The organism is Sorangium sp. So ce281 (genome assembly GCF_051527395.1).
Classification (GTDB): domain Bacteria; phylum Myxococcota_A; class Polyangia; order Polyangiales; family Polyangiaceae; genus Sorangium; species Sorangium cellulosum_B.
This window is the reverse complement of record NZ_CP150322.1, coordinates 1,557,130-1,787,314: the sequence shown is the minus strand read 5'-3', so window position 1 is coordinate 1,787,314 and position 230,185 is coordinate 1,557,130. Positions and strand designations below refer to the sequence as shown.

Here is a 230,185-nt window from a genome sequence, read left to right as displayed (position 1 = left end):
GCGCGCTCGGGCTCCACCGGGGCGAGACCGGCCTCGGCAGCCTGCACCTCGCGTTCGAGGTGCTCGCCAGGGACGGGGCGGAGCGCGCCGAGTACGGCTTCGACCACGGCCTCGCCCTGCTCGCGGACCTCTGCGCCTGGGTCGAGCGCGGCAGGATCCCGGCCGAGGAGGCGTTCGTGGTCGCCGCCCACGCGATCGGCGAGGCGTCGGCCCGGCTAGGCCCCCGCGGCAAGGGCCCCGGCAAGGTGGGGGCCCGCTCGCCCCTCGCGCGCATCGCCGACTTCGAGCTCGACGAGCCGGCGAAGGTGAGCGAGGCGCTCGCGGCGGAGCGCCGCGACGAGGCCGAGGCGCGGATGCGCGACCTCGTCGAGATCCGCGGCACGGCCGGCGCGCGCCGCGCGCTCATGCCCTTCGTCGCGCAGCACCTGTACGACTACGGGCACGGCGCCATCTTCCTCTCGAAGGCGCTCGAGCTGGCCGAGCGGTTCTCGTCCGCCGCCGACGAGGTCCTCGCCGCCTCCACGGTGCAGCTCGCCTGGGCGACCGCCGACACCAGCCTGCCCCCCTTCACCGCCACGCGCGCCGCGCTCGCGCGCCTCGCCGCTCTGCCCCTGCCCGGCCCCGACAGCGCCGCGGCGGCCGCGCGCCCGGACGCCGCGCCGCTCGAGGGCGCGGAGCGCGCCGCCTTCGAGGCCGAGGTGCTCGCAGGAGAGCAGCCGGCCGTCGAGGCGACCGTGCGCTGGCTCGCGCGCGGCGCCGGGCCGCTCGCGCTGCTCGGCGCGATCGGCCACGCCGCCGCCGTCCGCCTCGCGCGCTTCGACTCGGCCTGGGAAGCGCGCCTCGACGCCGAGGTCGGGGTGCTCGACGTCACCCACGCCGTCACCTTCGCGGAGGCGGCGGCGGCGCTCGGGCGCGAGGCCCTCCCGCGCGAGGCCGCGCAGCTCGCGGTGCTCGCGGCCGGCTTCGTCGGCAAGCTCCGCAAGGCGGACGCCGCCGCGCCGCACGCGTCCGCTACCGCCACGACCCGCGCGCGAGGCGGCGGGCTGCTCCAGGCGGCGGAGGCGCGCGACGTCGGCGCGGCGCTCGCGATCGCGCGGGAGCTCGACGCCGCGGGTCGCCGGCGCGCGTTCGCCGAGCTCGCCCCCTTCGCCGCGTTCGACGCCGCGGTGAGGCCCATCTTCACGGCGCACGCCGTGAAGACGCTCGAGGCGCTGGAGCGGCTCGAGTCGGCCGATCCTCAGCCCGACGGCGCGTACCTCGCGGCGCTGCTCACCCACGTGGTCCCCGTCCGGCCGGAGCTCTCCGCGCGCCGGATCGCGGCTGTGGCCAAGAAGTTCATGTCCGATGGGCGGCCACCCGATGGGCTGTATTGAGCCGCGCGGCCGCCCGCTGGCGACGCGACACGCACAAGAGAAACGTGCACTGGTGCGAGCATCATTCATACTGATTGTCTATGCGGCTTGAGCCTGGATCCCACGTAGCGCCGCACCTGACGCTCGACACCCTCCTCCGGATGGGAGGCGTCGGCAGCATCTGGACGGCGCATCACCTCGGGCTCGGCAAGGAGGTCGCCGTCAAGTTCATCTCTGCGTCGCTCGCGACCGACGCGACCGCGGTCGCCCGGTTCCACCGCGAGGGCGCGCTCATGGCGAGGATCAAGAGCCCTCACGTGGCCGAGGTGTACGAGCACGGCGTCGCCCCCAACGGCCTCTCGTACATCGTGATGGAGCTGCTGCGGGGCGAGGAGCTGTCCGACCGGCTAGCGCGCGCCGGGCGCCTCCCCCTGGAGGAGACGCTCGCGCTCGTCTCGCAGCTCTGCACGGGGCTCACCGCGGCGCACAAGCTCGGCGTCATTCACCGGGACATCACGCCGGAGCACGTCTTCCTCGTCGACACCGGCGCAGGCCCCTGCGTCAAGCTGCTCGATTTCGGGGTGGCCAGGGGGGATGTCGACGCGGATGGGACCACGCTGACGAACACGGGCGCGGTGGTCGGCAGCCTCGTTTATATGAGCCCGGAGCAGTTCTTCAACCCGAAGCTGGTCGACGGCCGCTCGGATCTCTGGTCCGTGGGCATCATGGCGTACCACGCGCTCACCGGCGCGCCGCCGTTCGAGCAGAAGGGGATCGAGGCCCTCCTCGGCGCCATCCGGCTCGGCACCTTCTCGCCTCCGAGCCAGCGCTGCGCCGAGATCACCCCGGCCCTCGACGCATGGTTCGTCAAGGCGCTCGCCCGTGAGCCGTCCGGCCGCTTCGGATCGGCCGAGGAGATGTCCGAAGCGCTTCGCCGGGCCGCCGCCGGACCGCCGGGCCCAGGGAGCGCGCTTCCCAGGGTAGATTGACCGGCATGGCGCGCACCCGCACCCCGAGCCGTTCCAACCATGAGCTCGTGTTCCGCAGCGCCCGCAAGGGCGAGGAGGGCACCCTCGCGACGGTCGCCTACCGCGCGTTCCAGGCGGGTGATCCCGAGGCGTGGCTGCGGTATTTCACCGAGCACGCGCACCTCGCCCTCGACAACGTGATCGTCGCGGAGACCGACGGCCAGCTCGTCGGGTACGTCGCCTCGCTCGACCTGACGATGAGCTTCGCGGGCGCGGACGTGCCCTTCCAGGGCCTCTCGTCCGTCGCGGTGCTGCCGGAGTTCCGCCGCCGGGGCATCGCGGATCGGCTCGTCCGCGAGAGCCTCCGCCGCATGCGCCGCCGGGGCGAGGCGCTCACCCTGCTCCACCCTTTCCGGCTCTCGTTCTACCGGCGCTTCGGCTTCGGCGTCTGCGAGCTCCGGGACGTCGTGCGCACCTCGCCCGACCGGCTCCCGGACTCGGTGCTGCGCCGCCACGTGCGGGCCTTCTCCCGCCCGCGGGACGAGCCGCTCATCAAGCAGGCCTACGACGTCGCGCGGGCCGAGACGACGGGGCAGCTGAAGCGGAGCGACTACTGGTGGGACGTGCGCGTCTTCAAGCGCTCTCCGAGCGGCGCCGTCTACGTGGATCCGGGCTCCAAGGCGATCGCCGGCTACCTGTTCTTCGACGTCCCGGAGGGCGGCGCCTACGGCGCCCAGCAGCTGCTCGTCCGCGAGCTCCACGCGCCGACGCCGGGCGCGTACCGCGGGCTCATCGGCTTCCTCGGCGCGCTCGGCGATCAGTACGAGGTCGTGGAGCTGGCGCTCCCGCGCGGCCAGGGCGCGCCGCTGCTCGACGAGCCCGGCATCCGCGACGAGCCGATCGTGTACGAGACGGCGGCCCGGCACCCCGGCCTGTGCCCGCCCGCGCACACGGCGCAGCGCCGCACCGTCCTCGGCCTGACGGCGGCGGGCGCGATGGGGCGCATCGTCGACGTCGCCGCCGCGCTCGCGCTCCACCCGTCGCCGCGGAAGCACGGCGTCCGCGGCGCCATCGGCGTCGACGTCGAGGACCCGGTGTTCACGGACGCGCCGCGCGCCTTCGACGTCACCTTCGCGGCGCGCGGCGTCCAGACGGCGCCCGGCAGCACCGCGGGCGATCGCCTCTCGCTCTCCATCGAGCGGCTCACGCAGATCTATTTCGGCGCCTCCTCGGCGCGCGATCTCCTGAGCCAGGGCTTCGTCGTGGGCAGCGCCAAGGCGGCCGCCCTCCTCGACGCCGCGTTCGCCGGCCCCCCCCTCTTCCTCGGCGCCTTCAACGCGTTCTGAGCGCCCCGCTCTGCAGCGATCTCCGCCCACCTCTGCGCTATGCAGAGCGGCGGCTGCGGAGGAAGAGCTTGAGCGAGCGCGACGCCAGCGCCGTCTCTTCCCCGCCCCTCCGCGTCTCGACGGCGGCGTCGTCCTGGGTGTCCACGAGGAGCTGCCACGGCCTGGGCTCATCGGCGAAGGGCAGGAGGAAGCCCAGGTCGCACGGCGACGCGTTGAGCAGCAGGACGAAGTCGTCGTCGATCAGCCGATCGCCCTCCTCGTCCACGTCGTCGAGCCCCTCCCCCGACAGGAACACGCCGAGGCACTGCGTGAACGGGTTCGACCAGTCCTCGTCGGTCATGAGCTCTCCGTCCGGGCGATACCACTGGATATCGTAGGTCTTGCCGCCGCGGATCGGGCGCCCCTTGAAGAAGATCGAGCGCCTGAGCGCCGGGTGCTCGTGCCGGATACGGAGGCATTTGCGCGTGAACTCCAGGAGCGCCCGCGACGGCTCGTCCCAGCCCCACGGCTGCCACGTGAGCGGGCTGTCCTGGCAGTACCCGTTGTTGTTCCCCTCCTGCGTCCGCCCCCGCTCGTCTCCGTGGAGGAGCATCGGAGTCCCCTGCGAGAACAGGAGCGAGGCCATGATGTTCCGCGCCTGCCGCGCCCGCAGCTTCAGGATCTCGGGATCGTCGGTCGGCCCCTCGACGCCGCAGTTCCACGAGCGGTTGTCGTCGGCGCCGTCGCAGCCCCCCTCCCCGTTCGCCTCGTTGTGCTTCTCGTTGTACGAGACGAGATCCGCCAGGGTGAAGCCGTCGTGGGCCGTGACGAAGTTGATGCTCGTGTACGGCTTTCGCCCGCTGTTCTCGTAGAGGTCGCTGCTCCCCGTGAGCCGGAACCCGAGATCGGAGGCGATGCCGCCCGAGCCCCGCCAGAAGTCGCGCAGCGTGTCCCGATAACGGCCGTTCCACTCGGCCCAGCGCACCGGGAAATTGCCCACCTGGTAGCCGCCCGGGCCCACGTCCCAGGGCTCGGCGATGAGCTTCACCTGGCTGAGCACCGGGTCCTGGTGGATGATCGTGAAGAAGCTCGAGAGCTGGTCGACGTCGTGGAGGCCGCGCGCCAGCGCCGCCGCGAGGTCGAAGCGGAACCCGTCCACGTGCATCTCGAGGACCCAGTACCGCAAGGAGTCCATGATCAGCTGGAGCGTCTGCGGGTGACGCACGTTGAGGGTGTTCCCCGTGCCCGTATAGTCGAAATAGTAGCGCTCGTTGCCGGGGACGAGGCGGTAGTAGGTCGGGTTGTCGATGCCGCGCAGGCTCAGCGTCGGGCCCAGGTGGTTGCCCTCCGCCGTGTGGTTGTAGACGACATCGAGGATGACCTCGATGCCGGCGGCGTGGAGCGCCTTCACCATCTCCTTGAACTGCCGCACCTCCGACGCCACCTCGGCGCCGGCGCGGTACCCGACGTCCGGCGCGAAGAAGCCTATCGAGTGGTATCCCCAGTAGTTCCGGAGCCCCTTGTCGAGCAGGAATTTCTCGTGCACGAAGGCGTGCACGGGCAGGAGCTCGATGGCCGTGATGCCGAGATACCGCAGGTAGCCGATGATGGCCGGGTGGGCGATGCCAAGGTAGGTCCCGCGGAGCTCCTCCGGGATCTCCGGGTGCTGCATCGTCATGCCGCGGACGTGCGCCTCGTAGATGACGCTGCGGTGGAACGGCACGTACGGGCGCCGCTCTCCGCCCCAGTCGAAGGACGGGTCGATGACGACGCCGAGCGGCGCGCCGAGCGCCTCCCCCTCGGCCATGGCGAGGTCGCCGTCGGGCTCACCGCTCCGGTGGGCGAACGCGCCCGCGTCCCACTGGACCCGCGAGGCGAGCGCCTTCGCGTACGGATCGAGCAGGCGCACCCGCGGGTTGAAGCGCAACCCCCGCTCCGGCGCCCACGGGCCGTGCACGCGATAGGCGTATTTCTGCCCCGGTCCGACCTCCGGCACGTAGACGTGCCAGACGAGGGAGGTGCGGTGACGCACCGGCAGGCGTTGCTCGTTCCCCTCGTCGTCGACGAGGCACAGATCCACGGCCTCGGCGTTCTCCGAGAAGAGGGCGAACTGCGTTCCAGCGCCGTCCCATGTCGCACCGAGCGGGTACGGCTCCCCGGGGCGCATTCCTTTGCGCTTGTAGCTCATGCTGGTCTCGATTTCGGGATCCACGGCCGGGGCGCGGCGCCCCCCTCGGGCCTCGTCGCCCCGGCCGCCCGGCCGGCTTCCCGTAGAGCTAGGCGACGTGAGCGCGCCGGCTGCTCATGGCGTCGGTCACGACATCCACGACGCTCCGTGCCATCCCCTCCGCGATGCGGAGCGCCTGGGCCTGATCGCCCTCCGGAGTGCACACCCTGAGGCGCTCGATCATGTCCACGAGCCGCCGGGCTAGCTCGCACGCCTCGGTCATCGAAGCTGGTGACTCGAGGGAGGCCCTCCGCGAGAGGGAGATCATCTCTTCGCTCAGCGTCGTCGCGGTTGACATCATGCCTGGCTCCTTGTCGGTGATGGCTACGGTTGGTCGGTGGTGGCTACGGTCCGCACCCCCAGAGCAGGCGTCGTGCCAGCGCGCCTGCCGTATGGATGCTCACCGCAGACACAATGGTAGGTGCTCGGCCGACAGACTGGGCGGCACAAACCGCCACAGGTGGGGCGATTTGTCCCCCCAGAGCGGCCGTCGCTCGGCAAAGCAGGGCGGCGCACCGAACAGCCAGGCGCAAAAATTGAAGAGACGATGCAAGCCGTAAGGGTTCGCTGCACGGTGGCTGCTCGGGACGGCCGTCCGGGCTCTGCTGGGGTGTGCTTGAGCTTCCATGGCCGCTGCGCACCCCTTGCCGTGGGCGGGCGGGCCGGGCCGCGCGCGCTCGCTGCTTGCGGGGCGAGGACGGCGTCGCGCGCGTCTCGCGGGGGGACGAACGTGACGCGCACGATCACGACGTACGCGCCGTCCGGGAGGCAGGTGGGCCGCGCTCCGCGCGGCGTCGCGTGAGACCGCGAGGTGATCTCGATCACTGCGCGGCCCCGAGGCGGCTATGGCTACGCCCGGGGGAGCCAGGTTAGTATCCGTTCCGCCGCGGCGGCCGCCGGTCCAACGCGTCGCGGCCGAGAGAGCTCATGATCGGAACACTCCAGGCGAAGATCCAGTATCTCAAGAACAAGAACCTTCACAACTGGCTCGGCGGCTACGCCCGGCAGAGGATCGAGAACGCCCGTGCTCCGCGTCCGCTCGGCCCGCGGCACCTGCTCTTCGCGGTCTGCGATCACTGGGAGCCAGGGTGGGAGAACCCCACACCGGAGGTCGGCGACGCGCGGGTGAGGGCGTGGTCGAAGGGGTATCCCGAGATGGCCGGCGCGTACCGCGACGCGGACGGCCGGAACCCGCGTCACAGCTTCTTCTTTCCGGGGGAGCAGTACACGCCCGGGTGGCTCGACGCGCTGGCGGACCTCACGCGCCGCGGGTTCGGCGAGGTGGAGCTGCACCTGCACCACCACAACGACACGGAGGAGAACCTGCGCGCGGACATCCTCAGGTACCTGGACATCCTGGGGAAGCACGGGCATTTCTCGCGCGACCCGGACGGGCGCATGCGTTACGGGTTCATCCACGGCAACTGGTGCCTGGCGAACTCCGGGCGGGACTCGCGGAACTGCGGAGTCGACGCGGAGCTCCCGCTCCTCTTCGAGACGGGCTGCTATGCCGACTACACGTTCCCGTCGGCCCCCGACGAGTCGCAGCACTCCATCGTGAACCAGATCTACTGGCCGACGGGCAACCTGGCGCGCCGGAGCGCCCACGCCGTGGGCGCGCGGGCCAAGGTCGGCGAGGTGCTGGAGGACCGGATCCTGATGATCGAGGGCCCGCTCGCGCTCGCGCTGACGCGCCGGGGGCGCCGGGTGCGGATGCGGATGGAGTACGGCGCGCTCCAGGCGATCGATCCGCCGACGCCGGACCGGGTGAAGACGTGGGTGGATCAGAACATCCACGTCGAGGGGAGGCCCGAGTGGGTGTTCGTGAAGGTCTACACGCACGGCGCGCCCGAGGACCAGGCGGAGTCGCTGCTCGGCGCCGGGGGCCACGCGCTGCACCGGGAGCTCACCACCCGTTACAACGATGGCAAGGAGTGGGTGCTCCACTACGTGACAGCGCGGGAGATGTACAATATCGCGATCGCCGCGCTCGAGGGGAAGACAGGCAATCCCGGTGACTACAGGGATCACCGCCTGAAGCCGCCGCCCTGCGCGAGCTGACCGTTCATCCCCGAGGCATCCCCTCGAATTCTTCGGGGAATTCACAGGGAGGCGGGGAGACGGGGAGGGAGGTCTTCAATACTCCCTGTCTCCGTCTCCCTGTTCAATTTCCCCGTTGAATCAGCCCGGCCCGCGACCGCGCTGCTCGCCGAGGACCTCCGTCAGGAGCGCGTGATAGCGCTCCCCCACGACGTCCCATGACAGCGCCCCCACGCTGCCCCGCAGCGCCTCCGGCTCCCACGCCGTGTCCAAGGCTCGCGCCAACGCGGCCCCGAGCGCCCCGGGATCGCCGGGGGGGACGAGGAAGCCATTGCCCCCGTGCCCTTCGCGGACGAGCTCCGGCACGCCGCCGACCCGGGTTCCGACGACGGGACGGCCCGAGGCGAGCGCCTCCAGGACGACGTTCGGGCAACCCTCGCGGCGGCTCGGCAGACAGAACACGTCGCACGCGGCCATGTAGTCCGGGATCTCCACGGGCAGCGCCCAGCCGAACAGCCGCACGCGATCGCCCAGGCCGAGCGCGCTCACCTTCGCGCGCAGCGGCTCGAGCAGCTCGCCGCCGCCCACCATCATCAGGTGAATGTCGCGGCGCCCCGCCCGGTCGAGGTGCGCCATCGCCTCCACGAGGACGTCCACGCCCTTCTCGGGCACGTGATAACCGGCGTACAGCACCACCTTCGCGTCCGCCGGGACGCCGAAGCGCCGCCGCGGCTCGGCCCGATCCCGGATCGTGAACCGCGCGCCGTCGACCGCGTTGAGCTGCACCACGACGCGCTCCCGCGGCACCCCGAGCTCCACCAGGCGCTCCCCGAGCGCCCCGCTCACCGCGACCACCCGGGCGCAGCGCTGGAGCGCCGGCGCGATCTGCGCCCGCAGCGCGGCGTTCCTCGGCTGCTCGTTGATGTCGCTGCCGAGCACCGTCGTGACGACCGGCACCCCCGCCTCCCGCGCGAACGCCTCCGCGGCGACGGTGTCGGGATAGGCCCACGCGGCCAGGATCGCGTCGTACGGGAACTCGCGCCGCAGCGCCGCCATCGTACGCCCGAGCGATGCGCGGAGCGCCCGCGCGTGCAGCCTCGGCAGCCCCGGGACCGACCAGTACGTGGGGAACAGCGCGTCGATGCCGGTGTGCGTCTCGCGCGTGCCGCCGAAGATCTCCCGCGGCGCGCCGCGCGCGCGCGTCCACCAGGGGATCGGGGCCACGAGCCGGAGCTCGCAGCGGCGCGCGAGCGCCCTGTACGTTTGATGGCTGTACGGCGCCATCGTCGGCAGCCGCGTGGAAGGGTAATGATGGGTGAAGACGAGTACCTTCATCGCGCGCTCGCCTGTCACGTGAGGCGGAAATAGAGTTGCTCGTATTTGCGCGTCATCTTCTCGAACGAGAAGTCGTCGCGCACCCGCGCGTGCCCCGCCTCGCCGAGCCGCCGCCTCAGCGCCGGATCGCTCGCGAGCCGCTCGATCGCGTCCGCGAGCGCGTCGTGCCCGTCCACCGGGACGATCAGGCCGTGCTCCTCGTGCCGCACCACCTCCGGGACCCCGCCGACCGGCGTCACCACGACAGGCAGGCTGCGCGCCATGGCCTCGAGGACGGCGAGCGGCAGCCCCTCGTCGCGCGAGGGCAGCGTGAAGAAGTCGGCGGCGACGAGCAGATCGGGCACGTCCTTGCGGAAGCCGAGGAAGCGCGCCTCGGCGCCGTGGACCCCGAGCTCCCTCGCGAGCCCATGGATGCGATCGCGCTCGTCGCCGTCGCCGACGACGAGCACCGCGACCGCGACGCCCCGCTCCCGGAGCCGCGCGAGCGCCCGCAGCAGCACGTCGTGCGCCTTCACCGGGTGGAACGCGGCGGGCATGATGCCAAGGAACACGTCCGGGCCGAGCCCGAGCTCGGCGCGCACCTCGTCGCGCGTCCGCTTGGCCGGGGTGATGTCGATCCCGTTGTGGATGACAGAGATGTTGCTGGCCACGCCGACCGCGCCGCTCTTGTCGGCCGTGTCCTGCGAACAGCCGACGACAGCGTCCGTTTCACGCCACTCGAAGCGCGACGGAACGCGGATGATCCCGCGCGTCTGGGCGTGATCGGTGAAGACGAGCCGCGCGCGCGTGAGGAGCTTGCCGATCGTGGCGTAATGGAGCGCAGTGGGGTTGTGCGCGTGGACGACGTGCGGGCGGGAGCGCGCGAAGGAGAGGGCCGCGCGCGCGAGCCGCGTGGGGAGGCGCCCGCCCAGCACCGTGGTGGGCAGCGCCCGCTGCCGCGCAAGCTCCGCCAGCGGCCCGCCGCGCAGCGCGAGGATGGAGGCGTCGTGGCCGTGGCGCCGCTGGGCCTCGGCGAGGCGCAGCACGAAATGCTCCATACCTCCGCCATTGAGGCTGCTCACGACATGGACGATCCGCAGCGTCGAATTCCCCATGAAGGCTTGCTACCCGAATCGGGTCTCCTGTTGAAGCGCAAACCGCACCCAGCATCACCCCACGCGCTGCACACGCGCTGCCAAACGCCCACCCGGCACGCCGGCGGTCCTGGCCTCTGGCGCGGGTCGACGTTCGTCGGCGCGGGTCGACGTTCGTCGGCGAGCGCCCAAGGTCGCTGGATCAGCGTACCACCTCGCCTCGCCGTCACCTCACCTTTTGATTTGCCGAACGGAAGCGGCTACTAGACGGGCATGAACCCTGAGCTTCGGCGCGCCCTTGACGAAGGCATGCGCCGCGTGCCCGGCATGGACGCCGCGACGAGGCTGCTCGCCGTGCGGCTCGAGACGGTCAGAGCGCTCCTTGCGCGCCGGCTCGCAGAGAACCCGCTCCCCGTGCCCGACGCCGTGACCCCGAGCGAGATCCCATCGGTCGCCGAGCTCGGCCCGGGGGACAGGGTGCTCGCGGAGCTCGATCAGGACGGCTTCGCCTTCGCGGTCCACCCGGCCGACGTCGCCTTCTTCAACCGGCGCAGCCAGAAGATGCCGCGCCTGCGCTACCGGCTGCACGTCGTGCTGCGCGGCGGCTACGTCTGCGTCCGCAAGCGCTTCGTCGGCCAGCCGCAGAACGCGCCGCTCCAGGCGCACCTCTTCGCCCTGCTCGGCCTCTTCTTCTACAACGAAGCAGCCGCGCTCTTCCGCCTGCGCGACCTCCCCAGCGTCCCGAGGATTCGCGATCTCAGCCTCGCCACGCGCACCCTTTACCTCGACTACGTGCGCGGACGGACGCTGCAACATCAGGTCGCCGAGCGCGGGGAGAAGGTGCTCGACATCGACCTCGCGCCGCTCGGGCAGCTGTTCGATCCAGACCGCGACCGGCGGGAGATCGAGGCGTTCGCGAGCGGCGGCGGCGCGGCCTACCGCGGCCGGATCGAGGAGATCGTCCGGGCGATGAACGCGCGCGGCGTCGCGCCGCTCGACGTCAAGCTCGGCAACGTGCTCATCGGCGAGAAGACGGGCGCCCTGTACTGGATCGATTTCGAGCGAGCCGCGCTCGAGGGCACCCCCCGCTACCGCGATCGCCTCGACGAGCACCATGACCTCGTGAACCGGTGGTTCGGGCTCGCGCTCTCCGGCGACGGCGGGGCGTGAGGCGCGCGCCGCGGTGCGCCGCGGTGTGCTGCGGTGTGCTGCGGTGTGCTCAATGAGCGATCCCGCGATCGAGGGTGGTTCGATGACGAGAGATGAAGGCGCGGCGCCGCGGAGCGCCATCGAGCGGATCGGCGAGAAGGCGGGGCGATCGTGGCCGAGCATCGAGGCGGCCGCGCGGCTCTCGGCGGAGACCCGGGCGCGGCTCGCGGCGCTGCTCCGCGAGCAGATCCCCTGCGACACGAGCGTCGTGGTCTTCGGCTCGCTGGCGCGGGGCGAGTACACGACCGGCAGCGATCTCGACTGGACGCTGCTCATCGACGGTCAGGCCGACGAGGGGCATTTCAGCCAGGTCCAGGCCATCACGAGGATCCTGAGGGAAGCGAAGTTCCATGAGCCGGGCCCGACGGGCGTGTTCGGCAACGTGGCCTTCAGCCACCCGATCCTCCACCAGATCGGCGGGCAGGAGGACACGAACAAGAACACGACCCAGCGCATCCTGCTGCTCCTCGAGTCGCTCGCGATCGGCCAGCCGGACGCCCACGAGCGGGTGCTCAGGCTCGTGCTCTCGCGGTACGTCGAGGACGACCGCGGGCTGCGCTACGGCAGCAAGCGCGAGATCCTCCCGATGTTCCTCCTGAACGACATCGTCCGGTACTGGCGCACGGTCGCCGTCGATTTCGTCTACAAGCAGCGGGAGCGCAGCTCGGGCTGGGCGCTCCGCAACGCGAAGCTCAGGATGTCGCGGAAGCTCATCTTCGTGAGCGGGCTCATCACCTGCTTTGGCTTCGAGCTGTTCTGCAAGGATCGGACGACGTTGACCGACGACGGCGAGCGGCTCTCGATGCCGGCGCTCGTGCGCTTCCTGCGAGAGCGCATCCGGGTGACGCCCCTGGAGAGCCTGGCCGAGGTGCTGCTCCGGCCCTCGATCTCCGCGGAGACGGCGCGCACGCTGTTCGACAGCTACGACGCGTTCCTCGCGCTCCTCTCGAACGAGGAGGAGCGCGGCCGGCTGAAGCAGCTGCCGCTGGACGACCAGCTGGGCAGCGACCCGACCTTCAAGCGGGCGCGGGACATCGCGCGTGAGTTCCAGGGCGGGCTCGACCGGCTCTTCTTCAAGGAAGACGACGAGCTCCGCAAGCTCCTCCAGACCTATGGGGTGTTCTGATGCTCCTCCGGACCTATGGGGTGTTCTGATGCGACCCGTGGGCTACTCGACAGGGGCGCTCGCCCTCAGCGACGTCGAGCGAGCGCTCTCGATGCTCGAAGGGAGCTCGGCGACCGCCGTGGAGCTCTCCGCGCTGCGGATCTCGGAGCTCAAGCCGCTGCTCCGGCTCCTCGGCTCGCTCGACCTGTCGCGGTACGGCTACGTCTCGTTCCACGCGCCGAGCCGCTTCGACGCGGCGGAGGAGCGCGCCGTCGCCGACGCCATGGCGGAGGTGGCCGCGCTCGGATGGCTCATCGTCATCCACCCCGACTCCCTCCATGATCTCGGCGCCTTCCGGCAGCTCGGCGGCTTCCTCGCGATCGAGAACATGGATAAGCGAAAGCGGACAGGCCGCACCGTGGAGGAGCTCGGGCCCTTCTTCGACGCGCTGCCGGACGCGTCGTTCTGCTTCGATATCGGCCACGCGCACCAGGTCGATCGCACGATGACCGAGGCCCATTTCCTCGTACGGGAGCACAGGACGCGGCTGAAGCAGCTCCACGTGAGCGAGGTGAACGCCGGGAGCCGCCACGGCGCCCTGAGCCAGAGCGCGGCGCACGCGTTCCAGCGGATCGCCGCCCACGTCCCTGACGACGCGGCGCTGATCCTGGAGGCCCCGGCGTCGCCCGCGGAGCTGGAGCGGCAGATGGCCATCGCGCGGGCGGCGCTGTCGACCCTGAAAGGCCCGGAAACCGCGCACGATTGAGGCTGCGCGCGGCGCAGCCCCTCCTCTCCCACGAGCGCGAGAGCGCCCGCGTCGCGCTGACGCGATCCGTGCCGCGATCGACCGCTACGGGGCCGGCTCGCACGACGCCCGCGCGCCGCAGGGCGGGCTCGACGAGCTGCGCGAGATCGCCGTCGCGTTCAACGAGATGGCCGCCGCGCTGGCCGAGCAGCGCAAGGGGCAGCTCGGGATCCTCGCGGGCGTCGCGCACGACCTGCGCAACCCGCTCGCCGCGCTGAAGCTCACCGTCGACGGCCTCCGGCCGGATCGGCCCCTCCCCTGCGAGGAGCGGCTCCGGTCGATGCTCGCCCGCATCGGGAAGGAGGCCGCGCGCTGCGACCGGATGCTCACGGACCTCATGGACATCGCGCGGATCGAGGGCGGCGAGCTCGATCTGCGCCGCGAGGCCCGGGACGCGCGCGAGCTCGCCCGCGACGTCGTGGAGCTCTACCGCCCGACCGCGCACGAGCTCAGGCTGTCGCTCCCCGAGGAGCCCGTCCCGCTGTGCTGCGACCCGATCCGGATCGAGCAGGTGCTCAACAACCTGGTCGCGAACGCCATCAAGTACTCGCCCGCGGGCGGCGCCGTGCAGGTGACCGTCGCGCGGGTAGGCGCCGACGTCTCCATCGCTGTCTCGGACCGCGGGGTGGGGATCGCGGCCGACGATCAGCGGCGGCTGTTCGAGCGCTACTTCCGCGCGCCGTCGTCGAGCGGCGTGGCCCCGGGCGTCGGCCTCGGCCTGTGGGCCGCGCGCCGCATCGCCGAGGCGCACGGCGGGCGCATCGAGGTGACGAGCGCCGCTGGCAGGGGCTCGACCTTCACCCCGCAGTTGCCGTCCGCGTCGGGCGCGCCGCCCGCGTAGGACCTCTCGCCTACGTTCTCCTCGCTGGTCCTGCGCGAGGTCTCGCCAACTCCCCTGGGCCTACCGAGCCCGGGGGGAGACGGGTTGACCCAGACAAGACACCATCTCCCTTCATCGCAGAAGACGACGGCGGTGACATCGAGTCCGACGAGCTCCGAGCGCCGGAGCCTCGCCGCATAGCCGACGAGCACCAGGGGAAGCAATACAATCAATAGCGGCAGTTATAGCCAGCCCCCGTGGATAGCTGCCATGTCTCTGCGCTCTCCTTTCGCCCTCCCCCGCGAGCGCGATTCTACGCTGAGCTCGGCCGGCGAGCGCAAGCGCAAGCAGCTCGGCTACTCGTCTGGATCGAGCTCCCAGCCGAAGAGCCCCGGGGTGCGGGCGCGGTGCCTGCCGAGCGCCTCGCCGAGGAGCGAGGGGCCGTCGGCGGCCCAGCGGGCGGTGAACGCGTCGCGCAGCACGAGCTCCGCGAGCTTGCCCCTCGGCGAGAAGCCCCACTCGGCCTCCTGCGAGACGTCGTCCGGATCGGCGTAGAGCCGCCAGACGAAGAAGCCGGCGCACGTGCGCGCGTCGAGGAACGGCGCGATCACCGCGGCGTAGGCCTCGGCCTGCGAGCGCTGGTCGACCACCACGCCCTTCATGCGGTCGGGCCACTCCCACGGGCGCACGGCGGGATCGCGCCGCGTGGTGTAGCCGATCTCCGTCAAGAGGACCGGCTTGCCCCACGCGCGCGCCACGTCGTCCACCCCGGCCGCCACCTTGCGCCCCCCGCGCAGGAGCTCCTCGAACGACGCGCCCTCCCGCTCCGCCAGCGGGTAGAACGCGTTGATGCCGATGAGGTCGAGCGCGTCGAAGATCAGCGTGTGCTCTACGTCGTCCCAGTTCGCCGAGTAGGTGAGCAGCCCGGGGTACACGCGGCGCACCGCCTCGATGATCGGCAGGAAGCTCGCCGCCCGCGGCGTCGTCACCCAGCTCCGCAGCTCGACGCCCACGCTGAGCATCTCCGCGCCGCCCTCGCGCGCGACCACGGCCCACGTGAGCAGGAACCGGCGGTACGACTCGGCCCAGCGCGCCCAGCCGGCGTCGTCCCCGGGATCGATCAGGGCGCGCCACTCGCCGCTCTCGACCCAGAGGTGCGGGACGAGCAGCACCTTGAGCCCGCGCGCGTGCGCCTGCGCGATCGCCGCGAGCACGTTGCGCCGGTTCTCCTCGAACGGCGCCTCGAAGACGAGATCGACGCCCGTGCCCTTGCCGTCCCACACGCGGCCGAACGGCGTCAGGCTGACCCACGTCGCGCCCATGGCCACCGCCTCATCCATCGCCCGCCCGCTCGCCGCGGTGCCGTAGCCGCGGCCCGGATGCCGCTGGTTCTCGATCGGCCCGATCGTCACGCCGCGCACGCCGCCCCAGCCCGACACGGCCCACCCCGCCGCGCCGTACGGCAGGTGCTCCGGCGCGACCCGCGGCGCCTGCGGCGCGGCCTGCGGCGCCTGCTGCACGACCCGCGGCGCCTGCTGCGCAGCCTGCGGCGCGGCGATCGCAGGGCGCACAGGCGCGCCGACCGCCGCCGCCGACACGGCGACCGCGGCGCCCGCCGCGCGGGCGAGCGCGTAACCTCCTCGACTCCTCCCTGGCACGGGCCGCCTTATATCAGGCAGCCGGGCCGCGGACGTCACCCGCCGTCGCTCGCCTGAGATCGCTGCGCGCCGTCGCCCTCCGCGGGTTGCTGCGGCGCGCGCGCGCCCTCGGCGGGCTGCGCCGGCCCAACCGCGCCCTCCTCGGGCCGCGGCGGCTCGCGCCGGGACGCGTCGCGCTCTTGCCGCGCGCGGCTGGTCGCTTCACGCCACGCCCGCTCGCGCTCGAGCTTCTCGCGCCGCCGTCGCCGCTCGCGCTCGACCTCGTCGTAGATGACCTCGGGGCGCCGCGCGTCGAGGCGGGCCCCTCGCGTTTGCGCCACCCGCGGCGCCTCGCTGTCAGGGCCCGCGACGCTCGCGGGAACCAGCTCGGCCGCCTGGAGCTCGGCCGCCGAGGGCTCGGCCGCGAGGGGCTCGGGCGAGGGCTCCGGCGCGGCAGGAGCGGCCGCGCTCGATCGCCTAGGCACCACCGACGAGCGCGCCTCCTGGACCGCGCGCTTCGCCAGCCCCTTCGCCGCAGGCAGCGCGCTCCCGCCTCCGTCGAGCGTGCGCATCTGCACGAGCCATACGCCGCCGATCCCCGCGAGCATCCCGAACAGCGCGAACGCGATCGCGACCCGCCGGGGCCACGGCGACGGACCCCGGCGCACCACCGTGAGCCGCTCCGCATCGGCCTCGGCCAGGGTGCGCGCCGCGAGCGCCGGCGTGACGCGGGGCGCCGCGCCGTCGCTGACGCGGTGCACGACCTTGCGGCCGAGCGGAACGGGCGTGTCCTCGGCGGTCGGCGGCTTCCCTGGCCCGCCCGCCTGGGGATCGGAGCGGTGCTCCGGCGGGCTCACCGTCAGGACCGGCGGGGGCGGAGTCCGGCTCGCCCGGAGCTGATCGCCGCCGTCCCACCCCGCCCCCGCGTGCGACACCAGCGTGACGTCGGACAGACGGCCTGCGGGAGATTCCCACTTGGCCGTCGTCTCGAGGTCGCTCATGAGATCGTCGGGCGACATCCTCGGCAGGTCCGCCAGCGTGTCGGCCTCCCACTCGTCCGCGGCGACCGGAGCAGGCGTGGCCATGCGGACGGTCTCGTCCGCCCGGAGCGCCTCCCACACGCGCTCGGCCGCGTCCTCCGCGCCCTCGCCCCCGAAGCGCGCGAGCGCGAACGCGAGCTTCGCGACGTCCGGGGGGCGCGCCTCCGGGTCCTTGGCGAGGCAGCGCAGCAGGAGGGCCCGCAGCTCCGGGGGCTCGACGCCCGCCGGGAAGGGCGCGGGCGGCTCGGTCAGGACCTTGGTGCAGATCTCGAGCTCGGTCGGCGCATCGAACGGGCTCGCCCCGCAGAGCAGGGCGTAGGCGACCGCGCCGATCGACCAGATGTCGGCGCGCTCGTCGATGCCGCCCGCCGACCGCATCTGCTCCGGCGCCATGAAGAGCAGCGACGTCCGCATGGCGCCCGAGGCGGCGTTCGGCCCCTCGCTCTCGACGCCGCAGGCGACGGCCGACACCCCGAAGTCGAGGACCTTCACGCTCGGGGCGCCGTCGCCGAAGCTGAGAAAGAGGTTCTCGGGCTTGATATCCCGGTGGAGGATCCCGATGCCGTGCGCCTCGGCGACCGCCTCGCAGATCTGCAGGAGGTACTTCACCGCCTCCCTGACCCGGATCGGCCCGCGGCGCCGCAGGTAGCTCGTGACGTCGGAGCCCTCCAGGTACTCGCTGACCACGAACGGCGCGCCACCTTCGACCCCGACGTCGAGGATCCGCGCGACGTACCTGCCCTTGAGCGCGCGCGCGGCGCGGGCGCCCCGGAGCAGCCGATCGACGGCGTGCCTGTTCTCGACGAGCCTCGGATCGACGCGCTTGAGCGCGACGCGCTGGCCCGACAGGCGATCGGTGGCGAGCTGGACGACGCCCACGCCGCCGGCGCCGATCCGGGTCTCCACCGCGTACCTGCCGGCGACGATCTCTTGCCACCTCGGGCCGCCCTCGGCCGCCCGCGGCGCACGTTCAGCGTCGGTCCACGCGTCGGTCCGCTCCCGTGCGGCCGCGCGATCCTCTCCTCTGGGCTTCAGCGACGTCAACGCACTGCCTCGGTGTGAGTCCGCGAGCTCCGCGGACAGAGTCAAAGCCTGTCCCCTGAATAACAGATTCAGAGTGCTGCTATCGCGTCCATGACGTGTCGTCCAGGGACACTCGGGCACGAAAATGTCCGTTCTTCACGCATTTTAGCGCAGCTGGCTGGCCGGCCAGCTGGCCGGCCGGCCGGCCTGCAGCCATCTCCATCAGCGGCATCCGCGGCTACTTTCATGCGCCATCGAGCCATCGACACCGCTTCCATGCGTTCCGCGTGCCACCCGCGCGACTCACGGCGGGAGCCCCAATGCGAGCGCGACCAGAGAATCGACGCCGCTCAGGATCAGGACGAGCGCTGCGGCGGACGCCGCGCCGAGCCCGAGCGCCTTCAGCGCGCGGAAGGGCGCTGTTCCGCGTGTTCCACGCGCCCCCGGCCGCCCGTGCTGGACGCCGCGCGTGACCCAGCACCACCCGAGCATGGACAGCGGGCCGAACGCATAGAGGGCCGCGCCCCAGGTGGCTCCGTTCCAGCAAGCGGCGCGCTGCTCGGGCGTGAGCCGCCGTCGGTCCCAGCGCTGCAGCGCGAACGGTAGCGCGAGCCCGAGGACCATCTGGAGCGCGAGGCGGAGCGTGCTCATTTCGTGCGCCGAGCTCCCGGGCGAGCGCTCCACTCAGGCAGCGCCGGACAAGCGCAAATCGCCAGAGCACGCCGCAGCGCGTCGCGGCAGAGCTCGGGTGAGCGACTCGCTGCCCGGCTTCGCCGACCTCCTGCCGCGAGGAAAGCGCCGCAAAAATCGCGTGCCGGCCTTCTCGATCTCGACGGGGATTGGTACGAACGAGGGATGACAACGACTGAGGCAGGGGACATCAGGAACGTTGCAATCATCGGACACAAGGGGGCTGGGAAGACATCGCTTGCCGAGGGCATGCTGTACGTCGCCAAGGCGACGGCCAAGCTCGGCAAGGTGGACGACAAGTCGAGTGTCCTCGACGAGACCGCCGAGGAAAAAGAGCACGTTTGCTCGTTCGAGGCGAGCGTCGCGCACCTTTCCTGGGCGGGGAAGAAGGTCAACCTCGTCGACACGCCGGGCGAGGGGAGCTTCCTCGCCGAGACGCGGCTCGCCCTCGCGGCGGTCGACGCGGCCATCCTCGTCGTGAGCGGCAAGGACGGCGTGCAGCCGATCACCGAGCGCGTCTTCGGCTGGGTGAGGGACGCAAAGCTACCGTGCATGATCGTCGTCACGAAGGTCGACGCCGAGAACGCCCGCCCCGACGAGGTGCTCGCCGAGGTCCGCGCGCGCCTCAAGGCGCCGCTCGCGGTGATGGAAGAGCGCGTCGGCGAGGGGCTCCAGCACCGGGGGGTCGTCGCCATCCGGACGAAGAAGGCCTGGCTCGACAAGCCCGAGGCGCCCGCCACGGCCGCGGGCTCTCCCGCGCCGGCCGACGCCGCAGGCGCCGTCGAGAAGGCCCGGGGGAAGCTCGTCGACGACGTCGCCGGCAGCGACGACGAGCTCACCGAGCGGTACCTGACCGAGGGCGATCTCACGCAGGAGGAGCTCGATCAGGGGCTCCGCGCCGCGGTCCGCCGGGGGGCGCTGATCCCGGTCTACTTCGCCTCCGGGGTCCGCCCGAGCGGCGTCGCCGCGCTGCTCGACGGCATCGTCGAGCTCGTGCCGCCGCCGACCGAGCACCCGGCCTGGAGCGGCGTCGTCCCGAGCGGCAAGCCCGGCGCCGCGCCGCAGGCCGCGGAGCGGCCGTCGTCGGCGGAGGGCCCGGCCGCGGCGTTCGTCTTCAAGACCTCGATCGATCCGCACGCCGGCCGCACCTCGTTCGTGCGCGTGCTCTCCGGCGTGCTCCGGCCCGACGCCACGATGCTCAACGCGAGCACGGGCGGCTCGGAGCGGCTCGGCAAGATCCACGGCGTGGTCGGCAAGGACCACAAGCAGATGGACGAGGCGCGCGCCGGGGACATCGTGGCGCTGCACAAGCTGAAGGCGACGCTGAGCGGGCACACGCTCTCCGACGAGAAGCACGCGTTCCTGCTCTCCGCGCCGGAGCTGCCGCCGGCCCTCTTCTCGCGCGGCGTGCGGTTCGACGCGAAGGGCGGCGAGGACAAGGTCGGCAACGCGCTCTACCGGCTGACCGAGGAGGACCCGGGGCTCAGCGTGCACCAGGACGCGTCGACCCGCGAGCTCGTCGTCTCGGGCCTCGGCGCCCTGCACCTGGAGATCACGGTGGAGCGCATCCGCCGGCGCGTCGGGGTCGACTGTCGGCTCGGCCCGCCGCACATCGCCTACAAGGAGACGATCTCGAAGAAGGCCACGAACATCGAGGGCAAGCACAAGAAGCAGACGGGCGGACATGGCCAGTTCGGCGTCTGCTACATCGACATGGAGCCTTTGCCGCGCGGCGGCGGCTTCGTCTTCGAGGACGCGGTCGTGGGCGGCGCCGTGCCGCGGCAGTTCATCCCCTCGGTCGAGAAGGGCATCGTCAAGTCGATGTCGAAGGGCGTCCTGGCGGGCTACCCGATGATCGACGTCAAGGTCCGGCTCTTCGACGGCAAGTACCACGACGTCGACTCCTCGGACGCGGCGTTCCAGATGGCGGGCAGCAAGGCCTTCAAGGCCGCCGCCGCGCAGTGCGCGCCGGTGCTGCTCGAGCCCATCGTGCGGCTCTCGGTGACGGCGCCGAGCGTCGCGATGGGCGACATCATCGGCGACATCAACAGCCGCCGCGGGAGGATCATCGGCACGGACTCGGTCGAGAGCCAGACGATCGTGAACGCGTTCGTCCCGCTCGCCGAGGTGCTCGAGTACGAGTCGAAGCTGAAGAGCATGACCCAGGGCAAAGGCACGTTCACGATGAACGTCGAGCACCTGGAGGTCTGCCCGCCGATGGTGCAGGACAAGGTGATCAAGGAGAGCGGCTTCAAGGCCGAGGCCGACGAGGACTGACCCCCGCCGCTCCGCTCTAGGGATGGATGTGGACGATGGTCCCTTCGCCCGTGATCTTCCCCGCGCTGACCCCGTGCCAGCCGTCGGGCACGGGGGGATCGGTCCAGAGGAACACCCGCCGCGCGTCGATCGGCGACAGGTTGATGCACCCGTGGCTGCGCGGCTTGCCGTAGTCGTCGTGCCACGGCGCCGCGTGGATAGCGTAGCCGGCCTCGAAGTACTGCACCCACGGCACGTCGCGGAGCTCGAACTTGTTGTCGACCTCGTGCGCGTCCATGGTCGTCGTGACGTGTTTGTCGCGGATCCGGAACGTCCCGCGCACGGTCGAGAAGGTCTTCTTGGGGTCGCCGAGCCCGTCGCGGCCCGTGGCCGCCGCGGTGGCGTAGACGGGCTTTTTGCCCTCGTAGAGGATGAGCGTCTGGCTCAGGATCGAGATGTCGATCCACTTCACGGTCCCCTGCGCGTGCGACGGCAGCTCCGAGGGCTTCACCGCGATGGCGACGTCGGAGTCGCGCACCCACGTCCCGTCCTTCGCCTCGACGAGGCGGGCGCCGCCGACCTTCTTCGAGCGCCCCGTGAGCTGCACGGCGGTGTGCCAGGGCAGCTCGCCCGCCTTCTTCATCTCGCCGCCGGAGATGTCGTAGCGCTTCGCGTCCTGCCGGTGCACGAACGCGAGCGGCAGCTCCCACCCCTTGGTCATGTCGACGCCGTGGAACGTGGAGCCGCGGGCGGGCTTGAGCTTCGAGGTGGGCACGAGCCGCGCGTCGGTGGTCAGGGCGAAGCGCCGCCCGCCGTCGCCCATGAAGGTGTCGATGAGGGCGAGCCCTGCCTTGCGCGCGATCCGGTTGGTGATGATCGCGTAGCCCGGGACCTTGAACGACGAGATGTTCGGGAGCTGCCGGCCGCCCTTGAAGAACCAGGGGATCTCGTCGCTGCCGTTGCCGCCGAAGAGCTCGCTGTCGCCGATCTCGGGCGGCGCCGCGGGCGGGTCGGCGACGGCGTTGCCCGCCGCGTCGAGCGGCACGTCGTTGGCGCCGACCTTGATCTCGTCCCACTTCTTCTTGAGCTTCTTGTAGCTGCGGAGGTGCCGCTCCAGGCTCATCTCGTACTTGAGCTGCTCCTTCGTGGACGGCATCCGGTAGTAGTTCGGCGCGATGGCCCGGACGAAGGCGTACGGGTACGGCATCGGCTTGGACAGGTCGGGCCGCCGCGTGAGCGCCCGGACGATCGGGTGCTGCGTGTCGATCGTGGCGTCGCCGTCCGCGCACATGTACCCGGCGGGCAGCACGCGGTAGTAGCCGCCCTGGCAGTCGTCGAACGCGGCGGGCTTCTCCCCGCGGGGCGCCGTCCCGCCCGCGCGGAGGTAGCCGAGCTTGGCCGAGCGCCGGTCCGCCTTCTCGTAGATGGGCGCGACCATCTGCACGGCGCCGATGCGGGGCCCGTCCGGGCGCGGCAGGGTGGCGGGGTCGTTCTCGGCGGCCTTCTGGGCCGCGCCCGCGGAGAGGCTGATGATGCCCTCGGGCGTGGCGTTCTCCCCGCCGGTGCAGGCCGGCAGGGCGAGGGCGGCGACGGCCAGGGCGAGCGGGAGGGGTCCGCGCGCCGGGGCCGGGAGCGCGGAGCTTCGCTGTCGGGCATCCATGCTCCGGGAATGCCGGACAGACGGGCCGGTGGCCAAATTTTGGCCGTCGCCACGCCGCCCTCGCGGGCGGGCGGGCGGGCGGGCGGGCGGCGGCGCCACGGCCGGCGCGGGCCCTCGGCGAGCGACGGGTGACGCGGCGTGGGCGGGGCGGGATGGCGGCAGCGCGCAAAGGTGCAGGAATGGGGTTGCGCGAGAGCCCGGTCTTGGGTAGGTTCGGGGCCCCTCGCGAAACCCGCGAGAGTGCGCCACTAGCTCAGCTGGATAGAGCGTCGGCCTCCGGAGCCGAAGGCCAGTGGTTCGAATCCACTGTGGCGCGCTGGGTCCTCTGCCTCTCCGCAACGTTCGCGGCTGGCTCTGCTGCGCTTCGCCCGGAATCCGCGCGAGCGCAAGGTGGGGAGCTGGTGCTCCGGGCCTCCGCGCGCTGATCGCCGATCGAGGGATCGCCGGCGAGGGCGCGACGGTGGCCGACCGACGCCTCGGCGGTCGCGTCGGTGGCGTGGCCGCGCGCTCCAAGCGAAGTTCTAGCGGCCATCGATCGCTTTTGCGCCAATCAGGACACGCCACTCGTCAGCGTAGCTCGGATCGTCGCCCGGGTGGCAGGCGTCACCGTCGCTCATGTGGTTGTCCACGCTCGTGCCCACGATCGCGCGGTATGCCCCGCTCGCGTCGATATCACCTTCGTGCCCGTCGAGAATCGAGGCGCCCGGCACATGGTCGACCCAGAACTGGATCCGGGATCTGCGGCTGCTCAGGCATTCACGTCGGATTTCTACGGGACATCCTTCTCCGGTGGCCGGCACCATCGAGATCGGCGCGAAGTAGGCTTCAGGGGTCCAGCTCGAAGCGCGAGCGCCTCCCGCGAGCAGCGCGCCCGTGACATCGGAGCCGGCGCGCACCTCGAACCACTGATAGACCTCGCCGAACTCGTCATATCGCGCCGCCCGAAGGAACACGGGACCGCTCGCCGGAATGGCACCGACGATATGCAGATTGGAAATGGTGAGCGTCAGGCCGTGCACCGTGCCGTCTGCGTACGTACACGCGAGGTCGCGCGATGTTGCGCTGGCTGCCTCCACCTGGCAGGGCGCGGCGAGATTGTAAGAATACTCATCGGACGGATCATCCGGCCAATCCTCCACAATGAGCTCGAAATCAGCCGAAATCCCGGCCTGTTAGCCGCGCGGCCCCGTCGGCCGCTCGAGCGCCAATTCACGCACGGACGAGCTGCATCTCCGTCGACGTGAACGGCCGCGGCGGCAGCTCCGCGCGGTCGCGGAACCCGAACCGCGCGTAGAACGTCTGCGCATCCTGGGTCCCCAGGTGGACGTGGCTCGCGCCGCGGACCGCCGGGTGCCCGAGCAGCAGCCGCACCACCGCCTCGCCCACGCCGCGGCCCCGCAGCGAGGGCGCGACCGTCACGTCGTACATCCACGCGCGCCTGCTCCCGTCGCTGATCGCCCGCGCCGTCGCCACGAGCCGGCCCGCCGCGTCGCGCGCGCCCACCCACGCCGACGAGCCGAGCAGCGCCCGCGCGATCGCCTCGCGCGACACGCCCTGGTTCCAGTAGCCGCCCTCCAGCAGATCGACCGCCGCAGCCACGTCGCGCGGGCCCAGCGCGCACGCGAGCACGCAGCCCTCCGGCGCGCGGAGGAACTCGGGCACCGGCGTGTCCGGGCAAGCGCCGCGGAGCAGCTCGATCGCCGCCGGATCGCCCGGCGCACCCCGCTCCCAGAGCTTCGTGAGGAGCCGCGCCCGCTCCTCGGGCGTCCGGTTCTGCGCGAGCTTCGCCTTGCCGTCGAGCCGCGACAGCGGGACCGCGAGCACGAGGATCCCCGCGATCGCCTTGCGGTAGAGCGGGCTCGACGCGTCGAGCGGCGTGTACCCGCCCTCGGGCTGGTACTTCCGCATCAGCGCCTCCAGCACCTCGGCCTTGTGATCCGGATCGTCCACGCGCTCGATCACCCCGTGCGCCTGCGCGCTCCGGTAGAGCGTCGTCGCCGGACACGCCCGCTCCGGATCGGTGAAGTAGCTCGGGATCGACGCCACGACCTGCTCGCACGACACCACCGCGGGCCGGCCGACGGCCTCGGTCTTCTCGCCCACGGGCGCGCCGTGGAACGCGATCGCGCCCCGGACCACGACGCCGTGCACCGTCCTCAGCACCGGCTCGCCCTCCGCCGTCGTCGACGCCAGGTGGACCACCTCCGCGAGCCCGAGGAGCGCCTCGGCCTCCGCCCTCTCCATGCGAAAAATCTCCCTGCGCATGGACCGAGGTTGGCGCGCACCTGGTACGCTCAAAAGATCCGGTTCGCCGATTTCTGCTAGACCAGCTGGCATGCCCTGGGAGCTCGCCCTCGCGGTCGATCCCGCCGCCCCGCAGCCGATCTTCCTTCAGATCGCGCGCGCCCTCGCCGACGACATCCGCCGCGGCCGGCTCCGCGCCGGCGCCGAGCTGCCGGGCAGCCGCGCGCTCGCGCGGTCCCTGTCGGTCCATCGCAACACCGTCCTCGCCGCGTACCGCGAGCTCGCCGCCGAGGGCTGGATCGAGGCCAGCGCCGCGCGCGGCACCTTCGTCTCGGCGGAGCTGCCGGCGCCGGCGCCCCGCGGCTTCGCCCGGCGCGCGGCCGCGCGGGCGGAGGTGCCGGCGCGGCTCGGCTTCGACCTCGGCGCGACCTCGCTCCGGCACGTGCCCATCATCCCGCCCGGCACGCTGCGCATGAGCGGCGGCCTCCCCGACATGCGCCTCGTCCCGACCGCGGCGCTCGCGCGCGCCTACCGCCGCGCGCTGCACGCCGGATCGAAGCAGCTGCTCGACTACGCCGATCCGCGCGGCGACGAGCGCCTCCGCGCCGCCCTCGCCGCGATGCTCTCGGCGGTGCGCGGCCTCGCCGCCGGGCCGGAGTCGGTCCTCGTCACGCGCGGCAGCCAGATGGCGCTCGACCTCGTCGCCCGCGCCCTGATCACGCCGGGCGACGCGGTCGCCGTCGAGTCCTACGGTTACCGCCCCGCGTGGGAGGCGCTCCGCCTCGCCGGCGCGCGGCTCCTCCCGCTGCCGGTCGACGCCGCGGGCCTCTCCGTCGACGCGCTCTCGGAGCTCGCCGAGCGGGAGCGCCTGCGCGCCGTCTACGTCACCCCGCACCACCAGTACCCCACGACCGCGGTGCTCGCGCCCGGCAGGCGCATCGCGCTCCTCGAGCTCTGCCGGGCCCGCCGGATCGCGATCCTCGAGGACGACTACGATCACGAGTTCCACTACGACGGCCGCCCGGTGCTGCCGCTCGCCAGCGCGGACACGGCCGGCGTCGTCGTCTACATCGGCACCCTGTCCAAGATCCTCGCCCCCGGGCTCCGGATCGGCTTCGTGGTCGCCCCCGGACCGCTGATCGAGCGCCTCTCGCTCCACCGCACCTTCGTCGACCGGCAGGGCGACCACGCCGTGGAGCGCGCCGTCGCCGAGCTCCTCGAGGACGGCGAGGTGCAGCGCCACGCGCAGCGCGCGCGCCGCGCCTACCGGGCGCGGCGCGATCTGCTCGTCGCGTCGCTGCGCGCGCGGCTCCCCGACGCGCTCGACTTCGCCGTGCCAGCCGGCGGTATGGCCCTGTGGGCCAAGGTGGACGCCGCGATCGACGCGGACGCCTGGGCCGAGCGCGCGCTCGCGCGGAAGGTGGCGTTCTCCGCGGGGCGGCGGTTCGCGTTCGACGGCAAGAAGCGCCCCTTTCTGCGCCTCGGGTTCGCGGCGCTGGACGAGCGGGAGATCGGCGATGCGGTGGAGAGGATGGTCGAGGCGGTGTGAGCGCCCAGGCGGGCGGACCCGATGAGCGCAGCGGCCCTCCGAGGGTCGACGGCGCACGTGGACGCGTGGAACCGTCGACGAGACATCCCTATCTCCCTGTCTCTCCGGATACGCCTTTCCTATGCACCACCGTGTTCCTCCTCAAGCGCCGATACGGCTGAACTCTCCTTCTCCCCGCAGGCGCTGTCTCCGACAGACCTCGATCGTACAGCGGCCCCGCCGTCGTCGAAGCGCGCTGCGCCCGCGGTGGATGGATGATGGATCCGACGCGGCAAAAGCCCCGCTGGCTTGACCTCGCACGCGCTCCCTCTCACGATGCGAAGTAAGGGAGAATACAATGAATGGCGCGGTGCTCTACGACCTCGCGATGCGGCTGCCGCTCGCCGTCCTCATGCTCTATAACGCCCTGTTCGTCGGGCGCGACCTCTATGCTCACCTGTTTCTCTGGAGCGGGCCCAAGGGGCTCACGTACGGGACGACGGTGGCCTCGCTCGTGGCCACCGGGGCCTACCTGCTGCTCGTCGCGGCGTTCACGCTCATTCGTCTCCGCCCTGTACGCAAGCTGAGCGGCATCGTACCTCGCATCACCGCGCTCGCCGCCGGCCTGCTGCCGGCGAGCATCGCATGGCTGCCCAAGGCCCCGCCGATGCCCGGCCGTCAGGTGGTGGGCACGCTGTTCATCATCGCTGGAATGGCGCTCGCCATGGTCAGCATCGGGTGGCTGGGCAAGTCGTTCAGCGTCATGCCCGAGGCGCGACGCCTCATCACCAATGGCCCCTACCGGCTCGTGCGCCACCCGGTCTATCTCGCCAGCCTGATCCAGGGGACGGGGATCATCTTGATCTATCCGTCCATCGCCGCGGTCCTGATCTACACGGTCGAGATGATCCTGCAGGTCATCCGCATGGGATACGAGGAGCGCGTGCTGCGCGAGACCTTTCCGGAATACGACGACTACGCGCGCCGGACGTCCGCGCGGCTCGTCCCCCGCCTCTACTGAGGAGGGCGCGCGCCCTCCTCAGTAGAGGCGGGCACGCGGCGCCATGGGACAGGATGCAACGCCTGTCGCGGGATGCCTCGCTCGCCCGGCCCCGGCGCTCCTACCTGGACGGGTCGGCCACGCGGCCGACGAACAGGATCGCGCTCGTCGCGCGATCCCGGATGACGAAGAGGAATGGGCGGTCGAAGCGGATGGTGGCGGGCTCGGGCGCCGACGTCTCGCCGATCACCACCGCCGTCGCCGCCGCCGCCTCGGTGCCCGCCTCGTTGACGGAGACGAACGCTTCGTGGAGCACATCGGTGATGAACAGGCCGCCCTGGCCGTCGATCCCCGAGAAATCCGCGCGATCGGAGAAGGCGGCGGGCATCCCCAGATCCTCGAGCGGCGGGGCGAGATCCAGGGTCGAGGCGATCATGAAGCGCGGCAGCGCCATCGTGACGCTCCGTGCCCCGAGGGAGGCGAGGACGCCCTCCAGCCGCTCCGGATCGAGCCCCGCCTCGAAGCCGCCGAGCTCCGACGGGAGCACGAGCACCATCGACAGCTCGCCGCCGTCGTAGGGCAGCTCCAGCGCCTCGTAGCCGTCGCCCTCGCCATAACGGACCTGCGCGTGGTTGGTCATCATCGGAACGGACACCGTGGAGCCGTCCGCCAGCGTGAAGCTCCCCGGGGTCGTCTCCTCCTCCTCGAACGGAAACTGCCAGGCAGCGTTGAAGTAGATGGCGTTCGTCAGCACGAGCCGGGTCGAGGGCCCGAGGGCGCCTTCAGGCACGATGTCCTTGATGCGGTCCTCGGTGCGCTCGGCTACCCAGCCATTGATGATCTCCCGCGCCTCGTCGGGCGCCTTCACGAAGTCGACGACGTGCAGCCCGGCCCCGTAGCTCTCCGCCAGCACGTCGAGGAACGACGGCACGAACGCGGAGCCGACCTGCCCCCAGATCGCGTTGGCCACGTGGAGCCGGAACCCCTTGCCGTCCTGCCCCTCGGCGCCCTCGCCGCGGCGCGCGAGCGCCAGATCGAGCGCGTTGAACGCCGGGTGGAGCCGCGCTTCTGGCAGCGTGAAGCGCAGCGCGCGCGCCATCTGCTCCGCCGTTTCCCCGCGCGCGCCGGCGTACGTCATCGCCAGCGCGCTCGACACGCTGTACGGCGAACAGAAGAGGTTGCCCGGCACAGCGCCGATGCGGCGGTAGAGCTCGAGCGCGAACGCCGTGTTGCCGAGGGCGAGCTCCCTGGCGTCGGCCTCCGGCACCCGAGGCGCGCGGGCCCGCTGCCTGTCCGAGGCGACGACGCAGCCCGCGGTGCCCGGATCGGCGCACCCGGACGGCGAGGGCCGCGGCTCCGGCCCGGCGCCGCCAGAGGAGCAACCGGCGCAGAGGAGGGAAAATGGCAACAGGACCACAGGGATCGGAGGCCTACGCATGCGCCCGGCGCAGCAGGGGGCGTGCCGAACCGCCCATGATAGGATGGCTCCCGCCATGCGAAGAGCGCGAGAGACAGCCCTCGGAGAGGCGCGGCGCCCGTGATCGTGCTCGTGATGGGCGTGAGCGGCGCCGGGAAGACGACGGTCGGGGCGCGCCTTGCGCGCGAGCTCGGATGGGAGCTCGTCGACGCCGACGACCTCCACCCCGCCGCCAACATCGAGAAGATGCGCGCCGGCAAGCCGCTCGACGATCGGGATCGCGCGCCGTGGATCGCGGCGCTCACCGCGCGCATCCGCCAGCTCCTCGACGCGGGGCGCGGCGCCGTGATCGCCTGCTCGGCGCTCAAGGCGGCGCACCGCGCGCAGCTGCTCGTCGACCCCGCGCGGATGCGCCTCGTGCACCTGACCGGCGATCCTGCGCTGATCGCCGCGCGCCTCTCGGCGCGCAAGGATCACTTCATGCCCCCCGGCCTCCTCTCGACGCAGCTCGCCGCGCTGGAGCCGCCCGAGGACGCGATCCGCGTCGACGTCGGCGCCCCCCCCGAGGAGATCGTCGCCGCCGTCCGCCGCGCGCTCGGCGTGTGAGCCGGGCCCGCGCCGCGCCGTCTGCCGACGCCGGGCGCTTTCCAGGCGCTCTCTCCGGGAGAACCCGAGCGCCCGCGCGCGGTCAGCCCGGGTCCGGCAAGCGGGTCAGGAAGAGCGCGCCCTGGTCGCTGGAGAGGCGTTCGCCCCCGAGCGCCATCGTGCCCTGGAACGACCCGGCCAGCATCGGGCTCTCCCACGGGTCCATCTCCAGCCCGGAGACGTGGACGTCCGCGCCGATGCGCCGGGTCCACTGCTCCTCTCCGCTGGAGCTGAGCCCGGCCGCCCACGCGCTGCACGACGCCGGCTCATCCGCCGGCTCGCACAGCGCATCGCCGGCCAGCACCACGCGCTCGCCGCTCGCCGTGATGCGGCGGGGGCTCCGCGCGTCGAAGCGCTTCACCCAGATCACACGGCCATCCGGGCCGATCTTGGCGACGAACGGCCGCGGGCCGCCCGGCAGATCGGGCTCGCCGAAGACGCCGCTGCCGGAGAGCAGCGCGGCGCCTTCTGGATCCACGGCGAGGTCGTACGCCTCCTCGAGCTGGTCCGGCGAGCCACGGAACCGCTTGTGCCACACGAGCTCTCCGTCCCGGTCCAGCTTGGTCACGAACGTCGCCGTGCCCCGCCCGTCCTGGCTCGCGAGGATCACGTTCCCGTCGCGGTCGACCTCGATGCCGATCTCTTCGCTGTCGGAGCCGCTCGGCGGCAGGCTGACCCACGCGAAGCGACCGGAGGCGTCGAGCCGGGCGACGAAGGCGCCGATGGCCCGCCGCTCGATCCGCGCGCCGGCGACCTTCGCGGCCCCCTCCAGCCTGCCGAGCACGAGCGCGCCGCCGCGGCCATCGGCGGCGAGCGCCGTACCGCTCAGGATCGCGTCCTCCTCCGCGGAGATCTGCGCCGCCCAGCTCGCCGCGCCGCGCGGGTCGAGCTTCGCGAGGAACAGGTCCGCGCCCGAGGGCGACGCCGCGGTGAGCCGGTGCGCGCCGAAGCGGACCGTGCCGGAGAAATCGCCGAGCACGAGCGACTGACCCCCGCCGCTCGCGGCCACGTCGATGGCGCTCTGCGCCGTGCCGTCGCCGAACTGCTTGCTCCAGAGCGGCGCGCCGCACGCGTCGAGCTCGGCCACGAAGGCGTCCGTCGCGCCCGCGCTCCGCAGCCGGGTGCCGCCGAAGGTCAGCTCCCCTTCGAAGGAGCCGGCGAGCAGCGCGCGGCCGGCGCCGTCGATCGTGAAGCCGCGCAGGGTCGCGCCCTTGCCAGGATACTGCCGGCTGAACGATCTCTGCCGACACGCCCGCTCGGCCCGCTCGCCGTCGCCGAGCCCGGCCGCGCCGGCCAATCGCCCGCCGGGTGCGACCGCGGCACCCAGACACACGCCCCCGGGACCGACTGCCCCCATCTCGCACATCCTGGGAGGCGAGGCGTGCTCGGCGTTCGCTCGCGCCGCACCGCCGCTGCCGCCTCCCGGTTCGCCCTCCACCACAACGTCCGCAGCCTCCGAGGACATACACCCGGCGCTACAGCAGATGACGCCGCAGAGGGCGCTCCGTGCTCTCAAGACAGACCACATACTGCATCTCCTCTCCCGCCTCGACGCGGGCACACTGGAAACATTGCAGGATGCGGACCATGGCCCGCGCCTTTCAAGCTTCTCGCGAAGTTGAAAAATCCAAACTTTTCTCGCTGGATGCGGGCTCATCCGGGCAGGAGGACGCGTTCGTTCAGCGCCGCTTCATGTCCTCTCTCACACCGTCGCTCCCGGGCGAACCGGCCATTCGACCCCGGTCGCGCGATCGATCGACTCACGCGCTGGCAGGCGCGCGCCGACAGAGATGGATAGGGCATCTCTCGCCCGGACACCGCCTGTTCCGGATCCAGATCATCGATGGTCGAGATCTGGCCGAGTCGCTCGCCGCTGCCGTCGAGGCGCGGGCGACTGGCATCTTGGACGCCGCCTGGCCCGGCGAGGCGCAGGCGATGGGGCGGGCTGCTCGCGCGCAAGGCCCTGACGCCGGGGCGGTCCTGACGCCGGGCGGGCGCCGGGAGCCGCGAGCCGCTCGCGCGGACCCCGGGGCCGCCCTCCCTCGGCTCCGCGGGTGGCCGGCCGCGCGGGCAGGCCGAGAAGACGGGCGCCTACCACCGTAGCGCACCCACGCCCACTTAAGGTAGGATGCTGTCACGCGACTCCGGCGGACGTATTCCCGCTGGAGGAGCCCGCGACCGCGGGCGCCGGCTGCTCCATGATCCCCTACCCATCTACGATCACGACGGAGCTCCCTGCGAGCGAAGGTGCGACTGCGCGGCCCCCCCGCGCCAGCCCCGCCTCGCCGCCGGCGCCCCCCCGCGATCGCCTCGGAGATGGCGATGAAGTTGCTCTGCAAGCCCGCTGACGAGCGCACTGCGCGTGCGCAGGTGCTGAAGATCGAGATCGACGCCTACGCCGCCCTCCCTGACGCGGAGCGGCGCGCGGTCCACCTGCGCCTCGGGCGCATGGCCGAGGCGCGATCGCAGCGCGAGCGCTCGGACGAGGCGCTCTTCGAGGCCGCGCACCACCTGAACCTCGGCGCGCCCCTGATCGTCGAGCCGCGCGAGCGGGCGGCGCTCGCCGCGATGAACCTCGCCGCGGGCCGCAAGGCGAGGGAGCGGGGCGCGACCCCGGCGGCCGCCGATCTCTTCGAGGCCGGGATCGCGGCGCTGCCGGACGGGAGCTTCAAGCGAGACCACGAGATCGCCTTCTCGCTGCACGCGGAGGCGGCCGAGTGCGCGCACCTCGGCGGCCGGCTCGATCGCGCGGAGGCGCTGCTCGACGTGCTCGCGGCGGAGGCGCGCTCGGATCTCGAGCGGGCCAGGGCGCACGAGCTGCGCATCGCCGTGTACACAACCCAGGGCCGGCTCGACGAGGCGGTGGCGCTCGGAAAGACGGCCCTCGCGATGCTCGGCGTCCCCCTCCCCGAGGACGGGCCGGGGCGGAAGGCGGCGGCAGACGCCGAGCTCGCGGCCGCGCGCGCCGCGCTCGGCACGCGCCGGCTCAAGGATCTGCTCGACGAGCCCGAGGCGTCGGACGCCCGGACCCGCGCGGCGCTCCGGCTCCTCATGGCCCTCATGCTCCCCGCCGCAACGGTGAACCCGCCGCTCTGCACGTTCATCGCGGCCAGGCAGGTCAACCTGTCGCTGGAGCGCGGCCATGGCGGAGTTTCCCCGTACGGCTACATGGCCTACGCCTGGGTCGCCGCGCGGGTGCTCCGCCGCTACGACGAGGCCTACGAGCTCGGCCAGCTCGCGCTCGAGATGAACGAGCGGTCCGGACAGCCCGAGCTCTCCTGCCGGCTGCGCGTCGTGCTCGGGGCCCACGTCAGCGTCTTCACCGATCACCTCCTTTCTAGCCTCGATCTCTTCCAGGCCGCGCTCGAGGCGGGCCACAGGACGGGCGACCTCACCTACCTGTCCCAGGCGTGCGTCCACACCGCGCTCGTTCGATTCGGGCTCGGCGACGAGTGCGAGGCGGTGCGGGCCGAGGTCGACGGGTTCCTCTCGCTCGTGCGGCGCGCGAGGGAGGAGCTCGCCGCCCTCGCGCTGACCGGGGTGCGACGCGCGCTCGACGACCTGATGGACGCGACGCGCGCCGGCTCGTCCCGCCCGCCCAGCCACGGCGATCTCGACGACGCAGGGGATGAGGCGAAGCTCTCGGCGCCGGCGTACGGCGCCGCCGCACGCGTCCACTACGCGTTGCGGCAGCAGATCTGCTTCCTCAACGAGGACCACGAGGGGGCGCTACGGATGGGCTCGCTGGCCGAGGCGAGGATGCAGGGCGGCGTCGATGATCACCTCGCGACCGAGGTGTTCTTCTACACCTGCCTGACGCTGCTCTCGCCCGCGCTGGCGCGCGGCCGGCAGCTGACCACCGTCTCGGTGGCGCGCTACCGCGATCGGTTCTCGGAGTGGGCCGAGCGGTGCCCGGACAACTACCGTCACAAGCACCTCCTCCTCCGCGCGGAGTCCGCGCGCGCCGCCGGCGAGGAGCTCGCGGCGATGAAGCTCTACGATCAGGCGATCGAGTCGGCGAAGGTGAACGGTTTCGTCCGGGACGAGGCGCTCGCCAGCGAGCTCTGCGCGAAGTTCCACCTGGCGAGCGGCAGGGAGAGGATCGCCCACGTCTACATGGCCGACGCCCACGAGGGCTATCTGCGGTGGGGCGCGCAGGCCAAAGCGCGACAGCTGTCGCGAAAGTACCCGCACCTCGTGGCGCGCGCCGCGCTCGTCGGGCAGCAGAGCCGTCCGCCGGAGTCCGCGCTCCCGGCGAGCACGGAGCGCCCCACGTCGCTCGACGCGTTCGCCCTCCTCCGCGTCTCGCGCGCGCTCTGCGGGGAGCTCGTCCTGGAGCGCCTCTTCGAGCGGCTCCTCCGGGCCCTGAGCGAGAGCGCGGGGGCGCAGCGCGCCGTGCTGCTCCTCGCGCGCGACGGCGCGCTGACCATCGAGGCCGAGCTCGACGGCGACCGCGGAGGGGTCCGCGTCGGACCCGCGACGCCGCTCGAGTCCACCGCCGATCTCGCCGCGAGCGTCGTCCAGCATGTCGCCCAGACACAGCAGCCGATCGCCCTCACCAGCGCGGCCATGGACGAGCGGTTCGCGGACGACCCTTACCTGCTCGAGGGCGGCCTTCGCTCGATCCTGTGCCTCGCCATGACGCATCAGGGCCGCCTCACGGGCGTGCTCTACGCAGAGAACGGCGCGACCGCTGGCGCGTTCCGCGCCGGCCAGGTCGAGCTCTGCGGCCTCCTCGCATCGCAGGCGGCGGTGGCCGTGCACAACGCGTTGCGCCACCGTGACGCGCAGAGCACCTCGCGCGAGCTCCGTCGCTGCAACGAGGCCCTCGTCGACGAGGTCGCCCGCCTCACCGAGGAGCTCCGCGCGTGCAACCGCGACGCTAGCCCCACGAGCGAGCTTCGGCGCTGCAACGAGGCGCGCTAGCCCCGCTAGCACGCTGTCGTCCGGTCCGTCCCGCCCGACAGGAAACGAAGGACTTCAGCGCGGCGTCCCGGGGCGCCGCGGGCAAAGCTCACATCGCGGAGGGGACATCCCCTCTGGAAAATCCATGACGCCGGCACCAGAGGGGCCGCAAAACATGCATAGCGTGGACGCGCCTGCGCCATGGCTCCGTCCGAGATGCGTGCAAGCGCGGAGGGGAACGCAGTCGTGCGAACAAGGTACGCCGCAGCGTGAAAGGCACGTGGCAGCGCGGTGGAGCGCGCGACGGCAGCGCAGACAGCCCCTCGAGGCCGGCGCTGACAGGCACATGTCCTGAAATCAAAATGCTCGGGACACCACGGGACGGAGGGAAGACCCAAAGCACCTGCCGTCTCCCGGCCCACCCGTGATTCCCGAGCCTGCAGCGGGGCGCATCTTCGTGCGCTACGGGCTCATCCGCGTCGTTCGGCTCGCTTCAGCGCACGTTCGCACGCCTCACGCGCTGGCCTGGCGGTCGAGCTAGCATTCCACGAATCTGCACATCGCGATAGAGCGCCGAACAAAGCCAGACCGAGCCATGCGGCCGCGAAGGCGCATGGGGACGGGAGGTAATGAGTGGCGCTCCAACAGCCTATCCCCCGCCCGCCGTACCGCGGGCTCGGCGAGGGATGGCCGCTATCGACACGCTCGACTCAGGCGCCGCCCGCGCCGCCCGCGCCGCCCGCGCCGCCCGCGCCGCCCGCGCCGCCCGCGCCGCCGGTGCCGCCGCCCTCGCCCGCGCCGCCCGCGCCGCCCGCGCCGCCGGTGCCGCCGCCCTCGCCCGCGCCGCCTTCGCCGCCGGTGCCGCCGCCCTCGCCCGCGCCGCCTTCGCCGCCGGCGCCGCCGGTGCCGCCGCCCTCGCCGCCCGTGCCCGTCGCCGAGCTCGTCGAGGTGGAGGTGGTGGTGGTCTCCCCGTCATCGCCGCATCCGGCGCCGATCATCATCATGGTCGCGCCTAGCAGCAGCGCGCTTGCAAAGATGCTCTTCGAAGCGTTCATGGTTCGTTCTCTCCGTTGGGTTGTCCCCCCCAAAGAATGACTCGGCAGAACCCCGCGCCGATCACCGCTCCACACCGCCAAGCGACTCAATCCACGCAAATTCGCGCAAAAGGTGCGTTTCCAAAAGCGCTATGAGCACGCTGCGTTCGATGGGTCGGTGTCAACTCCGTGGTGATTCCGTTATGGTGGACAATAGGCCACCATACTGGATTACGCAAGCTTTTTGTCTCACTGCATCATCGTTGCATGTGGGCGCATTCCCGTGAGCACCCACCAGTCAAGCACATTCGCCTACATCGGCGCGGGCGAACATGACGCGTGAAGAACGACTGTGCCTGACAGATCATCCGCCATGACGGATGGACCTCCAGAGGTGAGGGCCCCATGAGCCAAAGCCTGCTCGCGTGAGCGACCTGGAGGAGCGGCGCCGGCGCCGCGCAACACGCGAACAGAGCCCGACTGCAGCGCGGACGCGCCTCGTCTGGCCGCCGATGGGTCGGCTCCCTGTCTGGTCATGAGGACACGTTCGCGGCATGAAGTGCAAGTCCCAGGCCCAATGCCCATCGACCATGGTCCTCGTCCCTGCTCATGAGCGCGGGCACGCTGGGGAGAGACCCGATATCGCTGGCGGGCCGGGCAAGGTAGCGGGCGAGCTCAGGTTGGATTTGAGAGCGGTAGAGAACGCGGAGGCGCGCCGCTATGGAGCGCCCGCGGCCCCTCGCCTCCGCGCGATCATCACAGGTTGATCTCCTCGCTCGACCCTCGCTCCCGGGCGCAGGGGAGGTCGCCTGCGCGGGCCCGGGCCGCGAGGCTGGCCACGGCGGCCACGAGGGCGGCGGGCTCTATCGGCTTCGTTGCGTGCATGTGGAAGCCGGCGTCGAGCGCGCGCTTCTGGTCCTCCTTGCGAGCATAGGCCGTCAGGGCCAGCGCGGGCAGATCGCCGCCGGCCTGCGGCGGACGCCGGCGGATGGCGCGGATGAGCTCATAGCCGTCCTCGCCCGGCATGGCGATATCGCTCACGAGCACGTGCGGGAGATCCGCGCAGAACGCCGCGAGCGCCTCGTGGGCCGAGGCCACGGCCGTCACCTCGGCGTGGTGCTGCGACAGCACCTCCTGAAGGAGCTCCCTGGCGTCCGCGTCGTCCTCGACGAGCAGGACGCGGACCCCACCGAGGTTGGACGCGGACTCCGAGCACGCGAGCGAGCGCGACCGTCCCTCCCTCGTGAGCGCCGTGAGCGAGCTGCGCTCGACCCCGAGGAGCGGGAGCCGGACCACGAACGTGGACCCCTTGTGCAACCCGGGGCTGTCGGCCACGACCGAGCCGCCGTGGATCTCGACGAGCTGGCGCACAAGGGACAGCCCGATGCCGAGGCCCGCGTGCGTCCTGCGGCTCGTGCTGTCGGCCTGGCGAAAGCGCTCGAAGACGAGCGGGAGGAAATCCGGCGCGATCCCCTCCCCCGTGTCGCGCACCGTGAGCTCCGCCGTCGCGCCGGCCCGCCGGAGGGAGACGAGGATATGGTCCCCGTGACGCGTGAACTTGAGCGCGTTGGACGTGAGGTTCGAGACGACCTGCTGCAGCCGATCCGCGTCGCCGTTCACCTCGATGTCGGGGTCGAGCGAGACGTCGATCGTGAGGCCCTTCGCCTCGGCGGCGGGGCGGATCGCGTCGATGGCGGTCTCCACGACGGGCGCGAGCGCCATCGGCGCGGCGCTGATGCTCAGCTTGCCCGTCGTGACCCGCGAGACGTCGAGGAGATCCTCGATGAGCTTCGTCTGCGCGGCCACGTTGCGCTCGATCACCTCGAGCCCGTGGGACACCCGCTGCTCATCGAACGGCTCGGACCGCAGGAGGTGCGTCCAGCCGAGGATCGCGTTCAGCGGGCTGCGCAGCTCGTGGGAGAGCGTGGCGAGGAACTCGTCCTTCAAGCGGTTCGCCTCGCGCGCCTCGGCGTGCACGCAGTTCTGGATGGCGATGGAAGCGAGCTGCGCGAGCTGCACGAGGACGGTCTCGTCGTCGTCGGAGAACTCGCCGTCGTTCCGATCCGAGAGCTGGATGGTCCCGATGTTCTGGCCGTCGGCCGCGGTGAGGGGCGCCGCGAGGTACCCCCGCGGCGGCGGCCTCTGCCCGAGGTTGTCCAGCCACTCCGGGTGCAGCGAGAGCTCTCGCTGCGTCAGCCGGAGAGGCCTGTTCCTGGCGCAGACGAGCGCGCACAGCTTGCCGGCGATGGGGGGAGGCGCCTCCTTCTGGAACGTCGTGTACCGCTCCGAGAGCGACACCGCGGTCCGCGCCCGCTCACCGGGCCGCTCCAGCTTCACGAGGGTCATCGCCTGATGGGCGCCGCCGACGTCGCGGGCCGCCTCCGTGATCGCCGCGACCATGGCGTCGAGCGACAGGGCCGAGTTGATCGTGAGCGCGGCGCGGTTGAGCCGCTGGAGCTGCTGCGCGTGCGCGCGCAGCGACTCCGCCTGGAGCTTGATCTTCTGTGTCTTCTTGAAGAGATCGACGAAGACTGACACCTTGGTGCGGAGGACCTCGGGGGCGAACGGGGTCATGATGTAATCGACCGCCCCGAGCGAATAGCTGCGCTCGACATAGACGCGCTCGGTGTGCGCCGTCAGGAAGATGATCGGCGTGTGCAGCGTGCTCCGCCGCTTGCGGATGAGCGTCGCCGTCTCGAACCCATCTATCTCAGGCATCTTGATGTCGAGGAGGATGACCGCGAACTCCTCCTGAAGGAGATGGCGAAGCGCTTCCCTCCCGGACGCCGCCTTGACGATGTTCTCGCCGAGCGGCGCGAGGACTGCCTCCAGGGAGAGGAGCTGCTCAGGCCTGTCGTCAACGATCAGGATGTTGACTCTGCCCACGTCTGCCCTCATCCCGCGTCTCCTTGCCCCCCTTGCTCCGTTGTCAGCGCCGCGGCCAGCCTCGCAGCATCCTCAGGAATGGGGCTGTGTCCACCGCTTTCGGGCGGCGTCTGCCGCGTCCGCTCCGGCCCGCTCCAGCGCTCCGTGCGGGGAGGCTCGGGGAAACCACGTCGCCGCGGTGACGCAGCGCGCGCCCGCCGCAGAGGGTGAGCACGCCCGCCACGCTCAGCCCGCCCGGCATGGCCGCTCCGCAGATCCATTCCAGCCCTCCCGTGCGCTGCGCTGCGCCGACGAGCTCGTATCGTAATCGAGGCGCTGTCTTACCTGCGACCCAGGCCTCGCCTGCAGTATCCACAAGGAGGCGCCTGACGCCGCTGCATGATCCCCGCACGCAGACCCTACACCGGAGCACGCCAGCGTGGAAGGAGGAATTCGTGCGCCACGAGCGCCTCCCTCGAAGAGGCCGTGAGAGCAGCGCGAGAATTGGAGAGAACACGAAGAAAACCGACGCAAGTGGCGTGGACGGCGATGCATCGACGCTCTCCTGACCCTCTGTCGATACCCCGCTCGAGGCGCTCGGTGTGCCTCGTGTTTCGGTGGTGAGGAGCCCGCCGCCTGCGCCGCGCGCTAGACGGCGGAGCGCCGCTCCTGGAGCGAGCGCGAGTGCCGGAGGATCACCTCGAAGACCTCGGCGACGCCGTCGGGGTCGAGGCCGAGCTCGACGGCGCAGCGGCGGCGCGACTCCATCAGCCGCGCCTCGCGGACCGGATCCCGGACCGCCGCCCCGATCGTGGCCTTGGCGCGCCCGGCGCGCTGGACGAGCTCGGCCCTCCGCGCGAGCAGGCCGACGAGCTCCAGATCCAGGTCGTCGATGAGCTCCCGCGTCTCGCGGAGCTCGGGAGAGAGCGCGCCGAGATCGGGGATCGCGAGCGCGGCGAGGTCCTCGGGCGCGGCGTCCTTGGTCGGGACGTCGAGGCTTCGATCGACGGCGACGAGCGCGTCGATGAGGCGGCGGCGCGCCTCGCCCGCGAAGGGGTTCTCGCGGTGCAGCGCGGCGAACAGGTGCCCCGCGTCCACGCGCACCGTCTCGATCGTGTGCGCGATGCCCTGGAACGAGGGCGGCGCGTAGGGCGCGCCAGCGGGCACGCCCGCGTCCATCATGCCCTTCGCGATGAAGAACGCGAGCGCGTGCGTGAAGGCCATGACGCGGTCGTGCTCCTCCGGCGCCTGCTCCAGCACCTGACAGCCGATCCGCTCGAACAGCGCGACGATGCGGCGCACCGCGTCCGGGTGCGCCGGGTTCGGGCAGACGACGACGCGCAGCGGGCGCTCGCCGCGGGCGAGGCTCGCCGGGCCGAACAGCGGGTGCGTCGCCACCCAGGGCCGGCCTTCGCCGAGCACCTCGGCCATGGCGCTCGACGGCACGCTCTTCACGCTGCCCACGTCGGCCACCAGCTGCCCCGGCGCAAGGTGCGGCCGCAGCGACAGGAGGGCCTCGCGCACCGCCGGCACCGGGACGGCGACGATGACGAGCTCCGCGCCGTCCACGAGCTCCGGGAGCGAGGCGGCCCGCGCGGCGCCGCGGATCTCCGCAGAAGGGTCGAACGCGCGCACCGAGATCCCCGCATCGTGGAGCAACGACCCGAGCGCCGCGCCGAAGCGGCCATACCCGAGGAATGCGACCTTGCCAATGCGCGCGGGCGGAGCGAGACCGCCCCCGGAATGTGGGAGAGAACGCGGCATGCGGCGGATACTACGACAGCCGGTCTACGCGGATGTCACGTTTTCTCGGCATAGCCGCGAGGATCTGCGACCGCGTCCGTGGGAGACAGGACGGCTCTCCGGCTTCTCCACGCCTGCCGCGCTCGCGGCGACGATGCCCCTCCGGCGACGGCCGGAGGCGGCGCTCCTGCGCCCGCGGCGGCTCGGCCGGCGCCCGCTCACCTGAGCTGCGTCGCGGCCACGCCGAGGATCGCGAGCAGCGACGCGACGGCGGCGATCAGCGCGATGCGCGCCCTGTTGCGCCCCGTGTCCTGCGCGCCGTACGCGCCGTACCGCTGGGTCACCGGGCCCGCCTCCGAGCTCGGTCCGGCGCTCTCGGACGGACGGGGCCTCGCGCGGAGCCCGAGCCCGATCGTCGGGAGCGAGGCGCGGGGGCGCCGCGGGAGCGTCGCGCCGAGGAGGCGCGCGGCCCGCTCCACGTGATCCTGGCCCTCCGCCGACGCGTGAGGGGCGAGCGCGATCGCCAGCTCGGCCACGCTCGTGGGCCGCCGCGCGGGGTCCTTCTCGAGGCAGCAGAGGAGCACGCGGTCGATGGCAGGGGGGATGTCGGACCGCAGCGCGCTCGGGAGCGCCGGCGCCGCGCTCGCGATGCGCGGCGCGAGATCGGCGAGCGAGCTCGCCTCGAACGGCGGCCGCCCGGTCAGGAGCCGGTACAGGATCGCGCCGAGCGACCAGACATCGGCGCGGGCGTCGACGGCGACCGAGGATCGCATCCGCTCCGGCGACATGTAGAGCGGCGCGCCGAGCTCCTCCCGCGCCTGCGCCGGCGCGCCGCCGTCGCTCGCGCCGGGCAGCTCCCTGGACGCGCCGAAGCCGAGCACCTTGAGGAGCGTCGCGCCGCCGGGGGTCGTCGCGAGGAACAGGCGCGCCGGCTCGAGGTCGCGGTGAACGATCCCCGCGGCGTGCGCCTCGGCCACCGCCACGCAGGCCTGCAGCACCCAATCGATGGCCTCCGAGAGCTCGAGCCGGCCGCGGCCGCGCAGCAGCTCGGAGAGGTCCTGCCCGTCGAGGTGCTCCGTGACGATGTACGCGACCCCCGAGGCGAGCTGGCCGACGTCGAGCACGCGCGCGACGTGCTCCCCCTTGAGCGCCACCGCCGCGCGCGCCTCCCGCAGCGAGCGCTCCACGCGCTCCGGGCTGCCGTCGGCGAGCAGGAGCTCGATCGCGACCCGCTGCGGAAGCACGAGGTGGCTCGCGAAGGCCACTGTCCCCAGCTCACCGCTGCCCGAGATCCTGTCGACCCGGTACTTCTCGGCGATCACGTCCCCTGCCACGACAGGTGCGTTCATCAGAGCTCCCCGCAGCGCGCACCGGCGCGGGGGCAGCCGCCCGCCCCCCGTACATGCGCTGATTCATCCTAGCACCTTCGCTCGCCGGATTGGCGGTCGTCGCCGGAGCTCGAGGCCGGCGCCGCGCTGCCCCTTTCACGGCTGCCCATTTCACGTTCACGCCTGCCCGCGCGGGCCCACGGCCTGGCAAAAGACCGCTGGAGGGGAACCCTCGCGACGAGGGGGAGGCCGCGCAGCGCGCGCGTCGTCGTGCCGAGAGGGAGGAGGCGGCGGCGCCGCCGCGCGACCGCGCGAAGCGCACAACCCGATGTCTCTCCCATATCACGAGACCCGGGACTTCCCGGCTCGCACCAGCACACATCCTGCTTTATAGTCTCGCGGCAACGCGCGAGGGGGAACGCGTATGACTCGGGCGGAAGCGACTGAGGTCCACCGCTGCAGCCGATTTCTGCTCTGCAGGCAGAGGCTTGCCGGGAGGATGGTCGTGCAGAAAACCGTTCGGGGGCGTCATCCAGCCCCGGGCGCGGCGGCCCTCCTGCTGCGCGAGCACGCCTTCCTGCGCCGGCTCGACGTGCCGGGGGTCGTGCGGCCGCTCGCGCTGGAGGGCCCGGAGAGCATGCCGGCGCTGCTCCTCGAGGACGCAGGCCCCGAGGACCTCGAGCGGCGGCTCGCGCGAGGGCCGCTCGCGCTGGACGCGTTCTTCGACGTCGCCATCGCGCTCGCGGAGACGTGCGCGCGCATTCACGGGCGCGGCGTCGTCCATCGCGCGATCGCCCCGGGCCGCGTGGTCCTCGGCGAGGACGGGCAGGTCACCCTGGTCCATTTCTCGGACGCGGCCGAGCTGACGAGCATGCCCCGCGCCGTGGAGCTCGAGAAGCTCGACGCGCTCCCCTTCCTGTCCCCCGAGCAGCTAGGGCGCACCTGCTGGTTCATCGACGCGCGCTCGGATCTGTACGCGCTGGGAGCGACCTTCTACGCCATGCTCACCGGCGCGCCGCCCTTCAAGGACGCCGATCCGCTCGCGCTCGTGCACGCCCACATGGCGAGGAGCCCCGTGCCCGCGCACGTCGCGAGCCCCAGCGTCCCGGCGGTCCTCTCCGAGCTCGTGCAGCGGCTCCTCGCGAAGATGCCGGACCTGCGGTACCAGAGCGCCGAGTGCCTCGCCCAGGACCTCCACGAGGCGCAGAGGCGATGGCGCGCCGCAGGCACCATCGCGCCGTTCGAGCTCGGCCGCATGGACCTCGCGCGGCGGCTCCCGCTGCCCGAGCGTTTGATCGACCGCGAGCGCGAGCTCGCCGCGCTGCGCGGCGCGCTCGCCCGCGTGTCGAACGGCGGGACGGAGCTCGCGCTGGTGACCGGGGAGGCAGGCGTCGGAAAGACCGCGCTCGTCGAGGCGCTGCAGGCGGCCGTCGCCGAGCGAGGCGGGCGGTTCATCAAGGGCAAGTTCGACCTGCGTGCGGCGAACGTCCCTTATGCGTCCCTGGCAGAGGCGCTCCGCGCCCTCGCCGCCGCGCTCCGCGCCGAGCCGGAGGAGAGCCGCGCGCAGCTCAGGGAGGCCGTCAGCGAGCGGAGCCGCGCCCTCGGCGAGCTCTGCCCGGAGCTCACCGAACTCCTCGGGGACGCGCCCGCGCCGCCGGCCGCGGATCCGACGCGCGCGGAGAACTGCTTCCTGCTCGCGATCCAGGACTTCGTGCGCGCGGTGGCCAGCCAGCGGCCGCCGCTCGCGATCTTCCTCGACGATCTCCAGTGGACGGACGCCGCGTCGCTCCGCGTCCTCCGCGCCCTCGCCGCGGATCCAGGCAGCAAGCACGTGCTCCTGCTCGGCGCGTACCGGTCGAGGGAAGTCGGCGCCGCGCACCCGCTCCACCAGACCATCGAGGAGATCCGGGGCGCGCAGGTCCCCCCGATGACCCACCTCTCGCTCGGCCCGCTCGGCGTCGAGGCGGTCGTCGCGCTGCTGGCCGAGGCGCTCCGCTGCGAGCCGGAGCGGGCGCGCCCTCTCGCGGGGCTCTTCCTCGCCAAGACGGCGGGGAACCCCTTCTTCATCCGCCAGCTCCTCCGATCGCTCCAGGAGAAAGGCCTGCTCCTCTTCGACGCGATCCGCTCGACATGGACGTGGGATCTCGCCCGGATCGAGCGGATCGGGGTCACCGACAACGTGGTCCAGCTGATGTCGGAGTCCGTCCGCAGGCTGCCCGAAGCGGCGCAGGAGCTCCTGCAGGTCGCCGCGTGCATCGGCAGGCGCGCGGAGCTCAGGCTCATCGCGGCGGTGCTCGGCCGATCCGTGGACGAGACGACCGCGTCGCTCGTCCAGCCGCTCCGCGAGGGGCTCGTCGCGCCGGACGGCACGTGCGAGCACGAGGCGGGGCTCGCGATCCGGTTCGTCCACGATCGGGTCCAGCAGACGGCCTACGAGCTCGGGCCGGAGCAGCTGCGGATGCGGCTGCACCTGGAGATCGGTCGCTTCCTCGAGGCCACCTGCACCAACGGGACGGACGCGGCGCTGTTCGACGCCGCGGACCAGCTGAACCTCGGCGCCGCGCTGCTCGACGCGGAGCAGCGGGGCCACCTCGCCGAGCTCAACCACCGCGCCGGCGTGAAGGCGCGCCGCGCCGCGGCCTTCGGCCCGGCGCTCGCGTACTTCCGCAGCGGCCTCCGCCTGCTGCCGGACGGCGCCTTCCGCTCACGCTACGAGCTCTGGTTCTCCCTCCACCGCGACGCGGCGGAGTGCGCCGCGCTGACCGATCAGCACGCGGCGGCCCGCGCGCTCGTGGAGGAGGGGCTCCGCCACGCGGCGTCGATCCCGGAGAAGGTCGATCTGGAGGCGCTCCGGATCATGAGCGCGACGATCACCGGCGATCACGATCTGGCGCTCGGCTGGGGGCGCGACGCGCTGCGCGCGCACTTCGGGGTCGAGCTGTCCCTGGCGGACCTCGACAGCGAGATCGCGGCGCGAAGGCGGGTCATCGCCAGGTACCTCGCGGAGCGCTCGCCCGAATCGCTCGTCGATCTCCCCCGCGTGACCAGCCCGGAAGAGCGGGCCCGCAGGAGGCTCCTCGCCGAGATGGTGGCCCCCGCCTGGTTCGCGGACCGGAAGCAGCTGGTGCTCCTCGCCGCCCTCGGCGTCTGCTTCGCGCTGAAGCACGGCAACTCGAGCGAGTCGATCCTCTCCTACGCAGGGCACGCGATGCTCCTCGCGGCCGAGGGCGACCTCTCGAGCGCCCAGGGCTTCGGCCAGCTCGCCGTGGAGCTCGCGCGGCGGTTCGAGGATCGCGCCCAGGAGACGATCGCCCGGTACATGTACAACGAGTTCGTTCACCCGTGGGTCGCGCCGCTCGCCTCGAGCGGGGCGCCGTTCCGAGAGATCATCGAGCTGGGCGTGTCGTCCGGCGAGCTCCGCTTCGCCTCGTACGCGCGCACGGGGCTCATGGCGCACTCGTTCGCCGCTGGGGTGGAGCTCGATCGCGTGCTGGTCGATCTGAACGACGGGTTCGCGTTCAGCCGGCAGACCGGCAACAAGTCGACGCTCCTCCACCAGCTCGCCTTCCGGCAGACGATCCGGTGCCTCAAGGGGCTGACGAGGGGCCGGAACGCGGCCGATGACGCCGAGTTCGACGAGCGGGCCTTCCTCGAGGCGGCGCGGCGGGAGCGGCCGGCGAGGTGCGTGTATCACATCGGGCGCCTTCAGGTCTCGTACCTGCTCCGGGACCTGGCCCAGGCCATCGCCCACGCCGACGCGGCGGCCCCGTTCACTCACTTTCTCGGCGGCTACATCCCCGAGTGCCAGTACGCGCTGTTCACCGCGCTCACGCTGCTGTGGCGATGCGATGAGGCCGACGAGCAGGAGAGGGCCGCGCTGCTCGCGCGCGTGGCCGACCTGCAGCGCGCCCTGCGAAGGTGGGAGCTCGGCTGCCCGGAGAACTTCCGCCCGCGGCGCCTCCTCGTCGACGCGGAGATCGCCCGCGTCGAGCGCAGGTTCGAGCTCGCCGGCGCGCGCTACGACGAGGCGGTCGAGGCGGCGACGCGGGGGGGGTTCCTCCACATCGCTGCGCTCGGCAACGAGCTGGCGGGGCGCTTCTACCACGGGCTCGGGCGGGCGCGGATCGCGGCCATGTACCTGAGCGCCGCGCACCAGGGGTTCGCCCGCTGGGGGGCCTCGGAGAAGGCCCACGCGCTCGCGGAGGAGTTCGGGCTCGGCGGGCCCGGCGACGAGCCCGAGCTCGCGGAGCGGCTCCCGGCGGTCGCCCTCGACGCGCTCAGCCTGCTCAAGGCCGCCGAGACCCTCTCGAGCGAGATCGTGCTCGATCGGCTGCTCGAGAAGCTCCTGGGCGTCTGCCTGGAGGCAGCCGGCGCGCAGCGCGGCGCGCTCGTGCTCGAGGAAGAGGGGGAGCTCTTCGTGCGGGCCCGGGGGTCCGTCGCCACCCCGGTCTCCATCGAGCGCACGCCGCTCTCCCGGTCGCGCGAGGTCCCCCGGCGGGTCGTCGAGCACGCCCACATGGCGTGCGAGCTCCTCGTGCTCGACGACGCGGACAGCGCGCCGGCGCGCGACCACGATCCTCACTTCGCCGGGGGCGGCTCGCGGTCGGTCCTGGTCCTGCCCATCCAGCGGAACGAGGCGCGGCTCGGGGTGGTTTACCTCGAGAACAACCTCACCACGTACGCCTTCACGCGCGCTCGCGTCCACGTGCTGGAGCTCCTCTCCGACCAGATCGCGATCGCCCTCGAGAACGCCCGCCTCTACCGCGAGGCGCAGCACGCGGTGCGCGTCCGCGACGAGTTCCTCAGCGTCGCGTCGCACGAGCTCAGGACGCCCGTCACCTCCCTGCGCCTCGGCCTCCAGGCGCTGCTCCGCCGGGGAGACCACGCGTCCGACGAGCGCCTGTCGCGCGCCCTGCAACGGATGGATCGGCAGGTGCAACGGCTCGTCCGGCTGATCGACGACGTGCTGGACGTGTCGCAGCTCCATACCGGCCGGCTCGAGCTGCACGTCGAGCCGGTCGATCTCGCGGAGGTCGTGGACGACGTCCTGGAGCGGCTCACCGAGCGCATCGCGCAGTCCGGCTCGTCCGTGAGCGTGCGCGCCGAGCCGTCCGTCGTGGGCTCGTGGGACAGGAGCAGGCTGGAGCAGGTGGTCTCGAACCTGCTCGACAACGCCCTCAAGTTCGGCGCGGGCAAGCCGATCGACGTCTCGGTCGCGCGACAGGACGGCACGGCAGAGCTCGTGGTGCAGGATCAGGGCATCGGGATCCCGGCAGGGCGGCTCCCGCACGTGTTCGACCGGTTCGAGCGCGCGGTGTCGAGCCGCCATTTCGGCGGGCTCGGGCTCGGGCTCCACGTCGTGAAGAGCATCGTCGAGGCGCTCGGCGGCGCGGTGCGCGTCGTCAGCCGGCCGGACGAGGGGGCGCGGTTCACGGTGGAGCTGCCCTGCGAGCGGCCGGCGGCGAGCCACGCGGCGTCGGCGACACTCGGCGGCCTGCACGCCTGACCCGAACCGACGCGAACCGACGCGAACCGACGCGAACCGACGCGAACCGACGCGAACCGACGCGAACCGATGGCTACGGCCTGCTCTTCGGCTGCTGCGGGACCATGAGGATGTACGGCGTCGCAGGCTCCTCCTCCGGCGACACGGCCTGGGGCGCGGGGGCGCCCTTCTCGCCGAGGCTCCGGATGAAGCGGTACATCGCGACGAGATCGCGCTCGTGCAGGGTCACGTAGTTGAGCCATGGCATCGGCGGCCGGCCGGCGCCCTCGCGGAACATCCGCACCCAGGCCTCCTCGCTGAGGTTCTGGGCGGAGATCCGGAGGTTCGCCGCATAACTCGTCCCCCACGGACCTCGGTAGCCGACGCCGCTGCCCGTCAGCCACTCCGAGGTCGGGAGCCCGCCGCCCGATCGGTCCCATCCGGGCGTATGGCAGTCGTTGCACCCGCCCACGAGGATCAGGTACCGGCCGGCCTCCTCCGGGGTCCCCGCCGCGACGCGCGGCGAGACAGGCGCCCGTGCCGCGGCTGCACAGCCGATCAACGCCAGGAGCGCCGCGCCGGGCAGCCACTGCACAGTCCGGCGCGCCGCGCGCGCCCGATCCGCGGCGGACGATCTCGATCCGGCGCGCGTCTCGCTCTGCATTCCAACCATTCCATCCCTCGTGCAGCGCGCGTGCCGGGCTGCGGCGCGGCGCGCGGACGAGCGCGCTAGGGGCCGCCGGCGCGGGCCTTCCTGCGCGGCGCCGCCATGAGCGGACGCAGTCCGTTCACGCAGGCGAGGACCGCGGAGCCGTTGTTCATGAGCGTCGCCGCGACCGGGTTGAGGAGCCCGGGGATCGACAGCGCGTACGCGACCGCGTTCACGGCGAGGATCATCGAGAAGTTCTGGTGGATGAGGCGCATCGCGGCGCGCGAGATGTCGATCGCCTCGATGAGCTTCGACAGGTCGTCCTCCACGAGGACGACGCCCGCCGTCTCCCGGGCGATCTCGGCGCCCGCGGACACGCTGATGCCGATGTCGGCGTACGACAGCGCCGGGGAGTCGTTGATGCCGTCCCCGACGACCGCGACGGTACGGCCCTCCTGCGTCAGCCGGCGCGTGATCTCCGCCTTGTCCTCGGGCAGCATCTCCGCGAAGTACCGGGTGATGCCGAGCTCGAGCGCGACCTGCCTGGCCACCTCGCGGCTGTCGCCCGTCAGCATGACGATATCCTCGATCCCGCGCGCGCGCAGGCTGCGGATCGTCGCGCGGCTCTCGGCCCGGATGGCGTCGCGGCAGGCGAGCGTGGCGACGTGCCGGCCGTCGACGGCGAGGAAGAGGAGCGATTTCGCCGCCGCCTCGAGCGCCTTCCTCGCGCCGGGCTCGGCGCGGCAGGTGATGCCGAGCTCGTCGAGGAAGCGGGGGCTGCCGAGCTGCACGACCTTGCCGAAGACCCTCGCCTGCACGCCCCGGCCGACGAGGTAGCGGGACTCCTCCCGGTCCGGGATCGTCAGGCACCACGCCTCGGCGAGCCGGAGCACGGCCTGCGATACGGGGTGGGTCTGCCGCGCGGACACCGCGGCGGCGAGGGTCGCCGCCTCGCGCTCGGACAGGGCGTCGTGGACGACGAGGTCCGTCACCTCGGGGATGCCGGAGGTCAGCGTGCCCGTCTTGTCGAACACCACGGTCGACACCTTCGCGAGCTTCTCGATGTACGCGCCGCCCTTGATGAGGATCCCGCGCCGCGCCGCGGCGTTCATCGACGCGAGCACCGTCGTCGGGGCCGAGACCCGCGGGCCGGTGCCGAAGTCGATCGTCAGGATCGCGGACACGCGGCCGAGGTCCCTGGTCGCGGCGAGCACGACCGCCGAGCAGGCCAGGGCCGGCGGGACGAGCCGGTTCGCCACGAGCTCCGCGTAGTTCTGCGCGCGCGTCTCCAGCGCGGGCGCGTTCTCGATGAGCCGCGCCGTGCTCGCGGCGGTCGTGTCGCCGCCGACCCGCTCGGCGCGGATGTACAGCTTGCCGTCCTTGATGACGGTCGCCGCGAAGCAGCGGTCGCCAGGGCCCTTGAGCACCGGCATCGACTCGCCGGTCAGCGTCTGCTGGTCGACGAGCCCCTCGCCGTCCGTGACCGTCCCGTCGACCGGGATGACCGATCCGGTATAGACGACGAGGAGGTCCCCGGCGGCGAGCTCGGCCACCGGGATCTGCACCTTCGCGTCGCCGCGGACCACCCACGCGAGGTCCTGCTGGTACTCGAGAAGGCCGCTGATCGCGCGCCGGGCGCGCGCCTGGGTGAGATCGCGGATGTGGTCGCCGAGCGTGACCAGCCAGATGATACCGGCCGCGTTGATGGCGTTTCCGGTCGCCACGGCCGACGCGATCGCCAGGCTGTCGAGCAGGTCGACGTTGAGCTTGCGGTCCCGCACCACCGAGTTCCACGCCCTCTTGAGGATGGGCGCGGACGTCGCGGCGATGAACGGGTACGCGAGCAGCGGCGAGACGAAGCTGCCGAGCGAGAGGACCATGCCGACGCTCGACAGGTAGAGCGGGCGCTTCGCGAGGGCGGCCGCGCGGCGCGCCCCCCGGGCGGCGCGCGCGGCGCGCAGCGCCCCCCGCGGGGCCGGCGCGGCGGAGGCCGACGCGGCGGCGCCCACGAGGGCGTCGAGGTCGACGTGCCGCGGGTCGTGCTCGACGACGGCGCTGGACGCGCCCTCGGCGATGCGCACGGACAGGACCCCCGGCACGGCGGTGAGCCCCGCCTCGAGCAGCGGGCCGAAGGCCGCGTCCTTCCCGAGGCGGGGGAGCCGCAGGCGGACCCTGCCCGGAATCGCGTGGACCACCGAGACCGGCTCGGTCACGGTCGACAGGAGCGCGGCCATCGTCACCCCGCCTCGCCGCCGGTGGGTGCGCCCGCGCTCGCGCTCGCGCTCGCGCTCGCGAAGAAGCTCTGGATACGGCCGTGGTTCAGCACCACGAAGAAGTCGACCCCGTACTTCACGAGCGTGATCCAGTGGGGCATGCCCGGGGAGCGCCGCGTCAGCACCTGGAGCAGCCCGGACCCGACCAGGAGCGCCGGGAGCAGGAGCTTGAGGTCGACATGCGGCGGCGGGACGACCTGCGACGCCGCGTTCAGCCTGTCCGCGGCCTGGAAGACGATGCGCGCCGTCCGGACCGGGCTCGGCGGCTCGGCGGGCGCCGCGCAGGGCGAGGGCGTGAGCTCATCGATCGGGCGACAGCTGCAGCCCGAGAGCTCGGGGATGTGCGCGAGCTCGGAGAAGACGTCCTCCAGCGGGACATCGGGCTCGTGCTCCACCGTGAGGCTCCCGGCCCACGCGCTCGCCCGCGCGTCGACGACGCTGGGGCAGGCGCGCGCCTGCTCCGCGATCTCCTCGGCCCTCGCCGGGTCCCTGCGCAGCGCGGGGACGGCGAGGCGCACGCGCCCTGGAACCCGGTGGATGATGACGACCCCTCGATCGCTCGGCATGGCTCACCTCCCGGCCTGCGAGGCCGGGTCACCGCAACACCCCTCTCGTCAGCTCCCGGGCGGCTCCATCTCCGCGCGCGACCACCCCTGCGCGCCGCCCGAGCCGGCGCGCTGCTCCTGGCGCGCCATCTCCTCCCTCACCTCGGCGACGAGGTCGGCGAGCCTCTCCCTGCCCTCGCCGAGCGCGCCCCTGATCGCGTCCACGGCGACGAAGCCTAGCTTCATGGCCCTCTTGACGGTCGGACGGGTGATCCTCGTCAAGCTGGTGAGCCCTATCCCGATGACGATGCCGAGCCCGAGGCGTTCCATCCCCACTCCTCTCCTCGAAATCCACGATCCAAGGCGCGCCAAGGCGCGCCGGACGCTGATGGCGCGCCATGGCGCGCCGGATGCCGACGACGCGCGAAGGCGCGCCGGAAGCCGGAAGACAGAGAATCTGGATCCCACAGGCACGGGGAACACAGAGAGATAGAGACAGTCGACGTCCGCTGTCCCTCCGTGCTCCCACTGCCCATTTCAGTCGGTCCCGAGCCGTTCGGAGCGCTGGCGCCGCGCAGCCACGACCAGGACGGGCGTCGGCGCCTGATCCGGGAGTGCGAGAGGGCAAACTCGAACGAAAGCCCTTATGTCTTCGGCTTCCGTGGGAGCACCCACACGTGATTTGTAACACTGTAGTCGCGCGATCGCCATGGGCTTTTCATGTCCGGTCGACACCTGACTGGCGTGCTGAGGGAGCGTTCCGCGCGGGCGTCCGAGGCGCGTTTCTCCTCTGGCCGCGCCGCGCCGCGCCCCGCCCCGCCCCGCCCCGCCCCGCCCCGCCGCCCCGCGCGGGGCGGCGGGGCGCGGCGCGCGGGCGCCGGCGTGTCCGTCGCTTCCAGCCGGCGAGCGACCGTGGTAAATTCCGGACATGCAAGCGGGGCAGCACGAAGAGCCGGTGATGGGGAGCAACGGCTCTCTCCTTGCGGAGCTCCTGGCGGAGACGGGGGTCGCCCCCTCCAACGGCGCCTACCACGATGTGAAGCGGGGCGTGGAGGCGGTGGTCGGCAAGGTCGCGGGCCGCCCGGAGGCCGGCGCGGCGCTGGACAGCGCCCTCATCGACCTGTGGATCGCGGAGATCGACCAGCGGCTGTCGCGGCAGATCGACGAGATCCTGCATCACCCGGTGTTCCAGCGCCTCGAGTCCGCGTGGCGCGGCCTGAAGTTCGCCATCGATCACATCGACTTCCGGGAGAACATCCGCGTCGAGCTCCTCAACTGCTCGAAGGACGATCTGCTCGCGGATTTCGAGGACTCGTCCGAGGTCGTGAGGAGCGGCCTCTACAAGATCGTCTATTCGTCGGAGTTCGGCAGTTTCGGCGGCAAGCCGTTCGGCGCCGTCATCTCGAACTACGAGTTCGGCCCCGTGCCCCAGGACATCGCGCTCCTCCAGAAATGCGCGGCGGTGGCGACGATGGCGCACGCGCCCTTCCTGGCCGTCGCGGGCCCGCAGTTCTTCGGGCTCAAGGACTACCGGAAGGTGCCGCACCTCGGCGACATCAAGGCGCTCTTCGAGGGGCCGCAGTACGTGAAGTACACCGCGTTCCGCGAGTCCGAGGACGCGCGCTACGTCGGCCTGGTCCTCCCCCGCTTCCTCCTGCGCCTGCCCTACGGGGCGAGCACCTCCCCCATCCGGGCGTTCTCCTACGAGGAGGACGTCGTCGGCAACCACGCGGCGTACTGCTGGGGGGCGCCCACCTACGCGATGGCGACCCGGCTCGCCGAGAGCTTCGCGCGCCACCGCTGGTGCCTGCACATCATCGGGCCGCAATCCGGCGGCACCGTCGAGGGGCTCACGCTCCACGAGTACGAGGCGCTCGGCGCCATCCAGACCAAGATCCCGACCGAGATCATGCTGACCGAGCGCCGCGAGTTCGAGCTCAGCGAGGAGGGCTTCATCGGGCTCACGTTCCGCAAGGACACGGACAACGCCTGCTTCTTCTCCGCGAACTCGGCGCAAAAACCCAAGTACTTCGGCCAGAGCGAGGAGGGGCGCGCCGCCGAGGTCAACTACCGGCTCGGCACACAGCTGCCCTATGTCTTCCTCGTCAGCCGGCTCGCCCACTACCTCAAGATCATGCAGCGCGAGCAGATCGGCACATGGAAGGAGCGCGGCGACCTCGAGCGCGAGCTGAACGGCTGGCTCGGCCAGTATGTCGCGGACATGGATGTCGTGTCGCCCGCCGTGCGCTCGCGCAGGCCGCTCCGCAAGGCGCGGACCTCGGTGACCGAGGTCGAGGGGAGCGCGGGCTGGTACCGGGTCCACCTCGAGGTGCGCCCGCACCTCAAGTACATGGGGGCCTATTTCACCCTGAGCCTGATGGGCAAGCTCGACCGGGAGTGATCGAGCCGCGCAGGCGGGCCGCCCCCGTCGCCCGTCGGGCATGGCGCGCCCGGGGGCTCACATGTAGGAGCGATTCGCGTTGAACCACTCGAGCGCCTGCCCTATTTCCGGCGTGACATCCCAGCGAAGGCTCACGAGAGCATCGAACCCGCCCGCCACCTGACCTGGGTGCTGCCCGCCGATGGTGACGTGCCAGCCGGCCACGCCGGCGAGCACCGTGATGTGTTGATAGTCGGTCCCGATCAACACCCTGTCAGCGTCAAACCTCACGTTGTATCGCCAGCGGCCCATCGGGAAGTTGTTGGCCACAAGGGTGAAGTACAGGGTCCGATACGGCTCTTCCATGGTCGTCCTCCGCGTCGTGGGTTCGCGCGCAGCATATCGAGGCGGCTCCCCGTCGTCGACGGTCATGGCGGCGCAATCGTGCCGCGAGCGTCGAGGACGGGGCGGGTCGAGCGCCGAGCAACGGCCGTTCTTCCTCTGCCCTCGTGCCCTCGCGGCGACTCACCTGTGACATGGCGAGATCGCCCGATAAAATCCTACCGCCCCAACTCCCTCGCCGCCCGCGGCCGCGGCCTGTGGTAGAGCGCTGTATGCGCACGCCCCGACAGCCTGCCGCTCCCCTCGCGCTCGCCGTGGCCCTCTCCGCGCTGGCGGCCTGCGGCCCCGCCGCGAGCCCGCCGCCGGCGCCCCCGCCCCCCACCGTGAAGGCGCTGATGCCGCCGGCGCCGCAGGGCCTCCCTGTCGTCGAGACGAAGCTCGAGAGCGTCGGGCTCGACGAGGCCGCGCTCGACCGATCGGCGAACCCCTGCGACGACTTCTACCAGTTCGCGTGCGGCGGATGGCTGGCGAAGACCGAGATCCCGGGGGACGAGTCCGCCTGGATGCGGAGCTTCAACGAGATCGAGAAGCGCAACGAGGCGGAGCTCCGGCGCATCCTCGAGGACGCGGCGAGCGCCGGCGACCGGGATCCGGTGACCAGGAAGATCGGCGCCTACTACGGCGCGTGCATGGACGAGCCCGCGGTCGAGGCCGCCGGCGCGAAGCCCATCGCGGACCTCCTCGCGAAGGCGCGGCGGGTGCGCGACCCGAAGGGCCTCGGGGCGCTCGTCACCGAGCTCCACCGCCGTCGCATCTGGGCGCTGTTCGACATCGAATCCGCGCAGGACATGAAGGACGCGACGCGCGTCATCGCGCAGCTCGACCAGAGCGGGCTCGGCCTGCCAGACCGCGACTACTACCTCAACGAGGACGACAAATCGAAGGCGCTCCGCAAGACCTACGAGGAGCACGTCGCGCGGATGATGCGGCTCGCCGGGGCGCAGGAGGCGGCGGCGAAGGCGGCGGCGCTCGACGTCGTGCAGATCGAGACCGAGCTCGCGAAGATCTCGAAGACGCGGGTCGAGCGGCGGGACCCGGCGGGCCTCTACAACAAGCTCGACCGGGCGGCGCTCGCGAAGGCCGCGCCGGCGTTCTCGTGGGACGCGTATTTCCAGGGGCTCGGCCTCCAGGACGTCAAGGAGGTCAACGTGACCTCCGTCCGGTTCTTCGAGGGGCTCTCCCGGCTGCTCACGTCGGTGAAGCCCGCCGCGTGGCAGAGCTACCTCTCGTGGCACGTGGTGCGCTCCATGACGCCCGCGCTGCCCAAGGCGTTCGTCGACGAGAGCTTCACGCTGCAGGCCGCGCTCACCGGGCAGAAGGAGGTGCGGCCGCGCTGGAAGCGCTGCGTGGACGCGACCGACGACGCGCTCGGCGAGCTGCTCGCGCAGCCGTTCGTCAAGACGAGCTTCCCCGGCGCGAGCAAGCCCGCGGCCGAGGCGATGGTGCACCAGATCAGCGACGCGTTCGCGCGCGACGTCCGGGCGCTCGACTGGATGGATGAGGGCACGCGGCAGCGCGCGCTCGCCAAGCTCGCCGCGATGGCGTACCTCATCGGATACCCCGACAAGTGGAGGACCTACGATTTCGAGGTCGACCCGCGATCGTACGCGAAGAACGCGCTCGCCGCGCGCGCCTTCCACACGCAATGGGACCTCGGGAAGATCGACAAGCCGCTCGATCGCGACGAGTGGCAGATGAGCCCGCCCACCGTGAACGCCTATTACGACCCGCAGCGCAACCACATGGTCTTCCCGGCCGGCATCCTGCAGCCGCCGTTCTACAGCGTGAGCTCGGCCGCGGCGGTGAACCTCGGCGGCATCGGCATGGTGGTCGGGCACGAGCTCACGCACGGGTTCGACGACGCGGGCTCGCAGTTCGACCAGAAGGGCAACCTGGAGGACTGGTGGTCGAAGGAGGTCGGGGCGGCGTTCAAGGAGAAGACCGGCTGCGTCGAGGCGCAGTACTCGGCCTTCGAGGCGCTGCCGGGGCTGAAGCTGAACGGCAAGCTGACGCTGGGCGAGAACATCGCGGATCTCGGGGGCGTCAAGCTCGCCTTCATGGCGTACCGCGCGATGCGCAAGGGCGCGGCGGAGCAGACGGTCGCGAGCGGCTTCACGGAAGATCAGCAGTTCTTCCTCGCGCACGGGCAGTCCTGGTGCGGCAAGCTGCGCGACGAGGCGCTCCGGCTGATGGTCCAGGTGAACCCGCACTCCCCGCCGCGGTTCCGCGTCAACGGCCCACTCGCGAACCTCCCGGAGTTCGGCGAGGCCTTCAAGTGCGCGCCGGGCACGCCGATGCGGCCGACCAGGACGTGCGCTGTCTGGTAGCCGCGCGCGGCAGGCTCGGTTAAACGAGCCGTCATGATCCTGATTGGCCAGTACGACTCTCCCTTCGTGCGCCGCGTCGCCGTGGCGCTCCAGCATTACGGGCTCGCGTACGAGCACCGCCCGTGGTCGGTGTGGGCCGACGCGGAGTCCATCGCGAGGTACAACCCGCTCCGGCGGGTCCCCGTGCTCGTGACGGACGGCGGGGAGCCGCTCGTGGAGAGCGCGGCGATCCTCGACGCCCTCGACGACCTGGTGGGGCCCGATCGCGCGCTCCTGCCGCGCTCTGGCGAGGCGCGCCGCGCCGGGCTGCGGGTCTCGGCGCTCGCCACGGGGCTCGCGGACAAGGCGGTGAGCCTGCTCTACGAGCACGTGCTGCGCACGGGCGATCGCCGGAGCCCTGTCTGGGTGGAGCGCTGCACCGCGCAGATCGGCGAGACGCTCGATCTGCTGGAGCGGGAGCGCGCCGCCCGGACCGGCGACGCCTTTTGGCTGGGCGCCTTCAGCCACGCCGACATCGCGGTCGCCTGCGCGCTGCGCTTCGCCTCCGAGGCGCACCCGGCCCTCACCGACGCCGCGAGGCGGCCGGCGCTGGCCGCGCACGCGGCGCGCTGCGAGGCGCTCCCGGTGTTCGCGGCGGTGGTGCAGCCCCTCCACGTGGCCGTGTAGCGCCGCGCGCCGGGAATTACCTGGCCATCGACCGCCTGTGAACTGCATTGGATCGGGCTGCTTCCGACTGCCCCACGTCAAGAGCGGCAAGGTGCACCGCTCCGGATCGAGCACATCCGCGCGCCGGTTCATTTCGATTGACGCCAGCCGTGTGAACGTTCACATTTTACGCCAGGTAGTCTTTGGCGTTGCCCTGGATAGGTGCGTCATGCGCACCGGGCCTTTCTCATTGTGCGCGTTCGCCGTGCCGGTCGGGCTGCTGGCTCCAGGTGAGGCGCATGCAGGGGGAGGAGCGTGCCGGCGCCCGTGCTCGGTCGGCATCTCTGCTTCGCGACGTACCGCTGCTTCGCGAGGCTCTGGCAGGGCTCGCGGCAGCATCGCTGCGGGTCGGCCCCTCACTGAGTTGACGTGATCTGGAAGCGGCGCGGTGCTCCGCGTGGGCGGCTGGCTCACCTTCCCTTCGAGGCAAGAATCATGCGTGAGAGTCACGATTCCACCGTTCGTCACGTCAAGCTGCTGGTCGCCGCATTCCTCACGGCGTTCGCTGGGATGGCTGCCTGTTCATCGGACGGGACGAGCCCCAACCTGGCCGGCGGCGACAGCTCGGCTGGCGGCAGCGCAACCGGCGGAGCCGACGCCACTGCGGGAGCCGGAGGAGCGGCAGCGGACGGGGGCGGCGGCAGCGCCGGCGCGATGGCCGGTGGCGGAACGGGCGGCGGCGGCGGCGAGGTTCCAGACGAGACCGGGACGCGGCAAGCGGCGTACTACGTGTCGCCTTCCGGTAGCGACGACAATCCAGGCACGGCCAGCGCGCCGTTCGAGACGGTCACCAAGGCGCGCGACGCCGTCCGCACCCTCAACGCCGACATGACCGGCGACATCTACGTTTACCTCCGAGCTGGCACGTACAGCCTCACCGACGCCATCGCCTTCGCGCCGTCGGACTCGGGCACGAATGGCCATCGCATCTACTATCAGGCTTACCCCGGGGAAAAACCCGTTTTGAACGGCGCGACGAAGGTGACCGGATGGACGCCGGACGCAGGCAATATCTACAAGGCCAAGCTGGACCGAACGACGAAGCTGCGCAACCTGTACGTGAACGATGCTCGTGCCCTGATGACGAGCAAGCGGGTCACGTCGCGCGGAGGGGTCGGGACGTACAGCGTGACGGCCGGGCAGCACAGCTGGGCTTGGGCGACCGGCAGCGGCAGTGACGGCGCCAAGTACGACCTCAACGCGGTACCCGCCATCGCCAGCAACAAGGACGACCTCGAGATCGTGAACGGCACCACCTGGAACGAGAATATCGTTTGCGTTCGTGATGTCATCACCACGCCAGACAACTTCCGCGCGCTGCTCTTTCAACAGCCCTACGGCGCCATCGCGCAGACCCCCGGCTGGAATTCGGGCTTCAGTGTCTCTGGTTCCCACACGATTTACAACGCGCGCGAGTTCTTGGACTCACCCGGTCAGTTCTATTTCGACAAGACGACCGGGACCCTCTACTACTACCCGCGGCAGGGCGAAGACATGGCTCAAGCCGACGTGCAGGCGCCGATCGCAGAAAAGCTGATCGACATCGCCGGCGCCTCCAGCGCCAGCCGCGTCAAAAACCTCACCTTCCAGGGCATCACCTTCGCCAACACCGACTACAACCTATACAGCGTGAACGGATCGCGCGGCAAAGCGACGGTACAGGGCGCCACCATCTACGTTGCTTACGGCGACGGCAACTGGCACAACAGCAAGTACGAAATCATCGACACGCTGCCCGGGATGATCACGGTCAACAACGCCGACTCGATCGACTTCATCGGCAACGTGGTGAAGCACAGCGGCAATGAGGGCATCTCCTTCATCAACGACGTCGTGAATTCCAGCATCGTCGGCAACTACATCACCGACATCGCCGGCAGCGGCATCACGGTCGGCCACCCGCAGCACCTGTACGCGGGCGACTCCGGCCCGCACCACAAGTTCGGCCCCGGTGTCGAAGGCATCTGTAAGAACGACACCATCAGCAACAACCTGCTGTACGACGTGAGCTCACTGCCGGGTTTCGGTGGCCATTCGGGCATCACCGCCTTCTTCGTGGATGGCCTGAAGATAACCTACAACCACATCCAGAAGACGGCCTATAACGGCATCAACCTGGGCTGGGGCTGGCGGAACTTCCCCGACTCGACCACCTGCAAAGACAATGCGATCAACAACAATCGCTTCATCGATACCTTGAGCAGGCTACACGACAGCGGCGCGGTCTACACGCTGGGTCAGATGCCGGGCACGACCATCAACGAGAACTACGTCAAGGGCATTCCGCCCGCGACGAGCGGCCCCACGTACGGCCTGCACAACGACGAGGGCAGCGCGCACATCACGCAGAACGACAACGTGCTCGACATCGACCCCGGCGTAAAATACACGATCAACTGCGAGGATTTCGGGGCCAAGCACCACCTCACCATCCTGAGGACGTACGCCACCGTGAACAAGATGGGCATCAACCCGCCCGATAGCAGGATCGACCCGCCGGTCGCGGTTCCGGACAACATGTGGCCTGCCGCGCAATACGAAATTTGCCTGAGCTCCGGCATCCAGGAAGAGCACCGGGGCATCATCCCCAGCAGCCTGCTCGCGGTTCAAGACTACGTGTTCCCGGCGAGCGCCTCGGTCGCATCCGGCACCGAGACAATCAAGATCAGGAGCACGGGCGCGGCGGCCAACGCCGTCTGGCTCGCGCCGGCCGGCACCGGCACGTTCACGGAGGGCGCGACGATGACGAAGGCGGCGGGGGACGCGACGTCCATCGCCGTGCCGGCCAGCGCCGGGACGTACAACCTGCATGTGGTCGATGCGCAGGGCGAGAAGCTCGGTGAATCGGCGGCGCAGCTGCGGGTGCGCTGACGTGCCGCGGTGGGCGCTACAGCAGTGGCGCCCACCTTGCTTCCCCGACCGGCCGTGGCAGCGGGCGCCGGCGTCAATTCCAATCCACGGGCTCATCGATCGGCGCGGACCGTTCGCGGCTCTCCCCTCGGTGGTCCCGGTTCAGGTTCACCCCACCGCCGTCCTCCGACGACGGATCAAGGTCGAAAGTGCAATTGCCAGAGCAACCAGGGAAGTCCCGGCGGACTCCCTCGAATCGGCCCTGCCGACCGCGCACGATCCAGAATCAGCGCTACCGGCCGGGCCACCAGCCGTGACGGCGCCACCCGTTCCACCGCTCCCGCCGCTTCCGCCTGCGGCGCCGCTTCCGCCTGCGGCGCCGCTTCCGCCTGCGGTGCCGCTTCCGCCTGCGGTGCCGCTCGACCCCGTGCTCCCGGCGGGCCCGCCGCTCATGCCGCTCTGCCCCTGTCCGCCGCCCCCACCCTCTCCACCGGTTCCGCCTGCGCCGCCGCTTCCGGCCGCCCCGCCGCTGCACTGCTCTATCTCGGGATCGACCGGCCCGGTCTTGTCGAGACCCAGAAAGGGGATGACGTACTCAGCGGGGAATAACGCGTCGGAGGGGCCGTGATCGCCGCCAATCGAGGTGAACGCGTCGAGGACCACGTAGCCGCACTCATTCTCCCAGCGCTGCCGCGTCGCATCGTGATTGCCGAGCCGGACTCCCGTATCGGTCGACGTCGGGCTCGCGCCCACGCCCAGAACATGGGTCCATTGCTTGATGGCCTCCGTGTGGTTCGGGTACCTGATGAGTGTGTCCGCGTCGCCGTGGAAGAGCTGCAGCCGCGGGCGAGGTCCCGCATACCCCGGGGCCAGCGTACGGGCGATGTCCCCCCACTCTTGCGCTGTGTGGGTCACCGAGCCGCCCGCGCACGCTCCGCTATATCCGCCGTTGTTGCCTGATTCGTTGGCTGCGCGGCACCCGGCCGGCATGCCCGCGAACGCGGCGCCTGCTTTGAAGACGTCCGGGTAGAGGGCAAGCAGGAGCTCGGTCATCATGCCGCCGGACGAATCTCCCGTCGCATAGACGCGATCCGCGTTGCCTCCGTACGTGTCGAGCGCGTACTTCACCATCTGCCTGATGGCGTGACTGTCGCCACCGCCTTCGCGCGTGCGAGTCTTGTCCGAGACGACGTCCCAGCATCTTCCGCTGCTGGGGACGACCATGATGAAGCCATGGTCGTCCGCCGCGTCGACGATGCCCCCGCCCCGCGCCTGACCGAACACTGCACTGGCGGTCCCGCCGCAGTAGTGCACCAGCGTCAGAATCGGAGGATTCGGCTCCACGTGATCCGGGACATAGACGTACATGCTCACGTCACCAGGCAGACCGCTCACCTTCCAGTCGTTGATCTGCTGCAACGTCGCCGCTCCCGCGGAGGGTACCGGCCCCAGCATGGCTGCCAGCAAGGCGCCCCAAGCAGTCCAATTTCGGCTCATGATGGAGTTCTCTCCTGTGTATAAATTTGCTCTCTCGAATCAAGCAAGGCTGCGACGACATGACGCCGGCGATGTCAATGACGAATCGCCACGCTCACCTCAGGTGACAGAAGGTCCCGTACGCGATCCGCCTTCCTCTTGCCGACGATGGCGAAGCAGACCCTCCGGACGGAGTCGGCGCCGAGATCCATCGGATGACGAAGATCGCCGTGTTCACGACGACCCATCCATGGCAAAGCAGAAGGATACCGGTCGGGTCTATTGTGAACGCTCACATAGACAACGTCAATTCCGATCGACCGGCCCGCGGTGTCCTCCAGCCCGAGGGAGAAGAGGCTGGCGGGGCGCCTCTGGAGCGCGGCGTCACGAGGAGCGATCCTCGCTCGTTCGCCCTCTCTCCCGCTCCGCCCCGCTCCAGGGCCGGCGTCCTGCCCGCCTTCTCCGCATGACCGCAGAAGCTCGGGCGGAGACAGGCGGTCTTCGTGCAGTATCAGCGGCCTGGCCATGGTGGTTCCTCGCGACACGCGTCCTTGCGGCGTCGCGCAGACTTGCCGCGCCAAACGACACGGGTTACCGTCGATGACATGAGCGTGGCAGCCTCCCTGTTGCAGATCGATCCCCGAGATGATGTGGCCGTCGCCGTGCGCGGCATAACCGCAGGGGATTCGGTGGCCGACGCGATCACCGCCCGCGTCGACATCCCGGCCGGGCACAAGGTGGCGCTGCGCGCGATGGCCGCTGGCGAGCTGGTGCGGAAGTACGGCTGGCCAATCGGGCGGGCGAAAGTGGACATCCAGCCGGGCGACCACGTGCACACGCACAACCTGGCCACCGCGCTCTCCGGCCTCGACACCTACGCCTACGAGCCCACGACCCCTGAGCCCCTTCCCGCGACCGAGAACCGCACCTTCATGGGCTACCGGCGGAAGAACGGGCGGGTGGGCACCCGCAACGAGATCTGGATCCTGTCGACGGTGGGCTGCGTCTCCCGCACCGCCCAGAAGGTGGCCGCCGAGGCGGACAGACGCTTCAAGGGCCGGGTGGACGGGGTCTACGCCCTTACCCACCCCTTCGGCTGCTCCCAGCTGGGGGGTGATCTCGAGGCCACCCGCCGGATGACCGTGGCCCTGGCCGGCCACCCGAACGCGGGCGGAGCGCTGATCATCGGCCTGGGCTGCGAGAACAACCAGCTCGGCCCGCTCCTCGGGAGCGCCTCGCACCTCGATCCCGATCGCCTGCGGTCGTTCACCGCCCAGACGGCCGAGGACGAGCTCGAGGCGGGCCTCGAGGCCGTCGAGGAACTGGTGAGGATCGTCGAGCAGGACCGCCGCGAGCCCTGCCCCGTCTCCGACCTGGTGATCGGCCTCAAGTGCGGCGGCTCGGACGGCTTCTCGGGGCTGACCGCCAACCCGCTGGTGGGCCGCATCGCCGACAAGGTCTGCGCCGCCGGTGGCTCGGCCATCCTGACCGAGATCCCGGAGATCTTCGGCGCCGAGCGCCTGCTCATGACCCGCGCCGAGAGCGAGGCGGTCTATGAGGACATCGTCGGCGTGGTGAACAACTTCAAGAGCTACTTCATCGCCCACGGAGAGCCGGTGTCGGAGAACCCCTCGCCCGGCAACATCGCCGGCGGCATCACGACGCTGGAGGAGAAGTCCCTGGGCGCGGTGCAGAAGGCCGGCCGCGCCCCGGTGACCGAGGTGGTCCACTACGGTGGGCAGATCCGCGGCACGCCGGGCGTGGCTCTGCTGGAGGCCCCCGGCAACGACGCGGTCTCGTCCACAGCGCTCGCAGCCGCCGGCGCGACGGTCATCCTCTTCACCACCGGCCGGGGCACGCCCCTCGGTTTCCCCGCGCCGACCCTCAAGCTCGCCACCAACTCCAGCCTGGCCCAGCGCAAGCAGCGCTGGATCGACTTCGACGCCGGCCGCATCGCCTCGGGCGAATCCATGGACGCGGCCGCCGACGCCCTGATGGACCTGGTGTTGGCCACCGCCTCCGGCCGTCCAACCCGCGCCGAGGAGAACGGCGAGCGCGAGATCGCACTTTGGAAGCGGGGCGTCACCCTTTGAGCCGAAAGCGCCCGTCGGAGGCCGGGCTCCGCCTCGCTCCGCCGCACGTCGAACGGCCCGCCTGGCCTCCTCCGGTCACCGGACCGGATGGACGACCTCATCCTGCGCTGGTAGGCGAACTATCTCGGTCAATATCCAGGCTGGGGTACCTCGCGGCAACCGGCGCCGACCTGGCCTGGAGCGGCTCGATCTTGCCGACGATGACGAGGTAGCTGAACGCGCCGAGCAGGCAGAAGCCGCCCGCCACGACGAGCGGGATCGTGAACGATCCCTTGGTCAGCGAGAGCATCACGCCGGTGAACGTCGTGATGACGATGCCGGCCAGGTTCGACGCAAAGTTCTGGATGCCGCTGATCGAAGCCACATGGCGCGGCGTGGGCGCGACGTCGCCGGGAAGGGACCAGATGCTGGCGCCGGCGAACGCGAGGCTCGCGTAGGAGATGCCGAAGAAGGCGAGCATCAGATAGATGTTGGAGGTCAATGCCGACAGCGTGATCGCCGACGACACCAGCATGCCGCCGACCATGCAGGTCTTGCGTGCGGCGGTGAGGCTCCAGCCACGGCGATAGAGCGCGTCGGAGACGAAGCCGCCGATCCAGCCGCCCGGAATCGCCATCAGCGCGGGGATCATGCCGAGCGTGCCGAGCGACTTGAGCGAGAAGCCGCGCGTCTGCACGAGGTAGCTCGGGAACCACGTGATGAAGAAGTAGTTGGTGAAGTTGAGGCAGAAGAAGCCGAGCATCATGCCCCAGAGCGTGCGATGGCGGAAGAGCGACGCCCACGTCACGTTGTTCTGCGCGTCCTCGGCGGGCGCTGCGTGGACGACGTCCTGCTCGCCCGTCATGTCGCCATGCGCGGGGCTGCGGTAGATGACGACCCAGCCGAGGATCCACACCGCGCCGAACAGGCCCGTGATGACGAAGGCCGCCTTCCATCCGAGCGAGTCGATGATGAGCGCGACGAGGGGAATCGACAGCGCCGAGCCGACGCGCGCACCGCTGTCGAAGATGCCCGTCGCGAGCGCGCGCTCGCGCGGCTTGAACCACTGGCTCACGAGCTTGGCGCAGGCCGGGTAGGCGCCGGCCTCGCCCACGCCGAGCAGCAACCGGTAGCCGAACATGGCCGCGACGCTCGACGCGCCGGCGGTCGCCGCGGTGAAGAGCGACCACCAGCCGACGGCGATCGGCAGCGCGATGCGCGCGCCCACACGGTCGACGAACCAGCCGAACGGCATCTGCATGAGCGCGTAGGTCCAGAAGAAGCCGCTCATGATGAACCCCATCTGGGCGGGGCCGATGCCGAGCTCCTTCTCGATCTGGGGCGCCGCGACCGCCAGATTGGCGCGATCGATGTAGTTGACGGCGACGGCGAGAAAGCACAGGAAGAGCACGACCCAACGCATCTTTCTCATCTGCATGTCTCCTTTGGGCAGCCTCACCTGCTCATGCGGGCACGGCCGTGCAAAGAGCCGCGTGCAGCCGGGGCTGATCGAGGTTCAGGCCGAGCTCGCGCGCGAGCTCGATCACGGGCCCGAAGCGGCGTCGCTTCTTCTCGCCATGGTTGCGCGCGATATCGGAGAGCCGGTGATCGAGGAACGGGTTCTGGAAGCGCTGGCGCACCTCGTCGAGGTAGGCGCGCGCGGCAGCACCCTTGCCGAGCGCATCGAAGACGGGCACCACCTCGTCGCGCCAGAGCGCCTCGAGATCGGCGCGCAAGGCCGGATCGCGCATCGCGCGCAGCGTGTTCTCGTCCGCGGGGCGCCCGTCCAACCGCCAGCGCTCGGCGAGGTAGGTGTGCCCGAGGTTCAGCAACAGCAGCTTCAAGCGTTCGTAATGGAGCAGGTCGTCCGTCACGATCATCGCTTCATGCTGGCACGGCAGCACCATCCCCTCGCGCCGCTCGATCGCCCAGAGCGCGTAGGGCTCGGCGATCGCGCCGACGGGGCGGATCGGCTCCGAGACGATCCGGTCGACGAGCGAGTTCACCCAGATGCACGTGTGCTCGATGTAGCGCAGGAACGCGGCATCGGCGCCCCATTGGCGCGCCACGCCGGCGACGAGCGCACGCAGCGTGTCACCGTTGTTCGAGACGAGCTCGCAAGGCAGCAGCGTGAGCGGCGCGGCGCCCGCCTCGAAGCGTGCGCGCAGCAGGATGACGAGCTTCGCGGCGAACCCGCGCGGCACGCCCGCGCCGGGCGCGAGCAATGTCGCCGTGTCCTCGGGCAAGCAGACGTATCCGCTGTCGCTCGTGTTCGAGATCACGACGCGCGCATCCTTCGCGAAGCGCTCGCGCACGAGCGGCCAATCGGTGTTCGCGTCAAGCGCTTCCGTGATCGAGCTGCATTCGATCGTCGCATCGACGACCTCTTCGCGGCGCAGCCCGCGGATCCGCACGGGGTGACGCCCCTGCGCGCGCAGCGCGTCGATGCGCGCGCGGCTCTCGGGGTTCGACGTGGTCTGCACCACGGTGATGGTCCCGAGCGCGCGGCCGGCGCCGAGCGCCTCCGAGATGAAGAGGTCCGCGTGAGCCTGCAGGAACCGGCTCGTGCCGAACTGAAGAATCGGATTGCCCATGTCGGTGCTCCGGCGGCTCAGCGGGCGCGTACCCACGCGAGGCTCGTGTGCGCGAGGCTCCCGGTCGCGCTCGGCGACACGGTCGACTCGGGATCGTGCTTCGAGAGCAGGCTCTTCATCCGCAGAAACTGATGGATCGTCTTCATCCGAAATCCCTTCAGTGAAGGCGCCGAATCGCGCACACTCACGACATACCCACCATGATCTTGGAGGTTCGACCGGGGTGGGCAGCCCAGTCGGCGAGCGCCTCGGGCACGCCTTCGATGGGGATCGACCTCGAAATCAGAATGTTCGGGTCGAACGTGCGTCGCTCGAAGAAGGCGATCACGTCCGAGAACTCGTTCAGGCAGTTGCGCGAGCCGAGGATGTCGAGCTCCTTCATCACGAACAGCCTGGTCTCGTAGCTCACCGGCTCTTTGCCGTATCCGATGTACACGACTCGGCCGCAAAATTTCACCCAATCCACCGCGTTGCGGTAAGTCGCGGTCGCGCCCACGGCTTCGATCACGACATCCGGCCCGTCGCCGTTCGTCAGGTCCATCACGCGCTGGCGTGCATCGGCGTTCCCGAGCACCGCCTCTCGCGCGCCGAGCGCCCGGGCGAGCGCGAACTTCTCGTCCTGCGTGTCGAGCGCGATCACGCGCGCGCCGCGGCTCACCGCGCCGGCGACAGCCCCGAGCCCCACGCCGCCGCAGCCCATCACCAGCACGGTCTCATCGGCCTCGACGCGCCCCCGCGCCGCCGCGTGAAAGCCTACCGAGAACGGCTCGACGAGCGCGAGCTCCGTGAGGCTCAACTTCCGTGACGTGAAGAGCTTCTGGTACGGCACGGCCACGAGCTCGGTCAGCGCGCCGTCGCGCTGTACGCCCATGGTCTTGTTGTCGCGGCAGGCGTTGCGCCGTCCCGCGCGGCACGAGGGACACCCGCCGCACGCCGTGTACGGCGTGAACGTGACGTCGGTACCGACGCGCCAGTCCGCCTCGACGCCCGAGCCGAGCTCCACGATCGTGCCGGCCACCTCGTGCCCCAGCACCCGAGGGTACGTCACCATCGGGTTCTTGCCCAAGAACGTGTTCAAGTCGGAACCGCACAAACCGACCCGTTGCACGCGGATCAACACCTCATCGTGCGCCGGTTTGGGCTCGCGGATCTGGCTCACCTGTGCAACCGACGGACCGGTGATCGTCAGGGCTTTCATGCTGTCATTGCCTCGCTGAGCGACTTCGTTCACTCGCGGCTTTCACGGCGCGCTCCGCAGCCGGGGCCGCTTCGTTCTGCTAAAGAACAGAGCGCCATGTCGAATGGCCGTAGCCGAAGCGGCGTGGCGTTGCTCTACGATCCGTGAGCGGGGCGGCAGGCGCCGCCTTCCCCGTGGCGCTCGGGACGCCGCTGTTCAGGGGTGACGCGCGTAGAACTTCTGCGCATTCTTGTACATGACCTTGTCACGTGCTTCCTGACCAAACTCCTTGAGGTAGAGCTCGGCGATCTCGATCTCCGAAGCGAGGCTGCCACCCATATCGACCACGGGCCAGTTGCTGCCCCAGATCAGCCGGTCTTCGCCGAAGGCCTTCATCAGCACGTCGAAGTGCGCCTTGTACGCCGCGAGGTCGGTCGGCGCCTTCCAGGGATCGTCCTCGGTGGCGGCCGGGTTGTACATGTCGAAGAACGACGAGAACTTGATGTAGATGTTCGGGTGCCTGGCCAGCCGCTGCATCGCATCGACCCAAGCCGGATCCGGCGTCGGCCCCTTCGCGCCCGCCAGGTGATCGATGATGATACGGAGCTTGGGCACCGCGGTCGCGAGCGCCTCGACCCTGTCCTTCGGGTTCAGGGTGCCGCGGCTGATGATGTCGAGGGTCATGCCCTTGGCCGCGAGCTCCTCCAGCGAGGCGAGTTGCTTGGCGTCGAGCGCCAGCTTCGGGCTCCAGAGGAACCCGCGAATGCCGACCACGCGCGGGTCCGCGACGAGGCGCGCCAGATCGGCGCTGAAGCTCGGCGAGCCGATCTCGAGCTGCGCGACGAGGAACTTGAAGAAGTCGTTGCCCTTCGTCGTCTCGAGGACCTTGAAGTTGTCGTCGACGACGGGGCTGGCTTCGACGATGCCGGTGCCGATGATGCCATTCTGCTTCGCGATGGCTTCATACTCCGGGGGCGACACGTCGCGGTAAATCGGCTTCTGCTTGGCTTCCGGCCAGACGACGCCGCCCGGACGCGTGACCTGGTAGAGATGGATGTGCGTGTCGAGGATCGGACCACGCTGCTTCGCCGGCACGGCCAGCGGGGCCGCCGCTTTGCTCGTGCCGCCCGCCGTCTCGGGCGGCGTCGTCGTGGTCGCGGAAGACGACGCACACGCCGCGAGCGGCGAGAGCGTCATCATCAGGCACAACTTGGCGAAACTCGCCGGAATACTCGTGAGTATTTTCATGGTGGAGTCTTTTTGGAGTCGGTGCCGAACGCGATCCCGATAGCGGAGGTGTCGCTGCGCATGACGACCCCCTCATGGCAAAGCAGAATAAGGAGGCCTCAATGTGAACGTTCACATGAGCGATGTCAACACCATTTCGCCCCTGAGGCCAAGCTCGGACTCGGGTGGCGGGCAAGTCTCCTCCGGAGCGCCGCGGCAAGAGAGGCAGGCACCGGACCGCGGTTATGTTCGATGTAGATTCCAATTTCCAATCCGCTTGCCTCCGGTCAAGGGCTCATCTCGGTAGAGAGCACCTGGGATCACCGCTGTCGCGGGCGGGCTGGACGATTCGGTCCCGGTGGTCGCCGTCGGCCAACACGACGGCGCGGCGGCGGCGACCCGCCATCTCCTCGACCTTGGGTCATGGGCGCCGTGGCCGGCCGCCGCTGCGCGCCCATCGGGATCGAGGGTGACCTCACGCCGATCCTTTTTCGTTGACACCCGTAATGTGAACGCTCACAATTTGTCTTGGGGTTTCTTTTCGCTCTCCCCCTGAGCAGGCCATCATACGCGGCGGCCCTTCCTCCCTGGGATCGGGATCGATCACCAACCCTGGAGAAGCGACGCTGGAGAACTGTTCGATAAGTTTTCCAGCATCGTCGCAGCGCTGCGCCGCACGCTGCCGGCTCGCTTGCCACGCGCACGGCGTGGGGCATCGGAGACTGTGTTGAACGCCTTGTCAAACAGCCCGCTAGTTCAATAACTCGTCCATGCATCGAAGGGGCGGCGTTCACTCCACAGCCTGCGGGGCAGAGCTCGGTCGCCTCGACATCCTCGTGAACGACGCGGGGCGGATCCGCAGGTCGTCGGCCGCCCAGCACTCGGACGAGGACGGCGGCTGGATGAGTTGTCGAGGAGAAGAATATGCAGATTCGCAGTGCAACAGGTTGCCAGTGGGACCAGGTGAGCCTCGGCGAGGTGATGCTGCGCCTCGACCCGGGTGAGCGCCGCGTCCACACAGCGCGGACGTTCGACGTCGGGGAGGGCGGGGGAGAGTACAACGTGGCGCGGGGGCTCCGGCGCTGCTTCGGGCTCCGCACCGCCATCGTCACGGCGCTCGCGGACAACGCCGTCGGGCGCCTCATCGAGGATCTGATGCTCCAGGGCGGGGTCGACACGTCCTTCCTGCGCTGGGTCGACTACGACGGCGTGGGCCGGGACGTGCGCAACGGCCTCAACTTCACCGAGCGCGGCTTCGGGCCCCGCGCCGCTGCCGGCTGCTCGGACCGCGGCCACAGCGCGGCGTCCAAGCTCAGGCCCGGCGACGTGCCGTGGGAGACCCTCTTCGGCGAGCGCGGCGCGCGCTGGTTCCACACCGGCGGTATCTTCTGCGCTCTCTCGGAGACCACGGCCGGCGTGGCGCACGAGGCCATGGAGGTCGCGCGCGCGCAGGACGTGCGGATCTCCTACGACCTCAACTACCGGCCCTCGCTGTGGAAGAACTTCGGCGGCCAGCGGCGGGCGCGCGAGGTCAATCGCGCCCTCATGCCGTACGTCGACTGCGTGTTCGGCAACGAGGAGGACTTCGTCGCGGGCCTCGGCTTCGAGGTGTCCGGCGTGGACAGCAGCTACAGCCAGCTCGACACGAGCGGCTTCCGCCGGATGATCTCCGAGGTCGTCGCGGCGTACCCCAACATCTCGGTCGTCGCCACGAGCCTCCGGACGGCCAAGACCGCCAGCGTGAACGGCTGGGGTGGCATCCTGTACTACGAGGGCGAGTTCCACGAGGTCCCGCAGCGAGACATCGAGATCCTGGACCGCGTGGGCGGCGGCGACTCGTTCGCTTCGGGGATCATCTATGGCCTCTTGACCGAGCAGAGCCCGCAGTGGGCGATCGAGTGCGGCGTCGCGCACGGCGCGCTGGCGATGTCGACCCCGGGGGACACCTCGATGGCGTCGCTCGCCGAGGTGCGGAGGGCCATGAGCGGAGCCGGCGCGAGGATCGAGCGATGAACAGGGAGCAAATCGTCCGTCGCATCGAGGAGATCGGCATCGTCCCCGTCGTGCGCGCGCCGAGCGGAGAGCTCGCCGTGCGGGCCGCTCGCGCGCTGTGCGCGGGCGGCATCGAGGTCATCGAGATCACGATGACCGTCCCCGACGCCCTGTCCGTCATGCGCGAGATCGCCTCGCGGATGAGGGACCACGTCCTCGTCGGCGCGGGCACCGTGCTCACCGCGGACGCGGCCCGCAGGTGCATCGAGGCCGGCGCCGAGTTCATCGTGAGCCCGGGGCTCGACCTGGAGGTCATCCGCGCGGCGCACGATCTCGGGAAGGCGGTCTTCCCGGGGGCGCTCACGCCGACCGAGGTGATCACCGCGTGGAACGCCGGCGCCGACACGGTGAAGCTGTTCCCGTGCTCCGCGATGGGGGGCGCGAAGTACCTGCGCGCCCTGCGCGCGCCGCTCCCGGAGGTGAAGATGATGCCGACCGGCGGGGTCAACCTGACGACAGCCAGGGATTTCATCGAGGCCGGCGCCGTGGCGCTCGGGGTCGGCGGCGAGCTCGTGGACGCCGCGGCGCTCGCGGCGGGCAAGGACGAGGTCCTCACGGAGCGCGCGCGCGAGTTCATGTCCGTGGTCAGCGCCGCGCGTGCAGAGCTCGAGAACAGCGCGCGGACGTAGAGAACAGCTCCGGCGGGCGGTGCTCGGCAGCTCACCGTCGACAAGGCGTTCCTGGCGTGCCCGCGCGCTGGCGCGCTTGCCCGACTCCCCCGAGGACATGGTGGTCGCGGACGACGCGCTCTGGGTGCTGCTCTGGAGCAAGGGGAGCTCGGCGGACTCCTCGGTCGTGCGGATCGATCCGGCCACGGGAGCTCAACGCCGCTCGCCCGCGCTCAGCCGGGACGCCTTCGCGCTCGCCGTCGGGCACGGCCGGATCTGGGTAGCGCACGGCAACGGAGACGTGAGCGTCGTCGACCAGACCTCGCTGGAGCCGCGCGACGATCTCCACATCGGCGACCTCCACCAGCACATCGCCGCCGGCCCGGGCGCGGTGTTCACGGATGTGCGCTCCGGGGTCGTCCGTCTGGATCCGGCGAGCGGCAGAGCCACGCACGAGGTCGCGCTCGGCGAGCCCGTCTCCGTGCTCCTTCAGATGGGAGACGAGGTCATCGCCGTGGGCCAATCTGGTCGCACGTGGCTGCTCGACCCGGAGGACCTGACCCTCCGCGCGATCCTCGCCGCCCCCGAGGGCGTGAGGTCGCCGCGCGCCGCAATGCGATACGGAGAGACGCTGCTCCTCACCGAGTTCGACGACGCTGGCGCAGCTGGGAAGGCGGACGGCCGCCTGCTCATCCTGCGTTCTTCGCCTCGCTGACGCCGAGCCGAAAGTCTGCACAGGCGCGCGGCGACGACGGCGACCATGCTGCCCTGAGATGGCCTAATGAGAGATATTGACGAAGACGTTCACGCTCCCGTCCTGCTGGACCGGGGTGGAGACGACGAGCACGTCCGGCCTCTGGTCGGCGTTCACGTCTCCGATCGCGAGCGCCCTGGTGAAGACGCTCTGGTACATGAGCGCGGAGTCGAACGTGCCGTCGCCCTTGCCGCGAAACACACCCACCGTCCCACCGCCGCCGAGCGCGACGAAGATATCGGGCCGCGTATCGGAGTCGAAATCCGCCGTGCTGAGCGCCGTCTCGAGGGGGAAGTAGACCGGCATGGTGATGGGCGCGCCGAACATCCCCCGTGGCTGGCCGGGCAGCACGCCGACGACGCTCGCGCTGCCCACCGTCGCGAAAGCTATATCGAGCACACCGTCGCCCGTGAAATCGGCGGGCGCGACGGTCCACGCGGAGCTGCCCACCGGGAGGCTCGCGGCCGCCTCGAACGTGCCGTCTCCGTTGCCGAGGAGGAGCCGAATGTCATCGCTGTCGTAGTTCGCCGTCACCAGATCCGTCCTCTCGTCTCCATTGAAATCGCGAGCCGCCACATCCAGGATGTTCATCCCCGCGGGATACGCGATCGGCGGCAGGAACCCGCCAGCCCTGTCATTGAGGAGCACGCGCACGTTGTCGAAGGTGGTCGCGGCGATATCGGCGGCGCCGTCTCCATTCATGTCGGCGAGCGCGATCTTCCTCCCGCCCTCGTGGAGCGCCACGGGGCCGAACGAGCCTGCGCCGTCACCGAGGAGCACACCGACCTTTCCCGCCGCGTCGGTGCCGAACACGACATCGAGGTGCCCGTCGCCGTTCACGTCCCACGCGACGACCTGCTCCGGATCCACGCCGCTGGCAGGCAGGGTCACGGGCATATCGAACGCGCCGCTCCCTCTTCCGGCAAAGAGCGAGAGCGACTGGCCACCGGCATACGCGACGACCACGTCGGCCTTGCCGTCTTCATTCCAATCGCCGAGCGCCGCGCCGCTCGCGCCCTTGCCCCCGAGGAGCGCCGGAGCTGCGTGGAACGTCCCATCTCCGCGACCTCGCGCGACAAGGAGGCCGCTCGTCGACATGACGAGATCCGCTTTGCCGTCCCCGTCGAGGTCTCCTGACCGGACGCGCGAGCCACGTTGTCCAGTGAAATAGGTCACCCGCGGCTCGAGCCCCCCGAGCCCGTCACCCCGGAAGACGCTGAGCATCGAGTCGTCCGTGCTCTCCACCGCGATGTCTTGTCTTCCGTCGCTGTCCCAGTCGCCGAGGACGACGCCGCTCGGCGCGAGGCCGGCCGGGACGCGCCTGGTCGCCGAGAGCGCGCCCGACGGGCTACCCATCAAGAGGGTCATTCCCTTCGTATCCACGGCAGCGATATCGGGGTTGCCGTCGGCGTCGAGGTCGCCGATCGCCAGATCGGCCGCGCTGCCGACCGGCACGCCGTCTTGCGCGGAGATCGTGGTCTTCGTCACGGGGCCGAAGGCGCCGCCGGCCTGGCCGAAGCGCACGCTCACGACCGGCGTGGAGACCTCCGTGTCATAACCGACGATGTCGCGCACGCCGTCGCTATCGAGGTCGGCCAGCGTGATGAAGCGACAGTTCGTGGTCCCGGTGAGCGTGCTCGACGTCGTGAACGCGCCCGCGCCGTCCCCCGCCAGGATCGTGATGCTATTGCCATTGCGGCTCGCCACGACGTCGAGCTTCCCATCACCGTTCACGTCGGCGAGGACGGGCGAGACGTAGTCCGCCCCCGGGCTCGAGATCGGGGCCTGGAACGTGCCGTCACCGTTGCCGAGCAGGACGCGGACGCCGGCGTCGGCGCTCAGGAGCGTGACGACCAGATCCTGGTTCATGTCGCCGTTCACGTCGCCCACGGCGACGTCATGCGCGCCATTCACGACGTGCTCTGTCCGAGGAAGAAACCCACCCTTGCCATCGGCGAGGAGCACCGAGACCCTGTTCGCGCTGCGCAGCGCCAGCGCGCCGTCGGCACGTCCATCGCCATTGAGGTCCGCGAGCACGAATGGGGTGCCTACATAGCTCGATCCGGTCGCATAGAACCTGACGACATCAAAATCGATCGTCTCCGCGGCCTGAGGCGCGCCCCCACCTGCTCCGCCTGCGCCATCCTGGCCGCCGCTCCCGCCCGTGCCGCCGGTGCCGCCGCTCCCGCCCGTGCCGCCTGCACCGTCTGCGCCGCCGCTCCCGCCCGTGCCGCCGGCGCCGCCGCTCCCGCCCGTGCCGCCTGCACCGTCTGCACCGCCGCTCCCGCCCGTGCCGCCTGTACCGCCAACGCCACCCGCGCCACCTTGACCGCCGAGCCCCCCGGCGCCGCCCTGACCCACGGGCGGATCGGATGGAACGTCCCCGCACGCATAGCTGCAGAAGATGACGAACGCCGATGCCAGAACTCCGCCGTGTGTGCGCATTTGGATATCACCTTGCAATGAGCCGCGATTGGGAAAATAGTCCGCGCAAATCCATTCTTATTTGTCAAGAAATTTGCGTCAGCGCCTACAGCGTGTCTGTACGGTGGGACGGCCACCACGAGGGGATTGACTTTCGGATCGCGTTTGGATTTCCTGGCCCCCTGTGTCGCCGCGATCAGAGAGGAATTCATCATGAATGCGCGTTATGCGATTGGGCTCATCGTCGTTGGTTGTGGCTGCGCGGGATCGACGCCGAGCGCCTCGAGCCCGCCGCCGAGCGAACCGCTCGCGAGCGCCGAAGCTCCCGCGCCCGTCGCGCCCGCGCCGCCGGCACCGGCGCCTTTGCCAACGACGCCCGCGGCCGAGCCCGCGGCGACTGCGAGCGTCCCCAAGCTAGCGCCCCCCGAAACCCCCGATGCCATCAAGGCGCCGAGCGCGGCCAATCTCGTCTTGAAGGCGAACGCCAGGGGCGCGCAGATCTACGTGTGCGGAAAGAAGAAGGAGCCCAAGGCGAAATTCGAATGGACGCTCAAAGCCCCGGACGCGACGCTGACGGACGAGGCAGGAAAGACGCTGGGCAAGCATTACGGCGGCCCGACGTGGGAAGCGGCGGACGGCAGCAAGATCGTTGGTGCCATGAAGGCCAAGGTCGATGCCCCCGACACCACCGCGATCCCCTGGCTGCTCCTGGAGATCAAGTCGACCGAGGGGCAAGGCGTGCTCAGCCACGTCGCGTGGATTCAGCGCGTTCAGACCGTGGGCGGCAAAGCTCCGGCAGACGGCTGCGACAAGGCGCACGATGGCGCCGAGGCGCGCATCGACTACAGCGCGACCTACTACTTCTACGCGAACCCGTGAGCTAGCCGACTCAGCGCGCAGCGGTCAGCTGCTTTGCAGACGGGGTTGTCGCCCTCGCATAGAGGCTATCGAGGAACAGGGCCATCGAGAGGTACAGCTGCGCACCAGGGCTGTAGAATACGGAGCGATGCTGTCCGTCTTCCCCCAGGCTGGGCGCGGTGTTGTCGTAGCCGAGCTCGAACCATGCGATGTCCTCGGCCGGGTAGCTCAGCGACACCTCGAACGTGGTGCCGGTCGTCGCCGACGAGCCGCGCGACTCCACGGGCACGCACGTCAGCACGGTCTGCACACAGCCTTCGTCGGACGGCACATCACGGAATCGGGCCACGAGCCCCCACGTGTTGCCGAGCGATAGATCGCCCCAGAGGTTGACCCAGAAGCTCATCCGCATGGAGAGCTGATCGCGCAGCAGGAAGTCCCCCGAGAGCCGATCGTCGAGCTGCACCTCGCCCGACGGGGACGTACGAGGTCTGACAGGGTCGCCGTTCACGGGCGTGGTGGCCTGCGAGAACAGGTGCTCCCATACGCCGCCGGCCGAGAAGAAGACGCCGTTCAGCCACGCTTCATCGAGCAGGGGGAGATTCGCGAGCACACCGAGCCCGAGCCGCGTGCGCGCGTAGACTCCGGTGTACCGGCTCGCCGGCGACGTCGGGAGCGCGACGCCGAGCCGAGGCCCGGCGAGCAGGGCGAGGCCCTTGTCGTCCTGGAAGATCGTGTAGGTGTACGCGGCCTGGAGGGGAAGGTCCGCCAGGGTGACGGGGGCCCCTCCGGGGACATCGCCGTCTGACAGGGGTACGTTCAGGGCGATGTCGGTGCCCACCCAGGCCCAGTGTTCCTTCGTGCTCACGAACGAGTAGCGGGGAACGAGCGAGAAGGTCATGCCGGCGTACTCGCCGTCCTCGCTGTAAGGCCCGCCGTCGAGGCCGAAGACGTCGGTGGTGGCGCTGGTGGTCCAGCCGAACCGGCTCGTGCGAAGCGCGTTGTCGCGCGCGCCGAGGTGGAACAGCGGCGCCCCGCCCCGGAGCCCCGGCGCCCGGCCCGGCCCCTGCGCCACAGGCGCCGGCTCTTCCGGGAGAGGATCGGCCGCCGGTTGCGCGAGCGCCTCACCCCGGCAACAGACGAGCGCAGCGGCGAGCGAGCTCGCGCTGAGCGCTGCCCTTGCGGCGCGACCGGACGGATCCCTCGGCATCCCGGCAACAGCATACCCCGACGTCCGCGCGATTTGAACGGCTCGTTCGGCGCTCCGCCCACGGTCGCGAGAGGGAGCACCAGCACCTGCTCCGCGCCTCCAGCGTGTCCCCGATAGGTCCGATCGATCATCTCTGCTGGCCCGCCGGCCTCTCGTCGAGCTTCTTCTCGAGCGGCCGCCCTTCCGCGCTCTTCTTCTTTTCGATCCACGCGATCACCGGATCTCGCCACGAGAGCCCCGTCCCCACGGCCTTCGGATCTTGCGCTGCGAACACGGCGCCGTCACCACCCCCGTACATGAAATCGCTGATGATGACCGTGTAGCGCTTCTTCGGATCCATCGGCTTGCCGCCCACCGACCACCTTCCGTTCGGCGCCCTCTTCGCGCCGGAGATGATGAACGACGTCGCCTCGAGGTCCTTCGCGAGCGACGCGCCGTCGATAGACACCTTCACGAGGCGGTTGTCGAACGGGAGCACGCTCCAGATGGTCGCGTGCGAGATCGGCCCCCGTGGAATGGTCTGTCGCACGCCGCCTCGGTTCATGATCGCCACGTCGCCGCCCACCTCGTGGAGCCAGGCGTCGCTCACGATCTTGCCGACGGCCTCCTCCGGGTCGATCCCTCCCTCCGAATAGCCGATCACCTTCCCGAGCGCGCTGTCGACCTTCGCTTTCCACGCCGTGACGAGCCGCGCGAGCGCAGGATCCGCCGGGGCTTGCGGATCGGCGGCCACGTCGACGAGGGAATGGCTGATCGTGACGACGCGAGCCCGCGGGGGATTGTCGGGGTTGATGGTGATGGCGACGCGGGCGTACTGGTGCAGGCGCCAGCCGGGGGAGACGACGGGCGTGTCGCCCGCGCGCGCGTCGATCTTCCTGTGGCAATGGCCCCCTCCGACGAACGCGAGCTGCCACTCCGGGTGTCTCGCCACGATGGGCACGAGATCGTCGGGGCATTCGTGCGCGGTCACGACGACGACGTCGGCCGCTCCCGTCTCCCGCGCTTCGTGGATCGCTCTGTCGAGCGAGGCCTCGGTGGGCTCGAACGTGATCCCTCGAAAGCGCTCGGCCATCGCGGCCTTCAGCGTGTCTGCTGCGGCGAGCCCCACGACGCCGATCTTCACGCCCTTGCGCTCGAAGACCTCGTAACGCCGGATGGCGAGCTCGTTCGCGAGCTTCGCGTCGTCGATCTTCACGTTCGCCGCGAGGTAATGCAACCGGGCGAGGTCACGGAGCTTCGAAAATTGAGGCACGCCGAAATCGAACTCGTGATTGCCGAACGCCGATGCGGCATAACCCATGCGACCCATCGCGCTCGCCATGGACACGCCGTTGAAATACGTCGAGATGGCGGGGCCGGTGAAATTGTCGCCGCCCGAGAGGAGGAGCGTGCGCGGCGAGGTGCAATCCTCGGGCGCGGCGGGCGTGAGCGCCCCTGCCGCGTCGATGCCCGCGGGAACAGGCCCTGGGCAGTGCCCTTCATACTTCACGAGCCTCCCGAGCAGCTCGGCCGCGCCTCCGCGGCTCACGCCGCCCTCGGACAAACCCTCCATCCAGCCGTGTTCGTCCGTCGTGTAGAGCAGCGTGACGGTGACGTCGCCTCGCGGCTTCACGGCGCGCGGAGGCGTCTCGCTCGCGGGGTCCGCTGCGCCCGCCTCCGCCCGGGCGCCCGGGGGCTTCAGCGGGGCTCCCGGCCCCCCCTGCGGCTGCGCAGGGCCGCAAGCGAGAGGAAGCAGGACGGTGCACGAGCCGAAGAGCAGGGCCAACGGGCGCATGGTCGAGAACGATAGGCCAGGCCGGGTGTCGCCGGTACGAAAAACCAGATGAAGGCGATGCGTGTGGCCCTGGAGGCGGGCTCGGACTCTGCCACGTCGCAGGGTCATTGAGCCGCCTGCCCGAGCTCGATCCGCCGAGCCATCGTGGCGGCCGCGCGGCGACGGGCGCGTCGCTCCGAATCAGAACCAGCGCGCGAGCGCGTCGTCGAGCGACGTCGACGACGCGTCTGTCCACGCGATGCAGCCGTCGGGTCGGACGAGCATCGACGGGCCGTCCTTGGTGCGTGCATGGTGCACGTCTTGCGGGAGTGACCGTTCCGAAGGCGAGATGAAGAGGCCGCCGCCCTTCTCCATCAGCACATAGAGCCGCTCTTCGCTGCCGCCTTCGAGCGTGAGGAGCCGGTCCTTCGCGAGCGTGCCGACGAGCGGGTCGTCGTCACCGAGGTCGTAACGAACACCGACGCCCGTGAGCATCTCGCCGAAGTAGCGGTTGCCTTCGGGCAGCTGCATCAGGTCGCTCACGATGGCGCGGAGCGCGCTCGTGAGCGGGTCAGGTCGCATGAGCGCGACCTGCGCGCGGGTATTCTCGAGGACGCGCGCAGCGACGGGATGGCGCTCGGCGGTGTACGAGTCGAGGAGATGCTCGCGCCCGTTCACCGCCGCGGCGAGCTTGAAGCCGAGGTTCGCGGCGTCGACGAGGCCGAGGTTCAAGCCCTGGCCGCCGAAGGGCGAGTGGACGTGCGCGGCGTCACCGGCGAGGAGGACGCGACCCATCCGGTAGGTCGTTGCTTGCCGCGCGTTGTCGGTCCAGCGCGTCGCCATCGTCATCGACAGGATCTTGACGTCGGTGCCGCTCACGCGCTGGATCGCCGCCTCGACCTCGGCTTGCGTGATCGGCGCATCCCTGTTGGGCGGCGGCCCGTTGAACTCCGCCGTGAAGACGCGCCCCGGCATCGGTCCGGACGCGACGAGGCCGCGCGGCGTTCGGTGCCAGCCCGCCGCGAGCTTCTCGGGCGCGTCGAGCTCGACGACGGCTTGATAGCCGGTGATGGTCGGATCCGTGCCGGGGAACTCGAAGCCGGCGAGCTTGCGGACGCGGCTCCGGCCGCCGTCGCAGCCGACGAGGTACTTCGCGCTCAGCGGGCCCGCGCTCGTCTGCACGGTCACGGCGTCGTCGTCCCGCTCGAAGCCTTCCACCGTGACGCCGCGGCGGATCTCGATCCCGAGCTCCGTCGCGCGCGCGATCAGGATCCTCTCGAGCGCCTCTTGCGGCACGGGGCGCATGTGGCGCTCCGGGTCGCGCTGGAGGCTCGGGTCGATCAAGAACAGTCCAGAGAAATGGCCTCCCGGCCTCTTCATCGGTCCAGGTCCGAAGCGCGCCTTGAGCGCCGGCATCATCAGCGCCATGGTGGCGCGGCGCTCGTCGTCGAGCGCACCCGCGAGCCCGCGTCGCTCCAGCGCCTCGGCGGCCACCGCGCCGACCCCGGCGGCCTTGATCGTGCGGTCGGGCTCCGCGAGCCGCTCCAGCACGAGCGGCGCCACGCCCGCGGTCGCGAGCTCGATCGAGAGGAAGAGCCCGACCGGGCCAGCGCCCACGATGATCGCGTCGTGAATCATGACCTGAAATTATACCAGGTACAATTTTGTGCAAGATAAAATTTTTATCTCGGTCTATTATTCGATCCATGGGCGAGCTCCGTGAAAGCAAGAAGCGCGAGACCAGGCAGCGGATCTCCGACGTCGCGACGGCGATGTTCTTCGCGCGCGGCTTCGACGCGGTGACGGTCGAAGAGATCGCCGCCGCCGCGAATGTCTCCAAGATGACGGTGTTCAACTACTTCGCGCGCAAGGAGGACCTCTTCCTGGATCGCGAGGACGAGGTGAAGCTGCTCCTGCGCGAGGCAATCCGCGGGAGGCCGCAAGGGCAGCCGCCGATCGACGCGCTCCGCCGCCTCGTCGACAGGCTGTGCGAGCAGAAGCATCCGTTCGCTCGCATCGACGGCCAGACGGTCGGCTGGTGGCGCGTCGTTGCGGCGAGCCCGTCGCTCAAGGCGCGACTCCGCGAAATCGGGGACGAGGTGGTCGAGGGGCTCGCGGTCGAGCTCGCTGGTCCAACGCCCGATGGCCTCGCCCGGCTCGTCGCCGGCATGGTCGTGCTGACGTGGCGCACGGCGTACGGCGAAGCGATCCGCGTGTTCGAGCGCGGAGGCTCTGCGAAGAAGGCGAACGCTGCGTTCATCGCGCTGATCGATCGCGGCTTTGCGGCCCTCCTCGGAATGGCGGCGGGCTCGAGCTGGCAGACGACCGGATGACCCATCTCGACCCAGGAGCCCGCTGCCCCACCACTCCGGTCCTCGCGGCGCTCGCCTCCCCCGCTTCGGCGAGCTCGAGATCCTGTAAGCCTCCCGCCAAGCATCAGCGTCATGCCCTTGGCGCTGGGCGCTCGAGCCGTCCCTCCGGGGCTCGTCGTCGCCGCAGCCCACCGCAGCGCCGGCGCCGGCGAGACTGCATAAGTGCCAGAGGAGCAGAAGTCGACGCATCGCCGCACGCTCCTGCTGCAAGGAGTTGCCATCTCCGGACTCGGAGCCCGGGGCGAAATGCATTAAAGTCGATCGGCAGGTCGATACGTGGAAGGGCGCCGAGCTCCGGCGCCGAGTGGGAGCAGCGCGATGAACGAGATCAATTTCTACGAGCTTCCGCGTACCATCCAGGACGGCGTGATCGAGGCGTTCCGCGGGCGGTTCGCGCCGGCGCCGATCGTCAGCCGGTTCGGGACTCGGCGCACCATCGTGGCCTGGCTCGCGGTCAGCGCCGCGTCGGGCCTCCTGCTGGCGGCGCTCTGTGCGGCCGGCCTGGGCGACGTCAACAGCGTTCTCGCGCTCCACCCGACGTCGGCGGCCGCCGCGTACGTGCTGCTCGCCGCGACCACCGTCATCGGCGTGCTCCGGGCGCTCGCCTACAACGCGGACCTCATCACGCTGCCGTTCACGCCCGGCCTGTTCGTCTTCCCCGCGAACCTAATCGACGCGCGCGACCACAGGCTCCGGGTCTTCTCGCTCGCGGAGCTCTCGCGCGTCTCGGCGGGCCCTCGGGGCGCCGTGGTCCTCACGTTCGGCGGCACGCAGCACGCATTTCCCCTCGAGGACCCGTCGCGCTCGGACGACGTGATCCGGGAGGTCGAAGCCGCGTGCAGCCGCATGAGGGCGAAGCCCGACGCCGCGGAGCTGCGCCGGCTCGATCCGTTCGAGCCGCCTGCCATCGAGAGCCCGTTCGCGTCGCCGATCCCGCTCTCGCGCGAGGTCCCCGGGTGGCGAAGCTATGCATGGCTCCTCGCGGCCGCGGTCGGCGTGGCCCTCGGCCTGGGGCTCTTCTTCCTCCGCAACCGGATGAGCGACGCTCGGATGTACGCCGCGGCGCGGGCGCGCGACGACGTGGCCGCGTACCAGAGCTACATCGCGCGGGGCCGCGACCACGCGGAGGTCGTCTCGCAGGTGCTTCTGCCGCGGGCCGAGCTGCGCCTCGCGGTGGCGAAGGGCTCGGTGGAGGCGATCGACGACTTCGCCCGCGCCTACCCCAGGACGGGCATCCAGGCCGAGGTCGCCGCGGCCCGCCGCGCGGCGCTCGCCGCGGAGCTCGAGCGGGCGCGCGAGGTGGGTACGCTCGCGGCGCTGCTGGCGTTCGCGGAGCGCTACCCGAAGCACGGCCTGGACAAGGCGTTCAACGACGCCAGGCACGCGCTCTATGCGCGCGCGCTCGATCGGTACAAGGGCGAGATGCCCGAAGGGAGCGAGCAGAACGCGGACTTCGTGCGGCGGCTCCTCGCCTACGCGGAGCGCGTGGGGCCCAGGAGCACGCCGGAGGGCCTCCGCGGCCCGGCCGTCCAGGTCCGCTTCCGGCGGCTTCCGTCGCAGGACCTGGAGCGCGCCGACGACATCGTTCGGAAGATCCCGATGTTCAGCGGCGCCGCGTCCCTGCCGACGCGCTACGTGGATGCGACCCGCCTCGATCCCCAGGAGAAGCGGACCGCGGCGGCCCTGGTGGAGGCGCTCGCGCGGGGGTTCGAGCCGGAGCTCGTCACCTTCGAGCCGGGCCCGCCCTTCGAGGGCGCCGCCGAGGAGCAGCTCACCGTGACCTCCCCCTCCCTCGTGGTGACCTATCGCGTCGAGTCGTCCGGGATCGCCCATGCCAGCAAGAAGCCGCAGATCATCATCATGGGGCTCAAGTTCTTCTTCAAGACGGAGTTCATCTTGCCCGGAGACGCGGAGCCGCTGCTCACGAGCTACAAGATCGCGCGGCGGGTCCCGGCCGGGCTCATTCAACAGCAGACCCCCGCCCCGCGCCCCGGGATCCTCGAGGCCATCGTCTACGAGGCCATGATGCGCGACGCCTTCATCGACCTCGAAGAGCGCTACCTCTCCAAGTGGTTCAGGAAGCGCGACGCGCTCCCGTGAGGGTGGACGCCGTTCGCCTCGCGGTGGGTGATGATGCCCTTGCCGGGCGTGAGCGCGTAGAGCGCGCCCCCGCCGACGAGCCTGGCGCTGGCGGAATGCCGCGCGTCGGCGTCGAGCAGGTACGTCTCGATGTAGGAGGTGCCGACGTATTCGGGCTTCGCGTCGGAGAGGAGCGGCCGGATCTTCGACCACGCGCCGTCGGCGCCGACGACGAGGCCGGTGGTCACGGTCGACCCGTCCGCGAAGGTGAGCTCGTGCCTTCCGTCGCCGAGCGCGCGCGCGCCCGTGAGCTTGCGGCCCCATCGCACGGTGCCAGGCGGGAGTGAGTCGAGGAGGATGCGCCGGAGGTCGCCGCGGAGCACCTCGGGGCGAACGCCGGTGCCGTCGTCCGGCTGGTCGAGGAGGACCGTGCCCTGCGGATCGACCAGGCGCATCGCCTCGCCGCCTTCGTGGACGATGCCGCGGAGCTCGTCGAGGAGGCCGGCGGCCTCGAGCGCGAGCTGGCCGTTGTAGTCGTGGATGTCGAGCATCCCGCCCTGCGTACGCGCCTCGGCGGAGCCGTCCGCCTCGTACACGGTCGCCCGGATCCCGTGGACGTGGAGGACGCGCGCGAGGGTGAGCCCGCCCGGCCCGGCGCCGATGATGGTGATGGAAGTCATCTTGATTCCTCTCGTTCTTCCGCCTGGATTCATCCTGGAACGTCGTTCCAACAATTACCTGGAACGCCGCTCCAGAGCTGTCAAGATGGAGCCGTGGCGAAGAAGGCGACGCGAGGCCCGGAACGCGAGAAACGCCGCGAAGATGCGCTCTCGCGCGAGCGGATCGTCGAAGCGGCGATCGCGCTGCTGGACGCGGACGGTGAGGATGGGCTGACGTTCCGCGCGCTCGCGACGCGCCTTTCGACGGGCCCGGGCGCGATCTACTGGCACGTCACGAACAGGAGCGAGCTCCTCACCGCCGCGGCCGACGCCGTGGTCGCGCGCACGATGGGCGAAGTGCGCGGCTCGACCAGGCCGCGCGAGGCGATCCACCGCGTCGCGCTCGGCGTGTTCGACGCGATCGAGGCGCACCCGTGGGTGGGTGCGCAGCTCTCACGCGCTCCGTGGGAGACGGCGATGCTGCGGATCTACGAGCGCCTCGGCCGCCAGGTCGAGGCGCTGGGCGTTCGCGGGAGGGCCCAGTTCACCGCGGCGTCGACGCTGCTCAGCTACGTCATCGGGGTGAGCGCCCAGAACGCCACGGCGAGCCAGTTCGCGCGCCGCGAGCTCGCGCCGTCGACGAACCGCGTCGACTTCCTCGAGGCGGCAGCGGCGCGCTGGCGCGAGCTCGACGCCCGTGAGTACCCGTTCACGCGAAGCGTCGCCGCCCACCTCCCCGGCCACGACGACCGCAAGGAGTTCCTCGCCGGGATCGACCTGATCCTCGCCGGGATCGCGGGCTCGGAGTGAGCCGCGGACGTCGCGATGCAAGGCGCGGGTCGGTGAGACCTCGACCACACGAACACGGCCTCGGGGTACTCGCGGAGCTCTTCCCGCGCCGCTTTGGGGAGCACTCGTTTAGGGAGGCGTATCACTCGTCGTCCTCCGACCCCTCGCCAGCCGCCGTGGGGAGCATGGTCCGAAGCTTCCTTTGCTCCTTCTTCTCCTTCGCCGAGAGGCCCTCGGCAAGCTCCTTCTGGTTCAACGTGGCGAGCCGTTCGAGAAGCTCCAGGGCCTCGGGGGATCGCGTGACGACATCACCGAAAGCGCCTGTTCCATAGGCGTCGAGCACGTTGCCGTAGAGGAGGCGATCGAGCTCGGTACCCGTGACCATCCCAGCTTTTTCTTCGCTGCCAGGTCTCGGCAGGCGGAAGACGCTTCCGGGCTTGGCGGCCTGGCAGATGAGCGGGCTGTGGGTGGTGACGATGAACTGGATCCTGGGGAAGTGCTCGCGAAACCAGCGCCCGACGCGTCGCTGCCAGGTGGGGTGTAGGTGGGCATCGATCTCATCGATGAGGACGACGCCGGGGACGATGATTTTTGTGGGGTCTTTCGCGTCGAAGATGGCGTCCCCGCCGTACGTGGCGGCGAGCTGGCGGATGAGCTCGAAGGTCATGCTCAGGATGGACCGGTACACGAGCATGAAGCCGCCGCCGCCGATACCGCAGGAGAACGGGTCCGTCACGCCGAGCACGCCCGCCGCGGCGACCGCGGCGTCGACGGCGTTCCCCCCTCGCTATGGGTTCTCTCGGGGTGCGCTGGAGGACGGACGGCTCGCGGTCGCACCCCGCCTCATGCGGCAGAGTCGGCCGTGAGGGCCCTGTCGAGGAGCCGCCATGTGCGGCATCGCCTTGCCCCGGAGATTCACAATGCATCCACCGTACCGGCGCTCGCAGCCGAGCGGGCGTCCGTGAGGTCGAGCCGGTCCTTGCCACGAGGCGGCCAACGCGGTAATGGTTCGGCAGGTCATGAGCGCCAGCGCGTAGCCCCGGCTCGCTGGCCGACAACCCTCCGATCCGCGGTGGGGTGTCCCGGGTGACGACCTGGCCGGCCGCATGTGCGGCGGGCAAGCGCGGACTCTGGTCGCCCGGAGTCCCCTGGACTCGTGAGGTGATATGTCGCTCGCTTCCATCGTGGACTTTCGCCCTGACGCGGGCGCGCCGGCGTCGCCTGCCCTCGGCGCGCTCCCTCTGCCCGTCGTCGGGGCGGACCTCTCCGTGCCTCTCGTCACCGGCGAGCAGGTGGGCTACGTGAACCTCGATTACGCGGCGAGCGCGCCGTGCCTGCGCTCGGTGCTCGACGCGGTCGCGGCGCTGCTGCCCTGGTACAGCAGCGTGCACCGCGGGGCGGGGTTCGCGTCCACCGTGACGACGGAGCTCTATGCCGCCGCTCGCCAGGAGGTGGCGGACTTCGTGGGAGCGCGCGACGAGGACACGGTGGTGTTCACGAGGAACACCACCGACGCGCTCAACCTGCTGGCCGCGGCGCTGCCCGACGACACGACGGTGGTGATGTTCGCCTCGGAGCACCACGCGAACCAGCTGCCGTGGCGGCGCGGTCGGTCCGTCGTCCTCCCGGTGCCCGCGAGCGCGGACGAGGCGATCGCGCGGGCCGACGATGCGCTGCGCGGCGTGCCCTCACGCCATCGGCTGCTCGCCGTGACGGGGGCGAGCAACGTCACGGGCGAGCTGTGGCCGCTCCCGGAGCTCGCCGCGGTCGCCCATCGCCACGGCGCGCGGCTCGCCGTGGACGCGGCCCAGCTCGCGCCGCACCGCGCGATCGCGCTCGCCGGGATCGGGGCCGACTATGTCGCGCTGTCCGGTCACAAGCTCTACGCCCCCTTCGGCGGCGGGGTGCTCGTCGGCCGCGGCGACTGGCTCGACGCCGCGCGCCCCTACCTCGCCGGCGGCGGCGCCGTCCGGCGCGTCACGCACGACGGCGTCGAATGGGCGAGCGGCGCGCCCCGCCACGAGGCCGGCACGCCCAACGTGGTCGGCGCGGTGTCGCTGGCGGCGGCGTGCCGCGCGCTCTCCGAGGTGGGCATGTCCGCGGTGGCGGCGCACGAGGCGAGCCTGCTCGACCGCGTCACGCGCGGCCTCGGCGCCGTGCCCGGGGTCGAGCGCCTCGCGATGTGGGGCCCGGAGAGCCCGCGGATCGGCGTCGTGACATTCAATGTGCGGGGCCTCCATCCCGGCGCTGTCGCCGCGGCCCTGAGCGCCGAGCACGGCATCGGTGTCCGCGACGGCTCGTTCTGCGCGCACCCGCTCATGACGGCGCTCGCCGGGGAGCGCGCGCCGGAGGCGAGCGGGAGCGCGGCGGCGGTGCCCCTCGCGGTGCGGGCGAGCTTCGGCGTTGGCACCAGCGCGGCGGACATCGACCGGTTCCTCCTCGCGATCGCCGATCTCGTCGCCCGGGGTCCCCGCTGGCGCTATCGCCTCGACGGAGGGCGGCATGTCCCCGATCCGGATCCTCGCCCGCGCCCTGCGCTGGCGGGCCTGCTCGCCGGGGGCGCGGCCGGCGCGGCGCTCGGGCCCCTGACGAGCCAGCTCGCGCCGTGCCAGGCGCTCCTCTGAGGCGGATCAGCCCCCGGGCGCGCGGCCCAGGGCGAGCGCGCGCCGCGCGAGCGCGCGCAGGTCGGCGAGGGTCGCCCCCTCCAGCGGCGAGGCGTCGACGTCCTCGCCGCGCGCCGGCGCATCCCCCCGGCCGAGCGCGTCGAGGAGCCAGCGCGCCGTGAGGACGTCGCCGCCGAGCCACGCGCGCGCCGGCGGAACGTGCGGAACGTGCGGAACGTTGGAGAGCGCTGCGGCCTCGATCCAGCCGATGGGCACGCGCGCCAGCGCCGCGGCGGAGGCGCCCGGCGGCACCGGGTCGTCGGGCGCGGTGATGGGCTGGAAGCGCTCGGCCGCGAGCTCGGGCGCCTCGCCGCCGTCGATCCGCGGGAGCGCGGCGCGGAGGGCGACCCCCTCGACGACGGCGCGCGCGAGCGCCTCGAGCGAGAGGCGCGCCGGGAGGACGTCGGAGAGCGCGGCCGGGGCCTTGCCCAGCCAGCGGTCGATGACGCGCTCGTCCGGCGCCGCGAGCTCCGGGGGGATCGCGGGCGCCGCGTCGAGGCCCGCGAAGACCTCGATGAGGACCGCGCCGTCCGGCGTGGCGTCGAGGCCGAGCAGCGCGGCGGGGCGGTGCTGCAGCGAGATCCACTCCCGCCCGAAGTAATGCGCGGGCGCGCCGGCGCGGGAGAAGCCCTTGAGAAAGCCGCGCACGTTGCGGTTGAGGACCGTCCGGGCCGTGGCGTCGGGCGCGAGCGCGGCGGCGTGCGGCAGCGCGAGGGTCCACACGACGCCGCGCCCGCCGAGGAACGCCGCGGTGCCGGTCGTGGCGCGCCGCAGGACCTTCGCGCCGCGCGCGGCGCAGGCCGCGAGGTCGACCACGCGCGCTGCGCGCTGGGCCGCGCCCAGCACCACGGCGGGCCCCTCGACGAGGCTGGCGGCGAGCCAGGGCGCCGCCTCTGCCGAGCGGGCGCGCGCGAGCAGCGCGGGGCCGAGCGCGAGCGCGTCCTCGAGAGGACGGTGAACCGGCGGGAGCGAGTGCATGGCGGGCATCGAGGGAGTCTCCTTGGCGTGAAGCTCGGCGCGCGGCGATGCGGCGATCTGCCGGCCTGCGGAAGCCATCGACCCGTTGACGGCAGCCCGGGGCGGGGTGTGCCATGGTGCCATGTTCAACGCCCGCCCCGATCGACCATGGCTCCCCGCCGGGCCCACGGAGCGACTGCTCCGGGTGGAGATCACGGTACCCCGGCCCGAGGGGAGCCAGGCCCGCAAGCCTGTCCACCTCTCGCTGGTGATCGACCGCTCCGGCTCCATGTCCGGCGAGAAGCTCCGGCTCGCGCTGGAAGCTGCTCGCCAGGCCATCCGCACCCTCCAGCCCGGCGACCGCTTCAGCGTGGTCACCTTCGACCACCAGGTCGAGGTGCCCATCCCCTCCACCGAGGCCACGCCCGGGGCGCGGCTCCGCGCCGAGGCCGCGCTCGACACGGTGACAGCGCGAGGCAACACCGACCTGGGCGGCGGCTGGCTCCGCGGCTGCGCCGAGGTGAGCGCGCACCTGCCCGAGGATGCCATCGGCCGCGTCCTCCTGCTCACCGACGGCCAGGCCAACCACGGGATCACCTCGCCCGACGAGCTGACTTCCCGCGCCCGCGCCCAGCGGCTGCGCCGGGTGACCACCAGCACCATTGGCCTGGGCGAGGGCTTCAATGAATTCCTCCTGGGCCGCCTCTCCGAGGAGGGCGGCGGCAACTTCTATTTCGCCGCGCGCGCCGACGAGCTCCCCGGCTTCGTCGGCCGGGAAATCGGCGAGGTGCTCTCCGTGGTCGCCCGCGACGCCGCGCTCGTGATCCGCGCGCCCGGGGGCGTCGAGGTGGCGTCGCTCAATGACTACCCCTGCACCCGCGACGGCGGGACTTGCTCCTTCTCGCTCGGCTCGCTCCCAGGCGGGAGGGTGCTGGCCCCGATGTTCCGGCTGCGCTTCCCCGCCGGCGCGATCGCCGAGACGCTCGTGGTCGACGTCGCGCTCACGGACCGGGACGGCGCGCTGTCGAAGGAGCCCTGGACGCTGGCATGGCCTCGGGTCGCGGAGGAGCAGGTCCGCGCCCAGCCGGCGGATCCGGAGGTGCTCCGGGCCGCGGCTGCGCTCGACGCCGCCCGCGCTCGCCGGGTGGCCCTGGGGCTCAACGACGATCGCCGGTGGCAGGACGCCGCGTCCACGCTGGCCGACGCGGCCAGCCGGCTACGAAGCTACGCCGACGGGGATCCCGAGATCCGGGCCGAGGCGGACCGGCTCGACGCCGAGCGGGACGCCTATTCCAGGCCGATGTCCTCCCTGAGCAAGAAGAGCCATTATTACGACGCGATGATGGCCATGAAGATGGGCGGCCGCGGCCGCGCCAGGCAGGGCCCTCGGGTCCTCGGGGTCTCCACGGCTGCCCGGCTGGCCCCGCTGCTCCAAACGGCATCCCAGGCGCTCGGCGGTGTGAGGGGGGCGCCGGCCTTCGACGTGGACGTGACGTTCCCGGGGTCGCCGCTCCCTGCCGGTCCGCTCTCGCAGCATGACGAGGACGAGCTGGCCGCCGACGCGGACTCGCTGGACCCCGGCGCCCTCAAGGTGGTCTTCGTGGAGCAGCCCCTGACGGACCGCTGGTTCTCGCACTGGCATCCGGGACACCGGACGGCGGTGATCTCGCTGGCCGGCCTGGATCAGCTCATCTCCTTGCCAGCCGCGTCCTTCGTGGCCTACGAGCTGCTCCTCTACGGGCTTCACGCCCTCTCCGCCGATTATGAGCCCGCGAAGCTGTTGCACACCGAGACCCTCGCCTGCCTCTTCGACCTCTGCCAGCAGAAGGCCGAGGTGGCTATCAAGCTCCAGGCCGGTCACATCTGCGCCGGGTGCCTCGGGAAGCTCTCTGCCGTCGGCCTGGATCGCGACGTGGTGACCCAGCTATGGCGAGCGGTCCAGGCGCTCGCTCAGTCGGGGACGTCGACGGGGCGCTGACCACCAGCCTTTGCTTGTCCTCTCCGCCGCAAGAGCGCAGTCCTCGCCCCGAGGAACGCGGACGGGGCCCTGCAAGAGGGGCGCGGACGAGCCCCTGCGGGACGAGGCCCTGCGGGGAGCCGCCGGTGGTAGCATCTCCCCATGGTGACCGAAGAGGAGCTGGCAGAGCAGCGCGTCGGCACGCGGATCGGCCCCTGGGCGGTGGAGAGCGTCCTCGGGGTCGGCGGCATGGCGAGCGTCTTCTTTTGCCGCCGGGCTGACGGGTGCGTGGCGGCGGTCAAGGTCCTGCACGCCGAGCTCGCCGAGATCGAGGCGGTGCGAAAGCGGTTTTTGCGCGAGGGGCCGATCGGGAGCGCGCTGGCCGCCGTGGCGCCGCTCTGCGAGGGGCTCCCCCAGGTGCTGGAAGCCGCGGCCACGGCTGACGGCCTTGTCTACATGGCCATGGAGGTGCTCGAGGGAGAGACCGTGTTCGACCGCATGGCGCGGCACGGGACGCTCCCTGTCGGCCAGGTGATCGCGCTCGGCGAGCGGGTCCTCGACGTCCTGATCGTGGCGCACGAGCACGGCGTCGTTCACCGCGATCTCAAGCCCGAGAACCTCCACATCGGCAACGACGGGCGCGTGCGGGTGCTCGATTTCGGCCTCGCGCGCGTCCTCGACCCGCTGCTCGAGGACGTCGCCGGGGTGCCGGAGATGACGAAGACCGCGACGGGCGTGTCGATCGGCACCGACGATTACATGGCGCCCGAGCAGGCCCTGGGCCTCATCCGCGAGATCGACGGCCGGACGGACCTCTTCGGCCTGGGAGCGACGATGTTCCGGCTGCTCGCGGGCCGCACGATCCACGGCAACCTGGACGACGCGCGCCTGCTCATCGCGGTCGCCACGGAGAAGGCGCCGCCCCTCGCGATGCACGCCCCCACGGCGCCGCCCGGCCTGTGCGCCGTGGTCGACCGCGCCCTCGCCTTCCTCAAGCAGGAGCGTTATCCCGACGCGAGGACGATGCGCGCCGATCTCGCCGCCGTGCGCGCCGGCCGCGAGCCGCCTTATGCGACGGCCGCGGCGCGGCAGCCGCGGGGGGCGTAGGGACCGCGGCAGGCAGCGCTCCACGTGGAACCAGAAGGCGGGAAGAGCATCATCCCACGCGCTCCCAGGCCTCCTGGTCGAGCGCCGGGAAGGTGACGAGGCACGCGCCCGCCTCGATGCCGTCGAGGCGGGCGCGGCCCTCGTCGTCGAGCGATCCTTCCCGGATCGAGCCGTCGGGCAGCTCCACCCGGTAGCGCTCGTACGGGATAGGCCGGTCATCCTCGCCGAGGAGACGGATCTCGATCCAGGTGAGCTCGGTCCTCGGCGCGCGCGGGGCGGCGCTGGCCGGCGCCGGCTCCTCGGCGTCGGCCGCGTCGCCGCCGTAGGACGGCAGCCAGGGCAGGGGCGCCTCGCGGAGCCGCACCCGTCCGCTCAGCAACAGCCGGCTCAGCGCGTCGAGCACGTCGGCGTCGGCCAGGCGGTAGACGACGCTGGCCGGCGCGGCGTCATCGAGCAGCCGCCGGAGCGCCGGGCGGTTGTGGGGCTCGGCGAAGAGCTGGCGCAGCCAGGCGGCCGCGCTCGCGCGAGCGTGGAGCAGGTCCGCGCCGCCCTCGCGGCCGTCGGAGGGCTCGATCGCGAAGCGCCGCGGACCCAGCGATAGCAGCCGCTTCAAACCACCATGCTCCTTCCCGGGCTCGCTCGAGCGTACAGCCTGGCTTCCCGCAAGAAAAGCCCCGCGGAAGGGGGCCGTCCGGCGCCTGGCGCGCGCTCGTCAGGGCAGGGCGCCCGCCTCGGCCATGGCGGAGAGGAACGCGTCGCCGAGGCCCGCAGGCTCGGCAGTGAGCCCCAGAAGCGGCCCCGGCGGGGCTGCGGCGTCGGGCCGCGAGGGGTCAGCGGTCGCGGGCGCCTGGAGCGGCGCCGGCGGGGCCGGAGGGAGCTCGCGCGGGGCCTCGAAGGGCGTCGCTGGCCGGCGGGCGCGCATGCTCAGCGGGTCCATCGTCCCTTCGAGCAGATGGTCCTGGATCCTGGGCGCCCGCGGCGCCGCCGGGCCGGCCGGCTGCGGGGCCGGAGGGAGCGCGGGCGGGGCCTCGAACGGTGTCGCTGGACGGCGCGCGCGCGCGCTCAGCGGGGCCATCGTCCCTTCGAGCGGATGGTCCTCGACCTGCTCCGCCACGACGGGCAGCGGCAGCATCGCGCGCGATGGCGCCACCGCCGACGGCGTGGCCGATCGCCCCGCCTCCTGCGCAAAGGGGTCGACCCACCGCAGCGGCTCGCCTGGCAGCTCCACGCCTGCCACGATCCGGAGCGCCGCGAGATCCTCGCCCGCCACGGCCGTGTAGCCTCGCCACACCACCGAACAGCACCGCCTGTCCGCGTCGATCTGCAGGGTGTCGGCACGCATGGCCAGCGCCGCTCCCCCGCGCGGCGCCCGCTCCTCGCGCCGGAACAGCCGCGCGACGGCCCGCGCCCCCGCGAGCTGCGTCCGCAGCCGCGGCCGCTGCGCGAACATGCCTCCCAGCACGACCCACTCGTCCCCTCGCAGGCCCTCCATCCGCTGCTCGGCCGGCGCTGCCTGGAAGTACGCCCAGTCGAGCCCCTCGGGCACCTCCAGCTCCACGCCCTCGAGCCGCCTGGGATCCGCCGCGCCGAGCAGCGCCTCGCGCCGTGGCCAGCGGCGGGACAGCGGCCCCATCCCGTCCACCCGCACGCGCCGCTGCCCCTCGCTCCCCGGCGCGGGCCCGTCGAGCGCCGTACATCGGTCGAGCCGCAGCGCCCCCTCCTGCACGACGGCCAGCCGGACCGTGATCTCGCCGGCGACCGTCGGAGGGACCTCGGCGTGCCCCGTCAGCAGCACGTCCGCCTCGCGCAGGTACGGCGCCAGATCCCCCGCCGCGCGCAGCCCCACGCCCGAGGGATCCGGAACCTCGCCGGGCACGATCGGATCCGGCTCGCCGAGCGTCACGGTGCCCTCGGCGACGAGCCCGAACGTCGCCTTGACGACCGCGGTCACGAACCGCTGCCCGCGCAGCTGCCAGACCAGCGTCGCCGCCGAGGCGCGGCCCAGCGACGTGATAGCGACAGGCCATCGAGCGCGGTGCACGGTCCATCCCAGTACCACACCGCGTCATCCCGGCGCGAGGACGGCGCGCGCCGCCCTCTCCGCCACGCGCAGCGCTCGCTATCCGCGCTGCCCGAGCGCCTCCTGCTGCGCGAAGCCCGGCCCCCGCACCTCGAATACCCTCCGCCCTCGCTCCCGCAAGCTCAGCTCCACCGCCGCGGCCCCGCGCGCGACCTGGTTGCCTCCCCGCAGCGCCGTCTCCAGCCCCTCTCGCGTCATCGCCCGCCCGAGCAGGTACCTCGTCCCCGGCCTGTACTCCGCCGCGCGGCGGCGCCACCAGGCGGCCACGCCGGCGACATCGGGAAATGCGAGGTCCTCGTCCGGATCCGCCGCCACGTCCTCGTCGTCCGGATCGTCCGTCGGCCCCGCCCGGAGCCCGTCGGGCGCCCTCCTCGCGAGGTGCTCTGCCGCCAGATCGAGCCCGGTGATCAGCGCGATGGCCTGACCCGCAAGGCGCGAGAGGGCAGGATCTGCCGCGACCTCCAGGAGCCACGGCACGCCCGCCGGGTCGCCAAGCGCCGCCGTCGCCGCCACCGCCGTCCGCGGGTCCCGAGCGGACCTCGCCAGCGCGCGCAGCCAGGTGGACGCGGCGGCCAGGTCCATCCGCCGCATCGCCATGCTCGCGGACGCCGCTGCGAACCGCCCGTCTCCGCCCGCGAGCTCCCAGAGCACCTGCGCGGACGCGCTCTCGCCGAGCAGCGCCGCCGACCACGCCGACCAGAAGCGGCACGCCTCGTCGTCGGAGCGGAGCGACGCGCGCACCTCCGGGAGCAGGTCGACCCGCCCGAGCTGCCCCGCCGCCCGCAGCGCTCGCGCGCGCAGCCGCGCGTCGCCTGCGAGCAGCGCGTAGCCGAGCGGCGCGCCCGGGTCCTCCCCGTGCGCCGCGCACGCCGCGATCCCCAGCCATTGCAGCGCCGGCGGGCACCGGCCGGAGGAGAGCCCCGGCAGCAGGCGCCGCACGCGCTCGATCGGCGTCCACCCGAGCGCCGACGCGATGCCCCGGGACAGGTCCGGCGCGCCGCCGCCCACGTCGAGGACCCGCGCGAGCCCCCGCAGGTCCCAGCGATGCACGGCCACGACCGCCGCGCCGAACACCTCGCCCCCCTCGGCCCGCTCGAGCAGCGCGCGGCACGCCTCCCAGCCCGCGTCTCCCGCCACCCTGAGCCCGTCGAGGTGCGCCTCCAGCCGGTCGTCGAGCTCGGCCAGGTCATCGAGGTCATAAGCCGCGCTCCGGGCGGCGCGGTCCCGGAGGAGCCACAGGAACGCCGCCTGGTCTGCGTGCTCCTCGCAGAGCGAGGCCTCCAGGGTCGAGCTCATCCAGCCACCGCCGCCCCCCCTCCCCCACCGCTCGCTCGCTTCTCCATGCGCTCTCCTCCGCTCGACCCGCGGGCATCGATCGGGCTCGCCTTCAGTTCATCCCGATCTTGCCGCCCTTGACGCTCACGTTGCCCGAGGCCTGCACGCTCACGTCGCCGCCGGACTTCACCGCGAGCTTCTGCCCTTCCACCTGGATCGGGCCGTCGGCCTTCACGACGAGCTGCTTTCCCTGCACAACGATGTCGCCGCTCTTCTTGATCAGGATCCGCGCGTCGCCGACCTGGATGGTGAGCTCCTTGCCCACGATGATCGCCTTGTTCTCGCCGACCTCATCCTTCGCGCTCTTGCTGATCGTGACGGTCATGTCCTTGCCCACCGTGATGGCGTAGGCCTCGTCCACGCTCACCGACTTGTTCTTGCCGACCGTCTCGTCGCTCGCCTCGCCGACGGATTCGGTCTTGCTCTTGGCGACCGAGATCGACGCCGACTCGCCGATCGAGACGCTCTGGCCGCCACGCACGTCGACCGACTGGTCCTTGCCGACCGACTCGGTATGGCCGCCCGACACCGAGACGCTCCGGTCGCCGCCGACGTCGAGGCGCTCGTCCTGTCCGATGCTCTCCGTGTGCGTCTTCTTGACCTCGATGGTCTTGTGGCCGCCGACCGCCTCGCGCTGATCGTTGTCCACGCGCTTCGTCCGGTCGCGGACGACGTGGAGCGCCTCGTCGCGGCCGATCTCCTGAGTCTTGTCGTTGCGAACGACGGTGTTCCAGTCCTTCTGGCCGTGGAGGAAGATCTCCTCGGAGCCCTTCCGGTCCTCGAAGCGGAGCTCGTTGAACCCCTCGCCGCCGGACGAGCTGTTCGACTTGAGGGTGCTCTTCGTCTTCTCGGCGGGCAGCGGGTACGGCGGCACGTTGGCGCCATGGTAGACGCTGCCGACGACGAGCGGGCGATCCGGGTCGCCCTCGATGAAGTCGACAACGACCTCGTGGCCGATGCGCGGCAGGATGACCGCTCCCCACGCGCCGCCGGCCCACGCCTGGCTCACCCGGATCCAGCACGAGCTGCGCTCGTCCCGCTTGCCCTGCCGGTCCCAGTGGAACTGCACCTTGATGCGCCCGTGCTCGTCCGTGTAGATCTCCTCGCCCGCAGGGCCGGTGACGATCGCGGTCTGGACGCCCCTGATCGAGGGCTTCGGCGTGATGAGCGGCGGGCGGAGCGGGACGGCGGCGGGGATGGCCTGGAACCGGGTTTCACAGGGCGACCTGCCCTCGCTCGCCACGGCATCCATCGCAGGCTCGTGGCCGCTGTGCTCGACGCGGACGAGGAGATAAGACTGGTTGATGTCGTCGCTCGGGTGCTCGGCGAGCGAGAAGGTGCGGCCGGCGAGCAGGCGAGGGCACACGGCCTCGCCCTCGGCGGTGCGGCGCCTCGCCGCGAGCTCCTCCAGCCGGACGCGCGCGCGCTCCCGGCCCGCGCCCGGCGCGTCGTAGTCGCCGGGGTGGTCGTAGATCTCGAGATCGTCGTCGCGCTCGCCCTGCTCGGAGCTCTCCAGCGAGAGATCCGGCTTCTTGAAGTTGTAATCACGCAGCGTGACCTTGCCGGGCCGGAGCTGCTCGGCATAGCGGAAGCGGGAGACGTGCTCGCCGCTGATGAGCGCGCCGAGCGGCGGGCGGAAAACGAGCGTCGCCTCGCCGTCGATCGGGGGGTGGGCCGAGGGCGCGTCGCAGAGCACGAGCACGTGCGCGCTGGCGTCGTGATCGAACCAGTAGGAGATGCCTTCCTCCTCCATCAGCCGGCAGGCAAAGGCCCAGTCGCTCTCGCGGTACTGCACGCAGTATTCGCGGGTCGCATAGCTCTTCTGGAGCGAGAAGCGGCAGCCGTCGGAGGCGACCCCGGCGGCGCCAAAGACCTTCTTCAGGATGTCGGGGACCGAGAGCTCCTGGAAGATGCGGCTGTCGCGCCGGTGGAGCAGGCGAAAGACGTCGGGCACCAGCACGGCCCTGTAGGCGGTGAGCCTCTTCCCCTCTTCTCCCAGCTCGAAATGGGCGATGATCCCGTGGACGTGGCGGACGTCCTCGTTGGCCCGGAACGTGAGCGACGCGCGCTTGCCGACCGCATCGCCGAGGGCGATGTCGCCATCGAGGCTCACCAGCGTGATATCGAACCGGAAGAGCTCGGAGATCGCCTCCTGTCCCTCGAAATGGACGATCCGGAGATCTGCGCTGAACCCTTCGATCTGCAATGTGTGCACGTGCCCCGCTCCTCCCGAGAGGCGAGCGCACGGGAGCGCGCGCGCGCGAGCGCTCCGATGATACATGTTCCCTGCGGCGCGATGTCGAGCTGCTTGTGCTGCCCGGACGGGTATGAAATGCTCACCGCGCACTGGCTGGATGCCCGCCCTCGACAACCTCACCCCGCTCGCGGCCGCCGATTTCCCGTCGCTCACCCGGGACGGGGCGGAGTGCCTCGTCGTCGTCGCCGCCGGCAGCTTCGTCCTGCCTGCGCCGGGGCGGCCCGCCGCGGGGCCGCTGCGCCTTTGCGACGAGCAGCCCGCGCCGCGCGCGGCCGACGAGTACTGGGGCGAGCCCGGGGCGTCGAGCCTTCGTTATGAATCGGAGGCCGCGTACACGCGCCCGCTCACGGACGTGCTGCTCCATGGCCATGCATGGACCGCCGGCGGGCGGCGGGCGGCCACGGCCTCGGTCGCGATCCGCGTAGGCCGGCTCGAGAAGCGGGCGCTGGTGTTCGGCGCGCGCGTCTGGCGGCGCGGCGTGGCGGGGCTCTCCGCCTCGATCCCGGAGCCCTTCCGGTCGATGCCGCTCCGCTACGAGCAGAGCTTCGGCGGGGCGGCGGCCGGCGCATACGATGCGCGCAACCCGGTGGGCATGGGCCTCCACGCGAGCGAGCGCGAGGCGCAGGACCGCCCCTTGCCGTTCATCGAGGACCCCGCCGCGCCCATCGAGCGCTGGTCGGACCGGCCTCCGCCGTGCGGCTTCGGTCCGGTGGCCCGGAGCTGGCAGCCGCGCCTCGCCCTCGGGGGCACGTACGACGCGGCGTGGATCGAGCGGCGCGCCCCGCTCTGGCCTGCCGACTTCGACGAGCGCTTCTTCCAGGCGGCCCCGCGCGGCCTCTCTGCCTCGCCGCACCTCCGGGGCGGCGAGCCCGTCGTGCTCGACGGCGTCTCGCCGGACGGCCCGCTCGCGTTCTCGCTGCCCGTGTGCCGGGTGGTCGCGAAGTGCGCCTTCGCGCGGCGCGTGGTGCGGCGGCTCATGACCCTCGACTCGGTCTACCTGGAGCCGGACGAGCGGCGCGTCTCGCTCGTCTACCGCGCGACGTTCGTGGCCCACCGCGAGCTCGCCGGGCACGAGGCCACCACGGTCCGCCTGCTGGAGCCGTGGGAGAACGCGCCGTGAGCGGCGAGCGCGTCGTGGGCCTCGGACTGTGCACGCCGGTCGGGACGACCGCGGAGATGACGCTCGCGTCGATGCGGGCGGGGCTCGCCCGCTTCGCGGAGACCTCGGTGCGGGACGGCGCCGGCCAGCCCGTGCGCGCGTCGCGGCTCTCGACGCTCGATCCGACGTCCACCCGCACGGAGCGGATGATCGGGCTCGGCCGCTCCGCGCTCGACGGCCTGCGGCAACGGCTCGAGGCCCTCCCCGGGCGAGCGCCGCTCTACCTCGGGCTGCCGGAGCCGGGGCTCGGGGCGGAGATCGCGCGGGAGCCGCTCCTCTCGGCGCTGGCGAGGCCGCCGGGGCGCGCCGGGGCGCGCGGCGCGATCGAGCTCGCCGGGGCCTACGAGGCGGGGCGCGCGGGCTTCTTCGAGGCGCTCTCCGCGGCGATCGAGGACCTGCGCGCGGGCCGGGCGGGGTCGCTGGCGGTGGTGGGCGCGGTCGACTCGCTCTGCGACGCGGGCTCGCTGGCGGCGCTCTCGGCGGCGCGGCTGCACCTCGGCGCGCAGAACCGCGACGGGCGCGTCCCGGGGGAGGCGGCGGGGTTCGTCGTGCTGGCGCGGCCCGGCGCGGCGGCGACGATGGGCCTCGACGCGCTGGGCGTGGTGCTGGGCGTCGCGCTGGGGGCCGAGCCCGCCCCGTTCGCGTCGCAGGTACCGAGCGCGGCCGACGGGCTGACGGGCGTCTTCCGCGCGCTCCGGGGGGACGCGGCGGCGGGGGCGCGGCGCGTGGACGAGGTGATGAGCTGCCAGCCAGGCGACTCGTTCTGGGCGACGGAGCTCTCGCGCGCGTACCTGCGCAACGCCGCGCTGATGCCGGAGCCGCTCGCGCTGTCGGCCGCGGGCGAGTGGCTGGGCGACGCGGGCGCGGGCGCCGCGCCGGTGATGCTGGCCGCGGCGCTCCAGAGGCGGCGGCGGCGCGCGCTCCCTCCGGGGCAGGCGCCGCGCGCGCTCGTGTACGGCAGCGCGGACGGCGCGCGGGGCCGCGGGGGGCGCGTGGGGGCCTGCGTGGTGGAAGGGGCCGTCGCGGCCCGAGGAAGGGAGGAGCGATGAGCAACGTCTTCGCGAACGGCCGCCTGGTCCTGCACCAGGGCGACGGGCTCACGCACATCGCGGCGCCGCCCGACGTCTGCAAGGTGCCCACGCCGGCCGGCCCGGTGCCCACGCCGTTCGTGAACACGGCGCAGGACGCGATGCTCGCCAAGGGGAGCAAGCAGACGGCGATCGCGGGCAACCCCGTGGCCCTCGCGAGCTCGGAGCTCAGCACGAGCACGGGCGACGAGCCGGGGTCGGCCGGGGGCGTCATCTCGTCGAAGATCAAGGGCAAGCTGACCTGGAGCGGGTCGAGCACGGACGTGAAGGTGGAGGGCAAGGGCGTGGTCCGGTTCCTCGACCCGACCATGCACAACGGCAACACGTTCAACACCGCGTTCATCTCGAACGGGCAGACGGGGCTGGCCTACGGCGACGACGCGCCGTGCGTGGTGTGCCGGCAGGCGCTGGACAACCACCGCGTTCACGAGACGAGCGCGGTCGTCGAGACGCTGCTCGCCCTCTTCGCGGAGCTCGAGAAAAAGTTCCGCGCGCAAGAGGAGCTCCTGCGCAAGTACCTCGCTCTCGTGGAGCAACGGCGGGAGAAGCGGGCCGTGTTCGAGCGCAAGATCGATGAGCAGAGCGTGTCCTTGAATCAGCTGGAGACGGCTGCGGCATCCGTGAAGACGGACCTCGACAACGCGCCCAAGGAGAAGAAGGCCGAGCTCGGCAAGAGCTACAACGAGGCCCAGAAGAAGGTGACGACGAAGCGGGACGAGATCAAGGCCCTCAGGCGAGAGGCCGAGGTCGCGACCGAGGACCTCACGAAAGAGCTCCGCAAGATCAACGACGAGCTCGGGGCAAAGCCCCCTGTCCTCGGCGAGGACGAGAGGACCGGCACGTACACCAAGCCCTATATGATCGGGGCGTGTATCTGCAAGTGCAGCCAGGCCCCCAAGATGCTCGCGGCCGCCTCCGGCAAGGTCACGCCCGGCTTCAGCGACGCCGTGAAGGCCACCGGGAAGTTCGTGCTCGTCGACGGCTTCACGCAGAGCGACCGGCAGAAGGGCGCCCTCGAGAGGCTGAACCGCAACGCCTGGGACTGCGCCGCTCCCAAGCTCCTCGAGGCAGGAGGCGCGGGGGGACACAAGGTCAAGACCATGTCGGAGAAGTGGTACTCGCCGCTCAACGTGACCGTCAAGGTCACGTACACGAAGACGAAAGACGGAGAGAAATCGAGGAACCTGCAGGAGTTCCGGCACAAAGAGTCGGTGCCTTCGTGCGAGACCTGCCAGGAGCTCATCCCGGAGATGCTCTGCAAGAACCAAGAGGAGTGCTCCTGAGCCATGGAAGAGCTCCTCTCGCTCCTCGACCGCTACGCGCCGGGGTACCGCGGCCGGGTCCAGGGCGTGTACGGCTGGCGGCTCGACGAGCTCGAGGACCGCTTCGGCCGCCCTTGCCCGGGCTTCTACCGAGCGTTCGCGCTGGCGATGGGCGCCGAGGGCGGGCCGCTCCTCGAGGGCCTTCACGAGTACCACCCTTCCAAGATCGCAGACCTCTACGCCCTCGCTCCATGGATGCCGCCGCGCCGCTTTCTCTACGTCTTCGGCGACGCGTCCCCGGACGGGCAGCACTACTTCCTCGATCTCGACGCCCCGTCCGAGGCCGAGGACTGCCACGTCGTCCGCTTCCCCTTCGGCGAGCAGACGTGGACGACGCGCCTCACCCGGCGGTTCGTGAGCCTCCGGGAGATGCTCTTCGTGCTGGCCATGACGAACGTCCACCTCCCGATCTTCCCTCACCGCGCCGGATATCTCTCGACCGGCGGGCCGGCGGGCGCGCCTCCGCGCGCCGAGGACGTGGCCGTCATCCTCGAGCGGCTGGGGTTCACGCGGCTCCCGTATCCGCGGCGCTGCCTCCTGTTCGAGCGGCACGACGCGGGCATCCTGCTCTACCGACGCCCTGACGACCCGGGCTTCTCGCTGCGCGTCGGGTTCCTCGATCCGGCGAAGCTCCGAGGCTTCGAGGCCGTCATCGAGGACGCCGCCGGGCTGGCGCGGTGGCGAGGCGCGGTCTAGCGGCGCGCGCCTCGCCATGAACGACATGGCCGCCACGCGCCGCCGTGGACGCCCTCCGGCGCGGGCGTCTATCATCGACGCTGGCGCGTGGCAGGAGGTCCAGGTGGGATCCGCGAAGAAGCACATCGTCAAGCAAGGGGAGTGCATGTCGAGCATCGCCTTCGAGAACGGGTTCTTCTGGAACACGCTCTGGTCGCACCCCGAGAACGCCGCCTTGAAGGAGTCTCGCGACAGCCCCTTCGTGCTCCGACCGGGCGACGTGGTCCACGTCCCGGCGCTGACGCTGCGAGAGGTCAGCGCCGCGACGGGCGCCAAGCACACCTTCCGTCGCAAGGGCGTGCCCGCGAAGCTGCGCCTGCGGCTGCTCGTGATGGATAAACCGCTCGCGAACCTCCCCTACGTCCTGACGTACGGCGACCGGAAGATCGAGGGAACGACGAGCGCCCAGGGGCTGGTCGAGGCCTTCGTCCCCCCGGACATGCCGCGCGCGAGGTTGACGGTGGGCGAGGGGGACGACGTGCACGTCTACAACATCGCTCCACGGACGCTCAACCCCTCCCGAGACGTCGACGGAATCCAGGCACGCCTGGCCAACCTCGGCTATTACAGCGGTCCGCGCCATGGTGAGCTCGACGCCGCGACGATCGCCGCGCTGAAGCGCTTCCAGCGCGATCACGATCTCGAGGCCACGGGCAAGCCCGACGAGGCCACGGCATCGGCGCTGTCCGAGCTCCACACGAGCTCGAGCTGAGCCATGCCTGCCGATGCCTCTCCTCGCGAGCGCCGCTCGGGCAACCCCGAGCCCCGGACCGGAGCCTGAGCCGTGCGCTCGACGAAGCTTCACGCCCCCGGCAGCCCGGCCTACACGAGGCTCCGCGAGGACGTCTTGAGCTACCTCTGGCGGCGCTACCCGCAGCACTGCGTCGTCCTGACCGATCCCCGGAGCCGCCGCGCCATCGACGTCGGCATCGCTCGCGCCGCCCGCCACGGCTTTCGAGACGCGGCGGAGGTCCGCCCCTTCGTGGGCTTGATGGTCTTCCTCGGGAGCCACTTCGACGAAGATCCACAGCTCCCATGGGCGGGCGAGCATCTCGGCCAGAGCGCCCGCGCGAGCCGCGCCGACGCGATGACCGGCTTGCTCGCCGAGACGGTGCGGCGCATGCAGCCGATCGTCGGCCAGAGAGGCGAGTATTACAGGCGCGCCCTGGCCTGGTCGGACGCCCGCGGCTTCGAGGCGATCGCCGCGGCCCATGACGACAGCGACGACGGGCTGCGCGGCTTCTTGAGGCAGCTGTATCGCCGGAAATACGACGCTCTCGGCGACGACTCCGTGGAGCGGCTGATCCAGGGCGCGCGGAGCGCTGCCAGGCAGCACGGCCTCACCGCGGGGCCGGCCGTCATCGTGTACCTCGGGCTCATGTTCCTGCTCGGCAGCGGCTTCGATCGAGATCCCTTTCACCCCTGGGCCAGCGAGGCGCTCGCCAGCGAGGCGCTCGCCACCGAGGCGCTCGCCACCGAGGCCGCCCCGCGTCCTCAGCCGCAGGGGTGGGAGCTCCACGAGAGGGCCATCGAGACCCTCCGCCGCTATACGAGGCTCGACAGGCTCATGCACGCGCGCACATCGGGAGGTTAGCCATGGGGTGCTGCTGCGGGACCAGCGACATCAACGACGAGGCGGAGCAGCGCCGCCTCGTCCGGGACGACCCCCGCGACGACGCGCGCGACGTGGAGGCCGGCCTCGAGGACGGCAACGTCGTCAACGAACAGTTGCCGACCATTCACTATGTCATCGTCGGCCGGGGACCGATGGCGGTGGTCAACCACCGCACGCTGGTGGAGTCCGCGTGGGGGCAGGGTCGCCTCGGCGAGCACGAGGTCCTCCACGTGGGCTTTCCCAACCCCTGGCCGAGGTATTTGCGGCACGGCCTGGGCCAGCCGAATCACCTCCTGAGCTTCCCGGCGTTCGCCAATCAACCCTCCGTGGGAGGGAACGCGATCGACGGCGGCCTCGACTCCCAGCACTTCGGCGCGCAGATCAGCGCAGAGTTCGACACGCTCGACGCCGGGGTCGCAGAGGAGTGGGTCGGGCTGATCCAGACGCGCGCGGGGATGGAGGCGATCGACGCCCGGATCGCGGCCGAGGAGGGCGGCGGCGCGGTTCGCGACGCGATCAATCTGCGAATCCAGGACCCGTGGCCGGCCTTCGCAGACGGCGAGGCTCCATATCGTCTGTGCTTGTACAATCCAGCGCACGGGACGGCCCGCCTGGTCTACGCCGCGAAGATCGACATCTGCACCGGCCCGGGCCGCCCGCTCGTCGTGCCGCCCCGGGACGGGGACAGCGCCGAGACCACCGGCGCGCGGACTCCCCCGTGGCTCAGCCCCGAGGTCTGGTCGCTGGTCGAGCGATGGCGCAATCGCAGGACGCTCAACGGCGTGGACGCGATCCGGGATGAGGTGGTGTGGAACGTTGGACAAAGGGTCTGTGTCACCGCCGGCGGAGGCGTGGGCCTCAACGCGGCGGAGAAGGCACGAAACAGGCAATGCGCCCTCGACTGGTTCGGCCGCGCGGGCCTCATGGCTATCTTCGAGAACCCGAGGAACATCACCTTCCTGAAAGACCCGAACACGAACGTCGCGCGTGAGCCGGCGCGACGCCGGGACGTCGGCATCGACGGTGAGGACGACCTGATCGCCTCCTCCAGGCGTGCCCGCATGGGGCGCGGCGCCATCCTGGCCAGTGCCGCGGCAGCCGACGAGGCCGTCGAGGTGCGGCTGGCGGCCGCGCCGGGGGAGAACAACATCCGTGATTGGTGGGCCAACCGGAGCCCGTTGAACGCCCAGGAGGCCCGCTGGACGCTGTCGAACGAGTACGAGCAGGAGGTCGCCGGGCTGGAGGTGGTGGAGTCTCGCGAGTACGATCGCCTGGTCATCCCCAACGGGCAGGAGACGGACGCGGTCGGGCACCCGCGCTCCTTCGCTCATCACCTGGTCTTTCAGGCCGTGGAGGAGGCAGGCCGGCTGGTCGCCCTCGAGACGGCAGACCACCTCGTGCGGATCCTCGGAGCCGCGTGCAACAACTATCCCGGGTACGGAATCGGCACGCGGAACGTCCACGGCAACACGCCGAAGGATAGAATGTGGAACTTTCACGCGACGCTGCCCGTGTCGGCGGTGCCCGACGGCTTCATCATCTGTGGTATCAACACCGCGCTGGCGAACCGCTACTTCACCGAGAACAACCCGAACAGGAACGTCAACACCATGACCCTCGACGAGCTCACCGCGGTCGTGGGCGCAGATCTCGCGGGGCGCCTCATCGCGGAGCGCAACACAAACAACGGCTATCTCAACCTACTTCAGCTCCAGACCGTCTGTAACAGCCAGGATGTCAGGCTGGCCCAGCTGCGATTCGCCTACCCGTAGCAGGCCAGTCGCAGGGCAGCCGGCACGCGCGTCCAGCGCCCTACACCTCGAATCGGCCGGGAATGACATCCCGATGCAGCCACGGCTGGTGGCCGAAGCGCGCCTCGATGTCCTTGCCCTCCGGGGGCATCCAGCTCGCGACGACGATGCCGCTGTCGTACCCGAGGCGCTCCACGGGGTCGGTCGGGTTACCGCGAAGCTCGACATACCGGAGATCGCGGAGGAAGGGCGACGCGGCGAGCGCCTCCGCGGCGGCGAGCGTCAAGTGATTGTCCGCCACCGAGAGCCAGCGCAAATGGGTGACGTGAGGCGACGCGGCCAGCAACTGCAGGTGCAGGTCGTGAAGGCCACACGCGTCCATCGACAATGACCGGATGTGGGACCAGAGCGGCGAGTCGAAGAGCGCCTCGTCGACGTCGCGGACGTCCGTCAGATCGAGGTGCTGGACGGGCGCCAGCGCCATGATGCTATCGCCATGGTCGAGGAAGCGCCGAGCGCTCAGCTTGATCCAGCCGACGAAGCCCCGCACGAAGTGAACCGCGTCGACCGACCCCGCGATCGCCCCTGCCCACGAGGCGCCGTGGCGCTCGATGAGCTCCCAGATCCGGTGCTGGAGGCCGAACGCGCGGCCGGCCTTGATGACCTCCGGGGCCGTGTGCATGAGGTCGATCTGGGCTCGAATGAGCTCGCCCCGCGCGACGGACACGGCGTCTCCCTGGGCGTCGCTCCACCGGGCGTAGTCGAGCCGGGGAGCGTCGTCGTCAGGCGCGTCCAGGACCGCCTTCAAGAGTGTCGCTTCATCCGTCATGGCGCTCGACGCAGCCGAGCCTACACGGCCTCGCATACCGCGCCAACCGCGATCGATGAGCCGAGCATCGGCGTGCCCTCGCGCCTTCACAGGGCAAGAGCCGACACTCACGGGACGGCCCGGCGGTCAGGCCGCGCGGCCCCGGCGAGCTCCGCTCGCGCCGCCGCGCTCGGCCGCCCCCGGAGCGCTCCTCCGTGCGCTCGGGGAGGCCGGTCATCCCTTGCTCAGCGGCCGCGCGATCTGGACGATCTTCTCCCGCGCGAACTTGCACGCCTCGTCGTCGTCCGTGGCGGCGGGCCACAGCAGCTCCATGTACCCGGGCTGGACCTCGAACGGCAGGGGCTTGGTCCGGAGGTGCGGCCTGACGGCGCGGATGTCGTCGGCGACGATCTCGGGCACGGTCGCCAGCATCGCTGTGCCGTCGATCAGCGCGCCCAAATTGGAGAAGGTCGCGACGGAGCACCGGATCCTCCGCGTCTTGCCGAGCAGGTCCTCCACGAAGCCGCGCAGGTCCCCGTTGTACGAGACGATGACGTGATCGTGCGCGAAGTACTGGGCCTCCGTCAGCTTGCGCAGGCGCGCGTGGCGCGGGTCGTACAGGCAGGTGAAGCCGGTCTTCAAGAGCCGCTTCCGGCAGACGTTCGAAGGTAGATCGTCGGCGACCGTGATCGCCGCGTCGACGCCGCCCGCGAGCGCCGCGCCGACGGTGCGGAACTGCACGGGCACGGCGACGACGCGCATGCGCGGCGCCTCGCGCTCGAGCGCGCGCAAGAGCGGCGGGAGCAGCCACACCTCGGCCGTGTCGGAGAGCCCGAGGCGGAGGGTGCGCTCGCACGTCCTCGGGTCGAAGGTCGGCGGCGCCAGCGCGGCGTCGATCAGGGCGCCGAGGTGCGGCTTCAGCGACGCGCGCAGCCGTTCGCCGCGGCTCGTCAGCGCGAGCCCGCGCCCGCTCCGCACGAAGAGCGGCGCGCCGATCGTCGTGGTCAGGCGCCGGAGCGCGGCGCTCACCGCCGGCTGCGTCAGGTACAGCCGGCTCGCCGCCTCCGTCACGCTGCCCGCCTCGGCGACGACGGCGAAGACGCGGAGCAGGTTCAGGTCGAGGTGTCTCCCATAAATTTCAGACATGTCGATAATACATCCTATTCATTGGATCGATGAAACGCGAGCGCCTAGGGTGACGGCATGACGACGACGAACACCACCAAGCTCGGCAACACTGGCCCCTCCATCTTCCCCCTCGCCCTCGGCTGCATGAGCATGGGCGGGGGCAGCTGGTACGGCGAGAGCGACGACGCGGAGAGCATCGCGACCATCCACGCAGCGCTCGATCGGGGCGTGAGCCTCCTCGATACCGGCGACTTCTACGGCATGGGCAAGAACGAGATGCTCGTCGGCCGGGCGATCAAGGACCGGCGCGACAAGGCCGTGCTCAGCGTGAAGTACGGCGGCCTGCGCGCGCCCGACGGCACCTTCCTCGGGTTCGACGCCCGTCCGATGGCGACGAAGAGCTTCCTCGCCCATAGCCTGTCGCGCCTCGGCGTCGACTACATCGACGTCTACCGGCCCGCGCGCCTGGACCCGGCGGTCCCGATCGAGGACACGATCGGCGCCATCGCCGACATGGTGAAGGCGGGCTATGTCCGCCACATCGCCCTCTCCGAGGTGGGCGCGGAGACGATCCGCCGCGCCGCGAAGGTGCACCCGATCGTGGACCTCCAGATCGAGTATGCGCTCGTGAGCCGCGGCCCCGAGGCGACGATCTTCCCCGCGCTCGCCGAGCTCGGCGTCGCGGTCACCGCGTACGGCGTGCTCTCGCGCGGCCTGCTGGCCGGGAGCAAGCCGGCCGGCGCGGGCGACCTGCGGGCCCACATGCCGCGCTTCTCGGGCGAGAACGCCCGGAAGAACCAGGCGCTCGTCGACGCCTTCGTTCGCCTCGCAGAGAAGCGCGGCGTCACCCCCGTGCAGCTCGCGATCGCCTGGGTCCGCGCCAAGGGCGCCGCGCAGGGCGTCACGGTGATCCCGACGATGGGCGCGCGCACGCGGAAGCAGCTCGAGGATGCCCTCGCCGGCCTCGAGATCGCGCTGACGCCCTCCGACCTCGCCGAGCTCGAGGCCGCCGTCCCCGCGGAGGAGATCGCCGGCACCCGCTACCCCGCGCCCATGATGGCGATGCTCGACAGCGAGAGGTGACCTCAGGGCGGCCTCCTCGTCGATGCATGGATGAATTGATCGGGGTGGGCGGAGAGGAAGAAGGAAGGATTCACAGGGAGGCGGGGAGGCGGGGAGACGAGAGATGGGGATTCTAGTTCTCTCCCCTCCCCGTCTCCCTGTGTACGCTCTCGCTCTGCTTCGCGCGCTGTGGAGTGAAGGCCGTCCGCATCGAAGGGGCCGCCTTCACTTCACAGCCTGCGGGGCCGCAGGATGGACGCGCGTCGTCCCGCGGCGAGCGCGGCGTCCGGGGCCATCACCCTGGCGGGCCGGACGTCGAGCCCGCCGCTCGCGTGGGCTCGCTGCCGGAGCCTTGCCGCTTGCCAGCGCGCGCGGGCTGTGCGGAGATCGCCTGCGCGCGGCGATGCGATGGGCCTCGCCGCCTCCCCGCAACGAAACAGACAGGAGATCAGGATGAAAGTCCGCGTGCTGGTACTCCCCCTCCTCGTGTTCACGAGCCCCGCCTCGGCCGGCGCCCCGCCGCCAAACTTCTCGCAGCAGGTCTATCTGTGCAACAGCCATCTGCAAGCGAAGGTCGATATCACCTTCGGCCAGACCACCAGCACCGCGATCGTCCAGTCGCAGTCCGGGCAGGTCAAGGACAATCCGTTCGTGCCAGGCGTCGAGAGCGGCATGGAGTACTCCGTGTTCGTCGCCTCCTCGATCAAGCCCAGCTCGACCGCGTCCTGGTCGGCGGTGAGCGCGCAGCAGGACGGCCTGGTCGGCACGCCGCAGGCCCCTGTCGCCATCGGCAACAGCACGTTCGTGAGCTCGTCATCGTGCCAGATCAAGGGCACGGTGATCCTTTCGACCGGTTGCCCCAGCGCCAGCGGAATGACCCAGGACTACAAGACCATCGAGCGCACCTGGGTCGGCTGCGGCCTGTGATCGCAGAGCTTTGAAAAGGAAGCTCCATGAAGCTGTACTTCAGCCGAAACTTGAATCCACGGGTCGCCGTCGCCGTGGCGCGCCACCTCGATGCACCCGTGGAGTACGTCCACGCGGCTCCTCTCGACCCGTCACAGCAGGAGAAGTTTCGAGCGCTGAATCCGAACCTGCGCGTGCCCATCCTGGTCGAGGGGGACCAGTCGCTCTGGGAGACAGACGCGATCGCGTGCCGCCTTTCGCTGCTCACGGGCTCGGACTTCTGGCGCACGGGCACCGCGCAACCGGAGATGATCCGCTGGTTGAGCTGGGGCACGCACAACTTCGTCGCCGCGTGCGACAAGGTCCATTTCGAGCGGGTGACGAAGCAGCGCTACGGGCTCGGTCCCATCCGCGACGACCTCGTGGCGGAGGGGCTCTCGGGGTTTGCCGAGGCGGCGACGCTGCTCGAACAGGTCCTGAGCGGCAGGGACTGGCTCGTCGGGAGCGCGGTTTCGTATGCAGACTTTCGGATGGCATCGGTGCTTCCGTTCGCGGATCTCGCCGGCCTGCCGCTCTCGGACTACCCGCGCGTCGCGGCCTGGCACGCGCGCCTGTGGCAGCTCGACGCCTGGCGCGATCCGTTCGCGGGGCTCGATGCCCCGGAGCTCCCGGAGGTTCCGCGCTTCGATGCCACCGGTCGGCGAGGGTGAACAGGTCAGCCGTGGGCGACCAGCCATGGCCATGGGCGCGACCGCTCGCCGCTCTCGCCGGGGTCGACGCCGTCGCTGGAGGATGTCTCGAGCGCCGAACGAGCTCCCCGACGCGCGCTCATCGCGTCTGCGCGACCACGGCGAGAAGGGCGTCGAGATCGATCGGCTTCTTGAGCAGCGCGCACACGTCCAGGGTGGCTGCCTTGGCTTCCAGAGCGTCGACGCCCGACAGGATCGCCACCGGGATGTCCGCCAGGGCGGGCTCCTGTCGCTTGAGCGCGAGGAACTCCCAGCCATTGATCTCCGGCATCATGAGGTCGAGCAGGATGATGCCCGGGCGGAGGCCGCGGCGGAGCAGATCCAGCGCCACCGCGCCATTTTCCGCGCAGACGACCTCGTAGCCGCATGCCTGCAAGAGCTCCTCCACGACGGCGCGAAATCCGCTGTCGTCGTCGACGATCAAGACACCGTCGTGAGGATCATCCTGCGGGCTCATCGGGACCTCCGGCCGGCGGAGACACCTCGGTTGGCAGAGCGTCGCGGCGCCGGCGCAGGGGGAGCTCCACGATGAAGGCAGCCCCCGCGCCGAGCTCGCTCTCGACGCGGATCGAGCCACCATGGCCGTCCACGATCTGTCGGCAGATGTACAGCCCCAGGCCGAGACCGCCGTAGTGCTGCGCCGAGACGCCTCGCTCGAAGCGCTCGAAGATGTACGGCAGGCAGCTCGCAGCGATCCCGATGCCGCGATCGGCGACGACCAGCCTGGCCACCTCGCCCTCGGCCGCGACGCTGATCTCGATCGGCTTGCCCCTCCCGTACTTGATGGCGTTCAGCACCAGGTTCGTCACCACCTGCTCCAGACGGGCCCTGTCCCACATGCCCACCACGGGGGCGTCTGCCCGCCAGCTCACTGTACTTCCTGCCTGCTTCAGCTCCACGTCGAAGTGCTCCACGACCTCTCGCGAGAGCGCCCGGAGATCGACGTCTCCCAGCCTCAGATCGAGCTTGTCTGCCTGGATCCGAGCCACGTTGAGCAGATCTTCGATGAGCCTGACGAGCCGCTGGCACTGCCGCTCGGCCATCCTGGCCAGCTTCGTCGCGCCGGCGGGGAGCGTCGTCGCCTCGCGCATCAAGCCTTGCACGGCGAGCTTCAGGCCCGCGATGGGGGTATAGAGCTCATGGGAGGCGATCGACAGGAAGTCGTCGCGCATCCGCACCGCCGCTTCGGCGGCGGTCCGAGCCCTCTGCTCGTGCTCCAGGACCAGGGCGCGCTCCGCCTCGATCTTCTTGCGCTCCGTGATGTCCGTCGAGATGCCGCCCACCGCGTACGGGACGCCGGCGACGTCGCGCAGAGGGAACTTGATGGTGAGATAGGTGTGCAGCCCGTCGTCCTCGGGCATCACCTCTTCGTCTTTCAGCGCCGTCCCTGCGAGGAGCGCCCGCCGGTCGAAGGCGCGAAGCGCCTCGGCGTGCTCCCGGGAGAACACGTCATCGTCGCTCTTGCCCACGATGGCCTCGCGAGCGACGCCGAACAGCTCCTCGAAGCGGCGGTTGACGAGGAGGTAGCGCCCCTCGATGTCCTTGACGGCGACGATGGCCGTCGAGCTGTCGATGATGGCGCGCAGGAGCTCCTGGCTCGTGCGCAACGCCTCCTCCGCGCACCTGCACTCCTCCGCGACCTTCCGCAGCGCCGCCTCCGTCCGCTCGTGCTCGGCGATCTTCTGCCTGAGCTGGGCGTTGGCATGGCGCAGGTCGGCGGTGCGCTCGGCGACCTGCTGCTCCAGCCGCTCTTTTGCCCGGGCCTCTTCTGTCAGGCGAGTATCGAGGGCGAAGATGGATTTCAAGTCCATCTCGATCACGTCGCGACACTGCTCCATGAGCGCCTGGTAGGCCCTGCTGTAATGGTTCGCGCGGTCATCCAGCACGCAGATGGTTCCGAAGATATCCCCCGTGGGCCAGGTGATCGGGAAGCCGAGATAGGATATCAACCCGAGCTCGATGTCCGGATTCGACCTCCACTGCTCGTCTTTCAGGGCGTCAGGGATCAGCAGCGGCGTTCGGGTCTTCATCACGCTCTCGCAGTAGAGCCCGGAGCCGAGGCGCGCTCGTTCGTTGGGCGCGAAGGGGTTCCCCTTCGACTCGCTGGAGACACAGACGACCATCTCCGGCGGCTCGATCCTCATGATCAGAGCGGCCGGGACGCGCAGGATCTCCGCGAGGAGATCGGTCATCTCCTGCCACTTGCGAGCGATGTCCGTCGGGATGTCGGTCGCGACCGCGCTCGACTGGGCGCTTCGGCCGCTCCCCGGCGGAGGGATCTTCGTCCCGAGATCGTCCGCACGTTGCTCCGGCGGGCAGCCCGAGGCGGCCTTATGTGGCCCGAGGCCAGCGCGCTCGGCGGGCTCGCCCGGCCCCGGGTGGCGGGCGTGCTCGACAACGAGCGCGCCTGGCTCGGTGTGATGGTCGGGTCCGGTACGCATGCTCCCCCACGAGGACGAATCGTGCGAAGGGAGATCAGGTTGTCAAGCAATCCACAATGACGCTCACCGCCCCCCCCAGCGATCCGGCAACGTACGCGCCCCGGACCTGGTGACGTCACGCCGGCCGGCCCGCCGCCGCTCGGGCGAGCGCGGCGGCTCCCGGGTGTCCGGATGGTGAAAATGGGGCGAAGCCGGCGGATCGCCTCCTGGGCCTCGGCGAGCAGCCGGGCGCTGGCGAGCGCGACCGCCGCACCTCGGCGAGCCGCAGGTCGGCAGCGCCGTAACAGCGCCGGGGCGTGGTCGCCGACGCGGATCCCCCGTCTTCCTGGACGGCGCCCGAGTCATCGTCTGGAAGATCAACGCCAAGGCCGACGACGCGGGCGGCGGCCCCCTCACCCATCTGGAACACGAAGCAAAGCGCTTGATGATGCACCTGGCTGGCCAAGCGCAGCCACGGACGCCAGATAAGGAGCATCGTCGGGTGCTGGGCGCACCGCGACTGTACGTGTAGCACAACAGCTCACGCCGGCCCCCAGGCTGCTTCGCTCGACGCCTGCAAGAGGCCGCGCAGCTCCGCGGAGCGCGGCGCGAGCTCGGGTCGCCCTGCGCCGAGCCGCCGTCCCAGGTGCTCAGATTGCGTCTTCCACTGGCCGCAGATCCCTGTAGGATTATTCCTGTGCGGACAGTTCGGGGGCATGGCCGCAGTGGACGGGCACGCTGGGATCGGAGCAGACCAGCTACGACGGCGGCAGCCGGGCTGCCCTCCGGTGGGCTCGACAACAGAGAGGTTCACTCCTCTTGCAAACCCTGCGTTCGAAGGTTGTGTAACGAACCCAACAACGAGGAATGAGCGTGATGTCAGCGAGACTGCTGCATGGACCTCCCCCCTCGGCGTCACGCCGATGGGGGCGAGTCTTTCTGATGGCCAATACCGTTGCTTTTTCGTTCCTTGGTTGCGTGTACGACGGCGAAAAGCCCTGTGGACCTGGCCAGACCCTCAGGGCCGAGTCGGAGTACCTGGAGGTCTGCGTCTGCGCCGAGGGTCACGCTGCGACGGCGGCGGGCTGCGTGCGCTGCGGCGAGAACGAAGAGGTCGGGCCGAGCGGCTGCCTCTGCAAAGCCGGATATGGCCGCGCCGACGCCGCGGCGTCCTGCACGGCGTGTGGCGAGAACGAGGTGACCGGAGCGACAGGGGCGTGCGAATGCGCGCCCGGGTTCAGCAGGGCGTCCGCCGAGGCGCCATGCACCGCGACCCCGGCCGGCCTGGCTGCGGCATGCGACACCGCGACGATGCCTTGCCCCGAAGCCACGTACAGCTACTGCCACGCCACCTCGGGGACCAGCGGCTACTGCACCAGCCAGGGATGCGAGGGCCCTGCCGACTGCGCGGGTGGAACCATGTGCGACCTCACGGTCACCCCATCCTACTGTCGCCGACCGCCGATCGGCGCGGGGAAGCCCTGCGCCGGCGACGCGGATTGCGCAGGGACCGAGGCCACGTACTGCAATGTCCAGCTGACGCAGAAGTGTCAGGTTCAAGGCTGCACGCTCTCGCCGAACAACTGCTTCACCGGCACCGTGTGCTGCGACCTTACCGCCTATGGAGTCGAGCAATATCAGTGCGTCGCGGAAGGGAGCTGCCCCAATTGAAAACGCGATCCATTGAACGCCGCGGCGTGCCCGTTCACCTTGCCTTCGCCGTCTCCTCCGCGCTGTTGCTCGGGTCGTCGTCCGCGGCGGCACAAGCACCTCCGACGCCTGCGGAGGCCACGGGTCCCGCGGCCCCCTCCGGACAGGCTCCGGCACCGGACGGCTCGGGCGCCGTTCAATCTCCGGAGCCGGCGCCTCCGGCTCAACCTGCCGCGAGCGCGCAGCCGGGCGCCGCAAACACGCCTTCGCCGGCGGCCAGCGCGGCTTCGAGCGCCGCGGCGCCTCCACCGCAGGCAGGGGCTGCCGGGCCGGTCGACGCGGGCGCTGCGCCGGGAGTCGACGGAGAATCGGTCGCTCAAGCGCTGGCCGGCGAGGAGGTCGCGGAGGAGCTCACCTCCGGAGAGACCAAGCTCAGCGTCTACGGCTTCGCCGATTTCACCTTCGCCGCGCTGCTCAGCGACAAGAAGACGTCCGGGGCCTTGACCGGGGTGGGCCCGAACCCGACGTTCTACGTCGGCAATCTCAACGTCTACCTCGACTCGAACCTGGGCAAGAAGTTCCGCTCCTTGATCGAGCTCCGCTTCACTTACCTGCCGGACGGGGCGGTCGTGACCGACCCGGCGACGTTCCAGAGCACCCGTCTCGCCGCTGCCTTTCCAGACTACACCGACTTCAATCGGCCGAAGAAGGTGGGCGGGGTGATCATCGAGCGCGCGTGGCTCGAATACGCCGCCCATCCGCTCTTCAACGTCCGGGCCGGACAGTGGCTTACCCCGTATGGGATCTGGAACGTGGACCACGGGACACCCGTCATCCTGAGCGCCACGCGCCCCTATATCGTTGGCTCCGAGTGGCTGCCCCAGCGACAAACCGGCATCGAAGCGCATGGAAGTCATGGCATCGGTGACACGCAGATAGGGTACCACCTTACGCTGTCCAATGGCCGTGGCCCGGTCGACAGCTACATGGATCTGGACAAAAACAAGGCGGTTGGCTGGCGCCTCTGGCTACGGCAAGACACTCCGTTCGGCAACGTCGCCGTCGGCACATCGGGCTACAAGGGCCGCTACACCGACGCCGGGCAGGTCACGACGCTGGAGGGCGACTCGTTCGTTACCAGCTTCCCGGTCACCGCGAGCTACGACGAGCTCGGCCTGGCCGCAGATCTCAAGTACACCTGGGGAGGCTTCCTGTTCCAGGGCGAGTACATCATGCATGATGTACGCTACGACGACGACCACCGGCCTCCTGGCATTACGCCAGGGACATGGACCCCTGACAACCGTGGCTGGGGCTTCTACTTTCAAACGGGCTATCGATTGCCCTGGTACGGCATCATGCCCTGGTTCGGCTTCGAGTACGACCGCGCGGGTAAGTCCGCCTTCGTGTACGAGGCGTGCGACATCGTCGGCGGCTTGAACATACGCCCCACGGAGAACGTCGTGCTGAAGGTCGTGGGCGTGCATGTATGGATGCCCTACCTGAAAGAGAAGAGCATCGATCTGGATCAGTTCATCACGCAGGCCGCGTGGAGTTTCTAGCATGATCGCTCGAAGAACCCTCTTGACGTCGTGCGCGTTGGTGTTCGCGGCCGTGGTCACGGCAGCGCCGGAGGAGACGTACGGCGCGGGAGACCTGGGACCTCTGGCGATCGTCGTCTCGAAGAGCTTCCCCGCGGAGGGGATCTCGTTCGGAGATCTGAAGCGCGCGTACATGGGCAACCAGGTCATGGTGAACGGGAAGCTGCTGGTGCCCGTCACCTATCCCCGGGCCGCTCCGGAGCGCATCGATTTCGACGAGTCGGTCCTCGGCATGTCACCCGAGGAGGTGGGTCTCTACTGGATCGATCGCAAGATCCGTGGCCAATCCGGTCCGCCGAAGAGCGTGCCGAACGCGGCCACGGTCGTCTGGATCGTGGGCAGGGTGGACGGGGCGATCGGGTTCGTTCGCGCGTCTGCGGCGGGGAATGACGTCAAGGTGCTTCGCGTCGACGGCAAGCTGCCGCGCGATCCGGGGTATCGCCTCTAGCGCATCGATTTCATCGAGCTACAGCGGTTTCCGTCCCCCTCTGCGACGTGCAGAGCAGCAGAGCGGCGGTCACCCGCACAGGAGACGGGCCCAGATCGGCGTTTTCGGCGCGGAAGCGCACTCCGGTGCGCTGAGCACCGAAAACGCCGAGGTGGGCCCGTATCCGAAGCGGGTGACCGCCGCTCTAGCCGGCCCCGCTCTCGGCCTCGCCCACGCGCCCCTCCTCCTCGGGCGGCTCTTCCCACGGCCGCGTGACCTGCGCGGGCCGCACCAGCGGCACCCACGGCCTCGGCCCCGCCGCCGCCATGCGCCCCTCCTCGGCCGCGATCTCCGTCAGGCTCTCGCGGCTGATGCTCACCAGCTCCAGGCGCACCGCCTCCGGCATCGATCCCACCCGCGCCGGCTCCGGCATCTCCACCCCGATCGCCGCCGCGTCCCCCTCCCCCGCCGGCGCCGCGCCCACCCGGATCTCGGGCGCCGACGGCCACGCCCCGCCGAGCTCTCGCCCGATGGCGTCGAGGCTCTCGCGCCCGAGCGTCGCCTCGCCGATGCGGATGTCCGGCAGCGACCCGGCCGGCCGCGCCGGCGCCCCTGGCGACGCCGGCGCCTCGCGCAGCGCCACCGGGCGCGCCAGCGACCGCGGCGGCCCCCCGTTGGCGAGGAGGGCCAGCCCCGCGACCGCGCTCCGCTTGCGGGCCGGCGGCGACGGCGGCGGCGGGCGCCTCGAGGCCGGAGCCGGCGCCTCGCACACGACCGCGGCCCCGCAGATGGCCGGAGACACCTCGCCCACCTCACCGACCGGCCGGCGCGCCGAGGCAGGCACCGCCTCCCCCCGCGGCCGCGACCGGGTGCGCCGCGGCGCGCTCCGGATCGGCTGCGGCGCCGCCGGGGTCCCCTCGTCGATGGCCCGCAGGCCGCGCTCGATCGCGGGCACCACGTCCCGCCGGTCCGCCCACGTGGGCATCACCACGCAGAGGATCGCCTCGGCGGCCACGCCGAAGTACACGTCGACCGGCGCCGCGCCCCCGTACGGCACCAGATCCTCGCGCCGCAGCTCGACGCACCCGAGCCGCCCTCGCTCCCCGAGGCTCTGCGCCGCCTCGACGATCTGGCTGCGGCCCTCCCTGGGCATGTCGCGCGGCACGCGTTTGGTGATGACCCGCCCCCGCCGGGTGATCACGAACGCGAAGTCCGCCCCCGCAGCCACGTAGGTTCGGTCCGAGATCACATCGAGATCCACCACGCTCCCATCCTACCCGATCCAGGGCGACTTCGTCTCGAGATCACGCCTGTCCGCGCCTCGCAGCCCCCTCCCACCGCGCCGGAGGTGCTGTGTTGTGCGAGATACCGACAGAGCCCCTGTTTTTCTACAGCGCTGTTATCCGCCCAGCCCGCGCACCGCAGGCCCCCCGCGTCCCGCTCCGCGCGCTTCGCCGCCTCCCCCGGCGGCCGCCTCTCGCCGCTCTCGCCGCTCTCGCCGCTCTCGCCGCTCTCGCCGCTCTCGCCGCTCTCGCCACTCTCATCGCTCTCATCGCTCTCATCGCATGACTTGCAGCATCCCCATCATCCCCGCGTCGGCGTGATCGAGGATGTGGCAGTGGAACATCCACATGCCAGGCCGGTTGTCGTAACGCACCGCGAAGCGCGCCGCGCCGTCGACAGGCACGTTCACCGTGTCCTTCCACGCGAGCGGCCTCACCGGCTGGCCATCGGCGCCGAGCACATGGAAGAAGAATCCGTGCAGGTGGAACGGGTGATCGAACTCCATCGTGTTCTCGACGGTCCACACCGCGGTCCCGCCCACCGCCGCCACGAGCGGCTTCGCCTCCCAGGAGGGCACGCCGTTGATGCCCATCACGAGGTCGCCCGGGCCCTCCTCCCGCGTCAGCTGCAGATCGACGCGCCTCGCCGCCGCCGTGTCGAGCGCCTCGATGCCCCGCGCGATCTCGGGGAGCGGATCGTCCTCGGCCAGGGGCTCGTCCGCGAGGCGCAGCCGGAACGCCTCGACCTCGGGCCTCCCGAAGGTCGCGCCGTAGCCGCGACCGTAGGGCACCCAGCGCACCGAGAGCGTCGCGCCCGGCGCCCCGCGCGGCGTCACCAGCACGTCGGCCCGCTCGCCGGGGGTGAGCAGGATCCTGTCAGGTGTTGCGACCGACCACGTCGAGCAACGCGACGAGATCGACAGGCTTCTTCAGGATGTCGACCGATCCGAGCTCCGTGGCCCGCGGCGCCGCCCCCGCCGTCAGCACGACCACGGGGACGTCGGAGATCGCGGGCGTGCGCAGCTGCTCTGCGCGGAACGCGTAGCCGTCCATCCCCGGCATCATCAGATCGAGCACGATGAGCGCGGGCGTCGGCGCCTCGCGGAGCCTGGCCAGCGCGTCCGCGCCGTCCCTGGCCGTCAGCACATCGTATCCCTCATCGCACAGAACGGTCACGAGCGCATCGCAGACGCCTGGGTCGTCCTCGATGACGTAGATCGTCTTCCGTCGAGAGGAGCCCTGCTCGGCGAGCCTCCGCCCCATCGCGACCGGAGGGCGCGGCGGCGCGGCCGGCGGATCGCCCCGCCCCGCGCCGCACCCCGTTCCGGGGGCGCACGGGACATCGACGCCGCCGCCGCTGCGCAATCCGCTCCGGACCATCGAGGGACCCATAAGGCGCGGAGCCGCGGCGCGCAATTTGAATCGCGCCGCATTCTATGCGCCATGCGTCCTCCGCGGCTGCGGAGCCTGCCAGAGAGCCGTTCCTGACGATGCCACGACGGTGCGCGCGGCGAGCTCGGCCGGAGCGCCATGGAAGCGCCCCGGCCGAGGTCACGGCGGTATGAGGGCTGCATGCGCGCTCGGCATGAACGTGGCCGTGATCTTCTATTCCCGCTATGGCGGCACGGCCGCGCTCGCGGCCGCCGTCGCGCAGGGCGCCGAGCAGGCCGGAGCGACCGTGCGGCTCCGGCGCGTCGCCGATCTGACGGCGATCGACGACCGGTGGAGCGCGGCGAATGAGCGGATCCGTGCCGCGCGGGAACACCTCACCTCCGTCCCGCTGGCGCAGCAAGACGATCTCTTCTGGGCGGACGGCATCGCCATCGGCTCGCCTGCGCGCTATGGCGCGATATGCGCGGAGATCCGGCGCTTCCTCGACGGATCGAGGCGGCCCTCGGGAGATCTCGCCGGCAAGGTAGCCTCGGTGTTCTGCTCGCCTTCCGCGGTCCAGGGAGCTCAGCGCGCGACGCTCCAGGCGACGCTCGCCTCCCTCGCCGGCCATGGAGTCCTGCTCCAGGCCCCCGCCCGCGCGGAGATGGATTTGGATTTGACGAGCAGGAGCGCGCAGCGCGGCGGCCCGCCTCAGGCGAGCGCGGATGACGCGCCGGCGCAGCTCGACCTCGCGCCGTCGCGCGCCCTCGGCCGCAGGCTCGCGCGGCTCGAGGGCCGGACTCGCGGGTAGGCGCGGAGAGCCGGCCGCGCCGTCGGCCTGTGCCGTTGACCGCGCCGGCGCCGCCGGCCCTGGAGTCCCGGACAACCGCGCAGCAAATCAGCAAGCGCCAGCCTCTTCTCCGGCGCTCGCGTAGAGCGCGTCCGCGTTGGGCTGTTACACCAGCGGCGATACCTCGCTACCGGTCATAACCGATGGCTTGTCAGGTAGAGCCCGAGATGGGCCGCCGACGACCACCTCAGCCGTAGACAGGAGAGGGCTCAGCGAACCATGAGCGGACAGGCTCACCGCAAGAACTATCATCCTTCGCCTCGGCGCGAAGGCAGGCTCAGGAGCTCGAGGCACTTTCCGAGGACGACCGCGCAGCTGACGGCCGCGCGCCCATCCAGCCAGCCGGCCGGCGCGGAGCGGGTCCGCTTCTTCGTCCGGGTGGGCGCCTATTTCAAGGGCGAGTGGGCGCGCCTCGGGGCGCTCGCCGTGCTGGTCTGCGTCTCGATCGCGATCAGCCTGCTCCAGGTGTGGCCGGTCGCCGTGATCGTGGATCTCATCTCGACCGGCCCGCGCGCGGGGGACTTCGTCCATCGCCTCCTGCTCGCCCCGCTCCCGGACAGCCTGCTCGGCCGCGTCCTCGGGCTCGCGGCGCTCACGCTCGTCCTCCGCGTGGCGCAGGAGTTCGTGGGCATGGGCCGCGCCTTGCTCACGTTCCGCATCGGCTATGGCGGGCTCACGCGCGTGCGGCGCGACGTGTACCGGAAGCTCCAGGCGCTCCACATCGGCTATCACCGGGCGCAGCCGCAGGGGGACGCCCTCTACCGGCTCAACCAGGACGCCTCCGGGTTCCACGGCATCCTCAACGTGGCGGTCGCGGTGATGGGGAGCGCGCTGACGCTCACCGTGATGATCTGCATCATGGCCTCGCGCAGCCTGGAGCTCACGCTCCTCGCGCTCGCGGTCGTCCCGCCGCTCCTCCTCACGAACGCCAGGTTCGGGCGCGTGCTGCACAAGAAGTGCACCGAGGCGAAGGAGGTCGAGAGCGAGTTCGCGACGTCCGTCCAGCGCTCCATGGCGTCGATCGGCCTCGTCCAGGCGTTCGGCCGCGAGGCGGACGAGGAGGCGCGCTTCCACACGACGCTGCGCAACAGCGTGAAGGCGTGGCTCCGGCTCCACCACGACGAGCTCCGCCACACGCTCGCCATGGGCTCGATCCTCGGGCTCGGCGGCGCGCTGGTGCTCGGCTACGGCGGCACCCTCATCGTCCAGGCCCGGGCGAGCGGGGGCGAGGCCGGCATGACGCTCGGCGCGCTGACGGCGTTCCTCGGCTACCTGGGCATGCTCTACGACCCGCTCTGCAAGCTGACCGGCGCCGGCGCCGCGGTGCAGGGCGGCGTCGCGGGCGCGCAGCGCGTCTTCGAGGTGCTGGACCGCGACCAGGCGGTCGTCGACAGGCACGACGCGGCCACCCTCCCGCCCCAGCCGCGCGCGCTCTCGCTCGATGGCGTCGGGTTCGAGTACCGCCCGGGCCACCCGGTGCTGCGCGGGCTCGACGCGACGATCCGGCCGGGCGAGATGGTCGCGTTCGTGGGCTCGGTCGGCGCCGGCAAGACGACGCTGCTCGGCCTGCTGCCGCGCTTCCACAACCCGACCTGCGGCGCGCTGCGGCTCGACGGCATCGACACGCGCGCGGTCCGCGTGGCCGACCTGCGCCGGCACATCGCGCTCGTCCTCCAGGACAGCATCCTCCTGCCGGCGACGATCGCGGAGAACATCGCCTACGGCCGCCCCTCCGCGACCGACCCGGAGATCCGGAGGGCGGCCGAGATGGCGGGGGCGGCCGGCTTCATCGAGGCGCTGCCGGACGGCTACCGGACGGCGATCGCCGACGGCGGGCTCAACCTGTCGACCGGCCAGCGGCAGCGCATCGCGATCGCGCGCGCGCTGCTGACGGACGCGCCCATCCTGGTGATCGACGAGCCGACCGACGGGCTCGACGCCGAGCACGAGCGGACCATCGGCGAGGCGCTGCGGGCCCTGAAGGGGAAGCGGACGATCGTCCTGATGAGCCACCGCCTGAGCACGGTCGTCGACTGCGACCAGATCTTCGTGATGGAGCGCGGCCGCATCGTCGAGCACGGCGGGCACGGAGAGCTCCTGCGGCGGGGCGGCGTCTACACCAAGATGGCGCGCTGGCAGCACCTCCACACCGGCCACGCCCCCGCGGCGAAGAGCAGCCCGCGCCGCATCCCGTCGGCGTCGTCCCCCGACGCGTACCGCGGCGAGGAGGGCAGCTGGGCCGATGGGCTGATGGGCTGAGCGAGGCGTCGGGCGCCGTCCGCCGCCCCGAGGCGGCGGGGACGTGATAGAGCAGAGGGAGCGCGCGCCGGCCGCGCCTTCGCCGGATCGCCATCGATGCTGCGGGCCACGAACATCGACAGCTTGAGCCGAGAAACGTTCGACGTCCTCGTCCTCGGCGCCGGGATCAACGGCGCCGTCGCGGCCGCGGCCCTCGCCGCGCGGGGGGCGAAGGTCGCGCTGATCGATCGGGGCGACTTCGGCGGATTCACCAGCCAGGAGTCGTCGAACCTCGCCTGGGGCGGCATCAAGTACATGGAGAGCTTCGAGTTCCGGCTCGTGCGGAAGCTCTGCACGTCGAGGAACCGCCTCCTCAGGAGCTACCCGTCGTCGGTGCAGGAGATCCGGTTCTACGCCGCGCACGAGCGGGGCTTCCGCCACGGGCTCTTCAAGCTCTTCCTCGGCACCTGGCTCTACTGGATCATCGGCAGCTTCTTCACGCGCATCCCTCGCCTGCTCTCCCGCCGGGCGATCGCGAGGGAAGAGCCGATCATCCACCTGGACGGCTGCGATGGAGGATTCGAGTACTCCGACGCGTACCTGGTCGACAACGACGCGCGGTTCGTCTGGGGCTTCGTGCGCGCGGCGCTCGATCACGGCGCGCGGGCGGCCAACTACGTCGAGTCGCTCGGCGCGCGGCGCGAGGGGGGCGCGTGGGTCACGCGCGCCCGCGACGTCCTGTCGGGCAGGGAGCTCGCCGTCCGGTCGCGCGTGCTCGTGAACGCCTGCGGGCCGTTCGTGGACGCGCACAACGAGCTGACGGGCCAGCGGACGAGGCACCGCCACATCTTCTCGAAGGGCATCCACCTCATCGTGGATCGGCTCACCTCGAGCCGGCGGGTGCTCACGTTCTTCGCGGACGACGGCCGGCCGTTCTTCGTGATCCCGATGGGCTCGAGGACGTGCATCGGCACGACCGATACCCGCGTCGAGGGCCCGCGCGCCGCGGTGACGCCCGAGGACCGCCGCTTCGTGCTCTCCAACATCAACAAGCGGCTCAACCTGCCCCGGCCGCTCACCGAGGCGGACATCATCGCCGAGCGCTGCGGGGTGCGCCCCCTGGCGGTCGAGGACGGCGGCGGCGGCGAGGACTGGCTGCAGCTCTCGCGCAAGCACGCCCTCGAGGTGGACCAAGAGCGGGGCCACGTGAGCATCTTCGGCGGCAAGCTCACCGATTGCATCAACGTGGGCGACGAGGTCTGCGCCGCCGTGCAGCGGCTCGGCGTCCCGCTGCCCCGCCCTGCGCAGCGCTGGTATGGCGAGCCGGGCGAGGCGCTTCGTAAAGAGTTCTTTCACAAGGCGCGCGCCCTCGATCTCGACGCGCTGACGCCGCCACGCGCCTCGGAGAAGCTCAGCGCGCGGCTGTGGCGCCGCTATGGCGCGCAGGCGCTCGGGCTGCTCGAGGATATCCGGAGCGACCCGGGGATGGCCGACCCGCTGATCGAGGGGGCGGACGACCTGCGCTGCGAGGTCGCCTACGCCGCGAAGCACGAGATGATCGCGAAGCTCGCGGATTTCCTGCGGCGGCGCACGAAGATCTCGCTCGTGATCCGGAAGGAGGAGCTCGCCGCGTCGCCTGGGCTCCGGGAGGCCTGCCGGCTCCTGTTCGGCGACGAGGCCGACAGGCGGCTGGAGGAGTACTTCCACGAGCACGGCGCCGGCCGCCTCGCGGAGGGGAAGGCGCCCGCCGCGGCGCTTCCGGTCAGGTAGCGCCGCGCCCCGGAGCCAGATCAGGGCCCCCGAGCCGCCCCAGCGCCGCCCTGGCGCTCGACGGGCGCGCGCGCCCCGCCTGGCTCACCGCGCCGGCGCGCCGCAGATGCGGTGAACCAGCTCGAGCAACGGCTCGATCTGGAGCGGCTTCTTCAAGAGGCCCGCGACGCGCAGCCGCGACGCCTCCTGCTCGACCCGCACGTCGGCGGACACGATCACCACCGGGATCGACGAGAGCTCCGGGTCGCGCTGGAGCTCGGCGCGGAGCTGCCACCCATCCATGATCGGCATCATCAGATCGAGCAGGATCAGCGCAGGCGGCCCGTCCCGCCGCAACAGCGCGAGCGCCTCGGCGCCGTCCGCCGCCTCCTCGACGTCGTACCCCTCGAACGCGAGGAGCTGCGTCAGAATGCTCCTGATGTCCAGATCGTCCTCGACGACCAGGATGCGGCCCGTTTTCTCGATCATGACCGAACCTCACGACCGGACTGCGCCGCGCGGCGCGCTCCCTCTGCCGACCCGCCGAGCAGCCCAGCTGCGGCCCTGACCGATCGAGTGTTCATGGGGCCGGTGACGCAACTTGAGCGACAGCCGCGGCCGTGGCAAGCGGCCGGCCCCGCGAAGCGGCCCCGCGGCGCGCCGGAGCACGGACGGCGCGCCGCCTGTCGGAGCCCGTCCGCCGCGGACGGCGGCGCGCCCTGCGCCGCCGCCGTGCCTACTGAGCGGCCTCCTCGGGAAGCTCATCGGAGGCCCCGCCCGAGGCGGCGTTGCGCTCCTCGCCCGCCCCCGCGCGATGGTCGTGGACAGGCAAGAGCACGCGGAAACACGCGCCCTTGCCGACCTCGCTCTCCACGCCGATCTCGCCCCGGAAGCTCGTCACGATGCCGTGGCAGATCGCGAGCCCGAGCCCCGTCCCTTCCCCGATGGGCTTCGTCGTGAAGAACGGGTCGAAGATGCGGCTCCGCAGCTCCGGCGCGATCCCAGGCCCGGTGTCGCACACCTCGATGCACACGCGGCCGGGCGGCGCGGGGGCGGTGGAGATCCGGATCTCGTTCTCCGACACCTTCCCCTCCGGCAGCGCCTGGGCGGCGTTCACGAGCAGGTTCAGGATCACCTGGCCGAGCTGCGCCTCGTTCGCGTGGACGGCCGGCACCGGGCGGAGCTCCAGGACGAGCCGCGCCTTGCTCTGTATCTGCTGCTGCGCCATCCGCAGGACCAGCTGGATCACCGGGTCGACCTCGACCGGGCCGAGCTCTCCGCCGTCGGCCCGCGAGAACGTCTTCAGGCCGCCCACGATGTGCCGTACCCGCGAGCCGCCCTCCGCGGCCTCGTCGAGCGCCGAGAGGAGCGCGTCGAGGCGCGCGCCGGCCCCCTTCGCGCGGAGCTCCTTGCGCGCGAAATCGACGTTCGCGACCATGTACGCGAGGGGGTTGTTGATCTCGTGCGCCACCCCGGCCGCGAGCGTGCCGAGCGAGGCCATGCGGTCGGCGAGCTGGAGCCGCGTCTCCATCTGCCGGCGCTCCGTGACGTCGGACACGGCCCCGAGCATCCGGTACGCCCTGCCGGTCGCGTCGCGCAGCACGATGCCCCGGTCGTGGACGTCTGCGTAGCTGCCGTCCGCGAGCAGGCACCGGTACCAGAGCTCGAACGTGCCCTCGTCCCCCTCCATCGCGCGCCGCAGCCCGTTCATCACGCGATCGCGATCCTCGGGGTGGACCCGCTCGAACCACCACACCGCGTCCTCCTCGATGTCGGCGCCGCCCGTGCCATAGAAGCTCCGCATGCGCTCGCTCCCGGTGACGCGCCCGGACGAGAGATCCCAGTCCCAGAAGGCGTCGCTCGTGGCGCGCACGACGAGCCGCATGCGCTCCTCGCTCGTCCGGAGCGCGTCCTCTGCGGCCTTGATCACCTCCGCGGACGCGTCGCGGAAGGAGCGCGCGGTGCGCTCGAGCAGCGCGCGCTCCGCGGGCGCCCGGTCGGCCACGTGCGCCGACGGCCGCCGCACCCACCACACCGCCGCGTCGAGCTGGATGGCGATCGACGGCTCGAGCGCCGCCGCCACGACGGTCGCGCCCGCCTCGAGCAGCGCCGCGGTCGCGCCCGCGCTCCCGGTGACGGCGACCACGGCCACGCGATCGCCCCCGGGCGCCGCGCGCAGCCGCCGGCAGAGCGCGAGCGTGTCCTCGAGCGGCCCCTCGTCCGCCAGCACGGCCACGTCGAACGGCTGAGTCGCCAGGAGATCCAGCCCGGCCTCGACGTCCCGCGCCGGGACCGCGACATAGCCGCGCGCCGCGGCGAGCGCCTGCGCAGCGCCCGAGGGGCCGCCTGGGAAGATCAGGATCCTGGGTGCCTGTGGTCCCGCCACGCGCGCAACATCCCGCGCGCGGCGCGCAGACGCAATACCGGCGCAGCGGTCATCCACGTTCTCGCACGTCCCCGCACGTCCCCGCGCTTTCCCGCGCTTTCCCGTGCGCTCCGCGCCTACCCCGGCCTCACCCGACCCCGGCCCTCCGGTCGTCGAACCATTGCCACGCGTTCGCGAACCCCACGCGCTGGGATGATTTCTTGTAGCAGAGGAAGTAGAGCCTTCCGCCCTGAACACCGCACTCCGTGCGGTCTTTCCAGCAGGTGAGGAGATCCGGGTCCACGGCCGGATTGCTCGAAAACACCGTCCCTTCCTCGAGCTCCTGTGTCCCGGCGGCGTCCGGGAAGGCCGCCGGGACGGAGGTCACCGGAATGCCCACCGCGCGCGATTCCACGCCCGTGTTGAAGAGCGCCTCGGCCACCCGGCGCACGGCGGCGGCGCGGTCTGGACCGCAGAGAGAGAGGATATCGAGGCTCGCGCGATCGACCTGGACGAGAATGAAGTTGCGCCCCTCGATGACGGTGAGCCCGAGCCCGCCCGCAGCGTACTCGTGGCGGAGCAGGTCGGGCGTATCGTCCGTGGCGGCATGGAACGCGTGGCGCGCGTTCACGGCCTCGCCGTGCGGGTTGAGCTCGTCCCGGAAGATGGAGTCGCACCAGTAGAACGACTCCGCGCGCGCCTGGGCCGGCACGTCGTCGAACCGCTCGACGGGCGTGAAGCCATCCGGCGAGACGCGCGCCACGGCCGCGAGCCACCCCGCGATCTTCGCGTCGACGTCCTGCTTGTGAAATGCGTCCGCGCTCATCCCCAGCCTCCGTTTCTGTAGGTCGCCACGATCTGCTCCACGCGGTACCCGTCGTCCGGCGCCGAGCTGAACCAGATGAGCCCCCAGAAGACGCCCAGGATCGGCTCGACGGAGTCGAACACGCCGGCGCCCCCCGCGTAATACCTGGTCACGCCGCCGTGGGAGAACTCGAGGCACGCCTCGTACCGGTTGAGCCCCGGGCTGAGCGTCCCGTCGGGGAGGCGCGTATGGGACGCCGGGTAGGTCCTCCCCACCTCCACCGGCCCGTCGACGAGCGCGGCGCGCCACACGCGGCCGCCCTCGACCTTCGTGGCGTCGAGCCCCGCCCACGGGTTCTGCTCGACATCGGCCGACAGCGTCCTGCGCCCGCCGCCCACGTTGGGGTCGCCCCAGACCACGATCATGCGCGTCCGCCCCGGGATGCCGAGCTGGCGCAGCATGCCGCGGAGGAGGCGGATGATCGCCTGGCACTCCCCGCTCTCCTCCACGTAATCGGTCATCGGCCAGGCGCCGCCCTCGTCGTTCATGTACGTCGGGTGATGGTACTTCCGGGGCACCCTGGGGCTCGGCAGGAGCGTGTACGTCGGGAACCTGGCCATGACCCCCTCCACGATCTCGTGGGGATTGAGGGTATCCATCGGCGCGATCCAGGAAACCGCCCTGTCCATCCGCTTCAAGGTCACCCCGTCTTCCGGCCAGACATCCTGTCTGTCGGTCTGGGGCCTGCCCATCGTGACATAGACGACGTTCGAGGTCCGGGCGGGCGACACCGCAGCTCCCGCCCCTGCAGACCAGCTCAGGGCGAGGTTGAACTTCTGGATCTTCCTCCCGAGCTGCCGCGAGGAGAAGAGATCGAGCGGCGCGGCGACGGCCCCGCCACCGCGGCTCTCGAGGACGATGCCCCCCGGCCCCACGGCGCGGATCTCGGCCGCCGCCGCGCTGTAGGCGTCGCGCTGCGAGAGCTCGAGCCGGACGACGATGTGCCGCCCCATCGAGATCGAGAGGGGGACGGCGCCCCCCGGCGTCCACTCCGGCCGTGGACACAGGGCCCCTTCGTTCCTCCAGCCCCTCTCCTCCTTGCAGTCCTTCAGGAGACCGTGATCGGACCTGAACTCGATGGAATGCAGCGCGATGGGCCGCGCCGCATCCGGCTGCGGGCTCTCCGTGGTCGGATCCGCCATATCGACCTTCCTCGCTCGCGGCGCTCATGCACTCGACGCTTGCCGAGCCACACGCCGGGTCACGACGATCGTAGTGCGCGAGCCGGCCGGGCCAAGTCGGGAGTCCACGCAGGGAGCGACGGCGCTCTGCCGGCCGCCGCCCCGGCCCGCCCTGCCACCCGCCGCCCGGAGGCAGCGCGCTCGGCCGGGCCCGCGCGGCCTGCGCGCGCTCTCCCGGAACGCCGGCCGCAGCGCGAGCCGGGTTCCTGCGGCAGCGCGCCCGAGCTAGATTGCGCGCATGTCCAACAGCCTGTTCGTCGTGCACGTGCATGTACGTGTCAGACCCGAGCTCGTCGACGCCTTCCGGAGCGCGACGATCGAGAACGCACGCGAGAGCGTCAAGGAGCCGGGGATCGCCCGGTTCGACGTCGTCCAGGACACCGAGGATCCCGCGCGGTTCGTGCTCGTCGAGGTCTACAGGACCAAGGAAGCGCCGGCCGCGCACAAGGAAACGGCGCACTACCAGCGGTGGCGGGACACCGTCGCGGAGATGATGGCCGAGCCGCGGACCAGCCGGAAATACGTCAATGTCTTCCCTGACGACGCGGGGTATTGACATGGCGCCTCCCGACCAGGAGCCCGCCTTCGAGTTCGCCACCGCGACGCGCATCGCCTTCGGCGCAGGCAAGGTCGCCGAGGTGCCCGCGGCCGTGCGGGGCCTCGGCGGGACGCGGGCGCTCGTCGTCACCGGGCAGGACCCCGGCCGCGCCGCGCCGCTCCTCGCCGCGCTCGCGGCGGCGGGCGTCGCCGCGGTGCGCTTCGCCGTCGCGGGCGAGCCCACGGTGGACATCGCCCGCGAGGGGACGTCGCGGGCCGCGGCCGAGCGGTGCGACGTCGTGGTGGCGCTCGGCGGCGGCAGCGCGATCGACGCCGGCAAGGCGATCGCCGCGCTCGTCGCGAACGGCGGCGACCCGCTCGATTACCTGGAGGTCATCGGCAAGGGGGGAGCGCTCTCCAGGCCGTCCGTGCCGTTCGTGGCGATCCCCACGACCGCGGGCACCGGCGCGGAGGTGACGCGCAACGCGGTGCTCGCGTCGCGGGAGGCCGGCGTGAAGGCGAGCCTGCGCAGCCCGCACATGCTGCCGCGCCTCGCGGTGATCGACCCCGACCTGCTCGCGGGCGCCCCGCCCGGGGTGCTCGCGTCGAGCGGGCTCGACGCGCTCTCGCAGCTCATCGAGCCGTTCCTGTCGAGCCGCAGCAACCCGCTCACGGACGGCCTCGCGCGCGAGGGCATCCGACGCTCGGTGCGCTCGCTGCGCCGCGCGGTCCTGGAGGGCGCCGACGCGCCGGCCCGGGACGACCTCGCGATCGCCAGCCTGCTCGGCGGCCTCTGCCTCGCGAACGCCGGCCTCGGGGCGGTCCACGGCTTCGCGGGGCCCGCGGGGGGCATGTTCGACGCGCCGCACGGCGCGGTGTGCGCCGCGCTCTTACCCGCCGTCCTGGAGGTCAACCTGCGGGCGCTGCGCGCGCGCGACCCGGCTCACCGCGCGCTGCCGCGCTTCGACGAGCTGGCCGCGCTCGTCACGGGGCGCGCCGGGGCCAGCGCCGAGGAAGGGATCGCCTGGGTCCGCGAGCTCTGCCGTGACCTCGCGATCCCGGGGCTCCGGCGCTACGGCATGGCTGAGGCGGACCTCCCGGCGCTGGTCGCGAAGGCCAGGGCGGCGAGCAGCATGAAGGCGAACCCGCTGCCGCTCACCGACGAGGAGCTGTTCGACATCGCGGCGGCGTCCTTGTGATCGCGGCGCCGGTGGTATCATCACGGGGTGGCAAGCCCGTACCGCACGAGACCGCCCACTCCGCCGCGGGTCCGGTCGATCGACCAGCGGCGGCGGATCAGCGTGGCGAGCCTCGTGTTCGGCATGCTCTGCGGCGTGACGGGGATCTCGCTCGCCGACGAGGGTCGGGCAGAGTGCGCGCTGCTGTTCACGGGTGTCTGCGGCTTCGTCTTGCTCCTCCAGCGCTAGAGTGCACGCTAGCCTTGACCCCACCCCCGACGACCGGAGCTCGATGAAGAACGATCCCGCCCCGAATCCCGCCCTCGACGCCATGCTCGCCGCCCAGCGCATCGCGTTTGCGCCCGTCATGTTCCAGGTGGCGCGGGTGATGCGAAACCGCGGCGTCCTCAAGGCGCTCCAGCGCGCCGGCAAGGGCGGCAGGACGCCGGCGGAGGTGGCCCAGGACACCGGCCTCTCCGCCTATGCCGCCAAGACCTTGCTGGAGGCGAGCCTGAGCTTCGGCCTGGTGGAGCCCGCAGGCGGCGCAAACGCCCACGCAGAGCCGCGAGAGCGCGGCGAGCGGTACACGATCACGCGGGTTGGGCTCATCGTCGAGAATGACAGGATGACCCGCATCAACATGGATTTCATCCATGACGTCTGTTACGACGGCATGCGCTTTCTCGACGAGGCCATCGAGGACGGCAAGCCGGCTGGCCTGAAGGTCTTTGGCGAGTGGCCGACGGTCTATGAGGCGCTCCCGGCGCTCCCGCCGAAGGTGAGGGAGAGCTGGTTTGCGTTCGATCACCTCTACTCCGACTCCGCGTTCCCCGAGGCGCTGCCCGTCGTGTTCGAGCGGAGGCCGAGGACGCTCCTCGACATCGGCGGCAACACGGGGCGGTGGGCGATCCAGTGCTGCGCGCACGACCCCGACGTGCGCGTCACGCTGCTCGACCTGCCGGGCCAGCTGGAGGACGCGCGCGTCAACGTCGAGCGGCACGGCCTGCTCGGCCGGATCATGGGCACGCCCATCGACTTCCTCGATCACGGCCAGGCGTTCCCGACGGGCTTCGACGCCATCTGGATGAGCCAGTTCCTCGTGTGCTTCTCCGAGGCGGACATCGTCCAGATCCTCCGGCGGGCCGCGTCGGCCATGGGGGACGAGGCGGTGCTCTGGATCCTGGACACGTTCTGGGATCGGCAGGCGAACGAGGTGGCGGTCCACTGTCTTCACGGCTCTTCCCTGTATTTCACGTGCCTCGCGAACGGGAACAGCCGCATGTACAGCGCCGCCGATATCCGGCGTTGCGTCGACGAGGCAGGCCTCGTCGTCGAGGCGGAGATCGACCACCTCGGCCTCGCCCACACGCTGCTCCGGTGCCGCCGGCGCGACGCGCCCGCAGGCAAGCGCGCGTGAGCGTCCGGGTGAAGCAACGCGCGTAGCAGCCTGGACGATCCCGACCCCGGAGCGAGCGGCGACACAACGGATGAGGCGGCTCGGGGCGGCGCGCCCCGTCCGCCGCCGGCGCGGCGTGGCCTGCGTTGCGCCGCGGCGATGACCGGGCGTGGCGCGCTCGAACGGCTTTCGCTCGTGGCCCTCGCGTAGCATAGTGGGGTGACGCCGCCACGGCGCCGCGCCGCGCCATGGGCCCACAAGGAGAAACCGTCGTGTCCCACCCCCCGCTCACCCAGCTCTCCGACGAGGAGCGCCTCTTCCGCGACTCGGTGCTTGATTTCGCCCGGAAGCGCGTCGCGCCGCGCGCGGCGGCGATGGACGAAGAGGGCGCGCTCGACCACGATCTGCTCCCTCCGCTGTTCGAGCTCGGCCTCATGGGCATCGAGATCCCGGAGGCGTACGGGGGCTCTGGAGCGGGCTTCTTCAGCGCGATCCTCGCGATCGAGGCGCTCGCCGTGGTCGACCCGAGCGTGAGCGTGCTCGTCGACGTGCAGAACACCCTGGTGGCCAATGCGTTCCTCCGCTGGGGCACCGAGGCGCAGAAGGAGAGGTACCTCCCGCGGCTCTCCCGCGACTGGATCGGCTCGTATGCGCTGAGCGAGGCGGGCTCCGGCTCGGACGCGTTCGCGCTCGCGGCCCGCGCCGAGCGCCGGGGCGACCGCTGGATCCTGAACGGCCGCAAGCTCTGGATCACGAACGCGAACGAGAGCTCGGTGTTCCTGGTGTTCGCCAACGTCGATCCGACGAAGGGCTACAAGGGCATCACGGCCTTCGTGGTCGAGCGTTCCTTCCCCGGCTTCTCGGTGGGCAAGAAGGAGAACAAGCTCGGGATCCGCGCCTCCAGCACGTGCGAGCTCGTCCTCGAGGACTGCGAGGTGCCGGAGGGCAACGTGATCGGCGAGGTCGGCAAGGGCTACAAGATCGCCATCGAGACGCTGAACGAGGGCCGTATCGGCATCGGCGCGCAGATGCTCGGCCTGGCCGCGGGGGCGTTCGACCACGCGATGCGCTACATGGGCGAGCGGAAGCAGTTCGGGCAGCCGATCGCGAGCTTCCAGGGCGTGCAGTTCCAGGTTGCGCGCGTCGCCATGGAGATCGAGGCCGCGCGCCTCCTCGTCTACAACGCCGCGCGGCTCAAGGACGCGGGCCAGCCGTTCGTGAAGGAGGCGGCGATGGCCAAGCTGTTCGCGTCCGAGGTGGCCGAGCGGACGGCGTCGCTCTGCATCGAGTTCATGGGCGGCGTCGGCTTCACGAAGGACTATCCTGTCGAGAAGCTCTACCGCGACGCGAAGATCGGGAAGATCTACGAGGGGACGTCGAACATGCAGCTCTCGACGATCGCGAAGCTGCTCCAGGCGGGGTACGACGCGAAGGGCTGAGCGGGGGTGTTCGCCCCCGTCCCAATACCGGAGTTGCCTTCAGCCTCTCCGCTTCCATGACTCGGGTCTTCGGCGCGTGTGAAAGCACGCGACGAAGACGACGACGTCATCCATCAGACGAAAGAACAGCCCATAGGGGAAGCGCCGGACGAGCGCTCGCCGTGTTTGGCGGTGCAGAACAGCGTAGGCCGTCGGCGCCTCGATGACCGCCTGCATCGCCGCGCGGAGCTCCACGAGGAACTCCTCTCCTAGCCCGTCGCGCTCTCGCTCGTACCAGGCATATGCCCGCGCGATGTCCGCCGCAGCAGCGGGCCGAACGAGGTACGGCGTCACCGTGACCGAGCGCGTGCCTGGGCGACGACATCATCCCAGGTGAGCCCGACCGGCCCCTCGGCCTCGAGCTCATCAAGGCGCCGATCGAGCTCGACCCGCTGGGCGTCGCTGAGAGGCAGCGCGTCAGGGTCTCGCCCGAGGCTCGCCCACAACTCGTCGAGGAGGTCGAGCTGCTCGTCGCGGCTCAGCCGGGTAATGTCCAGCGCAGCCCTGCCCATACGCCCGAAAGTATCGCACGGGGGGCCCGCCCGAACAATCCGTCGACGGCTTCGCGCGTCACGGCAGCTGCCGCTTGAGATCCGCGAGCGAGCGGCGCGTCGACACCTGCTGCGGCAAGATCACGTCCCGCACCAGGGCGTGCGACTCGGTGTCGAGCTCCTCGATGTCGTCCCGGTAGTCCTTCAGGCCGTGCTCCTCCCCCTCGGCCAGCGCCGAGAGCGCCGTCTTGTGGCCGAGCGCCAGCGCGGTCCCCTCGACGGCCTTGGCGAACGCGCCCCATGGCCCGGAGCTCGCCGGGGGGTCGCCTCCGAGCTCCTCGATGCGCCGGCGCAGCACCTTCACCCGCGCCTCGTGCGACGCGAGGTTCAGCCGGAGGTGGTGAGCAACCCAGCCCTGGCGCGCCGCGGCGATGGCCTGACGGTAGGTCTCGACCGCGGACATCTCGCCGCGGCAGAACGATTTGAGCTGCTCGATCGAGTCATCGTCGATGAGTCCGTCCAGGCCCACGCTCTCGTCTGCGAATGCCACCGGTTCCATGGGTACTCTCCTGAGCTGTCTGGTGAACGCCCGATTCCTCTCCTCCTTACCTCCCGAGGTGGGCCTCCACGCCATACGTCCACGCAGGAGCCGCGATCGCCAGGGATCGTCGCCGCTGTGGGAAGGCGCGCGCCCCCTGTTGCCCCAGGGGTACATGTTCGCCTTGTACCGAATCAGTCTCGGCTGAGCTCTTTCATTCCCTTCCAAATCCCTTCCAAGTCCCTTCCAAGTCCCTTCCAAGTCCCTTCCAAGTCCCTTCCAAATCCCTTCCAAGTCCCTTCCAAGTCCCTTCCAAATCCCGTTCCAATGTCCAGGACTTCTCGGCCATGAAGCGAGCTCATCGTTCCGGCGGCGGCTCCCTCCAGCGGCGACGCGGAGCGCGGAGCGGTGAGCGGTGAGCGGCTCACAGCGCGGCGAACACGCGGGCTCCCTTGCCCGTGCCGCAAAAATCGCCGTTGCCTGCGTCTCGCAGGATCGCGCGCAGCGCCGCGGCGTCCTTCTCGTCGCGCGCGAGGGCGCCGAGGAGCATCGCGCCTTCCTTGAGGCGCCGCTCGACCTCCGGCGCGCTCTGCTCGGGGATCCCGGCGTCGACGAGCACGCTGCTCAGGCTGGCCGTCTCGCTCGCCGAGCTCGCGTCCGCGAGCCTCACCGCGATGGGGCCGGCCACCGCGAGCCGCAGCCCCGAGACCACGAGCCCCGCGCTCGCTGCGGCGAGGACGGAGGTCAGCGCGCTCCCGTGCGAGGCCGCACCGAATGCGCGCGAGCGCAAGATGTGCTGGCGGCGCGTCGCTTCGCTCACGATGGCGCAGACGTCCCATCGCGTGTGCCCGCCGTCCAGGATGCGCCGGACGACGTCTTCGGCCTCCCCACGTCCTCGCACCATCCCGGTGATCAACCTCTGGCTCGCCATGCAGACCTCCTTGGCTGAGGGTTCGCGCCGCGCGCGCTGGTTTCCAGGGAGCTGCACACAACACGAACCGTACCGCGCGCGTACCCGGCGGGAGCTCGCGGGCCGCTCGCGAACCCAGCAACAGCGCCCGTCGCGTCCGCGGCACGATGCCACAGCGAGGCGATCACGCTGTGACGCAACGACACGGCAGACCCGTCGGGAACAGCGGGGTGGACATAACAGCGCTGGCAGACCGCGCGTGTGTTGCCCAGGCGGGCAGACACCCGGCCGGGCACGTCCTGACAGCGCTTCACGATGCGGGCGAGCCGCCGATCCCGCACCGCCATCGCGTGCTCCTTGCCGCCCTTGCCCCGGAAGTGGAACCTGATGAGACTCCCCTCTATCTCGACGTGCTCGTCGTGGAGCGTGGTGAGTCCATACGAGTCGTTGTCGCGCGCGTACTCGTCGTTCCCCACGCGGATCGACGTCTCGTCGAGCAGGCGCACCACCGCCGCCAGCACCTTCTCGCGCGGCAGGCCAGGCAGCGCGAGATCCCGCTCGCTCGCCGCGCGGATCGCCGGGAGCGCCGCGCCGAACGCGAGCATGCGGTCGTACTTCGTCTCGTCGCGGACCTCGCGCCAGCGCGGGTGATACCGGTACTGCTTTCGGCCGCGCGCGTCCCGCCCTGTCGCCTGGATGTGCCCGCGCTCGCTCCGGCAGATCCACACCTCGGTCCACGCGGGCGGGATCGCGAGGCGGCGGATCCGCGCGAGCGTCGCCTCGTCCTTGACGGGGCGACCATCGGCGTCGACGTAACGGAAGCCCTTGCCCGCCCCTCGCCTGGAGATCCCCGGCTCACCGTCGTTCACGTACCGGAGCCCGGCCGACTCGGCGGACTCGACCGGTGACGGGGTGAGCTGCCCTGTCCCCGCGACCTCGCCGCTCGCGCGGGCGAGCTCGACCGCCTCGACGGACTCGACCGACACACTGACGCGGCGCCGGCGGAGGACGACGCCATTCGCGGCGGAGCGGCGCGGAGCGCTCCGCCGGCGGCGCCGCTCATGGGGGGTCGTGGCGCTTCCGCTCTTCATGGCGCGGGCCGCTCAGAGCGCCTCCTGCGCGACCGCGCTCGGAGCGCGCCGCCGCGCGCGATCGCGGTGCGCGTCATCGATGCACCGCCTCACCTCGGCGTCGATCGCCGCGATCGCCATCCGGTTGAACATGCGCAGCGGCAGCGGCATGTCGATCGCGAAGTCGACGGCCCTGGGCCGGAGCTCGAGCCGCCCGGAGAGCGTGAAGCCCTTGAAGGAGAGGCCGAGATCCGCGCGCCGCTCGTCGCTCCAGGAAATGGAGGGAGCGTACTCCGCGTATCGATCACAATACTTCGCCATCGCCCGCAGGACGGCGCTCTTCGCTTCTTCGTCGTTCAGGTCGTGATGGACAGTGTGGTTCATGATGACCTCGAGAGATGGCTGGAAGATCGACTCCAGCGGGCCTCCAGCGGCGTCGACGCGCGACAGGCTCGCCAGCGCCGACGTTCGCGGGGTTAGCAAGCCGGGTGCCTGTCGGGTCCGACGGGGGGCCGAGCGCTCACGGCAGGGCCGTTTCCGGGCGCCGCCGCGCGAGATCGGGCCCCCCCGCCGTCCGCGCATGTCGACGTTCGCCACGAGCGGGGCAGATCGCCACGGCCAGCCCCGAGCCCGCCCCCTCGCGCCGCGGCTCAGCTCGCGGCATGGCGCGTGCGATCGATGCGCGCATGCACGCGCTCCTGCACGAAGCTGCCGCGCTGAAGTCCCCACCTGCGCTCAGCGGGCGGCACGGGCCACGGGCGAGGAGGGCGCTGAAGGCGCTGTTGATCCTGCCTATCGCGCTCTGGCTCGGCTACGTCGTTGTCGTGAACGTGATGCTGAGCACGGGGCTCATCGCGAGGCTCGTCAGCTACAACCCCGTCGACGCCTCGCTCTATCACGGCTCGGCGTGGAGCCTCTGGCCGGGCGTCGTTCACGTCGAGGAGCTCCGGCTCAGCGGCTCCGACAGCGTGCTTCAGTGGGCGGTGGAGCTCGACGAAGCGGACGTCGATATCCACCTGACCGATCTCCTCCGGAAGAAGTTCTATGCGGAGGACATCCGCGCGAGGGGCTTCGTGTTCCGGCTGCGGATGCTCGTGGATCCGACGAGCGAGCGCGATCTGGAGGCGCCGCACATCGAGGCGCTGCCGCCCATCCCGGAGTTCGCGAACCCTCCGCTCAAGCCGGAGCTGCCGCCGAAGCACGATCTCGAGCGCTCGGACGAGGGCTACAACCTGTGGACGGTGCACCTCGAAGGCATCGACACGACGCTCAAGGAGGTCTGGATCCAGCAAGTCCGGTATGCCGGCGGCGGTCGCGTGCGGGGAGGGTTCTATTACAAGCCGCTCCGCGCCGCTCGCGTCGGGCCCGTCGCGCTGGAGCTCCGGTCGGGCGAGATCCACGTCGCCGATCGCGTCGTCGCGCGGCTCGACGCCGACGCCGACGTGACGATGAGCACGTTCGATCCGAGGGACGTCGACGGGCTCGACGTCCTCGATACCGCCTGGGCGCGCCTCCGCCTCGACGCGCAGCTGCCGGGGCTCGATTTCATCCACCTTCCCGCGGGCGAGGGCGCCGGACCCCGGCTCGAGGACGGGAGCGGAGAGCTCCGGACGAACCTCGTCGTGAACCGGGGGAGCGTCGAGCCGGGCAGCACGGTGTCCTACGAGACGAGCCACCTCGTGGCCTCCGCCGCGTCGCTCCGCGCGACCGCCGAGGCGCGCGCGGCGCTCCGCGTCGACGAGCGCGGAGCGGCGCGCCTCGCCGTGACGCTGCCCCGCGCGACGCTCGAGCGCCCGGGAAGCGGGCTGCCGCCCATCGTCGTGGAGAGGGCGAGCGCCACCTTCGACGCGCCGGAGCTCCACCTCCTCCGGCTCCAGCCGGGGTTCGCGTCGAAGGTGGATGTCGTCGCCGCGGCGATCCCGGACCTGCGCTGGCTGAACGCCGAGGGCGCCGCGCCGGACGCGCCGCGGTTCACGGGCGGCGCGGCCTTCGTGCGGAGCAGCCTGGAGGTCGACCCGCTGGGCCGGGGGACGGGCTCGCTGCACCTGCTGTTGAAACACGGCGCCCTGCAGTGGAAACAGACGAAGGTGAAGGGCGACGTGGCGGCGCGCATGACGCTCGACGCGGCGAACGTCTTGAATCCCACAGCCAAGCTGCGGAAGGGCCGCATCGACATCGAGGATCTCGCGATCGAGCACGAGGGCGAGGCCGTCCCTGGCTGGTGGGCGCACATCGACATCGAGGACGCCGAGGTGAGGCGGGGGCTCATGGAGGCGGCGATCCGGGTGCAATGCAAGGACGCGCGGCCGGCCGTGATGCTGCTCGACGCCGAGGATGCCATTCCCGGCTGGGCCGCGGGGCTCCTCACGATGGAGGGGCTCAAGGCATCCGCGAAGGTGAGGCGCGCGGACGCCGGCGTCGATTTCAGGCTGCTGGAGGCAAAGGGGGGCGATCTCGCGATACGCGGGCGGCTCACGAAGTCCGACGGGCAGACCCCCAGGGGGGCGTTCCTCGTGAAGAGCGGGCTGCTCTCGGTGGGGATCGCGCTCGAGCGGGACGGGGCCGGCGTGCACCCCCTCGCCAGCGACGACTGGGTAAACGAGAAGATGACCGCGCTGGGCAGGTGATCTCGCCGGACGACGGCGGCGGCGGGCCGTGCGACGACCACCGCGCGGCTCGGCCCCGCGCGCGTATCAGGGCGGCGTGCGTCGCGACCGCATCATCATACCCGAGACCCCTCTGTAGTCATTACCGGGAGATTCGCTGTGTACCACGGCATCCCGGGTGAGATTCTCCATCCGGCCTTCCAGCTCGATGCCGTGCAACCGTGCAACCGTGCAACCGTGCGACCGTGCGACGGTGCGACGGTGCGACGGTGCGACGGTGCGACAGTGCGACAGTACAACGGCACAAGGCGCACGACCTCGGCGCCGCATCGCATCTCATCTCACGAGGCTCGACGCTGGCTTCCGCACCGGGTTAATCTTTGCTTTGCTCAGCCCACCAGAGCCCAGCGGTCGGTGTCTCGAGAGGCGGGGGCACGACAGAAGGACGCGAGAGCTGAGCAGGAGGAACTCAGTATGTGCCAGAAGCTCTGCGGAAACGACTCGAACCATGACGGAGAGCCGGGCGAGGCGGGCTCGTCTCGTCGCCGGTTTCTCGCGGCGGGAGCTTCAGCGCTCGGTGCTGCGGCGGCCTTCTCGACTCCCGCCGCGGCGAGGGGAAGGTCGGAGCACGAGGATGACGTGCCGCACGGGACCGGCGCCCCGCACCGGCGTTACATCCTGAGAGGCGGCGCCGTGCTCAGCATGGATCCGAACGTGGGAGACTTCGCCCGGGGCGACGTGCTCGTGCAGGGCAAGAAGATCATCGCGGTCGGGCCGCACCTGCACGCGCCAGGCGCGGAGATCATCGACGCGACGGGCACGATCGTGATGCCGGGGTTCGTCGACACCCATCACCACCAGTACCAGACCGCGCTGCGGAGCTTCCTCTCGGACGGCCTCCTGGCCAACGACGGGCTGCCGCACGGCGAGAAGAACTACCTCGACTACATCCACTTCACCATCACGCCAGTCTTCCGGCCGCGGGACGCCTTCCTCGCCATACTGGCCTCCTCGCTCAGCCAGCTGGATGCCGGGGTGACGACGGTCGTCGACACGTCCCAGGTGGGCCACACGCCGGAGCACACCGATGCCGTCATCCATGGGCTGCAGGAATCGGGCCGCCGCGCGCTCTTCGTGTACTCGCCGGGCGCGGGCCCCGGCAACATCTTCCCGAACGATCTCGATCGGATCCAGAGCCAGTACTTCTCCTCGGCCGACCAGCTCCTGACCCTGGCCATGGGCGGGGAGGTGTTCGACCCCGCGTGGCGCGATACCTGGGCGATCGGGCGCCAGCACGGCCTGCCCATCGTGACCCACCTCGTCGGCAGCATCGGCCAGGGGACGCTCATCGAGCAGATCGAGAGCGAGGGCCTGATGGGGCCCGATCTCGAGTTCATCCACGCCAGCGCCATCTCGGAGGCGTCCTGGCAGGCGATCGCCGATTCGGGCGCGAACGTCTCGATCGCGGCCCCGATCGAGATGACCATGCGGCACGGCACGCCGCCTATCCAGGCCGCGCTCGATCATGGCGTCCAGCCCGCGCTGAGCACCGACGTCGAGTGCACCATGACCGCAGACATCTTCACCCAGATGCGGACCGTCTTCACGCTTCAGCGGGCGCTCATCAACGAGCGCGCGCTGGCCGGAGAGACGGATCTGCCCGAGCTCCTCACGTGCCGCGATGTCATCCGCCTGGCCACGGTCGAGGGGGCCCGGGTGGCCGGTCTCTCCCACAAGGTCGGCTCGCTGACTCCGGGCAAGGAGGCCGACATCATCCTGTTGCGAGCGGACGCCATCAACGTGGCGCCGCTCAACAACGTGCCAGGGGCCGTGGTGACGTTGATGGACCGCAGCAACGTGGACACGGTCATCGTCGCGGGGAGCATCAGGAAATGGCGAGGCAAGCTCGTCGGCGTGAACTTTGACCGGCTCCGCGCCGGCCTCGAGGCGTCCAGGGACTACCTCCTCGACGCGGCGGGCGTCGAGCGCGTGCTCTTCTGAGGCCGTAGCCGCCGCGCTCGGCCAGGCGCCGCGCCGCCCCGGCGGCGCGTCACGGGGACACGGGCGCCTCGAGGGCGAGCTCGCGTCGCAGCAGGATCTGCTGGAGCCCGAGCTGGCCGAGCGTGGTGCCGACCGAGAGGACCCAGATGGTGTGGATGCGGAAGCCGGGGCTAGCGCTCAGGGCGAGGACGGGGAGGATGAACGCGAACGCGCGCGTCCCCGAGGCGACGAGCGAGGGCCAGGTGTTGCCGGAGCTCACCAAGGCCAGTCGACGTCGAGGTCCTCGCCGTCGAGGTTCTCGGAGTTGCCTTGGCCGACGGATCCGCCCACCGTGTTCTCCGCCTCCTCCCAGCTGTCGGAGTCCCCTGCGTTGGTGTGGCCGACGAATCCGCCCCCGTGTTCCTCGACCTCGTCCCAGCTGTCGAAGTCAGCGTGGCCGTGCCCGACCTGCTGGAACCCACCGAATTCGTGGTCGGGCTGCTGCCAAGCTGCCGATGCCGTCGCTGCCGGCTTCGCGTTCGCGGCCTCGATCCTCTCCTGGTGGTCGTACTTCACCTGCATCATCTGCGCTCGCAGCCGGGGAGCTAGATGCGTCAGCTCGACGATCGTGTGCTTCTCGCGGATGTTCTTGGCTTCCTGCTGGTAGTGCTCATCCAGGGCGCGCTCGAGAGCGGCGTCGGGTTTGGGCGGCTTCGCGCCCTTCAGGGCCGCATCCAGCTCCGTGAGCGCGTGTCGGCGGTAATCGAACGCGCCCTCTGCAGCCTCCTCGTCGCTCTCGGGCACGTCTATGGCGTCGAAGCTGAGCGTGACGCCGTCGCCCAGCGTCCGTCGAAGCCACTCCATCGTGCTGCCCACCATGCAGCACAAGGGCAGGCCGCCGCCGGTCCATCCGTCCTCGCCCGCCTCCTCGCTGCCATAATTGTTGAGGAGAACCGGCCGCCCCTGGCTGTCCACCCAGATGCCGCCCGACTCGCCGGCCACCGAGACGGGGTTCGGGCTCTTCAGGACGGCGACGTTGACGAAGCGCGCATAGAGATCGCCGCCGAAGGAACACCGTCTACCTTCGTCGACGAAATCGAACGTGCCGCAGACGAGCCCCCTCCCGGTCCACATGCTCAGCACCTCGCCCTTCTCCAGCGGTTCCTGATCGAGATCCCGGACGGGCCCTCGGACGAGGGGGTGGGCCTCGACCTTGGTGCCGGGGACGAGCTGGGCCAAGCCCACATCATACAAGTTCCCCCCCTTGCGCGTGATCCTCGAGTACTGCCGGGTCCAGGCGACGATGGTCTCGCCGGACACCACCGCCAGGGAGCCCTCGCTGTCGTCGAGCCCTGAACCCGCTCCGAACACGTGGGCGTTGCTCACGATGAAGAACTTGCCGCCGTAGCGCACGCAGGCGCCGAGCGTGCCTTCCTCGAACCCGAGCCGGCCTTCGGCGGTCTTGGCGACCGAGATCGCCTGACCGAGCTGGACGCGTGGCCTCTGCCAATCATCGCGGGCGACGTTCTGCACCAGCGCCTGCCTACAGGAGATCGAGGTCTGGCCGAGCGTGGGGCTCGTGGCGATCTTCAAGACCCATTCCGGGGTCACGACGGTATCGAGGTAGCGTTGGAGATTGTCGTCGCCCGCCGCGGCCCAGCTCGCGATCACCGCGGTCCACGGCGACAGGCGCCGTTCCCCCGAGCCCTCGTTGTTCACGCTCGTTGCCTCCGCGAGCGTGCGGCGACGTCGAGCAGCCTGCCCACCCGCGCGCGCTCGTCCCCCGCGCCGCTCAGGCACCGGGACGCCCACGGAAGCTTCGGGTCCGAATCGAACGCCGGCCCGAACACGAACATCAGCTGCACGAACACCCGCACTCCGGCCTCGCTCTCGATGCGGTACGACCGCGCCCGCCCAATCCCGTATCGGATCGCCTCCCGCACCCCCTCCTCGCCCAGGGCGCCGAACTGCCGAGGCAAGTGCTCGCGGAAGTGCGCTGAGAGCTCGCCGACGAAGCGATCGACCGCTATCTGCGCGAACATCGCCGACTGGCGGCGCCGGATCGTGAGCATCGCGCGGAGACTATCCCGCCCGCCTGCTGCCGTCACCACGCCCGAGCGGCGCTACCTCCGCCGCCGCGCCCTCCTGCCAGGAGCGGCGGATCTCCGTCCCACGGGCTCGCTCCGCGGCAGCACCGATCACGGTCGCGAGAGGGAAGTCCATGTGAAGGTCGCGCCCTCTCGCTCCACCGTTCGCCCTGGCCAGCGATGCACGCGCTGGTGAAGCGGCAACAAACGGCAACAAACGGCAACAGACGAGCGTGGATCGGCGGCACCGCTCTTGAAGTTTTCCGGAGGAAAGCACAGAGTGGCGGGATGATGAAGCCCTCGTGCCTTGTGGCGATCGCCGCCTTGCTCGCAGCGCCGCTGCTCATCTCTTCTTCAGCGCGGGCGGACATCCCGCCGCCCGAGAGCTGCGGCACGCCGGGGTCGAGCTGTAACAACGCAGGGCCCAATTACAATGAGCCTGGCACGTGCACGCAGCAGAAGTGCCAGCGAACGCTGCCGGGCGAGGACGGCGGCTTCAGCACCGTGGAGTACGACTGCAATCTGTGCATTTCCTCGGGCGGCAGCTCGACGTCGGCCTCGAGCGGGGACTCGACGTCGGCCGGCAGCGCGGGCGCGGACAAGGCGTCGTCGGACAACGGCGGCTGCGCCATGAGCGGCGCCGCCTCGGGCGGCGCGGTGGCGGGGCTGATGCTGCTCTGCGGCGCCGCGGCGCTCGTGACCGCCCGCCGGCGCCGCTGAACCGGGCCTCGACCGTGCGCGCGCCCGGTCCTCCGCCTGCGAGCGTGGCCCGCCTGCTCGAGCGCGGCGTCGCGCCGCTCGACGGCGCGCGGCGGCGCCTCTTCGGCCTGCTCCGCCGGAGCGAGCTCGCGATCGCGGTCGTGGCGCGCCCCGATCGCAGGATAGCCACCGTCGCCGCGGCCAACGCGCTCGGCGCCTTCACCATGGCGGTCTTTGCGCCGAGCGCGCTGCTCGTGCTCGGGCCAATCCTGCTCGGCGTCCTGCACGTCGCGGCCGACGTGCGCTACCTCGTGCTGCGGCGCGGGCTGCCGTCGTGGTGGCGCGGCGTCGTCTGGACGGCCTGCGCCGCGCTTTTGGGGCTGCGAGGCGCCCAGGAGCTCTTTGGCTCGGCCGCGGCGCTGCTCCGCGCCGAGCACGCATTGCTCGCCGCCTGGCTCGGCGCCGCGGTCGTCGCCGGCGCGTTCGCGTCGCGCGCGTGGCGGCGCGTCGCGCTGGCCGCCGCCGCCGCCGTGGCGCTGTCGGCGGCGGCGCTCGCCGCGCCGCGCGGCTTCCGGCTCGTCCTCGCGCACGCGCACAACCTGGTCGCGCTCGCGCTGTGGCTCGCGCTCTTCCGCCGCCGGGCGCGCGCGGTCGCCTGGCCGCTCGGCCTCGTGCTGGCCGGGACCGCGCTCCTCGCGAGCGGGGCGATGACCTCGCTCACCCTGCGCGCCGGGTGGCTGGACGCCTTCGGGCTGCACCTCTTCCTCGCCAGCGACTGGCTCGCTCCCGGGCTCCCGACCCGCTCCGCGGTGGCGCTCACGGCATGTTATGCGTTCCTGCAGTCGGTCCATTACGCGGTCTGGCTGCTGCTCATTCCCCAGGAAGATCACCCGGGCCAGCGGACAGCCACCTTCCGCATGTCCGCGCGCTCGCTCCGGCGCGACTTCGGGGACGCAGGGCTCGCGGCCGTGGCGGTCGTCGCCGCCCTGGTGCTGCTCGGCGCCCTGCGCAGCGCGCTCGGCGCGCGCAACCTGGTGCTCTCGCTCGCCTCCTTCCACGGGTACCTGGAGCTCGCGCTGCTCGCGTACTTCTATGTCCGCGGCGACGTCGGCCGGCGCGCCGCCGAGGCGCGCCTGGAGCGGTCCGGGCGCGCGCGCGGCGTGGATCGCGGCGGGCCCGAGGTCGCCGCGCAGCCGGCCGCGCCATGAGCCGCGCCTTCACCGATCCGCTGGTGGCCGCCTGGGCGCGCGCGTTCGCGTTCACGCTGCTCATCGAGCTCGCCGTCGCCTCACCGCTGCTCGGCGCGGCGGAGCGGTCACGAGGCCGCCGCGCCGCGCTCGTGGCCGTCGCCAACCTCGCGAGTCACCCGGCGGTGTGGTTCATCTTCCCCGCGCTCGCGATCGGCGCCACGGCGCGACTGGCCCTCTCGGAGCTCTGGGCGGTGCTGATCGAGCTCGGCGTCTACCGGCTCGCGCTGCGCGAGCTGCCTGCCACGCACGCCATCGCGGCCTCGGCGCTCGCGAACGGCGCGTCGCTCGGGCTCGGGCTGCTCCTGCGCGCCACGACCGGCTGGGTGTGAGCGGGCCGCGGAGCGCCGCTCCGCCGGCTCCGGAGCAACATTACCGCGGACAGCGCCCCTGCGGGCGGGCTCGTCCGGCGCGAGCGAGACGCGACATCGCTCGTTCGCCGACAGCGTGGGTGTTCGTCACACGCAGCGCGGACGGCTCCGCTGCGCTATGACTGCGGGATGTTTGGTCCAGGGCGCCCTCAGTACCCTCCGCAGCAGCCGCCTCAGTATCCTCCGCAACCGCCGCATCACTACCCTCCGCAGCCGCCGCCTTACTACCCTCCACCGCCGCCTCAGCGCCCGAAGTCAGGCCTGTCGCCGCTCGTGATCGTGCTCATCGTCCTCGGCGGGCTGTTCGCGCTGGGCGTGGGCGCCATCTTCGTGATCGGCGGCGCGGTGTACCTGGTGGCGAGCGCATCGCCGGAGCAAACCGTCGTCGAGACCACGCCTTCCGGCGTGTCGACCGCCGGCGGCGTCTCGCCCGTGGCGCCCACGTCGACGAGCACCCCGCTTCGCCCCGACCAGGAGGCCGACGAGGCGGCGGGCGAGGACCCGTCCACCGGCGACCACGCCGCGGGCGAGGCGCCGGCGCCTCTGTCGACAGCGGCGCGGACGGCCGCCTCCCCGAGCGAGGGCTCCTCGAATGGAAGCCCGAGCAACGGGGGCGCGGCGGGCGGGACGTCCTGGTGGTGTACGGCGAGCGCGTCCGTGCGCGTCTGCGGCTTCGCGGGCGCGTGCAACTATCAGATGGTGTTCGGCAACGGCTCGGCGAAGGACCGCTTCCTGGCGTCGCAGCAAGCGAAGCGGTCGTGCGAGGCGAGCGCCCGCGCCAAGGGCGCCACGGCCTTCTGCGTCGTGCAGTGCAGCCCTCGCTGACGGGCGATGACGTCGCTCGCTCCGCTCCGCTCAGCTCCTCGCGCCAGCGCTAATAACCGCCGCTGCCGCCGACCCCCGCCGCGCTGTAGCCAGAGCTGTAGCCAGAGCTGTAGTCGCCGCCGCCCGCGCCCCCGGTTCCGACCGCAGTTACGTTTCCACCGTAGTAGTAGTCGTCCGGATCTTCGTAGACGTTGATGTCGAGGTTCACCTTGCCGTTGAGCCACAGCTCGCTGCTCCCGATACCGAACGCATACTCGGCCCAGGTCGTCGAATGCGGCGAGACGTACACGTAGACCCGTTGCGACGATAGCAGCGTGGCCTCCACGTTCGGATCCGTCACCGTGCCGTCCTCGACCTTCTCGAAGTGCCAGCCCGGAAGGAGCGTGACGCTGTACCCTCCCTGCTCCAGATCGACGACGAGGGAGCTCTCGTTCGGATCCTGATCCTCGCTGCTGACCGTCACCACGGTTCCGTAGCCACCACCGACAGCCATGGCTGAGGTATTCTCGTCTTCGTAGTAGTAATAACCGTTCGAGATCTCGAACGTGGCGTCGCGGAGCCGATACCGCGCTCCAGACGGCGCATCGGCCGCGAGCGGCAAGCTGAGCGAGCCGACGTCCGGCCCGCGATCGGCCCCCTGCGAGCCGCAACCGCTGAGCAAGGCCGCGAACGCCACGCCAGCCGCCGCCACCAACCCAAACCCCTTGATCGACTTGGTCATTCTATCCTCCAGATAAGCTGCCCCTCCGGCCCGATGACGGCGTGTGCCGTGACCTGCCATCGGTTCAGCGTGGGCCACCACGGACAAGCAACACACGGGCCAATCTGGATTCACCGAAAAATTAGGGGGAAGGCGGGAGCCGCCCAGGAATCGGCTCAGAATGTGTCAGCCATATTGAGCCAAACGTGACCTGTGCCACCGTCGAATATGTGCCACTTCGAACGCGCGCAGGCCGAGCGCGGGGACGTGGGGCGCTGAGGGCGTTCGTTCAGCCGAGCCAGAGCTGCCCGTCATCAGGCCGACGGCTCGCCGGCAGCTACCCCTCGCCCGAGAGCACCGCGGCGATCGCGACGCGCTGCCCTCGCGGCTGCCCCGCCGCGTCGGCGTGGGCCATGTCGAGGGCGGCCAGCACCGTCGACAGCGTCGTCTGGTCCAGGACCGACGACGCCTCGACGGCCTGGAGGTCCTCTCCCACGAAGTTCTTCGGGCAGGCGTCGATGACCGGCAGCGCGCGCTCGCTGGCCGGCGCGAACCGGATGGGCAGGCCGTGCGTGCGGCAGATGAGCGGCCGCGCCGCGTAGATCGCGCACCTCCCCTCCCCGTCGAGCGCCGGGCACACGCCCGGATCGCCCGCCCGCGCGCGCTCGGCCAGCGCCGCGCGGTCGGCCTCCGGGAGCGCCGCGAGCGCGTCGCGGATCGCGTCGGCCTCGATCGACGTCACCGAGAAACGCCGCCGGCAGCAGTCGCTGCACCCGGTGCGGCAGGCCATCCGCCCGCCGTGGCGGGCGCTCGCGCTCGCGAAGAACGCGTCGACCTTGGTGAAGAGCTCGTGGAGGCGCTCGCGCGGCGTGCGGTGCATTCGCCGGCGTCTATAGCGGGGCGGATCCTCGTGCGCCAAGGGCGCATCCGCGCCGCTCGGCTCGCCCGGGCGTGCTTTCCACGTTATCCGACGGCCACGGCGCGGCCGCTGGCAACCTCCGGCGAGGGCGCGTGCCGGGCCACGAGCTGGGCGACCTCGCCGCGGCAGGAGCCGCACCCCGTGCCGGCCTTCGTCGCGGCGCACGCCGCCTCGAGCGAGCAGGAGCCGCCCTCGATGGCCTCCCGGAGGGTCGCCTCGCTGACCTTGTGACAGGTGCAGACGATGCGCTCGGCCTGCGCCGCCGGCCCCGCGCCGCCGCCGGCGCAGAGCGCCTCCAGAGGGTCGGCGGGCAGCGGATCGTTGCGATCGAAGAGCTGCACGAGCGTGGCCGCGGCCGCGGTGTTGCCGACGAACTGGGCGCCTAACAATCGCCCGTCGCGGAGGATCAGCTTCCGATACGTGCTCTTCCGCGTCTCCACGACCTGGAGCACGTCGTCGCTCTCGAGCTCCGGCTCGGTGCTGCCCATGGAGGTGACGTCGACGCCCGCCACCTTCAGCCGGGTATACAGCTTCGTGCCTCGGTAGCGCGCCTGCGGGTTCGCGCCCGTCAGGACGTCGGCGAGGACGGCGGCCTGCTCCCAGATGGGCGTCACGATGCCATAGAGCCTGCCCCGGTGCTCCGCGCACTCGCCGATCGCGTAGATGCCGGGCACCTGGGTGGCCATCGTGTCGTTGACGACGATGCCCTTGTTGATGGGCAGGTTGGAGGCGCGCGCGACGTCGACGCGAGGCCGGACGCCGCACGCGAGGACGACCATGTCGGCCGGCAGGACGCTGCCGTCGTCGAGGCGACACCCCTCGACCGCCTCGTCCCCGCAGATCGCCTCGACGGTGCGCCCGGTGCGGACGAAGATGCCGCAGCGCTCGATGTGCTGCTCGAGCATGTCGCCGCCCATCGGATCCAGCTGCGCGTTCATGAGGCTCTTCGCGACGTGGATGACGGTCACGTGGAGGCCCATGTCGCTCAGCACCTTGGCCGCCTCCAGGCCGAGGAGCCCGCCGCCGACCACGATGGCGTTGTCCCCCGCCCGCGCGCAGCCGCGCATCCGGACGCAATCGTCCATCGTCCTGTACACGAAGACGCCCGGGCGCAGATCGCCCTCCGAGGTCGTCATGCCCTCGAGCGGCGGGACGAGCGGCTGGCTGCCGGTCGCGAGCACGGCGACGTCGTAACGATGGCGCGCGCCGTCCGCCGCCACGACCGCCCTCGACCCGGTGTCGATCCGCGCCACGGAGGTCCCGCTGACGAGCCGCACCCCGTTCCGCTCGTACCAGGCGGGGGGCTTCGTGACGATGGAGTCGGGCGCCTCCCCTGCGAGCACCTTGCTGAGCAGGACGCGGTTGTAGGCGCCGCCCCGCTCCTCGCCGAAGACGGTGATGTCGTAGCGGTCCCTGGCGCCGCGCGACATCAGCTCGTCCAGCAGGCGGCACGCCGCCATGCCGTTGCCAACGATGACAAGGTCCTTCCTTCGCATCAGTTCGACTCCGAGACCCGGCGCGCCCTGACGGCGCACACCTTGAACTCCGGCATCCGGCTGGTCGGGTCCAGCGCCGGCACGGTGAGGACGTTGGCGGCCTTCCTGCCGCCCCAGTGAAACGGAGCAAAGAGCGTGTCCGGCCGGATCGAAGGCACGACCGCGACCCGGAAGGTGACCGCCCCTCGCCGGCTCTCGACGAGCAGAGAGTCGCCCTCGACGACGCCGAGGCGCGCCGCCAGCCTGGGGTGGACCTCGACCTTCGGCTCGGGCTTGGCCTCTTCGAGCTTGGAGACCCGGCGCGTCTGGGCGCCGGAGTTGTAGTGTTCCTTGTAGCGGCCCGTCGTGAAGTAGAGCGGATAGGCGTCGTCGGGGAGCTCGGCGGCGGGGCGGTGGTGGACCGCGTGGAACCGCGCCCGGCCGTTCGGGTGATGGAACCGCTCGGCGAAGAGGCGCGGCGTCCCCGGGTGCTCGACCGACGGGCACGGCCAGAAGACGCCTCGGTGCCGGCGTATCTTGTCGTAGGTGATGCCGCTGTAGTCCGCCCTGGCGCCCGCGGTTGCCCGGCGCAGCTCGTCGAACACCTGCTCCGCGGACGTGTACTGGAAGTGCTTGCCCGCGCCGAGGCGGCGCGCGAGCTCGCAGAAGATCTCGATATCGGTCTTCACCTCGGGGGGCGCGGGGCGGACCTTCTGCCGCAGGATCACCCGCCCTTCGAGGTTCGTCATCGTCCCCTCCTCCTCGGCGAACTGGGCGACCGGAAGCAGGACGTGGGCGTCCTGGGCCGTCTCGTTGACGAAGGCGTCACAGACGACGAGCAGATCGAGCGAGGCGAGCCGCCGCTCGATGTTGAGCGCGTTCGGCGACGCGACAGCCACGTTGGAGCCGAACACGAGGAGCGCGCGGATCCCCCCCTCGGGGCCGAGCGCGTCGAGCAGCTCGTAGGCGCTCTTCCCCTTCGTCGGCAGCTCGGCAGGGTCGATGCCCCAGACGCGGGCGATGGCCGCCCGGTGCTCCGGGTCCTCGATATGCCGGTAGCCGGGGAGCTGATCGGCCTTCTGGCCGTGCTCGCGGCCCCCCTGGCCGTTGCCCTGTCCGGTGAGGCAGCCATAGCCGCTGTACGGCTTGCCGACCTTGCCGAGCGCGAGCATCAGGTTGATGAAGGAGAGCACGGTGTCTGACCCCTTCGACTGCTGCTCCGGCCCGCGGCCGGAGAGCAGCATGCTGCTCGGCGCCTCCGCGAGCAGCCGCACGGCCCTGAGCTGATCCTGCGTGGAGACCCCGGTCAGCCGCTCGACGTGCGCCGGGTGGTACGAGAGGACGACGCGCCGGAGATCGTCGAACCCGTCCGTGCGCGCGGCGATGTACGCCGTGTCGACGAGCTTCTCCTCGAGGGCGAGGTAGAGCAGGCCGTTGGCGAGCGCCAGGTCGGACCCGGGCGTGGGCTGGAGGTGGAGCGCCGCGGCGCGCGCCGTGTCGGTGCGCCGCGGGTCGACGACGATGAGCGCGCCGCCGTTGTCGCGCTGCGCGAAGATCCATTGCATGATCGGCGGCAGGGTCTCCGCGCAGTTCGCGCCCCAGAGGAGGAGCGCCTTGGTCTGGGCGATGTCGGACACGGGGAACGGCAGGCCGCGGTCGATGCCAAACGCCTTGTTGTGCCCCGCGGCCGCCGAGGACATGCAATAACGGCCGTTGTAATCGACGTTCGGCGACCGGAGGGCGAGGCGGACGAATTTGCCGAGGAGGTAGCTCTTCTCGTTCGTCAGGGCGCCGCTGCCGAACGCGGCCAGCGCCGCGGGGCCGTGGCGCTCGCGCAGCCGGAGGAGCCGCTCGGCGACGAAATCGAGCGCCGTGTCCCAGCGCGCCGGCAGGAGGCGGCCGGCGCGCCCGCGGATCTTCGGCGCCGTCAGCCGCTCGGGGTGATCGAGCAGCGCCGCGGAGGTGAACCCCTTGATGCACATCTGCCCGCGGTTGACGGGGAAATCGTCGTCCGGTCGGACGTCGATCGCCCCCGCGTGGTCCGCGCGATCCGTCATGACCACGCCGCACTGGAAGGCGCAGTAAGGACAGTGGGTGTGCGTGGTCGTCTCGGAGGTGACGATCTTGAGCCGGAGGGAAGAGCGCGGTGCCATGGAGTCGCGTCAGCCACCCTCACCGAGCGCGTCGAGGAGGCTCCCCATGGTGTAGCAATCGCTCTGTTTCGAACGTATTTCTGAGGAATGTGCGGGCAGTTAATCTGTCGACGCCCGATGTCGCCGGCGCAGCAGGAGGTTCTCTCCCAGCGCCCACGCCTCGGCCCCGTCCCCGCGCACCTCGAACAGGGTGCCCCAGGAGCCGGACGCCTCGCCTCGCCATGTGTGGCCGCCATCGATGGAGCGCAGGAGCACGCCGCGCGCGCCGCACGCCCACAGCGTGCCGGCGTCGTCTCCCCAGAGGCTCCTGAGGCTGCCGGAGACCTGGGCCAGCACCTCCCATGTCGCGCCGCCGTCTCGAGAGCGCAGCACGTCGCTGACGCCCAGTCCGCCAGCCACGAAGAGCTCGTCGCCCCTGCCCCAGATCGCGGACAGATCGCGGGAGCTGCCGCTCTCCGCGGCTTCCCACGTGGCGCCGTCGTCGATCGTGCGGACGATGGTCCCGCCGGAGCCGACCGCCACGGCGCGCTGCTCCGCCCCTGCCCAGACGGCGCGGAGGCGCGGCGCGCGCGGGACCTCCAGCTCCAGCCATCGTGAGCCGCCCGCGGCGAGGCGGCAGACCCGGCCCTCGATGACGGCGAACGCTCTTGTCTCGTTCTGCCCGTGGACCGAGGCGCCGCCGGGTTTGCCTGCCACTTCTATCCAGGAGCGCCCGCCGTCCTCAGTCCGGATCTGCGAGGCGCCCTCGCCGACAGCAAGGATCGTCTCGCCGCTGCCCCACACGGAGATCAGCGCGCCGGCGTCCTCCACGGCGCTCCTCTCCCAGGTCTGGCCGCCGTCGTGGGTTCGCGCGATGGTGCCTCCGTCGCCCACCAGCACGACCCTCCCCTGGCCTTGCACCCAGAGCCCCCGGAACTTCCCTCGGACAGGCACCTTTTCCCAGGGCCCGTCGAGCGGCGCGTCCCCTGCCTGGACTGGCACCTTGGTGAAGCTCTTCCCGCCATCGAGGGATCGGGCGGCGGGGCCGTCTCCCACGCACCAGATCGCGCCCTGGTCATCGCCCCACGCCGCGCAGCGGTGCTGATCCGACCGGAGCGCGGTGCGCCTCCAGGTGCGGCCCTCGTCCTCGCTGACCGCCAGGATGCCGCTTTCGCCGGACGCGATCACGACGCCCGCGGCGCCGAGCCACAGCGCCTTGATCGAGCGCCCGGTCCCGGTGGAATGCGACTCCCAGGAGGCGCCCCCGTCCCGGCTCGCGTGGGCATGGCCGTCTCCGTCGCCCACGATCACGAGCCCGCCTCGCGCGCAGAGCGCCCTCGGACTCCGGCCCGGTACCTTGTTGCGCGTCCATGTCGCTCCTTGCAGCGTGGCGAGCTGCCCTTCGAGCGCCAGCGCGAGGAAGCGGCCCTCGGTGTCGACCGCGGCGGCCTCCAGGCAGAGGTCTCCGGGGCTCGGCCCGGCTCCCCAGGTCTGGCCGTGATCGCCGGAGCGGAGGACCGTCCCCCCGAGCCCCACCGCGATGGCCTGGCCGTCGTCCCGCAGGGCGACGCCGCGCAGGTCCGCCGTCGCGCCGCAGCCCACGTCGGACCAGCGCTGCCCGTCATCGCGCGAGAACAGCAAGGTCCCGCAGTGTCCGGCGGCGATCAGCGCCGCGCCGGTGCCTGTGAGCGCGCTCAGGTCCTGGCGGGTGGGCGTCTGCGCCCTCTTCCAGCGCTGGCCGCCGTCCTCCGAGCGGAGCACGTGCCCCTCGGATCCCGCGATGACAATCAGCTGGCCTCGTCCCCAGACGGCGCTGTGCCGGATGCTCATTCCGGGCACGATACCAGGCCAGTGCACCCGGGGCGCTCGCGATCGCGTCGAGGCCCCCGCGCGCTGCCGGCGGAGGCACGCGACGGTCGTCATCGTCGGTTGGCAGCGGCGGTGGTCGTCCGGCGTCTCATGCCCTCACCACAAGGAAGCTCGGCGTGAGGACTGCGGCGTGGACCAGCTGCCCGACATCCGACAGGAGCGGGGTCAGACATCACCGGGCTCCTTCCGGAAGAAGTGACCGTGCAGGAACTGCCCGTCCGCCGGATCTCGGTGAACGTTGTACTTGAAGCAGCGGCTCGGGCAGCTCACATCAAACAGGTTTGGCGAATCGTGGACGCGCAGCACCGCCGAACACAAGGGGCAAATGGCCTCCACGCCCTCGTGCCTCGCGATGCGACCGCAGAGGTGCTGGAGCTGTCGACCTTCCGCCTGGTATCGATCGCGGCGGGCGGGAGTCCAGAGGTAGAGCGGCTTGTTCTTTCTTGCGGAGAACGCCCTGGCCTGCGGGCGGAACACCAGCTCGACCTGGATCGTATCATCGCCCGACGAACGATGAAACGCGAACTCAAATTTATAGATGTCGCGGACCGCGCTGTTCGGGCCGCAGTACCTTTCGGCGTCGTAGGCCGCCACCAGGGCTCCGCTCGTCGACTCGAAAGGTTGCTCGACCTGTGGCAGCAATTCCTTTTCCAGAAATGCGCCAAGCGCCTCCTTGAACTCCGGGGTCATCGCCGCCGCGTGGTAGGCGCTCGCAAAGGGGCCGAATTGAATGGTGGCGAAGGCACGATGCATCTTCGATCCTCAATACCGTCGTTCAGCAGCGAGCGCCAGAGCGACGGCGAAGCCCGCGGGCCGTGGCGCGAGAGCGGCCCCTTCGACAGATGGACAAGTTGTTGATACAGCGTCACTTTTCAAGGGGGAGGAGAATCGCGTGAGGTGCTCGATGTCAACCAGCGTATACAGCGTGGCTGTACGGCGGAGCCGGTGATGCCGTGGGCGTTCATCGCGGCGATGCGACGGCGGAGGGCGCCCCAGCCCCCTGGAGAGGCGTCGACCACCACCGGTGCTCGACGGACCTAACCCATGGCGCCGGACAGCATCGGGGCCTTGCGGCGCAGAGCTCGGAGCCCTTCGCGCGCTCGTGGGACGTGCCCAAGAGAGCGCTCCTCAACGTGATCCAGGCGGTCCACTCCATCATCAGCATGCTGGAGGCCAGCTACACGGAACGGGCCTTTGCCCTGATCGCGCAACGTCAGCGCGCAAAGAGCTCGAAGCCGTAATCGGACTGGAGGGCGAAGCCCCCAGCTGCGCGGCTGCAAGGCTTCCCCGGTTACCTGCGGGGCGATGGCCGCGCAGGGTACGGCGCGATGCTGCGCGGAGGCGGCGCCCTGCGCTCGATAGCACTGTTTCATTTCTCGAACGCCGCCGTTCCAGCCCGCCGTCTGGCGTCGCCCACCGTGTCGCCGCATACTCTGGACGTGATCCCGGCGCGGTTGCGGGGCGGGTCGGATGCGCCTGCCTCCGCACCTCGGGCAGCAGCGGGCTCATCATGTGGCACCGCCGGTGCAGAGGGCATCACGGCGGATGGAACCTGGCCTCGATGACCCGCCGCGGTGCTCCGGGCCCGTCCTTCCAGCGCGAGGGGCGCGCGCGGGCGCTGCGGCTCGTGGAGGCTGGCGATTGCCGTGAAGGGGGATGACGTCGCGAGCAGCACGCGCCTCGCCGAGCTCCGGGACCCACGAGCCAATCGCAGAGCCCGACTGAAAGGCCTGTTCTACCGACCGGTGACTGGGATCAGATTGCCAATTCCACTCCAATCATAGATATCCATGAAAACGACACGTTCGCTTAGACATTGACAGCGTTTCCGCATCTGAGAATGATGCCTCCGCGCTGGCCGACGAAGCACGGAGCGGGCTCTCCACTGCGGAGCCCACAGGACGTCTTGCGACGTGACCAGGATGCACCAAGGAACGCCTGCGCACGACCACGCGCTTGGCTTGGAAACATAACGCATCATAACAATACACTGGGAAGCAAATGAAACACTTCTGTCACACGATGCCCATGGGCGCCCTGATCTGCGGCCTTGTCGCCGGAGGCATCTCGCTGAGCGCACCGGCTCAAGCTCAGGCGCTGGAGTTCGGAGTATACGAAGGAGAATCTTGCCCCGCAGGGTACACACCGTTGACCCCACTCGACGCCTTCTGGACGTTTTACGCCCGCTGCGATGAGCTCCCCTATTCAGGGGTCTTTCGTATCGCAGACGGGAGCTCGATAGATGGCCCGTGGAACAACTGCCAGCAGCATGCCAGCGATACCCGCGAGCTGGACTACATCCTCTGCAAGCCCAACTACCAGCTCTTTGACATCGACGGGACGACCTTCGCGGTGGTGAGAGGCGGGGATCAGTGCCTGGAAGGCTTCGAGCACGTGGATTTCGCCACCGCCTCAGCCTACTCGGATGAGATATGCACTCATGTCGGGTACTGGGGGATTGCGAGAATCGGTGGAGGGGGCTCCATCGACGGTGTAGGTTACGGCTGCGGCGTCCGCGCGACCGACTCTCGCGAGCTCGGTGATGCCATCTGCGTAGAAATCGAGTAAGAGCGCCGAACCAGAGGCAGCTCGCGCGATCCTCGCCGACTTGAGGTCTGGGTGACGCGCAACGAGCCGTCCACGACCGGCGCGTGGCGCTCGCTGCTACCGGCGCTCGATGGTGAAGCTCGAGGTCATCTCGTCGAGGCCGATGTCACTAACGTCCCCGTCTGCCGTGAGGACGCGCGACTGGGTCGAATCCCTCCAGAGCACGTCGTAGAGCGTCACCATGAAGCCGGCGGGGAAGCGGGCGGAGCTGATCCTTGTGTCCCAGGCGCCGCCGCCTCCGACGAGCTCGTCGCGGAGGTGACGAGTCATGCCCCAACGCGCTCGCCTGCGATGCCGCCCCTCCGATGCCCACCCCGGTCACGAGGCGCAGGGTGGGAATTCCCACAACGAGCTACGCGGAAGAGAGGACTTGACGAAACGCTGAGCGATGTCAGGTGGGAGCGTTCTTGGAACCAGGAAAATGCGCATGGTGCTCGTACCGCCAGCTGACAAACTGGAAAGGCGCGGAAGGGCTGCATGCGATGCTGAACGGATCCACCCCCAAGACGCCTCCGCGCGCGCTGCATTCCTTTCTCACGGAGGGGGCCGAGGATGAGCATGGAACGAAGAGCCGTGTCAGCGTTCGTCGCGCTGGCTGTCGTGGTCGCAGGGTCGCGCGCTGCGCGCGCACGCACCATCGACGTGCCGGAGGACTACCCGACGATCCAGGCCGCCGTTGAGGCGGCCGGGAACCACGACAGGATCCGCGTCGCCCCGGGCACGTACCCGGAGTCCATCGCGTGGACCGGCAAGTCCATCGCGCTGATCGGCGCCGGGCCGGACGCGACGATCGTGGATCCGAGCCTCGGGCCGGGCGGCCGGTGTCTGGTGCTGGTCGACGTCCCCCATGGCACCCGGGTGGAGGGCTTCACCTGCCAGAACGGCACGACCGACGCGACCAGCCCGGACGGCGGCGGGATGCTGATCCAGGGGGGCAGTCTGCAGGTCAAGAGGGTGGTTTTCCAGAACAACCTCGCGTCCAGGAACGGAGGTGGATTGTGGATCGAGGGGGCCGACGTGACCCTCCACGAGGCCAGCTTCCTCAACAACGAGGCCGCCAACAGCTTCAGCGGACAGGGCGGTGGGCTGGGCATCACGCTCGGTGGCGAGGTGAAGGTCGTGCGCTCCATCTTCTCCTTCAATTTCGCCAACCCATCAGGGGGCGGGCTCGCCGTCCTTGACGGCAGCAGCGCGAAGGTGGTTGAGTCCCGTTTCGAGGGCAATTTCGGCAGGAGCGGGGGCGGGATCTTGTCCTCCGACAGCGAGCTCAAGGTCTCTGGCTCCGTCTTCTCCGGCAACGTCAGCGACTTCAGCGGGGCCGCGCTCAGCGCCTCCAACAGCAGCGTCGAGGTAGCCGATTCGACGATCGACGGTAACGACTCGGACGCACGCCAGCAGCACGTCATCAGCGTCAGCGGGAGCCTGGCGATGTTCCGGTCGAGCGTCACCGGCAATCTAGGCGGCGGAATCTCGTCCGTCGGCGACCTCATGGTGCTCGACTCCTTGTTCGCGGACAACACCGCGACGAGGGGTGGAGCGATCAACGCCACGGGCACCGCGCGCGTGACCAACAGCGTCTTCTTCGCCAACACGGCGAACGGCGCGGGCGGCCTCAACGAAATCGAGGCGCAAGGCGGCGCGATCTACGCGGACGGCGATCTGGACGTGACGCACTGCACCTTCTACGGCAACCAGGCCCAGGGCTTCGAACTCCCCTCGGATGGCGGCGGGATCTACGTGGCCTCCGGGACCACAACGGTGCTCAACTCCATCCTCTGGGGAGACTTGCCCAATGAGATCGCGGGCCTCGGAACGGTCGTGATCACCTACAGCGACGTGATGGGCGGCTATCCGGGCGCGGGCAACATCGACCAGGATCCCCTCTTCGTTGCCCCTGCTGGCGGCGATCTGCACCTCCAGGCTTCCTCGCCCGCCCGGGATGCCGGGCTCCTCACTCGCGGCCTGCCAAGGACGGATCTGGACGGGAATCCGCGCGTCGCGGGAGCCGCTCCCGACATGGGCGCCTACGAGATTCGCCGACGAAGGAGAGGGTGTTGAATGACCTCGCAGGGGTGGGAGGCTCACCCCGGGGTCGTGCACGCGCCGTAGCGGCACCACGAACACCGAAGGCGCTCGCGCAGCGCGGGGCCTAGCAGCCGAAGACCCCGGCGCCCCGCTCGATCTCGCCGAACGGATCCATGAGCGCGCGCAGGATCAGGCGCGCCGGCGCGCTCTCGATGCTCCCCGCCGCGCGCCAGGTCGCGAACCGGAGCTCGCCCAGGAGGACCCCGGCGAGCGGCGTATAGACAAGATCGAGCGCCGAGGGCCGGACGCCGTTGGCCTCGTAGCCGTACTCCCAGAGGTGGGTGCCGGCGATGGCGAACGCGAGCGCGGCCGGGGCGCCGAAGCGGCATATCCGCGCCCTGAGGTACATCTCGCTCCCGAGCAGGCCGTGGCCGACCACGTTGATCGGCCACGGGTCGTGATCCCACCGGAAGGCGGGCTGAGCGGCGTCGAAGATCGGCGGCTTCGTGAGCGCCTCGCCGTAGTGGTGTCCCCACTGCTCCAGGCGGAAATCGGCGAAGGGCTCGGGCCACAGCACCGCCTCCACGCTGCGGGTCACGGTGAGCACGGCCAGGGTGTGCACGATCGGCGGCGCCCAGGCGGGCTCCTCGGCCACGGCGGCGGCGCGCTGCCGCACGAGGGGCATCCCCGCCGGAGGCGCGCCCTCGGGCGGAAGGGCCGAGCGGGCCAGCGGGATGGACGGCTCGGCCGGAGGGACCGCCGCGGCCTGGCCGGCACACGCGGACGCAAGCATGACGAGGATAGCGGCGGCGCACGCGTGGATCTGGGCCATTCGGGGAGCGGACACCGCGCGCGCTGGGCGCAGCGACCAGACCCGAGTCTAACGCCACCGCGAGCCTCACAGCACCCCGCCTCGCCGCGGGCTCGCGTAGGCTCCTGTGCCATGGCCGACATCATGCTCGTCACGGGCGGCAGCCGCGGGATCGGCGCCGCCGCCGCGCTGCTCGCCGCGAGCCGAGGCTGCGCGGTCGCCGTGAGCTACCTGCGCGACGACGGCGCCGCGGCGAGCGTCGTCGACGAGATCCGCGCGCACGGCGGCGTCGCCCTCGCGATCGCTGCCGACGTCCACGCGGGCGGCCGCTGATCCCGCCGCGCCGCCGGCGCTTCATCTCGCCTCGCCCGCGCCGATCGCCTGCGTCACGACCGCCGCCAGCGTCCGCGCCGCGTCCCGGAGCGCGCCCTCCGAGTGCGCGCCGAACCCCAGGATGAGCCCGGGCGCGCGCGGCGCGCGCGCCGCCGTGCTGCGCGAGAGCGGCAGCGCGTCCACGCCCCGCGCCGCGAGCGCCTGGACGATGGCGACGTCGTCCGCGCCCGCGGGCAGGTCGAGCGTCAGCACCGAGCCCCCCGCGGGCGCCCGCGCCCGGACGGCGCTCGGCAAGAGCAGCCCGAGCTCCGCGAGCAAGAGGTCGCGCCGGCGCCGCGTCGCCTGCTTCAGCTTCCGGAGGTGGCGCGCGAAGTGGCCCTCGTCGATGAAGTCGGCGAGCGCGGCCTGCAGCAGGCAAGGCGGCGAGCGCGTCGACGCAGCGCGCACCGCGGCCACGGCGCGCACCAGCGCGGGCGGCACGATCATGAAGCCGAGCCGCAGGCCCGGGAACAGCGAGCGGCTGAAGGTCCCCACGTGGATCACGCGCTCCTTCACGCCCTCGAGGTCGAGGCTGAGGAGCGAGGGCAGCGGGGTGCCGTCGAACCGCAGCTCGCCCTCGTAGTCGATCTCGACGACCACAGCGCCCGCCCTGGCGGCCCAGGAGAGGAGCTCGATGCGCCGCGGCAGCGTGAGCCGCGCCCCCGAGGGGAACGCGTAGGCCGGCGACACGAAGGCGACCCGCGCGCGCGACGCGCCCCGACGTCGATGCGCGCCGGCGTGCACCTGGAGCCCGTCCTCGTCGACCGGGATCGGGATCAGCCGCGCGCCCGCCATGCGCACCGCCGCGCGGAGGGCCAGCGGCCCCGGGTCCTCCACCCAGGCGGCGTCGCCCGGGTCGAGCAGCGCGCGGCAGCACAGGTCCACCGCGGCCTGGGATCCCTCCGTGATGAACACCTGGTCGACCGTCGCGCGCACGCCGCGGGCCACCGCGATGTGGTGGAGCACCGCGCGCCGGAGCAGCGGCGCGCCCCGCGGATCGTGATCGAGCGCGTCGGCCGCCGACATCGAGCGGACGCGGCGCACGAGGCACCGCTCGAGGATGCGCCACGGGAGCAGCTCGAGGTCCGGCAGGCCGACCCCGAACGGGCGCGACCGCGCGCGGCCGCCGAGGAGCGCGTCGAGCTTGTCGGGAGGCACCACCGCCGCGAGCCGCCGCGCGCTCTTCGACGTGCGCGGCGCGGCCGCCGCCGGCTGGGCGCGGGCGGCGCCCTGCCACCCCGCGCGCGCCGGCACGTGCGCGACGACCGGCGCCCGCCGAGGGCGCACCACGATGGTGCCGTCCGCGGCGAGCGCCTCGTACGCCGCCACGGCGGTGTTGCGCGACACGCCGAGCTCCCGCGCGAGCTCGCGGGACGACGGGAGCAGGTGATCGGGCTGGAGGACGCCGTCCAGCACGGCGCGGCGCAGCTGCTCGACCAGCTGGGCGGCCAGCGTCGCCGGCGCGCCGCGCTGCAGGTGGAGGAAGGCGTGGGCGGCGTGGGAGGTGGAGCGCGCTGGCACCATCGAGATCGGCTCCGCTGGCCCTTTCCAGGGTGCCAGATCCAGGGCACCGTGTCGACGAGGAGCCAGCCATGCCCACCGCCGACGACCCGACGCTGTCGACCGCCCGCGAGCAGCCCCCCGCTCCCCCGCGGCGGCCGCTCGAAGGCGACAAGACGGGCGAGCTCTCGTCGCGCATCGCCCGCCGCGCGGCCGAGGCGCACGCCGGTCAGCCGCTCGATCGGCTCCTCGCCGAGGAGCTCCCGGGCAACGAGCTGACCACGCTCCTGCTCCACTGCCTGCGCCGGCGCGCGCTGCGGCGGAGCTTCGCCGACGTCCTCGACCACGCGGAGCGGGCGCCCATGACGCACGCGTCGACGGCGGACGCCCGGCGGCTGCACGCCCTCGACGCGGCGGCGTACGCGGCGGCGGCGGGCTTCGAGGCGGTGGATCTCGCCCCGATCGGGCCGCTCGGCGCCACGGCGTGCGCGGGCGTCGAGCCGAACAACGTGCTCGCGACGGTCCGCTTCGCCGAGGTCGCCGCGGATCCGACGACGGGCCTCGCGCTGCACGCCGCGCGGCGCCGGCGCGGGACCCGGGGCGGCGAGCCGCTGCGGCTCTGCGCGAGCCAGCGCGTCCTGCGCATGCAGCCCACGACCCAGCCGGGCTTCACGCCGCACTTCCGCCTGTTCGCCCTCGCGACGGCGGCCCGCTCGCCGGCCCGCGGCGAGGACGACGCGTGCGAGCGGCGCGCCCTGCTCGAGCACCTCGTCGTCTGGGCGGACCTCGTCCGCGCGCTGCCGCACGCGGGCTTCCGCGCCGCGGGGCTGCGCGTCGTGCTCTCCGACACGTCGCTGGTCCGCGCGAGCCTCGGCGCGCGCGGCGTCGACGCGGACGCGATGGCGCGGCGGGCGAAGGCGCACGAACCCGGGTCGTCCGAGGCGGCCCTGCGGGAGGCCGGCGTCGATCTGCCGCGGCGCACGGCGGATCTCGTCGGGGCCGCCCGGTCCCTCGGCCTCGGCCCCGAGCTCCTCGCGCGCGCCGAGCGCTGGGTCGCCGAGGTCAGCGAGCCGCTCGCGCGCGCGCGGCCGGAGGTCGAGGTCGTGCACGATCTCGGGCGGCTGCAGGGGCTCGGCTACTACGCCGGGCCGTTCATCCAGCTCGTCGTCCGCCGGGACGACGGCCTCGAGCTCCCGCTCGGGGACGGCGGCGCCTTGCCGTGGCTCGGCGCGCTGCTCTCGAACCGCCGCGAGCGGATGGTCGCGACCGGCATCGGGAGCGAGATGCTCGTGAAGCTCTTCGATCGATCGGAGGCTCGGGCCGGCGAGGCTCGACCGGAGGGAGCGACGCCATGATCCTCGAGACGCCCGCGTTCACGCTGCGCCCCTGGGCGGCGGCCGACGTCGACGCGCTCGTGAAGAACGCGAACGACCGCCGCGTCTGGGCGAACCTCCGCGATCGCTTTCCGCACCCGTACACGCGCGACGACGCCGAGGGCTGGATCGCCCACTGCGCGGCGCGCGCGCAGCCCGGCGAGGCCCTGGCGATCGTGGTCGCCGGCGAGGCGGCCGGCGGCGTCGGCCTCGAGCGCCTCGACGACGTGCACCGGCACACAGCGGAGCTCGGCTACTGGCTCGGCGCGGCCTACTGGGGCCGCGGGCTGGCGACCGAGGCGGTGATCGCGCTGACGCGGTACGGCTTCGAGCAGCTGGGCCTCGAGCGCATCCAGGCCGGCGTCTTCGACTGGAACGGGGCGTCCGCCCGCGTGCTCGAGAAGGCGGGTTACGCGCTCGAGGGGCGGATGCGCCGCCACGTCGTGAAGGACGGGCGGATGGGCGACATGCTGCTCTACGCGCGCGTCCGGGAGGGCGCGCTCGCCGGCGGGCAGCCGTGAAGCGCCGGGCGGCACGGGCGCCGCCGCGCGCCGCGTGCCGCGCTGGCCGCGTTGATCGACGCCTCACCCGCGCGGGCGGCCCTCGCCTGCCGCCGAGGGCGCGGGCGCCTCTGCCGCCGCGGGCGCCTCGTGTGCCGCCGCCTCGGCGATCGGGAGCGTGAAGTAGAACCGGGCGCCCTGCCCGACCTCGCTCTCCACCCAGATGCGGCCGCCGTGCGCGTCGACGATCCCCTTGGCGATGTAGAGCCCGAGGCCGGTGCCCTTCTTCCCGGGCGCCTCGTCCTTCCAGAACCGCTCGAAGATGCTCGTGAGGTTCTGCGGGGGGATCCCCGGCCCCGAGTCGAGGACGGCGAAGCGGGCCATCGCCCCGTCCCGGTCCACCGAGAGGGTCACCCGGCCGCTCTTCGGCGTGAATTTCAGCGCGTTCCCGAGGAGGTTCGACAGCACCTGGAGCACGCGCTCCCGCTCCGCGCGGATCACGAGCCCGGGCTCCTTCAGCGATTGCTCGAACCGGACCTGCTTCGACTCGGAGAGCGGCCCGAACGTCTCCATGGTCGCGTGCAGGAGATCCTCCACCGCGCACGGCTTCGGCGTCACCGAGAACCTGGAGGCTTGCATCGTCGTCACGTCGAGCATCGTCCTGATGAGGCGCTCCATCCGCAGCGAGACGTGCTCGATCGACTCCGCTTGCTGCCGTGTTCGCTCGGAGTCGGCGCCCCGCCGCAGCCACGCGGCCTTCAGCGTGATGGCGCCGAGCGGGTTGCGCAGATCGTGGGCCACGATGCCCATGAGCTCGTCGCGGGCCGCCAGCGCCAGGCGCGCGGCGTCGCGCGCCTCCCGCGCCTTGTGGTACGGGTCGCCGAGGAGCTTCGTGAAGTACAAGGCGATCCCCAGGCCGGCCAGCACCAGCAAGCCCAGCAGGCCATCGAGCCACAGCTCCAGCCGGGCTCGCTCCGCCTTCGCTTCATCGTAGAGCTGCCTGAGGACGTCTTGCTTGTAATCGACGAGGCGGGCGAGGGAGCCCTCGAGATCGCGGTGACGCGGCCTCAGCTCCTCATCGAACCGACGCACGAGGCCGCTCGCGTCGTCGGTCCGCTGCCGCGCGGCGAGCAGCTCTTCCTGCACCCGGACGAAGCGCCTGGCCGCCTGCTCGACCTCGGCCACCCGCTCGATACCGGCCGGACTGAGCGCCTGATCGCGAAGACCGCTGACGTGCTCGCCGAAGCTCGCCCTGGCCGTCTTCGCCTGCTCGAGGAGCTCGCGATCGCCGGAGATGAGGTAGCCCCTGCCGTGAGACACGATGAGCTCGCTGCTCCACCGGAGCCGCTCCACGAGCGTGATCTCGTGCTCCTTGGCGCGTAGCCGATCGATCTGAGCCTCGGCCACGGACGAGAAGCGCCGCACCGAGAACGCCATGCCGAGCGCCAGGAGCAGGGTGAGGATGGCGTAACCCGTCCTCGCCGTGGCCTCGAAGCGCGTCCGCGTCGGCATGACCGAGGTCCCGTCCTCTCGACGGGCGTCGGCGGATCCGTGGGGCTGAGCCACCCCGCGAAGGCTAGGCCGCGTTGCGCGAAGGGCAAGGCGCCCGGGCGCTACACAGCACGGCGAGACGCGCTCCGGCGGCGAGCGGGAGCGTGGCAGGGCGACGCGCGACGAGCGGGGCGGCTCGACCTGTCGAGGGGACGAGGGGCGCCTCGGGCCGCCGCCGGATGACAAGCAAGCGTTCCTCGGTGTAAAGAGTGTGCGTCATGACGGATCGAGCGTCGAACCGGGTTCGCGGGCGGCGCGAGGCGCGCGGGCTGTCCCAGGTGGCGCTCGCCGAGCGCGCCCGCCTCACGAGGCAGAGCGTGGGCGCCATCGAGGCGGGCCGCGCGACCCCGGCGGTCGACGTCGCGCTGCGCCTCGCGAGCGCCCTCGACTGCTCGGTCGAGGACCTCTTCGGGGAGCCGAGCGCGGCGGCGGACCTCGCGACCGAGACCGACGCGCCGGCGGCGCTGGGCCGCGCCGCGGTCGCGCGCATCGCGGACCGCTGGGTCTCCTACCCCCTCGAGCAGGACGCGGTGCGGATGGCCGCGGACGGCATCGCGACCGGCGAGCGGCGCGGGAGGGCTGTCGTCGAGCCCCTCCGGGCGCTCGCCGAGATCGAGGAGAACGTCGTCATGATGGGCTGCGCGGCCGGCCTCGGGCTGCTCGCCGACCGGCTCAACACGAGGCCGGGGCCTGGGCGGTTCCTCTGGTTCCCCCGCTCGAGCACCGCGGCCCTCCAGGCGCTGGCCCTGCAGCGGACCCACGTCGCGGGCGTCCACCTCGTCGACGCGCGCACCGGCGAGGCGAACGTCGCCGACGTCCGCCGGCTCGGGCACGCCGAGCCGATCGTCCTCATCACGCTGGCGCGCTGGGAGGCGGGCCTCCTCGTTCGCCGCGAGGACGCCGGCCGCGTCCGCGGCGCGGCCGACCTCGATCTCCCCGGCCTGCGCCTCGCCGGCCGCGAGGCGGGCGCCGGCGCCCAGCGGCTCCTCGAGCGCGAGGTCCGCGGCCAGGGGCTGCCGCTCGGGCTCGCGCGCAAGCCGCACCTGCGGGTCGCCGGCCACCTCGACGTCGCGCGCGCCGTGGCGATGGGCGCGGCGGACACCGGCGTCGCGACGCGCGACGCGGCGATGGCGTTCGGGCTCGGCTTCGTGCCCCTCGCCGAGGAGCGCTACGACCTCGCGGTCCCGCGCGAGGGGCTCGATGACGGCAGGGTGCAACGCCTGCTCGACGTCCTCGTCTCAGGGGAGTTCCGCCGTGAGCTCTCGGCGCTCGCCTACGACGCTCGGCAGGCGGGCGAGCGGGTCGCCGAGGTGCGGGCGGCGTGACGGCGCAAACGGAGCCACGGAACGACGGAACCCAGGAGTCCTCCCGGATGAATTGCCCCCGACGACAGCTGGTGCGAGCCCTCCCCCTCCTGATTTTCGCGGCGTGCCTCGCCGCTCTCGGCGGCTGCGAGCGGCCGAAGCCGGCGCCCGCCCAGCGGGAGGACAGGCTCGTCGTCTTCGCCGCCGCCTCCCTCCGGGGCGTGTTCACCGCGCTGGGAAAGGACTTCGAGCGCTCTTATCCGGGCGTCGAGGTCACGTTCAACTTCGCCGGCACGCAGGAGCTCCGCACGCAGCTCGAGCACGGCGCCGCGGCCGACGTGTTCGCCTCGGCGGATCAGCGCCACATGGACGAGCTCGTGAAATCCCGGCGCGCCGCGGGCCCCGTCGTCTTCGCGCGCAACGAGCCCGTCCTCGTCGTCGCGAGCGAGAGCGCCGCGGCCGTCCGGGGGCTCGCCGACCTCCCCGCCGCGACCCGCGTCGTCCTCGGCACCCCCGAGGTCCCGATCGGCCGCTACACGCTGCAGATCCTCGATCGCGCGTCGGCCTCCCTGGGCGCGGATTTCCGCGCGCGCGTGGAGTCCAGGGTCGTCTCGCGCGAGCCCAACGTGCGGCAGGTGCTCGCCAAGGTGCGCCTCGGGGAAGCGCAGGCGGGCGTGGTCTACAGGACGGACGCGCAGGCGGCGCAGGACGGCGTGGTCGTCGTGGCGATCCCGCCCGAGGTCAACGTCATCGCCGAGTACCCGATCGCCGTCGTGTCCGGCGCCGCGCACCCCGAGCTCGCGCGCGCGTGGATCGACCTCGTGACGTCGGAGGCCGGCCGGACGGCGCTGTGGCGCGCCGGGTTCCTGGTGCCTTCCGGGGGCGGCGCGCCTCGGTGAGCGGGCGCCTCCGCGCGGAGCGGGTGGCCCTGGCCGCGGTCGGCGCGGTCCTCGTGGCCTTCCTGGCCGCCCCGATCCTGGCCTTGTTCGCGACGGCGACGGCGGGGGACGTCGCGCAGGGGCTCCGCCACCCCCTCGTGTGGCCCGCGCTGCGCCTGAGCCTCCTGACGACCTCCGCGAGCCTCGCCGTCGTGGTCGTCCTGGGGACGCCGCTCGCCTGGACGCTGGCGCGCTCGCGCGGGCGGTTCTCGCGCGCGGTCGAGGCGGTGGTGCAGCTGCCCATCGTCGTCCCGCCCGCGGTCGCGGGTGTCGCGATGCTGCTCGCGTTCGGCCGCCGCGGGCTCCTCGCCGGGTGGCTCTACCCCGCGGGGTGGTCCGTCTCGTTCACGACGACGGCGGTCGTCATCGCCGAGGTGTTCGTCTCGGCGCCGTTCTTCGTGCAGGCGGCGACCAGCGCGTTCCGGAGGGTCGACGCGAGGCTCCTCGTTGTGGCGCGGACCTTCGGCGCGTCGCCGCTCCGGGTGTTCTTCCGCGTGGCGCTGCCGCTCTCGGCCCCTGGGCTCGCCGCGGGGGCCGCGATGAGCTGGGCCCGCTCCCTCGGCGAGTTCGGCGCGACGCTCATGTTCGCCGGCAACCTGGAGGGGCGGACGCAGACGCTGCCGCTCGCCATCTACACGGCGCTCGAGTCGGAGCTGCGCGCCGCGCAGGCGCTGTCGATGGTCCTTGTCGTCGTGGCGTTCACGCTGCTCCTGTTCGTGCGGGCCGTGCTCCGGCGCTCCACCGGGGCCGAGCGCCCCGAGGCGGCGCCGTGACGGCGGCGGAGCGCCTCCGCGCCCGCGTGACCGCGCGCATCGGGCGCCTGCGCATCGAGGCCGATCTCGACACCGGCGGCGGGTCGCTCGTCCTGGTGGGGCCGAACGGCGCCGGGAAGACGACGTTGCTCTCGCTCCTCCTGGGCGTCTTGCCCGTGGAGCGAGGGCGCGTGGAGGTCGGCGAGGCGGTGCTCCTCGACACGGAGGCCGGGATCGACGTGCCCGTCGAGCAGCGCGGGATCGGCTATGTGCCCCAGGACTACGCGCTGTTCCCGCACCTCAGCGTCCGTGAGAACGTCGCGTTCGCGGTGAGGAGCGATCCCTCGAGGCGGGGGCGCGCGGCCGGCGCCGAGGTCGTCGACGCCATGCTCGACGACCTCGGCATCGCCGCGCACGCGCACAGGCGGACGCAGGCGCTCTCCGGCGGCGAGAAGCAGCGCGTGGCGCTCGCGCGCGCGCTCTCGGTGAGCCCGCGAGCGCTGCTCCTCGACGAGCCGCTCGCCGCGCTCGACGTCCACTCGCGCCGCGAGGTCCGGGCGTTCCTCTCGGGCTACCTGCGGACGCTCGCCCTGCCCACCGTCGTCGTCACGCACGACGCGACGGACGCGCGGCTCCTCGGAGATCGCATCGCCGTCCTCGAGGCAGGGCGCGTGACGCAGGCAGGCACCTGGGAGGAGCTCTCCGCCCGACCGGCGTCGCCCTTCGTGGAGGAGTTCGTCGCCGCGGCGCGCAGCGCCGGCGACGCGCCGCCCTCCCGGAGCGCCGATTCAGCCTGAAAATTCAGCGAGGAGCAGCGAAGACCATCTGTCAACGGCGGTGTCCGGGTCGCTGCTCACGTACGCCGCCTGTTGCAGAAGCTCGAGGCGCCCGAGGCGGTGAAGGTAGCTCAGCGGCCCGAAGCGCCCCGGTGTCGAGGTCGGCTCGGGGGCCACAGCCGGCGTCCGCGTCAAGGTTCTGGGCGGCGCTCGACGGCTTCACCGGACTGCTTGCGCTGCAAGCCGCTCCCCTATCGCGTTTCCCGTTTCCGCGGCGGAGGCGACGGCTCCTCGACCATCCGGCGCAGCCGATCGAGCGCGCGATCCCAGCCTGCGGAGATGCCGTCGAGGAACACGCGGGCTTCCTCGATCCGCCGCGGCTCGAGCGCGTAGAGGACCTCGCGCCCGCGCCGCTCGTGCGTCACGAGGCCCGCGCCCTCGAGCACCCGGAGGTGCTTCACGATCGCCTGTCGCGTCACCTTCGCTCCGTCGGAGAGCGCTGTCGCCGACAGCGCCCCTCCGGCCCCGAGCCGGGTCACCACCGACAGCCGCGTCCCGTCGCCGAGGGCGAAGAAGACGTCAGCGACCGCCGGTTCACACGCTTTCGACATACTTCGCGATGTTCTCGGCCTGCGCGGCCCATCCCCCCTCGTTCATGCGGAACGCGCGCTCGCGCCGATGCGCTGGCACACGGTCGAAGCCGGACTCCACGATGGTGAGCAGGGTGCCGTCAGCGACCCCCTCGAGGCGGAACTCGACGAGCGTCGTCGGCTCGTTGGCCGGGTCCGCCTCGGCGTCGATGCCATACGGGATCCAGCGAAAGCTGAAGTACCGCTCCGGCTCGATGCGCTCCACCGTGCAGAACACCGCGCCCTTCTCGGGGAGCTTCACCTTCGAAGGCCGGAGACCGCGGCTCTTCTGGTAGTCGAGGATGGCGGCTTCGTTGAGCTCCTCGTCGAACGCGCCGGTGAGCGTCTTGCCCGCGACGAACTCGCCCTCGAGCTCGACGCCGAACCAGCGCCCGAACTCCCGGGCGTCGGTGATCGCCCGCCACACGCGCGACACGGGCGCGCGCAGCGTGACCCGCTTCTCGATCCTGTCCGTCGATGCCATGTGCAACCTCCTGGATGCACAATACCGAGCCGCGCGACGAAGTGCAACCAGTTGATTGCACATCGACCTTCGCTTGACTTCCAGGCATCGATCCACAACCATATGGTTGTGGATTCGCTGAGCACGACCCTGGCCGCCCTGAGCGACGCCACCCGGCGCGCGATCCTCGTGCGGCTCAAGACGGGGCCTGCGTCGGTGCACGAGCTGGCGCAGCCGTTTCAGATCTCGCAACAGGCCATCTCCAAGCACCTGGCAACCCTGGAACGAGCGGGCCTGATCGAGAAGCGGCGCGACGGGCGGCAGCACGTTTGCCAGCTCAATCCCGCGCCGATGCGGGCGGTGGCGACCTGGGTCGAGCAGTACCGGCAGCACTGGGAGGAGGCGTTCGGCCGCCTGGACGACCTCCTGCACGAGCTGCATCCGCCGAAGAAAGGGTGATCACGTCACGATGCAAATCTCTCAAACCCCTCATGAGCCCACGGTCCTCATCGAGCGCACGTTCGATTTTCCGCGCGACGTGGTGTTCGATGCGTGGACGAACCCCGACCTGCTGGCGCGCTGGTTCGCGCCGCGGGGGTGCACCCTCCGCTTCGCGCGGATCGACGTCCGACCGGGAGGGGGCTTCCACTCGTGCATCCACAACCCGCAGTTCGGCGATTGCTGGACCGTCGGTGTCTACCGCGAGGTCGTGCGGCCGGAGCGGCTCGCGTTCACCATGCGCATCGCCGACGCGAACGGGAATCCCGTCTCCTCCGAGAGCCAGGGGCACGATCGGGACTGGCCCGAGGAGACGCTCGTGTCGATCACCTTCGTCGAGCGGAACGGGCGGACGCTCGTGAGGCTCGAGCAGAACGTGAGCGAGGCGCTCGCTCGCCGGACCGGCGCGCACCCGAGCTGGCTCCAGATGCTGGACGCGCTCGGCGAGGAGCTGGCGAGGGGCGCGAAGCAGTGAGGCCACCATGACAACACCGATCCTCTACGCCCACCCCTTCTCGTCCTACTCCCAGAAGGCCTTCATCGCCTTCTATGAAAAGGACGTCCCCTTCGAGCTGCGCCTGCTGGAGCCTTCCAACCCGCAGGCCGGCGCCGAGCTGGCGGCGCTCTGGCCGCTCGGCAAGTTCCCCGTGCTCCGGGTCGGCGACCTCGCCCTGTGGGAGGCGACCATCGTTGTCGAGTGGCTCGACCAGGCGCATCCGGATCCTGCCCGCCTGATCCCGCGCGATCCGGCCGCCGCGCTCCAGGTGCGGATGTTCGACCGCATCTTCGACAACTACGTCATGAACATGATGCAGGTGATCGTGAACAACCGCATCCGCGAGATGCAGTCCAACCCGCGCGATGAGTACGGGGAGGTCCAGGCCCGCGCCGCCCTGGACAAGGTCTACGCCTGGCTCGACGGCCAGCTCGCCGGCCGCACCTGGGCGACAGGCGACGCCTTTACCCTCGCCGACTGCGCCGCCGCCCCGTCGCTGTTCTACGCCGACTGGGTCCAGCCCTTCGACGACCGCCCCAACCTGCGCGCCTACTACCGCCGCCTGCGCGAGCGCCCGTCCGTCGATCGCGCCGTGGAGGGCGGCCGCCCCTATCGCCACTACTTCCCGGGCGGCGCGCCGGCCGATCGCGACTAGCTCCGGTCTACGGGCGGATCGCCAGCAGCTCGGCGGCCTCGTTCGGCACCGCGGTCGCCATCATGTCGATGAGCATCCGGGGCTCCGCGGCGCCGAGCGCGCCGAGGTTCCGGAGCTCCTGGGTGCGGCTCATGAGCCACAACAAGCCGGTCGTGAGCGTGCGCGGCAGACGGCTGAGCAGCGCCACCACGGTGGGCTCGAGGGCGTGGCCCAGGCCGCGCACGATGTGAAACCCCTGGGCGAGCGCGGCGGCGTAGCGGCGCGCCTCACGCCATGTGATGCCGGCGTTCCGGTGCGCCACGACGACGCCGATCGACATGAGGGGGATCACCATGGCGGCGTGCGAGCGCAACCATCCGTGCATATCGGCGCTGGTCACGGTCGGGATCCCCGCAGCGCCGAACACCTCCGCCCAGGCCGCATCGCCCACGGTGGTGCCGGGCAGGATGCGCCTCCGCAGCTTGCCGTCGATGAGGTGCGCCAGCACGCCGCCGGGGAAGCCGAACGAGAAGCGCTCGGCGCCCACCGCGTCCCGCAGTCGATCCAGCGGCTCGAAGGTGTTGAACATGAACATGATGTGTCTCGCGGCGCTCTGTCGCAGCGCGGGTAGGACGCTGTCGACCTGAGGCGCCAGCACCGTCACGAGCACGAGATCGTACGAAACGCTCGGGTCGAGCGTGCCGGCGACGGCCACAGGGGCGCGCGCGCCATCGCTCAGGACAATGGCGCGGTCTTCCCGCAGGCGCTCCAGCCGCGCGCCGCGCGCGACGGCCGTGACCTCGTGGCCGGCGTTAACGAGCTGGTAAGCGAATGTACTGCCGATGGCTCCTGTACCGAGCACTGCCATTTTCATGGAGACAGCATAACCTGCGCCGCACCAAGGAGGTTTTGCGCTGGTACAAACCCGTTTTGCATGGACGACGATCCGCCGAGATGGCACGGTCGTCCCATGGACTGGGACGATTGTCGTGTGCTGCTCGAGGTCCACCGCCGCGGGAGCTTCCTCGCGGCCGGACAGCGCCTCGGCATGTCGGCCTCGACGGTCATGCGGCGCGTCTCGACGCTCGAGCGCGCGCTCGGGCGCTCCGTCGTCCACCGGACGAGCCACGGGGTGCGGCTGGAACGCGAGGCCCTCGCGCTCGTGAGCATCGCCGCCGGGTTCGAGCAAGCGCTCGGGGCGCACGATCGTGAACGAGCCGGCACCGTGCGTCTCTCCGTGCCGGAAGGGTTTGGCGCCGTGGCGGCCCAGGCGGCGCGGCGATGCTGGGAGCAGGACCAGACGACCATCGTCGAGGTGTCGGTCGAGTCGCGGCTCGTCGATCTGGCGGAGCGCGAGGCCGACATCGGGCTCCGCGGGGGTCGTTCGGCCTCGAACGTGCTCATCGAGAAGCGCGTCGGCGAGGTCAAGCCGGCTTTGTACGCGAGCGCCGCTTACCTGGCAGCGCATCTGCCCGGGCGCCGGGTCACGCGAGACGACTACGCAGGCCAGCGCTTCCTCGTCGATGAGCGAGTCAGCCAGGGACTCGGCCCCTTCCACTGGCTCGTGGAGCGCGGCGCTCAGAGCTTCCCGCTTCGTTCAAACGCCGTGGAGACGCGGCTCGAGGCAGCGCGAGCAGGCATGGGCATCGTCGTGCACGCGGCCGGCGTCGATGTTCCGGGTCTGGAGCCCGTGGCGCTCGACGCCGCGGGTCCGTCGGTCCCGTTCTACGTCGTCATGCATCGAGAGCTGCGCCAGGTGCCGCGCATGCGCGCGATGGCGAGGGCGCTCGGCGAGCTGTTCGCGGAGTACACGACCAAGGCCACCTCCCGTGGAGAACAGCGGGTCGATGGCCCATCGGCGTGCCGCCGCGTCGCGGCTGCCCGAGGCGACGTGGCATGAGCGCCGCGACGATCGTGGGGCCCGACGGTCGAGCGCGTTGCCGCTGGTCCGGCGCGGCGCCGGAGTTCATCGACTACCACGATCGCGAGTGGGGGTTTCCTGTCAGCGACGACCGCCGGCTGTTCGAGAAGCTGAGCCTCGAGGGCTTCCAGTCCGGGTTGAGCTGGCGCACCGTCCTCGCCAAGCGTGAGAGCTTCCGCGCGGTGTTCCACGGCTTCGACTTCGACGCGATCGCCCGCTTCACCGGGCGAGACGTCGAGCGGCTCCTCGGAGATGCGCGGATCATCCGCCACCGCGGCAAGATCGAGGCGGTCATCCACAACGCGCGATGCGCCGGAGAGCTCGTCGCGCGCGAGGGCTCGCTGGCGGCGTTCGTCTGGCGCTACGAGCCCGAAGCGGCGCGGCTCGCGCGCCCGCAGACCGTATCGACATCACCGGAGTCGGTCGCCCTCTCGAAGGACCTGAAGAAGCTCGGCTGGAAGTTCGTCGGCCCCACGACGGTGTACGCGTTCATGCAGGCGATGGGGCTGGTGAACGATCACGCCGAGGGCTGCGTCATCCGAGGAGACGTCGAGCGCTCGCGCGAGCGATTCAAGCGCCCCCGGCGCTGACAGCGCGCACCCGTCACGGTCAGGACACCGCGGCTCTCAGCTGCCCATCCGCCCACCGTCATGGATTGCGGTGCGAGCCAGCGCGCAGCGCGCTGACGATCCCGGCGCTCAGCGTCAGCACGGCGCCGACGCCGAGGCCGACGCGCGGCGCGGCATCTACGGGCATGAGCGTGAAGAGCAAGGTCATGACGACAGCGCCCGCCGTCTGGCCTGCCAGCCGCGCGGTGCCCTGCATGCCGCCCGCGGCGGCGCTCCGCGCGCGCGGCGCCGCGAGGAGCATGTTGCGGTTGTTCGGCACCTGGAACAGGCCAAAGCCCGCGCCGCACAGCGCCACGAACGGCACCAGCGAAAGCGCGCTGCCGCGCGCCGGCGACAGCGCGAGCGCAGCGAGCCCCAGCGCGAGACACCCCGCGCCCGTCGCGCACAGCCAGGCCGTCGAGATGCGGTTGGCGAGGCGGCCCGCGACGGGCGCCAGGAAAGCCACGCTCAGCGGCCAGGGCGTGATCAGCAGCCCGGTGCTCAGAGCGTCCTGGCCAAAGCTGTGCCGCAGATAGAAGGGCAGCGCGACAAGCGCCGAGGCCTGTCCCGCGAAGCACGCGACCGAGGCGATCACGGAGATGCGAAACGAACGGCTGCGCAGCAGGTCGAGCGGCACCAGGGGCGCCTCCTTCGGCAGCTCGCGGCGGAGCAACAGCGTCGCGCTCAGGACGGCCGCGGCGAGCAAGCCGACCCCGAGCGCCGGCGCGGCCGGCAGCAGCTCCGCGCCTGCGATCAGCGCGCCGAAGGCCGCCGCGTTCAGCGCCATGCTGGTCGCGTCCAGCGCGCGCGCCGTGCCGGGGACCTCGGGGAGGCCGCGCGAGGCGAGCAGCACCGCCGCGCCGAGCGGAAGATTGACGGCGAACAGCCAGGGCCAGCTCGCGCTCGAGAGCAGCGCGGCGCCGACCGTGGGCGCCGCGGCCGAGGACAGCGCCACGGCGAGCGCGTTCCAGCCGATGGCGGCTGCCAGCTGCGCCTGCGGAACCACGAAGCGCAGCAGCGCCACGCCGAGCGCCATCACGGCGGCGCCCCCGAGCCCCTGCAAAAAGCGCGCAGCGACCAGCCAGTGCAGCGACGGCGCCAGCGCACACAGCACCGACGCGCCCGTGAACAGCCCGACGCCTGCCGTGAACACGGCGCGATGGCCCAGGCTCTCGCCCAGCGCGGCGCACGGCAACAGAGCCATCACCAGCGCGAGCTGGTAGGCGCTGACGACGCGCACCGACGCGGCGGGGGTCACCTGGAACGCGTGCGCCAGCGCAGGCAGCGCCACGTTGGCGATGCCCGCGGAGAGCACCACCAGCACCATGGCCGCCAGCACGCACGCGATCGCCTCCGCGCGCGCCGGGCTCTGCACACCGGAAGCCGCCTGATCGGGCGCCTCGCCCGGCAGGGGCGCGCCCGCGATCGAGGTGCGCAGCGCCATCATGTGCCCACCGTCCAGACGCCGTTGCGCTCGACATAGCGGGTCACGCGCCGCGCGACCTGATCTTCCTGCCGGAGATCGCGCTCGGTGAAGCGGAACAGCAGCGCCGGGCCGGCGACGCAGCGCGTGTCGTGGATGTCTCCCGGCAAGAACAGCTGCGCCTGTCCGGCGCGCAACAGCGTCTCGTCACGCTTGACCAGCTGGACGCCGGCTCCGGTCTCGACGCGAGCGTAGGTCGACATCGCGATCTCTCCGCGTTGCAGGGCGTAGATCACCCAGCCGCGACCGTGGTCGTGCGGCGGGCGGTAGAGCCCGGCCTGCTCGGTGTGGGCCTGCAGCACGAAGCCGTGCTCCGCATCCCGGTAGAGCTCCCGGGACGCGGGCGCCTCCTCGTGCAGCGCCGCGAGCCAGGGCTCGGCGGCGTGCGCCTTCGCCAGCTGTTCCATGTGACCGCGACAGCTGGCGACAAGGTCGCTGCTGAGCGGTCCCCAGCTGGCGCGGGTGCGATGGACGAACAGGTCAAGGGCGTTCTCGGTCATGGGTGGCCTCCGGCTCGGCTCGAATCGAGGTGATCCGACCTTCGACATCGAAACTAGAGCGCCGGCGCGGATTGCGGAACGCGCAACGATCGCAAACATTATGTGCATACGACGCCATATATTGCCCCGACCTCTGGTAGCCTGGTGGCATGTCGCTGCCCGACCTGAACCTGCTCGTGACGCTCGACGTGCTGCTCACGGAAGGCAGCGTCACCGGCGCGGCCCGACGCCTGCGCCTGAGCCCCTCGGCGATGAGCCGGGCGCTCGCGCGCCTGCGGGAGACCCTGGGCGACCCCCTGCTGGTGCGCGCTGGGCGCGGCCTGGTGCCGACCCCACGCGCGCTCGAGCTGCGCGAGCGCGTGAGCCACCTGGTGCAGGGCGCCGAGGCCGTCCTGCGGCCGGCCGAGAAGCTCGACCTGAAGCGCCTGGTGCGCACCTTCACGCTGCGCACGAGCGAGGGCTTCGTCGAGAGCTTCGGTCCGGCCCTGATCGAGCGCACCGGCGCCGAAGCGCCAGGCGTCCGGCTGCGCTTCGTGGCCAAGCCCGACAAGGACAGCGCGCCGCTGCGCGCTGGCGCCGTCGACCTCGAGACGGGCGTCGTCGACGAAGACACCAGCCCCGAGCTGCGGACCCAGGCGCTGTTCCGCGACCGCTTCATCGGCGTCGTGCGCAGCGATCACCCCCTCGGCCGCGCGAAGATCACGCCCGCGCGCTACGCCGCCGGACGCCACGTCGTGTTCTCGCGGCGCGGCCAGGCCAAGGGGCGCATCGACGAGAGCCTGGCCGCGCTCGGCCTCGCGCGCGAGGTGGTGACCATCGTCGGCGGGTTCGCCACGGCGATCGCCCTGGCGCGCGCGACCGACCTGATCGCGACCGTTCCGGATCACCACACAAGGAGCCTGCGCGACGGCCTGTTCAGCTTCGCGCTGCCCTTCGCCGCGCCGGAGATCACCGTCTCGTTGCTGTGGCACCCGAGGCTGGACGCGGACCCCGCGCACCGCTGGTTGCGCGACAGCGTGCGGGAGGTCGTGGCAGGCGGGGAAGAGACGGCGGCGCGGAGCGGGCGTGCCGGGCAGCGCCGCGAGCCACGGAAGAGGCGAAGGGGCTAGTGCCGCCCCTCAGCTTCGACGATGACCCAGGGCTTTACCGCTGTGGCCCGGCGGCCAGGCTGGCGGTGTCGATGACGAAGCGATACTTGACGTCGCTCTTGAGCATCCGCTCGTACGCCTGTTCGATCCGCTGGATCGGAATCACCTCGATGTCGGCGACGATCCCCTTCTCCGCGCAGAAATCGAGCATCTCCTGCGTCTCGGCGATGCCGCCGATCGTCGACCCGGCGATCGTCCTGCGCTTGAGCACGAGGTTGAAGACGGCGGGCGACGGGTGGGCGTCCTTCGGCACGCCCACGAGCACCAGGGCGCCGTCCCGCCTGAGCAGCCTCGTGAAGGCGTCGAGGTCATGGCTCACCGCGACCGTGTCCAGGATCATGTCGAAGCTCTCGGCGTGAGCGTCCATCTCGTTCGCGTTGCGCGACACGACGACCTCGTCCGCGCCGAGGGCCTTGGCGTCTTGCCGCTTCGACTCCGACGTCGTGAACGCGACGGTGTGCGCGCCCATCGCGTGGGCGAGCTTGACGCCCATGTGGCCGAGCCCGCCGATGCCCACCACGCCGATCTTCTTGCCGGGCCCGGCGTTCCAGTGCCGGAGCGGCGAATAGGTGGTGATGCCGGCGCAGAGCAGCGGGGCCACGGCCGCCAGCTGCTCCTCGCGATGGCTGATCTTCACCACGTACCTGTCGTTGACGACGATCCGCTGGGAGTAGCCGCCCAGCGTGTGCCCGGGGGCGTCCGGGGTCGGAGAGTTGTAGGTGAGCGTCATGCCCCTCTCGCAGTACTGCTCGAGGTGCTCGGCGCAGGACGCGCAGCGCCCGCAGCTGTCGACGATGCAACCGACGCCGACCAGCTCGCCCTTCTTGAAGCGAGATACCTGGGCTCCCACAGCGGATACCCGCCCCACGATCTCGTGCCCAGGAACGCACGGATAGAGCGTGCCGGCCCATTCACCTCGGACGGTGTGCAAGTCCGAGTGGCAGACACCGCAGTAGATGATGTCGATCTGCACATCGTGGTCGCCTGGGGCGCGACGAAAGATGTTGAGCGCTTCCAGCGGCTTGTCGGCGGCATGGGCACCAAAGGCTTTCACGGTCATCTTGAACTCCTGGAAGAGCTTGAGCTCCGGGAAGGGGGAGGATCGGCCCTGCTCGCTCGCCGGCTGCCGGGCCATGTGCAGCACTATCATGCGCTCGGCGCCGACGGTGAACCAGAGCGCCGAACGGGCAAAAATCAGAACAATTACGATAATTTCGCAGGCAGTGCACCGCGCGACCCCCTCCTCGCCCGCGCAGCACACGGTCTGGAGCGGTCCCTTTCTTGCGAGGGCCCCTCCAGCGCGAACGGAGCAGTACTCCCGTGCCCCCGAAGGAGACGGCCATGCCCAGCAATACCGAGACGAGACACCTGCACCGCTGCGTCGAGATCGCGGCGCCGGCGCGCTGGGCGGCTGCGAACCTCGCGCCCGACTTCCATTCTGCGCGCTGACGCGCGTGGCCGTACTGGCAGGGGACGCTCATGGAAGGGAACCTTGGTTTTTCCAAGCCCCTCTGGGAGATCGCCCTGCGCACGACGCTCGTCTATCTCGCCCTCGTCATCCTGATCCGCGTCATCCCCAAGCGACGCACCGGACATCTCTCACCGAACGATATGCTTGCCCTCATTCTCATCGGTGGTATGGCCGCCGACGGCATCATGGGCGGCTCGAGCTCGCCCGCGGACGCCTTGCTCATGATCGCGCTCATCGTCGCCTGGGGCTACGTGCTCGATATCCTGGAGTTCCGCGTCCCCTTCTTCCGGCGTTGCCTGCGCGACACGCAGACGACCCTCGTCCGAGACGGCCGCCTCCAGCGGGACAACATGCGCCGGGAGATGGTCACCGAGGAGGAGCTACAGGCGGCCCTTCGCAGGCAAGGGATCACGGACATCACCACGGTGCGCTCTGCCTGCCTCGAGGCGGACGGGGAGATCAGCGTGGTCAAGAAGCAGGGTGCGCAGGGCGGCGAGCCGTGAGCCGGGCTGACTGACGGCCCCTTCAGCGAGAACCCGTGTGCGTTGTGGACCAGCCAATCGCAGTTCGCGTCGGCGCTGGTGGGTTTGCGAGCATCTCGTGCCAACGTTTCATCGGGACCCGGATGGTCACCACGGTCGAGCGCTCGTCGTACCTGTCTTCCAGCACCTCGAGCAGATCGCGCCGCTTCGCGTCGTTCATCGGCGCGATCAGCAGATCGTCGAGCATCGCCTTTCGAAGTTCGGGGCGCGTGGCATCGGGTCGAATGGCCGCTTTGCCACAAGAGCGGCCACCCGGCGCGCACCGTCCGCGTCGATTGCTGCTAACCCGGAAGCGCTGCCCGAGTAGAATGCGCCAGTGAGCAACGTGCCCAGCGCCGCCGACGAGGTCGAGCGGTACCTCCGCACCGGCGAGACCGACCCACACCACGCGGCGTGGCCCGGCGAGTTCATGGAGCGTGCGAACCGCGCCCACGACGAGCTCCGAGACGCGCTCGTTCGCGAGGTGCGGCGGCGGGCCGAAGGACTCGCGCACCAATCCCTGCCGCACGCCGACGCCGTCGCCATCACGCGCGGCTAAGGTCGAGCCGATGGTGCGGGGGCTGTTCCCGCGGGTCGAGCAGGAGGCTATCCAGCTGCTGCGAGCGTCGTGGGCCGCTGAGGATGCTGCCCGGCGTCGGTGATCGAAACGGGCCCCGGTATCCATGCATGTCGGCCCGTCGGCCCGGCACGCCTTCTACGTCATCGTCCCCCCACCGCCGTCACGTTCACGGGGAACCAGCACACGCACGCGCCATCGTGACATCACGACACTCGAGGCGCAGGGCGCCGACATCGAGCTCCCGGAAGATCGGAGGGTCGGGCAGGTTCGCCACGCGGCGCACAGCGGATGGATGCCTCGGGCTGCTGGAGGACCTGCTCCCCTCCCATCGGGCGTTCCACCCGGTCGAAGGGGTCGCCCCTCGTCCGAGCTGGGATCGCACCGGATCGAGGGGGCCGCATCGGGTCGGAGGGGGCCTCGGCCCGGACCGATTCTGTGACGGCTGCGAGAAACGCCCCGTAATTCTGTGTATGAGCCCTTCTCGTCCTCCGGCCGACCCGGTCCAGCACGGCGCCTGGGCATCCATGCACACAACCGCCGTTCATGTCCTCCCTGGCATGCTCCGGTTCCTCGGCGTCGCCGAGGACGACCTCGACGACCTGTGCCAGGACGTCCTGCTGGGCGCCTACCGCAGCTTCCCCCGGTACGACCCCATGCGCTCCAGCAGCGCGCGCACCGCGGTCCTGGTGGACTCGCCAGACACCGTGGGATGCGCCGCAGCGCCCGCGCAGGCCGCTGTGGCCGCAGACAGCGCACCGAGCGACACGCCTGCCTGGCTGCGCACCACACCCACGGGCATGCCCGATCCATCTCGACCGGAGCGCCTCGGCGAGCACTGGAGGGCCGAGGCGTCGTGGCTCTTCGGGATCGCCTGGCGGCAGGTCCGCCATCATCTGGAGCGCGCCTACCGGCGCCGCGAGGTGCCGGTAGGGCTCGCGGACGCCGCCCACTTCCAGCGGGCAGACGCCGCGGCGAGCAGCGAGCATCACATCGCCGCGAAGGAGCGGCTTGCGCTCGCGATCCGCCTCCTGTCGGAGGTCGCGCCCGAGCGCCGCGCCATCCTCCTCCTGGCCGACGCGTACGATGTCCCGATGCGCGAGATCGCGCGCGCCCTTTCGCTCAACGAGCACACCGCCGCGAGCCGGCTGCGCCTCGCGCGCCGGGACTACCGCGCCGCCGAGAAGCGGCTGCGCCCCGAGGAGAGGCGGGCGCTCCGGTCCAGCGTCGTCGTGCTCCCGCTGTTCTCCGCGACCTCCTTGCGTTCGCTCCGCGAGACGATCCTGCCCGCGAGCGACCCGGCCACGCCGAGCGCCGGAGCGCGGGGCGATGGGACACGGTGGCGAGCACGCTTCGTGCGGCTCGCGCGCCCGGTCGCCCGGGCCCTTCGAGCGGCGCTCGGGTGGGGTGCGGCAGGCGTCGCCGGCGGCGTGCTCCTGGCCGCCTGGCTCGCTCGAGCACCGGTCGACTGGGCGCGCCACCTCGGCCCGGCCGCGATACCCATCGTCGTCGCCCGGAGCACACATCCAGCCCCGACGCCGGAGCCGCAACCTCGGGGCGTTGTCGGTGAAGCGCCTCGCCCCGACGACGCCACGCGCTCCGCCGACCCCCAGAGCCCCCGAGCGCCCGCGGCACGGACGACCGATGGGCCAGGCCAGCGCAAGCCCGCCGGATCGAGGCACGTCTCGGCGCCCCCAGAGCAGAGCCAGGATCGGCTCGACGAGGAGCTCGCGCTGCTCGATGCGGCCAGACAAGCGCTGCTTCACGGCGAGCGCGGCGCTGCCCTCGAGCACGTCGATGCACACGCGCAGCGGTTTCCACAGAGCCGGCTGAGGTTGCTGCGCGAGCGGCTCCGGTCGAGGGCAGAGGCGCTGCCGGTGACGACGACCGGCGGCACGGCGGGGCGCGAGCGGCGATGAGCGCAGCGCCGCCGCATCACGCGCGCGCCGCGTCGCGCGCCCCGCGACGGGGAAAGCAGGCATGGCGCGCAGCGTTCGCTTCGATGGTCGCGCTCCTCGCCGCGCAGCTCGCGGCCGCGCCGGTCCGGGCCGATTCCGGACCGCGCCGGGCGCGCGTGCGCATCGAGCTCACGCGCGGCCCAGGCGCCGAGCGCTGCCCCGACGAGCAGTTCCTGCGCGCGGAGATCGCCCGGCGCATGGGCTTCGACCCCTTCGACGCGGAGGCTCCGCTCACGATGGCGGCGTCGATAGAACAAGGGCAGCGCGAGCTCATCGCGTCGATCTACCTGCGCGATCACCGCGGCGTGGTGATCTGGACCGACGGCTACAGGGCGCGCGGCGACTGCAAGTCGCTGGTATCGACGGTGGCCCTGTCGATCGCCGTGCAGCTCGACGAGACGGGCGAGCTCCCGCCGCTGCCGGCAGCGCCGGCCCCGCAGGGAGAGCCGGCGACGTCGGCGGAAGCGCCGTGCTCCCCCGAGCGCCCGTGCGCGGGGCAGCCGGCGCCGCCGCCGAGCAAGGCGCCGCCTGCGCGCCCGCCGGGCAAGGCGCCGCCCGTGCGCGAGCTGCCATCCGTGCGGGCACCACCCCGCCACCGCGGGGAGCAAGCTGCGGCGGAGCGCTTCCGATGGAGCGTTCGCGCTGGCGCCACGATGGCGCTGGGGCTGACGCCCGGCGTTGCGGTTGGACCGACGTTGGCGGTCACGGGACGCTGGCCGGCATGGTCGGTCGCGCTGGAAGCCCGCGGGCTCTCCTCGCTGTCGACAAAAATAGAGGGCGTGCGCGTGGCATCATCGGCGCTCACCGCGAACGCCGCCCTGTGCCTTCGCCGGCATTTTCTCTTCGCGTGCGGGGTCGGAGAGCTCGGCGTGCTCCGTGCCGTGCCCGAGGTTCCAATCACCCCGGAATCGCTGCTGGCTCTTCGTGCCGGAATCGGCGCTCGAGCGGGTGTCACGTGGCCGTTTTCAGAGGGCCTCTCTGGGTACGGGTATACCGAGGCGGTTCAGCGCTTGGTCGACTGGTCACTCCTCCGCCGCGGAGGCATCGCCGAATCAGAACGCGCGGCCTGGAGCGCTCCCGCGCTCGGTGTGGCGTTCGGGATGGGTCTACAACTGAACCTGTGACGGGGATCCGGCGGCAAGGACATCTGCCGTTCCCGCAGGCGAGAAAGCATGAGAAATTTTCCTCAACACGTGGAATGCTCAAGCCTTACGAGGCTCGCTGGGCGATACCCGCCTTGCGGCGAAGGTCATCGTTCGAGTAGGGTTCTACGCATGCGCGTGTCATGCATTGCCCTTGCAGGAGCGCTGTTGAGCGCTGGTTGCACTCAAGAGCCAGGTGTCCTCTATGGCCCATGTACGGACGAAGAGCGCGTCCTCTACCCTGATTGGTGTGAGAAGTACGGCGGTCAGGGCGGCGACGGCGGCCAGGGCGGCGGTGGTGGTGACGGCGGCGGTCAGGGCGGCGCTGGCGGTCAGGGCGGCGACGGCGGTGAGGCGCACAGCGCGCTGTGCTCCGGCCAGTGCGTCTCCCCCGCCCCGCTCGGCTGGTCCGGCCCGGCGCTCCTCTGGTTCGGTCCGCCGGAGGCCACCCCCGAATGCCCCGCCGACGCGCCGACGATCGGGTACGAGGGCTTCGCCGATCTCCAGCAGGTGCCGAAGACGTGCCCGACCTGCGCGTGCGACCCGCCCGAGGTCTCGTGTTCGCTCCCCACCGCGTGGGCCGCATCGTCGTCCTCGTGCGCCGGCGACGAGCCCGACGCTGTCGCGACGCCGTTTGCCGCACCCGACGCATGGGACGGCGCCTGCACCGCCGACGGCGCGATCCCCGTCGATCAGGACTGCAACGGTGAGCCCTGCGTGCAGTCGCTGACGATCGCGGCGCCCTCGGTCACGGCCGGCGCGTGCACGCCGCGCATCGAAGCCCCGCAGCCCATCCCCCAGAACGCGCTCTGGTGGGCGACGCGCGCGAGGGCCTGCGTCGCCGGGGCGCACACCGCGTGCGCCGACGCGACGACGTGCGCGCCGGCAGCGCCGCCCGGGTTCCTGACCTGCGTCTACCACGAGGGCGACGCCGCCTGTCCTGAGGGCTACCCCCAGAGGCATGTCTTCTATAAAGACGTGCTCGACGGCCGCGATTGCACCCCCTGTAGCTGCGGCGAGCCGACCGGTGCCTCGTGCACGATCATGGCGTCCGTGTACCGCGACGCGGCATGCACGGACCTGGTCGCGTCGACCCTCGTCGACTCGAGCGTCCCATTTTGCGGGGTGACGCCGCCCGGCCTCGGTCTGGGGAGCAAGTCGGCCGCGGTCGTGGCGGTGGAGCCGGGCGCGTGCGCGCCGCAGGGCGGCGAGCCCGTCGGCGAGCTCCAGGCGACCGAGCCGTCCACGTTCTGCTGCATCGCCTGAGCTCGCCGGAGCCGCCGCCGACCGGAGCCGCCGCCGACCGGGATGACGGCGGCCGAGCGCCGGCCGATCTCTAGGAGGTCGCGGGCGCGGGGGTCGCGGGCGCTGGCGCCGCCGCCGGCTTGCCGTTGGCCTGTCCGGCCTCGGCGGCCTTGCGGACCTTCTCGCGCCGCGCCGCCGCGCGCCGGCGCCGCTCGTAGGCGCTCGTCACCTCGCGGGCGATCTCCGGGTGGCGCCGGAAGACGTGGGCCGCGGTCTTCCGGATGGCGCCGACGCGCCCGACCATGAGGTGCAGCAGCTGGTTGCGGATCGTGGTCGCGGCGGTCGAGGCGCCGACCTCGGGGGCCGCTTCCAGCGCTCGCCGCTGCAGATCCTCCGCGAGCTTCCTGGCCTCGGCGATGAGGCGCGCGTCGAACGCCTCGTCCGCCTCGACCAGGCGGTCCTTGAGCGGCTCCGCGAGCCCCGCGTAATCGCGGAGCGCCTGGGAGAGGGCGCTCGAGCGCTGGCCGTCCTGCGCGTGGAACTCCTTGATGCGCGCGAGCTGCGCGTCGGCGGGCTCGTCGACGTCGTCGTCCAGCAGGAACTCGAGCGCCGACTCGAGCTCATCGACGACGAACCGGGCGCGCTCTCCGAGATCGGTCACGGCCGGATCGACGATAAGGAGCAGCCGAGTCTGCGCCTCCTGCACCGCGTGCACGATGGAGAGCAGCTCCTCGCTAGCCAAGGCGGGCAGGCGGCTCTTGACCCGCTTGAGGCCCGGGCGATCGCCGTCGGGCTCCCAGTACTTCTTCACGAACGCCGCGGCGGCGACCGCCTCGCGCACGGCGACATCGTACGGAATGTTCAGCGGGTTGTCGGTCCGCTCCGACCCGGCGGCGACCTTGACCCAGCGATCGAAATCCTGTCCTTGCTTTGCCATGATGATTGCCTGACCCCTCCTCCTGCGACCCGCGCCCCTCGGGGCACGACGCAAAGCGGCAAGGATGAGCTCGGTCGGAGGGATGGCCAGCACGGAGCAGGATCTGGACGGGGGTGGGGGGGAGCCGGGAGGTGAGGCGGCGGGGTGGGATGTCCAGATGGGTGGGCAGGGTGTCCAGATGACCCCGTCCCCTGTCCAGATGGGCGGGCGAGATGTCCAGATGGGTCGGGGGGTGTCCAGATGGGCGGGGGGTGTGTACGAGCGGCGGAGGGGCGCCGAAGGGGGGCGGCGGCAATGGGCCACATAGCGCCGAGGGCCTTACGCATGGGGGTTCGGTTCGCGAGCGAGCTGGTCGAGACGGTCGAGGCCGGGCTGCGCGCCGAGGCCGATCGCCGCGTCGCCGCCGAACCGCACCTAGCCGAGATCGAGCGCGACATCGGCGAACTCGAGGTTGTCGACGCGGAAGCGACGTGGATGCTCAGCGCGCTGCGCGACTTTGCAAACGTCTGGAGCCTGATGACGCTCGAGAAACGCGGGCGCCAGCTGTATGCGCTCGTCGCTACAAAGCGCGTGATGCACAATGCGCGTGATGGAGGAGACCGGCGTCGTCGAAATCGTGAACTTTAGCGCCGACGCCCGCTCGCAGGAGGCCGCCGCATGACGAGCACCGACTCGCCGACGCTGCAGGACCGTCACGTCCTTATCCGGACTCTGTTCCGCCGTCGCAGCTCGCGCGTACCCCTCACCGAGCAGCCGCTGCCCCCGGAGGCCGAGCCGGTCCGGCGCCCGGCGAAAGTCGCCCGGATGCTCGCTCTCGTGCACCACCTGCAGGACGCCATCGACCGGGGCCTCGTCGTCGACAGGGCTGCGGTGGCGCGCAAGCTGGGGCTCACGCGCGCACGGGTCAGGCAGCTGCTCGACCTGCCCCTTCTCGCGCCCGATCTCCAGGACGACGTCCTGGCGCTCAACGCGGTCAACGGGGCCGAGCCGACAGCCGAGCGGACCTCCGGGCCGTCGCGCACCCGGGAACATGCGCCGAGCAGAGACTGGCCATCCGAGCAGTTATCCAGGGGGTTGACCAGCAAGATGTGATATAGCAATCAATCCGGTCGAGATCGAACTGCAGGGGGCGTGGATGACGGAAGTAGCGCAAGTAAAAGCCATGAGCGCCGAGGACTCTTCCGGTAGCGGGTTGTTCCTCAACGCCGCTGTGCTCGATTTCGGAGACGCGTCCGTCGAGGTCGACGTACTGCCCCGCTCGAATCAGCTCGCCGAGTTGAGCCGTAAGCACCGCGAGACCCACGTGCTTAGAGCGGAACGCGACGAGATCCTCGCTGTGCCTATCGTTGACGGGGCCCCCCATCTCAGCGACATGCGCAGGGTGATCCCGCTTCGCGAGAACCCAGAGTTCGCGTGCAACCTGTGGCGTGAATCACTGCTACGCCGGATGGTCGCACGCCAGCGCCCGCTTGTCCGGGGCAAGCCGGTTCAGGTGCTCTCGACGGCGGTGAGTGATCAGATCGGACCGGGTGCAATTTGGGGCCCAAAGAGCACTCACCCGAACGTGGTTCGCGCCATCGATTCCCGGGTGGCGTACGGGTTCGCAGCGCAGGTCCTCTGGCCTCCCGCGCAGCCCGACCATCCGATCGCTCTGCCTGTCGTCGTTCTCGAGGTCTCCATCATCGAGCGCATCACCGCTTCGGTGGCCGAGCTCACCTCGCAGGGCGTCGATCTACGCGGCGCCTACGTCGGGGAGCTCGAGCCGATCTCCGACGAACGAGTCCTTCCCGAGCTGAAGCTTCGTGGGATCCTACGCGAGGTCGTTCGAGCCATCGCCACCATCGAGGGCGATGCTGGGCGAGCCGAGAAGATCGACGCGAGCCAGCTCCGCGTCGAAGCCTCGCGCCACAACGTCCGGCAGTTGCTTGAGTACGCGTTGGGCCGCAATCGCTGGATGGGCGCGAGCAGCGACATGAAGGCTCGAGCCGCCGCCGTGCATGAGGGAGGGTCGTGGGTGAAGCGCCTGCAGACGGCTCATGACCTCCTGCGAAAGGAACCGCTCGAGATCGTCCCGGGCGTTCAGGTGACCGTAGGCGACCTCGTGAATCCCGCGCGATGGCCGAACGGAAGCTCCACGGTCCGGCGAGCCGAACCTGCAGTGTTCGTGTTCGACGCTGCCGGTCGCAAGGTTCACGAGTCGTCCAGCCACGGCATCGCAGCTCACGGTCCCTACAGCCGTTCCGCGGCCATTCCGCGAGCGCCGCGAATTTGCCTCATCTGCCAAGCGTCGCAGCAGGGTGTCGCCGAGCAATTGATGTACAAGTTCCTCCACGGGATTCCGAACACCGTCTTCAGTCGTGGGTTCCTGCGCACCTACGGGTTCGAGAACTGCCAGCCCGTTCCCTTCACCACGCGAGACGGTTCGGCCCGCGCGTACCACGAGGCCGCGCAGCGAGCCTTGCAGGCGGCCAGCGACAGCCGCCAACCGTGGGATCTCGCCTTTGTTCAGGTTGAAGATCGGACGCATCAACTGCGCGGCGATGACAACCCGTACCTCGTGACGAAGGCGTTCTTCCTCACGCAGCAGATCCCAATTCAGCAGTTCCGTTTCGAGACCGCCCAGACGCCTGACAACCAGCTCGCCTTCACGCTGAGCAACATGGGGCTCGCCACCTACGCCAAGCTTGGCGGAATCCCGTGGCTGCTCCGCGCCGATCCCACGACGACACACGAACTGGTAGTGGGACTCGCCAGCACCTGGGTTCGCGAGAGCCGGCTCTCCCAGGGCGAGCGCCTCGTCGGCATCACCACGGTTTTCAGCGGTGACGGGTCGTACTTCCTTCACACCGTGTCGAAGGCGGTGTCCTTCGATCGCTACTCGGTCGCGATGCTCGAGTCGTTGCGCACATCGATCGACCGCGTCCGCAGGGAGCGCAACTGGCAGAAGGGGGAGCGCGTTCGCCTTATCTTCCATGCGTTCAAGCCCCTCAGAGACACCGAAGCTATCGCCGTGACGCGGCTTGCCGAGGAGTTCGTCAACTTCCAACTGGAGTTCGCGTTGCTACACGTGGCCGACGATACGAAATTGCAGCTTTTCAACGGGCATTCGCCGGGCATACCGATCGGCCGAACCGGGAAGATGAAGGGGCTCTACGTGCCCGAGCGCGGCATGATGGTCGCTCTCTCCGACAACGACATGCTACTGAGCGCAACGGGCGCGAAGGAGTTGAAGCGCGCGACCGACGGTGCGCCAGTCCCGCTGCGGCTCCACCTTCATCGCGCCTCGACGTTCCGCGATCTCCGGTACTTGGGGCAGCAGGTAATGATGTTCGCGAGCCACTCGTGGCGCGGCTTTCAACCGGCCCCGATGCCGGTCACGGTCAGCTACTCCCAGCTTATCGCGCGTCACATGGGCAAGCTGGGGAAGACGAGCCGGTGGAACCCTGATGTTCTCTATGGCCGCATTGGCACGACGAGGTGGTTCCTTTGAGCGGTGTAGAGGAGCAGTTACTCGGCGATGCCGAGGTCGTACTTCGACGCGAGTCCGAGAAGCTGCGAGGAGGATCGTGCCTCGACCGGCTGCTCGCTAGCTGGCTGCTGCCGGACACCTACGGTGGGGAAGCGAATGCTGTTGCCTTCGCCGCTGTCAGCCATTGGCGTGAGACGAAGCAAGGAGGCGGCCCCCGTTCCTATCAGTCGGTGGGGGCGCTGGCATTGGCTACCAGATTGAACGTCGAGGACTCGGAGCGCCGCACCGCGTTTAACGAGGGGCTCGACTGGGCGTTGGGCACGTCGCCCGAGGTCGACGGGGCGCCCGTTGGGCTCGCGGCCGATCCTGCTGCCGTCCTCGCCGTGGTCTCGGCCCTTCTTCGAACCGGCGATCAAGCTCGTCAGGGAGCTGTCCGCTCGTGGCTCTCCTCGGTGCTCGACAAGTTCGGTGATCGCCTTGGCCTGTGGGAACGCGCCCAACTGCACATCGCCTCGCAGCTCCTAGGTGAGCACCGGAATCAACCATCCGAGCTCGATGACGCCTGCTGCGTGACCCGAGTGGCCGTGGCGCCCCCCGGCAAAGCTGTCGCCGCGAGCGACGCGCGAATAATCGTGGGTGCCGTCCTCGATCACTACGCGCAGGTCGACGCGATCGGCGCGGCGCTACTCCTCGCGTCGCTCGCGCGAACGAAGGCGACCGTTGTGCGGAGCATCCGCACCGACGCGATGACGGTCGACGACGTGTTGGCAGTGTTGCGGAACATCCCTCGGTCGCTCCGCGACTGGACATGGGAGGAGAAGGCGCGCACGAAGACGGGCACGCCTCGCCAGTGGCACGTCGATCACGAGTACCACGTGCAGGACCTCCTGTGGGTGGTGCTGGCGCCGCTCTTCGTCGACATCGAGAGCGAGGGCTACTCGAAGAAGGTGGGTTTCACGCAGCCACGAGCCGACCTCGTGATCCCCTCGTTGGAGCTCATCATCGAAGCGAAGTTCGCACGCGCGTCCGATAGCCTGAAGGAGATCCAGCGCCAGCTCGCGCAAGACGCTGCGATGTACTTCCCGCACGGCAGTCCCTACGACCGGATGATCGCGTTCGTCTGGGACGACGCGGCCCGGACCGAGGAGCATGCAACGCTCATTCAGGGCCTCGAGAAGTTGAACCACGTTGCGGGAGTCGTCGTCGTGAGCCGTCCAGCGAAGATGCGGCAGGCGGCAGGCGCAGCTCCCATCGTTGCCAGCGGAGGCCAGGACACATGACGACAACGGTCCCCACGAAATCCAAGAAGATGCCTGCGTCAGTGCCGCCGACGTCGTCGACGCTCCCGGCACCGGCTCCACCTGCGGCAGCGTCCGCCGTACACGTTTTGGCGCGGTGGCTCGCTACGAACAGCTCGGCCGTCGGGAAACATCCGCTTCACCTGATGGCCGAGTTGCCCGGCATGCGCGCTGGCGTGCTCGACGAAGTTCGCAATCTCGTTCGCTCGCACTACGTCTCGCCCGAAATCACGGCCAAGCGGCTCACCGAATTGGGTGCGCCGAAGACCGCTCAGCTTCTGCGGGAACACGTCCCAACGACGAAGACAGCGCGGTCGGGCGATCTCGGGGAGGTTCTAGCGACGGAGATCGCCGAGCAGACCCTGAAGTTCACGGTGCCGATCCGACGTCTGCGCTGGAAGGACGGGCGCAACATGGCGCTTCGTGGCGACGATATCGTCGGCATCCGAGACACGAAGGGCAAGCTCGACTTCCTCAAGGGCGAGTCGAAGAGCCGCGCGTCGCTTACGTCTGGCGTGCTTGATGAGGCGGCCGCAGCGCTCGACCGGGACCGTGGACGACCGAGCCGACATGCGGTCTTGTTCGTCGCTGAGCGGCTCCGGGAACTGAGTGACGACGCCTTGGCTGCGCGGTTGGAAAGCGCGGTACTCGGAAGTTTCTCGGGAAGCAGCGTGGAGCACTTCCTCCTCGCGCTCACGGGTAGCAACCCGGACAACCTCTTAACCACTCACTTGACCGCAGCCGCGAAGAAGAAACGCACGCGACACGCGGTTGGTATTCGGATCGCGGATCACGAAGCGTTCATCGACTTGCTCTTCAGAGGGCTCTAATGGTTGAGACCGCCGCCGAGCTGTCCTCTCGTCTGGAAGTTGCCGTCGAGCCCGGAATGAGGGGACGCCTGCTCGACAAGGGGTTGGCGCGCGGTCTGATCTGGCGCGACGGCAACCTTCCAGAAGGCGCCCCCGAGTTCTCGGAGAGCCTGTCCGAAGACCTCCTCGACTACGCGCACGCGGTCATGACACTCGCGCTCCGGCTGCGCGCTGCCGGAGCACCGAATCCGCGCGTACTCGAGCGTGCTTTCCTCGTCGCAGGCGAGGCCATCGAAGCGGCGATTCATCGAGGTGAAGACCGCCACGACCGCGGGTTCCACCGAGTCACGGCGGCGGTCGCGTTCCACCTGGGCCGGTACGCAGCGCGCGCGTTTTCGATGCTCCCGGCCGGTGCGGAGGCGCAGAACCTTGCTCCGACCGAAGCCGCGCTCGTTGAGCTCCTTCGTCGCAGGCTCGATGAACTCCACAAGGCGTTCTCCGATTGGCTCCTCCATCCCGGAAATGCCGACGAGGCGGTCGCGGCGAGACTCGAGGACGACATCGATTTCGACCAGACCGATGCTATTCACAGCATCTTGACCAATTCGTTTATGCGTGGACTCGCGCTATTCGACCACGCGCTCACCACCGGCGCGCCCGACGTCGCGGAGGCGGCGCGGGCGCGGTTGTTTGCAACGGCTGATGCGGCTCGGGACCTCAACGCCGTCAGCCACTGGTGGACTGCGACCCTCGCCGCGCACCTCGTCGACGAGCTGTGGGGGATGAGCCTGCACCAGCAGATTCCAGAGCTACCACCCGACCACGAGGACCACGCACGGTGGCGCGACATCCGACGTGGGTACATCCAGAGGCTGCGCGGCGGGAAGCGAGCGGCGATTGAGCTCTGGCCGTCCCAACTTGCGGCTGCGAAGCGGTCGCTGGACCTTTCGGACGATCTCGTCGTCGCGCTGCCCACGAGCGCGGGCAAGACGCGGATTGCCGAACTCTGCATCCTGCGCACCCTCGCCTCCGAAAGGCGCGTCGTCTACGTGACGCCCCTGCGTGCGCTGTCCGCGCAGGTTGAGAGAGACCTCGCGGAGTCGCTTCATCCGCTTGGGTTCTCGGTGTCGTCGTTGTACGGCTCGGCGGGGATCGAGAGCGGCGACGAGGAAACACTGCGTGAGGGGCGCGTCGTCGTATCGACGCCGGAGAAGCTCGACTTCGCGCTGAGGAACGACCCGAGCATTATCGATGACGTCGGACTCGTCGTACTCGACGAGGGGCACATGCTCGGACCGAACGAGCGTGAGGTCCGCTACGAGGCATTGGTTCAGCGCCTCGTCCGTCGTGGCGACGCTGCGGGCCGGCGCATCATCTGCCTCTCGGCTCTGTTTCCGACGCCAGAGGAGATGAGCGACCTCGTCGCATGGCTGCGCGCCGACGAGCCCGGCGATCCGATCCACTCTGCGTGGCGCCCGACGCGCCAACGGTTCGGTGTGCTGCGATGGGGCTCGAACGCCGCACGACTGGACGTGAAGGTTGAGGAAGAGAGTCCATTTATCCAGCGCTTCATCGAGCAGACTAAGCCGCCCGCCGGATCTCGGCGTCGAAAGTCGTTCCCTGCCGACAAGAACGAGCTGACGCTGGCGGCGGCATGGCGGTTCGTCGAGCAGCAGAAGGACGTGCTCATCTACTGCCCCCTCCGTGCCTCCGTGGAGACATTGGGCCGGCTAGTACTGAAGTGCATCGACCACGAGGTGCTCTCACCGTTCACAAAGGCGAACCAGCGAGCAAAAGATGTGATGGCTGTTGGTGCCGAGTGGCTTGGCGAGGACCATCCCGCCGTCGCCTGCCTGGCGCACGGCGTTGCCCTTCATCACGGCGGTCTTCCACGACCGTTCCTGAACGAGGTGGAGCGCCTACTCCGCTCGGGTGATTGCCCGGTAACGATAGCGTCGCCGACGCTAGCGCAGGGCCTCAACTTGTCAGCGAGCGTGTTGCTGATTCCGTCCATCTGGCGCAGCGGGCGCCCGATTCCGGCTGCAGAGTTTGCGAATGTTGCCGGGCGTGCCGGGCGTGCCTTCGTTGACGTCGAGGGGCTCGTGCTGCACGTGGTGCATGAGGCGGAAGCTTGGAAAGCCCGACGAGCACTGCGGAACTGGGTTGCGCTTCTTGATGCGGCAAAGGCGCCGCGTGTGTCGAGTGGGATCCTGCAACTCGCCGCCCTGGTGTTTCTGCGGATCAGTGCGGCGAACGGACTCCCCTTCGATGAAGTCATCGACTACGTCACCGGTAACGCTGAGGGATGGATCCCCCCCGTCGGCAAGGCTCCGAGCCTCGACCAACTCAAGGAGTGGGTGGACGTTCAGCCGCCGAAGGCGAGTGCAGTAGCCAGCCTCTTCAACGACTCCTTCTGGCAGAAGAGACTCGGGACTGACGAGGAGAAGAAGCTGCGTGCCGACGAGAAGGATTGGGACGCCGACGTCGCATCTCTGGATGCCGCCATTCTCGCACTTCTCGATGTGGAGACCAGCGACGAGGGTGTGGCCGACGCGCTGGACGAGGTTCTCGCGGGCTCGCTGTTCTCTCGGCAGTTGGGGAAGCAAGAAGCGGGCGTTCAAGAACTCGTGCGCGCGTTGGTCGCGGCACGAGCGCAGCGAATCTGGCTCGAGACGGTTCCGACCCAGCGAAAGGGCTTTCACGCAGCGGGCATCGGCCTCGTAGCGGGAAAGTTCATCGACACCCACCTCGATGAGCTCATGCAGTTCCTGGCGCGGGCCGAGGCGTCCATCTTGCTTGAGGACGAAGAAGGCGTCGGTCAGGCCGTCGTCGCGTTCGCCGACTTGGTGTTCCAGACGGCACCGTTCCAGGCCCCGAAAGAGCTGCCGGCGAACTGGCAAGCAGCCCTCCTTGCGTGGCTTGCCGGCAAACCGTCGTCGGAAGTTCTCGCCCTTTGTGATGGGGAAGGCGTCGATCTGATCCAGGAGGCGCTCGCGTACCGTCTCCCCTGGGCGATGGAAGCAGTGCGGGTGCACGCACTCGCCGTGCAGCATCCAGATGTCGACACGCTGACCGGGCTCGCGGCGCTCGCTGTTGAGGCGGGTAGCTCGAACACCAGCGTCATCACGCTCGTGCGTGCGGGCCTCAGCTCCCGCGAAGCTGCCGCCGCTGCAGTGGAGTCCACGGGGGCTTCCTTCGCTGATCGCGATGGCATGCGCGAGTGGCTCGACTCCGAGTTGGTGCAGGCGCTCTCGGACGACAAGGAGTGGCCCACGGCACGCAGCAGGCAGGCGTGGATCCAGTTCTACGAGGGGAAGCGGAAGGCCGACGGAGGCAAGTGGAAGAGGGAAACGCAGAGGATCCGCGTGAAGTGGAGCGACAGCTCGCCGCTGCATGGAACGTCGGTGATCGTCGAGCCTTCGGTTGGAACCTACGGCGGCGTCATGACGCCGGACCTGCAGCCCCTCGGGCTACTGCAGGCTGAGATGCGCCGGCCGCGCAGGGATCTCGTCAGCGCGCAGGTCGGTGCGGACGGCAAGACGGTGGAGATCGAGTTCTTCGGACCGAGGGGCCTGCGCTGACATGCGCAGCCTGACCCGGCGGTCAACAGCGCGCGCCGCGCCGCCGCCACGTCCGACCGCGTTCCGCCCACTTGGAGGCCGTGGCCAGTTAAACGTCAGCGGCTCCGTCACGCCCGACGGCTTTCCGCTATTGAACGCTCTCGGCTTCTCTCTCCCCCGGAGGACAGAAGTGAGAGCGCGAACGCCGTCGCGAACGCCCCCGTCGCGCACTCGTTCACCTCCGTGGCGCTCTCTATGCGAACGCTGTTCACGCGCGCGTCGTGCTCGCCGAGCGCCGAACGCACGCGGAAACGAGCCCTCGGCGGCGCCTCGTCCGCGCGCTCGAGGAGCGGCTCACGCGGCCCCGGGCTGCGTCTCGGTGCGGCGCCTGCATGCCCCTCATGCGCGGTCGCTGGCGATGCGCCCGTCGACGATCTCGATCACGCGTTCGCACTGCTCGGCGATGCGCGGATCGTGGGTGACGACGAGAAACGTCGTGCCGAGCTCGCGGTTGAACCGGCGCATCAGCGCGAAGACCTCGGCCGACGACTCGGTGTCGAGGTTCCCTGTCGGCTCGTCCGCCAAGACGAGCGGCGGCCGGCGCGACAGCGCGCGCGCGATGGCCACGCGTTGCTGCTGGCCGCCCGAGAGCGCGGTCGCCCTGAAGTTCATCCGATCGGCGAGCCCCACCGCTCCGAGCAGCTCCACCGCGCGCGCCTTCATGATCGACGAAGGGAATCCCTCGTCGCCCCAGGCGGGCAGCATGACGTTCTCGAGCGCGGTGAACATCGGCAAGAGGTGATGGAACTGGAACACGAAGCCGAGCGTCCGCGCGCGAAGCCGGGTGAGGCTCGCCTCGTCGAGCCCCGTCGTGTCCTTGCCGTCGACCACCACGCGCCCGCGCGTCGGCCGGTCGAGCAGGCCGATGATGTTGAGCAGGGTGCTCTTGCCGGAGCCGGACGGACCGATCAGCGCGGCGAACTCGCCCTTCTCGATCCGGAGATCGACCCCGTCGAGCGCCCGCGAGACGACGGCCTGGCCGTATTCCTTCACCACGCCTTCGACGACGAGCAGCGGATCAGCCATTGCGTCAGCCATTGCGGATCGCCGACGCCGGATCGAGCCTGGATGCGCGCCGCGCGGGGAGCACGGCGGCGAGGAGCCCCACGCCGACCGCGAGGGCGGTCGCGAGCACGAAGAGCTCGAGATCGAGCTGCACGGGGAACTTCGGGGCGCCGTCGGGCCCGCGCACGAGGCCCTCGAAGAGCTTCGACAGGAGCGCCCCGAGCGCCGATCCGACGAACGACCCGAGGAGCCCGAGCACCGCGCCCTGGATCAGGAAGATGCGCAGGACGCGGCCCCGCGACGTGCCGACCGCGCGGAGAACGCCTATCTCGCGCGACTTCTGGACCACCGACACGATGAGCACGCTCGCGATTCCCAGCGCGACCGCGAGGACGACGAAGAACTGGATCATGCTCTTCGAGCTGCTCTGCGCCGAGAGGCCGGTGAGCAGCTCGGCGTTGATCTTCATCCAGCTGTCCGCCTTCAGCCCCGTCCTCCCGCGCAGCTCGCCCGCGACGGCCTCGGCGGCGAACACGTCGGCGACCTTGAGCTCGATCGAGGTCGCGCCGCCGGGGAGCGCATAGAGCGTCTGCGCCCTGCGGAGCGACGTGATCACCCACGTCTTGTCGACCGCCTCGTTGCCGAGCGAGAAGACGCCCGTGATCGCGACGACATCGTCGATCCCCTCGGTCGTCGTGATCCGGATCTTGTCGCCGACGCCGACGCCGAGCTCGTCCGCGAGCACGACACCGATGACCACGTCGCCCCCGGCGACGTCGAACCGGCCCGCGCGCATGCGCTTCCGGACGTCGATGATCGCGAGGAAGCGCTCGGGATCGACGCCGCGCACGACGACGGCGTTCTTCGCCTCGGCGCGGACGGCGAAGCCGGCGCCCACGATCGCCGGCGACGCGGCGATGACGCCGGCGGTGCGCTCCGCGTCGGCCATGACGAGCGGCCACTGGTCGATGGAGCGAAGGCGCTGCGGCGCGGGCTGCACGGAGCGCGCGACGGCGCGATCGTCCGAGGGGTCGACGAGCGGACGCGCCGCCTCGCGCTGCACCTGCAGCGTGATGTGCGGCTGCGAGCCGAGCGTCTTGTCGATGAGCGACACCTGGAGGCCGTTGATCAGCGCGGAGAGGAAGACAATCACGCTCACGCCCACCGACACCGCCGCGAGGATCAGCGCGGTCTGCCCCTTCGCGTCGCGCAGGTAACGGAGCGCCACGAACCACTCGAACGGCATCTCAATCGAGCTCCGCGCGCACGCGCTGGCCCGGCGCATGGATCCGTCCGTCGGGCAGCACAACGACGCTCCCCTCGCCGAGGCCCTCGACCACCTCGACGGCGCCCTCTCCGCGAATGCCCAGCTTCACGTCCTTGCGCACGAGGCGATTGTCCTCGACCGCGAAGAGCCAGGGCGCCGGCGTCGCCGCGTCGCGCACGGCGTCGCTCGGAACGACGAGCGCATTCTCGCGCCGCGCGACCGAGAGATCGATGGAGACGGTCATGTCGGGCAACAGAAAGGCTGGTGCGCTCGGCACCGCGAGGCGCACCTCGACACTGCCTCTCTGCGGATCGATGGAAGGCGCGATGTAGCTCACCTCGGCGTCGAACACCTGTTGCGGGTAGGCGTCCGCGGACGCGCGCGCTTTCTGCCCCAGCGCGATCCACGCGAGGTTCCGCTCATCGGGCTGGAAGACGAGCTGCGGGCTCCCGTCCGCGGCGAGCACCATCAACGTTCGCGCCGGCTGCACGACGTCGCCGGGCTCCACGGAGCGCGTGAGCACGACGCCGTCCTGATGCGCCACGATCCGCGTCTGCGCGAGGCGAACGGTCGCGCCGACGTGCTGCGCCTGCGCCTGGAGGAGCGCAGTCAGCGCGACGCGCGAGTCCGCGCCCATCGGGGTCGACGCGATGCGCTGCGCCTCCGCCGCGACCTTTTGCGCGCGCGCGAGCTCGACGCTCTGTCGGGCGTTGTCGAGCTCGGCTTGAGCGACCGCCCCCGACGCCGAGAGCTCTCGCACCCGCGCGAGCTCGACCTCGGTGCGCTCGAGGTTCGTCTCCGCCTGACGGAGCGCCTCCGTCGCGACGATCGCGCCGACGCGGCGGAGCTGCTCGACGCGCGCCGTCGCCTGGTCGACGGCGGCCTTCGCCTGCGACACCGCCGCGCGCGCCTCGGCGTCGTCGATCTGCACGAGGAGATCGCCCCCCTTCACGCGTTGCCCCTCGATCGCGCCGACCGCGACGACGAGGCCCGGGACCTGCGCCGCGACCTGAACGCGCGTCGGCACCCTCACCCGTCCGCTCGCGACGACGCGCTGCTCGAGATCCTTCCGAGCGGCCACGGCGACCTTCACCCTGGGTCCGCGCGCGCGCACCGCCATCACGATCGTGGAGGCCGCGAGCAACGCGATCAGGAGCCAGAGCCCAGGGCGCCGAAGGAGCGTCCTCATAGGCCGAACCGTCTACCACCGAACCGGAGCGGCCTGCGAGGGCCGTCACGCGGAACAATGGGCGCAAAAAAAAAGACGAAGCCCCCGAGGCATGTACCTCGGCGCGCTCCGTGGGCCGCGCCTCGCTGCGATCTTCGCAAGCGGATGAGGAATGGCTCCAGCTGCTGGACTCGAACCAGCGACCCGGCGGTTAACAGCCGCCTGCTCTACCAACTGAGCTAAGCTGGAATGCGTCGGAGACGGGCGCGAGAATAGTCGCGCAGCCCTTCCCGTCAAGCGAATCCGCGCGGCGCTTCACTTTGGTGACACCCGCGTGAGCTCGCCCGCTCCCCTCCTCCCCCCGCCTCCCCCTCTTCTCCCTTCCCTGCCCGCGCTTCCCCTTCCGCTCGCCTCCCGCGAGATTGCCCGCCTGGCGTGCTTCTGCGACAACCGCGCCGTGTCGCGCGCCGCCGAGCCCTTCCCGCCGCCCGAAGCCGCCGCCCCCTCGCAGGCCGCCCCGGCTCCTGCCGCGGCCTCTCCGGCCCCGTCCCCTGCCGCCCCCTCCCCCTCCGCCGCCCGCTCCGCCGGCCGCGGCGGCCTCGCCATCGCGGGCGCCAAGGTCTCGTTCATCCTCTTCGGCTTCGTCCAGCAGCTCATCCTCCCGCGGCTGCTCGGCACGGACGGCTACGGCGCGGTCTCCGTCGTCCTCGCGGGCGTCGGCGTCGTCAACAACGTCATCGTCGCGACGGGCATCCAGGGCGTCTCGCGCGCTGTCTCCAGCGTCGCGGAAGCGGACGTCGCGGCCGCCTTCCGCCGCACGCTCGCCCTCCACGCCCTCCTCGCCGTCGTCGTCTCCGCCGGCTTCGCGCTCCTCGCCGGCGCCGTCGCCGACTTCTCCGAGGCCCCGCACGTCGCGGGTCCGCTGCGGCTCGCCGCCGCCGTCGTGCTCCTCTACGGCCTCTACGCCCCGCTCGTCGGCGCGCTCAACGGCCAGCGGCGCTTCGTCACGCAGGCCGCCTTCGACGTCGGCTACGGCGCGCTCCGCACCGCGAGCATCGCCGCCTTCGCCCTGCTCTTCCTCCGCGCCGGCCAGAGCGGCGTCCTCGGCGCGATCGCCGGCTTCGTCGCCGCGGCCGCCGTCATCGTCCCCCTCGCGCTCACCAGGACCGGCCTCGGCCGCCCCGGCAGCGCCGGCCCCTCGATCCGCGAGCACGCCGCCTTCCTCCTGCCGCTCGCCGTCTCGCAGACGTTCCTGAACCTCCTGCTCCAGACCGACTTCTTCCTCCTCCGCCGCTTCCTCGGGCAGGCCACGAGCGGGCTCGCGCTCGGCGCCAAGGCCGCCGACGACCTCATCGGCGTCTACCGCGGCGCGCAGCTCTTCGCGTTCCTGCCGTACCAGCTGCTCCTCTCGGTCACGTTCATCCTCTTCCCGATGCTCGCCCGCGCGCACGCCGAGGACGACCGCGCCGCGGTCCGCCGCTACGCCATGACGGGCGTCCGCCTCTCGTTCCTGCTCACCGGGCTCCTCTGCGCCCCGATCTCGGGCCTCGCCCCGCACGTCCTGCGCTTCGCCTTCCCTGTCGAGATCTGGAGCCGCGGCGGCGACACGCTCCGCGTCCTCTCCCTCGGCATGGGCGCGTTCGCCGTCCTCGGCGTCGCCTCGGCCGCGCTCACCAGCCTGCACCGGGAGCGCGTCGCGGCCGCCCTCACCGCCACCACCGTCGTCCTCGTCGCCACCGGCTGCTCGATCGCCGTCCCGCGCGCCGCGTTCGGCCCCGACATGCTGGTGCGCTCCGCCGTCGCCACCTCGCTCGCGCTCGCCACCGCCGCGGTCGCCGGCGGCGTCCTGCTCCACCGCGCCGCCGGCGGCTTCGTCCCCGCCCGGACGCCGCTCCGCGTCGGCGCCGCGCTGCTCGCCGCGATCGCGGTGGGCACGCAGCTCCCGTGGCTCGGCAAGATCGCCGTGCTCGGCGAGGCGATCCTGGTCGCCCTCGTGTACCTCGCCGTCCTCGTCGCCACGCGCGAGGTCGGCCGCGAGGACCTCGCCGCCCTCAAGCAGGCGTTCGGGCGCGGCGCGCGGCGCGCCTAGCTCCGCCCGTCAGGGGTCCGGCCAGGGAGCCGGTGAGAGATTTCAACGCAAAGACGCAAAGGCGCAAAGGCGCAAACCTGCATGAAATCTGTTCTTTTTTGCGTCTTTGCGCCTTTGCGTCTTTGCGTTGAATTCTCCCTTCATCCATACGACGCGCGCGTCCGTCCCGACGCGCGCCCTGCGCGCCCGCCTACGGCCGCCTCCGCGCCCTCTTGACCGTCAGCCGGCGATCTCGCATACGGCCTCTCCCCCCAGCCCGGCCAGCGCCGCGCCCGCTCGAAGGCCGAGCGGAGCCCCACGGCGCGCCGGGCACGCACAGGCAGGCGAAGACGTGGCCCCTCAATTCATCTTCACGATGCAGGATGTCCGGAAGGTGCACCCCCCGAACAAGGAGGTGCTGAAGGGCCTGTGGCTCTCCTTCTACCCGGGCGCGAAGATCGGCGTCCTCGGCTCGAACGGCGCCGGCAAGAGCACCCTGCTCCGCATCATGGCGGGCGTCGACAAGGAGTACCTCGGCGAGGCGAAGCCCGCCGACGGCATCCGCATCGGCTACCTCGCCCAGGAGCCGCAGCTCGAGGCCGGCAAGACCGTGCAGGAGCACGTCGAGATGGCGGTCCACGACGTCCGCTCCCTCGTCCAGCGCTTCGAGGAGATCGGCGCGAAGCTCGGCGAGTCGCCCCCCGACATGGAGGCGCTCCTCGAGGAGTACGCCGCGCTCCAGGACAAGATCGAGGCCGCGAACGGCTGGGAGATCGACCGCGTCGTCGAGCGCGCCATGGACGCCCTCCGGCTGCCGCCGCCCGACGCCGACGTCACCAAGCTCTCCGGCGGCGAGCGCCGCCGCGTCGCCCTCTGCAGGCTCCTCCTCGAGAAGCCGGACATCCTGCTGCTCGACGAGCCGACCAACCACCTCGACGCCGAGAGCGTCGCCTGGCTCGAGCGCTTTCTCCACGACTACCCCGGCACCGTCGTCGCGGTCACCCACGACCGGTACTTCCTCGACAACGTCGCCGGCTGGATCCTCGAGCTCGACCGCGGCGCCGGCATCCCGTACGAGGGCAACTACACCGGCTGGCTCGAGCAGAAGAAGAAGCGCCTCGAGCTGGAGCAGAAGCAGGAGAGCGCGCGCAAGCGCACCCTGGAGCGCGAGCTCGAGTGGGTGCGCCTGGCCCCGCGCGCCCGCCAGGCCAAGAGCAAGGCCCGCCTCGCCGCCTACGAGACGCTGCTCGCCGAGGACAGGTCGAAGAAGGTCGAGGAGAACGAGATCCACATCCCCGCCGGCCAGCGGCTCGGGAACGTGGTCGTCGAGGCCGAGCACCTCCGCAAGGGCTTCGGCGACCGCGTCCTCATCGACGACCTCAGCTTCTCGCTCCCGCGCGGCGGCATCGTCGGCATCATCGGGCCGAACGGCGCCGGCAAGACGACGCTCTTCCGCATGATCATGGGCCTCGAGCAGCCCGACGGCGGCGCGCTCAAGCTCGGCGAGACCGTGGAGCTCGCGTACGTCGACCAGTCGCGCGACGCGCTCAACCCGACCAACAACGTCTGGCAGGAGATCTCCGGCGGCGAGGACCGCCTCCTCGTCGGCAAGCGCGAGGTCAACTCGCGCGCGTACGTCGCGAGCTTCAACTTCGCCGGCAGCGACCAGCAGAAGAAGGTCCGCGATCTCTCCGGCGGCGAGCGCAACCGCCTCCACCTCGCCAAGCTGCTCCGCCGCGGCGGCAACGTCCTCCTGCTCGACGAGCCCACCAACGACCTCGACGTCGACACGCTCCGCTCGCTCGAGGAGGCGCTGCTCAACTTCGCCGGCTGCGCCGTGGTCATCAGCCACGACCGCTGGTTCCTCGACCGGATCGCGACCCACATCCTCGCCTTCGAGGGCGACAGCAAGGTCGTCTGGTTCGAGGGCAACTACGCCGACTACGAGGCCGACCTGAAGCGCCGCCTCGGCGCCGACGCGGCCGAGCCCCGCAAGCTCCGCTACCGCAAGCTCACCGCGGGCTGACCCGGCCCGGCGCGCCTCGCACGGCGCCCCCGCGGCGTTCCACCCTGGAGCACGTTTCCGGTCGGGTGCGACGCGCACGCACCGGCATTTTCCCGTCACAGGATCCCCCCGCCCACGTAAGCGTCCGACCGCGCATCAGCTAAGCTGCGCCCCGATGCACGGCACGAGGAGAAAGGGCTCCCCGCCGAGCGCCCGCAGGGACTGGGGGCGCCTCGCCGTGCGCGTTTTGTGCGCCGTGTTCGCGCTGATCGGCGCGATCCCGCTCGCGCTCGGCTTCCTCGTGCGCACCGAGACGGTGCGGGCCTGGGCGGCGCGCGAGACGGCGGCGCTGCTCCAGCGCGAGCTCGGCATCACGGCCCGCTACCAGGTGCGCGTCCAGGCCTGGCCCCTCATGGTCGGCCTGAACCGGCTCGTCGTCGACTCCTCGGACGGCGGCGCGCCGTTCCTCGAGCTCGAGCGCGTGGCCATCCGCCCGCGCCTGTTCTCGCTGCTCGCCGGGCACATCGACGCCGGGGACGTCGAGATCATCGGCCCCCGCGTCCGCGCGGTGCTGAAGGACGGGGAGCTCCGCAACCTCACCCTCCCGAGCACCGGCGAGGGCGGCGGGGGCGGCCTCGACCGCGCGCCGCTCTCCTCGGTGGCCATCACCGACGCGCGGCTCGACCTGACGATCGACAACGTCCGCGTCCAGGCCACCGAGGTCGACGTCGACGTCTCCGCCGAGCCGTCGGACGCGTTCGAGATCGCGATGCGCTCCGGCCTCGTCTCGGTCGTCCGCACGCACCCGGCGCCCGGCCACGAGGCCGAGGAGGACAGCGTCGACGAGGACGTCGTCTGCCGCTTCGACACGCGCGTCCGCGTCGAGCCGGGCCGCGCGCTCGTCCGCCGGCTGATCCTCGAGGGCGCCGCCGACTTCGACCCGGATCCCGGCACCGCGCCGCCCTGCGCGCTCCAGGACGGCGACTGGCGCCGGGTGGAGCTCGAGCTCGGCGCCCTCCGCGCCGTGGGCCTCGGCGACGGCATGCCCCACCGGATCGAGGGCCGCGTGCGGGCGCGCCTCCCCGTGCCGATCGTTCACCGCTTCCTGGCCCTGCCGCCCGCGTCCGGCTCGGTCTCGCTCGACGTCGACGCGGAGTACGACGCGGCGTCCGCGCCGCTCGGCCTTTCGCTCCCCCGCGTCAAGGGCACGCTCCTGCTCGACCGGCCGGGCCTCGACGGCAGGGTCTTCGTCACGCGCCTCGCGGGCAAGGTCTCGACGACCCCGGACGCCGTGCAGCTCTCCGACGCCGACGTCGCCTGGGCCGACGGCACGCTGAAGATCTCGAGCGCGGAGATCAAGCCGTTCGAGAAGGGCGTGCCGCTCCAGGCCGGGCCGATCGGCCTCGCCAACGTCGAGCTGCCCGGCCTGCTCCGCGACCTCGCGGTCCACCCGCAGGCGCACGTCGCGTGGACGCTGCGCGAGGGGAGGTTCGATCGCTTCGGCGGCACGCTGTCCCCGCTCTCCCTCGAGGGCCCGCTCGCCGTGCAGACGCACGGCTTCGAGATCTTCGATCACCCGACGAAGGACCCTGCCCGCAAGCGCCTGATGGGCGTCAAGGAGGCCACGGTCCGCGGCTCGTTCCAGGTGCGGCCGCACGCCGTCGTGCTCTCGGGCTTCTCGGTCGACACGCCGGGCTCGCACCTCAGGACCACCGTCTCGCTCGGCTTCAACGACCAGCTCGGGGTCGAGGTCCACCCGGGCTCGCGCGTGGACCTCGCCGAGATCTCCCCGCTCGCCGCGCTCGAGCTCGCCGGCGTCGCCACGATGAAGGCGGCGATGCACGGCTCGTACGCGCACCCGAAGCTCACCGGCGAGATCGGCGTCGAGAAGTTCGTGTTCGGCGGCTTCCCCATCGGCGACCTCGAGCCCTCGCCGGTCGCGTTCGAGCCGCTCGCCGTGACGCTCGAGAACGCGCGGGTCCGGCACGGGGCGAGCCGCGTCCGGGTCCCGTCGATCAAGGTCGATTTCGACCCGGCCGGCAACCTGCCCAAGGGCCGCCCGCTCGACAGCTCGGCGGGGATCGTCGTCGTGGACGCGACCGTCGACACGCGCGAGGCGCCGCACCTCGCCGCGCGCGACCTCCTCGAGGTGCTCCGCCTCGACAAGGATCCGCGGTTCGCCGACTACAAGGCGACCGCGAGCGGGACGGCCCGCGCCCACTTCGCGCTCGGCGGCCCCGAGGACCGCTGCGGCGGCGGCACCCTCGCCGTGAACGCGGGCATGCGGCTCACCGGCGTCGAGCTGCTCGACGAGCGCTTCGACGAGGGCGAGATCGACCTCGACATGGTCTGGGACGACCAGGCCGCCGGCGCCGACGGCATGCGGCTCGACGTCCGCTCGGCGTCGCTGCGCAAGGGCACGGGCTCCGTGCTGGCGAGCGCCTCCGTGGCGCACGGCGGCGCGCTGAAGGGGAGCGTCATCGCGAGCGGCCTCCCGCTCTCGCGGATCGACGGGCTCGGGGCGGCGGCCTCGCAGTTCGACGGCTCGGTGTCCGTCGTCGCCAGCCTGGGCGGCACCGTGAGCAGGCTCGCCGGCTTCGCGGACGTGCACGTCTCGCGCGTCGGCATCCGCCGCACGCACGCGAGCCTGCCGCCCTCGCGGGTCGCGCTCACGATCGTGCCGAACGACAAGCCGCCGAAGATCATCGGCAGGACGCCGATCTGCGGCAACCCCCAGGGCGCGCCGTTCGATCCGGCGGAGTACGAGCGCGACCTCCCCGACGGCTCCTTCATCGCGAACGGCTCGCTGTTCGGCGGGCAGGTCGCGCTGAAGGGGCTCCGCGTCACGCGCCAGCGGCGCAAGATCGTGGACGGGGACGCGCGCATGGACGCGCTCGACCTGGGCACGCTCGCGAACCTGATCCCGGGCGCCGCGCTCGCGGCGGCGCCGAAGGGCACGATGACCGGGTCGCTCGACATCGAGCGGCTCCCCCTCACGGATTTCCGGCAGGCGGCGCTCACGCTCACGGTCGACGCGCTCAAGCTCGATCGGGAGGGCCAGGGGGTCCACCTCACGAGCCCGAGCGGCCCGATCCGCCTCGCGGGCAACACGCTGAAGGTGCCGGAGCTCCACCTCGAGGCGCACACCGCCTCGCGCCTGTCCGCCGCGTTCACGGCGTCCGGCGAGGTCAAGCGGGTGTTCACGGCGCCGGACCTCGACGTGGCGATCCGGGTGAGCCCGACGAACCTGTCGCGGCTCAGCGCCGACATCCCGCAGATCCGGCGCGCGCGGGGCACGGTGGAGGCCGAGGTCCAGGTGGCCGGGCCGCTCCAGGGGCTGCGCTACACGGGCTCGGCGACGCTCAAGGAGGGCGAGCTCGACGTGGTCGGCCTGCCGGTCTCGCTCGACGACATCGACGTGGAGATCGCGATCGGCGGCGACCAGGTGCGCCTCACGAAGGCGAGCGCGCGGGTCGGCACGGGCACGGTGACCGCGGTGGGGCACATGCCGGTGCGCGGCCTGACCCTCGGCACGGCGCAGGCCTCCATCGTGGCGACCGGCGTGAAGCTGCCGGTCGCCGATGGGGTGAACCTCACCGCGAACGCCAACCTGACGGCGAGCTTCCGGCCCGGCGTCGAGGACGACGCGTCGGGGGAGAAGAACCTGCCGCGGGTCGAGGGGAAGATCACGCTCACGTCGTTCAGCTACACGCGGCCCATCCTGATGAGCATGGACCTCGGCGATCTCACGGGGCGCCAGCGGACGACGGTGCAGACCTACGACCCCGCGGACGACGTGGTCCGGTTCGACGTCACCGTCGCCTCGCCGAACCCGCTCCGCTTCTCGAACGATCTGGCCGACATGCGGCTCGAGGTCTCGCAGCCCGGGCTCGCGCTCTCGGGCACGAACCAGCGCTTCGGCGCGCGCGGCACGCTGCGCATCCTGCCCGACTCGAAGCTCATGCTGCGCAGCACCGAGTTCGAGGTCCGGGACGGCTACGTCCGCTTCGACGATCCGTTCCGCATCGCGCCCAAGGTCGACGTGCGCGCCGAGAGCGAGTACCGCCGCTACACGTCGACGAGCACCGCCGCGGCGGACGCGACGTCGGGCGCGGAGCCCGCGGCCGCGGCCGCGGGCAGCAGCGCGAACTCCAGCGGGCTCTGGCGCATCAAGCTGCACGCCCAGGGCGACGCCGACAACCTCCAGCTCAACCTGACGAGCGATCCGCCGCTCAGCCAGGAGGACATCGTCCTGCTGCTGACGCTCGGCATGACGCGCGCCGAGCTCAACCAGGGCGTCGTGTCGTCGCTCGGCGAGACCATGGGCCTCGAGGCGCTCTCGTCGCTGACGGGCGCCGACAAGGCGGTGAAGACGATGGTCCCCCTCATCGACGAGTTCCGCTTCGGCACCGGCTACTCGTCCAAGAACGGCGCCCCGGAGCCGACGGTGACGATCGGCAAGCGCATCACGGACGCGGTGCGCGCCAACGTGACGACGGGGCTCTCGCAGGGCAGCCAGGTGCGCGCGGGCGTCGAGGTGAAGCTCAGCGACCGGATGAGCCTCCAGGGGTCGTACGACAACTCGAGCGACGCCTCGAGCTCGCCGCTCGGCAACGTGGGCGCCGACCTGAGGTGGCGGCTCGAGTTCGAGTGACGTTCGAGCCGCGGACGGCGCTCGAACGACGCTCGCGTGGCGCTCGATCCGCGGCCGTCAGGTGGCCGCGGCGAGCGCCGCGTCGAGGGCGCCGTACCGGTCGTCGCGGCCGGAGACCCACTGCCTGTGGCCCATGAGCTCGAAGATGCGCCGGTGCTTCGGGTTCTTCCAGGTCATGCCGAGCAGCGCGCGCTGGAACGCCTCGGCCTTCGCCTCGGGCAGCGCCGGCAGCGCGTCGAACATCGCGAAATCGTAGGCCGGCGTGGTCCAGAGGACGTCGACCCGGCGGAGGTCGATGTGGCCGTTCGCCTGCTCGGCGAGCCACACCGCGTCCCCGACCGCCGCCGCCTGCGCCTTGCCCTCGTGCAGCGCCGCGAGCGCCTGGACCTCGCTCGTCGCGGTGTCCCCGTGCTTACCGACGTCCACCTCGAACGGCACGAGCTGGATCTTCTCCACGGCCACGCCCGCCTGCCGGAGGAAGTGGAGCGGCAGGATGCGCGCGTGCGCCGAGTCGACGCTCCCGACAGCGAGCGCCTTGCCCTCCAGATCGCTGAGCGCCCCGACGGCGGCGTCGCGGCGGACGAGCAGCTTGCTGTGGAAGTCGCGATCGACCTCGCGCATCGCGAGCGAGCGGGACCGGCCCTCGGTCTGCCGCTTCACCCGCACGTGCGCGACGGCGCTGTTCCAGGCGACGTCGATGTGCCCGCGGATCAGCGACTCGACCTGGCGCTCGTACGTAGAGAACAGCGCGAAATCAATCAGGATTCCATGTTCGCGGAAGTGCTCGCGCAGGCTCTCCCACAGCGTCACCACCTTGGCGTCATGCGCCACGGCGCCGACGAGCATCGCCAGGTCCTTCATCCAGTGCCTCGCACGGGCGGCGACGCTAGCACGAGCTCTGCCCGCCGAGAGCCCCACGTCTCGCACATCGAGGCCTCGCGGGCGGCCTCTTGCCCATCCAGCGCCCAACCGGGCTACGCTGCGTCCGTCGTGCACGCCGGCGCCGGTTCATTTCCGCTTCGTCCCCCGGCGCTCCGCGCCTGATGGCTCGCTTCCGTTCCACCCTCATTCCCCTTCTGCTCGGCTTTTTGCCGCTCGGCGCGATCGCCGTCCCGGCGCACGCCGCCCCGCCCCCCGCACGTCCGGCTCCAGCCAGCCTCAACCCCGGTCAGGCCAACCTCAATCCCGGTCAGGCCAACCTCAACCCCGGTCAGGCCAGCCTCAACCCGGTCGACGCTGTCGACCCTGCGGCACGGGCCGTGCCTTCGGGCGAGGCCGGCACCCAGGCCACCGACGTGCCGTCGCTCGGCCAGCCGCTGGCCCTGGGAGAGCTCGTCGGCAAGCCGATCGTCCGCATCGATGTCACCGCGCAGGGCGACCGATGGCAGATCGTGTCGCCGGTCACGAGCGTCGAGCTCGGCGAGCCGCTCAGCCCCGACGCCGCGCGCCGCGCCATGCGCGAGCTGCTCGCCTCCGGCAACTTCGCCCGCGCGTCGGCCGAGGCGTACGCCGTGCCGGACGGCGCCGCGCTCCGGATCGTCGTCGTCCCCCGCAGGAGCATCGCCACCGTCCAGATCACCGGCGGCGCGCTCGACCGGCAGGACACCCTCGAGGCCGCCGGCATCGCCGAGGGCGGCGAGCTCACCACGGCCACGCTGGCCGAGATCAGCCCCCGCATCCGCGCGTTCTACGCGCTTCACGGCTACCCCGCGGCCGCCGTCACGATCCGCGCCGTCGACACCGACGAGCCCTCCCAGGTCGTCCTCGCCCTCGACATCGAGGCCGGCGCGCCACGCGTGGTCTCCGAGCGCGTCTTCGTCGTGGCGCCGCGCGCGGACCGGGAGCTCGGCTCGCTCAAGCAGAGCTACGGCCTCGGCGTCGGCGCCCGCGTCGACGAGCCCGCCCTCGCCGAGGCCGACCGCGAGATGGCCGAGCTGCTCCGCCGGAGCGGCTTTCACGACGCCGAGGTCTCCCACCGCGTGCTCGCGGTCGGCCCGCACAACTACCTCTACGTCTACCTCGAGCCCGGCGCGCGCATCGTCCCCGTCTTCGACGGCAACCGCGCCTTCGACGACGACGCCCTCGAGGCCGCGCTCGATCTCGGCGAGACGACCGAGACCAAGACGAACGATCTCACCGATCGGCTCCGCGCGTTCTACGTCGAGCGCGGCTTCCTCGACGCCGAGGTCACCCCGTCGCTCGGCGGCAAGCCCGACGATGCGGTCCGTTACCTGACGTTCACCGTCCGCGAGCACGAGCAGGTGAGGGTCACGAAGCGCGTCTTCCCCTGCCTCACGGGCGACCTCGGCCCGGACGACCTCGGCCGCGAGATCGAGAGCTTCCTCGAGGAGGACCTGCCCGGCGCCGACGCCTTCTCGATGCCCGACCCGCGAGGCATCTCGGACCTCTTCGGCCCGACCCGCGGCGCCGGCGGCCGGGCCAGGCCGGTCGAGCTCATCCCCTCGATGACGTACGCGCAGGAGACCTACGAGCGCGCCCTCAAGCACCTTCGCGATCTCTACTTCAGCAAGGGCTACCTGAACGCCGTCGTCGGCCCGGTCTCCGTGCTCCGCGCCACCTGCTCGCGCCGCTCCCCGCCGGGCGCCTGCATCCCCGAGCCGGTCGCCGAGCGCGTCACGGCCCAGTGCCTCACCGACGCGCAAGGGCTGCCCCTCCCCGAGCCGCCCGTCCCCGCCGCCCTCACGTGCCGCCCCGACGCCGCCCGGCGCATCGCGTGCTCCCCCGAGGTGACGCTCCGCATTCCGGTCCATCCCGGCCCGCAGACCCAGCTCTACGATCTCGCCTTCGAGGGGAACAAGGGCTTCTGCGGCCAGGCCGGCCTGAGCGAGCGCGACCGCGCCTTCTGCGCCGAGGCGCGGCCGTTCAGCGAGCGCTGGCTCAGCGACCTCGTCGATCTGAAGGTCGGACAGCCCCTCTCGACGCTCGCGCTCGACGCCGCGCGGCTGCGCATCATGGATGCTTACCGCGACCTGGGCTACGCGTTCGCCGAGGTCCGCACGGCCATCGAGCCCTCGCCCGACCGCACGCGCGCCCGCGCGCGGTTCATCGTCTCGGAGCGAGATCGGGTGTTCGTCACCGGCATCGTCGTCAAGGGCGCCGTCCGGACCGACGAGCAGCTGATCCTCCGCCGCGTGCTGCTCCGCGAGGGCGCGCCGTTCCGCCAGTCGCAGGCCCGCCTGAGCGAGGAGCGCATCGCCGCGCTCGGCCCCTTCTCCAGCGTGTCGATATCGCTCGAGGATCCCGACGTCCCGCAGAAGAACAAGCGGGTCGTCATCCACGTGGTCGAGCAGCTGCCGCAGTACCTCAACCCGCAGATCGGGTTCTCGACCGGCGAGGGCGCGCGCGTCGCCTTCGAGTACGGACACCGCAACATCGGCGGCCTCGCCATCGGCCTCACGATGGGCGTCCATCTCAGCTACCTCTTCGAGTTCATGATCGTCGACAAGGCGGCGAGCCGCCACTACGAGGATCTCCAGATCGACGACCAGCTGGAGCGCCGCATCGCGGTCTCGGTCACGCTCCCGGACATCGGCCTCGGCCCGCTCGTCGGCATGTCGCTCGCGGGCATCAACGTGCGCGACAACCAGCTGGATTTCGGCGTCACGAAGACGGCGATCATCCCCGCGATCACCTACCGCCCGCGGCGCGCCGTGACGACGCAGCTCGCCCTGTCGACCGAGCTGAACAAAGTCGGATTCTTCCCGGGCGCCGTCGGCGCCGACAAGCGGGATATCCTCGACCAGCTGCGCATGCCCGAGGGCGAGACGATCGCCCTGGCGCAGCGGATCGACGCGTCCTGGGACACGCGGGACACCCCCTTCGCCGCGACCCGGGGCTTCCTCCTCTCCGGCGGCGTCGAGCACGTCGACGCCTTCGACGCCTTCGCGTCGGTCCGGGCCCAATCGAGCTTCCCCGAGAGCCATTTCCTGCGATTCACGGGCCGCGTGTCGGGCTATATCCCCCTCGCGCCGCGGTCGCGGCTCACCCTCGCCCTGAGCCTGTCCGGAGGGTACATTCAGCCGCTCGTGGCCGAGAGCGGGACGTACCCGGATCGCCTCTTCTTCCTCGGCGGCGTCGACTCGCTCCGTTCCCATCTGGCCGAGTCGCTGTATCCTGAGGACGGGCTCGAGGAGGCGAGAAAGGCGCTGGGCGGAGACGCCGAGGTATCGACCGACGATATCCCGCGCGGCGGGACGGTGATGGTGAACCCCCGCGCCGAGCTGCGCATTCCGCTGACGGATCTGCTCCAGCTCGGGCTCTTCCTCGACGCGGGCAACCTCTGGATCAAGGCGAAGAACGTCAACCTCGATCCGCGGCTCTTGCGCTACGGGCTCGGCGCCGGCCTGCGGGTGAACACGCCCATCGGCCCCCTCGCCTTCGACTACGGCTTCAACCTGGATCCGCGCGACGAGCTGGATGAGATCGACGGTGCACTCCACTTCTCCGTGGGGCTCTTTTGACAGGCGGCCTCGCGCGCGACGCGCGCGAGGCCGCTCCCAACGCATGATGATAACGAGGCTCCCCTGATGAACCGTTCACTCCGCATGTGTGCTTTGCTCGCCCTGACATCGACCCTCACGATCGCCGGCTGCGGCGACGACGAGAACGCCGCGCCGAGCAGCGCGGCGAGCACGTCCGGCGCCGGCGCGTCCGGCGGGCACGGTGGGCACGGTGGGGCCGGCGGATCGGCGGGCAGCGGCGGAGCGGGCGGGCAAGGCGGCTCGACGAGCAGCGGCTCGGCGGGCGGCGGAGATGCCACGGGCGGCGGCGGAGCGGGCGGGCAAGGCGGCTCGACGAGCAGCGCCTCGGCTGGCGGCGGAGAGGCCACGGGCGGCGGCGGAGCGGGCGGGCAAGGCGGCTCGGCGAGCAGCGCCTCGGCTGGCGGCGGAGCAGCGGGTGGCGGCGATGCCACGGGCGGCGGCGGAGCGGGCGGGCAAGGCGGCTCGGCGAGCAGCGCCTCGGCTGGCGGCGGAGCAGCGGGTGGCGGCGATGCCACGGGCGGCGGCGGAGCGGGCGGGCAAGGCGCCTCGACGAGCAGCGCCTCGACGAGCAGCGCCTCGACGAGCAGCGCCTCGACAAGCAGCGCCTCGGCGGGCGGCGGCTCAGCGAGCAGCGCTTCGACGGGCGGCGGCGACGCCGCCGGCGGCGGTGGAGAGGGCGGGGCGTCGGCGTGCGGCGATCTGACGTGTGATGCCGGCGAGACGTGCGATTCGTGCGCCGCCGACTGCGGCGTGTGCCCGCCGGTCTGCGGTGACGGCACATGCGAGCCCGACAGGGAGAACTGCCAGGCGTGCGCCACCGACTGCGGCGTGTGCCCGCCGGCCGAGTGCAGCCACGACCTCTGCGAGGAAGGAGCGCCCCTCCTCATGGGCTGCGACCCGTGCGTGACCGCGCTGTGCGCGGAGGACCCGGCGTGCTGCATGAGCAGGTGGGACACCCACTGCGTCGCTGGCCTCACCGCCGCCTGCGGGCGGGCCTGCGGGTGCGCCCACGACCTCTGCGAGGAAGGCGCGCCCCTCGACGCGACCTGCAACAGCTGCGTCGAGACCGTGTGCGGAGAGCACGGAGACAGCTTCTGCTGCTCGCTCGGGTGGGACGAGAGCTGCATCGCGCTCTCGGGGATACTCTGCGGCGTCACGTGCCGGTGAGCTCGGCTCGCCGCCCGAAAGGCGAACCACGCATGGCGCGGTAGCGACGGCGCTCCGCCGTGAAGCTGACCGGCTCCGCGGGTGGAACGCCATCCGGCCGGCGCGCTCAGCGCGCCGTCGCCGCCTTCATCTCGCGCACGAAGCTCGCGACGGCGCGCGCGGCCGCCTCGGGATCGCCGAGGTTCGCCGCCACCCGCTGCACGACCGCGGACCCGCTGACCACGCCGAACGCCCCGGCGGCGAGGGCGTCGCGCACGTGCTCGGGCTTCGAGATGCCGAACCCCAGGATCGCGGGCGGCGCGCCGAACCGGCGCAGCGTCTCCAAGAGCGCCCCGTGGCCCAGGCGCAGCTGCTCGTCCGCCCCCGTCACGCCCTTGCGCGTCACGCAGTACGTGTACGCGCTGCACCGCTCCGCGAGCCGCTGCAGCGTGGCCTCCGAGGCGTTCAGCGGCGCGATCAGCACCGGCGCCACCCCCGCGGCGCGCGCCGCCGCCACGTACGGATCCGACTCCCTCACCGGCACGTCGGCGACGAGCACGCTGTCGACCCCGGCCGCGGCCGCCGACGCGTAGAAGCCCGCCAGATCGCGGTGCTTCACGAGGTTCGCGTACGTCAGGATGCCGATCGGCACCTCCGGCGCCTCCGCCCGGAACCGCGCCAGGAGCTCGATGCAGTCGCCCGGCTTCACGCCGGCCTCGAGCGCCCGCACGGCGGCGGCCTGGATCGTCGGGCCGTCCGCGATCGGATCCGAGAACGGGATCCCGACCTCGATCGCGTCCGCGCCGCCCTCCACCGCCGCGCGCAGCAGCCGCGCGCTCGTGGCGAGGTCCGGATCCCCCAGCATCAGGAAGGGGATGAACGCCCCCTCGCCGCGCTGCCGCAGCCGCTCGAATGCGCGATCGTAGCGCGTCGTCACCGTCTCCCGACTCATGTCGACCTCCCGGGATCGAGCAGCCTCTGCGCCTGCTCCATGTCCTTGTCTCCGCGGCCCGACAGGTTCACGACGAGCACCGTCTCGCGCCCTGCCTGCGCCGCCTCCGCCACCATCTTCAGCGCGTGCGCGATCGCGTGCGCCGATTCGAACGCCGGGATGATGCCCTCGCTGCGCGAGAGCCGCTGGAACGCGTCGAGCGCCTCGTCGTCCGTCGCCGCGACGTACGTCGCCCGGCCCGACGTCATGAGGTGCGCGTGCTCCGGCCCGACGCCGGGGTAGTCGAGCCCCGCCGAGACCGAGTGCGTCTCGGCGACCTGTCCGTGCTCGTCCTGGAGGATGTAGGTCTCCGACCCGTGCAGCACCCCCGGGCGGCCCTTGAGGAGCGTCGCCCCGTGCTTGTCGGTCGACAGGCCGTGGCCGGCGGGCTCCACGCCGACGAGCGCCACGCCCTTGTCCGGGATGAACTCGGAGAAGATCCCCATGGCGTTGCTGCCGCCGCCCACGCACGCGACCACCGCGTCGGGCAGGCGCCCCTCGGCCTCCAGGATCTGGGCGCGCGCCTCGCGGCCGATCACCCACTGGAAATCGCGCACGATCGTGGGGAACGGGTGGGGCCCGGCGACCGTCCCGATCAGGTAATGCGTGTCCTCGTAGCTCTCGGTCCAGTAGCGCAGCGCCTCGTTGAGCGCGTCCTTCAGCGTCTGCGAGCCCGAGGTCACGGGCACCACCTCGGCCCCCATGAGGCGCATCCGGAAGACGTTGAGCCGCTGCCGCTCGACGTCCTTCGCGCCCATGTAGATGCGCGTGGGCATGCCGAGCAGGGCCCCGATCATGGCGGTCGCGACGCCGTGCTGGCCGGCCCCGGTCTCGGCGATGAGCCGCCGCTTGCCCATGCGCCGCGCGAGCAGCCCCTGGCCGAGCGCCTGGTTCGTCTTGTGCGCGCCGCCGTGGAGCAGGTCCTCGCGCTTGAGGTACAGCTTCACGCGCGGGTCGCCGGTCAGGTTGCGGCACAGGGTGAGCGGCGTCGGTCGCCCCGCGTAGGTCGTCAGCAAGGCGTCGAACTCCGCCGCGAACGACGGATCGCCGCGCGCCTCCAGGTACGCGCGCTCGAGCTGCTCGAGCGCGGGCACGAGGATCTCCGGGACATAGGCGCCGCCAAAGGCGCCGAAGCGGCCGCTTTGCTGCATGGTGATTGCCTCGATCGTCGGTTGTGCGTTGTGGGTCGTGAGAGCTGCCGTCAGGGGGAGGCGCGGTCCGACGGGGCCGCGGGGTCACGGTCGTGGCGCGACGGGCCGCGCGCGCCGTCGAACAGGCGCACGAGCAGGTCGGCGCACTTCTCGCCGGGCGCGCGCTCGACGCCCGACGCCACGTCGAGCCCCCACGTCCCGACCCGGCGCGCCGCGGCGATGTTGTCCGGGTTCAGCCCGCCCGCGAGCAGGCTCCGGGCGCGCGCCGGGTGGCCGTCGATCGCGCTCCAGGCGAACGTCCGCCCCGTGCCTCCCCGCGCCTCCGCCGTGCGCGTGTCGAAGACCAGCCGATCGGCGCTGCGCTCGACCTCCGCGCCCGCGCCGCCGTCGCCCGCCTCGCCCGCCGCGCCGGCGGCCTCCCCGGACGGCGCCATCGGGACCGCCTTCCAGACCTCGCACCCCTCGGGGAGCGCGCGCCGCAGCGCCTCGACGAACGCGGCGTCCTCGTCGCCGTGGAGCTGCACGGCGCGCAGCCCGATCGCCCGCGCCGTATCCGCGACGAAGTCCACGGATTGATTGAGGAAAACGCCGACGAAGGGCAGCCCCGCGGCCGTGGCGACCAGGATCTCGGCCTGCTCGCGCGTCACCCGCCGCGGCGAGGTCTCGGCGAAGACGAGGCCGCCGAAGCGGGCCCCGAGCCGCTCCGCCTCGCGCGCGTCCCCGGGCCGGGTCAGGCCGCAGATCTTCACCCTGCCGGTCACCAGCGCGCGCGCGGCGTCCGCGATGTCGGGGCTGCGCATGAGCGACGTGCCGACGAGGAACCCGTCCACCGAGGGCGCGAGCCGCTCCACGTGGGCGCGCGACTCGACGCCCGACTCCGCGATGACGATGCGATCGCGCGGCACGCGCGGGGCGAGCCGCTCCGAGACGGCGAGATCGACCTTGAGCGTCTTGAGATCGCGGTTGTTGATGCCGATCACGGGCGCGGGCAGCGCGAGCGCGCGCGCGAGCTCCGCCTCGTCGTGGGCCTCGACGAGGCAGTCCATGCCGAGCGCCTCGGCGGCGCCCAGGCACAGGAGCGCGGTCGCGTCGTCCAGCACCGACAGCATGAGCAGGATCGCGTCCGCGCCGTTCGCCCGCGCCTCGATCACCTGGTAGGGCGCCACGACGAAGTCCTTGCAGAGGATCGGGACGTCCACGACCGCGCGCACGGCCTGGAGGATCTCGAAGCTGCCCTGGAAGAAGGGCTCGTCGGTCAGCACGCTCACCGCGTCGGCGACGCCGTAGTACGCGGCGGCGACGGCGTGCGGGTCGAAATCCGGCCGGATGAGGCCCTCGGACGGAGAGGCCTTCTTGCACTCCAGGACGAACCGCGCGCCCGGCGCGGAGAGCGCGCGCCGGAGGCTGCGCGAGGTGGGCGGCGCGCTCGCCCGGAGGCTGGCGAGCGGGGTCCGCCGCTCGCGCTCCGCCACGTCCGCCCGCTTCCGCTCCACGATGCGCGCGAGCACATTGCCCTGCTCAGCCATGTTTCGCCTCCTTCCGCGCTTCCTGGGCCCCGTCCCGGCTCAGCGCCACGAAGCGCGTGAGCCGCTCCGCCGCGCGCCCGGAGCCCAGCGCGTCGAGCGCCAGGGCCGTCCCCTCCCGCAGCCCCTCGGCGCGCCCGGCGATCCAGAGCAGCGCGCCGGCGTTGATCGCCACGGCATCGCGGTGCGCGGGCGCGCCGCGCCCGGCGAGCAGGTCGCGGAGCCACGCCGCGTTCGCCGCCGGGCCGGCGCCCCGGAGCGCCTCGATCGGCGCCGGCGCGACGCCCGCGTCGGCCGGGTCGATCGTGAGCTCCTCGACGACCCCGTCGCGGAGCCGGGCCGCGCGCGTCGGGGCGTGCAGGGCGACCTCGTCGAGCCCGCCGCCGTGGACGACGAGCGCGGCCTGGCACCCGAGCATGCCGAGCGTGCGCGCGGCGTCGGTGACGAGCGCCGGATCGTAGATGCCCATCACCTGGATCGGCGGCGCGCTCGGGTTCACGAGGGGGCCGAGCAGGTTCATGATCGTGCGCACCTTGAGGGCGCGGCGCACGGGCATCGCGTGGCGGAGCCCGGCGTGGTACTGCGGCGCGAAGAGGAAGCAGAAGCCGACCTCATCGAGGGCGCGGCGCGAGACCTCGGCCGGCGGGTCGAGCCGGGCGCCGAGCGCCTCGAGCGCGTCGGCGGAGCCGCACTGGGAGGAGACCGAGCGGTTGCCGTGCTTGGCGACCGGCAGGCCCGCTTCGGCCGCGACGAAGGCGACGGCCGTCGACACGTTCACGGTGGACTGCCCGTCTCCGCCGGTGCCGCAGCAGTCGGCATAGGCATACGCCGGCCGCGCGAACGGCACCGACATCCCCCGGAGCGCGCGCGCCGCGCCCGCGATCTCGGCGGGGGTCTCGCCCTTCGCCTTGAGCGCCACGAACAGCGCGGAGAGCTCGATCTCCGTCAGCGCCCCGGCGATCAGGTCGCGGAACAGCGCCTCGGTCTGCTCCGCGGAGAGGTCGACGCCGGCGCAGAGCGCATCGATGACTGCATGCATCATGGTTCTCTCCTCATGTTCACGGCTGTTCTGGCAGACACGGATCCTCGGGACTCGGGCGTCGGGCTGCGGCGCACTGCATAGCGGACAAAAGCGAAAAGGCCCACCGTTGTTCCGGCGGGCCCTCTTTCTTCTTTCCTTCAGGTCGTCCTCCCCGCAGGGAGGCGCGTTACCCGTGGTAAGGGCCCGCCTTGGTAGAGCACCAGCGCCACCAGCGCAGCCCTGCCACGCACGAACCCACCTCGACGGCCGAGCACGACGCGCCGCCGAGGACGAAGGCCTCGGAACAGCGGCGAGCGCAGGACGCGGGGAGCGCGCGGGGCATGCGGGGAACATAGCTTGCGGGCGCGACGAGCGTCAAGCGGGTTCCGCGCGCGCCTCGAGCCGCCCCATCACATCGGCACATCGGTCATGTGGCCGACGGGATAGAAGGCGCGGAAGATCGCATAAAAGAGATCGTTGGGTGGCTGGCTCGAGGAGAAGCCCGGGAGAGCGCACACGCATTACCTGGAGATCACGAGCCAGGTCAGCTCGTCGATCCCGGAGCCGGGCGACGTCCTGATGACCGAGCCGTCTGCCTCACCGGCAACCGGCGCCGAGAGCTTGCCGTCGTACTCGCTCAGGGTCCGGAATCTCACGGGCGTCCCTGGCGCCAGGTCCGAGGGGGCCTGGACCCCGACGGGCGAGTCGCTGATCGTCGCGAACGGGTAAAGCGCGTAGACCGCCACGATCTCCTCCCCGCCGAGATCGGGGAGCGGTGGCACGCGCTCCGGCGGGATCTTCCGGGCCGCGATGTCGTGGAGGGCCTCGCCGAGCGGCGTCGCGAGCGCGGCGCGGTTCACGGTGAGCTGGAGGCCATCGCCGACCTCGAGCACCTGCGGATCGTCGCTGTTCGGCCCGAGGACGGCGCCCGCGGGCAGGTGCGGCACGAAGAGCGATCCCGCGTCGACGGTGACCGCGTCCGTGAAGCGCAGCGGGAACATGGTCGTTCCCCGGCGCGGCGTCGTCCCCGCGTCCTCCATCGACTTCACCACGAAGTCGACCGGCGGCTCCGCGTCGCAGCGAAAGGTGAAGCGGCCATCCGCCCTCGATCGGTCCGAGTAGCAGACCGCGGTATTGCAAAACAGCACGGTGGCTCCGCCGATGGGCTGTCCCGCCTCGTCCGCGAGCACGCCGGTCACGCCCGGACCCGCCGGCGCGCCGCCTGCGCCGGAGCCGCCCGTCGCTGCGCCGCCGCCTCCGGTCGCTGCGCCGCCGCCAGCGTCGCCACCGCCGCTGGTCGCTGCGCCGCCGCCTCCGGTCGCTGCGCCGCCGCCGGCGTCGCCACCGCCGCTGGTCGCTGCGCCGCCGCCTCCGTCGCAACCGGACGCAATCAGCGCGACCATCAGGAGCAGGGCGCGCTTCATCATTCGGCCAGCGCCTGCTCGATGACCGCCGTCATGGCGTCGGGGTCGTACTCGTGGCTGGCGTACCGGACGATGCCGTCCTTGCCGACGATCACGTCGACCGGGAACGGGTTGGGGCCGGGGAAATTGGACGTCACGGCGGCGTAGGTGCTCGCGGTCTCCTCGAGCCCGACCGGGAAGCTGACCTTGATGTTGTCGCAATACGCCTGCACCTGGCCGATCTGATCGACCGGCTCCCTCGGGTTGAGGGCGACGATCTGCAGGCCTTGGTCCTTGTACTTCAGCCAGAACCGCTCCTCGGTGTCCGGCAGGTGGTTGGCGCAGACCGGACAGAAGGTGGCAAAGTAGGTGAGCAGAAGCACGCCCCCTGCCGACTCCTCCGAGGTCCATGTCGTGCCGTCCAGCATCGTGCCCGTGGTCGCGGGCAGGGGCGCCCCGACGCTCACGCCGGGCGCGTTTCCGACGAGGTAGCTCTTCCGCACCGGGGCCGCGGGGTCGTCCGAGGCGATGTGGAGATAGCCGATCTCCTGGTCCGTCGCCGAGGCGAGGTACGTCACGTTGAGCTCGATCGTCTCGCCGGGCGCGATCCGGGCCTGGCGCGGCTCGACGCTGAACGCGGAGCCGCTGACCCAGCTGTCCACCAGGGTGAGCGGCGCCGTCCCCTGGTTCGTGACCTCGAGCGGGAGCGTCTTCGTGTCCCCGGCCGCGACCGGGCCGAAATCGATCCGCGCAGCGGATTCCGGGAGACGGATGTTGGGGGCGAGGCGGTCCGGCTCGAGTCGGTAGGAATACGGGTTCTCCCAGGTGCCGATGAACACGTCCTGACCCCGGGCGGCGACGCCGAAGGTGCGCATCGTGGGGAGCTCGCGATCCGGATCGTCGTACTCGAACGCCCTCGGGATGCGCACGGCCGCGATGAAGGTCGGGGCGGCGGGCGTGGACACGTCGTACACGCGCACGTCGTTCCACGCGGCGACGAAGAGGCGGCGCTCGGAGGTTGCCAGGCGGAGCGGGGTCCCGGGCATCTCGGCGCGACCGACAACGACCGGGCGCGTGAGGTCGGAGATGTCGACGACGGCGACGCCCGCAGAGCCCGCTGCCACATAAGCGAAGTCGCCGTCCACGACGACGCCCTTCGCCTGGCCGCCGGTCGCCACGCGCCCGAGCTCCACCGGCGCCGTCGGGTCCGTCGCGTCGACCGTGACGAGCCCGTCCACGCCGTCGGCGACGAAGACATGGTTGTCGCGCGCCGCGACCCCCCACGCATTGGTGAATCCACCCAGGCTGCCGACCCGCGTGAACCCGACCTCGCCGTCGTAGCGGTAGACGCCGAGGCCATCTCCGTGCAGCCCCACGAAGATGTTGTGGTTCGCGACGTCGACCCCCTCGTAGCTGATCCCCTCCTCCTGCAGGACGGGCAGCTGCACCGGGGCCTCGGGATCGCTGATGTCCCAGCCGCTCAGGAAGGCCGGGTTCCGGATGTTGCCGAGGTGGGCGGTGAAGACGAGATCGCCGTCCCACGCGAGGTGCTTGCAGCCCGGCGTGCGGGTATCGCCGGGGATGGTGTGCTTGAGCCCCCCCGCGAGCACCTCCATGCCGGCGGGGTCCTCCGCATCGATGACGTTGAATGTGTAGCTGCAATTGAGGAGCAAGTCATCGTCGCGGACGCGGACCTCATCCGTGTGGCTCCCGACCTCGTGCAAGCTCTGGAGCTGCACCAGCGGGCTCAGGAAATGCCCGGGCTGGAGCGCGGTCGGGACGCATTCCCCGTCGACGTCCTCGGTGCCCTCGCCGCAGGCGACACCGGGGCTCGTCGCCGAAGGCACGCACGCGCCGTCGACATCCTCGGTGCCCTCGCCGCAGACGACACCGGGGCTCGTCGCCGAAGGCACACACACGCCGTCGGCTGCCTTCGTGCCTGGACCGCACGACAGCCCGGTCTCGCTCACCCCATCGTCGTCTCCGCAGGCGGACAAGGCGAGCAAGATCAGCGCGGAGACGGAAGCACGGCGTCGCAGCAGCGTCATGAAGAGCTCCTTGGAGGGGAGGAAGGACAGGGCGGCCGATGAAGCAAGGGCAGCGTCTTTGCGACGATACAAGTCGTCGGGGGGGCCTGAGCAAGGAGAACCGGGGTCGCGGCGGCGCCGGCGCACATCTCCGACGGTGTCCGCGTTGCGCCGTCCGGACCAGGCGGGGTCGAGGCCGGGGGCGCCGCTCTACGCCTCGTCCGGATCGTCCCCGAAGAGCGCCCCGACGGACCACGTGATCGCGTCGAATGGCTCTGCCCTGACGCGCTCGCCCCGCTCTGCCGTGAGCACGTTCAGATACCCGTCATCCATCCAGCGATGCACGGTGAGCACCTCGTTCATTGGATCCACGATCCAGCAATGCGGCACCTTGCACCGGTGATACGTGCGCATCTTCTTCACAAGATCGTTGCGCGTGTTGCGCGTGTTCGAGACGCTCAGCACCTCGCAAACCCAGTCGGGCCTCAGCGCGGGGAGCGACACGGCTCCGCCATCGTGCCGTACCCGCGCGGAGCCCGCCAGCGGGCACGTGCCAGGCGCCGCGCGGGCCCCGGCGCACCCATGCCAGCCATCTTGCCGGCTTCGCGTGCCGCAGCCTCGACGCCGAGCGCGTCGCTTCCGGGTTGCCGGCCGCCGGCGCCCCCGGCTCGTCCGCTCCCGCAGGATACTTTGCGGCCCGGTACACCGATGGTAGGCCCCGTTCTCCAGGGCGCACGTCCTCGCGGCCAGGCGCGACAGGCCCTCGCGAGGCGCCCCCGCGGCCCTCCCCCCCCTGTGTGCCCATGATCACCGCCGAACCAGGTCCCCCGCCGCCGCCGAGCGCCGCCGGCTCTCATGACAGCGTCCCGCCGCGATCGCCGAGCGGCCCGCCCGCCCGGCAGAGCGCGCCGCCGGGGAGGTCCGTCCCCCCGCCGGGGCGGCCGGCCCCTCCCCCGCCGCGCCGCAGCGCCTGGACCACCCGCCTCGGCGAGGCCTGCGTGCTCGGCCTCGGCGTCGCCTCGCTCTCCGCCGTGCCGACCGCGCTCCGCACCGCCCGCGCCGGCGCGTCCTTCCTCGACGGGCTCCTCGTCGGGACCGCCGTCCTGCTCCCGCTCGTCACGCTCGCGCTCATCCTCTCGCGCGCGGCGGGCCGCGGCTTCCGCGGCATCGTCGGCGCCGGCGGCCAGCGGCTCGCCGTCCTCCGCGTCGCCCTCTGGATCGGCGTCGCCTTCCCGGTGCTCGCCGCGCTCGCCGCCCTCCTCAAGGCGACGACCCACCACCGGGGCCTCGCCGGCGCGACCTTCGGCGTCCTCGGCCTCGCCGGCGTCGTGGCGGCGGCGCTCGTCACCCAGCGCCTCGTCGCGCTCGGCGATCGCCTCGCCGCCCGCGGCGTGAAGCCGTGGCTCCTCGCCGCCGCCGGCACGGCCATCGGGGTCGTGCCCCTCGTCGCCGCCTTCGCCCCGCTCGCCGCCCACGCGGCCAGCACGACCGGCGACCCCGGAACCGCCGTGCGCGCCGCCATCGTCGACGGCGCCATCGCGCTCGTGGCGACCGCGCTCGTCTCGAGCGTCGACCTCAGCGCGGCCGTCGGCCGCATCGCCGGCGTCGCGGGCGTCCCGCTCGCCGCCCTGGTCCTCATGACCGCGACCGCCCGGATCGAGTCGTTCCCCCCGCTCGGCCAGGCCGTGCGCGCCGGCGGCGGGCTCGCGGCCACCCTCTTCAGCGCGCTCGAGCAGTGGACCGACCGCGACGGCGACGGGATGGGCTCGCACTTCGGCGGCCTCGACTGCGACGAGGGCGATCCCACCCGGTATCACGGCGCACCGGAGACGCCGGGCGACGGCATCGATCAGGACTGCAGCGACGGGGCCCACGAGGGCGCCGCCCCCCTGCCCGCCAGGGCCGTCGCGGGCTCGCCGGCCGGCGCGCAGACGACCGCGGCCGCCGGCGCCCCGCCGGCCGCCGCTTCCGGCGCCCCGCCGGCCGCTCCTGCCGGCGCCACGGCGGCCGCGCACGTGCGCGCCGCCTCCACGCCCGCCGCGCGCGACGAGGGCGGCGCGGTCATCCCGGCCGTCCTGACCAAGACCATCTCCCCCGCCGGGACCACGCCCGCATCCCCCGCGCCCGCCGCCGCGCCGACGCGCCCCGACGTCCTCCTCGTCACGCTCGACACGGTCCGCGCCGACCACACGTCGGCCTACGGCTACGGCCGCGACACCAGCCCGCGGCTCGCCGCGCTCGCGGCCCGCGGCGTGCTGTTCGAGCGCGCCTACGCCGCCTCGAGCGAGACGCAGCGGGCCATCTCGCCGCTCGTCACCGGCCGCCGCCTCAACCGAGCGGCGCGCGACCGCCGCGAGTGGCCCACGCTGCTGCCCGAGAACGACACCCTCGCGGAGCGCATGAAGCGCGCCGGCTACCTCACCGCCGCGGTCAGCTCGTTCACGTGGATCAGCCAGGAGCGCGGCTTCGATCAAGGGTTCGACCGCTTCGAGACCGTCTACGGCGACGCCCACCCGGAGCGCGAGGCGACAGGCCACCTCGCGGTCGAGAAGGCCATCGCGCTCCTCGAGGGGGTTGCCCAGCGCACCCAGCCGATCTTCCTCTGGCTCCACCTCTTCGACGCCCACGAGCGCTACCTCGCCCACCCCGGCATCCGCTTCGGCTCCGGCAGGACCGCCGCCTACGACGGCGAGATCGCCTATGTCGACCGGCAGCTCGGCGCCCTGCTCGACGCCGTGGCGAGGGGCCCCCGCGCCGGCCGCACGGCGATCATCGTCCACGGCTCGCAGGGCGAGGGACTCGGCGAGCACGGCCCCGTGGGGCACGGCGTCGAGCTCTACGAGGAGGCGATCCGCGTCCCCCTCGTCATCGCCCTCCCCGGCGCCGCGCCGGGCCGCTACCCGCATCCGGTGAGCACGGTCGACATCGCGCCCACCGTCCTCGACGTCGGCGGCGCGGAGGCCACGGCCGTCGAAGGCGCCTCCCTGGCCGCGATCGCCGCCGGCCATGGCCAGGGCGACCGCGCACCCCGAGGGCCGGTGTTCGCGCGCACCGCCCGCCGCGCCGCGGTCATCGACGGGCAGCTCAAGCTCCTCGTGATCGAGCGGAAGCAGAAGCGGAAGCGGAAGCAGCAGGACCGCCTGCTCCTCTTCGATCTCGGGAGTGATCCCCGGGAGACCCGCGACCTGTCCGGCGAGCGGCGCTTCGAGGCCGACCTCGGGCGGCTCCGCGAAAAGTTGTCTGCCTTCGAGTCTGCCTCGCAGTAGAGTTTACTGCGAGGGATCATGCACCGACTCGCCCCTTCGACGCGGAAGCCCGCGCCCCCCCGCGCGAGGGCGCTTCGCGCCGCCGTCGCCGTCGGCTTCGCGCTGGGCCTCGCCTCGCTCGCGCTGCTCGTTGTGCGGCTCGCGGACGCGCCGTCGGTGCCGCTGACGCTCGGCGCGGGCGCCATCACGGGCTCGCTGCCGCGGCGCCTCCGGTTCGAGTGGCGCCTCGTGCGCGATCGCCACTGGCAGATCGCCTCGTCGCCTGCCGAGTCGCGCGAGGCCACCGACCAGATCGAGGGCACCCGCGGCACCTGCCCGACGGGCATGGTCGAGGTCTCCGGCCTCATGAAGCTCGACCCCGCCCCGAAGGCCCAGGGCGACCTGCGCTCCATCGACGAGATGCAGCGGACCACCTGCAAGCACTGGATCAGCAGGGACTACCCCGAGCGGTGCGCGGAGTTCGATCGCGAGAAGTGGCTCTCGATGTCGAAGGACCTCGACACGAAGCCGATGCACTTCTGCATGGATCGCTACGAGTACCCCAACCAGAAGGGCGTCTATCCGTTCATCCTCGTCTCGTTCTACGAGGCGAGCGAGCTCTGCGCCGAGGAGGGCAAGCGCCTCTGCGACGAGGCCGAGTGGACGTTCGCCTGCGAGGGCGAGGAGGCGCGCCCCTACCCCTACGGTTACGTCCGCGAGCCTGAAGCGTGCGTCGTCGATCAGGCATGGCGGCCGTACATCGAGACCGCGCTGCGCCCGCGGGGCGGCCCCGCGGCCATGGCCGAGATGGACCGGCTCTGGCAGGGCATGGCGGCGGGCGCCCAGCCGCGCTGCCGGAGCCCCTTCGGCGTCTACGACATGACCGGCAACATCGATGAGTGGACCCGCTCCGTCCGCGAGGGCGAGCGCCCCTCCATCCTGAAGGGCGGCTACTGGGGCCCTGTCCGCACGCGCTGCCGCCCCTCGACCCGCTCGCACGACGAGAACCACATGTTCTACCAGCAGGGCTTCCGCTGCTGCGCGGACCACGGCGCCACGATCGGCGTCCCCGCGGAGCGCGCCGTCTCCGGCGATCCCGCCGCCGCCCCGCTGCCGCGCGAGCTCCGCTGACGCGCTCGCCGCGCGCCGCCGCGCAGTCGACCGCGCTCGCCACAGCGCGTATCCTCTGCGCTGATGGACCACCCCCCCGCCGGACAGGGCGCCTCGCCTGGCCCCCGCGACGTGCGCGCCGAGCACGCCGGCACGCGCCTCGCTGCCCGGGCGGAGCCGCCGGGCGCCGCGCCGGCCCCGCCGCGCGCGCGCCAGCTCGATCGGCTGACCGGGCTCGCGCTCCTCGCCGCCGCCGCCGTCGTGCTGCTCCCGGCGGCGCCGGTCGTGTTCCGGGCGGTCGCCGGCGATCGCGCGCCGGCGCAGAGCGCTGGCCGGTTCGCGCACCTCCTCGACGGGCGCTCCCCGGCGGACCGGCGCGCGCAGGTCCACCCTCGTTTCCCGTTCGACGACGATCCAGGCTCCGACGAGCGGCCATCCCTTCACGACGACGGCCCTGCCTTCGACGACGAGGAGGACCCGGGCGGGCCTGCGCGCCTCCAGGCGGGCATCGCCTCGCGCGGCATCACGCTGCTCGACGAGCCGCGGGCGGACGGCACCCGGGTCGGCGCCATCGCCGCGGGCGAGATCGTGATGATCGTGCGCGAGTCGGGCGCGTGGGCCCTCGTCATGAAGAACGGCGGGGGCGAGCTGCTCATGGGCTGGGCCCGCCGGAGCGAGATCGCCATCCGATGAGCGCGCGGCCGCCGGAGTCGCCGCGCGCCTACCGCGGTCGCCTGCTCACCCCCATCCCCGCGTCGCCGGACGGCGCTCGGGTCCGCACCATCGACGACGCGCTGCTCGTGGTCGGCAGCGACGGTCGGATCGCCCATGCAGCGCCGTTCGCCCCGGGCGCGTTTCGCGGGCCGGTGCTCGACCTGCGGCCTGCGGTGTTGATGCCGGGCTTCATCGACGCGCACGTCCATTTCCCGCAGACGCGCATCATCGGCAGCGCCAGCGGCCCGCTGCTCGACTGGCTCGAGCGGTCGGTCTTCCCCGAGGAGGCCCGCTTCCGCGACGAGGCCTATGCCACGCGCGTCGCCGGCGAGTTCACGGGCCGGCTGCTCGCGTCGGGCACGACCACCTGCGCCGTCTTCTCCAGCTCGTGCGCCGGCGCGACCGACCGGCTGTTCCGCGCCCTGCTGGCCGCCGGCTTGCGCGGCATCGCCGGCCTCACGCTCATGGACCAGAGCTGCCCGGAGGCGCTCCGCGTCCCTCGCGACGAGGCCATCCCCGCCGCCCGTGATCTCGTGCAGCGCTGGCACGGCGAGGGCGGCGGCCTCCTCGAGTTCGCGATCACCCCCCGCTTTGCCCCGAGCTGCTCCCGTCCCTTGATGGAGGCGGCCGCGCGGCTCGCCCGCGATCACGGCCTCCTCGTCCAGACGCACGTCGCCGAGAACCCGGCCGAGGGCGAGGCCACGTTGCGCGCGCACCCCTGGGCGCGCGACTACGTCGACGTCTACGACCGCGTCGGCCTGCTCACCGGGCGCGCCCTGCTCGCGCATGCCATTCACCTCTCGCCGCGCGAGTGGGACCGCCTCGCGGAGACGGGCTCCTCGGTCGTCCACTGCCCCGACTCGAACTTCTTCCTGGGCAGCGGCCGCATGCGCCTCGCCGACGCGCGCGCGCGCGCGGTCCCGGTCGGGCTGGGCAGCGACGTCGGCGCCGGCCGCAGCTTCGACATGCGCCGCAGCATGTCGAGCGCCTTCGACAACGCCCTCTGCCTCGGCGACCGCCTGACCCCGGCGGATCTCTTCGTCATGGCCACGCAGGGCACCGCCGACGCCGTCGGCCTGGGCCACGTCGTCGGCAGCCTCGACGCCGGCAAGGAGGCGGACTTCATCGCCGTGCGTTTCCCCGAGCACGTGCTCGGCGAGGCCGAGACGCTGAACCACCTCGTCTTCGCGTCCGACGCGACCGTCCAGCGCGCGTTCGTGCGCGGCCGGCCAGTCTACCCCTGACCGGTCCCCCGCTCGTCCTCGGCGGCCTCGTAGACCTCGAGCTCCCAGACGAGGATCTCGAAATCTCGCCGCAGGATGTACCGTGCGCCGTCGTCCCCGCGCACCTTGAAGTAGAGGTGATCGCCCCCGGGCCACCGGTCGAGGATCTCCGTCACCCGCACGCGGCGCTCCCCCAGGGTGACCGCCTCGGGCTCTTCGCTCCCGCCGTGGCCGGCACGGCACGCCACATCGACCCGCATCTGCCTCTCGCGCAGGGTAGCAGGCGCGGGCGCCTGGCTCCCGCGATCCCTCCAGGGAGAGGGCTCGCTCGGCCGGACGCCCCGAAGTGGCGGCGCTCCCGGGGTGCCGCGCCCGGGAGCGCCTCCTCGCTCAGTCCGGGGTGACCGAACAGCCGTAGAGCAGCTCCATGCCCGCGGTGTTGTCCTGCGCCGCCATGGCGCACGTGTCCTCGCACAGCTTGATCTGCCCCTCCTCGATGTAGAAGGACGAGGTCGCCCCGGCGCACTCCTCGAGGCTCTTCACCTGGGAGAAGGTCTTCTTCTGCCCGCCGTCGCTCGGCGTGAACTCGATCTGCACCGTCTTCAGGTCGATCGAGTGCCCGTCCGGCGCCGTGGGCACCTCGACCTCGCACGACAGCTTGGCGCCCGAGATCACGCTGTCTGCGATGGCCTGGAACACCGCATCGTAGGTGGCGTGCTGCTGGATCGGGTATCTCAGCCCGCCGGTCATGACGCTGAGGACCTGATAGGTCGTCCCGGGATCGACCGAGTCTGGCCGGCACTGCTCCCAGGTGGCTGGCGCCTCCGGCGGCCAGGGGGCGGTGATTGGGTCGTTCTCCTTGATGCCCACGAAGCTGAAGAACTTGTAGTTGCGCGCGTCCTTCGAGCCGAAGAACTCCGGCGCGACCGCCATGAGGGCCGCGTCGAAGGTCTCTGCCGAGCTGGTGCCGCCGGCGACGTTCTTGTTCGCAGGCTCATCATCGTCGAGGTCGTAAAGCTTGATGTCAGCCCCCTCCTCGAAGACCGCCTTGTCCGCGCCGAGCGACTTCGTCGTGCAGTCGACGCCGTCATCGGTGATCTCGACGAACACCTTGAGCGAGTCCTCCCGCAGCCACTGCGACCACCCGGGTGACATGGTCTCTCCCCTGGGCTGGATCGCGCCCTTCAGCGTGTCGATCGCCATGCAGAGCGAGTCGAGGCTGCTGATATCCAGGTTGTACTGGTAGAAGTGCGGCGGATTGGTGTTCGGGGCCGACGGGACCGGCGAGCAGCTCCCGCTGCCGAGCGGCGCCTCGATGCAGACCGACTGCTCCACGTCCGAGCTGCCGTGCCTCGAGAGCATGATGACGCGGAAATCGATCTTGCTCGCCGCGATGATCGAGGCGAAGTTCTGGTTGATGTTCCGCTGGACGCTGTTGATCTCGTCCTTCATGCTCTCCGAGTTGTCGATGATGAAGATGATGTCGGCCGGGCGCTGCTGGTAATCGGCCTGCAATCGGGTCGCGACGCACGCCGTATCGCCATTGAGCGACGCGTCCTTGTCCCCGGTCCCTGCGTCGACATCGAACTCACCGCCGTTCCCGAGCCCGCTCCCGGACGTCTCGCCGCTGCTGCCGCTGCCGCCGCTGCCGCTGCCGCTGCCAGAGCCGCTATTGCCGGGGTTCGCCTCACCACCCCCGCCGGAGCACCCACCGATGGCTGCCGCCGCCGCAAGCAAACCCAGACCAACCAGCCCAACAAGCGTCTTCGTCGAGAGCTTCAAAATGACCTCCAGATTGGGGAACGCGACAATGCGCAGCGACGGATGTTACCAGACTCACGTCCCGGTGGACGCGATCGACATGAAATAATCTAGACCGACATGAGGTAGACAACCGACCACCGTTGTCGGTCCAGGTACCTTGTCCACGACCGTTCGACTCGCCCTCTGGGACAGGCTCACCAAAGGAGCGAGGACATGGCCGAGGGCGGGTGAACCGGAGCGCCGCACGACACGTCGGCCCCGGGGCAGCCCTGCGAGACCACCCTCGGGTACACGCAGCGAGCGCGGCGCACAGCCATCCTGACGTCTCCCCTCGGCCGCTCGGCGACGTGAATCGCAACTTTGCGGCGGGGGGAAGCGCTAGACTGCGCTCTTCGAGGCAACGAGCTCGCGCGCCGCCGCGAGCAGGCGCTCGGGCGTGTTCGCCTCGGGCTCTTCGGTGACGAGCTCGACGAGGCGCTCCAGGAGCTCGCCGACGAGCCGGCTCGGCGGAATGCCGAGCTCCTTCATCAATCGATTGCCGTTCACGGCGAGATCCTTGGCGGAGAGCGCCGCGCCCGCGGCGAGCAGCGCGTCCACGCGCTCCCGGAGCCGCCCGATCGTGGCGATGTCCTCGGTCGCCTCGCGCCCCTTGCCGAGCGCGTCGGCGACGCCGATCTCGTAGAGATCCGGCGCCAGCGCCGGGGTCACCCGGCGCAGCCAGCGGCGCACCGCGGCGTCCGTCCAGGTGTCGTCGTAGCAGATCAGGTGGTGTCGGATGAGCGCCACGATCCGCGCGCGCTCGTCGTTCGAGAAGCGGAGCCGCGTGAGGATCGGGTCGGCCATCTCGGCCCCGACCCGCTCGTGCTCGTAGAACGTGTAGTCCCTCGTCTTCTCGGAGAACTCGCGCGTCCTCGGCTTCCCGATGTCGTGCATCAGCGCCGCCACGCGGAGGATCGGCTCGGGCTTGCACGCGTCGAGGCAGGCCATCGCGTGCCCCCACACGTCGTAGGCGTGCCATCGGTTCTGGTCGCACCCGACCGACTCGATCATCTCCGGGCAGGTGATCGCCAGCAGCTCCGTCCGGCGCATGATCTCGAACGCCACGCTCGGGCGGCGCGCGCGCATCGCCTTCAGCCACTCGTCGCGCACCCGCTCCGCGCTCACGCAGCGGAACGTCTGGTGCGACCGCGCGGTGCCCATCGCGCGCTCGGTCTCCGGGTCCAGCGCGCCCTCCAGCGTCGCCGCGAAGCGCGCCGCGCGCAGCACCCGCAGCCCGTCCTCGGCGAACCGCTCGCCCGGATCCCCGACCGCGCGGATGATCTTCGCCTCGAGATCCCTTTGCCCGCCGAACGGATCGATGAGGTGCCCGTCCACCGGATCGATCGCGATGGCGTTCATGGTGAAGTCCCGCCGCGCGAGATCGGCGGTGATGTCGTCCACGAACTCGACCCGGTCCGGCCGCCTGCCGTCGCTGTAGGTCCCGTCGCCGCGCAGGGTCGTGACCTCGTACGGCACGCCGCGCACGAGGACGGTCACCGTCCCGTGCTGGATCCCGGTCGGGATCACCTTCCGGAACGCGGCCACGACCTCCTCCGGCCGCGCGTCGGTCGCGACGTCCCAGTCCTTGGCGTCCTGCCCGCGGAGCAGGTCGCGCACGCAGCCGCCCACGATCCAGCCGCGCTTGCCGCGCTCGCGGAGGCGGCGACAGATGCCGAGCACGTCCTCGGGGACGGCCTCGATGAGGTGATCGATCCGGGTCACGCCTGCGGCTTATCACGGGGCACGGCGAGCAGGGCCCCCGCCGAGCGCACGCTCACTTCTTCGGGTGAGCCCAGGGGTCCCGGACATCCGGGTTCTTGGGGGTCCGGGCCGTCGGCACCGCCGGCGGCCGTCCCGCCCCGGGCCTCGTCCTGGGACCGCTCTTCTCGTCGGCCTCGAGCTTCACGAGCTTGCTCGGCTCGGTGCCGTCGAGCACCACCGTGCTGGGCTGGTACCCCTCGGCCCGGATGTCGATCGTGACCGTCTGCCCGTGCTCCACGTCGATGCTCGCCGGCAGCTTCAGCTCCACGCCGTTGCGGTAGCCGACCGCCGTCTCCGGCACCGCGGCCAGCGCCACCACCGTCTTCTGGACCGGCGGCGGCTCGGGGGGCGCCGGCTTGGCGGGCGCCTCGACCGGCGGCCTCTGCGCCTTCTGGGCGTTGTCCCTGGCCGACCCGCTCGCGCCGATGACGAAGATCGCCGTCACGATCCCCACCGCGGCCGCCGCCCCGGCGACCCACACGTAGCGGGGCCAAGGCGAGCGCGGGGGCGACGGCGGCGTCGCGGGGACGATCACCTTCGAGGTCTTGAAGTAATCGTGCGGCACGTTGAAGCCGCCCGAGCGCGCCATCATCTCCGCGACCGCGCCCGGCACGCCCCCGCACTTCACCTGCTCGAGGTCGGCGTGGAGATCGCTCATCGTCTGGTAGCGCGACTCCGGCTTCTTGGAGAGGCACTTCAGGATCACCGCCTCGAGCCCGGGCGGGCAGTCGGGGCCGCCGACGAGCGCGCGGATGGGGACCGGCGCCTTGTACATGTGCTGCGTCAGGATCCCCATGAAGTTGTCGGCGTTGAACGGGAGCTGGCGGCTCACGAGCTCGTAGAGCATCACGCCGAGCGAGTAGATGTCGGTCCGGTGATCGATGGGCGCCCCCGCGGCCTGCTCCGGGGACATGTAGTGCGGCGTCCCGAACACCGCGCCGGCGCGCGTCAGCTTGGTCGTCGTGCTCGTCGACACCTTCGCGATCCCGAAGTCGAGGATCTTCACGAAGTTCGGATCGCTGCCGCGGGCGACCACGAAGACGTTGTCCGGCTTGAGATCGCGGTGGATGATGCCGGCGTCGTGCGCGGCGGCGAGCCCCGCGGACAGCTGCATCGCGATGTGACAGATGCGCTCCATCGGCAGCTCGTTCGGCGAGTCGATGAGCTGCGCCAGGCTCACGCCTTCCAGGTACTCCATGACGAAGTACGTGGAGCCGTCCGGCAGGTCGCCGAAATCGGAGATGTCCACGATGTGCGGGTTGCCGATGCTCGACGCGGAGCGGGCCTCCTGCACGAAGCGCTCGAAGATCTCGCGGTCCCTGGCGAGCTCCGCGCGGAGCACCTTCACCGCGACGCGCTTGTCGATGACCTTGTGGCGGGCGAGGTAGACGAACCCCATCCCGCCCTCGCCGAGCAGCCGCTCGATCTTGTACCGGTGGTCGAAGGTCGTCCCGATGTAAGGGTCCTTGGCGCCCGGCGGCCGCCGCTCGCGCGGCTCGACCTCGTCGGGCGGCGGGATCTCCAGGGAAGGCTCCCCCTCGCTGATCGGCGCCGGGCTCGTCCGCCCGCTGATCTCGTCACTGTCGGGCTCGCTCTGCCGCCCGAACCGCGGGGCCATCTGGCGCAGCGGCGGCGGCGCCCGGAAGCTCGGCGGCACCTCGCTCGCGGGCCCCTCGACCCACCCTGCCCTGGAGGGCCTCGACGAAGGCCGGAGCTCGACCTCCACCGGCACGTCGTCGTCGGCGCCGCTCGGCGCCACGGAGGAGGGAGCGAACGCGGCCGCGACACCGGACGAGCGGGGACCGCCCGCTGCGCTCTCGGGGCGCGACGGGGGCGCCTCCTCGAGCGCGCCTTCCTCGGCGTTGAAGACCCTGCTGCGCGCGGTGTGGTGCTCGTTTTTGGTGGCGCTCATGAAAGGCTCGCGGGCAGAAGTGCACGCCACATGCCGGCAGCTGCGACAGGGTTGGATTCTAGCAGGCGTTCGGTCCGGGAAGCGAGATCATGCGGACCCCGCGCGCGAAAGGCCACGGCGAGCGCGCGTCGACCGTATGTCGGCCCGCCGCCGACGATCGCGGCCCAGCGTGCCGCGCGCGCGGCGTTCTGCTAGGAGGGCACCGCGATGAGCTACCCTATCGAGGTCGCGCTGCGATATCTCGGCTCCAAGAAGCGGGCGTTCATCTCGGTCGGCACCACGTTCGCGATCCTCGGGGTCGCGCTCGGGGTCGCGGCGCTCGCGACCGTGATGAGCGTGACCGGGGGCTTTCAGGCGGAGTTCCGCGAGAAGGTCCTGGGCGTCAACGCGCACGTCCTGGTGATCAAGTACTCGACGGACTTCCGTGAGTACCGCTCGATCATGGAGCAGGTCTCCAAGGTTCCCGGCGTCGTCGGCGTCGCGCCGTTCAGCATCAACCCCATGATGCTGACGCACGGCGACGCGACGGCGACCGGCGTCCTGGTCAAGGGGGTCGACCCGGCCAGGAGCCTCGGCGTGGGCGCCGAGGGCGCCTCCACGGCCGTGCTCGACCTGCCCCGTCACATCCTCCCGGGCGGCGATCTCACCGGGCTGCGGCGCCCCGGCTCGAAGCCCGCCGAGCGCGCCGTGCCGTCGTTGCCCGAGGTCCCCCTCCTGGAGCCGGACGCCGGCGCGCGGGGCGCGCTCGCGCCGGACGCGGGCGCCGAGCTCGATCTGCTGAAGGCCTACGAGGCGCGGATCCTCGAGGACGAGCGCGCCGCGGCCGCGCGCGACGCCGCGCTCGCGCCCCCGACGCCGCGCGCGGCCGAGGCCGAAGGCGCGCCGGGCGCCGGGGCCGAGGAGGCGGAGGTCGCGCTCGACGAGGGCGCCCCGCGGGGCGCGATCGAGCCGCAAGGCGGCTATGGCAGCGTTCTCCCGGAGGACGACGAGCTGCCGCCCGACGTCGATCCGGACCCCTGCGCCGACAAGGAGCAGATCGCCAGGATGCCGGGCATCGTGATCGGCGCCGCGCTGGCGAAGAACCTGTCGCTCGACCTCGGCCAGTGCGTCACCGTCACCTCGCCCACGATCGGCTTCTCGTTCGCGAACGGCGCCATCAAGCCGCCGGTCGCCAAGCGATTCCGGGTCATCGCGATCTTCGAGGCCGGCTTCGAGCAGTACGACACCAAGCTGGCGTACGCCGATCTCTACGAGACGCAGGCGTTCTACGACCAGGGCGACACGGTGACCGGCGTCGAGATGAAGGTCGACGACATCGACGACGCGAGCGGCATCGCGCGCGAGATCAGCAAGCTCCTCGGCAGCGGGCTCTATTACACGATGGACTGGGAGGAGCTGAACCACGGGCTCTTCACGGCGCTGCGCATCCAGCAGATCGGCATGAGCGCGGTGCTGGCGCTCATCATCGTGGTCGCCGCGTTCACGGTGATCGCGACGCTGATCATGGTGGTGCTCGACAAGAAGAAGGAGATCGCGGTCCTCAAGGCGATGGGCGCGACGGACGGCGCCGTCCTGCGCATCTTCCTCTACCAGGGCGGGATCATCGGCGTCGCGGGCACCACGCTGGGCCTCTTGCTCGGCGTGGCGGTGTGCAAGGGGCTCCTGGTGTACGGCTTCCCGCTCGACCCGAAGGTCTATTTCATCTCCCGCCTCCCCGTCCAGGCGCGCCCGCAGGAGTTCATCATCACGGGCTGCATCGCCATCCTCATCTGCCTCGCCGCCACGATCGTGCCCAGCCTCTACGCCGCGCGCCTCCGCCCCGCCGAGGGCTTCCGCGCGCAGTGAGCCCTTACCTACCCACGCGGCTGCAGGCCCGAGGTGGGCCTGCTCGCCGCGCCGCCTACCGCCGAGAGGCGGCGTAGAGCTTCTGCTGCCCGTCCCTGTCGGACGCCAGGTAGAGCGTGCACTCGTCCGGGGACAGCGACGGCGTCATGACGGCGACGCTCGGGCTCAGGTTCGGCAGCAGCATCCTCGCCGGCTGATCGTCCACGGGCAGCCCGTCGTCGCCGAGCGCCACGTAGAAGCTCCGCAGCACCGACGCCGTCTCGCACTCGCCGCGCGCGCTGTAGGGCGCCTGGAAGAAGAGCAGGCGGCCGTCGGGCGTCACCCACGGGGCGAGGTCGTCTCCCCGCGCCGGGCAGTCGCCTGGCAGGTGGATGTCGAGCACCTGCACCTCCGCGTCCTCCGCGCGCTTCGTGACGAGCCGGCTCGTGGTACCGCCGGCGTCCTGGTGCCTGTTCATGAACCAGTACCGGTAGGAGGGCCGCTGCCCGTGGGCGACCGCCACCGAGCGGCTCCCCCCGTCCGGG

The 230,185-nt window shown here is 71.3% G+C and carries 181 protein-coding genes, 2 tRNA genes, 4 pseudogenes and 1 riboswitch (2 of these 188 running past the window's edge); of the genes and pseudogenes, 93 read left to right on the top strand and 94 right to left on the bottom strand.

The features are described 5' to 3' along the window. The 3 genes from WMF27_RS06745 to WMF27_RS06735 form a co-directional block, all read left to right on the top strand. Positions 1–1,373, top strand: the 3' portion of a protein-coding gene (locus WMF27_RS06745; RefSeq protein WP_437943977.1) for a Rieske 2Fe-2S domain-containing protein. 409 nt of this gene lie to the left of the window's left edge; 1,373 of the gene's 1,782 nt are visible here — the last part of the coding sequence; the start codon falls outside the window, past its left edge; its stop codon occupies positions 1,371–1,373. Between the two features lie 80 nt (positions 1,374–1,453). Next, positions 1,454–2,341: a serine/threonine-protein kinase gene (locus WMF27_RS06740; protein WP_437943975.1), complete on the top strand. Its 888-nt coding sequence runs from the start codon at positions 1,454–1,456 to the stop codon at positions 2,339–2,341. A gap of 5 nt (positions 2,342–2,346) precedes the next feature. Next, the gene (locus tag WMF27_RS06735; protein WP_437769746.1) at positions 2,347–3,666 is read left to right on the top strand and encodes a GNAT family N-acetyltransferase; all 1,320 of its coding nucleotides are present in this window, start codon (positions 2,347–2,349) and stop codon (positions 3,664–3,666) included. A gap of 37 nt (positions 3,667–3,703) precedes the next feature. Here the strand turns inward: WMF27_RS06735 and glgX are convergent, their stop codons facing one another. After that, complete coding sequence (gene glgX, locus WMF27_RS06730) at positions 3,704–5,833, bottom strand: glycogen debranching protein GlgX (protein WP_437943973.1); 2,130 nt, start codon at positions 5,831–5,833, stop codon at positions 3,704–3,706. 88 nt (positions 5,834–5,921) lie between these two features. After that, a complete protein-coding gene (locus WMF27_RS06725) occupies positions 5,922–6,173 on the bottom strand; it encodes a hypothetical protein (protein ID WP_437769748.1) in 252 nt (83 codons plus the stop codon). A gap of 626 nt (positions 6,174–6,799) precedes the next feature. Between WMF27_RS06725 and WMF27_RS06720 the strand changes: the two genes are divergently transcribed. Beyond that, positions 6,800–7,933 (top strand): hypothetical protein, encoded by a 1,134-nt coding sequence (locus WMF27_RS06720; protein WP_437943971.1) that lies wholly within the window; start codon positions 6,800–6,802, stop codon positions 7,931–7,933. A gap of 120 nt (positions 7,934–8,053) precedes the next feature. Here the strand turns inward: WMF27_RS06720 and WMF27_RS06715 are convergent, their stop codons facing one another. Beyond that, the gene (locus WMF27_RS06715; protein ID WP_437769750.1) at positions 8,054–9,247 is read right to left on the bottom strand and encodes a glycosyltransferase family 4 protein; all 1,194 of its coding nucleotides are present in this window, start codon (positions 9,245–9,247) and stop codon (positions 8,054–8,056) included. 14 nt (positions 9,248–9,261) lie between these two features. Next, entirely contained in the window at positions 9,262–10,341 is a 1,080-nt protein-coding gene (locus WMF27_RS06710) for a glycosyltransferase family 4 protein (protein ID WP_437769751.1), read from the bottom strand. A gap of 252 nt (positions 10,342–10,593) precedes the next feature. Between WMF27_RS06710 and WMF27_RS06705 the strand changes: the two genes are divergently transcribed. From WMF27_RS06705 to WMF27_RS06690, 4 genes are all read left to right on the top strand, one after another. Next, entirely contained in the window at positions 10,594–11,490 is an 897-nt protein-coding gene (locus WMF27_RS06705) for a hypothetical protein (protein ID WP_437769752.1), read from the top strand. Between the two features lie 82 nt (positions 11,491–11,572). Then, on the top strand, positions 11,573–12,655 hold the full coding sequence (locus WMF27_RS06700) for a nucleotidyltransferase domain-containing protein (RefSeq protein WP_437769753.1): 1,083 nt from the start codon (positions 11,573–11,575) through the stop codon (positions 12,653–12,655). 28 nt (positions 12,656–12,683) lie between these two features. Then, the gene (locus tag WMF27_RS06695) at positions 12,684–13,400 is read left to right on the top strand and encodes a hypothetical protein (protein WP_437943969.1); all 717 of its coding nucleotides are present in this window, start codon (positions 12,684–12,686) and stop codon (positions 13,398–13,400) included. Continuing rightward, the gene (locus WMF27_RS06690; protein WP_437944520.1) at positions 13,396–14,280 is read left to right on the top strand and encodes a HAMP domain-containing sensor histidine kinase; all 885 of its coding nucleotides are present in this window, start codon (positions 13,396–13,398) and stop codon (positions 14,278–14,280) included. The genes WMF27_RS06695 and WMF27_RS06690 overlap by 5 nt, the downstream gene beginning before the upstream one ends. 335 nt (positions 14,281–14,615) lie before the next feature. Here WMF27_RS06690 and WMF27_RS06685 read toward each other — a convergent pair whose 3' ends face one another. The 3 genes from WMF27_RS06685 to WMF27_RS06675 all read right to left on the bottom strand — a co-directional run bounded on the left by WMF27_RS06685 (position 14,616) and on the right by WMF27_RS06675 (position 18,610). Further along, positions 14,616–15,917: a glycoside hydrolase family 113 gene (locus WMF27_RS06685; RefSeq protein ID WP_437943967.1), complete on the bottom strand. Its 1,302-nt coding sequence runs from the start codon at positions 15,915–15,917 to the stop codon at positions 14,616–14,618. A 35-nt stretch (positions 15,918–15,952) separates the two neighbouring features. After that, positions 15,953–17,980 (bottom strand): protein kinase domain-containing protein, encoded by a 2,028-nt coding sequence (locus WMF27_RS06680; protein ID WP_437943965.1) that lies wholly within the window; start codon positions 17,978–17,980, stop codon positions 15,953–15,955. Between the two features lie 282 nt (positions 17,981–18,262). Then, a complete protein-coding gene (locus WMF27_RS06675) occupies positions 18,263–18,610 on the bottom strand; it encodes a transcriptional regulator (RefSeq protein WP_437943963.1) in 348 nt (115 codons plus the stop codon). Between the two features lie 204 nt (positions 18,611–18,814). Here WMF27_RS06675 and fusA point away from each other — a divergent pair, with 204 nt between their 5' ends. Then, entirely contained in the window at positions 18,815–20,926 is a 2,112-nt protein-coding gene (gene fusA, locus WMF27_RS06670) for an elongation factor G (protein ID WP_437943961.1), read from the top strand. A 16-nt stretch (positions 20,927–20,942) separates the two neighbouring features. On the opposite strand, the gene WMF27_RS06665 is transcribed toward fusA, so the two are convergent. After that, positions 20,943–22,565 carry a L,D-transpeptidase gene (locus tag WMF27_RS06665; protein ID WP_437943959.1) on the bottom strand — a complete coding sequence of 541 codons (1,623 nt, stop codon included), beginning with the start codon at positions 22,563–22,565 and terminating at the stop codon, positions 20,943–20,945. Between the two features lie 242 nt (positions 22,566–22,807). On the opposite strand from WMF27_RS06665, the gene WMF27_RS06660 reads away from it, so the two are divergent. Beyond that, positions 22,808–22,881: transfer RNA gene (locus WMF27_RS06660), tRNA-Arg, on the top strand. A 205-nt stretch (positions 22,882–23,086) separates the two neighbouring features. Here the strand turns inward: WMF27_RS06660 and WMF27_RS06655 are convergent. Together WMF27_RS06655 and WMF27_RS06650 are read right to left on the bottom strand one after the other, a co-directional pair. Further along, positions 23,087–23,704, bottom strand: coding sequence for a hypothetical protein (locus WMF27_RS06655; protein ID WP_437769780.1), 618 nt, complete (start codon positions 23,702–23,704; stop codon positions 23,087–23,089). 70 nt (positions 23,705–23,774) lie between these two features. Beyond that, positions 23,775–24,809: a GNAT family N-acetyltransferase gene (locus WMF27_RS06650; RefSeq protein ID WP_437769781.1), complete on the bottom strand. Its 1,035-nt coding sequence runs from the start codon at positions 24,807–24,809 to the stop codon at positions 23,775–23,777. A 91-nt stretch (positions 24,810–24,900) separates the two neighbouring features. On the opposite strand from WMF27_RS06650, the gene WMF27_RS06645 reads away from it, so the two are divergent. Beyond that, positions 24,901–26,358: a PLP-dependent aminotransferase family protein gene (locus WMF27_RS06645; protein ID WP_437769782.1), complete on the top strand. Its 1,458-nt coding sequence runs from the start codon at positions 24,901–24,903 to the stop codon at positions 26,356–26,358. A 337-nt stretch (positions 26,359–26,695) separates the two neighbouring features. After that, positions 26,696–27,358 (top strand): methyltransferase family protein, encoded by a 663-nt coding sequence (locus WMF27_RS06640; RefSeq protein WP_437943957.1) that lies wholly within the window; start codon positions 26,696–26,698, stop codon positions 27,356–27,358. Between the two features lie 100 nt (positions 27,359–27,458). Here the strand turns inward: WMF27_RS06640 and WMF27_RS06635 are convergent, their stop codons facing one another. After that, the gene (locus WMF27_RS06635; RefSeq protein WP_437943955.1) at positions 27,459–28,754 is read right to left on the bottom strand and encodes a serpin family protein; all 1,296 of its coding nucleotides are present in this window, start codon (positions 28,752–28,754) and stop codon (positions 27,459–27,461) included. Between the two features lie 120 nt (positions 28,755–28,874). On the opposite strand from WMF27_RS06635, the gene WMF27_RS06630 reads away from it, so the two are divergent. Next, positions 28,875–29,360 (top strand): gluconokinase, encoded by a 486-nt coding sequence (locus WMF27_RS06630; protein ID WP_437769785.1) that lies wholly within the window; start codon positions 28,875–28,877, stop codon positions 29,358–29,360. Between the two features lie 82 nt (positions 29,361–29,442). On the opposite strand, the gene WMF27_RS06625 is transcribed toward WMF27_RS06630, so the two are convergent. Beyond that, positions 29,443–30,756, bottom strand: coding sequence for a hypothetical protein (locus WMF27_RS06625; RefSeq protein ID WP_437943953.1), 1,314 nt, complete (start codon positions 30,754–30,756; stop codon positions 29,443–29,445). A 965-nt stretch (positions 30,757–31,721) separates the two neighbouring features. Between WMF27_RS06625 and WMF27_RS06620 the strand changes: the two genes are divergently transcribed. Next, positions 31,722–34,325, top strand: coding sequence for a GAF domain-containing protein (locus WMF27_RS06620; RefSeq protein WP_437769787.1), 2,604 nt, complete (start codon positions 31,722–31,724; stop codon positions 34,323–34,325). 689 nt (positions 34,326–35,014) lie between these two features. Here the strand turns inward: WMF27_RS06620 and WMF27_RS06615 are convergent. From WMF27_RS06615 to WMF27_RS06600, 4 genes are all read right to left on the bottom strand, one after another. After that, positions 35,015–35,359: a hypothetical protein gene (locus WMF27_RS06615; protein WP_437769788.1), complete on the bottom strand. Its 345-nt coding sequence runs from the start codon at positions 35,357–35,359 to the stop codon at positions 35,015–35,017. Positions 35,360–36,094: 735 nt separating this feature from the next. Beyond that, positions 36,095–38,224, bottom strand: a complete 2,130-nt coding sequence (locus tag WMF27_RS06610; protein ID WP_437943950.1) for a response regulator — start codon at positions 38,222–38,224, stop codon at positions 36,095–36,097. A 627-nt stretch (positions 38,225–38,851) separates the two neighbouring features. Then, positions 38,852–39,967, bottom strand: coding sequence for a prephenate dehydrogenase/arogenate dehydrogenase family protein (locus WMF27_RS06605; RefSeq protein ID WP_437769790.1), 1,116 nt, complete (start codon positions 39,965–39,967; stop codon positions 38,852–38,854). Positions 39,968–40,164: 197 nt separating this feature from the next. Further along, positions 40,165–41,295 (bottom strand): serine/threonine-protein kinase, encoded by a 1,131-nt coding sequence (locus tag WMF27_RS06600; protein ID WP_437769791.1) that lies wholly within the window; start codon positions 41,293–41,295, stop codon positions 40,165–40,167. Between the two features lie 403 nt (positions 41,296–41,698). Between WMF27_RS06600 and WMF27_RS06595 the strand changes: the two genes are divergently transcribed. Beyond that, entirely contained in the window at positions 41,699–46,780 is a 5,082-nt protein-coding gene (locus WMF27_RS06595; RefSeq protein ID WP_437769792.1) for a sensor histidine kinase, read from the top strand. A 73-nt stretch (positions 46,781–46,853) separates the two neighbouring features. Here WMF27_RS06595 and WMF27_RS06590 read toward each other — a convergent pair whose 3' ends face one another. The 4 genes from WMF27_RS06590 to WMF27_RS06575 all read right to left on the bottom strand — a co-directional run bounded on the left by WMF27_RS06590 (position 46,854) and on the right by WMF27_RS06575 (position 50,556). Beyond that, a complete protein-coding gene (locus WMF27_RS06590) occupies positions 46,854–47,423 on the bottom strand; it encodes a cytochrome C (protein WP_437769793.1) in 570 nt (189 codons plus the stop codon). 65 nt (positions 47,424–47,488) lie between these two features. After that, on the bottom strand, positions 47,489–49,642 hold the full coding sequence (locus tag WMF27_RS06585; RefSeq protein ID WP_437769794.1) for a heavy metal translocating P-type ATPase: 2,154 nt from the start codon (positions 49,640–49,642) through the stop codon (positions 47,489–47,491). Positions 49,643–49,644: 2 nt separating this feature from the next. Beyond that, on the bottom strand, positions 49,645–50,247 hold the full coding sequence (locus WMF27_RS06580; RefSeq protein ID WP_437769795.1) for a hypothetical protein: 603 nt from the start codon (positions 50,245–50,247) through the stop codon (positions 49,645–49,647). A gap of 48 nt (positions 50,248–50,295) precedes the next feature. After that, positions 50,296–50,556 carry a hypothetical protein gene (locus tag WMF27_RS06575; RefSeq protein ID WP_437761102.1) on the bottom strand — a complete coding sequence of 87 codons (261 nt, stop codon included), beginning with the start codon at positions 50,554–50,556 and terminating at the stop codon, positions 50,296–50,298. A 598-nt stretch (positions 50,557–51,154) separates the two neighbouring features. Here WMF27_RS06575 and tssC point away from each other — a divergent pair. Beyond that, on the top strand, positions 51,155–52,627 hold the full coding sequence (gene tssC / locus WMF27_RS06570) for a type VI secretion system contractile sheath large subunit (RefSeq protein WP_437761103.1): 1,473 nt from the start codon (positions 51,155–51,157) through the stop codon (positions 52,625–52,627). Between the two features lie 57 nt (positions 52,628–52,684). Here tssC and WMF27_RS06565 read toward each other — a convergent pair whose 3' ends face one another. Then, entirely contained in the window at positions 52,685–52,972 is a 288-nt protein-coding gene (locus WMF27_RS06565) for a hypothetical protein (protein ID WP_437761104.1), read from the bottom strand. Positions 52,973–53,220: 248 nt separating this feature from the next. On the opposite strand from WMF27_RS06565, the gene WMF27_RS06560 reads away from it, so the two are divergent. The 3 genes and pseudogenes from WMF27_RS06560 to WMF27_RS06550 form a co-directional block, all read left to right on the top strand. Further along, entirely contained in the window at positions 53,221–55,335 is a 2,115-nt protein-coding gene (locus WMF27_RS06560) for a M13 family metallopeptidase (RefSeq protein WP_437761105.1), read from the top strand. Positions 55,336–55,368: 33 nt separating this feature from the next. Beyond that, the gene (locus WMF27_RS06555; protein ID WP_437761106.1) at positions 55,369–56,001 is read left to right on the top strand and encodes a glutathione S-transferase family protein; all 633 of its coding nucleotides are present in this window, start codon (positions 55,369–55,371) and stop codon (positions 55,999–56,001) included. A 762-nt stretch (positions 56,002–56,763) separates the two neighbouring features. Continuing rightward, a pseudogene (locus WMF27_RS06550) lies at positions 56,764–58,905 on the top strand (right-handed parallel beta-helix repeat-containing protein); the annotation flags it as partial. Between the two features lie 153 nt (positions 58,906–59,058). Here WMF27_RS06550 and WMF27_RS06545 read toward each other — a convergent pair. Next, on the bottom strand, positions 59,059–60,357 hold the full coding sequence (locus WMF27_RS06545; RefSeq protein WP_437943945.1) for an extracellular catalytic domain type 1 short-chain-length polyhydroxyalkanoate depolymerase: 1,299 nt from the start codon (positions 60,355–60,357) through the stop codon (positions 59,059–59,061). Positions 60,358–60,971: 614 nt separating this feature from the next. Between WMF27_RS06545 and WMF27_RS06540 the strand changes: the two genes are divergently transcribed. After that, on the top strand, positions 60,972–62,459 hold the full coding sequence (locus WMF27_RS06540) for a UxaA family hydrolase (RefSeq protein ID WP_437761108.1): 1,488 nt from the start codon (positions 60,972–60,974) through the stop codon (positions 62,457–62,459). 97 nt (positions 62,460–62,556) lie between these two features. Here the strand turns inward: WMF27_RS06540 and WMF27_RS06535 are convergent, their stop codons facing one another. From WMF27_RS06535 to WMF27_RS06515, 5 genes are all read right to left on the bottom strand, one after another. Beyond that, positions 62,557–63,870 (bottom strand): MFS transporter, encoded by a 1,314-nt coding sequence (locus WMF27_RS06535; RefSeq protein WP_437761109.1) that lies wholly within the window; start codon positions 63,868–63,870, stop codon positions 62,557–62,559. Positions 63,871–63,901: 31 nt separating this feature from the next. Then, entirely contained in the window at positions 63,902–65,032 is a 1,131-nt protein-coding gene (locus tag WMF27_RS06530; RefSeq protein WP_437761110.1) for a mannitol dehydrogenase family protein, read from the bottom strand. Between the two features lie 17 nt (positions 65,033–65,049). Next, positions 65,050–65,178: a hypothetical protein gene (locus WMF27_RS06525; RefSeq protein WP_437761111.1), complete on the bottom strand. Its 129-nt coding sequence runs from the start codon at positions 65,176–65,178 to the stop codon at positions 65,050–65,052. Between the two features lie 38 nt (positions 65,179–65,216). Continuing rightward, positions 65,217–66,230, bottom strand: a complete 1,014-nt coding sequence (locus WMF27_RS06520; protein WP_437761112.1) for a zinc-binding alcohol dehydrogenase family protein — start codon at positions 66,228–66,230, stop codon at positions 65,217–65,219. 195 nt (positions 66,231–66,425) lie between these two features. Then, positions 66,426–67,409, bottom strand: a complete 984-nt coding sequence (locus WMF27_RS06515) for an amidohydrolase family protein (protein WP_437761113.1) — start codon at positions 67,407–67,409, stop codon at positions 66,426–66,428. 951 nt (positions 67,410–68,360) lie between these two features. On the opposite strand from WMF27_RS06515, the gene WMF27_RS06510 reads away from it, so the two are divergent. The 3 genes from WMF27_RS06510 to WMF27_RS06500 all read left to right on the top strand — a co-directional run bounded on the left by WMF27_RS06510 (position 68,361) and on the right by WMF27_RS06500 (position 70,811). Then, complete coding sequence (locus tag WMF27_RS06510) at positions 68,361–69,449, top strand: PfkB family carbohydrate kinase (protein ID WP_437761114.1); 1,089 nt, start codon at positions 68,361–68,363, stop codon at positions 69,447–69,449. Continuing rightward, on the top strand, positions 69,446–70,117 hold the full coding sequence (locus tag WMF27_RS06505) for a bifunctional 4-hydroxy-2-oxoglutarate aldolase/2-dehydro-3-deoxy-phosphogluconate aldolase (protein WP_437761115.1): 672 nt from the start codon (positions 69,446–69,448) through the stop codon (positions 70,115–70,117). The genes WMF27_RS06510 and WMF27_RS06505 overlap by 4 nt, the downstream gene beginning before the upstream one ends. A gap of 76 nt (positions 70,118–70,193) precedes the next feature. Beyond that, positions 70,194–70,811 (top strand): YncE family protein, encoded by a 618-nt coding sequence (locus tag WMF27_RS06500; protein WP_437761116.1) that lies wholly within the window; start codon positions 70,194–70,196, stop codon positions 70,809–70,811. Between the two features lie 63 nt (positions 70,812–70,874). On the opposite strand, the gene WMF27_RS06495 is transcribed toward WMF27_RS06500, so the two are convergent. Then, positions 70,875–73,211, bottom strand: a complete 2,337-nt coding sequence (locus tag WMF27_RS06495) for an FG-GAP repeat domain-containing protein (protein ID WP_437943941.1) — start codon at positions 73,209–73,211, stop codon at positions 70,875–70,877. Between the two features lie 228 nt (positions 73,212–73,439). On the opposite strand from WMF27_RS06495, the gene WMF27_RS06490 reads away from it, so the two are divergent. Next, positions 73,440–74,153 (top strand): DUF3455 domain-containing protein, encoded by a 714-nt coding sequence (locus WMF27_RS06490; RefSeq protein WP_437761118.1) that lies wholly within the window; start codon positions 73,440–73,442, stop codon positions 74,151–74,153. A gap of 10 nt (positions 74,154–74,163) precedes the next feature. Here WMF27_RS06490 and WMF27_RS06485 read toward each other — a convergent pair whose 3' ends face one another. The 3 genes from WMF27_RS06485 to WMF27_RS06475 all read right to left on the bottom strand — a co-directional run bounded on the left by WMF27_RS06485 (position 74,164) and on the right by WMF27_RS06475 (position 78,733). Beyond that, positions 74,164–75,342 (bottom strand): hypothetical protein, encoded by a 1,179-nt coding sequence (locus WMF27_RS06485; protein WP_437761119.1) that lies wholly within the window; start codon positions 75,340–75,342, stop codon positions 74,164–74,166. A gap of 127 nt (positions 75,343–75,469) precedes the next feature. Continuing rightward, a complete protein-coding gene (locus tag WMF27_RS06480; RefSeq protein ID WP_437761120.1) occupies positions 75,470–77,116 on the bottom strand; it encodes a bifunctional metallophosphatase/5'-nucleotidase in 1,647 nt (548 codons plus the stop codon). Positions 77,117–77,296: 180 nt separating this feature from the next. After that, on the bottom strand, positions 77,297–78,733 hold the full coding sequence (locus tag WMF27_RS06475) for an FAD-dependent monooxygenase (protein ID WP_437761121.1): 1,437 nt from the start codon (positions 78,731–78,733) through the stop codon (positions 77,297–77,299). Positions 78,734–78,759: 26 nt separating this feature from the next. Here WMF27_RS06475 and WMF27_RS06470 point away from each other — a divergent pair, with 26 nt between their 5' ends. Both WMF27_RS06470 and WMF27_RS06465 read left to right on the top strand, forming a co-directional pair. After that, positions 78,760–79,428, top strand: coding sequence for a TetR/AcrR family transcriptional regulator (locus tag WMF27_RS06470; protein WP_437761122.1), 669 nt, complete (start codon positions 78,760–78,762; stop codon positions 79,426–79,428). 357 nt (positions 79,429–79,785) lie between these two features. Next, complete coding sequence (locus WMF27_RS06465; protein WP_437761123.1) at positions 79,786–81,567, top strand: hypothetical protein; 1,782 nt, start codon at positions 79,786–79,788, stop codon at positions 81,565–81,567. A gap of 5 nt (positions 81,568–81,572) precedes the next feature. On the opposite strand, the pseudogene WMF27_RS06460 reads toward WMF27_RS06465, so the two are convergent. Next, positions 81,573–82,226: pseudogene (locus WMF27_RS06460) on the bottom strand (FAD-dependent oxidoreductase); the annotation flags it as partial. Between the two features lie 93 nt (positions 82,227–82,319). Between WMF27_RS06460 and WMF27_RS06455 the strand changes: the two are divergent. After that, positions 82,320–83,015 carry a TetR/AcrR family transcriptional regulator gene (locus WMF27_RS06455; protein WP_437761124.1) on the top strand — a complete coding sequence of 232 codons (696 nt, stop codon included), beginning with the start codon at positions 82,320–82,322 and terminating at the stop codon, positions 83,013–83,015. Positions 83,016–83,136: 121 nt separating this feature from the next. Here the strand turns inward: WMF27_RS06455 and WMF27_RS06450 are convergent, their stop codons facing one another. Both WMF27_RS06450 and WMF27_RS06445 read right to left on the bottom strand, forming a co-directional pair. After that, on the bottom strand, positions 83,137–83,661 hold the full coding sequence (locus WMF27_RS06450; protein ID WP_437761125.1) for an AAA family ATPase: 525 nt from the start codon (positions 83,659–83,661) through the stop codon (positions 83,137–83,139). 24 nt (positions 83,662–83,685) lie between these two features. Beyond that, positions 83,686–83,769 (bottom strand): annotated as a pseudogene (locus WMF27_RS06445) (gamma-glutamyltransferase); the annotation flags it as partial. Between the two features lie 240 nt (positions 83,770–84,009). Then, positions 84,010–84,124: riboswitch (SAM riboswitch) on the top strand. A 36-nt stretch (positions 84,125–84,160) separates the two neighbouring features. On the opposite strand from WMF27_RS06445, the gene WMF27_RS06440 reads away from it, so the two are divergent. Beyond that, positions 84,161–85,618, top strand: coding sequence for an aminotransferase class V-fold PLP-dependent enzyme (locus WMF27_RS06440; protein WP_437761126.1), 1,458 nt, complete (start codon positions 84,161–84,163; stop codon positions 85,616–85,618). 6 nt (positions 85,619–85,624) lie between these two features. Here the strand turns inward: WMF27_RS06440 and WMF27_RS06435 are convergent, their stop codons facing one another. Then, positions 85,625–86,644, bottom strand: coding sequence for a lipoyl protein ligase domain-containing protein (locus tag WMF27_RS06435; protein ID WP_437761127.1), 1,020 nt, complete (start codon positions 86,642–86,644; stop codon positions 85,625–85,627). 112 nt (positions 86,645–86,756) lie between these two features. Between WMF27_RS06435 and WMF27_RS06430 the strand changes: the two genes are divergently transcribed. Both WMF27_RS06430 and WMF27_RS06425 read left to right on the top strand, forming a co-directional pair. Continuing rightward, on the top strand, positions 86,757–88,592 hold the full coding sequence (locus WMF27_RS06430; RefSeq protein ID WP_437761128.1) for a vWA domain-containing protein: 1,836 nt from the start codon (positions 86,757–86,759) through the stop codon (positions 88,590–88,592). Between the two features lie 141 nt (positions 88,593–88,733). Continuing rightward, the gene (locus WMF27_RS06425) at positions 88,734–89,678 is read left to right on the top strand and encodes a serine/threonine-protein kinase (protein WP_437761129.1); all 945 of its coding nucleotides are present in this window, start codon (positions 88,734–88,736) and stop codon (positions 89,676–89,678) included. Between the two features lie 49 nt (positions 89,679–89,727). On the opposite strand, the gene WMF27_RS06420 is transcribed toward WMF27_RS06425, so the two are convergent. The 4 genes from WMF27_RS06420 to WMF27_RS06405 form a co-directional block, all read right to left on the bottom strand. Beyond that, complete coding sequence (locus WMF27_RS06420) at positions 89,728–90,291, bottom strand: hypothetical protein (protein ID WP_437761130.1); 564 nt, start codon at positions 90,289–90,291, stop codon at positions 89,728–89,730. Between the two features lie 99 nt (positions 90,292–90,390). Next, positions 90,391–91,719 (bottom strand): DUF2169 domain-containing protein, encoded by a 1,329-nt coding sequence (locus tag WMF27_RS06415; RefSeq protein ID WP_437761131.1) that lies wholly within the window; start codon positions 91,717–91,719, stop codon positions 90,391–90,393. 78 nt (positions 91,720–91,797) lie between these two features. Beyond that, positions 91,798–93,054 (bottom strand): TIGR02270 family protein, encoded by a 1,257-nt coding sequence (locus WMF27_RS06410; RefSeq protein WP_437761132.1) that lies wholly within the window; start codon positions 93,052–93,054, stop codon positions 91,798–91,800. Positions 93,055–93,145: 91 nt separating this feature from the next. Beyond that, entirely contained in the window at positions 93,146–95,308 is a 2,163-nt protein-coding gene (locus WMF27_RS06405; protein WP_437761133.1) for a type VI secretion system Vgr family protein, read from the bottom strand. Positions 95,309–95,447: 139 nt separating this feature from the next. Here WMF27_RS06405 and WMF27_RS06400 point away from each other — a divergent pair, with 139 nt between their 5' ends. The 7 genes from WMF27_RS06400 (at position 95,448) to WMF27_RS06370 (ending at position 103,041) form a co-directional block, all read left to right on the top strand. After that, positions 95,448–96,470, top strand: coding sequence for a DUF2169 family type VI secretion system accessory protein (locus WMF27_RS06400; protein ID WP_437761134.1), 1,023 nt, complete (start codon positions 95,448–95,450; stop codon positions 96,468–96,470). After that, positions 96,467–97,558, top strand: a complete 1,092-nt coding sequence (locus WMF27_RS06395) for a beta-ketoacyl synthase N-terminal-like domain-containing protein (protein WP_437761135.1) — start codon at positions 96,467–96,469, stop codon at positions 97,556–97,558. Before WMF27_RS06400 ends, WMF27_RS06395 begins: the two co-directional genes overlap by 4 nt. Beyond that, a complete protein-coding gene (locus WMF27_RS06390) occupies positions 97,555–98,880 on the top strand; it encodes a PAAR-like domain-containing protein (protein WP_437761136.1) in 1,326 nt (441 codons plus the stop codon). The genes WMF27_RS06395 and WMF27_RS06390 overlap by 4 nt, the downstream gene beginning before the upstream one ends. 3 nt (positions 98,881–98,883) lie before the next feature. Then, entirely contained in the window at positions 98,884–99,615 is a 732-nt protein-coding gene (locus tag WMF27_RS06385) for a hypothetical protein (RefSeq protein ID WP_437761137.1), read from the top strand. 103 nt (positions 99,616–99,718) lie between these two features. Further along, positions 99,719–100,366: a peptidoglycan-binding domain-containing protein gene (locus WMF27_RS06380; protein ID WP_437761138.1), complete on the top strand. Its 648-nt coding sequence runs from the start codon at positions 99,719–99,721 to the stop codon at positions 100,364–100,366. Positions 100,367–100,438: 72 nt separating this feature from the next. Further along, entirely contained in the window at positions 100,439–101,248 is an 810-nt protein-coding gene (locus WMF27_RS06375; RefSeq protein ID WP_437761139.1) for a hypothetical protein, read from the top strand. Between the two features lie 2 nt (positions 101,249–101,250). Then, positions 101,251–103,041 carry a hypothetical protein gene (locus WMF27_RS06370; RefSeq protein ID WP_437761140.1) on the top strand — a complete coding sequence of 597 codons (1,791 nt, stop codon included), beginning with the start codon at positions 101,251–101,253 and terminating at the stop codon, positions 103,039–103,041. 40 nt (positions 103,042–103,081) lie between these two features. On the opposite strand, the gene WMF27_RS06365 is transcribed toward WMF27_RS06370, so the two are convergent. Both WMF27_RS06365 and WMF27_RS06360 read right to left on the bottom strand, forming a co-directional pair. Continuing rightward, positions 103,082–103,849: a TIGR02996 domain-containing protein gene (locus WMF27_RS06365; protein WP_437761141.1), complete on the bottom strand. Its 768-nt coding sequence runs from the start codon at positions 103,847–103,849 to the stop codon at positions 103,082–103,084. A 213-nt stretch (positions 103,850–104,062) separates the two neighbouring features. Further along, positions 104,063–104,974 carry a LysR family transcriptional regulator gene (locus tag WMF27_RS06360; protein ID WP_437761142.1) on the bottom strand — a complete coding sequence of 304 codons (912 nt, stop codon included), beginning with the start codon at positions 104,972–104,974 and terminating at the stop codon, positions 104,063–104,065. Between the two features lie 57 nt (positions 104,975–105,031). On the opposite strand from WMF27_RS06360, the gene WMF27_RS06355 reads away from it, so the two are divergent. The 3 genes from WMF27_RS06355 (at position 105,032) to WMF27_RS06345 (ending at position 107,634) form a co-directional block, all read left to right on the top strand. Next, complete coding sequence (locus WMF27_RS06355; protein ID WP_437761143.1) at positions 105,032–106,039, top strand: aldo/keto reductase; 1,008 nt, start codon at positions 105,032–105,034, stop codon at positions 106,037–106,039. 432 nt (positions 106,040–106,471) lie between these two features. Continuing rightward, positions 106,472–106,945, top strand: coding sequence for a hypothetical protein (locus tag WMF27_RS06350; protein WP_437761144.1), 474 nt, complete (start codon positions 106,472–106,474; stop codon positions 106,943–106,945). 26 nt (positions 106,946–106,971) lie between these two features. Next, the gene (locus WMF27_RS06345; RefSeq protein WP_437761145.1) at positions 106,972–107,634 is read left to right on the top strand and encodes a glutathione S-transferase family protein; all 663 of its coding nucleotides are present in this window, start codon (positions 106,972–106,974) and stop codon (positions 107,632–107,634) included. Between the two features lie 118 nt (positions 107,635–107,752). Here WMF27_RS06345 and WMF27_RS06340 read toward each other — a convergent pair whose 3' ends face one another. Continuing rightward, on the bottom strand, positions 107,753–108,097 hold the full coding sequence (locus WMF27_RS06340; protein ID WP_437761146.1) for a response regulator: 345 nt from the start codon (positions 108,095–108,097) through the stop codon (positions 107,753–107,755). A 16-nt stretch (positions 108,098–108,113) separates the two neighbouring features. Beyond that, positions 108,114–110,114 (bottom strand): sensor histidine kinase, encoded by a 2,001-nt coding sequence (locus tag WMF27_RS06335; protein WP_437761147.1) that lies wholly within the window; start codon positions 110,112–110,114, stop codon positions 108,114–108,116. A 921-nt stretch (positions 110,115–111,035) separates the two neighbouring features. Here WMF27_RS06335 and WMF27_RS06330 point away from each other — a divergent pair. The 3 genes from WMF27_RS06330 to WMF27_RS06320 are packed head-to-tail and all read left to right on the top strand — an operon-like array spanning position 111,036 to position 113,792. Next, on the top strand, positions 111,036–111,764 hold the full coding sequence (locus tag WMF27_RS06330; RefSeq protein ID WP_437761148.1) for a hypothetical protein: 729 nt from the start codon (positions 111,036–111,038) through the stop codon (positions 111,762–111,764). After that, positions 111,761–113,305: a hypothetical protein gene (locus WMF27_RS06325; protein WP_437761149.1), complete on the top strand. Its 1,545-nt coding sequence runs from the start codon at positions 111,761–111,763 to the stop codon at positions 113,303–113,305. Before WMF27_RS06330 ends, WMF27_RS06325 begins: the two co-directional genes overlap by 4 nt. Before the next feature lies 1 nt (position 113,306). Continuing rightward, positions 113,307–113,792, top strand: a complete 486-nt coding sequence (locus WMF27_RS06320) for a hypothetical protein (RefSeq protein ID WP_437761150.1) — start codon at positions 113,307–113,309, stop codon at positions 113,790–113,792. 184 nt (positions 113,793–113,976) lie between these two features. On the opposite strand, the gene WMF27_RS06315 is transcribed toward WMF27_RS06320, so the two are convergent. The 3 genes from WMF27_RS06315 to WMF27_RS06305 form a co-directional block, all read right to left on the bottom strand. Next, positions 113,977–115,035 carry a hypothetical protein gene (locus WMF27_RS06315; protein ID WP_437761151.1) on the bottom strand — a complete coding sequence of 353 codons (1,059 nt, stop codon included), beginning with the start codon at positions 115,033–115,035 and terminating at the stop codon, positions 113,977–113,979. A 294-nt stretch (positions 115,036–115,329) separates the two neighbouring features. Then, positions 115,330–115,896, bottom strand: a complete 567-nt coding sequence (locus WMF27_RS06310) for a multicopper oxidase domain-containing protein (protein WP_437761152.1) — start codon at positions 115,894–115,896, stop codon at positions 115,330–115,332. Positions 115,897–115,930: 34 nt separating this feature from the next. After that, complete coding sequence (locus tag WMF27_RS06305) at positions 115,931–116,434, bottom strand: response regulator (protein WP_437761153.1); 504 nt, start codon at positions 116,432–116,434, stop codon at positions 115,931–115,933. A gap of 181 nt (positions 116,435–116,615) precedes the next feature. Here WMF27_RS06305 and WMF27_RS06300 point away from each other — a divergent pair, with 181 nt between their 5' ends. The 3 genes from WMF27_RS06300 (at position 116,616) to WMF27_RS06290 (ending at position 121,283) form a co-directional block, all read left to right on the top strand. Beyond that, complete coding sequence (locus WMF27_RS06300; RefSeq protein WP_437761154.1) at positions 116,616–117,236, top strand: NAD(P)H-dependent oxidoreductase; 621 nt, start codon at positions 116,616–116,618, stop codon at positions 117,234–117,236. Positions 117,237–117,494: 258 nt separating this feature from the next. Further along, a complete protein-coding gene (locus tag WMF27_RS06295) occupies positions 117,495–119,534 on the top strand; it encodes an ABC transporter ATP-binding protein (protein ID WP_437761155.1) in 2,040 nt (679 codons plus the stop codon). Between the two features lie 96 nt (positions 119,535–119,630). Further along, positions 119,631–121,283 carry a glycerol-3-phosphate dehydrogenase/oxidase gene (locus tag WMF27_RS06290; protein ID WP_437761156.1) on the top strand — a complete coding sequence of 551 codons (1,653 nt, stop codon included), beginning with the start codon at positions 119,631–119,633 and terminating at the stop codon, positions 121,281–121,283. Between the two features lie 84 nt (positions 121,284–121,367). On the opposite strand, the gene WMF27_RS06285 is transcribed toward WMF27_RS06290, so the two are convergent. The 4 genes from WMF27_RS06285 to WMF27_RS06270 all read right to left on the bottom strand — a co-directional run bounded on the left by WMF27_RS06285 (position 121,368) and on the right by WMF27_RS06270 (position 125,634). Further along, complete coding sequence (locus WMF27_RS06285; RefSeq protein ID WP_437761157.1) at positions 121,368–121,751, bottom strand: response regulator; 384 nt, start codon at positions 121,749–121,751, stop codon at positions 121,368–121,370. Positions 121,752–121,998: 247 nt separating this feature from the next. Next, positions 121,999–123,648 carry a hybrid sensor histidine kinase/response regulator gene (locus WMF27_RS06280; protein WP_437761158.1) on the bottom strand — a complete coding sequence of 550 codons (1,650 nt, stop codon included), beginning with the start codon at positions 123,646–123,648 and terminating at the stop codon, positions 121,999–122,001. Between the two features lie 127 nt (positions 123,649–123,775). After that, positions 123,776–124,453 carry a hypothetical protein gene (locus WMF27_RS06275; protein WP_437761159.1) on the bottom strand — a complete coding sequence of 226 codons (678 nt, stop codon included), beginning with the start codon at positions 124,451–124,453 and terminating at the stop codon, positions 123,776–123,778. Continuing rightward, positions 124,450–125,634, bottom strand: coding sequence for a hypothetical protein (locus tag WMF27_RS06270; protein WP_437943933.1), 1,185 nt, complete (start codon positions 125,632–125,634; stop codon positions 124,450–124,452). Before WMF27_RS06270 ends, WMF27_RS06275 begins: the two co-directional genes overlap by 4 nt. 277 nt (positions 125,635–125,911) lie before the next feature. Here WMF27_RS06270 and WMF27_RS06265 point away from each other — a divergent pair, with 277 nt between their 5' ends. The 5 genes from WMF27_RS06265 to WMF27_RS06245 all read left to right on the top strand — a co-directional run bounded on the left by WMF27_RS06265 (position 125,912) and on the right by WMF27_RS06245 (position 130,223). After that, positions 125,912–126,229, top strand: a complete 318-nt coding sequence (locus tag WMF27_RS06265) for a putative quinol monooxygenase (protein ID WP_437298262.1) — start codon at positions 125,912–125,914, stop codon at positions 126,227–126,229. Between the two features lies 1 nt (position 126,230). Further along, positions 126,231–127,409: an iron-containing alcohol dehydrogenase gene (locus WMF27_RS06260; protein ID WP_437943931.1), complete on the top strand. Its 1,179-nt coding sequence runs from the start codon at positions 126,231–126,233 to the stop codon at positions 127,407–127,409. 27 nt (positions 127,410–127,436) lie between these two features. Next, complete coding sequence (locus WMF27_RS06255; RefSeq protein WP_437298260.1) at positions 127,437–127,637, top strand: hypothetical protein; 201 nt, start codon at positions 127,437–127,439, stop codon at positions 127,635–127,637. Positions 127,638–127,680: 43 nt separating this feature from the next. Next, positions 127,681–128,805: a class I SAM-dependent methyltransferase gene (locus WMF27_RS06250; RefSeq protein WP_437943930.1), complete on the top strand. Its 1,125-nt coding sequence runs from the start codon at positions 127,681–127,683 to the stop codon at positions 128,803–128,805. 251 nt (positions 128,806–129,056) lie between these two features. After that, complete coding sequence (locus tag WMF27_RS06245) at positions 129,057–130,223, top strand: acyl-CoA dehydrogenase (protein ID WP_437761164.1); 1,167 nt, start codon at positions 129,057–129,059, stop codon at positions 130,221–130,223. A gap of 39 nt (positions 130,224–130,262) precedes the next feature. Here WMF27_RS06245 and WMF27_RS06240 read toward each other — a convergent pair whose 3' ends face one another. The 6 genes from WMF27_RS06240 to WMF27_RS06215 all read right to left on the bottom strand — a co-directional run bounded on the left by WMF27_RS06240 (position 130,263) and on the right by WMF27_RS06215 (position 133,754). Beyond that, on the bottom strand, positions 130,263–130,556 hold the full coding sequence (locus WMF27_RS06240) for a type II toxin-antitoxin system RelE/ParE family toxin (protein ID WP_437943928.1): 294 nt from the start codon (positions 130,554–130,556) through the stop codon (positions 130,263–130,265). Next, positions 130,553–130,774: an addiction module protein gene (locus WMF27_RS06235; RefSeq protein ID WP_437761166.1), complete on the bottom strand. Its 222-nt coding sequence runs from the start codon at positions 130,772–130,774 to the stop codon at positions 130,553–130,555. Before WMF27_RS06235 ends, WMF27_RS06240 begins: the two co-directional genes overlap by 4 nt. A gap of 58 nt (positions 130,775–130,832) precedes the next feature. Then, on the bottom strand, positions 130,833–131,312 hold the full coding sequence (locus WMF27_RS06230; RefSeq protein ID WP_437943927.1) for a DUF2383 domain-containing protein: 480 nt from the start codon (positions 131,310–131,312) through the stop codon (positions 130,833–130,835). A gap of 403 nt (positions 131,313–131,715) precedes the next feature. After that, a complete protein-coding gene (locus WMF27_RS06225) occupies positions 131,716–132,222 on the bottom strand; it encodes a hypothetical protein (protein ID WP_437761167.1) in 507 nt (168 codons plus the stop codon). Beyond that, positions 132,204–133,292: a DNA topoisomerase IB gene (locus WMF27_RS06220; RefSeq protein ID WP_437943926.1), complete on the bottom strand. Its 1,089-nt coding sequence runs from the start codon at positions 133,290–133,292 to the stop codon at positions 132,204–132,206. Before WMF27_RS06220 ends, WMF27_RS06225 begins: the two co-directional genes overlap by 19 nt. A 12-nt stretch (positions 133,293–133,304) precedes the next feature. Further along, entirely contained in the window at positions 133,305–133,754 is a 450-nt protein-coding gene (locus WMF27_RS06215) for a polyhydroxyalkanoic acid system family protein (protein WP_437761169.1), read from the bottom strand. 203 nt (positions 133,755–133,957) lie between these two features. On the opposite strand from WMF27_RS06215, the gene WMF27_RS06210 reads away from it, so the two are divergent. Together WMF27_RS06210 and WMF27_RS06205 are read left to right on the top strand one after the other, a co-directional pair. Further along, the gene (locus WMF27_RS06210) at positions 133,958–135,898 is read left to right on the top strand and encodes a hypothetical protein (RefSeq protein ID WP_437943925.1); all 1,941 of its coding nucleotides are present in this window, start codon (positions 133,958–133,960) and stop codon (positions 135,896–135,898) included. A 453-nt stretch (positions 135,899–136,351) separates the two neighbouring features. After that, positions 136,352–137,878 (top strand): amidohydrolase family protein, encoded by a 1,527-nt coding sequence (locus WMF27_RS06205; RefSeq protein ID WP_437761171.1) that lies wholly within the window; start codon positions 136,352–136,354, stop codon positions 137,876–137,878. Positions 137,879–137,927: 49 nt separating this feature from the next. Here the strand turns inward: WMF27_RS06205 and WMF27_RS06200 are convergent, their stop codons facing one another. Genes WMF27_RS06200 through WMF27_RS06190 form a run of 3 tightly spaced genes read right to left on the bottom strand, consistent with a single transcriptional unit; the run spans position 137,928 to position 139,929 of the window. Beyond that, on the bottom strand, positions 137,928–138,137 hold the full coding sequence (locus tag WMF27_RS06200) for a hypothetical protein (RefSeq protein WP_437761172.1): 210 nt from the start codon (positions 138,135–138,137) through the stop codon (positions 137,928–137,930). Beyond that, positions 138,134–139,576 (bottom strand): hypothetical protein, encoded by a 1,443-nt coding sequence (locus tag WMF27_RS06195; RefSeq protein WP_437761173.1) that lies wholly within the window; start codon positions 139,574–139,576, stop codon positions 138,134–138,136. Before WMF27_RS06195 ends, WMF27_RS06200 begins: the two co-directional genes overlap by 4 nt. Then, on the bottom strand, positions 139,573–139,929 hold the full coding sequence (locus WMF27_RS06190; protein WP_437943924.1) for a hypothetical protein: 357 nt from the start codon (positions 139,927–139,929) through the stop codon (positions 139,573–139,575). Before WMF27_RS06190 ends, WMF27_RS06195 begins: the two co-directional genes overlap by 4 nt. A gap of 303 nt (positions 139,930–140,232) precedes the next feature. On the opposite strand from WMF27_RS06190, the gene WMF27_RS06185 reads away from it, so the two are divergent. From WMF27_RS06185 to WMF27_RS06170, 4 genes are all read left to right on the top strand, one after another. Continuing rightward, a complete protein-coding gene (locus WMF27_RS06185) occupies positions 140,233–140,664 on the top strand; it encodes a hypothetical protein (RefSeq protein ID WP_437761175.1) in 432 nt (143 codons plus the stop codon). A gap of 44 nt (positions 140,665–140,708) precedes the next feature. Next, entirely contained in the window at positions 140,709–141,851 is a 1,143-nt protein-coding gene (locus tag WMF27_RS06180; protein ID WP_437943922.1) for a hypothetical protein, read from the top strand. After that, entirely contained in the window at positions 141,848–142,222 is a 375-nt protein-coding gene (locus tag WMF27_RS06175; protein ID WP_437761177.1) for a hypothetical protein, read from the top strand. The genes WMF27_RS06180 and WMF27_RS06175 overlap by 4 nt, the downstream gene beginning before the upstream one ends. A 312-nt stretch (positions 142,223–142,534) precedes the next feature. Beyond that, complete coding sequence (locus WMF27_RS06170) at positions 142,535–143,086, top strand: hypothetical protein (RefSeq protein ID WP_437761178.1); 552 nt, start codon at positions 142,535–142,537, stop codon at positions 143,084–143,086. Between the two features lie 49 nt (positions 143,087–143,135). Here WMF27_RS06170 and WMF27_RS06165 read toward each other — a convergent pair whose 3' ends face one another. From WMF27_RS06165 to WMF27_RS06140, 6 genes are all read right to left on the bottom strand, one after another. Beyond that, complete coding sequence (locus WMF27_RS06165; protein WP_437761179.1) at positions 143,136–143,807, bottom strand: hypothetical protein; 672 nt, start codon at positions 143,805–143,807, stop codon at positions 143,136–143,138. Positions 143,808–144,123: 316 nt separating this feature from the next. Further along, on the bottom strand, positions 144,124–144,666 hold the full coding sequence (locus tag WMF27_RS06160) for a YkgJ family cysteine cluster protein (protein ID WP_437761180.1): 543 nt from the start codon (positions 144,664–144,666) through the stop codon (positions 144,124–144,126). 83 nt (positions 144,667–144,749) lie between these two features. Continuing rightward, positions 144,750–146,201, bottom strand: a complete 1,452-nt coding sequence (locus WMF27_RS06155) for an FAD-dependent oxidoreductase (protein WP_437761181.1) — start codon at positions 146,199–146,201, stop codon at positions 144,750–144,752. Continuing rightward, positions 146,201–148,333 (bottom strand): molybdopterin oxidoreductase family protein, encoded by a 2,133-nt coding sequence (locus tag WMF27_RS06150; RefSeq protein WP_437761182.1) that lies wholly within the window; start codon positions 148,331–148,333, stop codon positions 146,201–146,203. The genes WMF27_RS06155 and WMF27_RS06150 overlap by 1 nt, the downstream gene beginning before the upstream one ends. A 99-nt stretch (positions 148,334–148,432) precedes the next feature. Then, positions 148,433–150,142: a WD40/YVTN/BNR-like repeat-containing protein gene (locus WMF27_RS06145; RefSeq protein WP_437943920.1), complete on the bottom strand. Its 1,710-nt coding sequence runs from the start codon at positions 150,140–150,142 to the stop codon at positions 148,433–148,435. A 204-nt stretch (positions 150,143–150,346) separates the two neighbouring features. Further along, a complete protein-coding gene (locus WMF27_RS06140; protein WP_437761184.1) occupies positions 150,347–150,934 on the bottom strand; it encodes a hypothetical protein in 588 nt (195 codons plus the stop codon). Positions 150,935–152,209: 1,275 nt separating this feature from the next. Between WMF27_RS06140 and WMF27_RS06135 the strand changes: the two genes are divergently transcribed. Further along, a complete protein-coding gene (locus tag WMF27_RS06135; RefSeq protein WP_437761185.1) occupies positions 152,210–152,749 on the top strand; it encodes a hypothetical protein in 540 nt (179 codons plus the stop codon). Between the two features lie 96 nt (positions 152,750–152,845). Here the strand turns inward: WMF27_RS06135 and WMF27_RS06130 are convergent, their stop codons facing one another. Continuing rightward, on the bottom strand, positions 152,846–153,058 hold the full coding sequence (locus tag WMF27_RS06130) for a hypothetical protein (RefSeq protein WP_437761186.1): 213 nt from the start codon (positions 153,056–153,058) through the stop codon (positions 152,846–152,848). 288 nt (positions 153,059–153,346) lie between these two features. Here WMF27_RS06130 and WMF27_RS06125 point away from each other — a divergent pair, with 288 nt between their 5' ends. Beyond that, the gene (locus tag WMF27_RS06125) at positions 153,347–154,846 is read left to right on the top strand and encodes a choice-of-anchor Q domain-containing protein (RefSeq protein WP_437761187.1); all 1,500 of its coding nucleotides are present in this window, start codon (positions 153,347–153,349) and stop codon (positions 154,844–154,846) included. A 91-nt stretch (positions 154,847–154,937) separates the two neighbouring features. On the opposite strand, the gene WMF27_RS06120 is transcribed toward WMF27_RS06125, so the two are convergent. Beyond that, the gene (locus WMF27_RS06120; protein WP_437761188.1) at positions 154,938–155,645 is read right to left on the bottom strand and encodes a DUF3943 domain-containing protein; all 708 of its coding nucleotides are present in this window, start codon (positions 155,643–155,645) and stop codon (positions 154,938–154,940) included. Between the two features lie 111 nt (positions 155,646–155,756). Between WMF27_RS06120 and WMF27_RS06115 the strand changes: the two are divergent. Further along, positions 155,757–155,939 (top strand): annotated as a pseudogene (locus tag WMF27_RS06115) (SDR family NAD(P)-dependent oxidoreductase); the annotation flags it as partial. A 39-nt stretch (positions 155,940–155,978) separates the two neighbouring features. Here the strand turns inward: WMF27_RS06115 and WMF27_RS06110 are convergent. After that, positions 155,979–157,520 carry a PLP-dependent aminotransferase family protein gene (locus WMF27_RS06110; RefSeq protein WP_437761189.1) on the bottom strand — a complete coding sequence of 514 codons (1,542 nt, stop codon included), beginning with the start codon at positions 157,518–157,520 and terminating at the stop codon, positions 155,979–155,981. 68 nt (positions 157,521–157,588) lie between these two features. Here WMF27_RS06110 and WMF27_RS06105 point away from each other — a divergent pair, with 68 nt between their 5' ends. Together WMF27_RS06105 and WMF27_RS06100 are read left to right on the top strand one after the other, a co-directional pair. After that, positions 157,589–158,851, top strand: coding sequence for a hypothetical protein (locus tag WMF27_RS06105; protein WP_437761190.1), 1,263 nt, complete (start codon positions 157,589–157,591; stop codon positions 158,849–158,851). Next, positions 158,848–159,390, top strand: coding sequence for a GNAT family N-acetyltransferase (locus WMF27_RS06100; protein WP_437761191.1), 543 nt, complete (start codon positions 158,848–158,850; stop codon positions 159,388–159,390). The genes WMF27_RS06105 and WMF27_RS06100 overlap by 4 nt, the downstream gene beginning before the upstream one ends. 63 nt (positions 159,391–159,453) lie before the next feature. On the opposite strand, the gene WMF27_RS06095 is transcribed toward WMF27_RS06100, so the two are convergent. Next, positions 159,454–160,881, bottom strand: coding sequence for a sensor histidine kinase (locus WMF27_RS06095; RefSeq protein ID WP_437761192.1), 1,428 nt, complete (start codon positions 160,879–160,881; stop codon positions 159,454–159,456). Between the two features lie 257 nt (positions 160,882–161,138). Here WMF27_RS06095 and WMF27_RS06090 point away from each other — a divergent pair, with 257 nt between their 5' ends. The 4 genes from WMF27_RS06090 (at position 161,139) to WMF27_RS06075 (ending at position 164,711) form a co-directional block, all read left to right on the top strand. Beyond that, complete coding sequence (locus WMF27_RS06090) at positions 161,139–162,245, top strand: substrate-binding domain-containing protein (protein WP_437761193.1); 1,107 nt, start codon at positions 161,139–161,141, stop codon at positions 162,243–162,245. 71 nt (positions 162,246–162,316) lie between these two features. Further along, entirely contained in the window at positions 162,317–163,123 is an 807-nt protein-coding gene (modA, locus tag WMF27_RS06085; protein ID WP_437761194.1) for a molybdate ABC transporter substrate-binding protein, read from the top strand. Continuing rightward, positions 163,120–163,935, top strand: a complete 816-nt coding sequence (locus WMF27_RS06080) for an ABC transporter permease (RefSeq protein ID WP_437761195.1) — start codon at positions 163,120–163,122, stop codon at positions 163,933–163,935. Before modA ends, WMF27_RS06080 begins: the two co-directional genes overlap by 4 nt. Beyond that, positions 163,932–164,711 (top strand): ABC transporter ATP-binding protein, encoded by a 780-nt coding sequence (locus WMF27_RS06075; RefSeq protein WP_437761196.1) that lies wholly within the window; start codon positions 163,932–163,934, stop codon positions 164,709–164,711. Before WMF27_RS06080 ends, WMF27_RS06075 begins: the two co-directional genes overlap by 4 nt. Before the next feature lie 230 nt (positions 164,712–164,941). Here WMF27_RS06075 and WMF27_RS06070 read toward each other — a convergent pair whose 3' ends face one another. Both WMF27_RS06070 and WMF27_RS06065 read right to left on the bottom strand, forming a co-directional pair. Continuing rightward, positions 164,942–165,301: an ArsR/SmtB family transcription factor gene (locus WMF27_RS06070; protein ID WP_437761197.1), complete on the bottom strand. Its 360-nt coding sequence runs from the start codon at positions 165,299–165,301 to the stop codon at positions 164,942–164,944. Continuing rightward, a complete protein-coding gene (locus tag WMF27_RS06065) occupies positions 165,285–165,803 on the bottom strand; it encodes an SRPBCC family protein (protein WP_437761198.1) in 519 nt (172 codons plus the stop codon). The genes WMF27_RS06070 and WMF27_RS06065 overlap by 17 nt, the downstream gene beginning before the upstream one ends. Positions 165,804–165,911: 108 nt before the next feature. Between WMF27_RS06065 and WMF27_RS06060 the strand changes: the two genes are divergently transcribed. From WMF27_RS06060 to WMF27_RS06050, 3 genes are read left to right on the top strand one after another with little or no spacing between them, the layout of a single operon-like run. Then, complete coding sequence (locus WMF27_RS06060; RefSeq protein WP_437769893.1) at positions 165,912–166,241, top strand: ArsR/SmtB family transcription factor; 330 nt, start codon at positions 165,912–165,914, stop codon at positions 166,239–166,241. 10 nt (positions 166,242–166,251) lie between these two features. Next, positions 166,252–166,755, top strand: coding sequence for an SRPBCC family protein (locus tag WMF27_RS06055; RefSeq protein ID WP_437761199.1), 504 nt, complete (start codon positions 166,252–166,254; stop codon positions 166,753–166,755). Between the two features lie 7 nt (positions 166,756–166,762). After that, the gene (locus WMF27_RS06050; protein ID WP_437761200.1) at positions 166,763–167,431 is read left to right on the top strand and encodes a glutathione S-transferase family protein; all 669 of its coding nucleotides are present in this window, start codon (positions 166,763–166,765) and stop codon (positions 167,429–167,431) included. Between the two features lie 7 nt (positions 167,432–167,438). On the opposite strand, the gene WMF27_RS06045 is transcribed toward WMF27_RS06050, so the two are convergent. Continuing rightward, positions 167,439–168,419 (bottom strand): ketopantoate reductase family protein, encoded by a 981-nt coding sequence (locus tag WMF27_RS06045; RefSeq protein WP_437943919.1) that lies wholly within the window; start codon positions 168,417–168,419, stop codon positions 167,439–167,441. On the opposite strand from WMF27_RS06045, the gene WMF27_RS06040 reads away from it, so the two are divergent. Both WMF27_RS06040 and WMF27_RS06035 read left to right on the top strand, forming a co-directional pair. Beyond that, entirely contained in the window at positions 168,402–169,310 is a 909-nt protein-coding gene (locus WMF27_RS06040; RefSeq protein WP_437943918.1) for a LysR family transcriptional regulator, read from the top strand. The two genes, WMF27_RS06045 and WMF27_RS06040, sit on opposite strands and share 18 nt — an antisense overlap. Next, on the top strand, positions 169,307–169,921 hold the full coding sequence (locus WMF27_RS06035) for a DNA-3-methyladenine glycosylase I (RefSeq protein ID WP_437761203.1): 615 nt from the start codon (positions 169,307–169,309) through the stop codon (positions 169,919–169,921). The genes WMF27_RS06040 and WMF27_RS06035 overlap by 4 nt, the downstream gene beginning before the upstream one ends. A 58-nt stretch (positions 169,922–169,979) precedes the next feature. Here the strand turns inward: WMF27_RS06035 and WMF27_RS06030 are convergent, their stop codons facing one another. Next, on the bottom strand, positions 169,980–171,386 hold the full coding sequence (locus WMF27_RS06030; RefSeq protein ID WP_437761204.1) for an MFS transporter: 1,407 nt from the start codon (positions 171,384–171,386) through the stop codon (positions 169,980–169,982). Beyond that, the gene (locus WMF27_RS06025; RefSeq protein WP_437761205.1) at positions 171,383–171,922 is read right to left on the bottom strand and encodes a hypothetical protein; all 540 of its coding nucleotides are present in this window, start codon (positions 171,920–171,922) and stop codon (positions 171,383–171,385) included. The genes WMF27_RS06030 and WMF27_RS06025 overlap by 4 nt, the downstream gene beginning before the upstream one ends. A gap of 149 nt (positions 171,923–172,071) precedes the next feature. On the opposite strand from WMF27_RS06025, the gene WMF27_RS06020 reads away from it, so the two are divergent. Then, a complete protein-coding gene (locus tag WMF27_RS06020; RefSeq protein ID WP_437761206.1) occupies positions 172,072–173,031 on the top strand; it encodes a LysR family transcriptional regulator in 960 nt (319 codons plus the stop codon). Between the two features lie 34 nt (positions 173,032–173,065). Here WMF27_RS06020 and WMF27_RS06015 read toward each other — a convergent pair whose 3' ends face one another. Beyond that, positions 173,066–174,130 (bottom strand): NAD(P)-dependent alcohol dehydrogenase, encoded by a 1,065-nt coding sequence (locus WMF27_RS06015; RefSeq protein ID WP_437769894.1) that lies wholly within the window; start codon positions 174,128–174,130, stop codon positions 173,066–173,068. Positions 174,131–174,549: 419 nt separating this feature from the next. Here WMF27_RS06015 and WMF27_RS06010 point away from each other — a divergent pair, with 419 nt between their 5' ends. Beyond that, a complete protein-coding gene (locus WMF27_RS06010; protein WP_437761207.1) occupies positions 174,550–175,044 on the top strand; it encodes a DUF421 domain-containing protein in 495 nt (164 codons plus the stop codon). 22 nt (positions 175,045–175,066) lie between these two features. Here the strand turns inward: WMF27_RS06010 and WMF27_RS06005 are convergent, their stop codons facing one another. After that, on the bottom strand, positions 175,067–175,270 hold the full coding sequence (locus tag WMF27_RS06005; RefSeq protein ID WP_437761208.1) for an ATP-binding protein: 204 nt from the start codon (positions 175,268–175,270) through the stop codon (positions 175,067–175,069). 129 nt (positions 175,271–175,399) lie between these two features. On the opposite strand from WMF27_RS06005, the gene WMF27_RS06000 reads away from it, so the two are divergent. The 4 genes from WMF27_RS06000 to WMF27_RS05985 all read left to right on the top strand — a co-directional run bounded on the left by WMF27_RS06000 (position 175,400) and on the right by WMF27_RS05985 (position 180,005). Then, positions 175,400–175,621, top strand: a complete 222-nt coding sequence (locus tag WMF27_RS06000) for a hypothetical protein (RefSeq protein WP_437761209.1) — start codon at positions 175,400–175,402, stop codon at positions 175,619–175,621. A gap of 545 nt (positions 175,622–176,166) precedes the next feature. Further along, complete coding sequence (locus tag WMF27_RS05995) at positions 176,167–177,558, top strand: sigma factor-like helix-turn-helix DNA-binding protein (RefSeq protein ID WP_437761210.1); 1,392 nt, start codon at positions 176,167–176,169, stop codon at positions 177,556–177,558. Positions 177,559–177,641: 83 nt separating this feature from the next. Continuing rightward, entirely contained in the window at positions 177,642–178,721 is a 1,080-nt protein-coding gene (locus WMF27_RS05990; protein WP_437761211.1) for a hypothetical protein, read from the top strand. Positions 178,722–178,907: 186 nt separating this feature from the next. After that, positions 178,908–180,005, top strand: coding sequence for a hypothetical protein (locus WMF27_RS05985; RefSeq protein WP_437761212.1), 1,098 nt, complete (start codon positions 178,908–178,910; stop codon positions 180,003–180,005). A 70-nt stretch (positions 180,006–180,075) separates the two neighbouring features. On the opposite strand, the gene WMF27_RS05980 is transcribed toward WMF27_RS05985, so the two are convergent. Further along, positions 180,076–180,921: a hypothetical protein gene (locus WMF27_RS05980; protein WP_437761213.1), complete on the bottom strand. Its 846-nt coding sequence runs from the start codon at positions 180,919–180,921 to the stop codon at positions 180,076–180,078. A gap of 324 nt (positions 180,922–181,245) precedes the next feature. Here WMF27_RS05980 and WMF27_RS05975 point away from each other — a divergent pair, with 324 nt between their 5' ends. The 6 genes from WMF27_RS05975 to WMF27_RS05950 all read left to right on the top strand — a co-directional run bounded on the left by WMF27_RS05975 (position 181,246) and on the right by WMF27_RS05950 (position 190,078). Then, a complete protein-coding gene (locus WMF27_RS05975) occupies positions 181,246–181,548 on the top strand; it encodes a hypothetical protein (RefSeq protein WP_437761214.1) in 303 nt (100 codons plus the stop codon). A 30-nt stretch (positions 181,549–181,578) separates the two neighbouring features. Further along, positions 181,579–182,013: a hypothetical protein gene (locus WMF27_RS05970; RefSeq protein ID WP_437761215.1), complete on the top strand. Its 435-nt coding sequence runs from the start codon at positions 181,579–181,581 to the stop codon at positions 182,011–182,013. A 70-nt stretch (positions 182,014–182,083) separates the two neighbouring features. Beyond that, positions 182,084–184,411: an argonaute/piwi family protein gene (locus WMF27_RS05965; RefSeq protein ID WP_437761216.1), complete on the top strand. Its 2,328-nt coding sequence runs from the start codon at positions 182,084–182,086 to the stop codon at positions 184,409–184,411. Beyond that, a complete protein-coding gene (locus WMF27_RS05960; protein WP_437761217.1) occupies positions 184,408–185,670 on the top strand; it encodes a hypothetical protein in 1,263 nt (420 codons plus the stop codon). Before WMF27_RS05965 ends, WMF27_RS05960 begins: the two co-directional genes overlap by 4 nt. A gap of 164 nt (positions 185,671–185,834) precedes the next feature. Beyond that, positions 185,835–186,518 carry a Hachiman antiphage defense system protein HamA gene (locus WMF27_RS05955; protein ID WP_437761218.1) on the top strand — a complete coding sequence of 228 codons (684 nt, stop codon included), beginning with the start codon at positions 185,835–185,837 and terminating at the stop codon, positions 186,516–186,518. Beyond that, the gene (locus WMF27_RS05950) at positions 186,518–190,078 is read left to right on the top strand and encodes a DEAD/DEAH box helicase (RefSeq protein WP_437761219.1); all 3,561 of its coding nucleotides are present in this window, start codon (positions 186,518–186,520) and stop codon (positions 190,076–190,078) included. Before WMF27_RS05955 ends, WMF27_RS05950 begins: the two co-directional genes overlap by 1 nt. Positions 190,079–190,456: 378 nt before the next feature. Here the strand turns inward: WMF27_RS05950 and WMF27_RS05945 are convergent, their stop codons facing one another. The 4 genes from WMF27_RS05945 to WMF27_RS05930 form a co-directional block, all read right to left on the bottom strand. Continuing rightward, complete coding sequence (locus WMF27_RS05945; protein ID WP_437761220.1) at positions 190,457–191,155, bottom strand: ABC transporter ATP-binding protein; 699 nt, start codon at positions 191,153–191,155, stop codon at positions 190,457–190,459. Further along, positions 191,148–192,368: an ABC transporter permease gene (locus tag WMF27_RS05940; RefSeq protein WP_437761221.1), complete on the bottom strand. Its 1,221-nt coding sequence runs from the start codon at positions 192,366–192,368 to the stop codon at positions 191,148–191,150. The genes WMF27_RS05945 and WMF27_RS05940 overlap by 8 nt, the downstream gene beginning before the upstream one ends. Position 192,369: 1 nt before the next feature. Then, on the bottom strand, positions 192,370–193,578 hold the full coding sequence (locus WMF27_RS05935) for an efflux RND transporter periplasmic adaptor subunit (protein WP_437761222.1): 1,209 nt from the start codon (positions 193,576–193,578) through the stop codon (positions 192,370–192,372). A 152-nt stretch (positions 193,579–193,730) separates the two neighbouring features. Further along, positions 193,731–193,806: transfer RNA gene (locus WMF27_RS05930), tRNA-Asn, on the bottom strand. A 208-nt stretch (positions 193,807–194,014) separates the two neighbouring features. On the opposite strand from WMF27_RS05930, the gene WMF27_RS05925 reads away from it, so the two are divergent. The 3 genes from WMF27_RS05925 to WMF27_RS05915 all read left to right on the top strand — a co-directional run bounded on the left by WMF27_RS05925 (position 194,015) and on the right by WMF27_RS05915 (position 202,284). Next, the gene (locus WMF27_RS05925; protein WP_437761223.1) at positions 194,015–195,646 is read left to right on the top strand and encodes a lipopolysaccharide biosynthesis protein; all 1,632 of its coding nucleotides are present in this window, start codon (positions 194,015–194,017) and stop codon (positions 195,644–195,646) included. 331 nt (positions 195,647–195,977) lie between these two features. After that, positions 195,978–197,651, top strand: a complete 1,674-nt coding sequence (gene ettA / locus WMF27_RS05920) for an energy-dependent translational throttle protein EttA (RefSeq protein ID WP_437761224.1) — start codon at positions 195,978–195,980, stop codon at positions 197,649–197,651. A 154-nt stretch (positions 197,652–197,805) separates the two neighbouring features. Then, a complete protein-coding gene (locus WMF27_RS05915; protein WP_437761225.1) occupies positions 197,806–202,284 on the top strand; it encodes a translocation/assembly module TamB domain-containing protein in 4,479 nt (1,492 codons plus the stop codon). A 57-nt stretch (positions 202,285–202,341) separates the two neighbouring features. On the opposite strand, the gene WMF27_RS05910 is transcribed toward WMF27_RS05915, so the two are convergent. Continuing rightward, positions 202,342–203,145 carry a phosphate/phosphite/phosphonate ABC transporter substrate-binding protein gene (locus tag WMF27_RS05910; protein ID WP_437761226.1) on the bottom strand — a complete coding sequence of 268 codons (804 nt, stop codon included), beginning with the start codon at positions 203,143–203,145 and terminating at the stop codon, positions 202,342–202,344. 182 nt (positions 203,146–203,327) lie between these two features. Here WMF27_RS05910 and WMF27_RS05905 point away from each other — a divergent pair, with 182 nt between their 5' ends. Both WMF27_RS05905 and WMF27_RS05900 read left to right on the top strand, forming a co-directional pair. Beyond that, positions 203,328–206,765: a POTRA domain-containing protein gene (locus tag WMF27_RS05905; protein WP_437761227.1), complete on the top strand. Its 3,438-nt coding sequence runs from the start codon at positions 203,328–203,330 to the stop codon at positions 206,763–206,765. A gap of 66 nt (positions 206,766–206,831) precedes the next feature. Then, on the top strand, positions 206,832–207,953 hold the full coding sequence (locus tag WMF27_RS05900; protein ID WP_437761228.1) for a hypothetical protein: 1,122 nt from the start codon (positions 206,832–206,834) through the stop codon (positions 207,951–207,953). A gap of 106 nt (positions 207,954–208,059) precedes the next feature. On the opposite strand, the gene trpA is transcribed toward WMF27_RS05900, so the two are convergent. From trpA to WMF27_RS05865, 7 genes are all read right to left on the bottom strand, one after another. Further along, complete coding sequence (gene trpA, locus WMF27_RS05895) at positions 208,060–208,884, bottom strand: tryptophan synthase subunit alpha (protein ID WP_437761229.1); 825 nt, start codon at positions 208,882–208,884, stop codon at positions 208,060–208,062. Continuing rightward, the gene (gene trpB / locus WMF27_RS05890) at positions 208,881–210,074 is read right to left on the bottom strand and encodes a tryptophan synthase subunit beta (protein ID WP_437761230.1); all 1,194 of its coding nucleotides are present in this window, start codon (positions 210,072–210,074) and stop codon (positions 208,881–208,883) included. Before trpB ends, trpA begins: the two co-directional genes overlap by 4 nt. 50 nt (positions 210,075–210,124) lie before the next feature. Continuing rightward, positions 210,125–211,600, bottom strand: a complete 1,476-nt coding sequence (gene trpCF, locus WMF27_RS05885) for a bifunctional indole-3-glycerol-phosphate synthase TrpC/phosphoribosylanthranilate isomerase TrpF (protein ID WP_437761231.1) — start codon at positions 211,598–211,600, stop codon at positions 210,125–210,127. Beyond that, entirely contained in the window at positions 211,593–212,636 is a 1,044-nt protein-coding gene (gene trpD, locus WMF27_RS05880) for an anthranilate phosphoribosyltransferase (protein WP_437769895.1), read from the bottom strand. Before trpD ends, trpCF begins: the two co-directional genes overlap by 8 nt. Before the next feature lie 503 nt (positions 212,637–213,139). Then, positions 213,140–214,045: a hypothetical protein gene (locus WMF27_RS05875; protein WP_437761232.1), complete on the bottom strand. Its 906-nt coding sequence runs from the start codon at positions 214,043–214,045 to the stop codon at positions 213,140–213,142. Next, entirely contained in the window at positions 214,042–216,069 is a 2,028-nt protein-coding gene (locus WMF27_RS05870) for a redoxin domain-containing protein (RefSeq protein WP_437761233.1), read from the bottom strand. Before WMF27_RS05870 ends, WMF27_RS05875 begins: the two co-directional genes overlap by 4 nt. Before the next feature lie 189 nt (positions 216,070–216,258). Continuing rightward, entirely contained in the window at positions 216,259–216,552 is a 294-nt protein-coding gene (locus WMF27_RS05865; RefSeq protein WP_437761234.1) for a Uma2 family endonuclease, read from the bottom strand. 299 nt (positions 216,553–216,851) lie between these two features. Between WMF27_RS05865 and WMF27_RS05860 the strand changes: the two genes are divergently transcribed. From WMF27_RS05860 to WMF27_RS05845, 4 genes are all read left to right on the top strand, one after another. Next, positions 216,852–219,314, top strand: a complete 2,463-nt coding sequence (locus tag WMF27_RS05860) for a sulfatase-like hydrolase/transferase (protein WP_437761235.1) — start codon at positions 216,852–216,854, stop codon at positions 219,312–219,314. An 18-nt stretch (positions 219,315–219,332) separates the two neighbouring features. Beyond that, positions 219,333–220,424 carry a formylglycine-generating enzyme family protein gene (locus WMF27_RS05855; RefSeq protein ID WP_437761236.1) on the top strand — a complete coding sequence of 364 codons (1,092 nt, stop codon included), beginning with the start codon at positions 219,333–219,335 and terminating at the stop codon, positions 220,422–220,424. 63 nt (positions 220,425–220,487) lie between these two features. Beyond that, the gene (locus WMF27_RS05850) at positions 220,488–221,096 is read left to right on the top strand and encodes an SH3 domain-containing protein (RefSeq protein ID WP_437761237.1); all 609 of its coding nucleotides are present in this window, start codon (positions 220,488–220,490) and stop codon (positions 221,094–221,096) included. Beyond that, on the top strand, positions 221,093–222,361 hold the full coding sequence (locus tag WMF27_RS05845) for a guanine deaminase (protein ID WP_437761238.1): 1,269 nt from the start codon (positions 221,093–221,095) through the stop codon (positions 222,359–222,361). Before WMF27_RS05850 ends, WMF27_RS05845 begins: the two co-directional genes overlap by 4 nt. Here the strand turns inward: WMF27_RS05845 and WMF27_RS05840 are convergent. The 4 genes from WMF27_RS05840 to WMF27_RS05825 form a co-directional block, all read right to left on the bottom strand. Continuing rightward, positions 222,352–222,600, bottom strand: coding sequence for a hypothetical protein (locus WMF27_RS05840; protein ID WP_437761239.1), 249 nt, complete (start codon positions 222,598–222,600; stop codon positions 222,352–222,354). The genes WMF27_RS05845 and WMF27_RS05840 overlap by 10 nt on opposite strands. A gap of 130 nt (positions 222,601–222,730) precedes the next feature. Next, on the bottom strand, positions 222,731–224,122 hold the full coding sequence (locus WMF27_RS05835; protein WP_437761240.1) for a hypothetical protein: 1,392 nt from the start codon (positions 224,120–224,122) through the stop codon (positions 222,731–222,733). Positions 224,123–224,482: 360 nt separating this feature from the next. Then, positions 224,483–225,865 (bottom strand): CCA tRNA nucleotidyltransferase, encoded by a 1,383-nt coding sequence (locus WMF27_RS05830; protein ID WP_437761241.1) that lies wholly within the window; start codon positions 225,863–225,865, stop codon positions 224,483–224,485. 52 nt (positions 225,866–225,917) lie between these two features. Beyond that, positions 225,918–227,816, bottom strand: coding sequence for a protein kinase domain-containing protein (locus WMF27_RS05825; RefSeq protein WP_437761242.1), 1,899 nt, complete (start codon positions 227,814–227,816; stop codon positions 225,918–225,920). Between the two features lie 207 nt (positions 227,817–228,023). Here WMF27_RS05825 and WMF27_RS05820 point away from each other — a divergent pair, with 207 nt between their 5' ends. Then, on the top strand, positions 228,024–229,661 hold the full coding sequence (locus WMF27_RS05820; protein WP_437761243.1) for an ABC transporter permease: 1,638 nt from the start codon (positions 228,024–228,026) through the stop codon (positions 229,659–229,661). A 55-nt stretch (positions 229,662–229,716) separates the two neighbouring features. On the opposite strand, the gene WMF27_RS05815 is transcribed toward WMF27_RS05820, so the two are convergent. Continuing rightward, positions 229,717–230,185, bottom strand: partial view of a hypothetical protein gene (locus WMF27_RS05815; RefSeq protein ID WP_437761244.1) — the end only. 710 nt of this gene lie beyond the right edge of the window; the window shows 469 of its 1,179 coding nt (coding positions 711–1,179); the start codon falls outside the window, past its right edge; it ends in the stop codon at positions 229,717–229,719.

What these genes read in the sequence shown, in the direction of transcription:
- WMF27_RS06480 (WP_437761120.1), bottom strand. Translation starts at nt 77,116, where the DNA reads ATGCGCCCGTTGGCCCTGCTCTTCGGCTCGTGCACCGTCCTGCTTCCT.
- WMF27_RS06185 (WP_437761175.1), top strand. Translation starts at nt 140,233, where the DNA reads ATGATGAAGCCCTCGTGCCTTGTGGCGATCGCCGCCTTGCTCGCAGCG.
- WMF27_RS06020 (WP_437761206.1), top strand. Translation starts at nt 172,072, where the DNA reads ATGTCGCTGCCCGACCTGAACCTGCTCGTGACGCTCGACGTGCTGCTC.
- WMF27_RS06525 (WP_437761111.1), bottom strand. Translation starts at nt 65,178, where the DNA reads ATGAAGACGATCCATCAGTTTCTGCGGATGAAGAGCCTGCTCTCGAAG.
- WMF27_RS06410 (WP_437761132.1), bottom strand. Translation starts at nt 93,054, where the DNA reads ATGAGCTCGACCCTGGAGGCCTCGCTCTGCGAGGAGCACGCAGACCAG.
- WMF27_RS06235 (WP_437761166.1), bottom strand. Translation starts at nt 130,774, where the DNA reads ATGGGCAGGGCTGCGCTGGACATTACCCGGCTGAGCCGCGACGAGCAG.
- WMF27_RS06530 (WP_437761110.1), bottom strand. Translation starts at nt 65,032, where the DNA reads ATGGGCAATCCGATTCTTCAGTTCGGCACGAGCCGGTTCCTGCAGGCT.
- WMF27_RS06700 (WP_437769753.1), top strand. Translation starts at nt 11,573, where the DNA reads ATGACGAGAGATGAAGGCGCGGCGCCGCGGAGCGCCATCGAGCGGATC.
- WMF27_RS06580 (WP_437769795.1), bottom strand. Translation starts at nt 50,247, where the DNA reads ATGCCGAGCGATCGAGGGGTCGTCATCATCCACCGGGTTCCAGGGCGC.
- WMF27_RS06450 (WP_437761125.1), bottom strand. Translation starts at nt 83,661, where the DNA reads ATGACCTTCGAGCTCATCCGCCAGCTCGCCGCCACGTACGGCGGGGAC.
- WMF27_RS06205 (WP_437761171.1), top strand. Translation starts at nt 136,352, where the DNA reads ATGTGCCAGAAGCTCTGCGGAAACGACTCGAACCATGACGGAGAGCCG.
- WMF27_RS06010 (WP_437761207.1), top strand. Translation starts at nt 174,550, where the DNA reads ATGGAAGGGAACCTTGGTTTTTCCAAGCCCCTCTGGGAGATCGCCCTG.
- WMF27_RS05845 (WP_437761238.1), top strand. Translation starts at nt 221,093, where the DNA reads ATGAGCGCGCGGCCGCCGGAGTCGCCGCGCGCCTACCGCGGTCGCCTG.
- WMF27_RS06365 (WP_437761141.1), bottom strand. Translation starts at nt 103,849, where the DNA reads ATGACGGATGAAGCGACACTCTTGAAGGCGGTCCTGGACGCGCCTGAC.
- WMF27_RS05975 (WP_437761214.1), top strand. Translation starts at nt 181,246, where the DNA reads ATGGGGGTTCGGTTCGCGAGCGAGCTGGTCGAGACGGTCGAGGCCGGG.
- WMF27_RS06595 (WP_437769792.1), top strand. Translation starts at nt 41,699, where the DNA reads ATGACTCGGGCGGAAGCGACTGAGGTCCACCGCTGCAGCCGATTTCTG.
- WMF27_RS06330 (WP_437761148.1), top strand. Translation starts at nt 111,036, where the DNA reads ATGGCCAATACCGTTGCTTTTTCGTTCCTTGGTTGCGTGTACGACGGC.
- WMF27_RS06100 (WP_437761191.1), top strand. Translation starts at nt 158,848, where the DNA reads ATGATCCTCGAGACGCCCGCGTTCACGCTGCGCCCCTGGGCGGCGGCC.
- WMF27_RS06435 (WP_437761127.1), bottom strand. Translation starts at nt 86,644, where the DNA reads ATGCCCGCCATGCACTCGCTCCCGCCGGTTCACCGTCCTCTCGAGGAC.
- WMF27_RS06430 (WP_437761128.1), top strand. Translation starts at nt 86,757, where the DNA reads ATGTTCAACGCCCGCCCCGATCGACCATGGCTCCCCGCCGGGCCCACG.
- WMF27_RS06145 (WP_437943920.1), bottom strand. Translation starts at nt 150,142, where the DNA reads ATGAGCATCCGGCACAGCGCCGTCTGGGGACGAGGCCAGCTGATTGTC.
- WMF27_RS06650 (WP_437769781.1), bottom strand. Translation starts at nt 24,809, where the DNA reads ATGGAGAGGGCGGAGGCCGAGGCGCTCCTCGGGCTCGCGGAGGTGGTC.
- tssC (WP_437761103.1), top strand. Translation starts at nt 51,155, where the DNA reads ATGCAAGCGGGGCAGCACGAAGAGCCGGTGATGGGGAGCAACGGCTCT.
- WMF27_RS06535 (WP_437761109.1), bottom strand. Translation starts at nt 63,870, where the DNA reads ATGAGAAAGATGCGTTGGGTCGTGCTCTTCCTGTGCTTTCTCGCCGTC.
- WMF27_RS05860 (WP_437761235.1), top strand. Translation starts at nt 216,852, where the DNA reads ATGATCACCGCCGAACCAGGTCCCCCGCCGCCGCCGAGCGCCGCCGGC.
- WMF27_RS06475 (WP_437761121.1), bottom strand. Translation starts at nt 78,733, where the DNA reads ATGATTCACGACGCGATCATCGTGGGCGCTGGCCCGGTCGGGCTCTTC.
- WMF27_RS06565 (WP_437761104.1), bottom strand. Translation starts at nt 52,972, where the DNA reads ATGGAAGAGCCGTATCGGACCCTGTACTTCACCCTTGTGGCCAACAAC.
- WMF27_RS06520 (WP_437761112.1), bottom strand. Translation starts at nt 66,230, where the DNA reads ATGAAAGCCCTGACGATCACCGGTCCGTCGGTTGCACAGGTGAGCCAG.
- WMF27_RS06260 (WP_437943931.1), top strand. Translation starts at nt 126,231, where the DNA reads ATGGCGCCTCCCGACCAGGAGCCCGCCTTCGAGTTCGCCACCGCGACG.
- WMF27_RS06230 (WP_437943927.1), bottom strand. Translation starts at nt 131,312, where the DNA reads ATGGAACCGGTGGCATTCGCAGACGAGAGCGTGGGCCTGGACGGACTC.
- WMF27_RS06095 (WP_437761192.1), bottom strand. Translation starts at nt 160,881, where the DNA reads ATGCCGACGCGGACGCGCTTCGAGGCCACGGCGAGGACGGGTTACGCC.
- WMF27_RS06585 (WP_437769794.1), bottom strand. Translation starts at nt 49,642, where the DNA reads ATGGCCGCGCTCCTGTCGACCGTGACCGAGCCGGTCTCGGTGGTCCAC.
- WMF27_RS06735 (WP_437769746.1), top strand. Translation starts at nt 2,347, where the DNA reads ATGGCGCGCACCCGCACCCCGAGCCGTTCCAACCATGAGCTCGTGTTC.
- WMF27_RS06290 (WP_437761156.1), top strand. Translation starts at nt 119,631, where the DNA reads ATGCTGCGGGCCACGAACATCGACAGCTTGAGCCGAGAAACGTTCGAC.
- WMF27_RS06615 (WP_437769788.1), bottom strand. Translation starts at nt 35,359, where the DNA reads ATGAACGCTTCGAAGAGCATCTTTGCAAGCGCGCTGCTGCTAGGCGCG.
- WMF27_RS05955 (WP_437761218.1), top strand. Translation starts at nt 185,835, where the DNA reads ATGGCCGAGTTGCCCGGCATGCGCGCTGGCGTGCTCGACGAAGTTCGC.
- WMF27_RS05945 (WP_437761220.1), bottom strand. Translation starts at nt 191,155, where the DNA reads ATGGCTGACGCAATGGCTGATCCGCTGCTCGTCGTCGAAGGCGTGGTG.
- WMF27_RS05935 (WP_437761222.1), bottom strand. Translation starts at nt 193,578, where the DNA reads ATGAGGACGCTCCTTCGGCGCCCTGGGCTCTGGCTCCTGATCGCGTTG.
- WMF27_RS06110 (WP_437761189.1), bottom strand. Translation starts at nt 157,520, where the DNA reads ATGGTGCCAGCGCGCTCCACCTCCCACGCCGCCCACGCCTTCCTCCAC.
- trpB (WP_437761230.1), bottom strand. Translation starts at nt 210,074, where the DNA reads ATGCAGCAAAGCGGCCGCTTCGGCGCCTTTGGCGGCGCCTATGTCCCG.
- WMF27_RS06250 (WP_437943930.1), top strand. Translation starts at nt 127,681, where the DNA reads ATGAAGAACGATCCCGCCCCGAATCCCGCCCTCGACGCCATGCTCGCC.
- WMF27_RS05855 (WP_437761236.1), top strand. Translation starts at nt 219,333, where the DNA reads ATGCACCGACTCGCCCCTTCGACGCGGAAGCCCGCGCCCCCCCGCGCG.
- WMF27_RS06645 (WP_437769782.1), top strand. Translation starts at nt 24,901, where the DNA reads ATGCCCTGGGAGCTCGCCCTCGCGGTCGATCCCGCCGCCCCGCAGCCG.
- WMF27_RS06070 (WP_437761197.1), bottom strand. Translation starts at nt 165,301, where the DNA reads ATGTCGAAAGCGTGTGAACCGGCGGTCGCTGACGTCTTCTTCGCCCTC.
- WMF27_RS06225 (WP_437761167.1), bottom strand. Translation starts at nt 132,222, where the DNA reads ATGGCGAGCCAGAGGTTGATCACCGGGATGGTGCGAGGACGTGGGGAG.
- WMF27_RS06120 (WP_437761188.1), bottom strand. Translation starts at nt 155,645, where the DNA reads ATGGCCCAGATCCACGCGTGCGCCGCCGCTATCCTCGTCATGCTTGCG.
- WMF27_RS06035 (WP_437761203.1), top strand. Translation starts at nt 169,307, where the DNA reads ATGAGCGCCGCGACGATCGTGGGGCCCGACGGTCGAGCGCGTTGCCGC.
- WMF27_RS06140 (WP_437761184.1), bottom strand. Translation starts at nt 150,934, where the DNA reads ATGCATCGTGCCTTCGCCACCATTCAATTCGGCCCCTTTGCGAGCGCC.
- WMF27_RS06620 (WP_437769787.1), top strand. Translation starts at nt 31,722, where the DNA reads ATGAAGTTGCTCTGCAAGCCCGCTGACGAGCGCACTGCGCGTGCGCAG.
- WMF27_RS05995 (WP_437761210.1), top strand. Translation starts at nt 176,167, where the DNA reads ATGCACACAACCGCCGTTCATGTCCTCCCTGGCATGCTCCGGTTCCTC.
- WMF27_RS06540 (WP_437761108.1), top strand. Translation starts at nt 60,972, where the DNA reads ATGAGCGTGGCAGCCTCCCTGTTGCAGATCGATCCCCGAGATGATGTG.
- WMF27_RS06560 (WP_437761105.1), top strand. Translation starts at nt 53,221, where the DNA reads ATGCGCACGCCCCGACAGCCTGCCGCTCCCCTCGCGCTCGCCGTGGCC.
- WMF27_RS06740 (WP_437943975.1), top strand. Translation starts at nt 1,454, where the DNA reads ATGCGGCTTGAGCCTGGATCCCACGTAGCGCCGCACCTGACGCTCGAC.
- WMF27_RS06065 (WP_437761198.1), bottom strand. Translation starts at nt 165,803, where the DNA reads ATGGCATCGACGGACAGGATCGAGAAGCGGGTCACGCTGCGCGCGCCC.
- WMF27_RS05840 (WP_437761239.1), bottom strand. Translation starts at nt 222,600, where the DNA reads ATGCGGGTCGATGTGGCGTGCCGTGCCGGCCACGGCGGGAGCGAAGAG.
- WMF27_RS06600 (WP_437769791.1), bottom strand. Translation starts at nt 41,295, where the DNA reads ATGAACGCACCTGTCGTGGCAGGGGACGTGATCGCCGAGAAGTACCGG.
- WMF27_RS05990 (WP_437761211.1), top strand. Translation starts at nt 177,642, where the DNA reads ATGGTCGCGCTCCTCGCCGCGCAGCTCGCGGCCGCGCCGGTCCGGGCC.
- WMF27_RS06720 (WP_437943971.1), top strand. Translation starts at nt 6,800, where the DNA reads ATGATCGGAACACTCCAGGCGAAGATCCAGTATCTCAAGAACAAGAAC.
- WMF27_RS06025 (WP_437761205.1), bottom strand. Translation starts at nt 171,922, where the DNA reads ATGACCGAGAACGCCCTTGACCTGTTCGTCCATCGCACCCGCGCCAGC.
- WMF27_RS05915 (WP_437761225.1), top strand. Translation starts at nt 197,806, where the DNA reads ATGCACGGCACGAGGAGAAAGGGCTCCCCGCCGAGCGCCCGCAGGGAC.
- WMF27_RS05820 (WP_437761243.1), top strand. Translation starts at nt 228,024, where the DNA reads ATGAGCTACCCTATCGAGGTCGCGCTGCGATATCTCGGCTCCAAGAAG.
- WMF27_RS06440 (WP_437761126.1), top strand. Translation starts at nt 84,161, where the DNA reads ATGTCGCTCGCTTCCATCGTGGACTTTCGCCCTGACGCGGGCGCGCCG.
- WMF27_RS06130 (WP_437761186.1), bottom strand. Translation starts at nt 153,058, where the DNA reads ATGACTCGTCACCTCCGCGACGAGCTCGTCGGAGGCGGCGGCGCCTGG.
- WMF27_RS06155 (WP_437761181.1), bottom strand. Translation starts at nt 146,201, where the DNA reads ATGCGAAGGAAGGACCTTGTCATCGTTGGCAACGGCATGGCGGCGTGC.
- WMF27_RS06465 (WP_437761123.1), top strand. Translation starts at nt 79,786, where the DNA reads ATGAACGAGATCAATTTCTACGAGCTTCCGCGTACCATCCAGGACGGC.
- WMF27_RS06030 (WP_437761204.1), bottom strand. Translation starts at nt 171,386, where the DNA reads ATGATGGCGCTGCGCACCTCGATCGCGGGCGCGCCCCTGCCGGGCGAG.
- WMF27_RS06355 (WP_437761143.1), top strand. Translation starts at nt 105,032, where the DNA reads ATGACGACGACGAACACCACCAAGCTCGGCAACACTGGCCCCTCCATC.
- WMF27_RS06710 (WP_437769751.1), bottom strand. Translation starts at nt 10,341, where the DNA reads ATGGGGAATTCGACGCTGCGGATCGTCCATGTCGTGAGCAGCCTCAAT.
- WMF27_RS06555 (WP_437761106.1), top strand. Translation starts at nt 55,369, where the DNA reads ATGATCCTGATTGGCCAGTACGACTCTCCCTTCGTGCGCCGCGTCGCC.
- WMF27_RS06055 (WP_437761199.1), top strand. Translation starts at nt 166,252, where the DNA reads ATGCAAATCTCTCAAACCCCTCATGAGCCCACGGTCCTCATCGAGCGC.
- WMF27_RS06725 (WP_437769748.1), bottom strand. Translation starts at nt 6,173, where the DNA reads ATGATGTCAACCGCGACGACGCTGAGCGAAGAGATGATCTCCCTCTCG.
- WMF27_RS06285 (WP_437761157.1), bottom strand. Translation starts at nt 121,751, where the DNA reads ATGATCGAGAAAACGGGCCGCATCCTGGTCGTCGAGGACGATCTGGAC.
- WMF27_RS05965 (WP_437761216.1), top strand. Translation starts at nt 182,084, where the DNA reads ATGAGCGCCGAGGACTCTTCCGGTAGCGGGTTGTTCCTCAACGCCGCT.
- WMF27_RS06390 (WP_437761136.1), top strand. Translation starts at nt 97,555, where the DNA reads ATGAGCAACGTCTTCGCGAACGGCCGCCTGGTCCTGCACCAGGGCGAC.
- WMF27_RS06675 (WP_437943963.1), bottom strand. Translation starts at nt 18,610, where the DNA reads ATGAGCACGCTCCGCCTCGCGCTCCAGATGGTCCTCGGGCTCGCGCTA.
- WMF27_RS06665 (WP_437943959.1), bottom strand. Translation starts at nt 22,565, where the DNA reads ATGGATGCCCGACAGCGAAGCTCCGCGCTCCCGGCCCCGGCGCGCGGA.
- WMF27_RS05970 (WP_437761215.1), top strand. Translation starts at nt 181,579, where the DNA reads ATGACGAGCACCGACTCGCCGACGCTGCAGGACCGTCACGTCCTTATC.
- WMF27_RS06275 (WP_437761159.1), bottom strand. Translation starts at nt 124,453, where the DNA reads ATGAGCGCGGACGCATTTCACAAGCAGGACGTCGACGCGAAGATCGCG.
- WMF27_RS06605 (WP_437769790.1), bottom strand. Translation starts at nt 39,967, where the DNA reads ATGCCGCGTTCTCTCCCACATTCCGGGGGCGGTCTCGCTCCGCCCGCG.
- WMF27_RS06220 (WP_437943926.1), bottom strand. Translation starts at nt 133,292, where the DNA reads ATGAAGAGCGGAAGCGCCACGACCCCCCATGAGCGGCGCCGCCGGCGG.
- WMF27_RS06425 (WP_437761129.1), top strand. Translation starts at nt 88,734, where the DNA reads ATGGTGACCGAAGAGGAGCTGGCAGAGCAGCGCGTCGGCACGCGGATC.
- WMF27_RS06160 (WP_437761180.1), bottom strand. Translation starts at nt 144,666, where the DNA reads ATGCACCGCACGCCGCGCGAGCGCCTCCACGAGCTCTTCACCAAGGTC.
- WMF27_RS06505 (WP_437761115.1), top strand. Translation starts at nt 69,446, where the DNA reads ATGAACAGGGAGCAAATCGTCCGTCGCATCGAGGAGATCGGCATCGTC.
- WMF27_RS05825 (WP_437761242.1), bottom strand. Translation starts at nt 227,816, where the DNA reads ATGAGCGCCACCAAAAACGAGCACCACACCGCGCGCAGCAGGGTCTTC.
- WMF27_RS05875 (WP_437761232.1), bottom strand. Translation starts at nt 214,045, where the DNA reads ATGATGAAGCGCGCCCTGCTCCTGATGGTCGCGCTGATTGCGTCCGGT.
- WMF27_RS06385 (WP_437761137.1), top strand. Translation starts at nt 98,884, where the DNA reads ATGGAAGAGCTCCTCTCGCTCCTCGACCGCTACGCGCCGGGGTACCGC.
- WMF27_RS06320 (WP_437761150.1), top strand. Translation starts at nt 113,307, where the DNA reads ATGATCGCTCGAAGAACCCTCTTGACGTCGTGCGCGTTGGTGTTCGCG.
- WMF27_RS06300 (WP_437761154.1), top strand. Translation starts at nt 116,616, where the DNA reads ATGAGGGCTGCATGCGCGCTCGGCATGAACGTGGCCGTGATCTTCTAT.
- WMF27_RS06295 (WP_437761155.1), top strand. Translation starts at nt 117,495, where the DNA reads ATGAGCGGACAGGCTCACCGCAAGAACTATCATCCTTCGCCTCGGCGC.
- WMF27_RS06400 (WP_437761134.1), top strand. Translation starts at nt 95,448, where the DNA reads ATGCCCGCCCTCGACAACCTCACCCCGCTCGCGGCCGCCGATTTCCCG.
- WMF27_RS06485 (WP_437761119.1), bottom strand. Translation starts at nt 75,342, where the DNA reads ATGCCGAGGGATCCGTCCGGTCGCGCCGCAAGGGCAGCGCTCAGCGCG.
- WMF27_RS06640 (WP_437943957.1), top strand. Translation starts at nt 26,696, where the DNA reads ATGAATGGCGCGGTGCTCTACGACCTCGCGATGCGGCTGCCGCTCGCC.
- WMF27_RS06370 (WP_437761140.1), top strand. Translation starts at nt 101,251, where the DNA reads ATGGGGTGCTGCTGCGGGACCAGCGACATCAACGACGAGGCGGAGCAG.
- WMF27_RS05950 (WP_437761219.1), top strand. Translation starts at nt 186,518, where the DNA reads ATGGTTGAGACCGCCGCCGAGCTGTCCTCTCGTCTGGAAGTTGCCGTC.
- WMF27_RS06335 (WP_437761147.1), bottom strand. Translation starts at nt 110,114, where the DNA reads ATGCGTACCGGACCCGACCATCACACCGAGCCAGGCGCGCTCGTTGTC.
- WMF27_RS06150 (WP_437761182.1), bottom strand. Translation starts at nt 148,333, where the DNA reads ATGGCACCGCGCTCTTCCCTCCGGCTCAAGATCGTCACCTCCGAGACG.
- fusA (WP_437943961.1), top strand. Translation starts at nt 18,815, where the DNA reads ATGACAACGACTGAGGCAGGGGACATCAGGAACGTTGCAATCATCGGA.
- WMF27_RS06695 (WP_437943969.1), top strand. Translation starts at nt 12,684, where the DNA reads ATGCGACCCGTGGGCTACTCGACAGGGGCGCTCGCCCTCAGCGACGTC.
- WMF27_RS06190 (WP_437943924.1), bottom strand. Translation starts at nt 139,929, where the DNA reads ATGCTCACGATCCGGCGCCGCCAGTCGGCGATGTTCGCGCAGATAGCG.
- trpD (WP_437769895.1), bottom strand. Translation starts at nt 212,636, where the DNA reads ATGCATGCAGTCATCGATGCGCTCTGCGCCGGCGTCGACCTCTCCGCG.
- WMF27_RS06575 (WP_437761102.1), bottom strand. Translation starts at nt 50,556, where the DNA reads ATGGAACGCCTCGGGCTCGGCATCGTCATCGGGATAGGGCTCACCAGC.
- WMF27_RS05980 (WP_437761213.1), bottom strand. Translation starts at nt 180,921, where the DNA reads ATGGCAAAGCAAGGACAGGATTTCGATCGCTGGGTCAAGGTCGCCGCC.
- WMF27_RS06050 (WP_437761200.1), top strand. Translation starts at nt 166,763, where the DNA reads ATGACAACACCGATCCTCTACGCCCACCCCTTCTCGTCCTACTCCCAG.
- WMF27_RS06105 (WP_437761190.1), top strand. Translation starts at nt 157,589, where the DNA reads ATGCCCACCGCCGACGACCCGACGCTGTCGACCGCCCGCGAGCAGCCC.
- WMF27_RS06305 (WP_437761153.1), bottom strand. Translation starts at nt 116,434, where the DNA reads ATGGTCCGGAGCGGATTGCGCAGCGGCGGCGGCGTCGATGTCCCGTGC.
- trpCF (WP_437761231.1), bottom strand. Translation starts at nt 211,600, where the DNA reads ATGGCTGAGCAGGGCAATGTGCTCGCGCGCATCGTGGAGCGGAAGCGG.
- WMF27_RS06015 (WP_437769894.1), bottom strand. Translation starts at nt 174,130, where the DNA reads ATGACCGTGAAAGCCTTTGGTGCCCATGCCGCCGACAAGCCGCTGGAA.
- WMF27_RS06005 (WP_437761208.1), bottom strand. Translation starts at nt 175,270, where the DNA reads ATGCTCGACGATCTGCTGATCGCGCCGATGAACGACGCGAAGCGGCGC.
- WMF27_RS06210 (WP_437943925.1), top strand. Translation starts at nt 133,958, where the DNA reads ATGCACGCGCTCCTGCACGAAGCTGCCGCGCTGAAGTCCCCACCTGCG.
- WMF27_RS06715 (WP_437769750.1), bottom strand. Translation starts at nt 9,247, where the DNA reads ATGAAGGTACTCGTCTTCACCCATCATTACCCTTCCACGCGGCTGCCG.
- WMF27_RS06165 (WP_437761179.1), bottom strand. Translation starts at nt 143,807, where the DNA reads ATGACCAAGTCGATCAAGGGGTTTGGGTTGGTGGCGGCGGCTGGCGTG.
- WMF27_RS06125 (WP_437761187.1), top strand. Translation starts at nt 153,347, where the DNA reads ATGGAACGAAGAGCCGTGTCAGCGTTCGTCGCGCTGGCTGTCGTGGTC.
- WMF27_RS06090 (WP_437761193.1), top strand. Translation starts at nt 161,139, where the DNA reads ATGACGGATCGAGCGTCGAACCGGGTTCGCGGGCGGCGCGAGGCGCGC.
- WMF27_RS06135 (WP_437761185.1), top strand. Translation starts at nt 152,210, where the DNA reads ATGGGCGCCCTGATCTGCGGCCTTGTCGCCGGAGGCATCTCGCTGAGC.
- WMF27_RS05900 (WP_437761228.1), top strand. Translation starts at nt 206,832, where the DNA reads ATGAACCGTTCACTCCGCATGTGTGCTTTGCTCGCCCTGACATCGACC.
- WMF27_RS06360 (WP_437761142.1), bottom strand. Translation starts at nt 104,974, where the DNA reads ATGTCTGAAATTTATGGGAGACACCTCGACCTGAACCTGCTCCGCGTC.
- WMF27_RS06350 (WP_437761144.1), top strand. Translation starts at nt 106,472, where the DNA reads ATGAAAGTCCGCGTGCTGGTACTCCCCCTCCTCGTGTTCACGAGCCCC.
- WMF27_RS06270 (WP_437943933.1), bottom strand. Translation starts at nt 125,634, where the DNA reads ATGGCGGATCCGACCACGGAGAGCCCGCAGCCGGATGCGGCGCGGCCC.
- WMF27_RS06345 (WP_437761145.1), top strand. Translation starts at nt 106,972, where the DNA reads ATGAAGCTGTACTTCAGCCGAAACTTGAATCCACGGGTCGCCGTCGCC.
- WMF27_RS06510 (WP_437761114.1), top strand. Translation starts at nt 68,361, where the DNA reads ATGCAGATTCGCAGTGCAACAGGTTGCCAGTGGGACCAGGTGAGCCTC.
- WMF27_RS06625 (WP_437943953.1), bottom strand. Translation starts at nt 30,756, where the DNA reads ATGGGGGCAGTCGGTCCCGGGGGCGTGTGTCTGGGTGCCGCGGTCGCA.
- WMF27_RS06175 (WP_437761177.1), top strand. Translation starts at nt 141,848, where the DNA reads ATGAGCCGCGCCTTCACCGATCCGCTGGTGGCCGCCTGGGCGCGCGCG.
- WMF27_RS05905 (WP_437761227.1), top strand. Translation starts at nt 203,328, where the DNA reads ATGGCTCGCTTCCGTTCCACCCTCATTCCCCTTCTGCTCGGCTTTTTG.
- WMF27_RS06590 (WP_437769793.1), bottom strand. Translation starts at nt 47,423, where the DNA reads ATGCAGAGCGAGACGCGCGCCGGATCGAGATCGTCCGCCGCGGATCGG.
- WMF27_RS05870 (WP_437761233.1), bottom strand. Translation starts at nt 216,069, where the DNA reads ATGACGCTGCTGCGACGCCGTGCTTCCGTCTCCGCGCTGATCTTGCTC.
- WMF27_RS06705 (WP_437769752.1), top strand. Translation starts at nt 10,594, where the DNA reads ATGAACCCTGAGCTTCGGCGCGCCCTTGACGAAGGCATGCGCCGCGTG.
- trpA (WP_437761229.1), bottom strand. Translation starts at nt 208,884, where the DNA reads ATGAGTCGGGAGACGGTGACGACGCGCTACGATCGCGCATTCGAGCGG.
- WMF27_RS05850 (WP_437761237.1), top strand. Translation starts at nt 220,488, where the DNA reads ATGGACCACCCCCCCGCCGGACAGGGCGCCTCGCCTGGCCCCCGCGAC.
- WMF27_RS06265 (WP_437298262.1), top strand. Translation starts at nt 125,912, where the DNA reads ATGTCCAACAGCCTGTTCGTCGTGCACGTGCATGTACGTGTCAGACCC.
- WMF27_RS05940 (WP_437761221.1), bottom strand. Translation starts at nt 192,368, where the DNA reads ATGCCGTTCGAGTGGTTCGTGGCGCTCCGTTACCTGCGCGACGCGAAG.
- WMF27_RS05910 (WP_437761226.1), bottom strand. Translation starts at nt 203,145, where the DNA reads ATGAAGGACCTGGCGATGCTCGTCGGCGCCGTGGCGCATGACGCCAAG.
- glgX (WP_437943973.1), bottom strand. Translation starts at nt 5,833, where the DNA reads ATGAGCTACAAGCGCAAAGGAATGCGCCCCGGGGAGCCGTACCCGCTC.
- WMF27_RS06515 (WP_437761113.1), bottom strand. Translation starts at nt 67,409, where the DNA reads ATGATGACGCTCTCGCCGCTCGCGGCGTGTGCGTCGTCTTCCGCGACC.